Source organism: Paraburkholderia sp., from assembly GCF_047605525.1.
GTDB lineage: Bacteria > Pseudomonadota > Gammaproteobacteria > Burkholderiales > Burkholderiaceae > Paraburkholderia.
The window spans coordinates 1-167,201 of record NZ_JASGFN010000019.1; the positions used below are offsets into that span (position 1 = coordinate 1).

The following is a 167,201-nucleotide window of genomic DNA, read 5'->3' on the forward strand; positions in this document are numbered from 1 at the left end:
GGGGAGCGGGGCGCGCGAGTGCCGGGGTTGCGGCGCCCGCTTGCGCGGCTGGGTGTGCAGCTTGCGGCGCGGCTTGTGTCGCCTGCGCGGCATGGTTGCTCTGGGGCGCGGGCGCAACCGGTGGCGTCGCCGGTGCCGCGCTGACTGCCGGATTCGACGCTGCCGCAGCACGCAATCGATCGATACGCGCATGCGCAAGCGTGACGAAGCGGCCATTCGGATAGGCCTTCAGATAAGCCTCGTAATCCGCCGGGTAAGTGCTGTCCTTGATCGAATTCCAGAACGTGATTTCGTATTGCTCGCTGCTGTCTTTGGGGAGGATGCCCCGGCTGCGCAATGTAATGGCGTTGCCTCGCACGGTCGGGAACTGCACGGCATCTTCATTCGCGAGAGCCGGAGAAGAAGGCGCGGCGGCGATCCACGGTTGCTGCGCTCCACCCGTTACATCGCGCACCTCGGCAGCGGCGCGTCGAAGCAACACCGCCAGCGGTTGCGACGGTGTTTCGTGCAGCACGTGCAGCAATGCGTCGGTATACACGCCATGACGCGAACCGTCCGCCGCGAAGCCACCCGGTGCTGCTGCATAGGCAATCACGGTATGGGCAGGTAACGCCGAAGTATTGACGGCAGTCGCATCGGATGTAAATGGATTGTTCAGACAGGTATCGAGAATCACGAAATTGGCTCCCCCTGCGTGAGCCGATTGCATCGCGCGCAATACCGTATTCAGATCGATGCCGCTATTGATCAGCGAAGCGGGTGACGGCGTATCGGGTCGTGCATCGAGTCCCGCCGGAACCAGCAGCGTTTGCTGGCCTATTTGCAGTCCATGTCCGGAGAAATAGAAAAGCGCTGTTTGGCTCCTTGCGCCTTTTTGACCCGTTTGCAAACGCTGCTGGAATTCGTCGATCGCCTCGTGCATTTGCCGCGGCGTCGCATTCGTGCGGGCAATGACGTCGAAGCCGCGAGCGAGCAGCGCGTCGCGCATCGCTTCGGCGTCGCGCGGTGCGTTGCCTTGAAGAGAGGTGTCGGCATCGCCGTATTGGCCATTGCCGATGACGAGTGCAATGCGCCGGGAAGGCGCATCCTTGCGCGCCGGCGCATGTGCCGCGGAACTCACCGAAGTACTCGCGCGCGGCTCGATATTTTCACGTTGCGTTGCGGCACCGGCACTGCCCCATTGTGCCTGGATCGCCCCAGCCATGCACACCAGCAGGAATCTTCGCCACATCTTCATATCCTGTTTGTACCGGACAGAATTCAGGCATTCGAGGACTGCGCCGCCCGCGGTATTCGCCGAATACCGTGGAACGGGTATCGATGCCGCTATTGGCCATTTACCCGCAACCTGTCAATAACGATAGCACGCGCTTTGCGCCATAACGGTCCGGTAGCCGTCGAAGCGTCATACGGTTAACGAGCATTGCGTATCTTTTTGGCAAGTTACGTCCTAAGCTGATTCACAAAGTCACGCGATACGGTCGTTTTAACTAGGCGACTGTCCGGTCATTCGAGTCCGCGACACGCCGCTCGAACACCCGGAAGGACATTCGTAGCCGGGCCAGCCATGACTCCTCTTCGGGAGAGTGCGCTATGCGAAGAAGAACCCGTGTTCCCCTTTTTTCCAGCAGACACCCTTCGGCGAACCCGCATCTGGGTGTGTTGCGCGCGGTTTTGTGCGCGCTGTTCGTCGCGGTATTCGCGAGCTTCGCGCCGGGCGGTGCCGCGCGCGCACAACAGACGCCGTCGCCGCCCGGCGCCGAGGAGTACATCATCTGGCCGCCGGACGGCGCGGTGATTCACGGCGGCAAGCTGTGGGTGCGCATGGGGCTGCGCAATATGGGCGTATGCCCGAAGGGCATCGCGATTCCGAATACCGGCCACCATCATCTTCTGATCGACACGGATTTGCCGCCGCTCGATCAGGAGATTCCGTCGGATCGCCAGCACCTGCATTTCGGCGCGGGCGAAACCGATGCGCGCATCGAACTGCCGCCCGGCAAGCACACGCTGCAACTGATTCTCGGCGACCACAATCACGTGCCGCACGTACCACCCGTGTATTCGAAGAAGATCACTATTACGGTGCTAAAAGACTAGCGCGATCCGTTGGTTCGCAGCGGGTCGGCCGGAACGGAGAGACCTCATGTACAAGTTCATTGCGGCCGCGGCGCTGATCGCCTCCGCGGCATTGGCGGCGTCGGTGCCGGAAACGGCATCGGCCGGCACGACTCCGGCGCCTCCCGGCGCCTATGCCTATATCGGCTATCCGAACGATGGCCAGGTGGTGCCTGCCAATAAGCCTTTTCGTGTCTGGTTCGGCCTGCGTTTCATGGGCGTCGCGCCAAAAGGCGTGAAGTACCCGAATACCGGTCACCATCATCTTCTGATCGACACCGATCTGCCGCCGATGGACCAGGAGATTCCCTCGGATCGCCAGCATCTGCATTTCGGCGGGGGCGAAACGGAAACGATGATCCAGTTGCCGCCAGGCAAGCATACGTTGCAGTTGCTGATGGGCGACGACATGCATATCCCGCACAACCCGCCGGTGTACTCGAAGAAGATCACCGTGATTGCGCGGTGAATGCTGAATGCGCGCGCGAAGCACTGTCGCGAGGCAGCCGACAATTCCGCTTTCGCTGTTGGCTGCAATCCACCATTCGTGGTTTTCAATTCTCCTGGTATCGATGCACCGGCGCTGCCAAGACTTGCCGAGATCCTTTACGCAAAAGGACTCACACGATTAACCGGAAACGGAAAGCGATGCTGGCATAACCCATGCGTTAGTAGTGGCCGAGCAGACAAGTTGCTCGAATCCCACCGCAGGACGATGCGCTTTCCCCCTCCCAGGAGATTTACCATGAACACGCTGATGATCAAGGACCTGTCCAATACCGAGCAACTCGACAGCAAGGCGATGAGCGCCGTGCGCGGCGGCAACGGCTACTACTATCCGATGCCGTCGTCGTATTACAGCTTCGCTCCCGTGTATGCACCGAACAACAGCAAGACCGTCAACGCGACCCAACTGATTAATACGACGCTGAACATCGAAAGCGCGAACGGCAATAACTCGGCGCTCGTCGCGGGTACGACGACCACGATCGATCCGCGTCTGCAATCGAGCAACAACATCTTCGTGTCCTGAGCGACACCGCGCACGCACGGCTCGACGGCCGGTGCGTGCGTGTCCCGCAAGGGCGAGTTACTCAAAAAGATCGCTTATTCAATCGTCCTTTCCACGCACCCCTCGCGCTCTCGCCCGATTTCCGCCTGATCCCCGCGCCGAATTTTCCGCAGCTTCGCCAGCGAAGCCGCGCGGAAGGGGCTCGGCCCGGTACAGCAGTTTCTTTAGCGGAGCAGCCGGGTGCCACCGGAGACAATCGTGTCAGCGTTGCCCGCTTCATCGCCCGCTTCATTGCTCGATTCATCGCTCGATTCGTTGCCTGATTCGCGGTTCGGGCCGGCTCCCGTTTCGGCATTCGTCCCGGCGCTCATGTCGCGGAATTGCCGGCGTTCCATTCACGCGCGATCGGCGCCGTGCCGCTTAGGCAGCGCGCTGCGCGGCGTTTGCGCGGCGACGGTGTGCGCATTTTCGCTGTGCGCGTGTGTCGACGTGAGCATGCCTGCCTATCAGCGTCCCGATACGCCGGCCAAAGCGTCGTGGTCGGACCACAAGGGCGCGCCGGTGTCGGCTGCCGAAACGATTCGGCCCGACTGGTGGAAAGGCTTCCAGGACCCGTATCTGGACACGCTGATCGACAAGGCGATTGCGGGCAACTTCGATATCCGGGTACTGGCCGCGCGTATCGATGTCGCGCGCACGCAGATCAGCGAAGCGAAGGCAGGCGCGCTGCCGACCATGGACCTCGGCGCCGGCGCCGATTTCGAAAAGACCACCGGCCAGACCTTTTCGAAAACGTACAACCTCGCGACGCAGGTGAACTGGGACATCGACATCTGGGGCAAAGTCGAAAAAGGCGTGCAGGCGCAAAAGGCGGAATTCCACGCGAGCGAGGCGGATTGGCGCGCGGGTTATCTCGAACTGGTCGCGAACGTATCCAGCACCTACTTCCAGATCCTGCAATTCGACGACCAGATCGCACAGCAGCAAAAGACGCTCGGCACGAACCAGCAGATCCTGACGATCTACCAGGGGCAGGCCCGCAGCGGTCTCGTGCCGCAAACCCAGGTATTGCGCCAGCAGGCGGAAATCAACCGCCTGACCCACGATCTATACGAATTGCGCCGCGCGCGCGCGGTCGCCAATAACGCGCTGTGCACGCTGATCGGCGTGCCGGCCGGCGAATTCCAGTTGCCGCAAGGGCATCTGCAGGATCGCGTGAAACTGCCGGACGTGCCGGACGGTCTGCCCGCGCAACTGCTCGCGCGGCGCCCCGACGTCGTAGCCGCCGAATTCCGCGTGCTGGAGGCTTATAACCTCGTGGGTCAGGCGAAGCTCGCGCAATTGCCGAGCATCGGCCTCACCGCGCACGGCGGCACCGCGAGTTTCGCGCTGAACAATCTGCTGAAATCGTTCACGTTCGGGCTGATGCCGAGCATCGATATTCCGCTGCTCGATCCGGGCGTACGCGCGCACGTGCAAGTGACCAAGGCGCAGTCGACCGTCGCCGAACAGCAGTATCGCGTGACCGTGATGGGCGCATTCGAAGAAGTGGAAAACGCATTGGTCAATCTGAGCGCGCACAAGGCGCAACGCGAGGAATTGCAGCAACAGGTGTCGCGTCTGCAAATCGTCGCCGATCAGATCCAGTCGCAATTGCGCCTTGGCGTCGTGTCGCAACTGGAAGTCTTCGAAACAGAGCGGACTTTGCTCGATGCGCAGCAAGCGCTGCTCGAGAACCATCAACAGATTCTGTCCGACACGGTACTGCTTTATAAGGCGCTCGGCGGCGGCTGGCCGGACGTCGACGTGCAGGCGCAGGTCAAGGACAAGTAACGAAGTATTGAGCTAATCCGGAATAGGGCGCTAATTCGCAATCTGGCGTGCAACGCGGATATTTCGGCTGCTTATGACGCACCGATTGTGTTCTCTACCCACAATATGGAAATTGACACTCGTCATGCGTGACTTACAATCCATTAAGGGTCAGCGTTCGCGCGGCTCTTCACGACAATATCGTTGCGCCGTATTTCTTCGTCCCGTTTTCGCCGCGCTCTCGCCGCGGGTTAACGCTTCGTGATCCATAAAATGGCCGCCGGCGAAGCTCCGATTGCTGAGATGCGCGCGACAGTGGACGCTGCCTTCGACGTAGTGTTGTCGCCGATTGCGTGCGCGCAACGTCCGACGCTCGACGCCATTCGCATCGTCGACAGTCTTTTCGCTATCGGGCGCAGCGAAGCCCCGTTCAACGATTACCCCACGCAATGGACCGCGAGTCTGTCGCGCCGGCATGCGCGCGTTTTCACCGAGCACGGCGCGGTGTATGTGGCGGACCTCGGCAGCAAGAACGGCACTACGGTGAATGGCGCAGCGGTACGCCAAACCCCGGCGCGCGTGCGGGCAGGCGACGAACTGTGTTTTGGCGGCGAACTGTGCTATCGCGTCAATATCGAGCCGCGCGCGCGCATCGTGGTGAGTGGAAGCGCTTCTTCTCCACCTCGTCTATTGCTCGTGCCGCAGCGCGACGACCTTGGCCTGCAACCGGTCGAGGTGCAGGCGTTTCCGTTTCTCGTCAGCAAGGCCGATGATGTCTTTGCGCGCTACAAGGACCGCTATCCGCACCAGGTCAATTACATTTCGCGGCGTCATGCGCATCTGTTCCTGAAGGGTGACGAGCTTTATGTCGAAGATCTCGGCAGCACGAACGGCACGTTCGTGAACGGCAAACGGCTCGACGAATCGGCGCTGCCGCTCGTGGAGGGCGACGTCGTTGCATTTGGCGGCGATCACTTCGTCTACACGGTGTCGCTACAGAAATCGCCTGATGTCGAACCCACCGTGACCCAACTTTCCCTGAATCCGGCCGCCGAGATTGCCGCCGACGCCGACAAGACCACGTTCATCGGCGCCGCGCATTCGTTCCTCGATATCTTTTGCGTCGATCCGGCGCTGCAACGCGAGGACGAAGTGAACGAAGCGGCGCAGCCGTCTTCCGCGCAGGCGAAACGCGATACGGCCGGCGGCGGGGTACATGGCGGGCAGGGCGCGAATGCGGCGCACACTGCCGCCGGCGCGAACGGCAAGGGCGCCGCCAAGGGCAAACCGCGTCGCTGGCGCCTCGTTGCCGGCGAACTCCGCAACGCGTTCACGGACGGCGAACGCACGAACATACGACGCATCGCGGCGTGGGGCGGCGCGGGTGTCATCGTGTTGGCCGCGCTCGGCGTGGCGCTCTATCTGCACGGTTCGTCCGAACGCGAGCTGAAGAACCTGCTTGCCAGCGGCGATTACACGAGCGCGGTTGCAGTTGCACGCGGCTATCTGGCCAGCCACCCCGGCGACACGAAAGTCAGCGCTCTCGCCAGTGAAGCCCTGTTGAAAGCACGACTTCCCGGTTGGCTCAATGCAGTGGAAAAAGCGCAGTTCGATCAGGCCGACGCGCTGCTGAAGGACATGAAGGCGGCGAGCGCGAATAATGCCGATGCAATGTCGCTGATGGGCGAATTGCAATGGGTGGGTGATCTCGAGCGCTTCGTCGCGGCGCGCGGCGGCGTCGACGCGCCGATTCGCATGTACGCGGACGAAGCGAAAATCAACAATCTGCTGCAACGCTGGAACGACGACGCGAGAAGCCATCAACGCGCGCTCGACCGGATCGCGAGCTACGTGCCCGTGTTTGCGGAACCCTACGCGCAAGCGCTCAGTCATCTGCGCAAGCTCGAAAGCGACGATTCGGTGTATGTCGCCGCGATTGATCGGTTGAATGGCGTGATTCGCACCGAGCTCGCGCACGACAAACCCGACGCGCTGCCGTCGGTGCTCGACGATTACGCGCAGCGTTATCCGCGCCTTGCGGGTCTCGACAAGGTTCGTGAGGATTTACGCCAATACACCGCGTTGCTGAACGCGACGCTGAATCGTCAATTGAAGTCGTTGCTCGCGATGATGAAAACGGCGCGCTTCAGCACCCCGCCGTTTCAGGCGCAATTCCAGCAGCTTGCGGCCACCCGTTTGCCATCGGCGGAAATCGTTCAACGCCAGAACGCAGTGGATGCGGCATGGCAACGCGGCGACGCGCAGCAGGCGCTGAACGGTTTGCAGTCGATGCCGGCAAGTCCGTGGTCCGATGTGCTCGCCGCCGAGGCGGCGCACAAGAAGGCATTGTCCGACCAGTACGCCGATCTGCAGAAAACGCGCGGCGCCAGGGACTACGACCAGCGCCTGCTGTCGTTCTACGCGAGTCTCGATCCGCAAACCGACGCATGGTTCGCGCAGTCGATCCAGAAGGACGTCGCCGCGTTGCACGACAAGGCGATCGCGCGCGCGCAGGATCTGATGCTGCGCGCGCAGAGCCTGTGGAAGGAGTACCGCGCGAGCGGCCCGATCGGCGGTACGCAGCGGCTCGAAGCGGGTATCTCGCCGGGCTTTCGCAATGAGGCACGGCTGCTTTCCGATGCGCAGACGGCGGCGCAGCAGGGCATGCGCATCTACACGCAGTTGAAGGCCGATCATCCGGCCGAGTTCGACCGCCTGCTCGCGGATATCGATGCCGAAGCCAGTTTGCAGCGCCGCTCGCTGACCGAATTGCGGATGGTGCTCGACCCGGGGCTGCTGAAAGCGAAACTCGCGTTGATCGGAGGCGACCAGAGTGAAACGCGATCCTCACCCTAGACCGTTGTCGGAGGCGCTGGAAGATCACAGCGTCGAAGGCATCGCGATCCTGACGTCCGAGCCGGTGCGGATTGCGCGCGCGCTGATCTGGGCGATGGTCGCGCTGGTGGTGTCGGGCTTGCTGTGGTCGTTCGTCGGCCGCGCGGACGTGATCGTCAGCGCGCCGGGAACGCTGTCGCCGGAATCGGAAGTGCGGCGCATTTATACCCCGATCGACGGCGAACTCGCAGACCTGTATATCGCCGAGGGGCAGCCGGTGTCGAAGGGGGACGTGCTCGCGCGGCTCAATGCGCGCGGCGCGATCGAGGCCGCGAGCAACGCGTTGCAGGCGCAACTGAAGCTCGAAGACGCCGAGCGCGAATGGAAGCAGTTTCCGGAGAAAAAGGCATTGATGGAACGCAAGGCCGCTTCGCTGAAAGCGCAACTCGAAGTCGAGGAGCGGCTGCACGAGAACCGTGTTTCGGAAGGCACGACGAAGCTCGCCGAAGGACAGAAGGCCGAACTCGACGAAGCACGCAGTACGCTCGACAACGCGCGTCGCGCGCGTGAAGCGGCGCGTCAGGAACTCGACCGCTATTCGCGGCTTTTCGCGCAACCGGGCGGCGGCGGCATCGCCGAATTGCAGGTCGAGCAGAAGCGCACGGCCGCGCTCGAAGCGGATAACGCATACCGCGTCGCGCAATCGAAGCTCGCGGAACTCGATTTTCGCCTGAGCCATGAATACGCGCAGGCCAACGCGCAGCTCGCCACCAGTGGCCAGCAGAGCACGGATCTGCAACTGCAATACGACGCGGCGGTGCGCGATATTACCGACGCGGAAGACAAGCTGCGCGTGCAGTTGCAAAGCGCGCGTCTGGAGGCCGATGCCGCCGCGCGCATCCGCTTCGAGAACATCGATAAAGACAATTTCCTGCTGATTCTCGCGCCCGTATCGGGGGTCATCACCGACGTCACGTCGACGCAGCGCGGCGACAAGATTCAGGCGAACGCGCCGCTCGGTGGCATCGCGCCGAAAGATGCACGCCCCGTGCTGAAGATCGAAATCGCGGAGCACGACCGGGCTTTTCTGCACGAGGGTCTGCCGGTCAAGATGAAGTTCAGCGCGTTTCCGTACCAGCGCTATGGGCTCATTAGCGGCACGCTCGCCTATATCTCGCCGGCAACGAAGCTGTCGGTGCAGGACAAGCAGCCGGTGTACGAGGGGCGCGTCACGCTCGACAAGGACTATTACGAGGTTGCCGGCACGCGCTATCCGTTGCGTTACGGCATGACGGCCAATGCGGAAATCGTGGTGCGCGAGCGGCGCCTGATCGATCTCGGTCTCGATCCGTTCAGGCAGGTGGCGGGTTGAGCGCACCCATTACATATCAGGGAAAGGAGCGGATGAAATGACCGCGATAGTGCGTATCGATGACGAAGTCGTGGACGTGGAGGAATTCATTCGTCTGCTGAAACTGACCGGCCAGTTCGAGAGCCTGATCGAGCAGATCGTGCGCGACAAGCTCACCGTGCATGCGGCGAAAAAGCAGGGCGTCGCCGTGAGCGCCGACGAGATCCAGCAGCGCGCCGACCAGTTTCGCCGCGTGCGCGGACTGCATCGCGCGGCGGATATGAATCATTATCTCGACGCGCTGCATGTGAGCCTCGACGACTTCGAGGCGTTCATCACCGATGGACTGTATCAGGAGAAGATGCTCGACGAAATCGGCAACGACGCCGCGATTCGCGATTACTTCGCGCTGAATTCACCGAAGTTCGACGCGCTCGAGGTCAGCCATATCGTGCTCGACAGCGAGGGCAAGGCGAAGGAAATGATTTCGTATCTGCACGACGACCCCGACGGTTTCGCGGAGATGGCGCGCGAGCATTCGATTGCCGATACGCGCGAATCCGGTGGTGTGATCGGCAAGGTATTGCGCGGTTCGCTGAAGCCCGATATCGAGGCGAAGATCTTCAATGCGGCGGTGGGCGATCTGCTGGGGCCGTTTCCGTCGGCGGATCGCTCGTGCTTCGAGATCTTTGCGGTGACGGCCAAGTATCCGGCCACGCTCGACGCGGACGTCGCCACCGAAATCAGACGTTTGCTGCGCGAAAGCTGGCTGATTGCGCGCGCGCAGGAACACGTGATCGAAGCGCGCTAGCGCGCTTGCCGAATCCGAGACCACCGCTACATGGACGCCCCGCAGACCGCCCCCTCCGCGCCTTCCATCGCCGGGTTTCTCGCCTCGGTGGAAATCCTGTCGCCGTTCTCGCGCGACGAGATCGAGCGCCTTGCCGAATTTGCGCAGGCACACTTCTATTCGTTCGGAGAAACGGTCTGCTCGGCGGGCCAGGTGGCCGATGGTCTGTACGTGATCCGCTCGGGCTCCGTGCGCATCTTTACCGAGGAGCACGGCAAGGAAACCAGCCTGGGCGTGCGCAAGTCGGGCGAGATCTTCGCCGACATCGCGATGCTGCGCACGTATATCCACGAAGCGTCGGTGCGGGCTTCGGCGAAAACCGAGCTGCTGTTTATTCCGCGCGCCGCGATCGAGCCGGTGATGGCCGCCAATCAGGCCGCGCTGGCGTTTGTCGCGAGCTATGTGGCGATCAATTCGGCGGGCGGCTTCGTCGCGCAACTGTTCGATCTGCGCGGCAAGCTGAACAAGGCGGAACTCGAGGAATACGTGCTCAGTGTCGGCGCGAAACGCGTGGCCGCGGGCAAGGAGATTCTGAAGCAGGACAGCCGCGACGACAGGCGGCTCTATGTGGTGCGGCAAGGCGGGGTTCGCATCGTCCGGCATGAGGAAGGGCGCGACTATACGCTCGCGACGCTCGGCGAAGGCGAAATATTCGGCGAAAAGGCGTGCCTGATGCGCCAGGAGCAGATGGCCTCCGTCGTCGCGACGACCGACACGCGTCTGTTGGTCATTCCCGAGCGCACGATCCATTTCATTCTCGAGCGCAACCCGAAGTTGCGCGAAGTGCTCGACGAGCGCATCCGCTATGGCGACCGCGAGCTGCAGCGGCAAAAGCGCCTCGAACAGCGGCGCAAGCTGCCGTTGATGCTCGACCTGCAGAGCAAGCCCGAACTTGGTGAAAAGATCCTCAAGCGTTTTGCGCTCGTCGAGCAGGCCGAAGAGATGGATTGCGGCGCCGCGTGTCTCGCGATGATCTGCCGCCACTACGGCATTCCGATGACGCTCGGCAAACTGCGCGAACTCGCGAACGTGACGACACAAGGAGCGACGCTCGACAGTCTTGCGCGCGCGGGCGAATCGCTCGGCTTTACGACGCGCGGCGTGCAATGCACGTTCGATTCGCTGCGCGGCTTCGATCTGCCGTTCATCGTGCATTGGGAAGGCTATCACTACGTAGTCGTGTATGGTCTGTCGAAAGACTATGTGTGGATGGCGGATCCGGCGCTCGGCTTCAGAAAGCTGGCGGTCGAAGATTTCGAGCGTGGCTGGAGCGGCACCTGCTTGCTGTTTACCGGCGGACCGCATCTGTTGCAGATGTCCGCTGCGCGTTCGCCGTGGATACGCTTTGTCGGTTATCTGAAGCCGTACCGGAAGATACTCGGCCACCTGTTTCTCGCGACTTTCGTGATTCAGGTGCTCGGTGTGATTCCGCCGTTGATTATCCAGAACATTCTCGACGGCGTGATCGTGCATCAGAACGTCAGCCTGCTGCATCTGCTGATCGGCGGGCTGATCATCTCGAACGTGTTCACGCAGTTGATGTCGACGATTCGCGCGTATCTGGCGAATTTCATGGTGCGCAACATGGACTTCGCGATGATGTCGCAGTTCTTCCGGCATACGTTGTCGCTGCCGTTCTCTTTCTTCGCGAAGCGCAAGACGGGCGACATCTTCGCGCGCTTCCAGGAGAACCAGACGATTCGCGCGTTTCTGACCGAATCCACGGTGACGACCGCGCTGAATCTTCTGATGATCTTCATCTACTTCACGATCATGTTTGTCTACAACGTGAAGATGACGCTCGTTCTGATCGCCTTCGTGATTCCGATCATGGCGCTGACCGTGGTCGCGACACCGAAGATCAAGGGCTATGCGCGAGAGGTGTTCACCGCGTCGACCGAAGCGAAGTCGTTTCTGATGGAAGCGCTCTCCGGGGTGGAGACCGTCAAGGGCATGGGGATCGAGCGGCCGGTGCGTTTGCGCTGGGAGAAGAAATACGCAAAGGCGCTCGAGGTGCAGTATCGCGCGCATGCATTCAATATTCTCGTCAGCTTCGGCAGTCAATTGCTCAACGCGGCGACGACGATTGCGATTCTATGGGTCGGCGCGAATCTGGTGCTGGCGCGTGAACTGACGATCGGCCAGTTGATTGCGTTCAATGCATTCATGGGCAGCGTATTGAGTCCGCTGATGGGGCTGGTCGGCTTGTGGAGCATGCTGAACGACGCGGGCGTTGCGATGGAGCGGCTCGGCGACGTGCTCGATATCGAACCGGAGCAGCGGCCGCAGGACTTGCCCTCGCGTGTCATGCTGCCTGAACTGCAGGGAGAAATCAGCCTGAACGGCGTGTATTTCCGGTACGGCGACGACGAATCGGCGTATGTGCTCGAGAACATCAGCTTCGATATCAAGCCCGGCGAACTGGTGGCGATCGTCGGGCGCAGCGGGTCCGGCAAGACCACTCTCGCGAAACTGCTGGTCGGCTTCTATCAGCCGACCGAGGGCAAGATGACGATCGACGGTTACGATGCCGGGGTGATCGACAAGGCTTATTTTCGCGCGCAGATCGGCTACGTGATGCAAAGCAATCTGCTGTTTTCGGGCACGATTGCCGAGAACATCGCGAGCGGCGACGACGCGCCCGAACGCCGCCGTATCGAGGAAGTCGCGAAAATGGCCGACGCGCACGGCTTTATCAGCAAGATGCCGCTCGGCTATGAACAGATTGTCGGCGAGCGCGGCATCGGCCTGTCGGGCGGCCAGATCCAGCGGCTGTGCATTGCGCGCGCGCTGTATCACGATCCGCGTCTGCTCGTGTTCGACGAGGCGACGTCGTCGCTCGATTCGCAATCGGAAAGCAATATTCTCGGCAATATGCACCACATCCTGCACGGCCGCACCGCGGTGATCATCGCGCACCGGCTCAGCACGATCATGCGCGCGGACAAGATCCTCGTGCTGTATGAAGGCGCGATCGTCGAACAGGGTCGCCATGATGAATTGATCCAGCGCGGCGGCATGTATTACCAGCTCGTGCAGAAACAGTTGAGCGCAACATCATGAAAATACTCGACCAGACTGAAGAGGCCAGCCCCGCGATATCGTATGCCGGGCTGATCGAGCGGATCGAGATTCTGCGCTCCACGCTGCGCTGGTCGTCGCGGCTCGAGCGCGCGGATATCGACAAGCTGCTCAGGCAAGCCACGTCGCTGCGTGACGAAGTGATGCAGTTGTCGCACAAGGAGCGCTTCGTGCAGGCCGCGACGGCCGCCGAGACCCAGGAGCCCGCCGATCAGTCGCGTGGCGCGCGCCGCAAGGCACTGCTCGAACGCAGTTTTATTTTCGAGGGAACGTTCGGCGACAATCCGCATCTGCTCGAATCGCTCGAAATTGCCGAGAAGGCGGCGCCGACCGATTTACCGGTGTTGATCGACGGCGAAAGCGGCACCGGCAAGGAATTGATGGCGAAGGTGATTCACGCGAACGGCGCGCGCGCGGACAAGCCGTTTATCTCCGTGAATTGCGGCGCGATTCCGGACAATCTGCTCGAGTCGGAACTGTTCGGGCATCGCAAGGGGGCTTTTACCGGCGCGTCGAATGACCGCAAAGGCAAATTCGAAAGCGCGCATACGGGGACGATCTTTCTCGACGAGATCGGCGAGTTACCGCTCGCGGGTCAGGTAAAGCTGCTGCGCGTGCTCGAAGCACACGAGATTCAGCGCGTCGGCTCCGATGAAACGATCGCGGTCGATACGCGCATCGTCGCGGCGACCAATCGCAATCTGCGCAAGCTCAGCGAGGAGGGCAAGTTCCGCGAGGACCTGTTCTACCGGCTCAGCGTGATTCACGTGACGCTGCCGCCGTTGCGCGAACGCCGCGACGAAATCCCGCTGCTGATTGCGTGGTTCGGCGATGAGGCGGCCGGCACGTTGAAACGCCGGCCGGTCAGATTGACGCCGCGGTTGCGGGACTTTCTGCTGAGCTATGCGTATCCGGGCAATATCCGCGAATTGCGTAATGTGATGTATCGCCTCTCATGTCTGGCGGCCGATATGGCGGATGTCGAGCATTTACCGCTCGATATGCGTCCGGCAGCGCCCGGTTCCATCGTGGCCGCGGCGGACGGCGCGCGCGCGAGCGGCGAACAGCCGATCAGCGTCGCGAACCTGATGTCGTTGAGCGATGCGAAGCGCGCGGCGAGTGACGACGCCGAAAAGGCGTTTCTCGAACGTGGGTTGCGCGAAACGAGCGGCACGGTCGCCGAACTGGCGCGGCGCATCGATATGAATCGCTCGCACTTGCAGATGCTGCTGAAAAAGCACGGCCTGCACTCGAAGGATTTCCGCAATCGCAATGCGTCGTCCGCGAAAAACGGCGCGGACGAGCGCGACGAGGAAGACGGCGAAGGCTGAGCGGGAACGTCGATCAGGTCACGCGTCTGAAGAACAACATCTCAAGGCGCGGGATTCAGCAAGGTCTTCTCGGACGCATTCGGATCCTGCGCCTCGACGATCACCGCGGTGATGTTGTCGCGGCCGCCGCGCGCGAGCGCCAGTTCGACGAGCTCGCCGCATGCGTTCTCGCGCTGCGCGGACGTCAGTACATCGGCTATTTCGTCGTCGCTCAATTCGTTGCTGAGGCCGTCGCTGCAAAGCAGGAACACGTCGCCGTCGGCGACCTCGATTGCGTCGTCATCGAGCTCGAGCACGTCGGTTGCGCCGACCGCGCGCGTAATCATGTGTTGCGCGGGATGATGGCGCGCCTCTTCTTCGGTGATCATGCCGAGCGAGCGCAACTGCTCGACCTGACTGTGATCGCGCGTGAGCTGCCGCAACTGCCCGGCGCGATACAGATAGATACGGCTGTCGCCGGCCCACACGTAACCGCAGAAACGATCGCACGCGAGCAATACGACGACCGTGCTGCCGATACGCGGCACCTGGCGGCGCGCGGCCTCGTCGCGTAGTTGACGGTTCGCTGCTTGCAGGCGCGCGCGCGCCTCGGCGATCAGCGTTCTGATGCCGCGCGGCGCGGCGAGTTGACCCAACGCATCGATCACCGTGCGGCTCGCGAGATCGCCGACCGCGTGCCCGCCCATGCCGTCCGCGACTGCCCAGCGTCCGGCGTCGGGCTGGTCGAGGCAGGCATCCTCGTTGATTTCGCGCACGCGTCCGACGTCGGAACGCGCGGACGACGTCCAGCGAAATTGGCTGGCACAGGTCACAACGGCTACACCATATCGTTTCTGTTGCGCGCGTCGGGAGAGACGTTGAGGTTCGAGTTCGCGCCGAAGTTACGCACGTCGACCGACTGGAACTGGTTGATCATCTGGTTAGCATAGAAGTTGTTGGATACCTCGTACAGATTGACGACTGGCCCGATGCTCGGCGTTTGCGGCACGTAGGGCTGAATCCAGCCATAGACCCAGGGGGCGCCACCGCCACCGCGAATCGCCGCCATCGCTTTGCGGTCGAGCGCGAGGTTCAGCGAAAGATCAGTTACCGTGATGCAGGACATGTCGTTCTCCGGTTGGCCGCGTGTGCCACGCGCGCGGTTGAATGGACTTTCCGCCTGATGGTGCAAGTGCCATGCCAATGCGCGGCGCGTCGCGCGCGTCGCCCGTAGCGCATTGACTGGCGGCGCTTCCACGTGTGTCTGTTCGCCGTGGCCCGTGCGACAGGTCGGCCCGCAACCAACAAGACCGAATTCAAACAGGTGTGCGACCCAACACATGCGTGTCGGACCGCAAGATTCCTTGTCCGGTTTTACGTTCACGCAGATTCCATCCAGATCCCGCCCAAATCCCACTCAAATTCCGCCCCAATCCCGCGCAAATGAGCGCCGCGCGCCAACAGACCGGCGCGAATTCTGTTGGTCCGTCGCTGACATCCGCCTCTTCAGAAATCCCTTCGATGAGCCGTAAACCCAGTAAACAAGGGCTTTTCGGCGCATGGCCCGGATGATGCAAAAGCTGTCGCAACAGTGTTGGAAATGCGAACGAGGCCAGTCATGAACATCCACACGCTCGACACGAATCACGAAAACCCGCATTCCGGCGATGCCCGCGTTGCCGCGTCGTCGACGATCGATCTGCCGATCGGCGCGCATCTCGTCACCCAGCGCAACGGCTACGAACATCACGGCATCTATGTCGGCAACGGCCGCGTGGTCCATTACGCGGGCTTCGCGAGTTCCGCGCATCGCGGGCCGGTCGAGGAAGTGGAGCTCGCGCGCTTCGCCGCCGGTCATCCGCTGTCGATCCGCGCGACGCCGAGCGCGCGTTACGCCGGCGCCGAAGCAGTGAGCCGCGCGCGCTCGCGCCTCGGGGAAAACCGCTACCGGCTGCTAACCAACAACTGCGAACACTTCTGCGCGTGGTGTCTGCTCGGCGAAAGCCGCAGCGAGCAGGTGCATTGCTGCCTGCGCCATCCGCGCGCCGGCATGCGCGCGCTGATGTGCCTGGTGAAGGCATTTGTCGAAAGCGGCGCGGAAAGAAGCGGCGAGCGTGCCGTTGAAAGCGCGCAATTCGCTTGAACGTACCGCAATGAATTCCGCGCGTGACGCGCGAGACGATTCGAGGAGAGCATCATGGTTACCGCGGAAAAGAGCTTGCACTGGGCCGTCGACAAATGGCTCGCGCCCACCCCGTCGATGCCCGCGCGCGTCGTGCAGTTCTGCCACCGTACCTCGCGGCGTTATGTCTGTGTGCAGGCGCCGCGCCCCGACGGACTGCTGTCGATCTTCTTCTTTCGCCACGGCGACGGTTCGTGGAATGTGTTCCCGCCGCAAGCCGAGCGGCCCGCGATGAGCGGCGATTGCCGCACGGCCGCGTTGAGCTAGGCCCTAGACGTTTGCGGGGGTAGCCGCCGCTTCCTTCACGATCCACTGACTGAACAGCGTCATCGCCGGCGTCATCGGCTTGCCCTTCAGGCAGGTCAGCCAGTAACTGCCGGCGTGAATCTCGACGTCGAACGGGCGCACGAGACGCCCCGTATTGATCTCACGCTCGAACATCAGGACAGGCGCGAGCGCAATGCCCGCGCCCTGCACCGCTGCCTCCACCATCAGCCGCGACGAATCGAACACTGGGCCGTGCACTGGCCGCGGCGCGATGCCCGCGGCGGCGAACCAGTTCATCCAGTCATCCGCGCGATAGGAGCGCAGCAGTGTTTCGTTCGCGAGGTCGTCGGGCCGCGCGAGGCGCGCGGCGATTTCGGGCGTGCAGAGCAGCGCGAGCGGCGCGTCGAGCAGCCTGGTCGCGAGCGAGCCGGGCCACGTGCCGTCGCCGAAACGGATCGCGAAATCGAGGCCTTCGGTTGCGAGATCGACGAGGTTGTTGTTCGTGCGCAGCCGCAGTTCGATGAACGGATGCGCGGCGCGAAACGATTTGAGGCGCGGCATCAACCAGCCGACCGCGAACGTGCCGACCACGCCGAGCGTCAGCACCTCGTGAAAATGACCGCCCTCGAATTGCTTGAGCACCGCCTCGATGCGATCGAACGCGTCGGATAGCACCGGGCGCAGCGCGAGCCCTTCGTCGGTCATCGCGAGGCCGCGCGGCAGCCGCCTGAAGAGCGCGGTGCCGAGCCGCTCCTCGAGCGAGCGGACCTGCTGGCTCACGGCGGCCTGGGTGACGTTCAGTTCGAGCGCGGCGCGCGTGAAGCTCAGATGCCGGGCGGACGATTCGAATGCGCGCAGCGCGTTCAGCGGCAGATACGGTCTCATGGCGAAGGCATTAGATTTTCTTGTGAGTCGGCTAACTTAGCATCGTTTGCCGGCGAGCCGCGAAAAATCCGCAGTGGCGGCTTCTGGCTTCTGACGGGCACCGGCCGGCCCGCGCGGTTCCCGACAGACGAAGTGTGCGACACCAGGGCCACATCGAAGGGGGCAACCGTGAACTCCGCGCGGCGGTGAGCGGGCGGTAATGCGTGAGAGGCGTGCAGTAGTGAGCGGCCACCGCGGATTGCCTCGAGTATGTTCGGCCGGGATGCGCCGGCGGCGCTGATCGAGGACGTGGTGGCGATCGTCGGTGCCGCGCTGATCGTCGTGTCGCTGCACGGGTTCTGACGGTATCGCGCGCGGCGCATCAGGTGGAGCCGGCTTCGCGAGCCGTACCGCCGTTACCCTTACCCGCCCATCCGCTTCAGCATCGCCAGCAGATCGTCGAAAGAAAGCGGCTTGCGCGCATACGCGATGTGCGGGTTCGGCTGCACCGGGATATCCGCCGCCGCGCTGCACAGAATGACCGGAATGTCGCGCAGATCGGGGTCGGCGTAGAGCGCCGCGCATAGTTGCGTGCCCGACATCACCGGCATCATGCAGTCGGACACGATGATATCGGGCCGGCTCGTGCGGATCAGCGCAAGCGCGGCGGCCCCGTTCGACGCCGTCAGCACCGTATAACCGTGCCGTTCCAGCAGCAGCCGCCACACGGTGAGGATGTCGAATTCGTCGTCCGCGACCAGGATGGTTTTCATGGGCGGCTAGGTCTTGCGCCGCGGCTGCAGCGTGGCCGACAGGCCGGGCGCCGATTGCACGCCGGCGGCGCTCGCCGGCCCGTCGAGCACGTCGATTCCCTGCGATGAAATGCCGAGCTCGCGCAGCGACGTGTCGTGCGCGCTTTCGCGCTGCTTGACGACCGAGATCATGCGCCGCAGTCCGGCTTCCGTTTCGGCATAGCGCAGCAGCACGAGGTTCTCGGTCAACGCCGACACGCGTACGCTCCTTGCGTGGCCCGGATCGGCGTAGAGCGGTAGTTCCTCGGTGACGAGCGTGGTGACGGCCGCTTCGCGAAGCTGATGCAGGAGCGCGTTCAGGAACAGCCCGAAGCGCTCGGGGCGCAGCGCGGAATCGCGGAAACCTTCCACGCCGTCGATCACGATGCGCGTCGCGCCGGTCTGCCTGACCGCGGCGAGCGCGCTCGCCGCGACCTCGTCGACGGCGAGTTCGATCGCGGGCTGCCAGTGAATCGTGAGACGGCCGTCGCGCCACGCGTCGGCAAGCGGAATCGACACCGCCTCGGCCTTGCCGATCAGCCGCTGCGGTCCTTCGTAAAAGCCGAGATACACGCAGCGCTCGCCGCGCGCGAGGCCGGCCGAGAGGAACTGCAGGCACAGCAGCGTCTTGCCGACGCCCGACGGTCCGATCAGCGTCGTCGTCGAGCCTTGCGCGAAGCCGCCGCCGAGCAGCCTGTCGAGATGCGGCAAGCCGAAGCCGAGGCGCGTTTTCAGATCGACGGGACCGGGCTGTTGCGCGCACTCCGCTTCGAGGCGGGGGAACATCAGCAGCCCGGTTTCGGCGATGCGAAAGAAATGCTTGCCCATCCGGTGATTGCGCGCACGCATCTTGTGCACTTCGATTTCACGCGCGCGGCGCATGCCGTCGCTATAGCGGTTCAACTCGATCAGCCCGTCGACGAGCGTATGTTCCGGATGCGGTTCGTTGCCGGAGAGCGGCGCGAGCAGCAGCGTCGTGCAGTCCATCGCCGCGACGAGCGCGTTCAGCTCGTGGATGAACTTCGACAGCGACAGCTCCGTTTCGCTGAATTCGCGCGCGCTGCGAAAGCCGTCGATGATCATCAGGCTCGGCCGGTAGTCGTAGATACTCGACGCGATCAGCTTCAGAAAGCCGTCGAGGCCGTCCTGCATCAGTTCGTGATAGCCGGACACGAACAGCATCTGTTGCGCGACCGCGGTTTCGTCGAAGAAGCTCAGGCCTTTCAGATGGCCGAGCAGCTTGTCGTGCGATTCGGCGATCAGCGTCATGTACAGCACCTTCTCGCCTTGCCTGACACGATGAAAGCCGATCTGGCTCGACAGGATCGTCTTGCCGGCGCCAGCCATGCCTTCGAGCAGATAGACGCCGCCGCTTACCAGTCCGCCGCCGAGAATTTCGTCGAAGCCGGGCACACCCGTTTCCACGTTTCGGCGGGCCACGTCGGGCCGGGCCGCGTGAGACGGGGGGAGTGGGGCAGAGGTCCTGGATTCGTGCGTTGTCATTGTCGATGTGCCGTTCGAAGTGCGCGAAACCGGCGGTCCGGCCGTGAACCGTCCGGTGTTGAACCTCTTGTTGTGAGCAATCCGTGTTCCCGATCGCGCGCGGTGCCGTGCGGCGGCACGGATCGCGGGATTTTATCCGGCAACGCGGCATTTGGCGAACGGCGCGTCGCGGGGGCGTGCCGGCGGCGGGAAGGGAGAGAGGGAAAAGGGCGGAGAAGGGAGGCGCGGGGAAAGGAACCGGGAAAGGAACGTGAAACGGACCGCGGACAGGCATGCACGCTCGCATCGTGAGTTCCGAAGCGGGCGTGCCGGTCGATTTTTCAATCCGTACGAGGAAAGAGAGAAGCAAGGTCGCGCATGCCGGCTCATGGCATGCGCGACCGCCCGCTTCAACCAGCTAGCTGCATGCGAAACTGCTCGCCGAATCGATGTCGCCGCCCTTGTAGCGGGCCACCTTCGGATACGGACAGAGCGGCCGCGTGCGTCCCGCGCCCCAGCTCGACGGCACGTCGGCGTTCGGCGACGCGCTGCTCGCGTCGCGCGCGGTTGCGATCACGCTGTCCGGCGCCTTGCCCTGTTCGACCCACGCGATCATCGGCGTCAGCATGTCGAACTGGTCGGCGCTCGGGCCGCCGCTGCAATGGTTCATGCCCGCCACCGTGTAGAGGCGCGCGAAGTTCGACGCGTCGCCGCCATTGGCTGCCGTCAGGCGCTGGTACCAGTCGGTCGTGTCGTTCGACGAAAACACCGGGTCGCTCGTGCCGTGATAGACGATCAGCTTCGCGCCGCGCTGCTTCAACGCGCTCAGATCGGTTTCGTCGGGCGGCGTCATGAACGACCAGGATGACTCGGTGTAGACGCCGCCCGTCGCGAAGATCTTCGGCGCGTCGTTGTCCATGCTGAAGTTCAGCGCGTACGCGGACAACTGGCTCAGCACCGCTGCGCTCTGCGGCGGCGTCGTGAACGTGAACGCGGCGGCGGCCGGGTCGAGCGTGATCGAGTTCGACTGCTTCCACGCCGACCAGCCCTGGCCGAGCCCGGCGTCGTACGGGAAGCTCGCATAGAGCGCCGCGCCCGCGCTGTTGCGCGCGCCCGAGAACACGTTGCCGATCGCATCCTTCTGCGCGGTCGTCAGGCAGGTGCCGTCGCGCACGTCGTTCGTGCAGGTCGGCACGTCGTTCGCGAGGCTGAAGTTTGCCTGGCAGGCTTTGATGTCCTCGATCAGCCCGTCGCTCGCGCCGTCGAGCGCATCGCACCTGGCGAGAATCTTCGACGCGACCATCTGGCGTTCGGCCGCCGTGAAGCCGGTCGTGATGTCGGGCAAGCCGTTCGACGTGGTGGCGGTGGCCACTTTCGCCAGTTGCTGCGCGCTCCACATTTCGCCGATCGCCGCTTTCGGCAGATGGAAGCCGGGATCGCCGGCGATGATGCCGTCGTATTGCGCCGACGAACGCGCGGCCGCGACCATCGCATGCCGCCCGCCGTTCGAGCAGCCGTCGAAGTAGCTGCGGTCCGGTTCCTTGCCGTAGGCAAGCTTGATCACCTGCCTGGCCATCGGCGTGAGCGTGGCGACCGCGTTGTAGCCGTAGTCGACACGCGCTTGCGGATCGAGGCCGAACAGCGGGTTCTGCGCGGCGCTATGCCCCGCATCCGAACTGATGACCGCGAAGCCCATGTTGAGCGCGTCGTTGGTCGGGCCGCCGCCGCCGATCTCGCCGGTCGCGGTGACGACGTTGCCGTCGAGTCCGCCGTTGGCCTGATAGAAGAAGCGGCCGTTCCACGCGAGCGGCAGGCGCATCTCGAAGCCGATCGCGTAGGTCTTGCCGTCGACGCTGCTCACGCGCTGATTCATGTTGCCCTGAATCAGGCAATGCTCGGCGATCGGCTTGCCGGCCACCGTGAGCGTGCCGGCCGGCACGTCCGTCACCGTCGTGAAGACCGTGTTCGCATACGAGAGCTTCGCGGCGAGCGCCGCGCAGGTGCCGGCGAGCGTGCCGGGTGTCGCCGCGCCCAGTTGCGGCAACGCGTTCGCGTTGGCGCCGCTGTTGCTGTTGTTGCCTGCGTTGGCGTTATCGCCGATGTCGTTGCCGCCGCATGCGGCAAGTGCGAGCGCCGCGGCCGCGGCGAGCGCGATGGAAGTGCACTTCATGCGATATCTCCCCTCAGAAAGAATGACGGATGCCGACCATCACGCCGGTCTGGCCGGTGCCCGCTGCCGGGGTCGTGCCGCCGCCGCCTCCGCTGACCGAGTAGCGCGCCTTCGCGCTGTTGCCGAGATACGAGCCTTGCGCATAGACGGCGGTGCGCTTGGACAGCAGATACGTGGTGCGCAGCGTGCCCATCGTCGCGCGCGTGTCGTGCTCGTCGTTGCTGATGTGATAGATCTCGCCGTCGACGATGAACGCCGGCGTCACGAAGTACGACGCACCGACGAAGTACAGATTCGAACGCACGTCCGCGAGAGCGATCGAGGTCGTATCGACGCGGCGGTTGAGCCAGCCCGCGCCGAGCTTCAGCTTGCCGAGATTCGCGTATCCGTTCACCTGCATACGGATGTCCTTGTCGGCCGCGTCGATCAGCGGAATCGGCGCGACGCCGTCGAAGAAATTCGCCGCCGCGGTGCTGCCGCCGCGCTGCTCTTCATACGATGCGGCGACGCCGAACAGCGGCGCGTCGTACTTCAGCATCACCGACCAGTTGCGGCACTCGGTCGGATGGCCGGCGACCGAGCCCGTGCAGGTGCCCTGGCCCGGCGAATTGCCGGTGCCCGCCGCGTCGCGGCCGAACGAGTAGTTCGCGCCGAACGTGACGCCTGAGTACGTGACCATATAGGTTGCGGAGTTGTCGGCGCGGGCGTTGGGCACATAGGCGTCGAGCGAGCCGAGACCGTAGATGTCCGGGCCGATGATGTCCGCGCCGAGCAGCGCGAGATACGTCATCGTGTACTGACGGCCGAACGTGAGCGTGCCGTACGGGCTCTTCACGCCGACGAACGCCTGGCGTCCGAACAGTCTGCCGCCCTGGCCCGAATCGCCGGCGCGCGGATTGAAGCCGCTCTCGAGCGTGAATACCGCGCTATAGCCGCCGCCGAGATCTTCGTTGCCGCGCAGGCCCCAGCGCGACGGAAATTCGCCGGTCACGCCCGGCATGCGGACGACGCTCTTGCCTTCGGCGTTCGCGTGCGAAACGTATTCGATGCCGGTGTCGATGATGCCGTATAGCGTGACGCTCGATTGCGCGGCTGCCGTGCCGCTGACGGCGCACAGCGCGCCGCAGAGCAGAAGGCGTGCGGATGCTTGCATGGGTGAGATCTCCAGACCGTTGATGAATGTGCGTTGTTGTCGTTGAGTTTTTCCGATGTCTTCAGTCTTCGGCGCGCGGGCGGCGCAGCAACAGCAGCGCGGCTGCGGCGGCAATGATCGTGACGGGAATGCTCGCGCCGATCACGGTCGACGAACTGCGGCCCATCGCGAGCAACTGGCCGGCGGCGAGCGGCCCGACCACCGAGCCGATGCGTCCCACGGCGACTGCCGCGCCGACGCCGGTGCCGCGCATCGCGGTCGGATAGAACGCGGCGGAGAGCGCATACAGCACCGATTGACCGCCGACCACGAAGGTGCCGGCGAAGAACGCGGCTGTCGCGAGCGCGGCGAAACCGGGCGATATCGAAAGCGCCGCGAGCGACGCGATGATCCCGACATACATGCCGCCCACCACGACGCTCTGGCGCATGCGATCCATCAGCATGCCGATGAACAACGTGCCGAGACCGCCGCCGATGTTGAAGAAGATCTGCACGTAGCCGACCTCGGCGCGCGCGAGACCGCGCGCGGCCATCAGCGAGGGCAGCCAGTTGAGCAGGAAATACAGCACGATCAGCGTGCAGAAATAGCTGACCCAGATCTGCACGGTCGAGCGCGCGCGTGTTTCGCCGAACAGGACTTCGCCGATCGGCGCGGGCTCGCGCCGGCCGTCGTGCGATGCCTTCGTGAATGCGCTCGAGTCCTTGAGGAACAGCATCAGCAGCGGCACCAGCAGCAGCGGTCCCGCGCCGCCCACATAGAAGATGTGGCGCCAGCCGGTGTCGCCCGCGCTCAGCACGCCGATCACCGAAGCGATCACGCCGCCGAACGGAATGCCGCAATACATGATGCTGACCGCGGTGCCGCGCAAGCGCGGCTCGACTGCTTCCGACGATAGCGCGATCAGGTTCGGCAGCGCTCCGCCAAGGCCGATGCCGGTCAACACGCGCACCAGCACGAGCGTGTGAAAGTCGCTGACGAGCGCGGTCATGATCGACAGCAGCCCGAACAGACACGCGGAGATCACGAGCACGCGCTTGCGGCCGATGCGGTCGGCGAGCCGTCCGCCGAACATCGCGCCCGGCAGCAGGCCGAAGGTGCCGGCGCTGAACGCGAGTCCCATCTGAGCGACCGAGAGGCCGAATTCGCGCGCCATGCGCGGCGCGGCCACGCCGACCGATTGCAGATCGAGCCCTTCGAGCAGCGCGATCGCGAAACACAGGCCCAGTGTGAGCGCGACGCCGCTCGTCGTGGACAGCGGCGGCGCGGTAACGTCGGTGGTTGAGTTGAATGTTCCGGCTCTTTTCACGTTGGTGATCCTTATCAAGATGCGTGGCTTTCCGGTTTCCAGGCGGCGTTGCAGACACCGGTCTGGAGCGCGGACGCACGTTCCCCACGCCGGGCCGTCCGGGTGGCCGGACGGCGTCGGCAATACGGGAATCAGATGGGCATCGGCGTCGTGGTCGGACGCTTGCGAACACCGCGGCGCGCGGCGCATCGGTTCGATGTCCGCGTATTGACGCGCGTGCCTGGACGCGATGCGGCGTGTCTGCGCACGCTGCATCGTGGAGAGGATTTAATATCAGGTGACCTGATAATACAAGCGCTAACTGTTCGGTGAAAACACCTACGGCGTTGTTAAGTCAGCGCTGCGGAAAAATCAGTCGCGCAGATTCCGCACGAAAGTTTCGAGCTGCTTTTGCACGGCGCCGGACATCTCGACGCCGATGTCGCCGAGCATCTGCTTTTCGATTGCCTTGACCGCCTGCTCGCATTCGCGCAGCACGGCGCGCCCTTCGTCGGTCAGTTTCAGCAGCACGATGCGGCCGTGGGTCGGGTCCGGCTCGCGGCTGACCCAGTCGCGGCTCGCCATCGCGTTCATCACTTCGTTCGCCGATTGCGGCGTGATGAACGAGCGCTCGGCGACCTGCGCGTTGGACGCCTGGCCGTTCGCTTCGAGCACCGACAGCGCGGTGAACTGCGCGAGCGTGAGGCCGAGCGGCGCGAGCGCTTCGCTCATGCGGCGCCGCAGGATGCGGTCGAGACTGCCGATCACGTAGGTCAGGCGCAGGTTCGGACGGCGGCCGCGGACGGTGCCGGCTTCGGCAGACGGCTTGTGGTTCTTGTTCATGGCGGAGTGGGTAAGAGGGCTAGCCCGCATCTTAGCGCGACGCTCGCCACGAGCCGTCGCTAAGGGTTTGCACCGACGTCTCGAAATTCCGCTTTACATGTCAGGCTACCTGATATTAAATGTGTCCATCGGGCCGCCGTTGCGGCCAATGTTCACGGAGAAAGCAGATGAATTACGAAGGCCGTTGGAAAACCGTCAAGGTCGAAGTCGCGGAAGGTATTGCATGGGTCGTGTTCAATCGTCCCGAGAAGCGCAACGCGATGAACCCGACGCTGAACCGCGAAATGATCGAAGTGCTCGAAGCGGTCGAGCTCGACGCGCAAGCGCAGGTGCTCGTGCTGACCGGCGAAGGCGATGCATGGACCGCCGGCATGGACCTCAAGGAATACTTCCGCGAAGTCGACGCGGGTCCGGAAATCCTGCAGGAAAAGATTCGCCGCGACGCGTCGCGCTGGCAATGGCAACTACTGCGCATGTATTCGAAGCCGACCATTGCGATGGTCAACGGCTGGTGCTTCGGCGGTGGCTTCTCGCCGCTCGTCGCGTGCGATCTCGCGATCGCCGCGGACGAAGCCGTGTTCGGCCTTTCCGAAATCAACTGGGGCATTCCTCCGGGCAATCTCGTCAGCAAGGCGATGGCCGATACGGTCGGGCATCGTCAGGCGCTCTACTACGTCATGACAGGCGAAACGTTTACCGGCGAAGAAGCGGCGCGCATGGGTCTCGTCAATCAGAGCGTGCCGCGCGCACAACTGCGTGAAGCGACGCGCAAGCTCGCGGGCAAGCTGCTCGACAAGAATCCGGTCGTGCTGCGCGCGGCCAAGCATGGCTTCAAACGCAGCCGCGAGCTGACGTGGGAACAGAACGAGGACTATCTGTACGCGAAGCTCGATCAGGCGCAACTGCGCGACCCGGAACACGGCCGCGAGCAGGGCCTCAAGCAGTTCCTCGACGACAAGTCGATCAAGCCGGGTCTGCAGGCATACAAGCGCTGACACGCCTGTCCATCCACGGAAGATCCACAGAAGAGACAGGCGGGGAGACGCACAATGCAGGACGTGACTTTACTGATCGGCGGCGAGAGCCGCGGCGCGTCGGACGGCAAGACCTTCGAGCGGATCAATCCGGCGAATGGCTGCGTCGCTTCGCGCGCGGCCGCCGCAACGCTGGCCGACGCGGATGCGGCGGTCGAAGCCGCCGCGCGCGCGTTTCCGGCATGGGCGGCGCTTGCGCCGAGCGAGCGCCGCAAGCGCTTGCTGAGCGCGGCCGACCTGATGGATGCGCGCGCCGCGCAGTTCATCGAAACCGGCATGGCCGAAACCGGCGCGATGCCGAACTGGTACGGCTTCAACGTGATGCTCGCCGCGAACATGCTGCGCGAGGCTGCCGCGATGACCACGCAGATCGACGGCGATGTGATTCCGTCGAACCTGCCGGGCAGTCTCGCGATGGCCGTGCGCCAGCCGTGCGGTGTCGTGCTCGGCATCGCGCCGTGGAATGCGCCGGTGATCCTCGGCACGCGTTCGCTGGCGATGCCGCTCGCGTGCGGCAACACGGTCGTGTTCAAGGCATCCGAAGGTTGTCCGGGCGTGCATCGGCTGATCGGCGGCGTGCTGCACGATGCGGGGCTCGGCGACGGCGTGGTCAACGTCGTCACGCATTCGGCCGAAGATGCGCCCGCGATCGTCGAACGCCTGATCGCGCATCCGGCCGTGCGGCGTGTCAATTTCACCGGCTCGACACGCGTCGGGCGGATCGTCGCGCAACATGCGGCGCAGCGTCTGAAGCCCGCGCTGCTCGAACTCGGCGGCAAGGCGCCGGTGCTCGTGCTCGACGACGCGGATCTCGATGCGGCGGTGGACGGCATCGCATTCGGCGCGTTCTTCAACCAGGGGCAAATCTGTATGTCGACCGAGCGTGTGATCGTCGATCGCAAGGTTGCCGATGCATTGGTCGACAAGCTCGCGGCGAAGGCGCGCACATTGAAAGCCGGCGATCCCGCCACGGCGGATTCCGTGCTCGGCCTGCTCGAAAGCGAGGCGGCGGCGCGCCGGGTGAAGGCGCTGGTCGACGATGCGCGCGAGAAGGGCGCGCGGCTGCCGCTCGGCTGCACGGTGGAAGGCGCGGCGATGCAGCCGGTGATCGTCGACGGCGTGACGCGCGACATGAAGCTCTATGCGGACGAATCGTTCGGCCCGGTGGTCACGGTGCAGCGCGTCGATAGCGACGACGAAGCGATTCGCGTGGCCAACGATAGCGAATATGGCCTGTCCGCCGCGATTTTCAGCCGCGACGTCGCGCGTGCGTTGAATCTCGCGAAGCGCGTCGAATCGGGCATCTGCCACATCAACGGACCGACCGTGCACGATGAAGCGCAGATGCCGTTCGGCGGCGTGAAGAAAAGCGGTTATGGCCGCTTCGGCGGCAAGGCATCGATTGCGGAATTCACGGATCTGCGCTGGATCACGATTCAGACCGGCCCGCGTCACTATCCGATCTGATTTCGATTCGATCATCCATGCTGCGAACGGTCGCACGAAGCAATAGAGAAAATTGCTCCGCCATAGGATGCGGCGCGCAGGTATCTTTCAAGGAGACAGGCTTTGCATTCCGAGCCGACACAATCAAATAGTGCGTCGAATAGCGCGTCGAACACCGCCGCGAGGCCGACGCATTATCGCGAGGCACTGATCGGCACGTCGACGCTGCGCATGCGGCGGCAGGGCGATACGTGGTATCTGCGGGCGGCCGAGGCGCTCGGCGAGCATCCGCAGCGGATGACCGAGCGTCTGGAAAGCGGTGCGCGCGCGCATCCCGAGCGCTGGCTCGCGGCGCGGCGCGGCAGTGATGGCCAGTGGGTCGGCCTCAGCTACGCGAACGCGCTGCAAAGCGCGCGCGCGATCGGCGAGGCGCTGCTCGCGCGCAATCTGTCCGCCGAGCGGCCGATCGCGATTCTTTCCGGCAACGACCTCGACCATCTGCAACTCGCGCTCGGCGCGATGTGGGCCGGCATTCCGTATGCGGCGATTTCGCCGGCCTATTCGCTTGCATCCGGCGACTTCGGCAAGCTGCGCCATACGATCGATCTGCTGACGCCGGGCCTCGTGTTCGCAAGCTGCTACGACACGTTCGCGAAGGCAATCGATGCAGTGGTGCCCGCCGATGTGGAAATCGTCAGCGCGGTCGCACCGGCCGCGCGGCGCAATACGTGCAACGTGACCGCTTTCGGCGATCTGCTGAACACGACGCCGGACACGGTCGACGCGGTTCATGCGGCGATCAGCCCGGACGCGATTGCGAAATTCCTCTTCACGTCCGGCTCGACCAAGCTGCCGAAGGCCGTGCCGACCACGCATCGCATGCTGTGCAGCAATCAGCAGATGCTGCTCGAAACTTTCCCCGAGTTCGCGAAGGAGCCGCCGGTGCTGGTCGACTGGTTGCCGTGGAATCACACGTTCGGCGGCAGTCATAACGTGGGTATCGCGCTGTACAACGGCGGCACGCTGTATATCGACGACGGCAAGCCGGTCAACGGCAAGTTCGAGGAAACGCTGCGCAATCTGCGCGAAATCGCGCCGACCATTTACTTCAATGTACCGAAGGGCTGGGAAGAGCTCGCGATCGCACTCGAACGCGACGCGTCGCTGCGCGAGACGTTTTTCTCACGCGTGAAGCTGTATTTCTTTTCGGGCGCGGGGCTCTCGCAAGCGGCGTGGGACCGGCTCGAACGCGTGACCGAAAACCATTGCGGCGAGCGTATCCGCATCATGACCGGGCTTGGCATGACGGAGACGGCGCCATCGTGCATGTTCACGACCGGCCCCATCATGCGCGCGGGCTATGTGGGATTGCCCGCGCATGGATGCGAAGTCAAGCTGGCGCCGGTCGGCGACAAGCTCGAAGCGCGCTATCGCGGCCCGCACGTGATGGCCGGCTACTGGCGCGCGAGCGCGGCGGAACGCGAAAGCGCATTCGACGAAGAGGGCTTTTTCCGCAGCGGCGACGCGGTGTGCTTCGTCGACGTCGAGCGGCCTGAGCTGGGGCTGCTGTTCGACGGGCGTATCGCCGAGGACTTCAAGCTCAGCTCGGGCACGTTCGTAAGCGTTGGGCCGATGCGCGCGCGCGTGATTTCCGAAGGCGCGCCGTACGTGCAGGACGTGGTCGTGACCGGCATGAATCGCGACGACGTCGGCCTGCTGGTGTTTCCCCGGCTCGACGACTGCCGACGGCTCGCGGGCCTGCCCGCTGCGGCGAGCGCGCGTGAGGTCGTGCAGGCGCCGGCGGTGCGGGCGTACTTCGCCGCGCTGCTCGATACGCTCAATCGCAGCGCGACCGGCAGCGCGACGACGATCGCGCGCCTGCGCCTGATGGATGTTGCGCCTTCGCTCGATCTCGGCGAAGTCACCGACAAAGGCTCGATCAATCAGCGCGCGGTGCTGATGCAGCGGGCCGTGCTCGTCGATGCGATGTACGACGCGCCGCAACGCGATGCGGACGTGATCGTCGCAAGCGCGCGCGGCACGGTGTAATCGCGGTGCTTCAGCACCCGGCACTGACAGGAACCCGTAGATGAACCTCGACCAGCTCGTCGCGATCGACACCCACGTGCATGCGGAAGTGTCGTGCTGCCAGCCGCCGGATCTGTTCGGCAAGGAATTCGACGATGCCGCCGACAAGTACTTCGGCACCGTGCTGAAACTCGGCCGCCGGCCGACGATTCCGGAGACGATCGAACATTACCGCCAGCGCAATATCGGCTTCGTGATGTTCACCGTCGACTGCGAAGCGAACCTCGGGCGCCGGCGCATTCCAAACGAGGAGATCGCTGAATTCGCGCGGAAGAACAGCGACATCATGATTGCGTTCGCCAGCATCGATCCGCACAAGGGCAAGATGGGCGTGCGCGAGGCGCGCCGGCTGGTCGAGGAATACGGCGTGCGCGGCTTCAAGTTTCACCCGACGATGCAGGCGTTCTTCGCCAACGACCGTCTGGCCTATCCGCTCTACGAACTGATCGCCGAGACCGGCTCACGGCTGTCTTTCATAGCGGCCATTCGGGCATGGGCTCGGGCATGCGGGGCGGCGGCGGATTGCGGCTGAAGTACTCGGAGCCGATCTATCTCGACGACGTCGCCGCCGATTTCCCCGCGATGAACATCGTGATCGCGCATCCGTCGTGGCCGTGGCAGGAGCAGGCGCTGTCGATCGCGCTGCACAAGCCCAATGTGTATATCGACCTGTCGGGCTGGTCGCCGAAGTACTTTTCGCCCGAACTGATCCGCCACGCGAATACGCTGCTGAAGCGGAAAATGCTGTTCGGCTCGGACTTTCCGCTGATCCAGCCGGATCGCTGGCTTGCGGATTTCAAGGAAGTCGGCTTCAGGGAAGAAGTGCAGCCGCTGATTCTCAAACAGAATGCGATGGGATTGCTGGGTCTGGACTCGCGCTGACTCTGAGTCTTCCCCGATGCAACGGATCGGCTGATGGCGAGCACGCGGCAGACGCGCTTCGCCGTATACAATTCGGCAGCGCCTGACTTTTGCGGGGTTTTTTCCCCGCTTATTTGCCAACCCGATCCCATCCATGCTGAATCCGACCCGGGCCTTTCTTCTCGGCCCGCTCCTGAAAGGCGTTTCACGCTCCTTCTATCTGACGCTGCGCGTGCTGCCCGCCGGCATGCGCGATCCGATCGGCCTCGCGTACCTGCTCGCGCGCGCGGCCGACACGATTGCCGATACCTCGCTGATTCCGCCGGACCAACGCCTCGCCTTGCTGCTCGCGCTGCGCGACCAGGTGAACGGCGTGGCACGCGACAGCGCGTTATTCCGCCGTATCGCCGCCGAGGTCGCGGGTCAGCAGGCGCAGTTGGATGAAAAGGTGCTGCTCGAATCGCTGGGGCCGGCGCTCGACGTGCTCGCGCAACTGGGCGAGTCCGACCGCAAGGCGGTGCGCGAAATCGTCACGACGCTGACCGAAGGGATGGAGTTCGATCTGCGCGTGTTCCCCGATGAACGTTCCGGCCAGATCGTGGCGCTGCGCGGATACGACGAACTCGATCGCTATACGTATCTGGTCGCGGGCTGCGTCGGCGAGTTCTGGACCACGATGACCTACGCGCATATGCCGGGCACGCTGAAGGAATTGCCCGACACGATGACGCGCCGCGGCGTGCGCTTCGGCAAGGCGCTGCAGATGACCAACGTGCTGCGCGATTGCGCGAGGGACTTGCGGATCGGCCGCTGCTATCTGCCGCAAAGCATGCTCGACCGCCACGGCCTCGCCGCGCGGGATCTGCTGCAACCGGCCAGTTCGACGCGCGCGCGGCCGCTGCTCGTCGAGCTTCTGCGCAAGACGCTCGATCATTTTCGCGAGGCGCTCGACTATACGCTCGCGATTCCTCCCGGCGCGGTGCGTTTGCGCCTCGCGTGCCTGTGGCCGATCCTGATCGGCCTCGAGACCCTGCTGTTGCTCGCGGATAACGACGCGTGGCTCGATCCGGCCAGGGTGTCGAAGGTCACGCGCCATACCGTGTATCGGATCATCGCGTCGTCGCTGCTGCTGGTGCCGTCGAATGCGCTGGTGCGCAATGCGATAGAGAAGCGGATCCGGCGGATCGAAGCACGCTTGCAGATGTCAACGCCGGTTCGCGCGCCGCGCGAGACGTACTGAATAAAGCCCAATGTTCCCGATGCATGACGAATCGCGCGGAGTACGCGCCGATTTGATCTGGATCGTTGAATAGTCAACAATCGGGAAACCCCCAGGCCCGTACGTTCGCGCTTCGCGTTAGGCTCTTCCAAAAGAGGAGGCGACCCATGCGACAGGCGTTCAATATTGCCTTGGTGCTTTTGCTTGGCTATCTGATGGCGGACAGGGCGTTGATGCGTGCCCAGGCCGGCGAGGTTGGGACCATTACGTGTCACCAGGGCGCGGCGCTCGTCAAATCGGATGCGTTGAAGAAGGGCTTTGGAGAGGCCGGCGCGGGCGCGCAGAGCGAAAGCTTCCTGTCGAGCTGCCTCGTGACCGGACGCGGTCAGGTCGGCGATCTGATCGCGCGCGACTGACGTCGCCAGGTAGGCTGCGCGGCGCGCGCAAAGCGCCGCGAAAAAGCGCCCAGACCGCCAAGGCCCGGGCGAAGTCATCGGGAATCCGATGACGGAGGTAACCAGATATGAACTGGCCCGCGTTCGGGGATACCCGGCCGCGGGCCAGTTCGTTTGAATCGGGGTGCGCGTTCAGCGGACGCGCTAATGGGAATTTACTGACCGAAGTAGACCGACTTCGCACCGGTCGTCGCAACTGCATGGCCCGCTTGCGACGAACCGCTTACCACACCGCCGAAGCCGCTAGCCGCCTGGCCGACGCCGTTTTGCGAATCGACGCGCGCTTGCGCGGCCTGGATGTCAGCCGGGTAATGCGGGTCGGCGTGACCCGGTTGATAGCCGGCCTTTTCCAGTTGGACCAGTTCGGCGCGCACCTGAGCGCGGGTCACGGGCTGATTGGCTTGCGCGAACGAAGCGACCGGAGCGGCGATAGCGGCGGCGATGACAACGGCTTGAATGAGCGATTTCATGATACTTACCTCCAGTTTCAGGGTTTTGTCTTGCTGCGAACGTGTGTGTTCGTAGTCAGTGATTGCATTGTAGTTTTGAGAACTGGAGAGAGTAATGGTCTTTCCGGGTAATGTTTGTTGCTAAATATGAGATAAAGGCGCGGAACTTTAAGGGTTAACGCGCAACGTTTTTGGCGTTCTGTGCCGTGGCCGGTAAGGCATCGGCAGGCTCGCTCGACGAAGCAGGCACCGATCAACTGCCCGAGAAGATCGGGCCTTGTCCACCTGGCGCGAACGGCTGGAATACGTCCGCATGCGGCGTGGCCGCGGTGGCCGGCGCGCGCGCTCCGGGTTGCGTGGCCGGTTCGCGCAGCGTGAGCGCGCTGTCCGGCGTGATCGACACGCCCGGCTTCGCAAGCAGTTCGGTCTTGCGCATCGAGTCGGCCGACGTGCCGAAGTAGTAGCCGATGGTGCTGATCCACGCGACACCCAACGCGCCGACGACCACGTTGAAGAGATCCTTGTCGGTGCCGGGCAAAGGCTGCAACGCCATCAGCAGCAGAATGCCGAAGAAGCCGGAGGTGACCGCTATCGCGAGTAGCTTTGGCACCCAGTCGCGATCGGTGACGTCCATCGCGTGCGCGCCGGCGCAATCGTCGGCGGCGATGTGGGCCATGCTGGTCTGGTGCGCGAGGCTCGCCTGCGCGGCGGTTACCATCAACTGCTGCAATTGCAGCGAGTTCGCGCTTTCGGCCTGCCTGATCCTGTCGAGCGCACCGGGGTTGTTCAACGCGAGTTCCACGAAGGCGGGATCGCTCGGCGTGCCGAGCGCGTGCGAAATGATCGCGGCGGCGGCCGTCACGCCGAGGCCGCCGGGACTGTCCAAAAGCCAGGCGAGAAGCGGGGCGGTGTTGCCGATGTTCGTCGCTACCTTGGACCAGTCCATCATGCTGCTCCCAGAAGAAGATTGGATGCCATGTGCTCAGCCCAGCCGCGGCTGAAATGCGGCCATGAATGAAGATTCCTCGGATACCGCGGGCGATACCGACTCTACGACTCGAACATCGAAGGTATCCGGCTCAGACCGAACGCATCGCATGTTCCCCCGCAACACGTGCCGTCTCGAGCGAGGCCTGAAGCGGATACGCCGCCGGCGGATTCGACACGGGCCTGACCCGCGCGCCGGGCCTGGGTAGCGAGGGCTCGCCCGCGTCCTCAACCGCGTTGGCGAAGTGAGCCAGTTCGCTTTCGCGCAGGGAGAGCGTGCCGGCGTCGAGCTGCAACGCCTGCGCGTATTTGCGCGAGGCGCCGCGCAGATCGCCCTTGTGGTCAAGTGCGCGGCCCCATTCCGCGTACGACGGCGCCAGATCGGGCCGCAACGCGACGGCGCGCGTGAGCTTGTCGATCGCTTCGTCGTAGCGGCCGACCGTGACGAGCGCTTCGCCCCAGTCGTGCAGCGTATCGACGGAGTCGGGTTTCATGCGGGCGGCCTGCCTGAATGCGTCGAGTGCCTCGGTATAACGACGCGCGTGCAGCAACACGTCGCCGAGCAGACGCAGGTTTTCCGCGGTCCTCGACTTCTCGCTCGCGCCGGCGCGCAATGCTTCGAGCGCGTCGTCGATGCGATGCTGCTGTTCGAGCGCAATGCCGAGGCTCGCGTGCAGCACCGCGGAATGTCCGTACACGGTCAGCGCTTCGCGGCTCTGCTGTTCCGCTTCTTTCGAGAGTCCCTGACTGACGAGCAACCAGGCTTTGCCGGCAAGCGCCCATTGGCTTTGTTCGGACGCGGGCAGCGCGAGTACTTCGTCATAGATCGCGACGATCTCGCGGTAATCGCACTGCGCGAGCGAGCAGCGGGTTTTCTGCACTTGCGAGAACAGGTGACTGGCGAGAATGTTCGGCTCGGCGAGCCGCATCGCCTTGATCGCGATATCGCGCACGAACTTCTCGAGATTGCGTCCTTCGAACGGCACCGTGCCTTCGCGGGTGTCGAACTGGCCGCCTTCTATCTGCACGTGCGCGACGTACGAGTCCGCGCTATCGCCTGTCTTCGTGATGCCGATATGCACGGCGACGTCCGTGCGCCCGATGACGCTCTTGATGAAATGCACGGTCGTCGCATACGACATGTCCTGCCCCGGAATCTGGATATCCGGTTGCGCGTCGTTATCGGCCATCGTGTCGTGCGGAATCGATTCCGCGTCCTGACCGATCTCCTTCATCGCCGACATGATCCGCCCGGCGAGAAAGCTGGACGTGTAGCCGCGTTCGGCCAGCGTTTGCGGCGCCTCGACCGGCGGCACCAGCAATTGGCGCGTGAGCACGCCGCGCACGACGAGGCAGAGAAAGCCCATCGTCAGCACGGCGCACACCCAGGGCAATACGTACGGCCACAATTGCTTCGGACCCCGGCCGATGCAGCGGACGGTGCGCAGCCCGAATAGCACGAAGCCGCCCGAATGATGACGATCGCGGCGACTCGCGGCACTCCCGCCGACGAATGGACCGCCTTGCCCGATCATCGCCCGACGTTGACTCTGTACACCCGACATGACGCACCTCGTTTCGATCCTTCGATCGATGTTGGCAACAGCCCGACTCGGTGGAGTAACGCATCGGGCGTGCCATCGAGGCCTGGACCCGATGGATAGCGGCGTTCCGGCCTTGGGCGAGGTGATAAAGAGCGGAAAAGTGTTGCGTGCCGGCCAACGTATCGGATGCGACAGTTCGCCGGCGCAAGACACGGCGCGAAAAGTGGGTTAAGAAGACGCTTTCACGGGCCGGAAAATGAAAATGCCGCTCGGTCGCTGACCGGGCGGCATGCATCTTCACCAGTACTTCGGGCGATTTCCGCGCCGTACGTGAACGGCGCGGTTACTACGCCAGGCTCAACTCGGACTCAAACCGAACTCGGCCGCCACTTCAACAAACGGTTTTCAACGGCGGTCAACAGATAGTCGGCCGCGAGCGCCACCACGGCGAGCACGATCATCGCCGCGAATACCCCGCTTGCATTGAACGCGCCCTGCGCGGTCGAGATCAGCAGACCGATACCCTGTTTCGAACCGAGAAACTCGCCGACCACCGCGCCGACCAGCGCGAAGCCGAAGCTCACATGCAGGCTCGCGAGAATCCAGCTGAGCGCCGACGGAATCACGACCGAGGTCGTCACCTGGCGGCGCGACGCACCGAGAATCTGCGCGTTCGCGATCATATAGCGGTCGGCTTCGCGCACACCCTGGAACGCGTTGGCGAATACGACGAAGAACACCATCACGACCGCGAGCGCGACCTTCGACGCCATCCCGAGCCCGAGCGCGATCACGAACACCGAGCCGAGCACGACGCGCGGAATCGAGTTGGCGATCTTGATGTAGAGGCTGAACACGTCCGACAGCAGCTTGTTGCGGCCGAGCACGATGCCGCAGACGATGCCGCCGATCGAACCGATGATGAAACCGAGCCCGGTTTCCTCGAGCGTGATCCATACCTGCGTGAGCAGCGGGCCCTGCGACGTGCCGTTCACGAACCAGTCGACGATCTGATTGAAGATCTCGGTCGGCATCGAGAAGAAGAACGGATCGATCCACTTCAGCCGCGCGGACAGTTCCCAGCCGCCGAGCACGACCACGAGCACGAGAATGCGCAGCGAAATCACCAGTACCTGACGCTGGCGGATCTTCTTTTGCGCGATGCGCTCGACGTGAGCGAGCGACGCGGCGTCGATGCCCGACGGCATCATCTGTTGAGAGGGAGTAGACATGGTTGCCGTTCCTTGATTAACCGATTTGCACTTCTTCGCGCAGGTCGTGCCAGATGTCGCGCGAGATTTCGATAAAGCGCGAGTCGTAGCGGATCTCCGACGTGACGCGCGGACGCGGCAGATCGATTTCGTACACTTTCTTCAGCGTCGCGGGGCGCGCGGTCAGCACGAATACACGATCGGCGAGTGCGATGGCCTCCTCCAGATCGTGCGTGACGAACACCACCGAGCCGACGCCGCCCCACAACTGCAGCAGCTCGTCCTGCATCAGCGTGCGCGTCTGCATGTCGAGCGCCGAGAACGGCTCGTCCATCAGCAGGATTTCAGGCTTGTTGATGAAGGTCTGAGCCAGCGCGACGCGTTTGCGCATGCCGCCGGACAGTTGATGCGGATAGTGCTTGCCGAACCTGTCGAGGCCGACGCGCCGCAGCCATTCGTTCGCTTCCTCGTAGGCGGCCGCTTTCGAGCGGCCGCGATACAGCGGGCCGGCCGCCACGTTGTCGAGCACCGAGCGCCACGGAAACACCGCGTCGGCCTGGAACACGAAACCGATGCGCGGATCGATACCGTCCACCGGCGCCCCCATCACGCGCACTTCGCCGGTGGTCGGCTTCAGCAGGCCCGTAATCATGCTGAGCGTGGTGGACTTGCCACAGCCGGTCGGGCCGACCACCGCGACGAATTCGCCGCGTGCGACCGACATGCTGAAGTCGCGCAACGCGATGGTTGCCTTGCCGTCCGGCGAAATGAAACGGCACGACACGTTGCGCATCTCGATCGCTGGCGTATCGCGTGACGTAGGTTGATTCATCGGCGGATGCCTCGCTGTTCTCTGGCGGTTGAAAGAGCGTTACTTCGACGCGGTCTTGAGCGGCGCCGACACGTAGTCGTTGGTGTAGGTCTTGGCGAGGTCGATATGCTTGCCCTTTACCGACGGATTGAATGCCGACAGTACTTTCAGCACGGTGTCCGGGCCGTCGGCGGGCATCTTGCCGTCCTTCGTGAACATCGGCTGCGATGCTTTCAGCGCGGCCACGTACAGGTCCTTGTTGTTGCCGTAGTAATCCTTCGGCATCTTCGCGGCAATCTCTTCCGCGCTATGCGTCGCGATGAAGTTCAGCGTCTTCGCGAACGCGTGCGAGAGCTTCGCGGCCTCGTCCTTGTGCGATTCGGCCCACGCGCGCTGCACGTAGAAGCTCGAAGCGGGATACGTGCCGCCGAGCGCGGCGCGCGTGCCTTCGAGCGTGCGCATGTCGACCAGCACCTTCGCGTCGCCGGTCTTCAGCAGTTGCGACACGGTCGGCTCGGTGGTCATGCCGGCGTCGATACGGTTCTGTTTGATCGCCGCGATAAAGCTGTTGTCCGCGCCGACCGGCAGCAGCGTGTACTGCGTCGACGGCACGCCCGCGCGCTGCGCGAGGTATTGCGTGAGAAAGCTCGTCGACGAACCGAGGCCGGTCACGCCGAGCGTCTTGCCTTTCGTGTCGGCCATGCTCTTCAGCGTATCGGCCGCCTTCGCCGACACCATTTCCACTTCGCCCGGCACCTGACCGAACACCACGAGCGCCTGGACTTCCTTGCCCTTGCTCTGCAGATCGATCGTGTGATCGTAGAAGCCCACCACGCCTTGCACCGCGCCCGCGAGCAGTTCGTTTTCCGCGTCGACGCCGGCCGGCTGCGACAGCAGTTCGACGTCGAGGCCTTCGTCCTTGAAATAGCCGAGCTGCTCGGTGAGCTTGGCCGGCAGGTAGATGATCTTGGTGGCGCCGCCGACCATGATCGTGATTTTCTCGGCGTGAGCGGCTACCGAAGCGGCGGCAAGGGCGAACGCAACACCTGACACGGCGGCAATCTGGCGCAAGGTACGCATGAAGCAGTCTCCTTAGGTTGGGTCGCCGCGGGTATCGTATGCGGCGCTTTTCTGGGTGATTGGCGGCGATTATAGAAATGCGAAACCTTCTGCCAGCTTTCTGGGCCCGGCGCAAAACATGGGTGTTAACCCGAGAAACCGACCGGAAACCCGGTGACCCCGCGCCGGGATCCCCCCGTGCTTTCGCGACGGGACGGAACGTATGCGGCAAACCACACCGTGGGCGCGCAGCCCCCTTGTTTTAAGGCACAATCGACGGCCCGACTTTCGCCGTTGCCGCCATGAAGCTGCTGCTCATTGAAGACAACCCCACGCTTGCGCACTGGCTCGCGAAGATGCTGGAGCAGGAGGCATTCGCACTCGACGCCGTGCAGGACGGCGACGAAGCCGACCGCCTGCTGCGCACCAATCATTACGACGTGATCCTGCTCGATCTGAATCTGCCGAAGCTCTCCGGCAAGAACGTGCTGCGCCGGCTGCGCCAGCGCGGCGACGCGACGCCGGTGCTGATCCTGACCGCGAGCGGTTCGATCGACGAAAAGGTGGACCTGCTCGGCGCTGGCGCGGACGATTACCTCGTGAAGCCGTTCGAGGTGCGCGAGCTGATCGCGCGCATCAAGGTGGCGATTCGCCGCCAGTCGCCGTCGAAGGCAGGCGAAGTGGTGTGCGGCGATCTGTCTTTCGACATCGATACGCGCCAGTTCACGCTGAAGGGCGCGCCGCTGAACGTGACGCCGCGCGAGCGCTCGGTGCTCGAAGCGCTGATCCTGCGCCTCGGCAAGACGGTGACGAAGCCCGCGCTCGTCGACGCGATCTTCACGCTCGCGGACGAGCCGAGCGAGGACGCGGTGGAGATTTACATTTCGCGCCTGCGCAAGAAGCTCGACGGCAGCTCGGCGGCGATCGTCACGCTGCGCGGGCTCGGCTATCTGCTGCGCAAGAAAGAAGACGACCAGTAACGATGAGCAATAGCCTGCGCATACGCCTGCTGTGGTGGTTGCTCGTGCCGCTCGCGCTTTATGTGCTGGTGACCGGCGAGACCGAATACGACAATGCGCGGCGCACCGCGAATCTCGTGCAGGACAATCAACTGGTTGCGTCGGCGCGCATGATCGCGGGCGAAGTCGAATGGATGGACGGCTTTCTGCGCGTCGACGTGCCGCCCGCCGCGCTCGAAATTTTCGCGTCGCCGTATCGCGACCAGGTGTTCTACAGCGTGCGCGTCGACGACGGGCGGCTGCTCGCGGGCACGCCGGATTTTCCGCCGCGGCCGGCGCGGGCGCCCGACGTGCCAGACCACTACTACACCGGCTTGCACGGCCAGCAGGTGCGCGCGGTCGATATCACGCGGCTCATGTACGACAACGGCGTCACGCGCCGCGTGCGGGTGACGGTCGGCAAGACCATGCGCTCGCGCGATGCGATGACGCAGCAGCTATGGCAGCCGCAACTGGTGCGGCAGCTCGTGATGATCGCGCTGGCCGTCGCGCTCGTCTGCATCGGGCTCACGTTCGAATTGCGGCCGCTGATGAAGGTGAAGGACGAGGTTGCGGATCGCGATCCGATGCAGCTCGAGCCGATCCGCGTCGAGCGTTTGCATTCGGAATTGCGGCCCATCGTCGATGCGATCAACCAGTGCATCGCGCGGCTCGGCGTGCAGGTGGCCGCGCAGCGCCGCTTTATCGCCGATGCCGCCCATCAGTTGCGCACGCCGCTGACGGTACTCGGCACGCAGTTGCAGTTCGCGCGGCAACAGGACGGCCTGAATTCCGCGCTCGACGAAGCATTGGCCGCGATGCATCGAAGCAACCGCTCGATGGTCGGCCTCACCAACAAGCTGCTGTTGCTCGCCCAGGCCGAGGCCGCCGACAATACGCAACTCGCGATGGAAAGCGTCGATCTCGTGCCGCTCGCGATGGAGGTCGTCGAAGATCTCGCGGTGCTCGCGCAGGCGCGCGAGATCGATCTCGGCGCTGAACTGCATGGGGTGGCGCCGGTGGTCGGGCATCGTGGGCTGTTGCAGGCGCTGATCGCGAATCTCGCGGACAACGCGATCCGGTATACCGGCAGCGGCGGCCACGTGACGGTCGCCGTCAAAGCCGATGCCGGAACGGTCACCGTGAGCGTGATCGACAACGGACCGGGCATTCCGGCCGAGGCGCGCAGCCGCGTGTTCGAACCGTTCTTCCGCGCATCGACGGATACGGACGGCACGGGCCTCGGGCTTGCGATCGTGCGCGAAATCGCGGACACGCATCGCGGCGAGATCACGCTGAAGGCGGGCGACGGTGGCAAGGGGCTGCATATCGCCGTGACGTTTCCGCGCGCCGTGGCGAAGTGATTTGACGCGACCCGGGGTAAACCCGAGGTTCGTGCAGAAAACGTTTCCGTGACAGCGTCTAGAAGGATTTGCCCGTTCAGAATCACGGGCAGGCGACCCGTGTAGCGCCGGAGCAGATGCGCAACATAACGGAGACACCCGCAATGAAGCTTTCCCTGGCGCGTTTTTCGCGCGCGGCCTATGCCGCTGTTGCCGCGTCGTTCGCGTTCTGCGCGTTTGCGAAACTCGCGATGCCCGCGCAAGCAGCGCCGGAGAAATTCGTGATCATGGTGGGCGGCATCAACAAGCTCATCTATCTGCCGGCGCGTCTCGCGGAACAACTCGGCTATTTCAAGGCGGAAGGACTCGACGTCGAACTTCTGTCGCAACCGACCGGGATCGACGGCGAAAACGAAATGCTTGCGGGCGCGGTGCAGGGCGTGGTCGGCTTCTACGATCACACGATCGATCTGCAGGCGCGCGGCAAGGAGGTCAAGACGATCGTCGTGTTCAGCCAGGTGCCCGGCGAGGTGCAACTGGTCGCCGCGCAATCGGCCAGTTCGATCCGAAGCATGGCCGACGTGCGCGGCAAAACGCTCGGTGTGACCGGACTTGGATCTTCGACCAGCTTTCTCACGCAATACCTCGCGCAACGCGCGGGAGTGCCCTCGACCCAATATACGCTGCTGCCGGTCGGCGCGGACGGCAGCTTTATCGCGGCGCTCCGGCAAGGACGCATTCATGCGGGCATGACCACCGAGCCGACGGTTACGCAATTGCTGAAAGCGGGCGACGCGAAAGTTCTCGTGGACATGCGTAACGTGGAGGGCACACGCGCCGCGCTCGGCGGCACGTATCCGGCGTCGAGTCTTTATGTGCCAACCGCGTGGCTTGACGCGCATCCGGGGCAAGCCGCGCAACTGGCGCGCGCGTTCGTCAGAACACTGCGCTATATGCATACGCACAGTGCCGAGGAGATTGCCGCACGGATGCCGAATGAGGATATCGGTAACGACCGGGCGCTGTACGTGAGCGCGTTGCGCGCGTCGCTGCCAATGTACACGGTGGACGGCAGGATGCCAGCAGATGGACCGCGGACCGTGCTTGAGGTGCTATCGGGTTTCAATCCGGCGGTGAAAGGGCGGCATATCGATCTGTCGCGAACCTTCACCAATCAGTTCGTGGATCAGGTGAAGCCGTGAACGCAGGCGCGTTTCCGGCATTTCCTGCCGGTATGGCGCCTTGAGTGTATAAGGATCGACGCATCGTGTTTTCAGGTAGCTTGCGTGGACGCTTGTTGTGGTGGCTGCTGTTGCCGCTCGCGGCGTTCGTGTCCATTTCGGGCGCGATTTCGTATCGCTTCGCGCAGACCACGGCGGACCTCGTGCAGGACAACGCGCTGCTGTCGTCGATGCGGATCATCGGCGAGGATGTCGACTGGGACAATGGTTCGGTGTCGATCGAGATCCCGCCCGCCGCGCTCGAACTGTTCGAGTCGCCGGAGCAGGACAGCGTGTTCTATCGTGTCGAGGCAAGTGGCCACCGTCTGCTGGCAGGTACGCCCGGCTTGCCGCTGCCGCCGCACGTGAGCGACAGCCCCACGCTTTATTCGACGCATTTCGACGACGGTCGCCCCGCGCGCGCGGTCGCCTATGTGCGGCAACTCTACGATTCGGGCCGCACCGAAGAAGTGATCGTAGCGGTCGCGAAGACCGAAGGCTCGCGCGATGCGATGCTATGGCGCCTGTTGCGCCCGCAGTTATCAAGCGAAGTACTGACGCTGGTACTCGCGATGGTCTTCGTCTATCTCGGCCTGACTTTCGAATTGCTGCCGCTGATGAAAGTGAAAGACGACGTCGCCGATCGCCATGCGTCGCAGTTCGAGCCAATTCGCGTGGCGCGCCTGCATGTCGAATTGCGGCCGATCGTCGACGCGATCAATCAGTGCATTGCGCGCATGGGTCAGCAGGCCGTGACGCAGCGGCAATTCATTTCCGATGCTGCGCACCAGTTGCGCACGCCGCTTGCATTGCTGGTCGCGCAGATCCAGTTCGCGCGGCAACGCGATAGCCGCGATGCGCCGCTGGCCGAAGCGCTCGCGGGTATGCACAAGAGTAGCCGCAAGCTGACCACCTTGACCAACAAGCTGTTGCTGCTCGCGCAGGCCGAGTCGGCCGCGCCATCCAACTCGCGCGAGCGCATTGATCTGAGCGCATTGATCGCGGGTGTGCTCGAGGAGTTAATTGCGTTCGCGCAGTCGCGTGGAATCGATCTGGGCGCGGAACTGCAAGACGGCTTATATGTGGCCGGCGACGAAGCGCTCACCGCGGCACTCGTCACCAATCTCGTCGACAACGCGCTGCGCTATACGCACACGGGTGGCCACGTCACCGTGCAGACGCAGCGCCGCGACGAGATGGCGGTCGTGCGCGTGATCGACAACGGGCCGGGTCTCGGCGCCGAAGCGCGAGAGCGTGTGTTCGAGCGTTTCTATCGCGCGTCGAGTCATGCCGAGGGAACGGGACTCGGTTTGCCGATCGTGCGCGAGATTGCGCATCGCCAGGGTGGTACGGTGTCGCTCGAATCGAACGAAGGCGGCGTGGGTCTTGTCGTCACGGTCGAAATGCGGTTATGGGCAGCCACAAGCTGATCGAACCAACCGGTTCATCAGGCGAGATCAGGGAAGGAGGGAAAAAGATGAAACTGCTGCTCGTGGAGGACGACGCCGAGCTTGCCCGTTGGGTGATGAACCTTATGCAGATCGAACAATTCGCGATCGACTGGGCGCAGAACGGCGAATGCGCTGAAACGCTGCTCGGCCTGCAATGCTATGACGCGGTGCTGCTTGATCTGCGCCTGCCGGGTATCAGCGGCAAGGAGGTACTCGCGCGTCTGCGCCGCAAGCGCGATAACGTGCCGGTACTGATGTTGACTGCGAACGGCTCGACCGATGACAAGGTCGCGTGCTTCTCGGCCGGCGCCGACGACTATGTGGTCAAGCCTTTCGATGCCCGAGAACTGGTGGCGCGCATCAAGGCGCTGATTCGCCGTCAGGCGGCGGGCGACAAAGGACAGTCGATCGAATGCGGCGATCTGCGCTATCAGTTCGATTCGCGCGAATTCATGCTGCAAAACGAACGCTTGCCGTTACGTCGCCGGGAACATGCGATTCTCGAGACGTTGATGCTGAAGCAGGGCAAGACGGTTTCGAAAGCGACGCTGATGGACAAGATCTTCACGCTCGACGAAGAGCAGAGCGCCGACGCAATCGATATCTATATCCACCGTCTGCGCAAGCATCTCGCGGCGTCGAGCGCGAAGATCATGACCTTGCGTGGACTGGGCTACATTCTGCGCGAAGAGGAGCCGTGCGAGGCGTTTGCCGGGACGTGACCTGACTTGAGATTGCGTTGCTTCGCCGGGGAATAGGAGACCATAACCTTTCGCTCGCCTTTCTATTGTCAATGCCGTGCCGTTCTAGTGTTTTCACCGACTTCTGCCGCGCCGTCGCGAAAGAGGCGTGAAGGATTGACCTGACTATTCTTGGCTTCGCTATTCAAGCGATATCGGATCAATTCAACACAGCAGGATCGGAGGAGATGATGGGTAAGAAGACCAGATTGCTGTTCGCGGCAGGCACCGGTGCATTGACGATGAGCGGTGCGCACGCGCAATCGAGCGTGCAACTCTACGGCTTGATGGATTTGAGCGCGGTGTCATATCAGACCAATGCGAATGCCGACGGCAAGCATGTGATTTCGATGGGCATCAACGGTGAGCCGTGGTTCAGCGGCAGCCGCTTCGGCATGAAAGGCGCGGAAGATCTCGGTGGTGGGCTGAAGGCGATCTTCCGGCTCGAAGCGGAATACCGCGTGAGCGACGGCGGGATGGAAGACCCGGGACAAATATTTGACCGCGATGCCTGGGTCGGCTTCGAGAGCGATACATTCGGCAAGGTCACCGCCGGCTTCCAGAATACCGTTGCACGCGACGCCGCGGCGATTTACGGCGACCCCTACGGCAGCGCCGCATTGACCACCGAAGAAGGCGGCTGGACCAATGCGAATAACTTCAAGCAACTGATTTTCTACGCGGGCAGCGCGACTGGCACGCGTTATGAAAACAGCGTGGTCTGGAAGAAGCTCTTCACGAACGGCGTATTTGCCGCAGCAGGCTACGCGTTCGGCAATCACACGAGCTTCGGCACCGACGCGACCTACACCGGCGCCCTTGGTTACAACGGCGGCCCGTTCAACGTGTCCGCGTTTTACAACCACGTCAACAACGGCGGTTTCACGAACCAGGCGTATTCGATCGGCGGCAACTACACGTACAGCATCGTGCGTCTGAACGCCGGTTACTTCCACTACTCGGGTGATCAGGGCGCGCTCGGTCAACGTCACGACAATGCGTGGACCGTGTCGCTCAAACTATCGCCGAAGGGGCCGTTCGATTACGCGATCGGTTATCAGCAGATGCATGCATCGAATGCCGCATTCGACGACACGGGTGGCACCGCGAATGCCAACCTCGGCTTCAATCCCGGCGGCGGTACTGCAAGCGGTTATAAGGAGACCTTGTATGCGTCGATGTTCTATCACATGTCGAAGCGCACCGAACTCTATATTGCAGGCGATTACATGAAGCTGCACGACGGCTACGTCGTCGCGACGACATTCGGCGCGAAGAACCAGCTCGAATTGACGACGGGCATTCGTACACGGTTCTGATCTCGATATCCGCTTGTACCGGCGAGGCGGCGCGCTCTGAAAGGCGCCGCCCTATTCGTGGCCAAAGCAGGTGTTTAAATCGACAGCTTTAAAACTCAAATTCTCCGACAGGCAGAATCTGGTTATGGTGTAAATTGCAGGCGTAAGCGATGAGCGAAATATTCGCCGTTACTTCATCAGCTCAATGCCGGAAATCGTAACGCTCGCATTCCTGAATAGATTGAAGCCGGGCATTGCATTGACCGTGGACTTGACGTCGCGGTGATCCTGCTCGATCAGATTGGCCAGATACCTTGTGCTGGTAAATGTTATTACCATGGTGGACTTTCATCGGTGAATAGATTCAATGAAAGAGCCGGTGAGCATGGGGGCTATACCGGATAGGCAATCGAGGATAAAGGGAGGAATTTACCAACCGTTGAGGAACCGGAAAGGGCACCCGGGAGAAAGTACGGCAGTGCGCGGGTTTGCGCGTAGCGGGCCAGGGTCGGGGTACAGTGCGTGGGCGTCGTCACCACTGTCAGCCCGCCTTCTGTCACTACGAATTCGATGGTACGACAACAAATGATCAACTTCGATACACCGATCGAAACATATCTTGCGCATTTGAATCTCGGCCTGCTGCCGAACCTCGCGATGAGAGCCTTCACGGATATGTACATGTTCAGAGGGCTCGTGCTTATTCCTATCTTGTGGTGGATCTGGTTTCAACCCAGCGAACGTCAGGAATGGCACCGCGAAGTGGTCGTTGCGACCGTTGTTAGTGGTTTGCTGGCGCTCGCCGTCGGACGATTACTCGCTAACACTCTGCCATTCCGGGTGCGCCCCGTTTATGATACTGATTTGCATTTGCACTTTGCTTCAGAATCTCTGTATGACGCGATGCTGTCCAAATGGAGTTCATTCCCGAGCGACCATGCGATGTTATGGATGTCAGTCGCGACAGGTATTTTTATCGTTTCCCGTCTCATTGGCGTGCTCGCATTTCTTTACACGGCAATCTTCATCTGTTTGCCGCGCGCTTACTTCGGCTTCCACCATCCCACCGACCTGCTCGCAGGCGCGGCGATCGGCATTGCCATTACTTTTCTGATGACGCGAACCTCGATCCGGACACGTTATGCCGCGCCATTGTTGCGATGGATCAAGCGCTACCCTGGGCCTTCGTACATGCTGGCGTTCATCTTGTGCTACGAACTCGTTACGCAGTTCGATGAACTTCGCAGGATTGCGAGTGTGGCTTCAAAAGTGCTTTGATCGTGATCGTCGCTGCGCGTGAACTTGCGACAGGCGACTTTACCGGTAACAGCGGACGCATAGCGGCCCGCGACGGCGGACCGTTACCCCGCCGACATCCGGCTCGCGTTCCGCGGCACTTTACTTTCCCCGGCGCTGCCGCCCGCGGCGGAACCCACCTGCACCGCCGCCCCGCGCCTGATCGTCGATTCGCGCACCACCAGATGTGGATCGAGCATCGAATAACCGGCGCTTTCTCCGGCGTTGCCATGCAGTTCGTCGATCAGCTTCGTCATCGCGAGCTCGCCCATCCTCTCGCTCTGAAAATCCACCGACGTCAGCGACGGCGACGCGTATTCGCCATACGGCACGTTGTCGAAGCCGGCCACCGACACGTCCCGCGGCAACTGGAAACCGAGTTCACGTGCTTCCTTGATGAAGCCGAGCGCGATCAGGTCGTTGTAGCAGATCACCGCGTCCGGGCGTTTCGGGCCGAGCATCAGTGCCGAGCACGCATGCTCGCCGGCGGCGGCCGACGGGCTCCGTGCGTCGTGAACGTCGAGCGGCAGGCCGAATTCGTCGAGACAGGTGCGGATGCCGCGAATCCGTTCGTCGTTCCAGCGTGAACGGCCAAAGCCGAGATAGGCGATGTGCGTGTGGCCGAGTTTGAGCAGATGATTCGCGAGCATGTAGCCCGCGAGGTTGCTGTCGGTGCCGACGCTCGAAATCTGGAAGCGCGTGCTGCGTCCGAACAGCACGACGGGTTTGCCGAGGTCGAGCAGCCATTGCACGGAATCGTCGGGCATGCGCGAACTGACGATCATGCCGTCGACACGCAGCGCGAGCGATTCGATCAGCGTCTTTTCCCGTTCCTGACTCTCTTCGGTATCGACGAGCAGCAGCGTGTAACCGTGTTGCAGGGCGACGCGGTTGGCACCCTTCACGATATTGGTGAAATGCGGATTGCGGATGTCGAGGATCGCGAGACCGATGGTGTGCGTGCGCCCGGTGATCATCGAACGGGCGAGCGGATTCGAGCGATAGCCGAGCTGTTCGATGGCTTCCTTGAGCCGGGTCTCGACGGCCGGGGTGAAACGCTGTGCCCCATTCATGTACTTCGATACGGTCGCGACCGACACGCCTGCTGCGGCCGCGACGTCGCGAATGGTGGCACTCTTCTTCATCGATAGTGGATAACGTTTTCCGGTACTTTTTTATAGTATCGATAATCCCATGCAAACGCGAGCGCGACAAATCGAAGAACGGAGACACGAGATAACCCATGACGATCAAGGTAAAAGGACTGCGCTGGTGGATGATCGGGCTGCTCACGCTCGGCACGATCACCAACTATCTCGCGCGCAGTTCGCTGAGCGTGGCCGCGCCGACGGTGCTGCACCATCTGAACATTTCCACGCATGAATACGGCTGGATCACCGGAGCGTTCCTCGTCATGTATCCGGTCGGCGCGCCGCTGACCGGCTATCTGATGGATCGCGTCGGGCTGCGCATGGGCTTTTTGATGTGCGGTGTCGCGTGGTCGCTGATCTGCATCGCGCACGGTTTCGCGTCGGGCTGGCTGGGGCTCTTCGTGCTGCGCGGCCTGCTCGGCCTCGTGGAGGCCGCATTCATTCCGGGCGGCATGCGCGCGGCGGCGTACTGGTTTCCGTCGCAGGAACGCGGCACGGCCGCGGGGGTGTTCAACCTCGGCACGTCGACCGGCGCGATCTTCGCGCCGCCGCTGATCGCATGGTCGATCCTGCGCTATAGCTGGAATGTCGCGTTCATCATCGTCGGCGCCCTGGGGCTTGCATGGGCGGTGCTGTGGCTGCTGCTCTACCGGCATCCGGACCGTCACCCGGCGCTGTCGAAGGAAGAGGCCGCGTACATCGGTGCATCCCGGGAGGCGGGTTGGCGCGCCGCCGACGGTTCGCAGCCGAAGCTCTTCGAGATCCTCGGGCAGCGCAATTTCTGGGGCATCGCGCTGCCGCGCTTCTGCGCCGATCCGGTGTGGGGCACGCTGGTCTACTGGATGCCGCTCTATCTGTACCAGGCGCGCGGCTTCGATCTGAAGGCGCTCGCGCTGACCGCGTGGCTGCCGTTCGTCGCGGCCGACCTCGGCTGCATGGTCGGCGGCCCGCTGTCGGCGTGGCTGAAGCGCCGCTTCGACGTGCCGATCGTCGACGGCAAGCGCATCGCGTTCACGATGGCCGCTTTCCTGATGACCGGCATGGCGGGCGTCGGCTTCGTCCACGATCCGGCGGTGGCGGTGTTTCTGCTGTGCCTCGGCGGCTTCGCGCATCAGACGCTGTCGATCACGGTGATCTCGATGTCGGCCGATCTGTTTCCGCGCCGCGAAGTCGGCACGGTGACCGGTCTCGCCGCGCTCGTCGCGGGGCTCGGCAACTTCGCGTTCACGATGACGATAGGCTGGTTCGTCACGCGCGTCGGCTATACGCCATTTTTCGTCGCGCTCGGTTTGGGCGATCTGATCGGCGCGGCGTTGCTGTGGACGCTCGTTCGTCGTTCGTCGACGGCGCCGGAAGCTCGCGGCGCGGAAAGCGCGCGCGTGAGGTTGGACGGGGCTGTCGATTCCCGTTGATTCCGCCGTTCGCCACGAGCAGTTCGCAAGTCATGCCCTGCATGCCGTCGGCTCTTTCCAGGAGTCAAATTGCTCGATCGGACGAAAATGTTCGTTTTTGAAAACCTGACGAACGCTGAAGAAAAGGTAAGGCGACCAGCGGCGGCTGTTTATCCGGCGAAAAAAACCTCGACGCCGGAAGTTGTGACGGCATCGGCCATTTCATCGGGCAGCGGGGCGTCGGTGAAGAGTTTGTCAATCTGGTTCAGGTGCCCTTGCCGCACGAGCGCCGGGCGTCCGAACTTCGAATGGTCGGCCACCAGAAACGTGGTGCGCACGTGTTCGATGATTTCCTGTTGCCGTGCATTGAGCGTGATGCGAGTCGGCCTGTTCATGGTCGTCAGTCAGGTTTTGTAGCGGCGAAGTTTTGTGCGTTCAGGTTCGCATCCGAACAATCTGGCCCGGTCGGGCCTAATCGGCGCATGTTTGCGTCGGCCGATTATAGGCACGCGGAGCAAGGCCACGCGCGGTGAAGGCGCTGAATCCTGAGAAAATTCAACGACATTCACTATCGTTAACCCCTACCAAAAAATTCGAAAACGAACTTTCGATTTTCGAAGTTGTTCCTTATAGTTCGAAATTAGGCCACGCTCGAGGCTGCGTCGGGCACCTGAGGCGGTACCGACAACCCGAGGCGGTACCAACATTAAGGAGACTGCGCCATGCATGCGCGCACACAACTCGAACAGGTGGTCTACAAGCAGGGGCCGGACTGGCCGATTTATGCGCGTCGCGTCCTGTTCTGGAATTGGTTCATGTGGCTGCTCAATTTCTCGGACCGGGGTCTCATCGGGCCGCTGCTGCCGCTGATCATCGCCGAGTTCGGCATTTCCTATGCGACAGCCGGCGGACTCGTCTCGTTCTTCTTCATCGGCTACCTCTCGACGTTCTTCGGCGGTCTGCTGGCGGACCGCTACGGCCGCAAGCCGATGACCGTCATTTCGGTATTCGGCTTTGGCGTGGCGACCTGCCTGACCGGACTCGTCACGGGCGTTAAATCCTTCGCGGCCGTGCGCGTGATGACTGGCATCTTCGAGGGGCTGCAGTATCCGGCCGCCGCCGCCTGGGTAAGCGAGAGCTTTCCGTATAAGCAACGCGGCCGTGCGCTCGCGATCTGGGAGACCGGCTACAGCCTGGGCACGCTGGCGGGCATCGCGGCCGCGACGGTCGTCGGCGCACATATGGGCTGGCGTGCCGTGTGGCCGATCTGTGGCGTGATCACGCTCCTGTCGGGATTTATCTTCATGCGTCGCGTCAAGGAGCGGCCCAGAATCGAAACGCCGGGTCACGACGAAGCGGTCGCGCTACATATCGACAAAGGCACGTCGCGCATTCGCGATGTGATCGGCATGCGCAATGTCTGGGTCGTGTTCGTGATGCACGGGCTGTACAACTTTACCTTCTGGATGGCCGCCACCTGGATTCCGGCGTATGCCATCAAGGTGCATCACATGTCGTTCCTCAATGGCGGGCTGATGTCGGCCACGCTGTTCGGCGGCGTGTCCATCGGCCTCGTGCTGAGCGGCTTTCTCGCGGATCGCATCGGCCGCAAGCGCACCATCAGCGTTCTCACGCCGATTTCTGCGGTGTGCCTCTGGGGCTTCACACAGGCGCAAAGCGTGCCGATGCTATTCGTGCTGATGGTGCTGGGCGGAGTATTCGGCGCTTATATCTCGACGGCCATCGCGCTGGTGATGGACTCCACCGATCCGCGCCTCGCGGGCACCGCGTTCGGCGTGGCGCTATTCGGCGGCGAGGTCGGCGCGGTGCTCGGGCCGTTGTCGGGCGGCATCCTCGCGCAGGAACTCGGGCTTCAGAGCGCGATTCTCGCGCTGCCCATCTCGCTTCTGATTGCGGCGGTCTTCGTGTGGTTCGCGCACGAACCGCAGCGCGAAGCGCGCGGGGCAGTGAAGCCGAATCTGGAATCCCAGACCTGATCGTCGCCGTTCTATTCCATTTTCTTTGCGCACCGAGGCCAGTATGGAAAGCAAACCGAACATCATCCTCATCCTGAACGACGACATGGGCTACTCGGACATCGGGTGCTACGGTGGGGAAATCGAAACGCCGAATCTGAATCGGCTCGCCCGCAACGGCCTGCGCTACTCGCAGTTCTATAACACCGCGCGTTGCAGTCCCTCGCGCGCTTCGCTGCTGACGGGACTTCATCCGCATCAGACCGGTATCGGCGTGCTGACATACGACTATGGTCCCGAAGGCTATGCGGGGAATCTGAACAAACAGTGCGTGACGATCCCGGAAGTGCTGAAGTCGAATGGTTATCGCACGTACATGAGCGGCAAATGGCACGTGGCGAGCAGCCTGGACGAACCCACCGACACCTGGCCGATGCAGCGCGGCTTCGACGAGTTCTTCGGCACGATCATCGGCGCGGGCAGCTTCTACGATCCCAACACGCTCACGCGAGGCAACACCAATATCGAGCATGAGGCGTCGGAGAAGGACGAGTTCTTCTACACCGATGCGATCAGCGACGAGGCGGTGTCCTTCATCCAGAAGCATGTGTCGGAACATCCCGGCAAGCCGTTCTTCCAGTATATCGCCTACACCGCGCCTCACTGGCCGCTGCACGCGCATGAGGAGGACATCGCCAGGTACAAGGGCCGTTTCGACGCGGGCTGGGACGCGCTTCGCGAAGCGCGTCTGAAGCGACTCGTGGACGATGGCATCCTGCGCGACATCTGGCGCCTGAGCGAGCGCGATCCCACGCAACCCGAATGGACCGAAGCCGACCATAAGGCGTGGCGTTTGCGCTGCATGGAAGTCTATGCCGCACAGATCGACCGCATGGATCAGGGCATCGGCAGAATCATCGCGGCGCTCGAGCAGAACGGCCAGCTCGACAACACGGTCATCATCTTCCTCTCGGACAACGGCGCGTGCGCGGAAGACATTCCTGAAGGCGTGACCGTGGATGACCTCGTCAACAATCTCAAGATTGCCAGATCGCACACGCGAAAGGGCGCGGAAGTGCGCTTTGGGAACAATCCGGACCTGATGCCGGGCGCGGAGGATACCTACCAGAGCTACGGCACGGCGTGGGCGAATCTCTCGAACGCGCCGTTCCGGCTCTACAAGCACTGGATTCACGAGGGTGGCATCTCGACGCCCTTCATCGTTCACTGGCCGAACGGCATCGAGGCGAAAGGCGAAATCCGTCATTCGCCAGGCTATCTGCCGGACGTGATGGCGACGGTGCTGGACATCACCCGTGCGACGTATCCTGAGCAGCATGCCGGCAACAACATCGCGCCGCTCGAAGGGCACTCGTTGCGCACGTCGTTCGTCGAGGACGCCGGCGAGCGCCCCTCGATGTTCTGGGAGCATGAAGGCAATGCCGCCGTGCGCATCGGCAAATGGAAGCTGGTGAAGCGATACCCGAATCCATGGGAGCTTTACGATATGGACGCGGACCGCACGGAACTCAACGATCTCGCTGGCCAGTACCCGGATCGCGTGGCGGCGATGGCGAGCGAATACGATGCATGGGCGGCGCGCTGCGGCGTGATTCCGCGCGAGAAGATTCTCGCGTTGATGGCGGAGCAGGACGAGCCCGCATTCTGGGAAAAGGACGACGAAACAAAATGAATGAACCCCGGTTTCGCGACGCTGGCGCGCCGCGGGCGTGCTGCACGCCGCATCGAAGCGCTCAGAGCGACTGCAGGAGCGAGCCGCGCGATGCCGTTGCGGAACCGGGCTACGAAGGCACGCTCATTCAATTGAAGGGCCGGGCATTCGAGATGGGGACCGACGCGGTCGAAGGCTTTGCCAGCGATGGCGAAGGTCCTGCTCGTCGTGTGTTCGTTGCCGATTTCGCGCTCGGCGCGACGACCGTCACCAATCGCGAATTCGGTGCGTTCGTGCGGGCGACCGGCTATATCACGACTGCGGAGCAGATCGGGACGTCGTTCGTTTTCTATCTGCAGGTGACCGCGTCGCGCCGGGAACAGATGCGACGTGTCGCGCCGGGATTGCACTGGTGGCTGGATGTCGAAGGCGCCTGCTGGCAACGGCCCGAGGGGCCGGGTTCCCACATTCACGACCGCCCCGGCCATCCTGTCGTGCATATTTCGTGGGATGACGCGCAAGCCTATTGCGCATGGGCGAAGTGTCGGCTGCCGACCGAAGCCGAATGGGAATTCGCGGCACGCGGCGGACTGATCGGGAAGCGCTATCCGTGGGGCGACGTGCTGGAACCGGACGGACGCGCGCGCTGCAATATCTGGCAGGGCGACTTTCCCCGTTCGAGCACCGCCGAATGGGGCATCGGCCCGATGCACGCGGACGCTTTCGAGCCGAACGGACTCGGCTTCTACAACATGAGTGGCAATGTCTGGGAGTGGTGCGCCGACTGGTTCTCGCCGCAATATCACGCGCTCACCGAACCGGACGATCCGCGCCTCGATGTGCCAACGGGCAAGCGCTCCATGCGCGGGGGCTCATTCCTGTGCCACGATTCCTATTGCAATCGCTACCGTGTCGCCGCGCGAAGTTCCAATACGCCGACGACGTCCGCAAGCAATATCGGATTTCGGGTGGCGGACTCATTTTGTTGATAGGCCCGTGGTAAGGCTACGCAGCGGTTCACCGTGACGATTAAAACTCCGGGTCGCGTCAGCCTGCTGGTGTGCCAGGGCGTCGCCGCGGCGCTGGCCGATCGATATGTTCCGTGGACTTGCCGGAACCATTTCCAACAGAACGTGACGACCCTGCCGCCGCGCAAACCGCGAATCAGCCACCATGCCAATGCAACCCATTCTCATCTGAAAATAATTCGAAGGTCCCAAGTCATCTATAAGATATCTGTCTTAAGAGATAGGTAATTGCCCGCAAAGCCTTGCCTGACGGGGCTCGACCCCTTTGGATGTGGTCTCTGGACCTGTTTGTCCGGCAGCAGATAGTGGAAAACGCGCATATACTCTCGGTCGTGCCGCAAACCCCGGGGGCCGTGGGTTGCATCGTGTCGCACGGCGCCGTAGCCGCCGCGCCGCGATTTGCACTGGCTCCGCCAACGCTCTGTCTACCACTTCCTAGCAAAGCCTCAATCATGTCCACATCGCCGAAGATCATCTACACCCTGACCGACGAAGCGCCCGCACTGGCGACGTATTCGCTGCTGCCGATCGTCAAGGCGTTCACGCGCTCGTCCGACGTGCTCGTTGAAACGCGCGACATCTCGCTCGCCGGCCGGATCATTGCCGCATTTCCGGACTACCTGACCGCGGAACAGAAGGCTTCCGACGATCTGGCGGAGCTCGGTGGACTCACCACGCGCCCGGAAGCGAACATCATCAAGCTGCCGAACATCAGCGCATCGGTGCCGCAGTTGAAAGCCGCGATCGCCGAGCTGCGCGACCAGGGCTACAAGCTGCCGTCGTATCCGGACGTCGCGACGACCGACGCCGAGAAGGACGTCAAGGCTCGCTACGACAAGATCAAGGGCAGCGCCGTGAACCCGGTGCTGCGCGAAGGCAACTCGGACCGTCGCGCGCCGCTGTCGGTGAAGAATTACGCGCGCAAGCATCCGCACAAGATGGGCGCCTGGAGCGCGGATTCGAAGTCGCACGTCGCGCACATGAGCGGCGGCGATTTCTACGGCAGCGAGAAGTCGGCGCTGATCGCGCAAGCCGGTAACGTGAAGATCGAACTGACCGCCGCCGACGGCACGAAAACGGTCCTGAAGGAAAAGACGCCGGTGCAGGCGGGTGAAATCATCGACGCGTCGGTGCTGAGCAGGAACGCGCTGCGCAGCTTCATCGAGGCGGAAATCGCCGACGCGAAGAACAAAGGCGTGCTGTTCTCGGTGCACCTGAAGGCGACGATGATGAAGGTCTCGGACCCGATCATCTTCGGTCACGTGGTGTCGGTGTTCTACAAGGACGTGCTGGCGAAGCACGCCGACGCGCTCGCCAAGGTCGGCTTCAACCCGAACAACGGCATCGGCGATCTGTACGCGCGCCTGAAAGACCTGCCCGCTGAAACGGCCGCCGCGATCGAAGCCGACATCAAGGCGCAGTACGAACAGCGCCCGCCGCTCGCGATGGTCAACTCGGACAAGGGCATCACGAGCCTGCACGTGCCGAGCGACGTGATCGTCGACGCATCGATGCCGGCGATGATCCGCGAGTCCGGCAAGATGTGGGGCGCCGACGGCGCGCTGCACGACGCGAAAGCGGTGATTCCGGACCGTTGCTATGCCGGCGTGTACCAGGCGGTGATCGAAGACTGCAAGCAGCACGGCGCGTTCGATCCGGTCACGATGGGTACGGTGCCGAACGTCGGTCTGATGGCGCAAGCGGCCGAGGAATACGGCTCACACGACAAGACGTTCCAGATTCCGGCGAACGGCGTGGTCCGCGTGACCGACGAAGCCGGCGCGGTGCTGCTGGAGCAGCCGGTCGAGCAGGGCGACATCTTCCGTATGTGCCAGACCAAGGACGCGCCGATCCGCGACTGGGTCAAGCTCGCGGTGAACCGCGCCCGCGCGACCAACACGCCGGCCGTGTTCTGGCTCGACGCGGCGCGCGCGCACGACGCGCAGATCATCAGGAAGGTCGAGCAGTACCTGAAGGATCACGACACGAGCGGCCTCGACATCCGCGTGATGACGCCGGTCGACGCGGCGAAGTTCTCGGTCGAGCGCATCCGCGCGGGCAAGGACACGATTTCGGTCACCGGCAACGTGCTGCGCGATTACCTGACCGACCTGTTCCCGATCATGGAACTGGGCACCAGCGCGAAGATGCTGTCGATCGTTCCGCTGATGGCCGGCGGCGGCATGTTCGAAACCGGCGCGGGCGGTTCGGCGCCGAAGCACGTGCAGCAGTTGGTGGAAGAAGGCTTCCTGCGCTGGGATTCGCTCGGCGAATTCCTCGCGCTGGCGGCGTCGCTCGAGCATCTGGCGAATGCGTATCACAACCCGAAGGCGCAGATTCTCGCGAAGACGCTCGATCAGGCGACCGGCAAGTTCCTCGACAACGACAAGTCGCCGGCGCGCAAGGTCGGCGGCATCGACAACCGCGGCAGCCACTTCTATCTCGCGATGTACTGGGCCGAAGCACTGGCCGCGCAAACCGACGACGCGGCGCTGCAGGCGCAGTTCGCGGGCATTGCGAAGGCGATGGCCGACAACGAGACGAAGATCGTCGCGGAACTCGGCGCGGCGCAGGGCAAGCCGGTGGACATCGGCGGCTACTACCGTCCGAACGTCGAGCTGACCAGCAAGGCGATGCGCCCGAGCGCGACGCTGAACGCGATCGTCGACTCGGTTGCCTGAAGCCGCGCATGCGACTGATGTGGTGAGCGTGGCGGTGGGGGCTGAAGCAGTCTTCAATGTGTTCAAGGTCGCGCGGTAAGCACAGCAGCAATCCAGGCCGTAAATACGACGATGGCGCCCTCGGGCGCCATCGTCGTTTCTACTCCCCCGTTTTCGTCTACGTGTCTGGCGGTCATACCCGTCCTTACACGTGAACGATTTCCCAGTCGGCGAGCTTTTCCGGAATTTCGAGCGTCGACGTGTCGAGCTCGGACAGATGCTCGCAACTCAGACCACGCGCGAGGTCGTCGGCTGCCTGTTGCGGGCTCGAAAATTCACCCAGCGTTTCGTTGCCGTAGGTGGCTTGCCAGCCGTCCTGACCCGGCAGAATGTAGAACGCTCCTTGCATCGAACCAAAGCGAAAGCCTTTCATTTTTTGTCTCCCAGTTGCCAATAAAAAACCGCGGTTCGTGGCGGCTTCGTCGCAATCTGTGGGATTGGGGCGGGCTGGTTGGCGTGCCCTCTCGAATCCGACTGCGTGAAGCGCGTGCTCTTGTAAAAGAGTCTACGTCAGCGGATCGTCGTGCAAGCGGGCGTTAAACCGTTCTTGGCGTTAAAAATAGTCTTTTAAAAACAATTGGTTGGGCGCGTCATTTTGGGATATGCAACGCGGGGCGACATCGTGAAATGACGGATTTGTGCCACGCACCATGTTTTTTTACGAGGCGCGGTATCGTTTTGTATCGTGAAAAATAGGGGCCGCGCGTGAGGCACAGCCCGGACCATCACAACCAGCCGAGCCAGCGCCACCACGTTGCCGCGAACAACAGAAGTACCAGATACCCGACGATCGTCAGCACGATGCCGACGCTGACTACGTAGCCGAGCAGCATCGTCATGCTGAGCCGGCTGAAGTCACCCTGCATCGATTGCAGCACCGCGATCAGAATCGGCAGCATCGCCGAGGTCAGCGCGGTCGCGCTCGCAAAGCCGAGATGAATGACGATCAGGAACGTGGACAGAATCGCGAACCCGGTGAACGCACCCGCGTGATCGAGCCCGGTGTGGTGCGCGACGAGATCACCGAGCCACTGGCCGGCGGTCGTCGTGAGCAGCGCGGTGCCGAGGCTGATGCCGACGCCGAACACGATCACCGTTCCCAACGGAATCCGGCTTTGCACGGTCTTCCAGTCCATCACGCCGATGCGCGGCAGCTCATGATGCCGGCCGCGATATTCGAGCGCTTGTCGACGCCGAATGCGGAGATCACGCCGATCAGCGACAGCGTGACGAGCGCGATGCGTTTGTCGAGGCCGGTGATCGTCATCGCCGCGGAAATGAACAGCGCGCCCGCGACGAGCGCGAGCGCCGAATTCGAGAACCCGGCGAGCCCCATGCCGATTGCGGCCGACGTGCCGTAGACGACGCCCGGATCCTCGATGGTCGGCGCGGTGCCGATCAGAAAGGCGATCAGCGACGTGATGATGATCGCGCTCGCTTCGTACGACACGGCCTCGGTCAGCCAGACGACCACCGCGAACGCGAGAATCGCGAGCATCCGATGTCCGGCGGGCGGCAGCGTGGCGGGCAGCGGCAACAGCAGCACGACGATCAGCGCGGCGACGCTCGCGATCAGGCCGACCGGCACGCGCTGTCCGACCGGAGCGGGGCCGGCGGAGCCGGCGCCGGCTCGAGCTTCGGGTTTCGATGCGCTCATGCCTGTCGCTCCTCGGTGGAGTGCTGCTCGCCGCGTCCTCGTCGATCAATGCCGGGGTCGCTCAATGCACGATGCATTGCGCGATATGACGCAGCGAGCCTCACGGTTTCGCAAGGGGATGTCGCAACCGCTGTTGTATCACGCCGTGGGCTTCCGTTCGAACGCATCGTCCGCGCCGAGCCGTTCGATCAGCATCGCGACGAATGTCTCGGTGACCGGCGGCAAGGTTCTGCCGCGCTTACGGATCAGCGCGATGCGCCGCGTGAACGCGGCTTCATCGATCGGCCGCGCGACCAGTTCGGGTTCCGCGCGCACCTCGCGCGCCGACGCCGGCAGGATCGTCACGCCGAGCCCGGCGCGCGCCATCGCGACCGCGCTCATCATGTAGGTCGGCTCGCAGGCGATGCGCGGCACGCACCGCGCGGCGGCAAACGCGCCATCGACGACCGCGCGCACACTCGTGCCCTGCGCGGTCAGCACGAGTGGTTCGTTCGCGAGATCGGCGAGCGTGAGCGGCCGGCGCCGCCGCGCGAGCGGATGCTGCTTCGGCAGCACCGCGACGAGCCGGTCGAGGCCCGCGTGCAGCACTTCGAGCCCGGTGTCGTTCAACTCGCCGCCGGTCAGCCCGATATCGGCCTCCTCGTTGCGCACCAGCGTATTGACCATGCTCGCGACGACATCGCGCACCTCGAAGCCGACACGCGGCACCGCCTTCCTCAGTGCCTGCACGAGTTCGGGCAGCATGCTCGCCGCGAACGTCGGCAGACACGCGATGCGCACGGTGCCGCTCGCGCCTTCGCCGAGCGCGCGCGCATCGAGCAGCACGTGCTCCATGTCGTGCAGCGATTTCTGCAGTACCGGCAGCAGTTCGCGGCCGGTCGGCGTCAGCGCGACGTTGCGGCTGTTGCGGTCGAACAGTCGCAGGCCGACCGTTTCCTCGAGCCGGCGAATCTGCACCGTCAACGCCGGCTGCGACAGATGCAGCCGTGCCGCCGCGCGTGTGAAGCTGCCCGTTTGCGCGACCGCGATAAACGCGCGGATGTCTCGTAGATTCAGATCCATGATGATTCGTGATTGCTGTAATCAATTCATTTCAATTGATTTATTGCTGCCCTGAACTTACGCTCGATCCCAGTAAAAAACAATTGGAGACAAGCACATGCTGCCTTTACTGGGGCTGGCCACCATCGTCGTGCTGCTCGGCGCGATTCTGTCGAAACGGATGTCACCGCTCGTCGCGCTGATCATCGTGCCGCTCGCGGCATCGCTGCTCGGCGGCTTCGGTTTGCAGACGAGCAAGTTCGTGCTCGACGGGTTGAAGAGTCTCGCGCCCGTCGTCTGCATGTTCGTGTTCGCGATTCTCTATTTCGGCACGATCACCGACGCCGGCACGCTCGACCCGATCATCGAGCGCATCCTGCGCGCGGTCGGCACGCGACCCACGCGCATCGTGATGGGCACCACGCTGCTCGCGCTGCTGATTCACCTCGACGGTTCCGGCGCCGTCTGCTTTCTCGTCACGATTCCCGCGATGCTGCCGCTCTACGACCGCCTGCAAATGGACCGGCGCGTGCTGGCTGCGGCGGTGTCGATGGCGGCCGGCATCAACTTCCTGCCGTGGACGGGCCCGATGATCCGCGCGTCGGCGTCGCTGCATTTGCCGATCTCGGCGCTGTTCAATCCGCTGATTCCGGTGCAGGTGATCGGCCTCGTATTCGTATTCTCGATGGCGTACTGGCTCGGGCGGCGCGAGGAAAAGCGCCTCGGCCTCAGCGCCGCGAGCGGGTCGATACCGATGCCCAAACGCGAACTGACGCTGGAGGAACAGGCGCTGCGCCGCCCGCGCAACTTCTGGTTCAACATCGTGTTGACGCTCGTCGTGCTCGGCACGATGGTCGTGATGGGCGAGAAGATTCCGCCCGCGATCATGTTCATGGTGGGACTGTGCATCGCATTGATGGTCAACTATCCGAACGTCGACATGCAGCGCAAACGGATCGACGCGCACGCGCGCGCCGCGCTGATGATGGCCGGCATTCTGCTCGCGGCCGGCGTATTCACCGGCGTGATGCAGGGCAGCGGCATGCTGAAGGCGATGGCGCAGGCCGCGGTCGGTTTCGTGCCGCCCGCGATGGCGAGTCATATTCCGGTCGTGCTCGGGCTGCTGTCGATGCCGCTCAGCATGCTGTTCGATCCCGACTCGTTCTATTTCGGCGTGCTGCCGGTGATCGCGGAAGTGGCCGGCCAGCTCGGCGTGCCGGCCGTGCACGTCGGCCAGGCCGCGCTGCTCGGCCAGATGACCACCGGTTTTCCGGTCAGCCCGCTCACGCCCGCCACTTTTCTGGTAGTCGGCCTGTGCGGGATCGATCTGGCCGATCATCAGAAATTCACGTTTCCCCTGCTGTTCGGCGCATCGATCGTGATGACGATCGCCTGCGTCGTGCTCGGGATCTTTCCCCTCTGAGCTTCACTGAACGGATGTGACCAGCATGACAGCCACTGAACCACAACGTATCGTGCGCATCGGCGCGGGCGCCGGTTATTCGGGCGACCGTATCGAACCGGCGCTCGAACTCGCGGAGCACGGCAAGCTCGACTACCTGGTATTCGAATGCCTCGCCGAACGCACGATCGCGATCGCGCAACAGGCGCGCAGCAAGGACCCGGAGTTCGGCTACGACCCGCTGCTCGAAGCGCGCATGCGCGCGGTGCTGCCCGTCGCGGCGCGCAACGGCGTGCGCATCGTATCGAACATGGGCGCGGCCAATCCGCTCGCGGCGGCGCGCAAGACCGCGCAGATCGCGCGCGAACTGGGCCTCACCGGACTGAAGATCGCGGCCGTGACCGGCGACGACGTGCTCGACGTCGTGCGCGCGGGCGACTTCCATTTCGTCGAATCGGGTGACGCGGTGGCCACGTGCAAGGACCGGCTGATTTCGGCGAACGCGTATCTCGGCGCGAGCGGGATCGTCGATGCGCTCGCGGCCGGCGCGCAGATCGTGCTGACCGGGCGCGTCGCCGATCCGTCGCTGTTCGTCGCGCCGCTGATCCACGAATTCGGCTGGCGCATGGACGACTGGCCGACGCTCGGGCAGGCCACCGTGATCGGCCATCTGCTCGAATGCGCGGGGCAGATTACCGGCGGCTATTTCGCGGACCCCGGCTTCAAGGACGTGCCGGATCTCGCGCGGCTCGGTTTTCCGATCGCCGAGGTGGGGCGGGATGGAGCGGTGGTTATCACGAAACTCGCGCAAAGCGGCGGGCTCGTGACCGAGGCGACCTGCAAGGAACAGTTGCTGTACGAGATCCACGATCCACGGCGCTATCTGCAACCGGACGTGGTCGCCGATTTTTCGCAGGTGCGGATCGAACAGGAAGCGCCGGACCGAGTGCGCGTGAGCGGCGGGCATGGCACCGCGCGCACCGCTACGTTGAAGGTGTCGGTCGCGTATTTCGACGGCTATATCGGCGAAGGACAGATTTCCTACGGCGGACCCGGCGCGCTCGCGCGGGCGCGGCTCGCGCTCGACATCGTGCGCGAACGGCTCGCGCTGACCGGCGTACAGACACATGAATTGCGCTTCGATCTGATCGGCGTGAACGCGCTGCATGGCGAGACGGTGGCTTCCGCTCACGGCGAACCGTATGAAGTGCGCGCGCGGGTGGCGGGTCGTACTTTATCGTTCGCGGAAGCAGTGCGTATCGGCAACGAGGTCGAGACGCTGTACACGAATGGACCGGCGGGCGGCGGCGGCGTGACGAAGTCGGCGCGCGAGGTGGTCGCGGTGCAATCGGTTCTGCTGCCGCGCGAGCATGCGACGCCGGCTTTCTCGCTGGTGGAGGCGTGAGATGAAACTACGTGAACTGGCCCATTCGCGCACCGGCGACAAGGGCAATACGCTGAATATTTCGGTGATCTGCTACGACGCCCGGCATTACGAGCGTCTGCGCGCGGTGCTGACGCCGGAGCGGGTGAAGGCGCATCTGCGCGACGTGGTGCGCGGCGACGTGGTGCGGCATGAGTTGCCCAATATCGCCGCGTTCAACTTCGTGCTGGGCGATGCACTGGGCGGCGGCGTCACGCGTTCGCTTGCGCTCGACGCGCACGGCAAATCGCTGAGTTCGGCGTTGATGGATCTGGACGTGGGGGAGTGAGCCGGGGCTGCCGCCGGCCGCTCGCCGCGACTGCATAACCGCGCGTCGTTCAGGCTCCGACCCTGGTGGTCAGCTCGTGCGCGCGGCGCAGCCGTTCGCGGCTGTTGCTCAGATGCATGCGCATCGCGGCGCGCGCATCGTCGGCATCCTGACGCTCGATCGCGCGATAGATCAACAGGTGTTCGCCGAGCACGTTGCGCAGCACCTCGATCTGGTCGAGTTCCGCGATCTCGGCCGAGCCGAGCCGCGTGCGCGGGCTGACCGAGCGGCCGAGCTGGCTCAGCACGTCGAAGAAATAGCGGTTGCCGCTCGCCCGCGCGATCTGCAGATGGAACTCGATGTCGTGCGCGAGCGTGTCGGTACTGCCGCGCTCGAGCTCCGACTCGAAGCGATCGAGCGCCGCGCGGATCTGCTTGAGGTTCTGCTCGGTGCGCCGCGACGCCGCGAGCGCGGCCGCGGCTGCTTCGACGTCGATACGGAATTCGATGATCGCCATCACGTCCAGCATGCTGGACAGGTCGGCGGCGGCCAACTGCATCGGCTTTTCGGCGGCGGGCGCGAGCACGAACGTGCCGATGCCGTGCCGCGTCTCGACGATATGGGCCGCTTGCAGACGCGAAATCGCTTCGCGTACCACGGAGCGGCTCACGGAGAGCTGCTTCATCATCGCGACTTCGGTGGGGATGCGGTCGCCTGGCCTCAGGGCGCCGCGGCGGATTTCTTCGGAAAGGGTGGCCACCACCTTCTCAGTTAGGCTGCTCATTTTTGTGGCTGATTGACTGATTTCCCGCAAAGTATCGCACAGGACTTTACTCGATTCCGGCGCATTCGGCGGGATGAGCGCGGTCTATTTTTGCGGGTGGGGGCTTGGCGTGGAGGGGGAGAGGGTGGTTGTCGGCGAAGCGCTTTCGGGAATCTGCGACAGCGCGTGGGTGCTTGGACAAGTAGTTGGGAAGGTAGTTATTGGGTACGTGACGCTGAGCGTTAAAGCATAGTCATCAGACGTCCTAGTTCAATTTCGGCCGCTCGGCTCGATGCTGAAGTAATGTATCGAGAGCTCGCATGGTTCTCATATTTATCGAGATTTACAGGGTAAACACCCACTTTGATCTTGTGAATGAATAAAGATAAAATGTCATCAGACAACATATCTTTAATCTCATCAGGCCATTCACTCGCGAGCCGTTGCACAGCGGGCGATTGACTACACTGACGGCTCGCGGCGGTTTGCGCCGGCCGGCTCACTTCATCAAACAGGTGTTTTTCCCATGCCCACGAAACCTACCGAATCGAACGCCACGCCGGTCGTCACCGAACTGCGCGTCGTGCCCGTCGCCGGCCGCGACAGCATGCTGATGAATCTGAGCGGCGCGCATGGCCCGTTCTTCACGCGCAACATCGTGATCCTGCGCGACAGCGCGGGCCATACCGGCGTCGGTGAAGTGCCGGGCGGCGAGAACATCCGCAAGACCATCGACGATGCGCGGCCGTTCGTGGTCGGTCAGTCGATCGGCAACCTGCAGGCCATCCTGAACAAGGTGCGCACGCAGTTCGCCGACCGCGACGCGGGCGGGCGTGGCCTGCAAACCTTCGATCTGCGCACGACGATCCATGCGGTCACCGCGCTCGAGGCGGCGCTGCTCGACCTGCTCGGCCAGCATCTCGGCGTGCCGGTCGCGGCTCTCCTGGGCGAAGGCCAGCAGCGCGACGCAGTGGAAATGCTCGGCTACCTGTTCTATATCGGCGATCGCAACAGGACCGATCTGCCGTACGCGGACAACACCGGCGCGCGCGACGACTGGGAACGCGTGCGCACCGAAGAGGCAATGACGCCGGACGCGGTCGTGCGTCTCGCCGAAGCCGCGCAGGCGCGCTACGGCTTCAACGACTTCAAGCTGAAGGGCGGCGTGCTGGAAGGCGACGCCGAAATCGAAGCGGTGACCGCGCTCGCCGAGCGCTTCCCCGACGCGCGCGTGACGCTCGATCCGAACGGCGCGTGGTCGCTCGCGGAAGCGGTGCGCCTGTGCCGCGACAAGCACGACGTGCTCGCGTACGCGGAAGATCCGTGCGGCGCGGAAAACGGCTATTCGGGCCGCGAGGTGATGGCCGAATTTCGCCGCTCGACCGGCCTGCCGACGGCGACCAACATGATCGCCACCGACTGGCGCCAGATGGGTCACGCGATCCAGTTGCAGTCGGTCGACATTCCGCTCGCCGATCCGCATTTCTGGACCATGCAGGGCTCGGTGCGCGTCGCGCAGATGTGCAACGACTGGGGTCTCACGTGGGGCTCGCATTCGAATAACCACTTCGACATTTCGCTCGCGATGTTCACGCACGTCGCCGCCGCGGCGCCGGGCAGGATCACCGCGATCGATACGCACTGGATCTGGCAGGACGGCCAGTTCCTGACGCAGGAGCCGTTGCGGATCGTCGGCGGCAAGGTCAAGGTGCCGCGGAAGCCGGGCCTTGGCATCGAACTCGATCTGGACGCGCTCGAAAAGGCGCACGCGCTGTATCAGCAGCATGGCCTCGGCGCGCGTGACGACGGCGTGGCGATGCAGTATCTGATTCCGAACTGGAAGTTCGATAACAAGCGCCCGTGCCTCGTGCGCTGATAACGCGCCGAGTGTGCTGAAGGCGCAGATGTGAAAAGGCGGCTGCACGGTTTTCCGCGCAGCCGCCTTTTTCAATGATTCTGGTTCCGCTCAGCCGCGCCGAAACACCACATGCGAAATCCGCTGCACGAGCAGCGCGGCCGCGAGCGATGCCACCGCCGTCAGCCACACGCCGAGATGAATCGACTGCACCAGCGCGTCGCGCGCGGTGTCGAGCAGCGCAAGCGTATTGAGCCCCGACGATTTCATATCCGCGATCAACTGCGTGCGCGAGGCGTCGTCGATCAGGATGCGCAGATCGACGAAGCGTGGGCGCCATTGCGACGCGGCCGGCTCGCCGAGCACGCTCATCGTGCGCGTGACGACGTCGCGGTAATGATGCGACACGACGGTCGCGACGATGCTCGTGCCGAGCATGCCGCCTACCATCCGCGTCGATTGCAGCAGCGCGGTCGTGATGCCGAAGCGCTCGCGCCCGGCGATCTCCTGAGCGAACACGTTCAGATTGTTCAGGATGAAACCGAGGCCGATGCCGACCGCGCCCATCGGCACGACGATGCGCACGCGCGGCGTGTCGGGGTTCGCGAACGCGAGCGCGATCGACGCGAACATCAGCAGCGCGAAACCGATCGACAGGATGCGCGTGGGCTTCTTCATGTGAATCACGATGCGCGTGTTCAGCAGACTGCCGAGCGCGATGCACGCGGCGATCGGCGTCGCGAGCAGGCCGGCCTGCTGCGGCGACAGGCCGAAGCCGCCTTGCAGCAGCAGCGGCGCGAAGAAGATCAGCGAGAACATCACGAAGCCGGACAGCAGGCCGAGCGTAAACAGCGTGACGAGCTGCGGGTCCTTGAACAGGTCGAGCGGAATGATCGGGTGCGTCGCGCGCTTTTCGCAGATCAGCAGCGCGACGGCGCCGATGATCACGCATGCGCCGAGCACGAAATTGCCCACGGTGAGGCCGTGCTTCGGCACCGCTTCGATGAACGCCTGCAAGCCGCCGAGCACGCCCGCGACCAGCGCCGCGCCGAGCCAGTCGATCTTCACCTCGCCTTCCTGCGGACGCCGGAAGGTCGGCAGATGCACCCAGATGAAATAGAGCGCCGCGGCGCCCACCGGCAGATTCACGAGAAAGGTGGAGCGCCAGCCGAGGTGTTCGCTCATCCAGCCGCCGAGCGACGGACCCGCCGCGGTGCCGATACCGTACGCGGCGGCCAGCACGACCTGCCAGCGCACGCGGGTGCGCGCATCGGGGAAGAGATCGGGGATCGACGCGAACGCGGTGCCGACCATCATGCCGCCGCCGATGCCTTGCAGCCCGCGCGCGATCGCGAGGAACAGCATGCTGGTGGCGAGGCCGCAGAGCACCGACGCGGCCGTGAACGTGATCACCGCGGCGATCACGAAGCGCTTGCGGCCGAAGTAGTCGCCGAGCCGCCCGAACACCGGCACCGTGACCACCGACGCGAGTAGATACGCGCTTGCGATCCACGCGAAATATTCGAAGCCGTGCAGTTCCGCGACGATCGATGGCAGCGCGGTGCTGACGACAGTCTGGTCGAGCGCGACCAGCATGTTGACGAGCCCGATGCCGAGCATCGCGAAGAGGGCGTGGCGAAACGGCAGGGCGGGGTCGGCGGTGGTGGCGGTGGAATTCACGGAATGGGACAGAAGGCGGTTCGAGGTGGGCGCGACGGGGTGCGAGCCAGGCGCCCAGAATTTCAGGTAAGTTGTCTGACTTCTTTGGGGGCGATTATACGGGTTTCCCCTTACTGAAACCCATCCGTCGCGCGGAAAAGACACACGATCAGGCAAAAATGCCGTGCTACCCGTGTGGTCCGGCGCGCCGAATGGATACGCGGCGGGCGCGCGCTGGTTCATGCAATCGAACGTGGTAAGTTCGATTCGCGCTACACCCGATCGATATGCCTGCGGAGGACCTGATCCTGCGCCACGCTCCGGCTTCTTTCCTGAAGACTTGCAAGACCCTCGGGGCTGCGTCGCGCACGCGAACAGCGGCAACGCTTCGCCACGCGCTCGCGTGTGCGCGCATCGGCCCCGGCATCAGCGTCGCTGCGTTGCTGTTGTGTTCCCACGCCGCGTCCGCCGCTTCCGCCGCCGACCTCACCACCGGCTTCGTCTCGTTATACGGCGTGCTGGACACCAGCGTCGAAATCACCGACCCCGGCTCAGGTTGGACGCCGCGACTGGACTCGGGCGCGTATCGCGGCTCGCGCGTCGGACTGCATGGCGCGGAGCCGATCGGCGGCGGCACGGCGATCGTGTTCACGCTCGAAAACGGCTTCAGCTCGGCCGACGGCTCGTTGCAGGTGCCGGGCTCGATCTTCAACCGTCAGGCGTGGATCGGCGCGAGCGGCGCGTGGGGCGAAGTGCGGGCCGGCCGCCAGTACTCGCCGATCTATATCCCGTTCAAGGGCGATCTCGACGCGTTCGGCGCCGGCACGATCGCATCGGGACTCAACAACCTGTCGAAGATCACGCCGTACGCGAGCAACGCGGTTGCGTATCTGTCGCCACGGGTCGCGGGCTTCAGCGCGACGCTGATGATGGCGACGCGCGATCCGTCGGAAGACGACGGCAACGGCATCGATGGCTACTACGTGACCGCGTCCTATCGGATCGGCGAATTGCGTCTGCTGTACGCGCGTCAGCAAACGCATGGCGCCGGCGCGCTGCGCGCGAATCTCGGTGGCTTGAACTACGGTTTCGGCAAGCTGCGCGTGTGGCTGTCGTTTTTCAACGGCGACGGCGACACGCCGGTCTATCACGGCGCGGGCGGATCGCTGTCGGCGCAGTACAGCGTGTCGGCCAACGCGCGGGCCTCGCTCGGCTACGCGCACGTGCGTGACTACACGACGCCCGGCGGGAGCGCCGATCAGTTCAGCGCCGCGTTCGAATACGACGTATCGCGCACGCTGCAGCTCTACTTCAGCGCCGCCTATCTCGCGAATCACGACGACTCGAGCTTTACGCTGCGCGGGGTCAACGTAACGGGGCTGCCGGTCGCCTATCCGGGCGCGCCGGTCGCGGGCGTGCAATTCGGCATGCTGCAGCGGTTCTAGCCGCGGTGGTTCTGGCGCGCATCGTCATGGCGCGGACTTCCGAAGCGCGGACCCGATTCGCGGCGCGGCCGAGGCTCGCGCCGCGCGCGTCGGCGCTTACAGCTTCGAGCCGCCGTCGACGTGCAGCGTTTCGCCGGTGATCCAGCGCGCGGCATCGGAGGCGAGAAAGGCCACGGCGCCGGCGATGTCGTCGGGCTGCGCGACGCGCTTCAACGCCTGCATGCCCAGCGTGAGTTCGCGTCCGGTGTCGGTCTTCGTGAAGCTCGACATATCCGTCTCGACGACGCCCGGCGCTGCCGCATTGACGCGAATGCCACGCTCGCCGAGCGCCACGGCGAAATGTTTGACGAGCGTATCGACGGCGCCCTTCGTGGCCGCGTACGCGGACAGCGTGCCGACCGCTGCGCGCGCCGCGAGCGACGACAGCAGGATCACGCTGCTGCCCTTGTGCAGCACCGGCAGCAATTGCTGCACGAGGAAATACGGCGCGCGCACGTTCACCGCGAACAGGTCGTCGAAATCGGCGACGCTCGTTTCGTCGAGCGGGACCGCCTTCGAAATACCCGCGTTGGCGACCAGAATGTCGAGCCGTTCGCCGACCACCGCGCGCACCTGTTTCGCCAGCGCGTGCGGGCCGTCCGCGTCGCGCAGATTCGCGGCGATCTTGCGCGCCTGGCCGCCGGCCGCGTGAATTTCGGCGACCACCTGATCCGCTTCTTTCTCCGCGCTGCCGTAGTGCACGAGGACCTGCGCGCCGGCCTTCGCGAGTGCGACGGCGGTGGCGCGGCCGATGCCGCGCGATGCGCCCGTGACGAGCGCGGTCTTGCCGGTGAGGTTGTTCATGGCGATGCTCCTTCGAATGGATGGTGAGTGTTTGGTGCTCGGTGCGACTGCGCTCGCATGAATCCGCGTGCGCGGGCAATCAGTCGTGTGCGGACAGAAACTCGCGCGCGTGGGCGACGAAACGTTCCGGGTACTGGTACAGCGAGCCGTGGTTCGCGTCCGGGTAGATGATCAACTGTGCGTTCGGCAGGTTCTGTTGCAGGATCCACGAGTTGATCGAGTAGATGATCACGTCGTTGTCGCCGTTGACGACGAGCGTCGGCTGCTTCAGTGCGCGCAGATAGTCGAACGGGTTGTCGCGCGGCGCGCCCCATTTCGCGAGCGCGGCGAGCTGCGCTGGCGCGACCTTGTCGCCGGCCTCGGGATCGCGCCCCTCGACGCGCAGACGGAAGCGTCGCAGGAAGCGGCGGCCCGCGGCCTGGCTTGCCGCCGACGGCGCGAAGTGCACGCGCAGCCATAGATCGTCGGGCTGCGCGTAGGTCGCGCCGAAGATGGCCTGCGCTTCGGGCGTGAGCGAACTCATCGCCTCGCCGCTGCGCGGACCCGTGCCGACGAGGATCACGCGGCGCACCAGCGCGGGTTCGGCGATCGCGAGCGTCTGCGCGATCAGGCCGCCCATCGAGAAGCCGAGCACGTCGACTGTCGTGAGGCCGAGTGCCTTGATGAACGCGGCGGCATGGGCGGCCATTTCCTCGATCGATTCCGGCACGTCGCCGGACGTGCTCGAAATGCCGGCGTTGTTGAACAGGATGACTTCGCGATCCTCGGCGAGGCCGTCGGTCACCGCCGGGTCCCAGTGATCCATCGTGCCGGTGAAGTGAATGTTGAACACGAGCGGCACGCCTTGGGGCTTGCCGAAACGGCGATACGCGAAGCGGATGCCGTTCGCTTCGACGTATTGCGTCGGAGCGGTCTGATGCGTATGACGGGCGACGGCAATATGGCCCGAGGTGGCTGGCGAGTTCATTTGCGGTTCCTTGGCGGTATAGATGCAGGGCATGGGGCGGGCGGTTTCGATTTCTGCCGCGCCGTCGCATGAGTCTTAATGTAGTGAGCTATTGCGGGAAGGAAAAAGACTTTGTAGGCTTACGGCCATGCCTGCTAGGCATGGATTGCGGGGAGTGGTGTGAGAGCGCCGTTGGGTCCGCGCCGCGTTGAATCGGCAACGCGGGCGCCGATGAAGTTTTCCGCGTCGGCGGCTATGATGCGCAAAAAGACGAATCCGGCAGGGACCACCTCGACGACCGATTCCGTAGCCATCCGCGCGTTTCGGCGCGCTTAAGACATATCGCCGGGCGACCTCCGCGCGGCGGCGGTAATCAATCGAAGGAGATGACAACGTGGTGAAGATCGATCCGGGCCGTCTGATGGCCGACCTCAAACGGCTACGCGGCTTCGGCGCGACCGGTCCCGGCGTGGTGCGGCTTGCGCTGTCGCCGGTGGATCTGGCATCGCGCGAATGGCTGGTCGAACGGATGACGGCAGCGGGGCTCGACGCGCGCATCGACGGCGTGGGCACCGTATTCGGACGTTCGCGCAACAGCGGCCCGGCGCTCCTGATCGGCTCGCATACCGACACGCAGCCGACCGGCGGCTGGCTCGACGGCGCGCTGGGCGTGATGTACGGGATCGAGATTGCCCGTGCGCTGGCGGAGAACGATGCGACGCGTCATCTGGCGGTGGACGTCGCGTCGTGGATCGACGAGGAGGGCACGTTCTCGAGTTTGCTCGGCAGCCGCAGCTTCATCGGCGATCCGGTCGACGAATCGATTCGCGGCGCGACGAACCGGCAGGGCGAGCGCCTCGAAGACGTGCTGAAAGCGGCCGGGCTCGCGGGACGGCCGCGCGCGCATTTCGAAGCGGGGCGGCAGGTCGCGTATCTCGAGCCGCATATCGAGCAGGGCGGGCGGCTCGAAGCAGTCGGCAAGTCGATCGGCGTCGTCACGACGATCGTCGGGCTGCGCGACGTGCGCGTGCGCTTCACCGGTCAGCGCAATCATGCGGGCACGACGCCGATGGCGATCCGCCGCGATGCCGGCGCGGCGCTGGTCGCGTTCATCACGCGGATGGACGATGCCTTCCGGCAGATCGCCGATGCCGATACGGTCTGGACCGTGGGCCGTATCGATCTCGATCCGGGGGCGATGAGCGTCGTGCCGGGCGCGGCCGACATGTACCTGCAATTCCGCGACGCGAACGTCGCGCGGCTCGGCGCGATGGAACAGAAGCTCGTCGAGATGGTGCGCGACTTCAATGCGCAACACGCGGTGAGCGTCGAATTGCAGGCACTCGACGAGCCGATCGACCCCGTCGGTATGGATGCGGCGCTCGCGGAGCATATTGCGCGCGCCGCCGAAGCGGTTGCGCCGGGGCAATGGCTGCGCATGCCGAGCGGCGCCGCGCACGACGCGCAGTTGATCGCGCGTTGCATGCCGGCCTGCATGATGTTCGTGCCGAGTATCGGCGGCGTGAGTCACGACTTCGTCGAGGACACGGCCGAGGAGCATATCGTGCTCGGCTGCCAGGTCGCGGCGACCGCCGCGGCTTCGATTCTGCTGAAGGCGTCGGCGGATGAATGAAGCGTTATCGCTATTGCGAGGCTATTTTGCGGCCGGCGTGCGGCGCGTTGGCCATCCGCCTGCGATGTATCCGCTCAGTTGCCGAACAGCGACGCCTGCGTTCCGCTGCTCGGCCTGGGGCGGGTGGATTTCGCGGGCGCGCCGGGTTCGGGTGCTTGCGTCGCTTGCCGCGCCGGCTCCCGCGTCCCGGCATCGTCCACCGCCGCTTCGAGCGAAGTCTGCCCCGCCTCCAGCGAAAGCAGCAGCATCTTGTTCGCGAGTCCGCCGGCAAACCCGGTCAGCTCGCCCGACGCGCCGATCACGCGATGACACGGCGCGACGATCGAAATCGGGTTCCGGCCGTTTGCCGCGCCGACCGCGCGCACCGCATTGACGTTGCCGACCTGCTGCGCGATTTCCGTGTAGCTGCGCGTCTGGCCGAACGGAATCGTCAGCAGCGCATGCCAGACTTTCTTCTGAAACTCGGTGCCCTGAAAATCGAGCGGCAGATCGAAAGTCTGCCGGGTACCCGCGAAATACTCGCGCAATTGCCGTTCGGTTTCGACGAGCACGGCAAGCCCGTTCGCTTCGGTCATCTCGCCGAGACGCACCCGGTTCGGTTTGTCGTTTTCCCACAGAATCGCGGCGAGGCATTCGCCTCTGGCCACGAGCTTCAATTGGCCGACGGGCGAATCGATCAACTTGTATGCATACGTCACTTTGCTGACTCCTGATGGGGTTCGGACGCCCGAATCGCGACGCGGGTCTGCGAGCCGATGCGAAACACCACATGAAAGCGTGCCGATATCCGGTAGTGTGCCGCTCGCGTTGCCTGAACGCGCTCCGGATCTTGCTGTCTTATTCGCATTCGACATGACTGCGTCGAATGCAATGTTCCTGTCACTGTACCGCAGACAGCCCGCGACTCAGTAGAATTGATACCTTCGGTATGACGCGCGGCGCTCTCCGAATCTCTTCTCCACGACTGTGACCACGACTTTAGAACGACTCCGCACCGGGCAACTGGCGGGTGCGCGCCATCTGAAACTGGCGTGCGGATTGAACGAGTTTCCGCGCGAGATTTTCGATCTCGCCGACACGCTCGAAGTGCTCGACCTGTCGAACAACGCGCTTTCGACGCTGCCCGACGATCTGCCGCGCCTGCGCAAACTGCGCATCCTCTTCGCGTCGCACAACCCGTTTACCGAGCTGCCCGAAGTGCTCGGCGAATGCGCGCAATTGAGCATGATCGGCTTCAAGGCGAATCGCATCCGCGAGGTGCCGGCTCGTGCGTTGCCGCCGCAACTGCGCTGGCTGATCCTGACCGACAACGAAATCGGGCACATGCCCGCCGGGCTGGGCCGCTGTACGCAATTGCAGAAGCTGATGCTGGCCGGCAACCGGCTGCGTGCGTTGCCCGAGGAATTGGCCGCGTGCTCGCGGCTCGAACTGCTGCGGCTCGCGGCGAACCGTTTCGATGCGTTGCCGCGCTGGCTGCTGCGTTTGCCGCGCCTCGCGTGGCTCGCGTATGCGGGCAATCCGTTCAGCGCGGCGCTCGAAGACGCGGCGTCGAGCGATACACCGATCCGCGATATTCGCTGGGACACGTTGAAGCTCGCGCAGCCATTGGGCGAGGGCGCGTCGGGCGTGATCTATCGCGCGACGCTGCTCGACGATCTCCGCGGCGAGCGTGTGGTCGCGGTCAAGCTGTTCAAGGGCGCGGTGACGAGCGACGGTCTGCCCGACTGCGAAATGGCCGCTTGCATTCGCGGCGGCCACCATGCGAACCTGATCCCGGTGCTCGGCAAGGTGATCGATCATCCGGCGGGCACGCATGGCCTCGTGATGGAACTGATCGATCCGCGTTTCGCCAATCTCGCCGGTCCGCCGAGTTTTGCGTCGTGCACGCGCGACATCTATCGCGATGGTTTGCGTTTTAGCGTCGATACGGTATTGGAGATCGCGAACGGCATTGCGAACGTGGCGAGCCATCTGCATCGGCGCGGCGTCATGCATGGCGATCTGTACGCGCACAATATCCTGCATGGCGGCGGGGGGCGTGCGCTGCTCGGCGATTTCGGCGCGGCGTCGTTCTATGATGCCGGTGACCGCGATCCTGGCATCGCGTTGCAGCGGCTCGAAGTGAGAGCGTATGGCTGTCTGCTCGAAGAACTGCTCGAACGCTGCGATGCGCTGGACGCGCAAGCGCCTGTCGCCACGCAACTCGCGGCATTGAAGGCGCGTTGCCTGAGCGAGGCAATCGACAGCCGGCCGCTATTCGACGAAATCGCCGCAAGCCTCGCGGTGCTGAAGGAGCAACGATGAGCATGCAACGATTTCACGATGGGCAGTGGCGGACCGGGCGATTTGCAGCGGCGCTCGGCACGGAATTCATTAAGACCGCCTGCGAAGGAGGTAAGCCGTGACGCGGAACATGCGCCGCCGCGCGCTGCTCGCGAGCGCGCTGGCCGCCACCGGTCTTCCTGGCCTTTCCCTGCTCGCGGGCAACGCGCGTGCCGAAGTGCTGCCCGGCACGACGCTGAAGATCGCGCTCGTGCTGAAATCGATGCCGGACCCGTTCACGGTTTCGATGGTCGATGCCGCGCGCAATTATCAGCAGCACTTCGCGTCGCAATTCAGCCTGACGATTCGCGGTACGGACAAGGAGACCGACACCGCCGCGGAAATCCGCATGGTCGACGAGATGATCAGCGCGAAGATGAACGCGATCGTGATCGCGCCGACCGATTCGAAGGCGCTGATCCCGGTGGTCGCGCGCGCCATCAAGGCCGGCATCATCACGATCGCGATCGACAATCCGCTCGACGATGCCGCGCAGGAGGCCGCGGGCATTTCGGTGCCGTTCGTCGGGCCGAACAATCGCAACGGCGCGAGACAGGTCGGCGACTACCTGGCCGCGCGGCTGAAGCCCGGCGATCAGGTCGGGATCATCGAGGGCATTTCGGTGAGCCGCAACGCGCAGCAGCGCACGGCCGGCAGCCGCGACGCGATGGAAGCGGCGAAGGTGCAGGTCGTCGCGGTCGAGGCGGGCAACTGGGATTACGGCAAGGGCCGCGACGTCGCCGCGAAAATGCTCGCCGAGCATCCGCAATTGCGCGCGCTGCTGTGCGGCAACGACAACATGGCGATGGGCGCGGTCGACGCGATCCGCGACGCGGGCAGAGACGGTAGCGTGTACGTGACCGGCTATAACGCGATCGATGCGATCAAACCGCTGCTTGCCGATGGCCGGGTGCTCGCGACGATGAACCAGTTCGCCGACCGGCAGGCCGTGTTCGGTATCGACTTTGCGTTAAAGGCGGTGACCGAGCGGCGCAAGCAGCGCGAATTGTCGAAGGTGGTCGAGACGCCGCTGCAACTGGTGACCGCCGCGAAACGTTGAAGCAAGGTGCCCGCTATTTCGCGCCTTATCTCTGACGTTATTCCGCCGACACCTTATGCGGCTTCGTCGCTTTCTCGAGCTTGTTGTACTCGAACTCGGGCACCGACTTCAGCGCATCCTTCGTTGCACCCGCAAGGAACAGATTGCCGTCGCGAATCTGGAAATGATCGACCGGAATCGCGACGTAGTGCTTGCCCATGCCGAGAAAGCCACCCACCGACACCACCGCGTATGTCGCCTTGCGATCCGGCGCGATGATCACGTCATAGATGCTGCCGATCTTGTCGTTCAGATCGTTGTAGACCGGCTCGTCGACGAGCGCGCGCCGCACGCTCCAGCCCTTGAGCAACGCGTTGGTTTGCTCGACGGTGCCGCCGAGCGGCTGCAGTCCCGCGATTTGCGCAATCGCGCCCGGCGACGCGCTGAATGCGGCAAGCGTAGCGGCGCACATCATCGCGCATGTGATCTTTTTCGCTTTCATTGTCGGACTCCCTGGTTGCCTGTCGGAAAGATATCTGTGTGCGTGGAATGCGGTAGCACGTGACGTGCCTGGGGTCGTATGGCGACTCGGGCTACACTCGCGGTTCATCCAGTATGCCTGCGTAAAAATGAGCCGAATGCAAAGCGTTGTCGACGTGAATGTCCTGTTCCTGAACGCGCAGGGCGAGTGTCTTTTCATCCGGCGAGCCAACACCGGCTTCAGGGACGGTCAATACGCGCTGATCGCCGGCCATCTCGAACCGGGCGAATCGATAGAAGAGTGCGCGATTCGCGAATCGAAGGAAGAGGCGGGCGTGACGATTGCGCCGGGCGCGCTCGATTTCAAACTCGTGATGCGACGCGATTCGGACCAGAATCGCATCAGTTTCTTTCTGGCGTGCAGTTCGTGGGAAGGCGAGCTCACCAACATGGAGCCGCACAAGTGCTCGGAGTTCGTCTGGGCGAAACCGGACAATCCGCCGACGCCGATCGTCGATTATGTGGAGGCCGCCCTCGCGCATATCCGCGAGGGCGTCATGCTGGCCGACTTCAAACCTTAGGCGTTGCTCGTCCCGGTCATTGCTCGCATTGTCTTTATTGAGAATATTCGAGTTGAATTTTCGGTCCTGCTATTCGGCGGAAATCGTTGCTGCGAGATAGGTGCGAATTACATTCACATTAGATCAGGCCGTTGTACTTACGGCAAATACGCCACTTACGGCACGAGCCACAGCGCCACCGCATAAATCACCAGCGACACCGCGAACGTCACCGCGGTATAGCCCATTACGCGCTGAATCCGGATACCCGCGATGGCGACGATCGGCACGGCCCAGAAAGGCTGCAGCATGTTCGACACGTTTTCGGCCATCGCGACGCCCATCGCGGTACGCGGCACCGATGCATGCAGACTGATCGCGGCGGGCAGCACGAACGGACCCTGTACCGCCCAATGACCGCCGGCGCTCGGCACGAGCAGCGTAATGATCAGCGAGCTCAGATAGCTCCACAACGGCAGCGTGACCGGCGACGCGATCGTCACGAACGCCTTCGCGATCATCGACGCGAGACCCGTGCCCTTCATGATGCCCATGATCCCGCCGTACATCGGATATTGCAGCAGCATCGAGCCGGTCTGACGCGCGGCGCGGCGGATCGAATTCGCGTACGCGATCGGCGTGCGCTGCAACGCGAGACCGATCAGCAGAAAGATCAGGATCGTGTTGTTGATGTCGAGATCGAAGCCTTCCTTGTGCCACGTCATCGCGAGATAGCCGATGCCGAGCGCGAGCAGCAACAGCGTGCCGAGCATCGACTGTTCGAGGCGCGCGGCGAGCGACGAAGCATCGCTCGCGCGTGCGTGCGGATCGTCGCTGGGTGCATCGGCCGCGTTCTCGCCGCTCTGACGAAACGCGACCACGTTCTGCGCTTTCGGATGCATCCTGATGAAGATCGCGGTCATCACGACCACGACGAGCACGGTCGGAACGAACACGAACGGCGCGAAGATCGTCTCGCTGAGCGGCACGACGTGGCCGGTCGCTTTTTCGACGAGATTCAATGCATTGCCGTGCGATGCCTGCGAGAGCGCGATCGAACTCGACAGGCCGCTGTTGCAGATCGACCAGGCCGAATAGCTGCCGGCGACGAGCCACGCGAAATCGACGTCGACGCGCCGCGCGATTTCCCGCGACAGCAGCGCGCCGACGATCAACCCGAGCCCCCAGTTGAGCCACGCCGCAACCGCGACGACCGGAAACACGAGCAGCGCGGCGCGCGTCGGCGTGTTCGCGTTGGCCGCGAGCGCGCGCAAGCCGCGCTGCACGATCGGCGCTTCCGCGATCGCATAGCCGGTGGCGAGGATCAGGATCATCTGCAGCGCGAAGCCGAGAATGCCGAACGTGCCGGTGTACCAGGAATCGACCAGCGTCGGCAGCGTGCCGGTCGGCGCAATCAATAGCGCGAGCACGGCGACGAAGAACGTCAGACAGATCGAAAGCACGAACGGGTCGGGCATGACCTGCTCGAAAACATAAACCAGGCCCTCGACGACGCCGCGCGAAACGGCAGGCTGGGCGGCAGCGTTAGGGGAGTTGTCTCGCTTCATGTGTAGGGTGACTCTGATTGGTGCCCGGCCGCTGACTGGGCGGAACGGGCAGGAACGGCGCGCCGGGCCGGCGGTGTGGGGGATGAGAGGGAGCGATGCAGTGAGTCCTGAACACGGCTGTGCGCCGCGAAGGACCTCTGTTTCCTTTTCAATGTTCTTACAGTGAACGACGTTTCGATAAACGAACGTATCATTATTCGTCTTGCAGGCACGGTATGTCAAGAAAAGAGCCCGGCATGCTGCTGGGGCTGAGCGCTTTGCGTCGCACCGCGGCGGCTGTGTGGCACACTGCGCGCCGGATGCATGCAAATTGAAAGCGACGCACCCGCACCGGCATTCATGTGATGCACGTGTCCCACGCAATTTTTCCGCACGAGGCCCCGAGCCATGACGACTGTTTATCGCGGGATGGATCGACCGACACTCGATGCCGCCTACAACAACACCAAGGCGATCCCGAACTTTCCGGAAGTACTGGGCGATTTCCGGGCGCGCAGCGCGAAGCTCTATGAACGCGTGCCCGGCCGCCGCGATCTGCGTTACGGCGAGCGTCCGCGCGAGCGTTTCGACTGGCTTTCCTGCGGCAAGGCGGGCGCGCCTACCTTCATCTTCATTCACGGCGGCTACTGGCAGAACTGCGTGAAAGAGGATTTCGCATTCGTCGCGGACGGCCCGCTCGCCAAAGGCTTCAATGTGGTTCTGGCCGAATACACGCTTGCGCCGGAAGCGTCGATGACGCAGATCGTCGGTGAAATCGGCCGCCTGCTCGATCATCTGAAAGCGGATCCCGACGGGCTCGGCAGCGCGGCGCGGCCCGTTTGTCTGAGCGGTCACTCGGCGGGCGGTCATCTGACGGCGATGTATCGCGCGCATCCGCTCGTCACGAGTGCGCTTCCGATCAGTGCGCTGGTCGATCTCGAACCGATCAGCCTGTCGTGGCTCAACGAGAAGCTGCAACTGAGCAACGACGAAATCGCCGCGTACAGCCCGATTCGTCACATCGGCCAGGGTGTGCCGACCGTCGTCGCGGTCGGCGCCGCGGAATTGCCCGAGCTGGTGCGCCAGTCGGATGAGTATGCGGCGGCATGCGAGGCAGCGGGCGAGAAGGTCGCGCGAGTGCATGTGCCGGGCTGCACGCATTTTTCGGTGCTCGACGATCTCGCGCGCGCGGATGGCATGCTGCTGCGCGCGCTCGAGCAGTTGAGTTGAGCAACGGCGCACCCCGCGTTTTCCAAGGAGAGCAGCAGCCCATGATCGAACTCACCCCGTCCGTCCCGTTGATTCCTCGCGCGCAACTGTTCGGCAACCCTTCCAGAGCGATGCCGCGGATCAGTCCCGATGGACGGTTCCTCGCGTGGCTGGCGCCTGTCGACGGCGTGCTGAATCTCTGGGTCGCCCCCGCCGACGCGCCGCGGCGCGCCGCGCCGATGACGCGCGAAACGAAGCGCGGCATCCAGTCGTTCGGCTGGACCTACGACGGAACTTACGTCGTTTATCCGCGCGATGCCGACGGCAACGAGCTGTTCCACATCCACGCGATCGACGTGACGACCGGTATCGATCGCGATCTCACGCCGTTCGAAGGCGTTTGCGCAGGCGTGGTCGCCACGAGCCGGTTCGTGCGCGACCGGGTGCTCATCTGCATGAACCGGCGCGATCCGAAGTTCTTTGACCTTCATACGTTGCATCTCGCGAGCGGCGAACTGGAACTGGTCGAAGAAAACACGGGCATGGTGTCGTTCGTCGTCGACGATCACTACCAGCCGCATGTCGCGACGCGGATCGCCGCGGACGGCACCTTGCAATTGTTCGACCGTCGCGGCGGCGCGCACTGGAATGAATGGTTCAGCTTCGCCGCCGAGGATGCGCGCGTCTCGCGGCCGATGTACCTGAACGCGGACGGCAGCGCGCTCTTCCTGCTCGACAGCCGCGCGCGCGATACCGCCGCGCTGGTGCGTCTCGATCTGGCATCCGGCGAGCGGCGCGTGCTGGCCGAAGACGCGCGCACCGACGTGGCCGCCGTGATCGTCGACAGCGACACGAAAGAGCCGATCGGCTACTCCACTTACGCGACACGGCAGACCTGGACGGCGTTGACGCTGGACTTTCAGACGGTTCTCGACGTCTTTGCGGAACATGGGCTCGAAGAGTGGCATCTCGTCAGCCGAACCGAGGATGACCGCTGCTGGGTTATCGTGGCGAAATCATCGGTTGGACCCGGCACGGCCTATCTTTATCAGCGCGGCGAGCGGTCGCTGCGCGCGTTTTTCGACTTCCGGCCGGAACTGGCCGACGCGCCGCTTGCGCCGATGCAGCCGGTGACGATCGGCTCCCGCGACGGACTCGAACTGGTTTCGTATCTGACGCGCGCGCCGCGTGCCGGCGGGCCGGGCGCGCTGGTGCTGCTCGTGCATGGCGGCCCTTGGGCGCGCGACGTGTTCGGCTTCGATCCCGAACATCAATGGCTGGCGAATCGCGGCTACAGCGTGCTCAGCGTCAACTTCCGCGGCTCGACGGGTTTCGGCAAGGCCTTCGTCAACGCCGGCGATCATGAATGGGGCCGGCGCATGGACGACGATCTTCTCGATGCGATCGACTGGGCAATCCGCGCAGGCGTCGCCGATCCCGCGCGCATTGCGATCATGGGCATCAGCTACGGCGGTTACGCGGTGTTGAGCAGCATGACGCGCAATCCCGAGCGGTACGCGTGCGGCATCGATATCGTCGGGCCGTCCAGCCTCGAAACCCTGCTCGCGACCGTGCCTCCCTACTGGGAAGCGATACGCGCGCAACTGATCAAGGCGATGGGCGATCCGTCGACCGAAGCCGGGCTCGCGCTGCTGCGCGAGCGCTCGCCCGTGCATCGCGCGGACCGGATCCGCCGGCCGCTGCTGATTGCGCAAGGCGCGAACGATGCGCGCGTGAAGCGCGCCGAGAGCGACCAGATGGTCGCCGCGATGCAGTCGAACGGCATTCCGGTGACGTATCTGCTTTATCCGGACGAAGGGCACGGATTTGCGCGCGCGCCGAACCGGCTATCGTTTTACGCGGTGGCGGAGGCGTTCCTCGAACGGCATCTGGGCGGCCGGGCGGAGCCTATTGCGGAAGCGGATTTCGAGGCGTCCACGATGCAGGTCATCGAGCATGGCGGTCTCGACTGCGTACGCGGCCGCTCGCCGGCTTGAGCGCGAGCGGGGCCCTTCCGGCGCTTCGCTTGACTGACACGACGACTAATATCTTTTTCGACCTAATCTCGCCGAAAAAATATATTGGACGTCTTACCGGCGCTCTTGCACTATTCGATCCCAGCGCAAGCCCTGCGCCCATTGCGATCCCCACCGCCCGCAAGCCTGATGGCACGCCGCCGTCGCCGAGACCGGCGTCGCGGCGTGCCGCGAGGCCATTGCGGGCGCTATTCGAATTTAGATAACAGCAATCCCCGAGGATACAGATGCCCAACTATCGCTCCCGCACTTCGACTCATGGCCGCAACATGGCCGGCGCCCGCGCGCTGTGGCGCGCGACCGGCATGAAGGATGGCGATTTCGGCAAGCCGATCATCGCGGTCGTGAACTCGTTCACACAATTCGTGCCGGGCCACGTGCATCTGCGCGACCTCGGCGCGCTGGTTGCGAAGCAGATCGAGGCGGCCGGCGGCGTCGCGAAGGAATTCAACACGATCGCCGTCGATGACGGCATCGCGATGGGCCACGACGGCATGTTGTATTCGCTGCCGTCGCGCGAGCTGATTGCGGACTCGGTCGAGTACATGGTCAACGCGCACTGCGCGGACGCGATGGTCTGCATCTCCAACTGCGACAAGATCACCCCGGGCATGCTGATGGCCGCGATGCGCCTGAACATTCCGGTCGTGTTCGTGTCGGGTGGTCCGATGGAAGCGGGCAAGGTCAAGTCGCCGACCGATGGCCAGGTGATCGCGAAGATCGACCTGATCGACGCGATGATCAAGGCCGCCGATCCGAAGATCAGCGACGCCGAAGTCGCTGAAGTCGAGCGCAGCGCGTGCCCGACCTGCGGTTCGTGCTCGGGCATGTTCACCGCGAACTCGATGAACTGCCTGACCGAGGCAATCGGCCTCGCGCTGCCGGGCAACGGCACGATCGTCGCGACGCACGCGTGGCGCAAGGGCCTGTTCGAGCAGGCCGGCAGCCTGATCGTCGATCTGTGCCACCGCTACTACCAGGAAGAGGACACGTCGGTTCTGCCGCGCAGCATCGCGACGAAGAAGGCGTTCGAGAACGCGATGGCGCTCGACGTCGCGATGGGCGGCTCGACCAACACCGTGCTGCATCTGCTGGCCGCCGCGCAGGAAGCGGGCGTCGACTTCACGATGTCGGATATCGACCGCATCTCGCGCAAGGTGCCGTGCCTGTGCAAGGCCGCGCCGATGACCGACAAGTACCACATCGAGGACGTGCATCGCGCGGGCGGCATCATCGGTATTCTCGGCGAGCTCGCGCGCGCGGAACTGCTCGATCTGTCGTGCGGCAACGTGCATAGCGGCACGCTCGGCAACGCGATCGCGAAGTGGGACGTCGCCGGCGACACGGGCGAGGAGGCACGGAAGTTCTTCCGCGCGGCGCCGGGCGGCATTCCGACCACGGTCGCGTTCAGCCAGGAAGCGACGTTCGCCACGCTCGACACGGATCGCAAGAGCGGCTGTATCCGCAGCAAGGCGAACGCGTATTCGAAGGATGGCGGCCTCGCGGTGCTGTACGGCAACCTCGCGGAGAACGGTTGCATCGTGAAGACCGCGGGTGTCGACGAATCGCAGTGGCTCTTCTCGGGCCGCGCGCGCGTGTTCGAAAGCCAGGACGACGCGGTCGACGCGATTCTCGGCGACAAGGTCGTGCCGGGTGACGTCGTGGTGATTCGCTACGAAGGCCCGAAGGGCGGTCCGGGCATGCAGGAAATGCTGTACCCGACGTCGTATCTGAAGTCGAAGGGTCTCGGCAAGAGCTGCGCGCTGTTTACCGACGGCCGTTTCTCGGGTGGTTCGTCGGGCCTCGTGATCGGTCATGCGTCGCCGGAAGCGGCCGAAGGCGGCACGATCGGTCTGGTCGAAGACGGCGACGTGATCGAGATCGACATTCCGCAGCGCAAGATGCACCTCGCGGTGTCGGACGAAGAACTCGCGCGCCGCCGCGCGGCGATGGAAGCACGCGGCGACAGAGCGTGGCAGCCGGTCAATCGCGAGCGCGTGGTGTCGCAGGCGTTGCAGGCCTATGCGGCGCTCGCGACTTCGGCCGATCGTGGCGCGGTACGCGATATTTCGCAACTGAAGCGCAAGTAAAGCGCGAGGGAAGTGGAAGGGCTCCGGCGTGGCGACACGATTGGAGCTGAAGAGAGGCCGGTGTGTGGGAGACTGCATACCGGCCTCTGCGTTTGTGGTGGCGCGGTATCGATCGGGGTTCGCCGGGGGTGGCCGCGAACGGAATGCTCTCCGCGGATCGATTGGCGACTGTTCGAATGAGAAGAGACCGCTCCTGATGCCCTTGTCCCGGCGAACGCTCGCGATCAGGCGTCCGCAAGAAGCCGCGACAACGCGTTGCGATAGTCCGCATAATGCCGCGCTTCATCACGATGGCGGCGCTCATGGACCACGCACCTGCCGCCGACGAACACATCGCGCACGGGCGTTTCGCCATGTTCGCAGAACACGACGGACGAGAGCCACGTCGTGCTCGTCTGTTCCGCGAGATTCGGATGCTCCGCGTCGAGTACGATCCAGTCGGCCCGCGCGCCTTCTTCGAGCGCGCCGACCGCGCGGCCCGTCGCGCGCGCGCCGCCTTCGAGCGCGCCCTGAAAAAGACGGTCGGCGACATGCGCCGTTCGTGGCGACGCAAGCACGTTGCGCTGACGCCGCAGGAGCCGCTGGCCATATTCGAGCAGGCGCAATTCCGCGCGCCAGTCCACGCCGATATGGCTGTCCGAACCGATGCCGAACGCGCCCCGCGCATCGAGATAATCCATCGCGGGAAAGATGCCGTCGCCAAGATTCGCTTCGGTCGTGAGGCACAGGCCCGCAATCGCGCCGCTGCTCGCGAGCGCGTGCGTCTCCTTCGCGTCGACATGCGTCGCATGCACGAGGCACCAGCGCGCGTTCACGTCGAAGCGATCGAGCAGCCATTGCACCGGCCGCGCGCCGAGCGCCGCGACGGATGCCTCCACTTCCGCCGTCTGCTCCGCAACGTGGATGTGAACCGGCGCGCCGGGCGACATCGCATCGAACCCTTCGATCAACGCGTGCAATGAAGCCTCCGATACCGCGCGCAACGAATGCGGCGCGACGCCGTAACGCAGCGCGTGGTGCTCGGGACGCGCATCGCGCAATGCGCGCAGGAGATCGAGAAATTCCCCGGTCGTGTTGATGAAGCGGCGCTGATCGTCACGCGGCGGCTGCGCATTGAAGCCGCTGTATTGATAGAGCACCGGCAGCATCGTCATGCCGATGCCCGTCTCGGCCGCCGCATCCACCACGTATTGCGCGAGCTCGGCGGGATGCGCGTGGCATTTGCCATCCGCCGCGTGGTGCACGTAATGGAACTCGCAAACGGACGTGTAGCCGGCCTTGAGCATCTCGACATACAGCCAGCGCGCGATGGCGCCGAGCGTATCGGGCGTGATGCGCGCGGCGAAGCGGTACATCAGGTCGCGCCAGCTCCAGAAACTGTCCGCCGGATTCGCGCGATATTCGGTGAGGCCCGCCATTGCGCGCTGAAACGCGTGCGAGTGCAGGTTAGGCATGCCGGGGATGACCGGGCCCGCGGCGTGCGTGGCATCCGCGGGCACGTCGCGCACATCCGGCGCGACGGCGACCAGCGTGCCCGCGGCGTTCCATTCGAGCAGCACGTTGGTGCGCCAGCCATCGGGCAGCAGTGCGTGCGCCGCGAAAAGCGCTTTCGTTCGTGAATTCATGACCAGTCTTTGGTATCCAGCGATGCATGCAACAGCATGCCGCTGCCTTTTATCTCGACTTCGACGTCGTGTGCCGCATCGATGCGCGGCCTGAAGCGCACGCGCATCGATGCCTCATCGGATTGAATTGAATATCACGGCAACGCTCATGCCCGCGACAACACCGCTTGCAGAAACGAGCGCGTGCGGGGCTGCGTTGGCGTCGAGAAAATCTGCGCGGGCGGACCCGCCTCCACGATCTCCCCGCCGTCCATCACGACGACGACGTCCGCCACTTCCTTCGCGAAGCCCATTTCGTGCGTGACGACGAGCATCGTCATGCCTTCGGATGCGAGCAGCTTCATCACCTGGAGCACTTCGCCGACGAGTTCGGGATCGAGCGCGGACGTGGGTTCGTCGAAGAGCATGACGCGCGGCTGCATCGCCAGCGCCCGCGCAATCGCGACGCGCTGCTTCTGGCCGCCCGACAGGCTTGCGGGCATCGCATGCGCCTTGTGCTCGAGGCCGACTTTCGTGAGCAGTGCGAGCGCCGCCGCTTCGGCCTCGGCTTTCGACGAGCCACGCAGCATGCGCGGCCCGACCGTGATGTTGTGCAATACCGAAAGATGCGGAAACAGGTTGAACGACTGGAACACCATGCCTACTTCGGTGCGCAGCCCGTTGAGCGCGCGCTCCTTGAGCATCGTTCCATGATCGACGAGCCGGTGGCCGCAGATATCGATCGTCCCTCGCTCCGGCTGTTCCAGCCCGTTGCAGCAGCGCAGAAACGTGCTTTTGCCGGAACCGCTCGGCCCGATCACGACCACGACCTGACTCGGCTGAATATCGAAATCGATGCCGTTCAGGACGCGATGCGTCCCGAACGACTTCGTGAGTTCGCGAATGCTGACGATAGGTTGAGCGCTGTTCATTGCACCATGCCTCCCGCGCGCAGCCGTCGCTCGACGCGATGAAGAATGTAGTTGGTCGTCTGCGTGAGTACCAGATAGACGAGCGCGATCACGAGATACACCTCCAGCGACCGGTACGACACGCTGATGATCTTCTGCCCTTCGTGCATCAGATCGTCAATGGTCAGCAGCGACACGAGCGCCGAGTTCTTGATCAACGCGATGAACTCGTTGCCGAGCGGCGGAATCATGCGCACGACGGCTTGCGGAAGAATGATCGCGCGCATTGCCTGCCCCACCGACATGCCGATGGAGCGCGCCGCTTCCATCTGCCCGCGATCCACCGACTGAATCGCGCCGCGCACGATCTCCGACACGTAGGCCGCCGAATACAGCCCGAGCCCGAGCATCCCGCAGACGAACGCGGGCAACAGGATGTTGAACTGCGGCAAGCCGAAGAACAGCAGAAACAGTTGCACGAGCAGCGGCGTGCCGCGGAAGAAGATCAGATACCCGGTGCAGAAGCCGTAGATCAGGCGCCGCTGCGGCGAAAGCCGGCCGATGCCGATCAGGAGCCCGAGCAGGCACGACAGCACGAGCGCGGCGGCGGTCACTTCCACCGTGACCAGCGCGCCATGCGCGATATCGGCCCAACCGGCGAGGGCCGGCGTGAAGTCGAGTTGCATGGGTCAGGTCCGCCGGATTACTTCGCGGTTGCGCCGGCGCTCGCGCTGAACCACTTCTGCACGATCGCGTTGTAAGTGCCGTCCGCCTTGATTTTCGCGAGCGCGGCGTTCAACTGGTCGCGCAGTTGCGGCTCGTCCTTGCGTACCGCGATGCCGTACGCTTCGGTCGTCAGCTCCTTGTCGAGCACGCGAAAGCCGGGGCGCGTACGCACGAACTGATACGCGGCGGGCTTGCCCGTCACGGCGGCATCCGCGCGGCCGATGCCGACGAGATCGAACATTTCCTGATTCTTTTCCACCTCCACGCGCTGTACTTGCGGATAGTTGTCGCGCAGGAAGTTCACCGACTTCGTGCCGACCTGCACGGTCACCTTCTTGCCGTTGAGATCGGCGAGCGTTTTGATCGGCGAGTCCGCCTTGACAAGCGCGGAGAGGCCGCCCGCGAAATAGGGCTGCGTGAAGTCGACGACCTGCGCGCGTTCCGGCGTGATGTAGATGCCCGAGATCGCCACATCGAAGCGATGCGCGACGAGGCCCGGAATCAGCCCCTTGAAGTCGATGTCGGTCCACTGGATCTGCTTGCCCATTGCCTTGGCGAGCGCGTTCATGATGTCGATGTCGAAGCCGGTGCGTTGGCCCTTGTCGACGAATTCCATCGGCGGGAAGGTGGCGTCGGTCGCAACGTTCAGCACGTTCGCGTTTTGCGCGGCGGCGCTGCCGGGCACACCGGCGAGGATCATGGCGACGCCGAGACTCGCGGCGGAAAGAAGCATCTTCAGTTTCATCGTGTGGGCTCCAGGGTGTGTGGTCAGTCGTTGAGTTGGATTCAGGCGGCTTGCAGCCGCGCGGAAATGGTGTTGGCGGTGCGCACGGTCCAGTTGGCGAGCTGCTGTTCGCGGCCCGCCGCGCGCGAGGACGGCGCCATCAGCGTGATCGATGCGCTCGCATGCGCGTCGCGCGACACGCGCCGGAACACGGGCGCGCTCACGCCCCACACGCCCGGATCGACTTCGCTGTCGCTCACCGCGTAGCCGCGCGCACGGATGCGTTCCAGCTCCGCTTCGAGGGCGGCACGTGCCGTATCGCCGTCGGCGAACTGGCGCTCGAGGGTCTCGGCGCGCGTCTTGTCGGCCATGAACGCGAGCAGCGACTTCGCGGATGCGCCCGCCCGCAACGGCACTGCGCGGCCTTTCTCGAACGAGCAGCGCAGGGAGTGGGTACTCTCGATCATTTCGAGGCAGATCACCTGGTCGTTCACGGCGACGATCAGTCCGACGCTCTCCTGGGTCGCGCGCGAGAGCTCGATCATGCTGTCGCGGCTCGCTTCGACCAGCATCGAATTGATGTCGAAGCCGAGCGCGAGTTGAAGACTGATGGGGCCGGGCGCATAAAAGCCGGCGTCCTCGGTGACGAAGCCCCAGCGCTTGAGCAGCGCCACTTGTCGGTAAAGCGTGCTTTGCGCGAGACCGGTCGCGCCCAGCATGTCCTTCACGGACATGGCCTTGCCGTGGCTGGCGAGCGCGGTCAGCACGAGCAGCAGACGCTCGGCGCCGATGACGCCTGTTTCCTGTTTCACAGTGTTTCTCGAGCCGGAAGAGAAGCGATGTCGATGGCCAGCAGAATGCCACGTCGCTCCCGCCGGACAAAAATGCGATTCCCATTGTGCGGGAATGACGGCTCAGGGTTTTCCCGCAATTATTTGATGTGTGTTCGGCGAAGTGGCCTCGTGGCGACTGGCGTCATTCCCTTCGTCATGGCGGCATCTGATGCGATGCAGCATGCACCACAAGCGTGCCGTGGCTTCGCAAATCACGGGTCAGCATGTTATAAGCCCAAGGCAGTGTTTCTCACCATAAAGTGGGAAATCGTCATGGAGGCTTATCCGATGGGACTGTTCCGCAACAACAAATCGTCCGTGAACGGACTGGCGCTGGTCGCGCTCGTATCTGTTTCGAGCTGTTTTCTGGAAACCACACCGGCCTTTGCGAAGGCGCCTGCCAAAGCGCAACCGGCCATTCTCACCGCATCGGCGATCGCGGTTGCGGACAAGTACAGCGCCGATGCCGCGGAGCAGATCTTCAAGGAAGGCGGCAACGCGGTCGATGCGGCCGTCGCGATCGCCTTCACGCTCGCGGTCACGTATCCGGAAGCGGGCAATATCGGCGGCGGCGGTTTCATGACGCTGTATGTCGACGGCAAGCCTTACTTCCTCGACTACCGCGAGCGTGCACCGCTGGCCGCGACGAAGAACATGTATCTCGACGACAAGGGCGAAGTCATCAAAGGGATGAGCCTGTTCGGCTATCGCGCGGTCGGCGTGCCGGGCACCGTCGACGGAATGTGGCAAGCACAACGCCGCTTCGGCAAGCTCAAATGGAAGCAGGTACTGGCGCCGGCGATCCACTATGCGCGCGACGGTTTCGAAGTCAGCCAGCAATTGCAGGATCGTCGCGACGAGGCGGCGAAAGACTTCGCGGGCAAGACCAATTTCGACACCTACTTCGGCAATCTGAAGCAGGGCGTCAACTTCAAGCAACCCGATCTCGCCGCAGTGCTGCAACGTATTTCGGATCAGGGAGCGAAAGACTTCTACAGCGGCAAGACGGCTGATCTGATCGCGGCTTCCATGCGCGGTCACGGTCTGATTACGAAGGCCGATCTGCAGCAGTACAAGGCGGTGTGGCGTCAGCCGATCGAGGCCAACTGGAACGGCTATCGGGTGATTACCGCGCCGCCGCCGAGCTCGGGCGGTATCGGTCTCGTGCAGCTATTAAAGATGAAGGCCGATCTCGCACCCGATTTCAAGGACGTGCCGCTCAACTCGGCGCAATACGTGCACTTGATCGCGGAGATCGAGAAACGCGTGTTCGCCGATCGCGCGCAGTATCTCGGCGATCCGGACTTCTACAAGGTGCCGGTCGCGCAACTGACCGACGATGCGTATCTCGCGAAGCGCGCGGCCGAAGTCAATCCGGATAGACCGTCGGATACGAAGAGCGTTGAGCCGGGGCTCGGCACATCGATGCCGGAGAAGGCCGAGACCACGCACTTCTCGGTGATCGACAAATGGGGTAATGCGGTGTCGAACACCTACACGCTCAACGGCGCTTTTGGCTCGGGCGTGGTGGTGGATCGCGCTGGCATCGTGCTGAACGACGAGATGGACGACTTCTCCGCGAAGCCGGGCGTCGCGAATATGTTCGGCGTGGTGGGCAGCGATGCGAATGCGATCGAACCGAAGAAGCGTCCGCTGTCGTCGATGGATCCGACGATCCTGACGAAGGACGGCAAGGTCGCGCTGGTGATCGGCACGCCGGGTGGCTCGCGCATCTTTACGTCGATTTTCCAGGTGATCAACAATATCTACGACTACGACATGCCGCTGCCCGATGCGGTTGCCGCGATGCGTTTCCATCATCAGTTGTTGCCGCCGAACACGATCTTCTGGGAGCCGTACAAGCCGATTGAAGGCGAGCTCGCGCAGCAGATCGAAGCGAAGGGTTACACGCTGAAGGGGCAGGATTTCAGCGGCGATATCCAGGCAATCAAGGTGAACGGCGATACGCCGGAAGCCGCCGCCGATCCACGTGGCCGAGGGGTGACGCGGATCATTCAGTGAGCGGTTGAAGTAGCTCGAGCAAAAAGTAATGCGGGCATTGCGCAGGTTATGCGCGATGCCCGTTTTTTTCGTCGGTGCGGATTGGCCGTTTCCCGCCAGCGCCCCCCGCTCCCACGTTCATCCGCCGTCCGTTGCAACCGTGACGGCTTCCCACGCCCTGATTTCGTCTTCCAGCGCCGACAATTTGTCTCGCACGAGCCCGAGAGCATCGCTACCGAGCAGAAGATGCGCTGGCGGGTGATCCGCTGCGATGGCGGCGAGTATCGCGCGCGCCGCCTTCCTGGGATCTCCCAGTTGCTTGCCGCTTTTTTCCGCTCGGGCTTGGCGGATGGGATCGAAGATCGCGTCGTAATCCGGGATCGAGCGGGGCGTTCGCGTCATCGAGCGGCCTGCCCAATCGGTACGAAACGAGCCGGGCGCCACGGCTGTCACGGCAATACCGAAAGACTCGACCTCTTTGCCAAGTGCTTCGGAGATGCCCTCCAGCGCGAATTTGCTTCCGCAGTAATACGCGATTCCCGGCATGGTGATGTAGCCGCCCATCGACGTGATGTTCAGAATATGGCCGTGGCGGCGCTCACGCATGAAGGGCAGCACGGCCTTCATCATCGCGACCGCGCCGAATACATTGACGTCGAACTGCTGGCGCATCGCCGACAAAGGCGATTCTTCCATGATGCCTTCGTGGCCGTAGCCGGCATTGTTGACGAGGACGTCGATGGGGCCCACGCTCGCTTCGATTTCCGCTACGACGCCGTCGATGGCGTCGAAATCGGTCACGTCGAGTACCCGACCCAACGCGGCGTTCGCGGACAACGATTCGAAATCACGCTTTGCCTGCGCACTTCGCACCGTCCCGACGACTGTGTGACCCGCCGTTAGCGCTTCGACTGCGAGCGCGCGGCCAAAGCCGCTGCTGACGCCGGTAATGAGCAGAATTTTGCCGGATGCCATCGAGGTTTCTCCTGAATGTCGATTGGATAGTGCATGCTAGTCTGATCGACATGGCCGAATAAGCCCTATTTCGCTGATTTTCTTGCCTGAAACTATGAGCACGAAGCGCGCCGCCCGTCGGCACATAGACCTGTCCTCTCGAAGCCGGAAGCGCATGGTTGCGCTGCTGCACGCGTTGGCGCCCGACGAGGGTTACAACCTCACGGCGCTGCCGGGCGTTCGCATCCTGCGTTCGAACCGGGCGCTGTCGCGCACCCCGGTTCTGTATGACCCCGGCATCGTGATCGTTTGCCAGGGCCGCAAGCGGGGCTATTTCGGCGACCAGCTCTATCTGTACGACGAGCGTCACTATCTGGCCGTGTGCGTGCCGGTGCCGTTCAGCATGGAGACCGATGCAACGCCGGAGCGGCCGCTGCTCGCGCTGTATCTGCACCTCGATTTCACGATGGCCGCCGAGCTGGCGGCGCAGATCGATCGCGCCGGCGCAACGGAGCCTGTGCAAGCGCCTCGGAGCATGCTGTCGACGCCGATGGACGACGCGATGCAGGCGTCCGTATTGCGCTTTCTCGAGGCGATGCATCGACCGCTCGAAGCCGCCGTGTTGGGTCCCGGCCTGCTGCGTGAACTGTATTTCCGCGTGCTCACCGGCGCTCAGGGGAGCGCGATGCGCGAGGCGTTGGCGATGCGAGGACAGTTCGGCCGGATAGGCAGATCGTTGCGCCTTATCCATGCCGGCTACGCGCATCGCCTCGACGTAACGCAACTGGCCGAAGAGGCGGGTATGAGCGTTCCGAGTTTCCACAGCCACTTCAAGGCAATCACGCAGGTGTCGCCGATGCAGTACGTGAAGTCGACACGTTTGCATCAGGCTCGCCTTTTGATGCTGCGCGAGGAGCTAACCGCGGAGATGGCGGCCCATGCCGTGGGATACACGAGCCCGTCGCAGTTCAGCAGGGAATTCAAGCGTTTGTTTGGCTTGACGCCGGCAGCGGAGACGAAGCGTATGCGTGAGAGTTTCGCCATTCCACCTGCATTCGCGGATACAACGTATGTCTCGTCGCATTGAGTTTGGCGGATTACGTTTATCCGCCTTTTCTTATCGTCGACGGCGCGACTTCTTGTCGGGACTCTCCGATATCGGCAACTGACGACGTGGCGCATTCAGGAACGCGTCCACCAGGATAATGAGTTCCCGTCTCAAGCCGGGCGCTGAAAGCTGCCCCTGTCTTGCCGCTTCATGCACGGCACCTGCGAGTGCCCCCGCCAGTACCTGCGCGCCGACACACACGTCATCCGCTGCTCCGGGAGCGTTCGCCGCGAACAGGACTTCATAGGCTTTCTTGCATTCACGGCCGAAAAGATCGTGAGCGCCACGCGAATCCTCGCCGCGCGGGCTCTCTTCGAGCAGAACCCGATGGGCTGCCGGATGCCGGCTGTGCACCGCGATCATCCCGTCAACGAGTGTCGCGATGCGGACGGCCCGGGGCGTTTCGACGTTCGCGGCAGCATGCAGCACCTCGAGCACGTCATCGAAGTGCCGTCGGCGCACGGCATCGATCAGCGCGAGTTTGTCCGGGAAATACTGATAGAGGGAACCGATGCTCGCGCCGGCGGCTTCCGCGACCGCGTTGGTGGTGAGTCCCGTCCAGCCGCGCTCGCCGAGAATGTGAGCCGCGGCATCGAGTATCGCGTCGATCGTGGCCCGCGAACGCGCCTGCTGCGGCCTTTTTCGCATCGCGCCGGAACGCCGGGGAATGCGAGTAGCCAAGCGCACCTCCTGAATGGGAATATGAGCAATGTGCTCGCATTTCCCACGCATGTCCAGATATCCGCGTGAAAGCGAATAGTTATGAAGGGAGACGCCGATCGTGGATGGACACGGAGAGGTTTATCGCCGCCGGGATTTGCCGATTTATCTTGGCGTCCGGTTTTTATCGGAAGCGGCCGCGTTGGCACAAACTGTTGCGATTGGCTGGACGATCTACAGCTTGTCGGACACGCCTCTCTCGCTCGGTATCGTCGGCATCGTGCAATTCATCCCGATGATGTTGCTGACGCTTCCCGCCGGCGAACTGTGTGATCGATTTTCGCCGCGCGCGCTCGCCGTGGCGGGACTCGCACTTCAGAGCCTGTGCGCCGGCGCTTTCCTCGGACTCAGCCTGTTCCGGGTGTCGACGCCATGGCCTTTCTACGGCGTGCTGCTGGCACTCGGCTCGGCACGCGCGCTGGCCGAACCCGCCGGGCAGGCACTGGTGCCGTTCCTGGTGGCGCCCGAGCAATTACCGCGCGCCATTGCCGGAGGTTCCACCGCGTGGCAAATGGCGGTGATCGCCGGTCCGGCACTGGGCGGCCTGTCCTACGCATTGGGCGCGAGCGTCGCCTACGCGGGCTGCGGCCTCGCATTTCTGACGGCGATGGCAGGTCTCGCGACGCTTCGTGGCCGTGACCCGGAACGCGTCCAGACCGCCGGGCCAACGGGCCGTATTGCTCGCATCACGGAGGGCATCGCGTTCATACGTTCGCAACCGATCGTGCTGGGAGCGATCTCTCTCGACCTCTTCGCGGTTCTGCTCGGTGGTGCGACAGCGCTGCTGCCGATCTACGCTCGCGACATACTCGATGTCGGGCCGCTTGGTCTGGGCATGCTGCGCAGTGCGCCGGCGGCCGGAGGCTGCATTGTCGCGTTCCTTCAGACCCGCTTTCCTCCGGACAGGCGTATCGGCTTCAAACTGTTTTCCGCTGTCGCCGTTTTCGGCATCGCCACCATCGTTTTCGCGCTTTCCAGGTCGTACGTCACGTCGCTGGCGGCGCTCGTCGTGATCGGCGCCAGTGATATGGTCAGTGTCAACATCCGCTCGTCCCTGGTCCAACTGGCGACTCCTGACGCCATGCGTGGACGGGTCTCGGCGGTCAACATGCTGTTCATCGGTGCTTCGGGCGAACTCGGCGCGTTCGAGTCAGGCGTTCTCGCGTCGATGTTCGGAACTGTTCAATCTGTCGTTCTCGGTGGAATCGGTACGCTGTTCGTCGCCGCGATCTGGATGGCCGCATTTCCGGCGCTCAGGAAGATCGATCGTGTTCATCCGCTCGCGTAAAGGAATAAGCGGTGTCGAACGATGAAGAGCCCGGAAGATTCAGGCCGCGTCGGGGTTGCGCGCTGCCGCGACCGGCAGCCCGCTGTTGACGAGTGTCGCCTCGATCTCGCGCGCGCCCGCAACGACGAGGTTGGCGAGCCGCGTGATCAGCCGCTCTTCGGTGGTGTCGGAAACGACGTAGCTCAGGCTGCCGATCGCCACGCGCTCCTCGTTGAGAATGGCCGCCGCGATACCCGTTCTGCCTGGGTCCACGTCCGAATGTGTTACCAGAAAGCCCGCCTTGCGCCAGGCGGTTAGTACTGAGCGGAATTTTTCGAGTGTCGTGCCGAGGCCTGCCTTTGCGATTTCCGCCGTATGGGCGTCGTAGAGTGACCTGACGGCCCGGGCCGGCTGGTGCGCCAGAATGACTTTCGAGGTCGCGCCGTACAGCAGCGGCATCGGTCGTCCGCGCTCATAGCTGACCGGAATCTGCGGCCCCGGCGTGAGAACCTGGTCGATGCAGAGCACACAGTCGCCCGCCGGGCGGCACAGCAGGATCGCCGATCCGCCCGGCGCGTACTTCGATAGATCGGCCATGACCGGACGGGCGGCCGTCAGTAACGGATCGGTCATCTGGATCTGGCGATCGAGCTGGATGACGGCAGGCCCGAGGGTGTACTGGCCGACTCTGGCCGCCGCCACGAGGCCGGCCTCGTCGAGCGAGCCGATATACCGGTAAGCGGTCGCGAGCGACACGGAGAGCGCGCTCGCGATTTCCTCGGCGGTCCACACGGGTCTTTCGAGTGAGAATAGCTTCAGGACGGCGAGCGATCGATCCGAAGTACTCATGGGTCTGGCGGTCAAGATGGGTTATCCACGGTTATTGTCGCGTACGGTTGCCGGTTAACTGCGCATCCAGGCCCGGCCCCAGCTATTGAGCGTGCGCTCCCCCTCCGGCCATACGCCGGGGGCTGCATCGGCCGATACGCTCTGCAGTTCGGCGGAGAATTCCAGCCGGTTGCCGTCCGGGTCCGTAACCATGAAGAACAGGTTATTGCCGGGTCCGTGACGTCCGGGGCCAAAAAAGATGGGAATCTGTGCCGCCGCGAACCGGTCGCCCCAATCGCGTATGTCGTTCCATTCGTTCGTCTCGTAGCAGTGATGGTCCCACTCATTGCGGCTCCCCTTGAAGAAGGCAAGCGAATGATGCTCGTCGTCCGATCGCATGAAGACGACGCTGGCACCCCCACTTTCGCTGACGACCTCGTCGGAAATACTAAAGCCGAGTTTCTCGACGTAGAACCTCACGATCTGCTCGAGTTCGGTCGTCTGGTACACCGTATGTTGCAGGCGTGCCGGCGCGCCTCGCCGGGCCGGCGTGCCGCATGATACGCCGAAGGCCGTCCGGCGTCCCTGCGGATCGGCCACGGCGAAGGCGCCCTGCTCGAACAACGGATCATGCAACGGCTCGCATGCGACGCCATGCGCCGTCGCGCGCGAGCGCAGCTTTTCCAGGTCGTTGCCATCCCGCAGCCGGTACGCCGCATAAGCCAGACCGCACGTGGGCGCCGGACGGATCAGGACGGCACGGCGCGGCCCCCTCATCAGGAAACCCTGCTCGACGACTGATTCGTCGCAATCGAGCAGGTCGCGATAGAACCGGGCCAGCACCGCGGGCTGGGTCGACTCGACGCAAAGGTGATCCAGTTGTGCGGGAGATTCCGTCTGCATCGTCATCATGATGGGATTCCTCGGGTTTGTGCCGACATGCCGATCTGTGTTCCTGCCCGCAGTGGTTCGGTGCAAGCCGATGAGCCGAGGTCGACGCCCAGCACGGCCGAAAACTCGTCCGCGAAGCGGCGCTCGAGAGACGGATCGAATGTCCCCGCGGCGTAGCGGTCGGGGCGCAGCACGATGATCCGGTCGCGGTTGTGCGCGAGAGCGGTCGAAAACGCGCCGGCTTCGTCGACGACCACCGTCCAGCCGAGTCGTCCGAGCGACTGCGCGGCCTCGTCGTTGCGCTCCGGCAGGACCCATACGGTCGACGCGTCGAGGTGCCGCCACAGCGGATGCGCCGGCGGTGCGATGTCGGGAGCGGCTGGGCGGCCGTAGCGCAGCAGAGCGAAGCGCGGCCCCAGCAGATCGTCGAGCGGCACGGACTTGCCGTCCCGGCAAACGACCGGTTGCGGCAGCATGCGCCCGCGCACGCTGTGCCGTCCCAGGTTATCGGCCGGCCCCAGCAGGCCGCTCGCGTAGCGTGGCTTCGGCTTGAATTTCATCTGCAGGAAATAGTCGCGCAGCGGCGGCAGAAAGCCACTGAGACGGAAGAACGTCTGCCATGCCCATGCGCTCCATCGCGACGAAGGCGCCATGACGATGCCGAGATTCAGCGCGAGGCGGATCAGCGCCCACGCGTGCCGGCGTCGTTCCTGCTCGTACGAGTGCAGGGCTCTTTCGGGCAGCAAGCCGCGGATCACGGCGGACATCTTCCAGCCCAGGTTGTGGGCGTCGCGCACGCCGCTGTTCATTCCCTGGCCGGCATAGGGCGGCGTCAGGTGAGCCGCGTCGCCGGCGAGAAACACGCGCCCCACCTGCCAGCGCTCCGCCACACGGGCGTGAAACGTGTACACGGTCTTGCGCACGATGTCCGTCCGGCGTTGTCCTCGCAGCGGCGCCAGCCATTCGCGGATCCGGGTTTCCGTCAGCGCGTCGTCGGCGGATTCGTCGGCGTGAATGAGAATCTCGAAGCGACGCGTCTGGTGAGGTCCCGGAACATCCACCACGGGGCGGCGAGGATCGCAATAGACGCGCATCTGCGAGAACGTGTCGTCGTCGTTCTGCGTATCGATGACGAGCCAGCGCGACTTGAACGTCGAACCGACCATCTTCAGTCCGAGTGCCTCGCGCACCGGACTGCGGCCGCCGTCGCAGCCAACCAGGTAGCGCGCCCGAATCACGAACGAGCTGCCGTCGGGCCGGCTGACTGTCGCGCGAACGCTTTCGTCGTCCTGAACGAAGGTCTCGACAACGTGACCGAACAGCACGCGCACCTGCCTGAAGCGGTCGAGTCCGGCGCGAACCGTGGCCTCGAACAGCGGTTGCCGGAATGCGTTGCGGCGCGGAAATCCATATTCGCTGGCGGTCGGCTCGACCCGTCCGAAACAGCGTCCGCCGAACCGTGTCAGATAATGCACGCCGTAGCCCGGCACCACGTCGCGCATGACCGGCCCGGCGAGTCCGATAGCCTGCATGGTCCGTAGCGATTCGTCGTCGATCGAGACGGCTCGGGGTTCGGCAACCGTTGCCGGCTTGCGATCGACCAGCACACAATCGATACCGTCCTGCCCGAGCACGTTCGCGAGCGTCAGGCCCGTGGGTCCCCCGCCCACGATCAATACATCAGTGTTGATTTCTTCGAGATCCATTCGTTTTCTCCGCATTGCCGTCAACCCGCAGGCCGGGCATTCCGTGGCGCCGCACGCGCGGCGCTACCTTGCCCCGGTTGTCACCCGGCGGGCGTTTCGTCGACGATGCGATTGCGCAGCGTGCCGAGCTTCGAGATCTCGACTTCGACCACGTCGCCGGGCTTCATCCACAGAGGCGGCTCGCGAAAGGCGCCCACGCCGCCGGTCGTGCCGGTGATGATCACGTCGCTGGGGTTCAGTGTCGTGAAGGTGGAGCAATATTCGATCAGGCGCGGCACCGGAAAGATCAGGTCGTCGGTCGTGGCGGACTGAACGACCTCGCCATTCAGACGCGTGAGCAGCGAAAGCGCGGAAGGATCGCCGACTTCGTCGGGCGTCACGAGCCACGGGCCAAAACCTCCGGTGCACGGAAAGTTCTTGCCGGGAACGAACTGGATCGTGTGTTTCTGCCAGTCGCGAACGCTGCCGTCGTTGTAGCAGGCGTAACCGGCGACATGGTCGAGCGCGTCGGCTGCCTTCACGTGACGCGCGCGCGTGCCGATCACGACCGCCAGCTCGCCCTCGAAATCGAGCTTGTGCGATGCGGCCGGCCGGATGATCGGTTCGTCATGGCCGGTTTGCGAGTCGGCGAAACGCGTGAAAATCATCGGCCACGTCGGCACGTCCCGGCCGGTTTCCTTCACGTGGCTCAAATAGTTGATCCCGACGCAGAGAATCTTCGTGGGGTCCGGCACGACAGGCAGAAAATCGACCGCGTCGAGGCTGAATGCCGGCGTCTGCCCGGCCGCCCATGAGCTCACGCGCGCCAGCGCATTCCGTTCGAGCGCTTCCTTCAGGGTATGTCCCACTTCGCCTGCAATCGGTGCAACATCGATTACGCCCCCGTCACGCACGACCCCCCAGGACTGGCGATCCCCCTTGCTAAAGCTCATCAGCTTCATGATTTCTCCATGTGATTCATGACGGGCTCATTGTGACGTTTTTCGCGTATTTTGAGAAATCAGTGTTTACACTATTTAAAAATTCTCCATAAACGATATTATTCGCTCATCGGCTCGTGCCGTGACACGCATCGAACGCGAGGTCGCGGTGCCGGTCTGGACGCCCGGGCCCCGAGGCCCGCGCGATGACCACTCAAGGAGACAGGATGGACGGCAATACGGAGGTCCCGTTGGGCGCGACGGCGCACAGCGGGCGCGAAACAGAAGTTCCGTCGGCGAAGCGTGCCGCAAGAGCCGCCGCGGCCGGCCCGCTCACCGACGCGAACCTCAGGGAGATCAACGTCGCCGGGCTGATCGATGCACGTCCGCTCGGCCGCTATCAGTTCGTGGTCCTCGGGCTCTGCCTTCTGGTGGTGCTGCTCGACGGTTTCGATACCCAGACCATCGGGTTTCTCGCGCCGCATATTGCCAATGCACTGGCCATCCCGCTCAGGCAGTTCGGCCCGGTATTCGGCATGGGGCCGCTCGGCATGGTAGTGAGCGCGATGATCGTCGGCCCGATTGCCGATCACGTGGGGCGCAAGCGCATGCTGATATTCGCGACCGTCTGTTTCGGAGTCGGCTCCCTGCTGACGGCGATAGCCACCACGTTGCCGGCGTTGATCGTCGCGCGACTCGTGACCGGCATCGGTCTCGGCGGCGTGCTGCCGAACGTCATTGCGCTGGCCGCCGAGTTTGCGCCGAAACGTCATGCGCGCACCTGTATCGCCGTAATGATGTGCGGTCTGCCCGCGGGCTCGCTCGCCGGTGGTCTCGTTGCGGCCGCGTTGCTGCCGGCGTTCGGCTGGAAAGCCGCGTTCTATGCCGGCGGCCTGGCGCCAGTCGTGCTGGCGCTGGTGCTCGCTGCGTGGATGCCGGAGTCGGTCCGCTACCTGATCGCGCGCGGCGCGGATCCGGCGCGCATTGCGCGCGTGCTGCGCGCGATTTCGCCGGATGCGCCCAGCACAGGCGTGCGCTATGTCGATCACGACAACCGGGCTCACGGGCACAAAGGCAAACGCGTCGGCGCGCGAGCGGTATTCACGGAAGGGCGGGCGGTCTCCACGGTGCTGCTCTGGATTCCGTACTTCATGAATCTGATGCTGCTCTACTTCAGCATCAACTGGCTGCCCGCGATCGTCAACGCGAGCGGGCAAACCGCCGCGCTGAGCCTCTTCGCTATTACGAGCTTCAATGCTGGCGGCATGCTCGGCGCGCTCAGCCAGGGGCCCGTGATGAACCGCTTCGGTCCCCGCCCGGTGCTCGTTTCTCAATGCGCGATCACGGCGCTTTACGCGGTCGTCCTCGGGCTCTTCCACACCAATCCGATCTGTGTCGTGGTGTTCACGGCGATGGCCGGCTATGCCGTCGTCGGTATTCAGGCGGGTCTGAATGCGCTGTCGGCGGAAATCTATCCGACCTCGATTCGCGCCACCGGCGCAGGGTGGGCACTCGGGGTGGGCCGTCTCGGCTCCATCTCCGGCCCCCTCGTGGGAAGCGTGATGATCGCGATGCACTGGCCGCCCCAACGCATCTTCATGGCGGGTGTCGTGCCGAGCCTTCTTGCGCTCGCCGCCGTCGCCGTGCTGGCCCGCCGCCACCGTTGATTCCGCTATTGCCTTGCATTGACCGATTTCCGACTGAAGAGAGAAGAACATGAGCCTGGTTTATGAAAGCGTCGGCAGTTTCCCGTTCGATACGCCACCACTGCGCCTGCAACGGGATGAGCGATTGCTGCTCGCGCCGCCGTTGCCGTCGGACAGGAAGCGCCATCGGGACCATCCGCCGATCACCGCGGTGCATTTCCCGACCCGTTATGTCGAGCAGGCGTTCAGCCATCCGCGCGACGTCTACCGCAGCGAGTTCGCGCGTATCGAATGGCAGACGATGAACGACTCGCGGCAGGCCTTCTATCACCGCAACACCGGGGCCGACGAAATCTCGTATCAGGTGCACGGGCGCCGTCACGTGCTGACCGATCTGGGCACGGTCGTGATGGAGCGCGGCGAGTTCGTTCGCCTGCCTAACGGAGTCGCGCACGACAACTACGGACTCGAAGACATTCATGTGCTGTTCTATCTGCCCGAACCCGCGCTCGAACAACTCCCCACGCTGCGCACGAGCGAGTTCATGGAGACGCAGTTCGACGGCTGGGTGGCGGGGCAGGTCAATGAGCTGGTATCGGAGCGCATGGGCGGCCCCGCCACCGACATCGTGCTCTTTCCCGCCGACGAACGGCTTCTTCTTGAGCACGCGAAACACGATCCGGCGCGGCTGCCGGTCGTGAGGCCCACCGCCGACGCGCGGGGTACGACCTGGGTCTACCGGTCAGCCAACTTCATGATCGGCGTGACGCGTGAGGACGCATCGGACGGGCGGGAATACCGCCGTCATCTGAACGCCGACGAAGTGCACTACCAGTTGAATGGCCGTCGCACGCTGGTGACTCAACGCGGGACCATACATCTCGAACCGGGCGACTTCGTGAGGATTCCGCGCGGCATCGCGTTCACCAGCATTCACGGCGCGCTGTCGGAGAACCTCACGCTGATCTCGACGTATGAACTGGAGCAGGTTCCCGAATCGGCAAAACAGGGCGAGCCGATTGGCGTCGAAGCGCTGGCGAGTCTGCGTGCGTGAAGCCGACCGCTCTCCCCATTCATTTCATCCCCAGCTGACGATCAGATCCATGAAAACCATGACAGCCGCGCGCGCGCACCGCGACGCCCGGGCACTGGCACTCGAATCCGTCGCGCTTCCCACCGCGCAAGCGCATGACGTCGTAATCCGCGTGGCATCCGCCGGCCTCGCGCCCGGCATGATGAAGCTGCTCGAACGCGGCCGCTTTCATCACCTGCCGACCACGCCCGGCCATGAATTTGCCGGCACTGTCGTCGACGTCGGCGCGGGCGTCGACCGCAGCCTCGTCGGCAAGCGGGTCCGCGCGCACGCGATCCTGTCGTGTGGCGAATGTGAATACTGCCGCTCGGATCGCGAGCAGATGTGCACGGAAGCCGCGATGATCGGCCACGCCGCGCTCGGCGACGGCCCACTCGAACTCTACGCGCAGTATCACGACGGCGGTCTCGCCGAATACGTGCGCGTGCCGCACTGGCTGGTGGACATCCTGCCGGACCATGTCGGCTTCGACGTCGGCGCAAAGATTCACGATCTGGGCAATGCGGTTCGTGCATTGAAATGCGCGGCGCTTCCCGCCACCGGGCGCCTCGTCATCACGGCGGCGACCGGCACGATGGGTACGGCAAGCATCAAGCTGGCGCGCTTTTATGGCGCGCGCGGACTCGTGCTGGTCGGACGCTCGGCGGAGCGGCTGGAGGCCTTGCGGCCTCTTGCCGGCGGTTTGCCTGTGCAGCTCGTGGCCTTCGAGAGCCTCGGCGACGACTGGCCCACAACGGGCGCGCTTACGCGGCGGCTTCTCGACGTGTTGCCCGCCGGCGCGGACGCGGTGCTCGACTTCTTCCCGGACGGTCCGGGCACCGCACAGGCCACGGCCGCGCTGGCGACGGGCGGTGCGCTCGTCCACATGGGCGGCAATCGCAGCGCGTTGCCCTTCACCATTCGCGACATCATGCACCACTGCTGGCGAATCATCGGTACGCGCTCCTGCACACGGTCGGATACCGATGCCGTGCTCGAACTATTGGCGTCCGGGCAACTGAATGCCGACGAACTGATCACGCATCGCTATCCGCTCGAGCGCGTCAACGAGGCGCTGCAGGCCACCGCGGCCCGGGCGGCGCCGATGTGGATGACGGTCGTCCATCCGGGGCGCGACTGATCGCGACGACCCGCGCGTGCGTCGCGAGACGGCGCCGCACCCGCACAACCCGAAATAGCAAACTGGACACATTGGACCATGTCGACTGAATGGATCACCCTGAGCACGCCGGATGGCGCGATGCGCGCCTATGTCGCGCGCCCTTTGAACGCCACGCGAGCGGTCATCGTTCTGCAGGAAGCGTTCGGTGTGAACGCGCACATCCAGGACGTGACGAGACGGCTTGCCGGGCGCGGCTTTCTCGCGATTGCGCCGGATCTCTTCCATCGCAGCGCGGTCGGCGAGTTCGGCTACGACCAGCACGCGGAGGCAGTCGCGACGATCGGCTCGATCGGCGCGCCGCAGATCGTTGCCGATATCGGCGCGGTTCTCGATTACCTGCGCGATGGCGCGGCTCTCGATGCCGACCGTTGCGCCGTGATCGGCTTCTGCTTCGGCGGCCGGGCCGCCTTCACCGCGGCTACCGCTTATCCGGCGCTTGGGGCCGCTGTCGTGTTCTACGGCGGTGGCATCGCGGCGGGGCCGCATGCGCTGCTCGACCGGGTAGCGCAAATCGAAGCGCCGCTTCTGCTGCACGTCGGCGATAGCGATCCGGTCATTCCACGCGAGCAGATCGACGCGCTCGACGCAGCGCTGCGGCAGGCGAACCTGACGTATCGGCAGCACGTGTACGAGCAGGCCGGTCATGCGTTCGCCTGCGATGCGAGGCCGGCGCAGTTCCGGCGCGCGGCGGCCGAACTCGCCTGGGAGCGGACCTTCGCCTTTCTCGACGAGCATGTTTGCGCCCGTGCGCTTCTTTGACGGGATGCCTTTGACCATGGAACAGACAACTTCAACCGTCCCGATGCCCCATCCCTATAGGCGCTTTTCGCTTGCGGAGCGCAATCGCCGCTGGCATGCGGTGAGGCAACTGATGCAGCGTGACAACCTCGCCGCGCTGATCGCGCCGCCCAATCCCGGCAACTCGACGGACTGGCAGGCCGACGCGCGTTACCTGTCGCATTGCGGCGGCGGCGCCGATACCTCGATCGGGGTGGTGTTCCCGCTCGAGGGTGATGTCACGGTGGTTGCCGCGTCGGCGAAGGAGCGCTGGGGTCCGCTCGTGCAGGATTGGGTCGGCGATGTACGAACCGTCAATCGCCAGTTTGGCGCCGCAATGGGCGAGCGCTTGCGTGAGCTCGGTCTCGATGGCCAGCGCATCGGCGTCTCGGGCCTGGCGGGCGGGACTCGCACGCCGGAGGGCACGATCATGCACGGCACCTTCCGCGCGCTGGTCGATGCGTGTCCCAACGCAAGCTTCGTGGACGCCTCGGAGCTGATGCAGGAAGTGCGTGAGGTGAAGAGCGACGAGGAGATCGCCGTGCTCCAGCGTTCCGTCGACATCGTCGAATGTGCGCTGGAAGCCCAGCTTCGCGCCGCGCAACCGGGTGTGCCGGATTACGTCGTGTGGGCCGAAACGATGCATGAAATGTTCCGGCGCGGCTCGGAGCTATCGGTGCACTTCAACTGGATCAGCGGCCCCGCCCCCGGCAGGACGCTGACACGGCCCACCGCGCGTCCGCTCGAAAGAGGCGACCTGATATTGGGCGAAATCGAGGCTTCCGTTCTCGGCTACCGCGCGCAGCGTCTGCCGGTCGTCGCCGTCAACACCTGTTCGCAGATTATCCGCGAGCTCTCCGCGGCGCACGAGGCGTTGTATCTGGAACTGTTGCCGACGATGCGCGCGGGCGTGACGGTACGCGAATTGATCGAGGCGACGGTCGCGATCGCGCGGCGGATCGCCCCGAAGAGCGGTCCGCTCTCGGGCCTGCGTGCGTCGCTCATCGTGCATGGCCGCGGTCTCGGCGACGATCGGCCGCTCGTGCTGACCAGGCTGGACGGCATCCCTTTCTACGATGCAACGACGCGCGCGCTGGAAGCCAGACTGCCCGAAAACGGCGTGTATATCTGCAAGCCTTCCGTCGCCACGGCAAACGGCGAGCACGAGTTCGCGTGGGGCGACACGGTGCGGGTCGGCAAGGACGGCGCCCGCCGGATGGGACGCATGCCACATGGGCTGCAGATTTCGCCGCCGGGCGTATTCACCGACTGGCCGAAAGACATCACGGTCTACAGCTAATGTGAAAAGACGCCCCGGTATTCAACCACCTTATTGCAGGAGCCGAATGTGAATTGTGACCTGAACGCATGCGCGACCGGCGTCAATGTCGACGATGCCGCCATATCGTCTACCCCGCCCAGCCCCGGACTCGTCGACGACCTCGTGCTCGCCAATCACATCCTGTTCGATCAGGGCGTGGTCGATGCCTTCGGGCACGTCAGCGCGCGCCACGATCGTTGTGCCGACCGCTTTCTTCTCTCCCGCAACATGGCACCGGGACTGGTGAGCGCCGCGGACATCGTCGAGTTCACGCTCGACGGAGAAGCGGTGAATGCAGCGGGACGGCGGGTCTATCTGGAGCGATTCATCCACGGCGAGATCTACCGTGCCTATCCGCAAGTGCAGGCGATCGTCCACAGCCATTCTCCCGCCATCGTGCCGCTGACGGTGGTGAAGAATCATTCGTTGCGCGCCGTGTTCCATATGGCGGGCTTCATCGGGACCGATGCACCCGTTTTCGAAATACGCGAAGAGGCCGGAGACGCGACCGATCTTCTCATCAGGAACGGCCAGCTCGGCGCTGCTTTGGCGAGGCATTTCGAGAATAGCGCGATTGTCCTGATGCGTGGACACGGTTCAACCGTCGTTGCGCAAAGCGTCCAGCAGGCGGTCTATCGAGCCGTCTATGCGGAGGCCAATGCACGTTGCCAGGCGACTGCCGAGCAACTGGGCGATGTCACTTACCTGACAGACGCGGAATGCCGCGCGTGTGTCGACAGCCATGAGGCGCAGGTTCAGCGTCCGTGGGACATGTGGAAATTGCAGGCCGCGAAGAACCGGTCGGCGCAGCAGTAACCCCGGCAGGCATTCACGGGAGGGCGGTGCGCCACCGCCCGGAAGCAGCGCGGGATTTACGTCGCTGTCTGGCGCTTCGAAGAAAAACAGCCGGATCGAAGTCCGGCGCATACCAAAACCTGGAGACAGTACGTGTATAAAAAAATGGCAGGTATTCTGCTCGCTGGAGTCATTCCCACCGTTGCATCAGCACAGTCGAGCGTTACGTTATATGGCGTGACCGACGTGTTTATCGCCAACTTCCGTCAAGGATCCCAAAACGCGACCAGCATGAATTCCGGAGGAGGCATGGGGTCGCGTTGGGGATTGCGCGGCGTCGAAGACCTGGGTGGCGGCATACAGGCGATCTTCGTTCTCGAAAGCGGCTTCAACGTCAACAACGGAACGCTCGGGCAAGGGGGTGCTTTATTCGGCAGGCAGGCGTTCGTGGGCCTGCGCAGCGACACATTGGGGACCCTGCGTTTCGGACGACTGCAGACACCAGGGTACGACTGGTCCTTGAACTACGATGCGATTGGTCTGCCCTCGGTCGGTGTACTCGGAACGTTGGCGGGCGGCGATCCCCGTACATGGGCCTTTAATCCGTTCACGGATCCCGCGCGCGTCAACAACGGCATCCAGTACACGTCGCCGACCTGGCACTCGCTGACGCTGTCGGCCGTCCACTCGCTGAGCGGGAACGCCGGTCAGCCGATCAACAAAAGCTACGACATCGATACGCTGACGTACGCTAACGGGCCGATCAGCGCGAGCTATGGATTTGCACACAGCACGGGAACGACCAATACGACCGCCGCGACGAGAAGCGTCGTCGAACATAACTTTGGCGTGCGGTATCAACTGCCCTGGTTCTCGGTATACGGGACCTACCAGCTACGCAAGCCCGCTGATTCGTCCACCGATACTCTCTGGCAGACGGGGATACAGGTTCCGACCGGCATTGCCAATTCCATCCGCTTTTCCTACGGGGCCCTGAACAACGGCGCAAAAAATGGCACAACGGCGCAAAACGTGAATTCGGATGCGAGGACGTGGGCCATCGCGGATGTCTACGTCATTTCAAAAACGACGCTCATTTACGGATTCTTCCAGCGGCTATACGACAGCGGCAATTCGCGCATAACGATTTTCCCGCCTGGGGGCGTCGCTTCCGCCAATGTTCTGAACTCCAACGAGACCGCGTACGGGATCGGCTTCCAGCATCGGTTCTGAGTCTTCGAAGATGTACACGCCGGGTAATAGTGGCTGCGGTGCAACCCCGCATATTCTCGGCGCTATCAGGTTCAGACCCATACCATGGCGTTGTCGGGCACTTCTATCTGCTGGTTAGATACGGTGCCTTGAACGGCTGGGCCTCACTGAATTCATGTACCTTATCGCGCCACGATTTCCGGTAATCAGTGGGTGTCGTCTCAAGATATTTTCTGAATAGCTTGGCCAACTGGCCGCCGCTGCCGATACCGCAGCGGCGCGCAATTTTGTCTACCGGCAAATGCGACTCGAGGAGCATCCGGCAACTCATGTTCAGACGCGCGCGCAGGAGATAGTCCGAGGGTGTCATGCCGATTTCGCTCTTGAAGCGCCGCAGGAAGTTCCGCTCGCTCATGGCCGCCACCTGCGCGGCTGCATCGATAGAAACAGGACGATCGACGTTGGACTCCAGCCAGTGAGCCGACGCCATGATTTTTTCACTGACCTTCGGTGCCCCGCCGCGGGAACCGGACGCGTCGAACGCCGCATTGCGCTGAGGCGCGAACGATTCCACCACGTGCCGCGCCACGTTCGGTCCCATGTCCTCCTCCACGATGCGCAAGGCCGTGGCAATCTCAGTCGGCGCTTCGTTCAGTGCAAGCGCCCTATAAGCTCCGCGCGTTTCATTGTCGCCGTACAGGAGCGCACAGTAGCGGCTCGGAAGTTTCGCTGCGTCGAGGAGCAGCCGCCCCTCGGCGATCGGATGAACGATCTCGCTAAACGGGTGCCTGTCGCGCAGCCAGTTGCTCAGGCGTTCGTCGCGACATGCATGTGGCGCGCCGGCGCCGCCGGCGATAAACAGCAGATGCCTGTCGCTCGTGACGTGATGCGATTCAACACTTTCGGTCCAGACGAATACCGAGGACGAGCTTGCGATCCGGCCGCCCGCGGCCGACAGTAGTGAGACGTCATAGCGTGCGCGCGAAGACTGCTGTGAGACGCCCATTGCGTTGGCCTTCTGGAAGATTTCAATAATTGCCGCGACTTTGGGCAGTGCAAATCCATTGAACAACGCTATGTCGACGCGAGTTGTCTCATCTGCCTGCTTCGACACGGCACTTTGCTGCGAGTCGCGCGGCAAAGTATCTACCAGCTCCATTTGGTTTCCCCGGAATATTTGATCGAAGCTCGTTAGTTTCGGTGTTTTTTCCTGATTGCTCACGCTATCTATACATGCTGGGCCCCGTTATTACAATGACCGATTTGACCAACATATTGTCCGTTAACGACCCGGCCGCGGAAATTTCAGCTCCGGCTCGAATTCGTCGCCGTGCGGGTTATAGCAACCCGGATTATATATTTACATATACTTCAATAAATTGCAAAAATAAAAATAAAAGATATGAGGCATAATATATATCGGTACGTCTGAAATGGTGCGGGGGAGGCTTAATCACGACCGGATGCAAGGAGCGCTAATCGCTCGTCAGTGCATCCTCGCTGCATCACGTATGATTTAACCCTTTCGAGGTAGGGCTTTTCTGGATCAAGACCAATGGAGAATCAGGTTAGCATGTGGTTGCCATTCCCAGCTCGCTTGCCCGAACTGGATCCGACCAGAATTTGTCGAAATCAGACACATTTTTGGCCAACGATTGCAAGTGGGCTAAATAATCTCGGAGCTTCGCCGTTAACTCGTTCATGCATACACAAGAAATCCTCACCATCGTTAATGCCGCCTGCGAGACTGCCGATTCCATAGTCGGCGTTCGGAAGTGGAATACGGTCGAAGATGCTAATGCGATGCACGATCTGATCTTCTGGGACATGCTCGCCAAGCGGTTGCCCAACATCACCATCGACGAGCTAAAGTCGGTTCTCGAGTAGGCACATCGCAAGATGCCACGCCGGCCCGGTCGCCAGTCCTTGATGGAATTGTCGACGTTCTGCCGTCGCATGGTTCGCGCGGAAGACAATACATCGATTGCTCGGCCGTGACCGGCCCCGTCCGCCGGTGAAATTCAAAAAAAAAAAGCCAGCCGAAGTTAACCGGCTGGCCGAAAGACTTTTGAGGGGCAGGGCGGTTCGCCCCAATCCCTCAAATGGTCCGAGGTGACGGCACTTTAACCCGGGAAACGGCAGTACGACGCCGCATTGCGCTCACAAACAAGATATTGGCGGAATGGGTAAAAAGTGTGCGCCGCTAATCGGCTCGGGCGGGTAAGCTCATTGGCCGCTTCCGCCAATGGCGCGTTCAAATCCGGGTAATTGCCTTTGCTCCCGGCGCATTCTCAGCTTGCCGGTTCTGGACTCTTTTGAGCCAGTTGCGCGCGTCTGTGTTTTGTTCGGAAATTCTTACGCGAAAAACCGGGTAAGGGCAATTGTCCATAATGGTCAGATTTGTGTCGATATCCGCCAAGTCACAAGGAAGCAACCGCTTTCATATACCATTCAGCGAAAGAAAATTGACAGTCTAATCTGCTAAACCAAGCTTGTCCGAGGGTAGAAAAATGAAGTCCGAGGCTGAACCGCAAAAGGGCGCCGCAATTTTCAACAGACCGGGAACGACTACTCATGTCGACATCGTGCTGTTCAACGGTTTTGCGCTACCGAAAATTGCGGCGATTATCGAAATTTTTCAGCGCGCTAACGCCATGGCGGTGTCGCAGACCGGCGGCGCCCCGCCTTACGACGTCAATTTGCTCTCGGCGGCCGGTGGGCGAATTGCCAGTACGTCCTACGTGTTCGTTTGGACGGACGCGGTCGAGTCCTACAAAACCTTCGGTGATCGACATTTGGTGTTTATCGCCGGGGGGACCGGAGCGGAGCACGCTGCCCGCGACGAACGTCTTGCGACTTGGATGCGGCGCGCCCATGAGTCCAGCGAACTTGTGCATCCAATATCTGAAGGTCGACTTGTGCTCAAGGCCGTTGGCCTGCCAGGCCGCCACAGGTTGGATACCGGCGCGGCAGGCGCGAGCCGGTACGCCGAGCCGCCAACCGAGATTCAGACGAGCTTGCGCATCGTTGAGGATGATCTCGGCGAAGCATTCGCTTGCCAGATTGCCCAGGCGATCGCACCGCACTGTACTCTGTTCGGTTCCCCGCTCACAAACGACATTGCACCTCAGGTGAGTGAGCGGATCATGGCCTCCGCGCGCTGGATCGAAGCCAACGTTGATCGCCCGATCTCGATCGATGATGCCGCAGCCGTCGCAACGATGAGCGAGCGCAATTTTTTACGCCGATTCAAGAATGAGATTGGCATGACGCCGTCGGACTATCTCATGCGTGCACGCCTCGCATTGAGCTGCCGTATGCTGCGCGAATCGCGTTTGCCCGTCGACAAGATCGCCCGGCATTGCGGGATCGGCAGTGGTGGTCAACTTTCCAAATTGTTCAAGAAGCACCTGTCGACCACACCGAGCGATTATCGGAGACGTCAAGCTACGCTACAAGCCGCTCATTCCTGAACCGGAATCCGGCGCGACACTTTTCTTCTCATGACGTGGCGCCCGGCATTGTCGAATGATGTGGCCGCTTTTTATAGCGTATGAGCGGCATTGCGATCTATCAGGTCAACGGGCCAGCATGCCAACGAACAGATGCGTCAGGGGCGCGCGAAATCTTCTACCGTCAGTTCGACTTGCGCGGCGGGACGGGCGAGTAATTTCCGTTCGGCTATCGCGCGGATGCGCCCGAACCCGTTCCGAAAGGTTTTGAGGATGCGGGCGTCGCCCGCACCTGGCTCGAGCCAGAAATATGCTTCAAGTGCCGTGATCGTGATCAGGCATTCGCTCGTGCCGTTCTGGCCTGCAAGATAAAACGCCACGGCGAGTCGATTGGTGAGTACATGCGGTTCAAGTTCAATGGTTTCCATAGGCGGCAAGGGCGACGCTTTGGATAGGGGCGCAATGATTTTTACACATTTAATGCATTTCCGGTTTGGGCAACGCTGGTGTGCCGGAGGTCACATCATTTGCACACGCGAAATATGCCGAGGCGCGGTGCTTTTCAGCACCGGGCGCATGCAATGAACTTCGAGTCAATGGACTGGCGCGTCGTTGGACGATCACTTTCACGTGAATGCGCTGAAGCCGGCGTATCTTTGCTTGCTATCGTGGCGGGAGTGCGGCCCGATCGCCGGTCGTGGCCGTCAACAGGCGATGCCGTCGATTCCGCATCGCGACTGGCGTAAAGGCCAGCGCGTGCCGGCCGGCCGAATACCGCCACTACAACTTCGTGATGGACGATTAATGCGTAATTCTGATGCCCAGGTCGCCCGGCGACTCAGCTTCAATGCCGGAAGCCGGGCAATTCACCGACATGATTTCGTGTAGCCGGGGCCGGCATAAGCCGGTAGATGTGCATTGAAAGAATGCCGGTCTTCACATGCCGTCAGGCGCCACGTCGGCGCGGAAGCGGCAGATCAGCCTGGCGTCATCGGCGAGCATCTTGATCTCGGCTTCCGTCAACGAACTGACCCGCTCCGCCAGTGAATCGGACAGACCCAACGCGCGCTTTGCCTCCTCCCGGTCTTCCCTTAGCATGCGCTGGGCGAGCAGGAGATACGACTGGTTGAATGCGGCGATTGCCTTGAGGCTATCTGAGTTATTGTCCAAGAGATTGCGCCCTGTATAGGAACATTGAAGACCTCATCGCCGCTTACTATCCGGCGATAACCTGATCGGAAGCTTACCTTTGATGGCATTCCCGCTGCTGACAAAATCTTGATCTCATCCGCCATTAATCGGTCGCCACCGCGCCGGACTCGTGTATTGAATCGGAACGGGATAATTCCTGAATCAATGGGGCGACCCGCCAGTTGAATTGCTGTAGTGTTCCGTCATTTGGTTAGCGGGATCCGACAAACCCATTCCCGAGAAGAATAGGGCAGGCAATACTCGTTTTGTATTCGCCTCTCCCGGCGAATCTCAATTGCCTCGGCTCAACCTGCCCGGCATCGCACCTGGTACGGGCGGGTGTTTTTTCTGTTGGAGTATGGGCATTTCCGGATAAACACCTGATCATTCGATACGCGAGATCCAAGACCAATGCTTAAAATAACCAAAGCCGTTTTCCCCGTCGCAGGGCTGGGTACCCGCTTTCTGCCGGCGACCAAAGCAAGCCCGAAAGAGATGCTGCCCGTTGTCGACAAGCCGCTCATCCAATATGCGGTCGAGGAAGCGATCGCCGCGGGCATTACGGAAATGATCTTTGTGACGGGGCGCAGCAAGCGGGCCATCGAGGACCATTTCGACAAGTCATACGAGATCGAAGCGGAGCTGGAGGCGCGCGGCAAGGAGAAGTTGCTGTCCCTCGTGCGTAGCATCAAGCCCAGCCATGTCCATTGCTTCTATGTGCGTCAGGCCGAAGCGCTGGGTCTCGGGCATGCCGTGCTGTGCGCGGAAAAGCTCGTAGGAGACAGCCCTTTTGCGGTAGTACTGGCCGACGACTTGCTGGACGGCCAGCCGCCCGTGTTGCGGCAGATGATCGACGTATTCGACCATTACCATACGTCGGTGCTGGGCGTCGAAGAGATCGCACCGGAAGAGTCGAGGTCGTATGGCGTGATCGACGGCAAGCAATGGGAAGACAGTATCTTCAAGCTGTCGGGTATCGTCGAAAAACCGGCACCTGCCGATGCACCTTCCCGCTATGGCGTGGTCGGCCGCTATGTGCTCAAGCCACGCATTTTCGATCATCTGCGCGCGCTGCGGCCGGGTAGCGGCGGAGAGTTGCAGTTGACCGATGCGATCCAGTCACTGCTGAAGGACGAGCAGGTACTGGCCTACCGATATGACGGCACGCGTTTTGACTGCGGCAGCAAGCTGGGTTATCTGAAGGCGACGGTGGAGTTCGCACTGCGCCATCCCGAGGTGTCGGCGGACTTCAACGAGTACCTCGCCGCTCGAATGGCCGAACTGTCCGTATAACGTTTGACCGCGGAGAGCATGCCGTCATTGCCGCATGGGCGTGACGGCGTGACCGGGTGACGGACGCCGCTTCGCTTTCCGTCACCCGTGCGATTCAACGCTTAACCCGCGCCGCTGTCCGCGCGACCCCGGCCAATCCCGCCGATGAAGCGCCTGAACTGGTCGAGATGCCATCCCGCCCGCGAGTAGTGTCGCTCACGTTTGCTACTCAGGAGGTCCATGACATGCGCGACGCACGCTGCATCGGACGGTTGCGCATCTTGCGGTCCCGGCAGCACATTGTCTCGAAGGAATTCGGCGCATTTGGCCTGGTAACAGAACAGCAACACCGGAACGTCATACACGAAACTGACGATCGCCCCATGCAGTTTCGACGTGACGACGCAGGTCGCGCCTGCGAGCAGATCGATCACTTCGGTAATCGAATCGCCGTATTGGAAACGGCCCACGGTGACGTTCACTGGTGAGAACAGCCGCGCGATGTCTCCCGTTACCGCAATGCTTTCGTCGTCCAGCGAAACGAACAGCACATGATCGACGAGGTGCTGGCTGTCCACCATCGCGAGAACCGCCAGCACCGCATCCATGTATTGCCGCAGATGAATGGACACCACCAGCGTTCGAGGTGCGTCCGTTCTTTGTCTGGGCGTATAGAGGGCGGGTAGCGCGAACGCGAGATCCTTGAGATTGGCTGGCGCCGATCCTGTTGCGTCGGCGACTGCGCGGACCGACGCTTCGTCACGGACCGCGATGCTCGGCATGGCTCTCAGAAGGTTCGCGAATGCGTGGCGTCGCTCCGTCGTCGCAAAGGGGCCGACCGACACGCCGAGCGCCGCGACGGGCCGATTGAAGCGTCGCCCCGCGTTGACGATCAGACGGGCAAAGGGCAGGGAGGCGTTCGCACCGAACAGCGAGCCGCCACCGAAGACCGCAGCCCTCGCGCGGAGGACCGCGGCCATGTACGTGACCGACCGCGCAGCAGCGCCCATTACGCCCGGACGCGTCCACAAGGCTCGCGCCACGGGTAAATGAAAGGAATGCGTCAATTCCTGCGCGGGCGATGCGCCGACGATCAGTGGCTGGATTCCCGGTGTTCTTACCGCTATCGACTCCAGCAGGTAGCCGAACAGATCGTCGCCGAAGTTGTGTCGCCCATAGAATCCGAAGAAGGCGATGCGTGTCTCGCGGACAACGGACGTTGCTCGATCATCGACTCCAGATGTGCTCATTTCAGGACCTCGGGTGAAAGTGCCGGTGTCACGGCGGGTAACCCGTGCGAGGGTGCTGGCGTGAGCAGCCGTCGATAAATCCCGACATAGGAGCGGAACAGTTGCTTGTCGCCGAAGCGCGCGCGCGCATGCGCGCTTGCAGCGGCACCCATGCGCGCGCGCAGGTCCGCATCGTCGATCAGCCGGCGGGTGTAGTGCTCCAGTTCGGCGTCGTCGTTCGCGAGAAAGCCGGTCACGCCGTGAACAATCACATCGCGGTTGCCGACGATACGACTGGCCACTGCCGGCAGTCCCGCGGCCTGAGCCTCGATCAACGCGATCGGCATCCCTTCCCATAGCGAAGGCAGAACGAAGATGTCGCATGCCGGCAGTCGTTGCCGGAGTTCCGCTGCCGCGATCCAGCCGCTCAGCTCGATCGCGTCGCGATCTATCCATCGGTCGATTGCGTCGGCTTCGCCGTCGCCGAACCACACGAAGCGCGTGTTCGATGACGCGAGGCGTTGCGCGAGACTCGTGAATCGCCACGGCGCTTTTTGATAGGTGACGCGCGCCGATGTGCACACGACAACCTGTTCGGTCATCCGGCTGCGGCTGCCGTGATCGAATTCGTCGAGTTTGACGGCGTTCTCGACGAGACTGGTGCGCTCCGCGCGCCGAAGCAGCATGCGCGCGTAACGCAACTCGCTCTTCGAGCAGGCGACGATATGTCCGCCGGTGGCGTGGAGCGCGCGCTCGACCAACAGATACAACCTGGCCTTGATAGGCGAAATATCCTCTTTGAGAAAAGCGAAGCCGTGCGGTGAATAGATCGTGCGGGCCGTCATGCCGAGCAAACGCGTCGCGATCCGGCCCAACGCCGCGGCTTTGGACGAATGAAGATGAACGATGTCCGCCCGCTCACGCGACAGCGCGACGACGAGCCGGAACACACTCGCGATGTCGTGCGCGCCGATGCTGGTACGCATGTCCACCACCTGACGCCGCACTCGCTGATCGAACAGCCCATCCAGCTTCGCTGCTGGCGGCGTGTCCGTCCGCACGGAGTGCAGTACGACGACGTCGTCACCGGCGGCGACCTGACGATTGGCCAGCAGCACGACGCAATGCAGCACGCCACCGCCCAGCGCTTCCGTTACGTGCACGATTTTTTGTCTCATGGTCGCTCACCCTAATTCCTGAATGGCTGGAGCCGTCTGATAAGGCAGAAACGGGGACTCGCCCTTGCCTTCCTCGTCGGACATGTTGTGGATTCGTCCCGCGAGCGCGATGAGTCCAATGATGAATAGCCACGTCGCCAGACTGGCTGGCATGTGCCTGTTGCGTGGAGAGAACTGGCGCCATAGCATGACGAGCATCAGGTTCACGAGAATCAGCTGGAAGCGGATGCCCGCGTAGGTCACCTGAGTTATCCCGTACAACGCCACCGCCAGCACCGCGCAAATCAGCCAGCCGATGGGCGGGATCGCGAACTGTCGCCGGTAGACGATCATCACGGTCAGCATCAGAAGCTGGATCAGCAGGAACAGCAGTCCGGACGACGCGTTGGGCGCGGCCATGCCGGTGTAGAGACTGGTTTTGTCGGAGAAGTAATCCGGCATCACCAGCGATATGCCGATAACGACGATCGCCACCCCGACGATCATTAGCGTGTGCCCGCGCCGGGTCGTCGCGACAAAGAGCAGGAACAGCAGCGCGGACGAGAAATGCACGCAGGTGCCGATCAGGGCGTAAATCACGTATCGCACCGGCTTGCGGTGCGGCGCGATGCGGGTCGCGAGCAGGAAGATCGCCGACGCGAGACCGAAACGCATCACGTTCATGGTCAGCTCGTAGAACATGCCCGGCACGAGCACAAGACCGCCGAACCAGATGCCGTAGCGGCTGCGTGAAATCGACCACAGCAGCAGCAACGCGGTCGTCATCGAAATGCCGTTGACGACGAACCGCGGGTCCGGATAGACCGCCCAGAGGAATTGCGCGTATGCGTTGAACAGCGGTTCCGCGCCGTAGCCGTTGCCCTGGCCGAGGTCGGTGAACGCCTGGTAGTAAGCGGCGGTGTCGGTGCCGCTATGGCCGCGCAAAACGGCGAGCGCGACGATCGGTAGCGAGCAGGTAAGGATCACCGCGGGATTGGTGCCGCCATACGCGATGCAAAGCATGACGCCGAAGTAGAAGATCAGAAGAGGCAACAGGTAGTAGCTCATTGCACCTGCCTTGCCGGTGTGCATTGCGAATTGGCGAAGAGCGTCTGCTTCACGTGAATCTCCGCGACAGCAGACAGCGCCGGAAATATTTGGCCGCGCTCAACAGCGAAAAGCAAAGCCACTCGACACGACTGATCACGCCGCGTCGCCGGAAGCGCAGGTAGTTGTCCTGTTCACCTTTCTGGATCTTCCAGAGTTGCGCGCTCAGGCCGGTACTTGCGCCGAACTGCGCCTTGTAGACATACGAAAGCGGAAAAGGAAACAGATATGCATTACCGCGATCCACCAGCACCACTTCGAGCAACATGAAATAGTCTTCGGCATGTCGCTTGGTTTCGTCGAAACGGGCGCCGACGTCCGCGCGCATCAGAATGCTGGACGGGGTGAAGCGGTTGGAGAACAGGATCCGCCGGCGTGACATGGGACGCGGCGCGCAAACCGATGGCCATGGCTGGCATTCGGCCTGCTCGCCGGGTTCCAGTTGCGCGACGGGATGACCGGTGATGGCCGCTTCAGGATGAGCCTGCATCCATCCGTACTGAATCGTCATTTTCGCGGGATGCCAACTGTCGTCCGAATCGAGGAACGCGATGTAGGGCATCGCCGCCGCCGCCCACGCCACATTGCGCGCGGCTCCGGGACCGGCATTGCGGGGCTGCTCGATGACGCGCATCCAGTCGGTCGGATACTGCTTCGCCAGTTCGCCCAGAAGCTCGCGTGTGCCGTCGGTGCTGCAATCGTCGACCAGGATCAGCTCGCGCGGCCGGGCCGTTTGCCGGAACACGGACTCGACGGCCCGGCCGATCGTGTCACGACAGTTGAAGCAGGGAATGATCACGCTGACGGGAACCGGCTGGGGCCGTGAAAGCGGCGTATCGGGCGCAACCGGCTGATCGGCGGCGGCCCGCGCCGGTTTGCGTCGTGCCCGGGCGAGGAAATGGCGCGCGCACAGCACGGACAATGCGGCCCACACGATCTCGCCCGATACGGACGCGATCGCGGCGCCCATGATGCCGGCGACCGATACGCCGATGATGGTCGCGATCACGCTGAACAGCAGCGCGATCGACGCGCAGCGGTTGCGCACGCGAATCAGATCGCGGGTCGTCATCACCGAGGATGCGCTGACCGTCAGAAACCGGAACGGCGTGCTCAGCGCCATCAGCACGACGACACTCACCGATTGTTCGTATTGCCGGCCGAATACCAGCGGAACCATGAGCGGCGCGAGCAACGCGGCCATTCCGGCGAGGGCGACGCCGGAGCCGAGCATCCATTTGTTGCCGTCCCGATACATCCGCTCGAGGCGTTCGTCGCCCGACGCGGCCCAGCGATGAAGACGCGGCATCAGGAGTTTCTGGAACAGAACGGTAGGCAATAGATACAGCGCGCTCTGGATCGTCACGGCGACGCTATAGATGCCGGCGTCCAGCGATGTGCCGAGGTGGGAGACGACGACCAGTCCGCTTTGCGCATACGCGTAGAAAAGCACGCTGGACATGCCGAACGGCATGACGTTACGCCACAGTTCCGCGATCGAGGGGGTGGGTAAATCAGTGCCCGCGCTCGCCGCCACCGGTTTCGGCCCATGTCCGATCAATTCCGCCGCGCCGCTTCGCAGCACGGCGACCGAGCGCCACGCGCCGAACGTAACGACTGCGCCGATGCAACCGAAGCCGAGCGCGATCGACTCGCTGCCCGACGCCAGGCGCCAGCACATCAGCACCAATGCGAGGCGCGCTGCGTGTTGCAGCGCCTGCCACATCGCCACGCGGCCGAACTTCTCTTCCAACTGGAGTTTTGCCGAGGCCATTTCGATGGCCCCTTGCGTGAGCACCACCGGAAGCATCAACAGCAGCAGGTGTCCCGTGCGTGAATCCGCGGTGCCGAGCCATGCCCACAGCGCGGCGGCGATCAGGCAAACCAGCGCGCTGCGGGCGATGAAGCGCACCGATACATCCATCCAGCGCGTGGCCCGCCAGCCCTCGGTGCCGTAAGCTTTCAGCCAGAACGACGGCACGCCGAAACCGACTGCCGGCGCAATGATCGTCACGACCGCGAGCGCGGCGGCGAACTGCCCATAGGCCGCCGCCGACAGCGATCGCGCGAGCATCGCCTGGACGGCGAACGCCAGTCCGGCCGATCCGAGCGCGCTGACGGAGAGCAGGGAAGCCGCCCAGGCGTCGCGGCGTCGCTGCGTCATGGCGTCACCTCGTCGATCACCGGACGCGCCTCTTCACCTCGTGAGCGCGCATAGCGGTAGCTGCCGTAGCTCGCGCCATAGCGGAAACGTCCGGCGTGCCGGTCGATTCCATTGAGGATCACGCCCTTCACGTCGACGCCTACCTGCCTCAGGCGGCGTGCGCATTCCTCCAGTTCCGCCGGCTTCGTGATCGACGCGCGCGCGACCAGGAAGACGTTGCCGTCGGAATAGGGCGCGAGAATCGCCGCATCGGGCACCGCGAGAAGCGGCGCGGTATCGACGACCACTACGTCGTAGCGTTCGGACAGCGTCTTGAAGAGTCCGGCGACGCCCGCGCGACTGAGATGGTCCGCCGCATTGGGCGGCAGCGATCCGCTCGGGAGAAAATCGAGCGTCGATCGTTCGATCTTGCGGGTCGCCGCTTCAAACGTAGTGGTCCCGGCGATCACGTCGGACAGCCCGACGGCGGAAAAGCAGCCGTTCGCGCGGCTTAGTCCACTGCGTCTCAGGTCGCCGTCGACCAGCAGCACGCGTTTGCCCGCGCGGGCCAGCACGGCGGCTACGTTTGACGCAATGAACGACTTGCCGATGTTCGGCGCCGGACCCGTGAACATCACGATGTTGTTGCCGGCGTCGGACAATGAAAACTGCAATGCCGTGCGAAGACTGCGCAGGCTCTCGATGGCGGGGTCGCCCGGATCGACGAACGCCAGTGGGCGGCGTGATTGCGGCTTGCGGCGCCAGTTTCCGGCCCAACGGAAGCCGCGCCGGGTCGCCATCGGCACCACTGAAAACACGCTCAGATCGGTCTGTTCTTCGATCTCGTGCGGGTCGGCAATGCCACGGAACAGCAGGTCGCGGATAAAAGCAGCGGCAGCGGCGGCGAACATCGCGAGCACGACCACGACGACGCACAGGACGGGACGCCACAGCCGGATCGGCTGGTCGGGCAGCAACGCATTATCGAGGACGCGCACGTTGCCGATCCGGCCTACCTCCAGGATCTGCAACTGTTCGATGTTGTTCAGCAAGCCGACATACAGATCGTTGGCGATCTTGACGTCGCGTTGCGCCTTCACGACGAGACGTTCGGTCTCCGGCAGACGATCGATACGCTGGTTGAAGCTGCCCGATTGCGCCCGAAGCACCTCGATCTGATGATCGAGCGCAAGCACTGTCGGGTTCGTCGGTTCGAAGCGGGTCAGCGCGTCCGCGCGCTTTTGCAGCAGTGTGCTGATCGCGGTCTCGTTGTCGGCGGACTGCTGAAGAACGGCGCGTGCCTCACCGTCGAGATCCACCGATCCCAGTTTGGTTCGAACCACCGAATACGCGCTTTCCGCCGCATCGAGTTTTTGCCGTAAATCGGGCACCTGACTGCGCAGGAATGCCAGCGATCGCGCCGCCTGCTCCGCCTTGCGGTCCTCGTTCTGACCGACGTAGTGATGCGCGATATCGTTCAGGATCGCCGTGATCAGTGCGGGGTCGCTGCCGCGCAGCTTGACCTGCACGACATTGGAGTCCTTGCCCAACTCGCTGATGGAAAGACTGCGTTGCAGCTCGTTGATCGTCTCCAGACGCGATTGCCGCGTGAGCTTGAAGCGGGCGCCCACCGCCGCGTGAATCTCATCGACCTCCAGCGTGATCGGGCCGGCGTCGCTGATGAACGTTTCCGTCTTGCCGACGCGCCCGATAACCTCGCCGCTCAGCCCCGTTCCCGACAGTTGGTAGGTGCCGCCATTCTGAACGATCAGGCGATAACGTTCGCCCTCGAGCTCGGTGGGAACGTCGAAGCGCTTGACGGTGATACGCTCGTCGCCCCACGTAAAGCCGCCCATGCCGAGGAAACCCGGGCGGGACAGCCCCTTGTTCGAGCGCGCGATAGCACGGCCCACGATCGGAAAACGCGCGGGCTCGGCATCGATGAACAGGTGCAGGTTGTCCACTGCCGACGACACGACCAGCCGCGACTGGAGCACCTGCATTTCGGTATCGGCGGATGACTTGACGTCCAGCATCGACGAAAGATCCTGACCGAGCAGTGACGACGCGGTGGTCGCGGCCGACCCCTCGTCGACCTGCGTGATGATGTTGACCTGGTATTGCGGATCGGACAGCAGTACCGCGACGATGCCGAGGACGGAAACGGTGCCGAAAATCCATAGCATCATGCGCCGGTAGAGCATGAACACATCGAGCATTGCCGCCAGGTTGAATTCCTTTTCGGCGGCGTGGACTTCGTGCGGAATAGTCGGCGGGTTCACTGTTCACCTCCGGCAAAAGAGACCGCACCGGAAGAGACATGCCCGTCGGCCCAGCCGTGCGGAACACGCTGGTTCGCCAGCCGGCCGGCCCAGTAGTCGATACCGCGGGCCAATGCGTCGCGGCATTGACGGAATTCGGAGAGCGGCAACCCGATCGGGTCATCGATGTCGACGTCGTCGAAACCACGGATCGCGAAAACGCGGCCGCGCATCGGCGGATAGAGCGCTTCGAGGCTGCGCGCCTGGGCCGAGGTCATCGTCAGGATGAGATCGGCGTCATCCGCGAGCTGGCGGGTCAGTTGCGTCGCCCGATGCGCGTGGATGTCGATGCCGATTTCGGACATCGCCGCGATAGCCTCCGCCTCGGCCGGCTCTCCCACCACGGCGGTGAGACCGGCGGAGCGAATCTGTAATCCGTGGACGCGCTGTCGAAGCATGGCGGCGGCCATCGGGCTGCGGCAAAGGTTTCCGTGGCAAACCGTAAGAACTTTGGAAATCATCTGGTTTTGCTTTCGTTATGTTGAGGCGTTGTCCGTTCGGCCAGGCGCTTTCGCACCCGGCGTCATGTCGATCGCCAAATGGCCAATTCGTTGATCTCGAGCTTTCCCGTCCAACCGGTGAAGGTCGCCTTGAAAACGGCCTGAACGGCGCCGGGCGGGACGGTAGTTTGTGCGGCTGGAAGTTCGTTCGCGACGCTTTGAACTTCACTCAGGCTCAACGGAACCCCTGCCGCGGCGTAGAACTGAAACGACGACGTTATGCGGCCGGTCGTGCCGGTCGTGGTGGCACGACAGGCGGCCATGACGGTTTCTCCGGGCCGCACGGGAAAAGGGGCTCGCGTGCCGAGGGAGAAGGGCGTGTCGCCGCGGTCTGGCAACATCAACTGCAATGCCTGTGTCGACCCGGCTCGCGCGCTCTTTTCCGCTGCCGCATTCAGGCCGATGATCGCGCCGGTGAATGCTTCGGGAGCGTCAAACGATGCGCTCCAGTGCGTGAGTTTGCTGACGGGTGTGTTGGCGCTGTCGAGCGCGAAGACGCTGTCGGGGTTGACCACGTTGCCGCGCCAGGGCAACGCCTGAACTTTCTGAAAACTCATCGCGCTCAACGATTCGACGGGCACCTCGTCGCCGATCAGCGCTGTCAACGCCTCTTGTTCCGGCGACTCGAAACGCCATTCGACGCCCGACGCGGAGAACTTCGCCGTACCCGCAACCAGTCGACGTGGCGCATTGACGAGGTCCTTGCGTTTCCAGTGCCTCGGCAAAACGATCGAGTCGCGCAACACGGTGCGCAGGCGATTACCCGAGGCTGTCGCGTTGACCAGCAGCCCATCGATTCCTTCGATGTGGCAGTGGCTCAAGGCCACCGTGCCATAGCGCGCCTGACGGCCGAAATGCACGACATCGCCGTTGAAATCGAACGAACATGCGTCGAAGACGAAGTCCATGCTGTCGGAGTCGATGTCGATCGCGCGATTGGACCCGGCGAACGTGCAATCGAAAAAGCTCATCCGCTCGCCGCTGTTCACGCTTCTGCCTGGAGCGCCCGGCGCGACGTAAATGCCGTTTTCGCGGTTCTGTTCGAAGCGCGACGAGAACCACGCGGTCAGATACGTATTGATCGGATCGATTCGAAGCCCACCACGCCAGCCCGTCACGACGACGTTGCGCCCGCCCGCATCGCGCACGGCACCGGAAAACCCGGCCTCGCGGTTGCCCATCACGATTCCCCATCCGTCCGCCTTTTCCCTGCCGGGGCCGAGAATCGAGATCGTGCCGCCGGTTCCGTCGAGGAACGGCGACCGGTCGCCCGGAAAGCGCAACGCCGTTGGGGGGAGTGTCGTTTCGTTGCGGCAGGTCAAGCCGTTGCGGCCCACGGGCAACTGCGAGAAATCGAGCAGGACGCCGCCCACCGAACACAACTTGACCCACGGCGCGGTGTCGATCGTTCCGGTGAGCACGTAGCGGCCGGCAGGAATCAGCAACGACGGCAAGCAGGACGTGTCGCGGGTACGTAGCGCGATATTGCGCACGTAGTCGATCGCACGCTGGAACGTGCCGGTGTCGTCGCTCGCGCCCTTGCCTTTGGCGGCGAACTCGCTTAACCACAGAAATCCGTTTTGCGGCGAGTCGACGGCGGACTCGCCCCATCCCCGCGAAACGGCGGCCGCGCCCAGCATCGCCACGCCGGCCGAGAGTCCCATGACCGAGCGGCGATTCATGACGACCCCGCTGTCGAGGGCGTATTTCGGAAGGGTCTGTGTTTTGAGATCATTTCGTCACCAGGCCGGCGTAGAGACCCGCGGTGATGCCGGGCAGCAGAAGACTCAGAACACGGCTGAAGCGGACCAGACCGTTGCCGTCGACGTAGACGATGTCCTTGGGTTGCAACTCGAACCGGTTGGCGAGGATCATCGATACCGGCGACGCGGCGTCGAGGTGGTACACGTGCGCGTCCTTGCCCGTGCCGCGAATCACGTAGAGTTGCGCCGCGTCCGCGGAGTTGGAATTGATGCTGCCGGCCTGCGAAATCGCGTCGCTCAGCGTGAGTTGGCCGCTGCGTTGCGGCAGCGCGGTGATGGGCTTGGTGACTTCACCCAGCACGAACACGCCGTTTTCTTCTCTGGCGGAGACACGTACGAGATCGCCGGGACGCAGCATGATCTTCGAAGGATTCAAGCCGCGCTGCAGCATCTTCGTGAAGTTGATGTCGTAGGATCGACCGTTGCGAGTCAGCGTAATGCGGCTCTGATCCGCCGCCGGACTGAATCCGCCCGCATGGCTGATGGCGTCGTACAAGGTCGTTGGAATATCGTTGACGGCCTGGGCTCCCGGCGTACGAACTTCCCCGTCGACATACACCTGCTTGGCGCGAAACGACGCGATGCGCACCGTCACCTGGGGGTTGTGAAACGACTTGCCCAACTGTGCGGAGAGCGTTTGCTGGACATCGTCGACCGTCATGCCGTCGACGCGCAGACTCCCGACGTAAGGAAACCGCAGATAGCCCTTGTCGTCGATAACGAATCCCGGCGGCGGATCATAGGTACGCGAGTCGGCCGGCGGCTGCGCGCCCAGGGCGGCCGCGAGTTCGGGATGGTCCCAGACGGTGATCTGCAGCACGTCGCCGGGGCCGACCGTATAAGGTTGCGCGTGCGCGAGCAGCGTGCTGATGCTGGCGTCGTCACGGTGCTGGATCTCGCTGCTGATCTGATCGATCGACGACAACGTGACTTCGGTCGTCGGCACGGGCAACTTGCCGGCCGGCGCCTGCTCCGTCGCGCCGCTCACCGGCAACGTCGCGGACGGCTGCATTTTCATGCCGGGCGCGAACGCGCAGGCCGACAACGCGAATTGCAGTACTGCCACTCCTGCCAGCCGGCTGATCGAAAATATCTGGCTGCCGCTGCGTGGTATCGCACGGGATCTGGATTTCAATTGCTTCACTTCTATTCCTTTTTTGTAAAGCTCGGAGACCTGCTTCTCACGGTCTGCTGCTTTACTTAATGATTAGTAGGCCTGGTTACTGAAGAATCCCCGAATGACGGTGCGTAAGACGATCTTGAGATCCATCGAGAACGATCGGTGACGCAGGTAATACAGGTCGTATTCGACGCGCCCCGCCATCTTTTCCAGCGCGTCCGTTTCGCCCCGATAGCCGTTGATCTGAGCCCAGCCGGTGATGCCCGGCTTGATCCGGTAGCGGTCGAGATAGCCCTGTATCAGCGGTCCGTAAAGATCGTCGTGTTCGAGCGCGTGAGGGCGAGGGCCGACAATCGACATTTCGCCTCGCAGCACATTGATGAACTGCGGAATCTCGTCGAGACTGGTACGGCGCAAAAAGCGGCCCACCTTCGTGATGCGGCTGTCGTTGCGGGTTGCCTGATGAAGAACGCCCCGCTCCTGCGCATGAAGCCGCATCGAACGGAATTTGTAGATTGAAAATGGCTGCCCCTTCAGGCCTTTGCGACGTTGCCTGAAAAATACCGGTCCCGGCGATGACAGCTTGATTGCCACCGCGATCACGACGAATAGCGGCGAGAGAGCGATCAGCGCGACCAGTGCAAAAGCCCTGTCGAAGATTTCCTTGCCGGTCATCGCCTTGTCGGAAATGGCCGATGGACAAAGACTGATCGACGGGATGTCGAGGGCGTCGACCGACTGGATACCCGCGTATAGACCCAGCGGCATGAAGTCGGGCATCAACCGTATTTCGACCAGCGTGCTCCTGAGCGTTTCTATGCAATGCGCCGTCACCGCATGCGCCGACAACGGCAATGCGAGCCATACTTCGTGAATGCCGCCGGACTTCACCAATTGCGCGAGATGAGAGAGCGCCGGCTTGACGTGTTCGCCGCTGACCGCGTCGCCGGCGTTCAGCTCGACTACATCGGCGACACGGAAATCCTGGCGATTATCGGAACCGACTTTCGCAACGATCTGACGGAAATAGTCACCGTTGCCGACCACGACGACGTTGCGCGCGCGCAGCCCCGCCGTACGCAGCAAGGGGCGCATCGCATGCGCGGTGAAGTGCCACGCGGCGAGCAGGACGGCGCCGATGCCGGTCCAGCACGCAAGCCAGTTCGCCAATGCGGCATCCGGCCGGTGAATGAAGGCCAGCAGCAGCAGTCCGGCGAGTTGCACGGCCAGCCACGCCGGCAACACGCGTGTGCAGAAGCGATAGATCGGACGCATCGGCGAGGCGGCGCGAACCTGGACTGTCGGCAACAATGCCGTTGACGCCATCAGGATTACGATGATGAACAACAACCGAAGAGGACTGATTTCACCGTCCCGCGCGGGCGCGATGTGGGAGGCGATGGCGGCCGCGAGCGCAATGCACGCGCAATTGGCCACGCGTGAGACAAGTTGTTGCATGAGGATCTCCACGAAGCTGGAACTAAACGTCTCGCTATCTCTCGCTGACTACGACGTGGGATGGCGCGCGCGCTTGATGGCAACCGGCTCCGACGAACCGTTATCGGCCAGTTGCTTGCGCTCGACGCTCCTGTACTGGGTGGGCGACATCGACAGCCGCTGACGAAACAGCTTGGCGAGCCGGTCGCCGCTACCCAGTCCCGTACGGCGCGCGATCTTGTCGGCGGGCAGGTCGGTATCCACCAGCATGTGGCAGGCTTTTTCGAGGCGAACGCGCAGGACGAACTCGGACGGCGTGACGCCGATCTCCTGCTTGAACCGGCGCAGGAAATTGCGTTCGCTCATCGCGACAGCCTGCGCGGCTTTCGCAATCGATACGCGGTGTTCGCTGTTGGCCCGCAACTGATGCGCTGACGTACGAATGAGGTCACTGGCACGCGACTCCGGGGAATCGAGTACCGCGTGAGTGAACCGCTTCGGCATCACGCGCAGCAGCGCGTCTGCCACTTCACGAGCTGTCTCATGGCCGCAATCGCGCGTGACGACGGACAGTGCGCTGACCAGTGCGCAAGCGGCATCGGCGTCGATACCCGTCGCGCCATTTGCATGCGCTTCACCCTGCGGCAAGGAACTGGAATCCGCTTCTCGCAACTCGCCATCCTTGGGTTCGAGGTCGGCCATCTCCAGAGCGCTCTGGCCCGCGCCGATTCCATGAACCACCTGTGCATGAGGGTAGGTGTGACGCAACCACGAGAGTAGCCGCTCCTCTTTTTCGATGAGCGGGGCCACGCCGCCGAGCGCGAAAAGCGCATCGACGTTTCTCGCATAATGGACGTCGACCGCGTCAGTCCAGATCAGCACGCCGGAGGACGAACGAATGGCACCCCCTCCCGAGGATATGAGTCGCAACTCGTAATAGTGGTGTGGCGCATTTCTCGAATGACGAAAGCGATTCGCGAGACTGAATGTCTCCGCGAGGCGTCCCATATGAATCAGCGAAAATCCCTCGAACAAAAGGATCGCGATTTGTTTGCGGCGACGAGTCGATCCAATGCTTCCACCCATGATGAATAAATGGCTTTTACTGGGTATATCAGTCGCACATTCCATACTGCTGGCCCCCCGGCACTAACAGCGATATCAGGTTTTCTGCGGTGCATCATATTCGCGAGGGTCGCCGGGTCAGAAGGTGCCGTCCGATTCGACCATGCTGTTGGCGGAATTACTCAAGACACCGGCCAATCGCGGGAATGAGTAAATGGCTTTTACTGGGTATATCAGGTCGCGCATTCCATACTGCTGTCCTCCGGCACTCACAGCGATATCGGGTTTCCGCGGTGCATCATATTCGCGAGGGCCGCCGGGTCAGAAGGCGCCGTCCGATTCGACCATGTTGTTGGCGGAATTGCTCAAGACACCGGCCCATCGCCGGGAATAGAGAGCTTTGCCTCGCGCGGATGGTCTTTTGTCCCGTTCTTGAACATTTGTCGAATCTTTAGTGTTGAAAATTTTTTTCGACAATCGCGAATGGATTTCAAAAATGCATAATGCTTATGTGATTCGAAAAACCAGCGCGTTATAAGACGGAAGATCTGTCGCGCAAGATTGCAGATGCGATAAGTCCCGTCGCGCATTCCGGTGCGATAACCGGCAATCGGCAACGACGGAAGCCGTCGCGAGTGCATCTGGACACTGTTGCGAAACGGGTTAAAGAGAGGCTTTAGGCGCGTCCGGAAAATCGAGGCGCAAGCCAAGGGCAGGAAGGTTTTGTGAACGTCGGTTTATGCGCCCGGACGATGCGGTGTTGCTCAGCCGGTATTCGGTGGGGGTGGTCGCCAGGTACTTTCTGAACAACTTCGACAATTGACTCCCGTTGCCGATTCCGCAGAGCCTCGCGATCTTGTCGATAGGCAAACGCGACTCGACCAGCATTCGGCAACTCAGGTTCAGCCGCGAGCGCAGTAGGTAGTCGGAAGGTGTCATACCGATCTCGTTCTTGAAGCGGCGCAGGAAATTGCGCTCGCTCATGGCGGCGAGACGCGCCGCTTCATCGATCGAAATGGGACGGTCGACGTTCGCATCCAGCCAGCGCGCCGATGCCATGATTTTCTCGCTGACCTGCGAGGCTTTGCCGCTTGCCATAAAAGAGCTGAAAGGGGTTCGCGGCTGCGGGAGGACAGACTCGGCGACCAGGCCGGCGAGTTCGGGACTGAGGTCGTGCTCGACGATGTGCAATGCCGTACGCACCACCGCCGGCGCCCTTTTTCGTGCCGGAGCGGATTGCCGCTCCGGCAACCCGCCGTCGCTGTCGGGAAGCGACCAGTAGCGGGTAGACAGGCCGGCGGCTTCCAGGAGCAGTCGACCCTCTTCGACAGGGTGAACGAGCTTGCTGAATTGATGCCGATGGCGAAGCCAATTGCGCAAACGCTCGTCACGGCAAGCCTGCTGTACGCCCGCGCCTCCTGCGATGAACATCAGGTGGGTATCGTTCGTGCCTCGGTGTGAGTCGATGTCGTCGGTCCAGACGAAGACTGAGGACGAACTTGCGATGCGCCCCCCTTCCGACGAAAGCAGCGATATGTCATAGCGTGCGCGGGCCGATCCCTGTGATACCGCGAGCGCGTTTGCCTTTGAAAATATCTCGATCAGCACCGCAACTTCCGGCAGTTCGAAGCCATTGAACAGCACGATATCGACGCGAGTCGTGGCGCCTGGCCGCATGCGAGTGGCGGCGTTGAACCGCGATCCTGATGGCGAGGTGTGTGTCGGTTCCATTGCCTTTTTCACCTGATCTTTTTGGCCGGCAAAACCTCTTCAAGGATTGTCGTTTTCTTAATTGTTAAATGTTAAACAAACAATGACTGCGTCGATACTAAATGGCGGAATTGACCAGGAAATTGTCACATTCGGACACTGGATCGGCGGGGGAGCGCACAGTCACGAAAACTGTTTCATGGGCCCGGGTCGAACCCGTTACGGTGAATTTTCGGAAGCTGGGACGGGCGATATGATGATCGGCGCTAGGCTGGGGAGCCCGTGGATCGACTTGTGAGGAAAAGGAAATTCGCTTTTATCCGAGGCGCGATCGCTTTCATCTGCGCCGATGTCATTGCGCGGCTACTGCTCGATGAGTCCGATGACGGAAAAGATCTTGATCACCGTACCGCGCCTTGGCTGATTGACACCTTGTTGTTGCATGAAGATTTGCACGGCACGCATGCGCTCGTCCCACGAAAGTTTCCGATACGCACAAATGTTGTAAGTGATGCCCTGCTGTAAATCTCTAACAAAATTATCGACGCTGGGTAACTGCACTATTCCCTCCAATGCGGCACTTGATCCTTCCAACTCAACGTGGACACTGTTGCGAAACGAGTTAAAGAGAGGCTTTAAGGGCGTCCAGCAAGTTAAGGCGCAAGCCGAAGACAGGAAGGCTTCGTGAACGTGCACATAGCGTTCGTAACGAATCTCGAGGCGTTGAAATGAATGAAGCCACGCAATCGAATGGCCCGGTGTCGATTTGCGCCCCGCATACTGGCGATTGCGTGGTACTCGCGTTGACGGCGGCGAGTGGTAACACCAGGCCGAAAAGTTAGCGAGCCCGAAAAATCAATTTCGCAACAGCTTCTGATCCGCCTCATCCAGAGTCAGGCCGCTGGCCGTGACGGATAGAGATAGCCTCCGTCTCCTGTTCACGAAGAGTGAGGTGTCGATTCCGCAGAATGCTGGGTGAGCAGCGAAGCAGACAGAAAGAGGTCTTCCAGCGTGGCTGCATATTCACTCGATGAATCACGGTCCTGTTCCTGCATCGGATGAAACGCGGCACTGCGTCGGACCGCTCGCCGCACGCGCTCCAATTCGCGGACGGTAGGCGACGTTTTCGCGAGCAGTACCGCAATTAAAGTCTGGCACGCGAGAAGTTGCATTTGCATTCGTTGAATATCATCCATGACATTTTCATCCATTACCCTGTCTTCCTTGAGTACTCGTGTGGGTATAAGCAGTATTCTTCTTCGCCCCAAGTTTCGCATAAACAGAAAAAAGTGTTAGCGGCCTCCATGAACTGGCGGCGATGAAGATCGAACCAATTGCTGGCGATCCGCTGATCGACGCGCAAAGGACGCAAAGCCCGCCATGTAAGGAATTCGCATGCATGAGCGGTCTGCAACGCGTGATCGATTCGCTCGATTTCCCGTTCAATGAAGTACTTGATGCCACGCGATGTGGCGGAACAGATCATGCTTTTGGCGGTTCAACCCAGGACAGGCAGGGACGTAATGGAGAATTACGCGTGGATGCGAATGCTCATAAAAAAAACCTGCCGCCCGGGGGGAGCGGCAGGCTGAAAGATCGAGGGGGTGAATTGCTCGAGAGAAGCGCCCCTCGAAAGGCCAAGGCGAAATGTACTCATTCAGGTACAGGTCGTAGCCGCGAGCGGCGGATTGGAGCACGTTATTGACCGATGAGGACATGAAAGAGGGTGAGTGTCGCGTCGATTACGTTAATAGATTCCGGATTGGACACGGTCATTACGTCAAGCGTCCTCGATCGCGACGTGACTTCGGTTGTTCCTAGATGCCAAGAAACTGCGACATCGCGCGAACGGCATGCGACGTCGAGTTCAGCAATTCCGCCGACTTCATCAGGTCATCGCGCATCGCTTCGTTGCCGTTCCTGAAGAAGCGGCTCGGACCGGTGAGCACCATCGCGCCCACCGCGCGTCCCGACGGCGCGCTGAGCCGGGTGCCTACCGCGCAGATGCCGATCACGTTCTCGTTCTCGTTGGTGGCCCAGCCGCGTTGCCGTACCTGTTCAAGCTCGGCATAAAGCGCCGCGCGCTCGCGGATGGTGAATTCGGTGCGTGCGGCAAAGGGCTCGGGGCCGAGCAGCAGATCACGTTGCTCCGGCGTGCGATCGCTCAGCAAGATCTTGCCGGAGACCGACGCGTGCAGCGGCGCGCTGACGTTGGTGTCGAAATACGGCGCCACGCTGTAGTTGCCCGCAACCGAGTCCACCGTGACCCGATGGTTGCCCATGAAAGCGATCAGCAGCACCGACGGCCCGTGACGCTCCTGCAACTCGCGCATCAGCGGAGCGGTGTCGCGCCGCAACCGGTTCAACGGATGTTCGAGCGGCAGCGGGCAAGCGGCCCGCGGCGTCGGGCAGTAGAGCGAGCCTTCTCTATACACGTAGCCCGCCTGATCGAGCGATTGCAGCAGGCGATGGCACGTGCTGGCGGCCAGCCCGACGCTGTCCGCGATCTCCTGCAGGCTGAGCGGGCGCGCGGCTTCGTGCAGACGGGACAGCACGTTCAATCCTCGCGCGAGCGCGCCCGATTCCGTCTCGCGTCGTTCGGCGACGCCTTCCATGCTGGGAATGGACGCCATGACTAGCGGGATCCGGCGAGGGCAGGCAGGCGCTGCGGGTATGCAGCGTACATCACGAAACCGGCTGGGAAGAATTGCATATATGAATTGCTTGGTTGGTGAGCCTGGGGACGGCCCATACAATAAAACGGAATTTTTCTTCCGAAATATTGTACAGGCAGCACAGTTTGTGAAATAGCCCCGGCATCGGGAATAAGGACGCCTCTCTCTCCCTTGATTAAAAAGAAGCACTGATGTCGACACGTAGAGAATTTCTGATCGGAGCCGGCGCGATGGTCGGCGGGAGCCTAGTCGGCGATTTCGCCTGGGGCGCGTCGTCCACCACGCTCGTCGCGAATACGTTGCCGGAGCCGGCCGGGCTCGCGGCCGGATCGACGCCGGCCAATCCGACCAACGTGGTGTCCAGCAATCTGTTCGATGGGCTGGTCACCTATGACGAAGCGTTCCGTCCGGTGCCGCAGCTCGCCACCTCGTGGACCGAGTCGGCCGATCGCCGCGCGATTACGTTCAGGCTGCGCCGCGACGTGAAGTGGCATGACGGTACGCCGTTCACGTCGGCGGACGTGCAGTACTCGATCATGGAAGTGTCGAAGAAAGTGCATCCGATCGCGCGGCCCACGTTCGCGCAGATCGTCGCGGTGGACACGCCCGATCCGTACACCGCGGTGTTCCGGCTCGCGCAGCCGTCGCCGGTGATCTGGTCGTATCTCGACACGTCCTCGGCATTCATCTTCCCGAAGCATCTGTACGCAGGCACCGATCCGCTGACCAATCCGTACAACGCGAAGCCGGTCGGTACGGGCGGCTTCATCTTCAAGGAATGGAACCGCGGCAACTACATTCGCCTCGTGAAGAACCCCGACTACTGGGACAAGGGCAAGCCGCGCGTCGACGAGCTGATCTTCCGCATCATTCCGGATGCGAGCGCGCGCAGTATCGCGTTGCAGAACGGCAGCGTGCAGTACGCGCCGCTCACGCCGGTCTCGCTCGTCGAGGCGCGCCGGCTCGAGCAGAACCCGAACCTCGTTCTCGATACGAAAGGCTGGCGCTCGAACGCACCGATGTTCTTCATGGACTTCAATCTGCGGCAGAAGCGCTTTCAGGACGCGCGGGTGCGGCAGGCGATCGCCCACGCGATCAACCTGAAGCTGCTGGCGAAGACCGTGTTCTACGACTTCGCGACGCCCGCGACGGGCCCGGTGCCCAGCTACCAGACCCGCTTCTATACGGCCGATACGCCGCAGTATCCGTACGACCCGCGCAAAGCGGAGGCATTGCTTGATGCCGCCGGTTTTCCGCGCGGCAGCGACGGCGTGCGCCTGCGCTTCAATCACCTGAACCATACCTACGGCGAAGATTTCCAGCGCGCCGGGCAGTTCATCCAGCAGCAACTCAAGCGCATCGGCGTCGAGGTCACGCTCGTCAACTACGATCTGCCGACCTATCTGCGCAAGATCTATACGGAACACGACTTCGACACGATGAACGTGTTCTACGCGGCGTTCGCCGATCCGCAGATCGGCGTGATTCGCCGCTTCTGGTCGAAGAACATCATCAGCGGCGCGCCGTGGAGCAACGGCTCCGGCTATGCGTCGCCCGAGATGGATCGCGTGATCGAGGCGATCCAGACCGAGCAGGATCCGGACAGGCGCACGCAGGCGATTCACCAGATGCAGGTGATCGCGCAACGCGATCTGCCGTCGATCTCGCTCGCGGAACTGAAGTTCTTCCGCATCTATTCGCGCAGCCTGCGGAACGTCAATACGACACCGATCGGCGTCTACGCGTCGCTCGACGACGTGACCATCGGCGCCGCCGGCCATGGCTGATGTATCGATGCCTGCCCGCTGGCCGGCGTCCCGCAAACGCCGCTGGGCATTCCCATATCCGCTGCGCCGGCTGCTGCAGGCGTTGCCGCTCGTCGTCGCGATCGCGGTGCTGAACTTCTTCTGGCTGCGCCTCGCGCCAGGCGATCTGGCCGACGTGATGGCGGGCGAGGCAGGCGCCGCGACGCCCGAGTATCTCGCCGCGCTGCGCCATCAGTTCGGCACGGATCAGCCGCTCGCGCTGCAGTTTTTCGCTTACCTCGACCGCATGGCTCACCTCGATCTGGGCTGGTCGTTCCGCTACAACGAGTCCGTGCTGCGGCTGATTCTCGAACGCCTGCCGGCCACGGCGCTGCTGATGGTGGGCGCGCTCGCGATCGCGCTGCTGTTCGGCTGTCTCGCCGGGATAGTGGCGGCGGTGTCGCGCCGGCGCTCGATCGACATCGCGATCTCGAGCCTCGCGACGCTCGGTTTCGCGACGCCGCTGTTCTGGCTGGGGCTGATGCTGATGGTGCTGTTCTCCGCGCATCTGCACTGGTTGCCGGCCGGCGGCATCACCACGCCGGGAGTGGTCGCGACCGGCTGGACCCACGTCGGCGACATCGCGGCGCACATGGCGCTGCCGGTGTTCTGCCTCGCCGCGTATTACCTCGCGATCTACGCGAGGCTGATGCGCGCGTCCGTGCTGGAGGTAGCCGGTCTCGACTTCGTCCGTACCGCGCGCGCGAAAGGCCTGTCGCGGGCCGCGACGATCCGCGCGCACGTCGTGCCGAACGCGCTGCTGCCGATCGTCACGATGACCGCCTTGCAGTTCGGCACGCTGTTCAGCGGCTCGGTGGCGATCGAGACGGTGTTCAGCTGGCCCGGGCTCGGCCAGCTCGCGCTCGATGCCGTCGCGTCGCGCGACCTGAACCTGCTGCTCGGCATCCTGCTGTTCAGTTCCGTGCTCGTGCTCATCGTCAATCTGGCGATGGACCTCGCCTACGGATGGTTCGACCCACGCATCGAGGCGCAGCGATGAGCGACCTCGTGCTTACGGCGCAATCCACGCGCCTGTGGCGGCGTGTCGCGCAGTCGCCGAGCCTGAGCGTCGGCGTGCTGCTGCTCGCCGCGATCTGCGTGCTCGCGATCGGTGCGCCGTACTTCACCCATAACGACCCGCTCGACATGGTCGGCACGCCGTTCACGTGGCCGCGAACGGACCCGGCGTTTCCGCTCGGCACCGACATGATGGGGCGCGACATGTTCAGCGGCATTGCGTACGGTGCGCGCGTGTCGCTCGAAATCGGCGTCGCGGCCGGCTTGCTGGCCACGCTCGGCGGGCTGCTGATCGGCGCGGTGGCCGGCTTCTACGGCGGCCTCGTCGATGACGTGCTGATGCGCGTCGCCGAGCTGTTCCAGACGATGCCCGCGCTGCTCTTCACGATCGTGCTGGTGGTCGTCGTGCAGCCGAGCGTGATGACGATCGTGCTCGGCGTGGCGTTGACGAACTGGCCGCAGGTCGCGCGACTCGTGCGGGCCGATGCGCTGCGCGTCGGCCGCGCCGAATTCGTGCAGGCCGCGACCGTGATCGGCATGAGCCGGCCGCGCATCGTGCTCACGCACGTGCTGCCGAACGTGGCGACGTCGGCCATCGTAATGATGTCGATTCTCGCGGGCAACGCGATCCTGACCGAAGCCGTGCTGTCGTTCCTCGGCCTCGGCGATCCGAACGTGATCACGTGGGGCAGCATGATCGGCTCGGGCCGCGAGGCGCTGCAGACCGCGTGGTACATGACGGCGCTGCCGGGCTGCGCGGTGCTCGTCACGGTGCTGAGCCTGAACCTGATCGGCAACGGCCTGAACGATCTCGCGAATCCGCATCGCAGGAGGACGCTGTGAGCGGCGCCCCTCTTCTCGAAGTCGAGCAACTGGACATCGCCTTCACCGGCGGTCATGGCCGGACGCCGGCCAGGGCGGTCGATGGATTGTCGTTCGAGATCCGCGCGGGCGAGACGCTCGCGCTCGTCGGCGAATCGGGCTGCGGCAAATCCACGACGGCGCTCGCGCTGATGGGGCTGCTCGATACGCGTGCCGCGCACGTCGAGGCCGCGCGGCTACGGTTCGCCGGCACCGATCTGCTGCATCTGCCCGAAGCGTCGTGGCAGGGTTTGCGCGGCGGCAGCATCGGCATGATCTTCCAGGATCCGCTCGCCGCGTTGAATCCGGTGCGCACGATCGGCCGCCAGATCGGCGAGGCGTTGAAGCTGCATCGCGGCCTGTCCGGGCGCGCCGCGCGCAACGAAACGCTCGAGCTGTTGCGCGAGGTCGGCATTCCGGAACCCGCGCGCCGCATCGACGACTATCCGCACCGGCTGTCGGGCGGGATGCGTCAGCGCGTCGTGATCGCGATGGCGCTGGCGGGTCAGCCTCGCTTGCTGATCGCCGACGAGCCCACCACCGCGCTCGACGTGACGATCCAGGCGCAGATTCTCGCGCTGCTCGCGCGGCTGCAGCAGCAGACCGGCATGGCGCTGCTGCTGATCACGCACGACCTCGGCATCGTCGGTCAGCTTGCCCACCGCGTTGCCGTGATGTACGCGGGCCGCAAGGTCGAGGAACGTCCGGCCGCCGAACTGTTCGACGATCCGGGGCACCCGTACACGCAACGTCTGTTGCAGGCGCGACCGCTGCGCGGCGGCGCGCGGGCGCGGCTCGCCGAGATACCCGGCGCCGTGCCGGCCCCGGGCGCGGTGGCGCGCGGCTGCGCCTTCGCGCCGCGCTGCGCGTTCGCGCAGGCGGTCTGCCGCGAAGCGGTGCCGGCATGGCGGCCGATCGGCGAGGGCGGGGTGGGCTGTGTTGTCGATCTGCGGGCTGGGGCCCTCATCGGTCAGGACAGGGGGAGCCATGCTGCTTGAAGTCGAGCGCCTGAGCGTGCGCTATACGACCCGGCGCGGCGTGCTGAGCGCCGTCGATGGGTTGTCGCTGCAATTGCGGCGCGGCGAGACGCTCGGGCTCGTGGGCGAGTCCGGCTGCGGCAAGAGTTCGCTCGGCAAGGCGATCGTCGGCCTGATCGAGCCCGCCGGCGGAACCGTGCGGCTCGACGGCCAGGACCTCGGTGCGCTCTCGCATCGCCAACGCCTGCCCTGGCGCAGGCGCATGCAGATGGTCTTCCAGGATCCGCTGAGCGCGCTCGATCCGCGCAAGACCGTGCGCCGGAGCCTGACGCTGCCGCTCGACGTCCACCGGATCGGCACGTCCGCCGAGCGGCGCGAGCGCGTCGATGCGCTGCTGCACCAGGTGGGCCTCGCCGCCACGCTTGCCGGACGGATGCCGCATGAGCTGTCGGGCGGCCAGCGTCAGCGCGTCAATATCGCCCGCGCGTTGAGCGTCGACCCCGACGTGCTGATTTGCGACGAGCCCGTGTCGGCGCTCGACGTTTCGTTGCAGGCCCAGGTGCTGAATCTGCTGTCCGATCTGCGGCGCGAGCGCGGTATCGCCTGCCTGTTCATCAGTCACGATCTCGCGGCGGTCGGGTATCTGGCCGATCGCATCGCCGTGATGTATCTCGGCCAGATCGTCGAGATCCTGCCGCGCGAAGCGCTCTGGCGGAACGCGGCGCACCCGTACACACAGTTGCTGATCGACTCGCTTCCAGCGCGCGGCGCGCGGCTTGCCGCGCCGTCGTCGGCCGAGTTGCCCGATCCGTATGCGCCGCCGCGCGGTTGCCGGTTCCAGCAGCGTTGCCCGCACGCGAAGCCCGTGTGCGGCGAGCGGCCGCCGGAACCGGTCGCGCTCGGCGGCTCGCATGCGGTGGCCTGTCATCTGTACGGCCGCGACGCGTCGGCGCATGCGTCGAACATTTCGAGGCCGGTGCCGATCGTGTCGGTGCACGACGCCTGACGGCGCTCCCTTCAATTTCTATCCGGTGTCTTATGTCGATTCCGTCTCCCGCTCAGTTCCCTGATAGCCCGCTGTCGCAAGCGCTGGCCCAGCCGTTGTTGCTCGGGCTGTTTCTGCCGATCCAGAGCGGCGGCTGGTCGATGTCGACGCTGCCGCGCACTACCGACTGGAGCTTCGATTACAACGCGCGCCTCACGCGCAAGGCCGAGGACCTCGGCTTCGATCTCGTGTTCGGCCTCGCGCAGTGGCTCGGCAAGGACGGCCACGGCGGCGTGCTGCGCTACCGGCGCGAATCGCTCGATTCGTTCATCACGATCGCGTCGCTCGCGTCGATCACGCATCGCATCCTGCTGATCTCGACGCTGCACATCCTGTACGGCAACTGGCACCCGCTGCATCTCGCGAAATTCGGCGCGACGCTCGACCATATTTCGGGCGGCCGCTGGGGGCTGAACATGGTGACCGGCCATTCGATCGACGAAGCCGAGATGTTCGGTCGCGACGGTCATTTCGAACACGACCAGCGCTACGAGATGGCGAGCGAGTTCGTCGATCTGATGGAACGGCTCTGGTCGCTCGACGACAACCTGACGTTCGACGGCAAGTGGTACCGCACGCGCAACGCGTTCGTGTCGCCGAAGCCGCGCTATGGCCGTCCCGTGCTCGTCAACGCGACGAGCTCGCCGGCCGGCATCGACTACGCGGCGAAACACTCGGACCTGATCTTCATCACGAGCTCGGCCGGCGCGCAGATCGAGGCGGCGCTCGACGTGCTGCCGGCGCACACGGCCCAGGTGCGGGCGGCGGCGCAGTCGCACGGCCGGCAGGTGCGCACGCTGATCAATCCGACCATCGTCTGCCGGCCGACCGAGCACGAGGCGCGCGCGTATCACGACGCGATCCTGTCGCATGCCGATTTCGGCGCGGTCGACGGCTTTACCGGACGTCGCAGCGACGCCCGGGCCTGGAAGGGCCATCAGCGCGAGCAGCGGGTGCTCGGCGGCAACATCCAGATCATCGGTTCGCCTGAGCATGTCGTCGACGATCTGCTGCGCCTGAAAGCGGCCGGCATCGATGGCGTGCAACTGACCTTCTACGATTTCGAGCCCGATCTCGCGTACTTCGGCGAGGCGGTGCTGCCGCTGCTGGAACAGGCCGGTCTGCGGGTGCGGGCGCAGCCCGCGGCGTAGTGGCGGCGCGGACGCAACAGACACATACGAGATAAAACGAATTCAACCGGTTCACAAGGAGTCTTGCCGATGGGAACGATCGATTCGAAACTGGCCGCCGATCCCGGCCTCACTATCGCACAGCCGCAATCCGCGGCGCTGCGCGAGCTCGTCGCGGCGATTGCGGCCGGCGCGGCGGCACGCGAGCGTGGGGAAGGCGATGCGCGCGACGCGATCGCGCTGGCACGTGCCGCGCGCCTCGGCGTATTCCGCGTGCCGAAGCACGAAGGCGGCGCGGGCGCGACGTTGCCGCAGCTCTTCGAGCTGGTGCTCGATCTGGCGGAGGCCGACTCGAACATTCCGCACATCCTGCGCAACCATTTTGCGTTCGTCGAAAAGGCGTTGCGTGCGCGTCAACTGCCGCAGTACCAGCGCTGGACCGAACTCGTGCGGGCGGGCGAGCTGTTTGGCCTCGGCGCGAGCGAGCTCGGCACGCAGAACATCGGCGACGGCGACGGCAATACGCGCCTCGAGCCGGCTGGCGGCGGCTACCGGTTGACGGGCACCAAGTACTACAGCACCGGCAACCTGTACTTCGATCACATCATCGTCAATGCGAAGACTCCGGATGGCCGTTTCGTCGGCGCGCGCGTGTCGGTGCGGCAGCCCGGTGTGGACGTGCGCGACGACTGGGACGGCATCGGGCAGCGCCAGACCGCGAGCGGCACCACGGTCTTCAGCAACGTCGAGGTCGCGGCGGAAGACGTGCTGGTGTACGCGGACGAAGCGAAGCTCCCGCAGCAGGCCACCTTCGCGCAGCTCTACCTGACGACGATCATCGCCGGCATCCTGCGCCGCATCGCGAAGGACGCGGTGCAACTGGTGCGGCGGCGCGAACGCAACTACTACCACGCGGTGGCGCCGCGCCCGGCCGACGATCCGCTGCTGCAGGAAACGGTGGGCGAGTTGCAGAGCGCGGCGTTCGTCGCCGAGGCCGCGGTGCTGAACGCGGCGGCGGTGCTGGGCGAAGCGTTCGACAGCGCGATCGCCGGCAAGCCCGACGATGCGCTGTTCGTGGATGCGGCACTGCGCAGCGCCAAGGCGAAGGTCGTGATCGACCAGCTCGCGTTGCAGGGCGCCACGCGGATCTTCGACGTGGGCGGCGCGTCCGCCGCCAGGCAGGCGGCGCAACTCGACCGCCACTGGCGCAACATCCGCACGATTGCCTCGCATAACCCGGGGCTCTACAAGGCGCGCGTGCTCGGCAACCATGCGCTGAACGGCGTGCCGCTGCCGACCGCCGCCTTTTTCTGAGCGATTGCCGCACCGCTTGCTGCCCGCGCGGCCGCAGGCGGATTTTCGAGATTCGTTACTTCCCCGACACCCGACGATGAGTCAATCCAACGTTCCGCTTATTGCTCCTGCCGCGTTGCGCGCGGTGCTTGCCGCCCGCGACGAGCTCGCGATCCTCGACGTGCGCGAAGAAGGCGTATCCGCGCGCCGCCGGCTGTTCTATTCGTCCATCGCGCCGGTCGGGCGGCTCGGCCTCGTGGTCGGGCAGATCGTGCCGCGCCGCGCGACGCCGATCGTGCTCGTCGACGAAGCCGGCGAATACACGCCGCGCGCCGCCGCGCTGCTGGCCCGCTTCGGCTATACGAACGTGTCGATTCTCGAAGGCGGCGTCGCGGGCTGGGAGGCGGCCGGCTTCGAGGTATTCAGCGGAACCAACGTGCCCGGCAAGGCGTTCGGCGAGGTGATCGAGCATCGGTTGCACACCCCCAATATCGATGCGCGGACGCTCAAGCGCCTGCAGGACGCGGGCGAGGACCTCGTGGTACTCGACAGCCGCCCGTTTGCCGAATACCAGACGATGAACATTCCGGGCGGCGTCGAATGCGCCGGTGCCGAGCTCGTCTACCGCGCGCTGGCGGCCGCGCCGTCGCCCGATACGCTGATCGTCGTCAACTGCGCGGGGCGCACGCGCAGCATTCTCGGCGCGCAATCGCTCGTCAATGCCGGCATCCCCAATCCGGTCGCCGCGCTGACCGGCGGTTCGATGTCGTGGCTGCTGGCCGGGCTCGAACTCGAGCGCGGTCGGATCCGCACGGCCCCGCGTCCCGATGAGACCGTGCTCGCCGGCGCGCGCACGCTCGCACAGCGCGCGGCGGCCAGGGCGGGTGTCGTCGAGATCGACCGCGCGACGCTCGCGCGCTTCGAAAGCGAAGCGGCGACGCATACGCTGTACCGCTTCGACGTGCGCAGTCCGCTGGAATACGAAGCGGGCCACCGCGCCGGCTGGCGTTCGGCGCCCGGCGGCCAGCTCGTGCAGGCGACCGACGAGTACGTCGGCACGCTGCACGCGCGGGTCGTGCTCGGCGACGACGATGGCGTACGGGCACGCATGACCGCGTCGTGGCTCGTGCAGCTCGGTTATCTGCAGGTGTTCGTGCTGACCGACGACGACGCTTCCGTCGTTTTCGAAGCGGGCCCCGAGCCGCGCGACGTGCTGCGCATCCCGGGCCGCACGCGATGGATCGAAGCGGACCAGCTTGCGCGCGCGCTCGACGCGGGCAGCGCGCAGGTGGTGGACGTGGACAGCAGCCTCGCGTTTCGCCGCGCGCATATCGCCGGCGCGCGCTTCATTGCCGCGAGCGCGTTGCAGGATCTGCTCGCGCGCATCGACGATCCGGCGCGCCAACTCGTGCTGACGTCGAGCGACGGCGTGCTGGCCGGCCTGCTCGCCGACGCGTTGCGCGAGTTGGGCGAGCGGCACGCGAACGTCGCGGCGCTGCTCGGCGGCACCGCGCGCTGGCTCGCGCTCGGCCTGCCGCAGGCCGCGGGCGACGACGGCAATCTGACCGGCGACGACGATGCGTGGTACAGCCCTTACCACTACCCGCCGGGCGAGGCCGCGCAGCAGATGGAGTCGTACCTCGCGTGGGAACTGCAACTGGTGGCGCAGCTCGAGCGCGACGGCATCGCGTCGATCGACGTGATCGACTTCGACACCGCCAACCGCGCGCGCAGCGCCGAATGGCTCGCGACGTTGCGGAGCACGGTGTGAGCGCGATTCGCAGATTGCATCTGAATACGAACGTCACCGGCACGGGTCGTCATCCCGCGGGCTGGCGCACGCTCGACAACCCGAAGTCGATCGTCGACCTCGGCTTCTTCACCGCGATCGCGCGGATCGCCGAGCGCGGCAAGCTCGACGCCGTGTTTCTGTCCGACGCGCTGGCGCTGCGCGGCCACGCGCACGGACCGGCGCAATCGCTCGAGCCGACGGTGCTGCTCACCGCGCTCGCCGGCGTGACGCAGCACGTCGGGCTGATCGGCACCGCATCGACGACGTTCAACGATCCGTTCAACCTCGCGCGCCGCTTCGCGTCGGTGGACCATCTGAGCGCCGGCCGGGTCGCGTGGAATGCGGTGACGACGTACGACCCGCAGGCGGCCGCCAATTTCAGCTTCGGTGAAGCGCCGGACAAGCCGGCGCGTTACGCGCGCGCAGCCGAATTCGTCGATGTCGTGCTGAAGCTGTGGGATAGCTGGGAAGACGATGCGCTCGTCGCCGATCGCGCGAGCGGCCTCTATGCCGATCCGGCGCGTGTGCATGCCATCGCGCACCACGGGCCGCACTTCCAGGTGCGCGGGCCGCTGAACCTGCCGCGCAGTCCGCAAGGCCGGCCGGTGCTGGTGCAGGCCGGGGGATCGGAAGCGGGCGTCGCGCTCGCCGCGCGCGACGCCGATGCGGTGTTCACCGCGCAGACCACCTTCGAGGGCGCGCAGGCGTTCTACCGCGACATCAAGGCGCGCGCCGTCGCTCACGGTCGCGATCCGGATCATCTGCTGGTCCTGCCTGGTCTTTATCCGGTGATCGGCGGCACGCTCGCCGAAGCGCGCCGCCGCAAGGCCGGGATGGATGCGCTGCTCGACCGCGGTGCCGAGCTCGCGAAGTTCGCCGGCGCGCTCGGCGTCGCGCCCGCCGACCTGCGCCTCGATGAGCCGTTGCCGTATGACCTGATCGACAGCGGCGCGCGTTCCGACGTCTCCGGCGGATTCATCCGCTCGACCGTGCTGCTCGCCCGCGGCGAGAACCTGACGGTGCGCGATCTGCTCGATCGCAATCCGGGCGCGCACCGGATGCTGGTGGGCACGCCGGAGACCATCGCGGACGACATCGAGCGCTGGTTCACCGGCCGCGCGGCGGATGGCTTCAACCTGAATGCCGATGTGTTTCCGTCGGGGCTCGCGGATTTCGTCGATCACGTCGTGCCGCTGTTGCAGCGCAAGGGCATTTTCCGCCGCGACTACGAAGGCACGACGCTGCGCGAACACTATGGTCTGCCACGGCCGCCGAGCCGCTATGCCGATGCGCAAGCGGGCATCGTCGCGGCCGATGCGGTCTCCTGAAGGAGTGAGTATGTCTACACGTGAATCCACTTTTGCGGTGACGCCCGCGCCGGCTGCCGGCGCGACCTCATGGCGACGCCTCGCGCTGCGCGAACCGCTGCTGCGTTCCGTCGTGCCGGTACTGCTGATCGTGCTGTGGCAGTTGGCCTCGTCGTTGGGCGTCGCAAGCGAATTCGTGCTGCCGTCGCCCGCGTCCGTGCTCGCCGCGTATCGCGAGCTCTGGCAATCGGGCGATCTGCAGGATGCGCTGAAGGTGTCGCTCGCGCGTGCGGCGCTGGGCCTCCTGATCGGCGGCGGCGCGGGGCTGCTGCTGGGCGTGGCCTCGGGCCTGAGCAAAGCCGCCGAACGCGGCTTCGACAGCATGCTGCAGATGCTGCGCACCATCCCGTTCATTGCGCTCGTGCCGATCTTCGTCGTGTGGTTCGGCATCGGCGAAGTGTCGAAGGTCGCGCTGATCGTCGGCGCGGCGATTTCGCCGATGTATCTGAGCACCTGGCACGCGATACGCGGCATCGACCCCAAGCTGCTGGAACTCGGGCGCACGTTTCGCCTGACGCGCGCGCAGCAGATCCGCCTCATCATCCTGCCGATGTCGTTGCCCGGCATACTCGTCGGCGTTCGCTACGCGGCGGCGATCTCGCTGCTGGCGCTGGTGGCGGCGGAGCAGATCAACGCAAGCGCAGGCATCGGCTACATCCTGAACAACGCCAACCAGTTCCAGCGCACCGACATCATCATCGCGGGCATCCTCGTCTATGCGGCGCTGGGCATCAGCGTCGACGCGCTGCTGCGCTATATCGAGCGCAAGGCGCTCGCCTGGCGAGGCGCGCATGTCTGAGCTCGCATACCCAACGGATCAGGAGACGGCGCCCGTCGTCGCGAGCCTGGCGCGCGTCGGCAAGCGCTACGGCGAGAACACCGTGCTCGATCAGGTCGACTTCACGGTGCGCAAGGGCGAGGTGGTTGCGCTCGTCGGACCGTCCGGCACCGGCAAGACCACGCTGCTGCGACTGCTTGCCGGACTCGAATCGGCGACGAGCGGCCGCGCGGAAGTGTCGGCGAATACCTCGGTGGTGTTCCAGGAACCGCGCCTGATCGGCGCGCTGCGGGTGTGGGCGAACGTGCTGCTGGACGACGCGCACAAGCCCGATGCGAAGGCGCGGGCGCGTACCGCGCTGCAGGACGTCGGTCTCGAAGACAAGCTGTCGAGCTGGCCCGTCAGTCTCTCGGGCGGGCAGGCGCAGCGCGTGGCCGTGGCTCGCGCGCTGTATCGGCGGCCCGACCTGATGCTGCTCGACGAGCCGTTCAGCGCGCTGGACGCGTTCACGCGGCGAAGCATCCAGAGCCTCGTGCTGAAGCTGTGGGACCACTACCGGTTCGGCGTCGTGATCGTCACGCACGACCTCGACGAGGCGCTGATACTCGCCGACCGTATCGTGATTCTCTCCAAAGGCAGGATCTGCCACGAAACGCAGGTCGATTTGCCGCGCGAGCGTGACGTGACCTCGCCCGAATTCAATGCGCTGAAGCGGGATCTGCTCCGACAGTTCTCGCTCAGTGTGTCCTGACTTTTTCCATTCATCACCAGGATTGCCATGTTTGCCATGTCGCTCAAGAAATCGCTCTACGCCGGCGTTGCCGCATTGCTTGCGAGCTTCACGCTCACCGTCCCGGGCACGGCTCACGCCCAAAGCCAGCAGGTCGATCTGAAGAACACGAAGCTCGTGATCGCCTACCAGGACCCCGCATTTCCCGCGTTGATCCGCAAGTCGGGCGTGGTGAACGGGACGCCGTACCAGATCGAATGGGTGCTGCTGACCGGGCCGGCCGCCAATCTGTCGGCACTGTACGCGGGCCGGATCGACCTCGGTCACATGGGCGACACGTCGCTGACGATCGAGCAGGCCAACGCGCGCACCGACTGGACGAAGGACTCGACGCCGCTGCGCATCGTCGCGGGCTGGCGCAACGCGTATTCGAAGGACTATCCGCCGGAGATCACGGCGCTGCGCACGAGCGCGGGCATCACCAGCGTTCAGGCCATCAAGGGGCACAAGTTCGGCTACAACTACGGCGGCTACAACCATGCGCAATATCTGGCGACGCTGGTCAAGGCCGGGTTGAGCGAGAAAGACGTGCAGCCGATCAAGTTCGCGGACGGCGCGACGTCCGCGGCGGGTTTCAACGCGGGGCAGGTCGACGTCTATGCGGGCGCGCTCGGCCCGGTCCTGCCGACGATCAGGTCGGGCGCCGGCCATCTTCTGCTGAACGACCGCGACACGCAGATTCCGGCGCTCAACGTTTGGGCGACGACTTCGGCCGACCTGAAAGACCCCGCCAAAGTGGCGGCGCTGCAGGATTTCTTTTCCCGCATGTCGGGTTACTGGTCCTGGCACGATGCGCACAAGGATGAGGTGATCGGCATCCTCAAGGACACGCTGAAGATCTCCGATGAACGCGCGGCGTTCGAGTATCAGGTGCGCAGCGGCAGCTTCGTCAAGTTCGATAGCGGGCTGATCGGTCAGGAGCAGAACATCGCCGACATCCTGTACGACGGACACGCGATCCGCAAGAAAGTGAAGGTCGACGTCGAATACGATCCGCGCTTCAATGCGGCGCAGAAAGCGATCTGGCCGATTCCGTCGAAAGACTGATCCGCCGCCGTTGCAATTCCGGGCATGGAACCACTGGCACTAGACGTTGACGAAGCGTCGTTCGAGCCAACGCGTGAACAGTGAGATCGGATAGCAGTACGCGAAGAAGATCACCAGTGTCGCCAGGTAAGTGAGAACCGTGAAGCTGGACCTGGCGACGGTGCTGCTGGCGATCTGCGCGGTATCGATCAGATCGTGCACGCCGACCAGCGACGACAACGCCGTGCCCATCGTGATGATCGCGTAGACGTTCATCCATGGCGGCAGCATGCGGCGCACGCATTGCGGCAGCACGATATGCAGCAGAATCTGCGCGTGCGAAAACGCCAGCGAGCCCGCTGCTTCCCACTGGGTGGTCGGAATCGATGCCACCGCGCCGCGAAACACTTCGGCAATGTTCGCGCTGGCGGGAAGCGCCAGCGCGAGCGTCACCTTCAGCCAGTCGGGAAACGGCAGTGTCGTGCCGAATACGCTGAATTCGAATGGAAAGACGTAAGTGGTGAAATACACCAGAACCAGCCACGGCGCGTTGCGAAAGGCCTGAACCCAGATTCTCGCGAGGCGTCCCGGCCACGAAGGCGCAAGTCCGAGCGCGCCAATCAGCAGACCGAGGACCGAGCCCGTCGCGATCGCGCCGAGGCTGATGAGAACGTTCAACGCGAAACCGTGCGCGAGCGCAGGCGTCCATTCGACGAAGCGCGCGAGCGTTTCGCCGCGCGAGCCCGAGTCGGGTGAAAACACCCACAACAGCGCACCGGCGATCAGCACACCGAACGCGGCGGCCACGCCTGGCGTAAGTACTTTTGCGCGCGTGCCTTCGTCGCGAAGACGAGCGAGGTTGGAGGCAGCGGAGTCGAGCGATCTATACGCCATAGCCGGGAATCCACAAACGTTTTTCGAGCCAACGTCCCGCGCGGCTGGCGAGCCATGTCAGCACGCCAAAGAACAGCAGGATCAGCACCATCAGCGCAAGCACGTTGTCGCGCTGTGTCCAGATCATGATCGACTGGTAGGTGATGTCACCCACTGCAATCGCGGAAGCCAGCGCGGTCGCCTTCACGAGTTCGACGAAGTTGTTGACGAGCGCTGGCAGGGCGGTGCGAAATGCGAGCGGCAATTCGATGCGCCAGAAGCGCGTCGCGCGATCGAAGCCGAGCGACGCCGCGCCTTCGAGCGTTTGCACGGGCAATGCGTCGAAGCCGGCGCGTAGTGCCTCCGCGTGGAATGCGCCCTTATGTAGCGACAAAACCAGCACGACCCAGAAGAACGGCTTGAACGGGTTGTCGAGATGGCTCTCGCGCAGCCATTGCGTGATCAGCATGTTCAGCACGAGGAACGCGCAGTACAACTGCACGAGCGTCGGCGTGTTGCGTGTCAGCTCGATGAACGCGCGCGCCGCGCCGGTAATCCACGGATTGCGGTGACGCAACGCGAGCAGCAGCAACAGGCCGGCGAGCGCGCTGCCGAGCATCGTCGCGATGACCAGTTCGACGCTGACCGCGATGCCTTGCACGAAGGGCACGCGCTCGTAGGCATCGAGCAGAAAGCGATAGTCGAGCCCGGCGTGCGCGGCCGTATCGATCAGCGCATGGAACGAGGCGGCCATGTTCATTGCACGGTGGGCAATTGCCGGTGCCACTCGGCCAGCGCCGGAGACGGCGGCGTCAGACCGTTTCTGGCCTCGTCATCGATCAGCCAGCCGGTGCGATGCCAGTCGCGCACGATCGCATCGAGCTTCGCGGCCGTGTCCTTTTCGCCTTGCCGCACCCAGATCACCGACGGCGCCGGTTCGAGTTCCGGCTGCAGCGTGCGGTAGTCGCGCCATTCGGGATCATGCTGTTGCAGCGGATAAAGCAGCGGTGCGGCGTCGTGAACGGCCGCGATGCAACTGCCGCCGCGCAGCGCCAGCAGCGATTGCGATGCACCCGGGAATGCGCGCGGCACGGCGCCGTACTTCTCGACGACGGGCCGGATATAGCTGCTGCCTTGCGAAATGCAGACGGGCTTGCCGCGCAGGTCTTCCCACTTCGTGATGCCACTCGATTTCGGCGTAATGGCGGTCCCGCCGACGCGATAGTAAGGTGTCGGCACATGGTCGAGAATCTCGCCGCGCTGCGCGTTGTATTCCATGTTCGCGATCAGGATGTCGACCTTGCCCTGCTGCAGGAACTGCACGCGCGTGGACGGCTGGACCGACACCAGTTGAACCTTCACGCCGAGGCGCTTGCCGATGTCGTTCGCAAGGTCGACGTTCATCCCGCGCGGCTGCCGGGTTTGCGGATCGAGCGAGCCGAACGGGCTGCCGCCGATCAGCACGCCGACTGCGATCTCATGGCGTGAATTGATCTTGTCGAGGGTCTGGTCTGCGTACGCCGGTGAGAAGGCCGCGAGGGCCACACCGGCGGCAATGGTCGTGAGTACGATGAAGAACGACGGTCGTTTGGTATATGCCGCTTTGCCTGATTTCATGAGCGATGGGATAGGAGGAGGGGAGGTGTGCGGGGAGGTGTGCGTCTCGCGTCGGCGGAAACGCCACTGCGACGCATACCCTATGCCAAACCCGCCGCGCGGCAAACGAAATGAATCTGCTAAGCAAAGCACACGGACGTTAAAGCGTGTGCTCGCATGCCGTTGCGAGGTTTTCGTTCACATTGCAGATCGCCGAATATCTTTTCGCTTATTCGTTGGTTCGTGATCGCTGGGGTGCTTCCTAGAATGGTTGGCTGCAAAGCGGGACGAGTGCGAAGTGTGCTTTTGTGCCCGCGGCTTTGCTTGGACGACAGGACGCCCGATGACTGAACTGATTCTCCCGGACCGCGCGGCACGTGTCGGTCTCGCACCCGATGCGGCTGCCACGGCGCGCGCGAGCAATGACGCAGGCGCGGTCACCCGTTCAACTAGTGATGCCGCACTGCTGTCATTGCGCGACGTGCGGCTTTCATACGGCAGCACGGCCGTGCTCAACGGCATCGATCTGTCGGTGAGGCGCGGCCAGGCCGTTTCGATCATCGGTCCGTCCGGTTCCGGCAAGTCGACGATTCTGCGCTGTATCAACGGTTTGATCGCGCCGCAAAGCGGCGAGATCACCGTCGACGGCATCGACGTGCGCGCGCAGAAGACGGATGCCCAGCGTATCGCGTTGCGCAAGCGGATCGGTTTCGTGTTTCAGCAATACAACCTGTTTCCGCATCTGAGCGTGCTCGAGAACCTGAGCATCGCGCCGATGCGGGTGCTGGGCCGCAGCCGCGCGGAGGCGGAAAGCGACGCTCACGCGCTGCTCGCCAAGGTGCGTCTCGCCGACAAGGCTAAAGCCTATCCGGGCGCGCTGTCCGGCGGGCAGCAACAGCGCGTCGCGATCGCGCGCACGCTGGCGATGCGGCCCGACCTGATCCTGTTCGACGAAGTCACGTCGGCGCTCGATCCCGAGACGGTCGGCGAAGTGCTGAACGTGATCGGCGAACTGGCCGACGAAGGGCAGACCTGCGTGCTCGTCACACATGAAATGCGCTTTGCGGAAGACATCAGCGACGAAGTGTTTTTCACGGAAGGCGGCGTGATCGTCGAGCACGGCAGCGCGCGGCAACTGTTCGGCAACCCCGTCCACGAGCGAACCCGGCTTTTTCTACAACGCGCCCGCGGCGAAGACCGCGCGAGCCGCGCGGCGCGCTCCGCATAGCGCTGCGCCGTTACCTCATGACAACCGATGACATGACCATGACGACAACCACGAACGAAACGAGCAGCGCCATTACCGCACAACGCCGTGAAGCAGTGCAGGATCTGCTTGCGGACGCCCGCCGGATCATTGCTGAAAAGGGCGTCACGCGCGAAGCGCTGAACGCGATCAGCGAACTGCTGCTCGAACTCGCGACGCGGCACACCTTGTTCGACGCCACTGATTTTCCGCCGCCGCGGCCCGACAGCGGCGATACCTCGACCCGCTACCGGCTCAATCCCGGCGAAGACGGGCTCGCGTTGTACCTCAATTCGCTATTGCCCGGCAAGACGACGATCCCGCACAACCACGACACATGGGCCGTGATTGCGGCGATCGACGGCGCGGAGCTGAACCGTATCTACCGGCGTACCGACGACGGCCGCGATCCGGAGCGTGCAACGCTCGAACTGTTGCACGAGGTCGTGGTGCGGCCTGGCGTTCCGATCGCCTTTCTTCCCGACGACATCCACAGCATTCATGTCGGCGGCGCGGAGCCGACGCTGCACTTTCATCTCTATGGCCGTCCGCTCGAAACGCTGACGGGCCGCCTCGGCTTTGAAACCGATACCGGCCTCGTGGTGCGCTACAACGCGAAGCATATGCAGCGCGCCACCCAGGCGGTCGGCTGATGGCGGCGCCCGACGATCAGTTGCACACGCGCGTGCTGCACGCGGGCTCGCCGCTATTCGAAGACGGCGTCGCGCCCGTGAACGTTCCGGTCGTGCGTACCAGCACGGTGCGCTTCGCGACCGACGCGGTTCGCACCAGCCTGCATCACCGGCGCGAAGCGGGCGAGCCCGTCAGCACGTATGGCCGTCACGGCATGGCGACGCATCGTGCGCTCGAAGCCGCCATCGGTGAACTGGAGGGGGCGAGCGATGTGCTGCTGGCGCCTTCGGGGCTGTCGGCCATTTCGCTCGTTTTCATCGCGCTGCTGTCGCCGGGCGATCACGTGCTCGTGCAGGACAGCGTCTACGGTCCGGTGCGCGAGCGTGTGGAGCCGCTGCTCACACGGCTCGGCGTGTCGTTCAGCTATTTCAGCGCGAGTGACGGTGTGCCCACAGCGCTCGTGCGAGCTGAAACGCGCTTGATCTACGTGGAGTCGCCGTCGTCGTTCCTCTATGAAGTGGTCGATCTGCCTGCGCTCTCGGCGTTCGCGCGCGGGCATTCCGTGCTGCTCGCGGCGGATAACACATGGGGCGCGGGACTGCTCTGCCAGCCGCTCGCGCTCGGCGCCGATATTGCGATCCAGGCGACCACCAAATACCTGAGCGGTCATTCCGATCTGATGCAAGGGGCGGTGTCGACTTCGAACCCGTCACTCGCTCGCAGGCTGCGCGATACCCATGACGCACTCGGCCTGAGCGTCGGCGCCGACGACGCCTACCTCGCGCTGCGCGGTATCCGCACGCTGGCAGTGCGTCTGGCCCAGCATGGCTGCAATGCGCTCGAAGTCGCACGGTATCTGCAAACCGAGCGCAGTGCGGTTGCGCGGGTGTTTTATCCGGCGCTGCACGACGATCCGGGTCACGCATTGTGGCGTCGTGACTTCAAGGGTGCGAACGGACTCGTATCGTTTGCCTTGCGGCAAGCGAGCCGCGAGCAGGCGAGCGCATTCGTCGACGCGCTGCGGCTGTTCGGCATCGGTGCTTCGTGGGGCGGCTACGAGAGCCTCGCGCTGGTCGCGCCGCACTCACGCGTGCGCGAGCACAGCTACTGGCGCGGCAGTGAGCCGATCGTGCGTCTGCATGTCGGACTCGAAGATCCGATCGACCTGATCGGCGATTTGCGGCAGGCGTTTCGCCAGGTCCTTCAGTAAGCGCCGCTCCTTCTCAACTTCTTGCTCTCCGACTTCCAATGGCAGACATTTTTTCGCTGATCCCCGCGACCACCGTGCGTGCATGGTTGAACGACAACGACGAGATCGCGTTTCTCGATGTGCGCGAAGCCGGCGAGTTCGGCGAAGGCCATCCGTTCTTCGCGGTTCCGCTGCCGTATAGCCGGCTTGAACTCGAGATCGGCCGCCTCGTGCCGCGCCGCGATGTACGCATCGTCCTGCTCGATGCTGGCACGAACGACGAAGCAATCGCACGGCGCGCGGCACAGCGGCTTCATGCGTTGGGCTACACGCGGCTGTCCGTTCTGGAGGACGGCGCGCGCGGCTGGGCCGCGGCCGGTTACACGCTGTTCAAAGGCGTGAACGTGCCGTCGAAGACCTTCGGCGAACTGGTCGAGCATGCGTATGGGACGCCGCGCATTTCGGCGGCCGAACTCGCCGGATTGCAGGCCGAGCGCGCGCCGCTGATTCTGCTCGACGGACGCACCGTCGAAGAGCACACGAAGATGACGATACCGGGTGCGGTGAGCTGCCCCAACGGCGAATTGGCCTATCGCTTCGGTGCGCTGGCGGCAGACTCGCGCACGCCGGTCGTGATTCATTGCGCGGGCCGTACGCGCAGCATCATCGGCGCGCAACTGCTGCGCAGTCTGGGCGTGCCGAATCCGGTCGTCGCGCTCGAAAACGGCACGCAAGGCTGGGCGCTTGCCGGTCTGCAACTGGAACACGGCAGCACGCGGCGCTATCCGGATACCGTCGAAGAAGCGGTGTCGAGCGAAGCGCGCGAGCGTGCCGCGTCACTCGCCGCGCGTTTCGCCGTGACCACGCTCGACGCGCAGGCCGCGCAGGCATGGCTCGACGCGGTCGACCGCACCACCTATCTGCTCGATGTGCGCAGTGCCGACGAGTTCGCCCGCGACGGCGTGCGCGGCGCTCTCCACGCGCCCGGCGGTCAACTGCTTCAGGCGACGGACCAGACCATCGGCGTACGCCGTGCACGCGTGCTGCTGGTCGATTACGACGGGGTACGCGCGCCGGTCATTGCGGCCTGGCTCGTGCAACTGGGCCTCGAAACCGCGCTGGTCGCGGCACAGGATGCGCGCGCATTGCGGCGTCTCGCGCCGCAAGCCGCTGCGCATGGTGCTGTTGAAGAAGAACTGATCGATGCGGATGGACTGCGCAGGCTGCGCGGCGCCGAAGGCGTGCACGTGCTCGACCTGCGCTCCAGCGCCGCCTATCGCAGCGGGCATCCCGAGCGGGCGCGCTGGTCGATCCGGCCACGGTTGCCCGCGGCGCTCGCGGACGTGGCGCCGTCGCAGCGCGTCGTATTGCTGGCGGATTCGCCGGCGCTTGCCGCGCTGGCTGCGCTCGATCTGCGTGAGGCGGGCTTCGGCGAGGTATCGATTGCGAAAGACGGTATCGATACGTTCAGGCAAGCGGGCTATGCGATCGAAGCGTCACCGCAATCGCCGGCGGATAGCGCGCGCATCGATTACCTGTTCTTCGTGCATGACCGGCATGAAGGCAATTTCGATGCGGCGCGCGCCTATCTCGCCTGGGAAACCGGCCTGATCGCGCAGTGCGCGCCAGACGAGCTTCAACAGTTTCGCTTCGACACGCAGGCGTCCGACGCGGACGCGCTTGCCGAGCCGGTTCGTTCATGATCGACGGGAGATCGAAACGCGCGTTGCTAGCTGCTGTGTTTGCCGGTGCCGAAATGGCACATGCCGCCAACAGGGAAAAATGACATGACACAGATTGCCGATCTGGACCGCGACGCACGCCGAACGCTGGAACTGCTCGGACCCGCGCCCGATAACTGGGTACCCGAGCGGCCCGGCATCGACCACGACGTCTTTATCGTGGGCGGCGGGCAGACGGGATGCGCGTTCGCATTTGCGCTGCGGCGCGCGGGCATCGGCCGCGTCAGCGTAATCGACGCGGCCGCGAATGCGGCGAAGGCCGGCGTGTGGCTGAACCGCGCCCGCATGAACAAGCTGCGCACCCCGAAAATTCTCGTCGGGCCGGAAGGTGGCTTGCCGGGACTCAGCTTTCGCGCATGGTACGAGGCGCGCTTCGGCGAGGCGTCCTATCAGCAGATCGACCGCATCCCGCGCGAACGATGGGCCGAGTATCTCGCGTGGTATCGCGAGTTTCTGCAGATTCCCGTTCGCTACGGCACGCGGCTCGTGCGCATCGAGCCGCGGGACGCACATTTCCGTCTGCATCTGGAAGTCAACGGAAGCGCCAGGGTGGAGACGGCCCGCAAGCTGCTGTTGTGCAACGGCGTCGCGGGAAATGGCGGCGCGTTCGTGCCGCCCGTGCTCGCGCAACTGCCGGCGCGGTTCGTCGCGCATACGTCCGATGCGATCGACTTCGCGGCGCTGCGTGGCAAGTCGGTCGCGGTAGCGGGTGGCGCCGCGTCCGCGTTCGACGCCGCCGCGACCGCGCTCGAAGCGGGTGCGGCCGAGGTCCATCTGTTCGCGCGGCGCGCGTCGCTCGCGGCCACGCCTGTGTCACGCGCGCGCGCCTATCCCGGCGCGTACGACAATTACTTCGATTTGCCCGACGCGCTGCGCTGGGCACAGGCGTTGCGCTTCAAGCGCTCGGGCTCGACGGCGCCGCCGGATTCGATCGAGCGCGTGACGCGCTTCGAGAATTTCCATCTGCATCTGGGCACGCAATGGGAATCCGCACGTGAAACAGCAGGGCAGATCGAAGCCGTCACGGCAGGCGAATCGTTCCGTTTCGATTTTGCGATTGCGGGCACCGGCTATTTCATCGATCCGGCCGCGCGTCCCGAACTGGCCGGTTTTGCCTCGCATATCCTGTTGTGGCGCGACCGGTTCACACCGCCGCAAGGCGACGAGGACGACGAGCTCGGCGCGCATCCGTATCTCGGCTCGGCACTCGAATACCAGCAAAAAGTCGAGGGACAGGCGCCTTATCTGAAGGACATCCACGTCTACAATCCAGCAGGTTTCGTCAGCTCGGGGGTGCCCGTCGGCGACGTGCCGAGCATGAAGCGTGATATTCCCGCGGTGGTGCGACGTATCAGCCGTGATCTGTTTCTCGCCGATATCGATTCGCACGCGCGGCGGCTCGCTGCGGACGTACCCGCCGAATTCGATGAATCCGCGTATGCGGCGAGCGTTTGGCGCAGGGAGACGTCGAGCACCTTTGCGCGCTCGCAGAGCGACGCTCCGATACAGGCGCAGACCTCCTGAGCTTCGGCGCCGCTCGCCGACCTGCGTCGTGACGAGCGGCGCTATGAGGCTTGCCTGCCGCTCTTCAAGCCAGGAGAAATAGCACGCAGACAACAGTAGCCGGATGTTCCGGCGGAAGCTATGCCGACAACTTATGCATCTCTTCAATCAGGTCACGCTTGCCCTCGAACCCGATCCCCGGCAAATCGGGCAGGGTCACGTAACCGTCTTCGACTTTCACGCCATCGGGAAAGCCGCCATACGGCTGGAACAGATCCGGATAGGACTCGTTGCCGCCAAGTCCAAGGCCGGCAGCGATATTGAGCGACATCTGATGACCACCATGAGGAATACAACGGCTCGCTGACCAACCATGCTGGCGAAGCATCTCCAGCGTGCGAAGGTATTCGACCAGCCCATAACTGAGCGCGCAATCGAATTGCAGCCAGTCCCTGTCGGGACGCATTCCGCCATAGCGGATCAGGTTTCGGGCGTCCTGCATCGAGAACAGGTTCTCGCCCGTTGCCATCGGCTTGTCGTAGTAGTTGCGCAGCGTCGCCTGCAATTCGAAGTCGAGTGGATCGCCCGGCTCTTCGTACCAGAAGAGGTCATACTGGGACAGCGCCTTTGCGTATGCGATGGCGGTGTCGAGGTCGAAGCGGCCGTTCGCGTCGACGGCGAGCTTTTGACCGTCCTGCAACACGCCGAGGATCGAGTCGATTCTTCTGAGGTCTTCTTCGAGCGACGCGCCGCCTATCTTCTTCTTGACGACCGTGTAGCCGCGGTCGATGTAGCTACGCATCTCGTCCTTCAGCTTCGAGTGGTCCTGACCCGGATAGTAGTAACCGCCGGCAGCGTAGACAAACACCTTGCGCTCGGGTTTGCCGTTGCCATACCGCTCCGCGAGCAACTGAAAAAGGGGCTTGCCTTCGATCTTGGCCGTTGCGTCCCAGATAGCCATATCGATGGTACCGATGGCGACTGAGCGTTCGCCGTGTCCGCCGGGCTTCTCGTTCGTGAACATTGCCGCCCAGATCTTGTGGGGATCGAGGTTGTCGCCCGCGTCGTTGACGAGCGCCTGCGAATCTGCTTCGAGGATTCGCGGGATAAAGCGCTCGCGCATCAAGGTTCCTTGCCCATACCTGCCATTGGAGTTGAATCCATAGCCGATGACGGGCTTGCCGTCTCGCATTACGTCAGTGATGACGGCGACAAGGCTGAGCGTCATCTTGCTGAAATCTATGTACGCGTTGCGAATCGGCGAGCTGATAGCTACTGTCTTTTCGCGTATTTCAACGATTTTCATGGTTAGTCATCTTCACCGTTAAACAGCGTCACGTTTGACCTGGGAATTTAAAAGCAACCCATGCGCTAATCAGCTCGCGGAGGCTGGCCTAAAGAGAAGCCCCGCCACACATGACGATCTGTTGTCCCGTGATCGAACTCGCCCCTTCGCTCAACAGGAAAGCCGTCAGCGCCGCGACTTCCTCGGGCGAGATGAACCGTCCCATCGGAGGGAGCTTCGGAGGGGTGGCCGCTCGCGCCGGGTCACGAAGGAATGGGGTGTCCGTCGCCCCCGGAGCCACGACATTCACGGTGATGCCCCTCGGAGCGAGTTCTGCTGCCCAGGACCTTGCGAGGCCGACTAATGCCGATTTCGTCGCCGCATACTGGCTACGCGTCGCGGCGCCATTGGCGGTCCGGCTGCCCACCAGCACAATCCTGCCGCCCGCGGGCATCCGGGGCGCCAGCCGGTCAGCGAGATACACCGCCGACTCGACGTGCAGTCGCCACATCGCTGTCCCGTCCTCGATCGAAAGCCGACCAAGCGGCGCGGTGCGCATGAAGCCGGCAGCGTGCACCAGTGCGTCCACGGAGCCCAATCCGTCGCAGACGTGTCCGAGCGTATCGAAGTCGGTGACATCGGCTTGCACGACTTTCAGCAAATCGTTCGTCCATGCCACGTGTGAGCGGCATAGCCCCGTGACTCGCCAACCGTCGGAAAGCAGATGGCGGACAATTGCTTGTCCGATTCCCGAAGATGCACCGGTTACCACCGCGTGACGCAAACCCGAGCCCGGCCCTTCCGATGTACTCACAACACCTTCCTCCGCTATTGGATCTGCGAAAGCCCGTTGATGCCGACCACCCGAACCGTAATACGGTCTTGCGCATCGAAAGGCTCGAGTTGTTCCTGCTGAGCCGCGTCATCCGTGATGAGAGTCCAGTCCCGCTCGAGCGGAGTCCAGTGCTGTTGACTCGCGCGTCCGAGCTTGTCCGCGGTGACGAGAACAAAGATCTGCGCGGCCTGTCGCATCACACATTCCTTCAGATACGACTGATCGCTGCTTGCCTCGCAGAGTCCAAGTTCGGCGACCACCCCGTCAGCGCCCATGAACGCCTTGTCGACGCTCAGGCGACTCAGCACGAGTTGCGCCAGTGGGCCGAGGGTGCTCATGCTCGACGAGCGCACGTCGCCGCCGATGACCGTTACCTGAACGCCCGACGAGACGAGCGGGCTCACCACCAGCAGGTTATTGGTGACCACATGCACGGACGTGCGACCGGCGAGAAGGCGAGCCAGCTCTGCCGTCGTCGTGCCTCCATCGAGAAATACGGTGTCACCGTCTTCAACGAACGCGCTCGCTGCCCGTGCTATCGCCTCCTTCTGCTCAGGCGAGGTGATGCGCCGTTCCTCGAGAGACGGTTCACGCTCATGGGAGCCGACCGCCGCCGCACCGCCGTAAGTACGAAGAATCCGGTTGTCGCTGGCAAGGGCGCGCAGGTCCCGGCGAACCGTTGCTTCCGACATGCCGAAGTGCTCGCAAAGTGTCGCGACATCGGTCATCCCGCCCAGCACCGCCTGCAGCATCGCCTCACGGCGTTTGGTCACTTTCATGTGCGTAAATTCTTGGTCCAATAGAGTTCGCGCGTTTATCCGCGCGTCTGGAGCACCAAGTTTATCCAATTGCCGCACTGACCGTCCATTTGCGGTGGCGAGACTCATCGTCCGCGCACCCAGCATTCATCGACGCGTACGTATTTGATTTTCTGGCGAAACCACGTATACGCGATGTGCAATGCACCGTCGTCCGACTGCACGATGGACGGATACGAGTACTCCCGATTGCGCTGGTCGGCGGAGTTGTTGGTCATGCAGTATCCGTCTCCGATTTCCAGGTTACGGCGCCGACGCCAGGTCCTGCCGCCGTCCTCGGAGATGGCCAGAGACATCGGCGCGCGCGGAGCGCCCCAGAACGCGGTGCCGTGCGCGGACGCTTTCTGGTCGCGCAACTCACCGCTGTCCTCGGAGTCTTCGATGTCATCGTACAGAGATGCACGGCGCTCACTGCCATGCGACGCATCGCTTTCGTTGAAGACCATCGCGAGGTGGCCGTTCTTCAATACCGTGAACTGAATCGACGAATTGTTATTCGGGACTTCGGTGGGCTGTGGCACGCTCCATTCGCGGCCATCCGTCGAGCGACTTGCGTACACGAAGTCAGCCCAGCGACTGCGGTAAAGAGCGAGCAGGGAGCCATCGTGGAGCACACGGACGTTCATATGCACACAGCCGATGCTGTCCGGAACCTCATGCAACGTCCACGACGCTCCCTCGTCATCGGACACCATGACCGCGCTGACGTCATTGTTGCCGACCCAGCGTTCGCCCACCTCGGTGCGGCACAGGAATACCGGACAAATCCACGCTCCGCCTTGCAGCGTGACAATCGGTTGGCGAACAAACGTGCCCGGCTGGTCGAACAGGGTCTCGACGGGGCCCCACGTCTTTCCGCCGTTCGTCGAAATCCTTCGGCGAACGATTGCGGTGTTCTGATGACCGGAAAGCTGCGCGGTGTAAAGCAGCCAGAGCTGGCCGTTCGGCGCCGTAAAGAGCACCGGGTTCTGCTCCGAGCGCGTCGGGTCGTCCGAGAGCTTCTCGGGCGCGGACCATTCGCCGGTGCCCGCCGCGAGACGCGACATGTAAATGGACACGTCCGGAATGCCTTCCTGGGTTCCGCCAAACCAGACGCACAGCAGATCGCCGTTTTCAAGGACGTGCAGATTTGCGGCGTGGTTCTGAACGCAGGATGTCGGAAGGAAGGCTTCCTTCCGTTCGGCATCGGCGTAGGCGGTGCGAACGCAGTTATCAGAGGCGGCTCCCGCCGCTTCAACGAAGTTCGTGTTCATGAAATCTCTCTCTGATGTATGACCAGGTCAGTGGGACTCACGGTGAGCCAGTCCCTTGTCTTGAAGGTCCGAACCCGTGCTGTGGAACAGCAGCTTGCTGAATACGAGAACAACCGCCGGCGTGACGAGCGCGACGTACATGTTGTCGATGCCGAACGGGTTGCCGAGCAGATACCAGGCCGTTGTCGCGAGCGTGGCGATGACAAGGCCCGAGACAGCGCCGCGCTTGCCACTGAAGAAAGGCAGATAGATGCCTATCAGCGCGACGACGGAAACGGAGAGGCGCAACGCACGGGTGAAGAAAGAGAGCGCCAGAATCTGCGGCACGAAGAGAACGAAAATGAGCGGCAGAAAACCGACGACCAGAGAAATCCAGCGCGTCATGCGCAGTTCGACATCCGGAGTGGGGTTGAAGCGCGGAACATAAAAGTCTTTCACAATCAGCGAGGCGATTGCCAGAGCGACTGTACAGACGCTCACGAAGATCGAAGCCACCAGCGAAGTCGTGACGATGCCCGCGAGGACGGGGTTCATATGCTGCAGGAACACCGGCAGTGCGTACAGGCTCTTGATGTTGGGATACAGGTACTTCGCCGATACCCCGATGAAGCCGAGCGCCAGCCCAATAGGTACGCACAGGAATGCGGCGATCAACGAGGAAGCGCGCGCGGCCTCGGGACTCCTGGTCGCCGAAATGGCCTGGATGATGAACTGCGTGGAGAAAATCGCACCGGCCGTGCCGATGATCCACGCACCGATCGTACCGCCCGACAGGGCCCCGGACCACGTGAAGAAGTGTGCGGGCATGTTCGCCGCCATCGGCCTGATACCGCCCGACAGCTTCCAGGCCATGGCCACGAGAATGCCGATTCCGATGAGCTTCACGGCGCTGTGCACGATCGTCAGATAGGCAACGCTCTTGAGGCCGCCCCAGACGAAGTAGATGGTACTGACGATGGCGGTGATGATCGCGGCCGTGGTCAGATTGATGCGCATGACCGTCGAGATTGCCGCGGCGCCGCTGACGTAGTTGCCTACGTTGACGAGGAACAGCGCGTAAATCATGATGGCCGAGACGACGAGCTTCGCCCCGTGACCATACTTCCTGGCGATAAACCCGGAGATGGTGAACTCGCCCGACGCATACAGGCGTTTGGCCATGAACAGACCAAAGAAAAGAAAGCCAATGGCTGCCGCAACGACGGACCACGAAGCTGCGATCCCCGCGGAGAATGCTTCCTGCGACGTCCCGACCGTGGACTTTGCGCCGATGAACTCGGACATCAGCAGAATGGCGACGACCACGGCGGGCATCGAGCGCCCCGCCACCATGAACTGCTCGGAATTTTTACTGCGCAGGCGAATGCTGAACAGACTGGTAATCACGATATAGGCTACGACCATCCCGATGATGATGGCAGTGTCCCAATAATTGAAGGTGGCCATGACGTTGTCTCCAGATGACCTTGAGTTGAGGCTCGTTGAGCTGAGTTGAGCCATCCGGCATGTGCCTGCCGGTATCGCTCTTTATTCAGGCGTTGCCTGCCTGCCCGTGCCGGGATGCTCAGGCGGCGCTGGCAGCAGGCGATATCTCGTTGTGGCGCGTCGCGAGGTCCAGGGCCTGACGGAATGCCTCGAGCATGCTGCGTTCGTCAGCGATGCCTTTACCGGCGATGTCGAAGGCCGTGCCGTGGTCCACCGAGGTTCGGATAACGGGCAGGCCCACCGTCACGTTGACCCCGGCTTCAAGACCCATTACCTTCACCGGGCCGTGGCCCTGGTCGTGATACATCGCGACCACCACGTCGAAATCGCCACGGCCTGCGCGGAAGAACAGCGTGTCCGCGGGCAGCGGACCTTCCACATCCCATCCGCGCTCCTGCAGGAGCTTGACCGCGGGAACAATCTTCTCTTCCTCTTCGCCGTAACCGAAGAGTCCGTTCTCGCCCGCATGCGGATTGATTCCGCACACGCCGATGCGGGGGTTGGAGATGCCGGCTCGAACCAGTGTTTCATGCGCGCGTTCGATGGTGCGCTGAACGAGGCCGGGTTCGATTTTGCGAATGGCGTCGAGCAGGCCGATGTGCGTGGTGACGTGAATCACGCGGAGATTCGGTGCTACGAGCATCATCGAGACTTCGTCGATACCCGTCAGATGCGCGAGCATTTCAGTGTGTCCCGGGAAAATATGGCCGCCCGCGTGCAGCGCTTCCTTATTGAGAGGCGCGGTGCAGATGGCATCGAGTTCGCCCGCGGTGGTCAGCTCCACCGTACGCGCGATGTACTGATAAGCGGCATCTCCGGCGATGGGAGAAAGCTTTCCATAGGGCAGGTCGGCGGGAATCAGCCCCAGGTCGATGCAGTCGACGACACCGGGGCGGAACTCTCCTTCCGATGGCTTGCCGATAGCGCGAACTTCGAGGTCAACTCCGGCTCTGCGGCCGGCGTCGCGCAGACGCGCCGCGTCGCCGATGACAACCGGGCGGCACTGCTCATACACGGACGCATGGGCGAGGCTCTTCATGATGATTTCCGGACCTACGCCGGCGGCATCGCCCATGGTGATGCCAATTACAGGACGATAAGTCATAGCTTCCTCTTCGCTGGGTTGACGCGGCGCTTGCGCATCCGCTGGCTGCATGGCTACGATTCGTTGCCACGCGCGATACAGGGTGTCGGGCTGGCCGAAGCCGCCCGCCTTGGTGACGACGGGCAACGTGCGGCCGCCATAAGTGGCGGCAAGCAACGGCACGCCGCGTTCAATCTCTTCGATGACCTCGAGTGACACGATGCCCATCGTCGAGAGCAGCGCGCGGGCCGTCTCCCCTCCGGTTGCAATCAGGCCACTTGCGTATTCGCCGGCTGGGGCGAGTCGTTGCGCGAGGCTTCGCGCGAGCAATGCGCTGTCGGCGCCAGGAATGCGTTCGGACTGGCTGAGCGCAACGACTGCATGACGGCCGCAACGGAGTGCCTCCGTCACGCCGGCCGCGAGCGCGAGCGTCGTGGGATTGAGCGGATCGAGCAACGCCTGCGCATCGGCTTCGAAGAAATCGACAGCACCGTTGGCGTTCGAACGCCATGTCGCGACCTGCTGATGCGAGACACTCGACATGCTGCCGACCACGGCCAGCACACCGCGTCGAGAGGGCAGGTGTTTCGTCGAAGGCCGCTCCGACTCTCTTCCGGCGTCGGACCAACGCGAGCCCGCTGCGGCAAGCACTTTCACTAACGGCGCGGCAAACCCGGCGGAGCCCACCCAGAACACGCCGCTCAGGGTTGCCGATGCGGCGGCCAGGATAGCGAGGTCTTCGTCGGTTTCGCTGTCGCACACTACAGCCTGGAACTGTTCCCGCTGGCAGGCGGCGAGTTTCGATTGCAGCGCGGATGCGCCCTCGCGCACCGTTTGCAACGTCACCTGAGCGACGCGCAGGCCTGCTCCGGTCAGCATCGAGCCCAGGTCTGCCTTGCCGGCAATGTGTTCATTTCTCCAGACCTCGGAGTCTTCGACGGGCACGCCGAAGATGAACTGCCGTCCGTCGAGCGTCATGCGCCCGGCCTGAGGGAACGCCGGGGCGACGACAGCCATTCCTGCAACAGATGCGAGCGCTGCGACTTCAGCGGCGACATTACCGCGCAAGGTCGAGTCAATTTTCTTGTACACCCGACGACCGTCGGCAAAGACACGCCAGGCCAGCTCGTTAGCGCGCGCGGCTTCGACGGGCGCGTGCCGGCGAGTGTCGGTGTCCACGGCCAGCACATCGATATCATTCGCCGTGTGAGCTGACCCGGTGCCAAGATTGACGATGCTGCGCAGGCCGTAATGGGTGCACGTGACCGCGCAATCAGCGGTGCCGGACAGGTCGTCACCGATGATGAGAAGCCGCGCGTCGCCGCTGATGGAGGTATTCATGGCAGCAGACGGCTGTAAATTCCCTTGATGTCGTCGAGACTCAATGGCTTGGGGTTGTTGCCGAGCAGACGCTTCACTTTGGATGCCGCAACCGCGAGCGCGTCGAGATGATCCACCGAGACGCCGAAAACGCGCAGGTCCTGAGGGATGGCGATGGCCGCGGTCCATTCGTGAATGCGCGCGAGCAGCCGGTCGGCGGCCAGCTCGTCGCTGTCGCCGTGCTGCGCGATATCGAGCGCGCGTGCGACATTGGCAAGCCGGTCCACGATGGCGTCCAGGTTGAAGGCCATGACATGCGGCAGCAGCATCGAATTCGCGACACCGTGCGTGATGTTGAACATCCCGCCGAGCGGGTAGGCCAGCGCGTGCACCGCCGCGGTTCCGGCCGCCGTCAGAGCCAGTCCGCCATACATGGAGCCGAGCAGCATCGCTTCGCGGGCTTTGAGCGACTGCCCGTTTTCGTAGGCTTCCACGAGGTTCGCGCCAATCAGCCGCATCGACTCCATTGCGAACATGTCGCTGATGGGATTCGCCTTGGTCGAAATATAGGATTCGAGTGAGTGGATGAAGGCATCCATACCTGTAGCCGCGGTAATCGGCTTCGGCAGGTCGAGAGTCAGCGTTGCGTCCAGAATGACGAGTTGCGGCAGCAGGTGGCGACTGACGATGCCAACCTTCAATTCCTCGTCGGGGAGCGTGACGATGGCGTTCGGGGTGACTTCGGACCCGGTGCCGGCCGTCGTCGGCACGAGAACCAGCGGAACCCCGGGCGTCGGAATCAGATCGATGCCCAGCCAGTCGCGCAACGGCTGCTGGTTAGTGAGCCGAACGGCGAAGAGCTTTGCGGCGTCCAGCACGCTGCCGCCGCCGATTGACAGGACGGCGTCGGGTGCGAACGGTTCGATCTGTTCGCGATAGACCGACTCGACATTTTCAATCGTGGGTTCCGGCTGTACGTCTCGCACAATCAGCGCTTCGATGTCTTTCGCCTTGAGCGCCGCGACGACGCGGGCCGCCACACCGTTTTCTTCCATGACCGGCTGCGTGATGAATGCAATGCGGCGGATCGGCTTGTCGAGCAGCGCGAGCTTCTCCGGCAACTGGTCCAGGCTGTTGGGCCCGTGCACGATGTGCTTGACGCCCTGGAAGTGGTAAGCGGTGTTCATGTCGAGTCTCTGTCTCTGTCAATCGGTTAGTCGGTGCGAGCCGGTGCTCAGTCGACGCGCGGATAAATCTCGAGGGCTTTCGCGAGCCGCTCGCGTGCCGCGTCGTCGAGCGGCTGCGCGGGGGAGCGCGCCGGACCGGCGGGCATGCCGAGCATCGCCGCGGCGGTCTTCAATACGACAGGCATCGTGCCGAGCGCGAACGCATCACGCAGCGCACGCAGCGATTCCTGCGCGCGACGGGCGGAGGCGATATCGCCAGCCTGGAAGTTGTTCCAGATGGACATCACGACACTCGGGACCGCGTTTGTCGTCGCGGCGACGGCACCGTCGCCGCCCGCCATCAGGGTCCAGAGGATCATCGAATCGGTGCCGGTGAATACGGCGAAATCGTCGCGGCGCAGGTTAATCAGTTGCAGCAGACGGTCGAAGTCGCCGCCGCTGTCCTTGATGCCGCGGATATTCGGAATTTCCGAGAGCCGGCGCACCGTATCGACGGTAAGCGTGATGCCTGCCTTGGCCGGAATGGTGTAGAGCATCACGGGCAGCGACGTGTTGCGTGCAATGCGCTCGTAGTGGGTGAACAGTTCCTGCTGGGTCGCGCCGTTGAAATAAGGCGTGATGACCGAGACCGCATCGACGCCCGTGTCTTGCATCTTCGTATTGAGTTCGATGACGTCGCGCGTTGCGTAGGCGCCCGTACCCGCTATGACCGGCACCCGGCCGCGCGCCTGGTCGACCGTGATGGCGGCGATGCGTAGCTTTTCCGTTTCGGACAAGCCGATGAATTCACCGTTCGTGCCGAGCACGAAGAGAGCATGCACGCCGGCATCGATCAGACGTTCGATCAGTGTGCGCAGACCGGCTTCATCGATCTCCTCGGCGGGCGTCATCGGAGTGATGAGAGCGGGAACGATTCCCTTGAAATTGACTGACATACGAATTCTCCACTTTGCTTGTAGCGCGGCTTTATGCCGTCCCTCGTCGCGCTGATCAGAACTTGTGACGCAAACCCAACGCCGCAACGATCTGATGCGAATTGCTCGATGCGGTCACCGGCCACAGCGCGGCCACGGCTGCCTTGCCGGTGGAGTCGATGCCGCTCGCGCTTTGCCAGGCCGTGGTCAGATAGACATCGGTGCGCTTCGACAGGAAGTAGTCGCCGCCGAGGTTCACCTGGTTGTAGTGCGCGTTGCCTGCGCCGCGTGTATGGGTGTAGTCGTAGGCCACGCCGAGCAGCAGTGCATGCGTCAGCTGATAGTTGAAGTTGGCTTCGTAATTGTCGAAAACGACCGTCGCTCCCTTGTATCGGGCGATGGGCGCCGACGCGGCAGGCGAACCGAGGTCGCTGAAATTCGAGTTGGAATAGACCAGCCCGAACTTTGCCGCGCCCAGCGTGTAGTTGGCTGCCACCGATGCGACGCTCAACGTGCGCGCGGACGCGTATCCGGAATAGATGGGCGTATTGTTGGGCGAAATGGCGGCTGAGCCGGCCGTACCGTCCCAGAGCGCCGTATTGGGTCGCGACGTGTCGATGTACGACGCTCCCACTGACAATGGCCCGCGGTTGTAACCGGCCGCGACGCTCCAGATGCGGTTATTGTTGAAGTCCCCGGCGGTGCCGCCGAGGCTGAACAGGCCGCCGAACCGGAAGCCGCCATAGTCCTGACTGAGGAACTTGACGCTGTTGCTGATCCGGCCGTTGACGTACAGGTTGTCCGTGTTGCCCGGGTGGGCGCCGATACCGCCAGCCCACTGATTGGCCGCAATGAGCGGCCCGACGAAGTCGGCGGACGGTTCGTTTTGACGCCCGGCGGTGACGGTTCCATAAGGCGAGCTGATGCCGACATAGGCCGCGCGTCCGAACATGCGGCCGTTCTGACCCAGCGTGCCCGTCGTGCTGCTGAAACCATTCTCCAGCTGGAAGATGGCCTTGAACCCCGCGCCCAGATCTTCCGCGCCTTTCAGGCCCCAACGGCTCCCGGACTCCACGCCGCTCGACATCTGATACGCGGTGCCGCCTTTCTGATTGTTGGTGTACACCAGAGATGTGTCTATCAAACCATACAGAGTGACGTTGCTCTGCGCGTGAGCACAGGCTGCGGCACCGAGCATTCCGAACAACACGATTGGTTTTTTCATTGATGCGTCTCCGATTTTTCGCGGTTTGATTGATTCAATCACTAAAGGACAGCCGTCTCACCGATCTGGTCACTGGAATGACCGTGATGAGCATCATAGGCGATCGAATCGGTCAAAATAATGAGGGAAAACCCGGTAGTTTGATTGGTTCGATCGTTTTTGATCGGGTAATTAATCGAGCCCCGTTAATTTTGATCGATGTGTGCAATCTGGTTGGCCGCAATCCTGGGAAAGGGGCGTTCGGTGGATCTGACGCGTAGAGCGGATTTCGTCGCAGGGGGAGATAGCGACGCAGCAAGCTCATCGCGCTTCAACTACATGAAGCTGACGCGAGGCGAACTGCTTCGACAGGAGAATTTCATCGACGGAAAGTGAGGACGCGCTATCGATCTCGCGCGCCTGATGTCGATGGAGCAGGGCAAGCCGCTGGCCGAAGCGCGCGGCGAGGTTGCCTATGGCGCTTCTTACGTCGCGTGGCTTGCGGAAGAGGTCACGAAGATATTGCTTAGCTTGCCGGATTCCTCACACACCGGAACCCCGCATAAACATACTGATAATGCGGCTGAAACCAGTTGCGGAATTCCGGCCTCAGCATGCACGACGCGGTGCGCGCCGAGCCGCCTTTGAGCACGTAATGCTGGCCGTCGAAAAAGTTGGCCGAATAACCGGGATAGAACGGAAACGCTTCGAAGCCGGGCAGTGCGTCGAATAGCGTCGACGTCCACTCCCAGCCATTGCCGAACTGACCTTCCACGCCGAATGCGCTGACGTTGTCCGGATGCGTGTCGACGGGCTGGGGGTCCCAGTTGCGGAAATCGAAGTTGCCCGATGCCGCCCGCGGCACGCCGTGCGCGGCGCGCTGCCATTGCGCCTCGGTCGGCAGGCTCTTGCCGGCCCAGCGCGCGTACGCGCTCGCTTCGGCATGACTCACGTAGACGGGCCAGTCGAGCGGCAGCGGCACTTCGTCGAACATCGTGCGCAGCATCCATTCACCGTGTCCGTCCCGCGCGGCGTCGCGCGACCAGCCGGCGGGCTGCTCGATCCGCTCCGCCTCCTTCCATGCCCAGTCTTGCGGCGACCACCACTTCGGCTCGCGATAACCGCCATCCTCGACGAACTGCAGGAACGCGCCGTTCGTCACCATATGCCGGTCGATATCGAAAGCGGGCACGTCTACCCGCATTTCGCCGAACTCGTTGTCCCAGCCGAAGCGGCCGGCCTCGCGCGCCATGCCGAGCACGGCCTGGCCGCCCGGCACGCTGACCATCGACGACAACGTGTCGCGCTGCTCCGGCCGCGTCACCACCGGCTTGCGCAACGTGGCGTCTTTCTGCGCGAGCGGCAACTGATGCAGCATGTACGCAAGCGTTTCGGCATGCATCAACCGATGCTCGATCGCGACGTTCAGCAACTGTTCGGCCGCTCCGGCTTGCGCCGGGTTGCCGGAATCGTCGAGCGCGGCGTCGATCTGCCGGCGGGCCCGCGCGGCGTATTCGCGCACAGTGTCGAGCGACGGCCAGTCGCCGGGTTGATCGGTGGGAAAGCCGCCACCCACGGGGTCGATGCCGAACGCGAAAAGCTGGTCGAGTTCAGGGGCGAACGCCGGCAGCTCGAACAGGCGCTGATCGAACAGATTGCGATCGAACGCTTCCAGATGGCCGATGTAGAACACGATCCGATGACGTTCGCGGATCGGGCGTTCATAGAGATAGTCGGGTTTGACGACGGCAAAAAGGGCGTCGGTGATTTGGCGCGCGTCGATCAGACGCTGCACGAGCGGGTGATGCGGGGCGGGGTCGCGATTCATGTCGCCGGGGCTCCTTTGTCGATCGGAGCCGGTGCTGAAGCGCTAACTCCGATCCCATGCAAACAGGTTGCTGTGGGGACAGTCCGAAAACTGTACCCGCACGCAGGGGCCGTGCCAAGGCGAAAAACGCGCGAGACAAGCTGGAGAAGCCGGGCGGGACCGGCACATCGGTGAAAGAAGCGGCTTAGACCTGCCGCAGCCCTTCGAGATCGACGATCCGGATGTGCTTGCCCTGCGTGTCGATCAGGCCGCGCTTTTGAAATCTTGACAGGGTGCGGCTCACGGTTTCGAGCGTCATGCCGAGGTAGCTGCCCATATCCTCGCGTGTCATGCGCAGATTGAACTCCGACCACGAATAGCCGCGCTGCGCATTGCGTTGCGATATGTCGAGCAGGAAAGCGGCGACGCGTTCGTCGGCGGATAGCGAACCGAGCACCATCATCTGCGCCGCCTCGCTGACGATCTGCGCGCCGAGCAGCTTGTGCATGCGTTCCTGCATCGAGCTGATCTCGCGGCACAGCAGCTTCAGCGCGCTGTACGGGACGATACAGACGGTGCTGTCCTCGAGCGCGATGGCGCTGCATGCGTGCACGTCCGCGCTGATGCCGTCGAGTCCGAGCGCTTCGCCGGCGAGCCGCAGGCCCGTGACCTGTTCGCGGCCGTCGCGATGGGTCATCACGGTTTTCATCGAGCCGGAGCGCACCGCATAAATGTTGTCGAAACGGTCGCCGCTGCGATACAGCGCTTCGCCGCGCTGCACGGCGCGCGCGGAGCAGATCAGCGTTTCGAGTTTCGACAGTTCCTCCGCCGACAGGCCCTGCGGCATGCACAACGGTCGCATCGAACAGCTCGAGCAGCGCGCGGCGGTGCGCGCGGTCGCGCGCGGCGGCACGGCCCGGCGGGTGCCGC

Annotated in this window: 141 protein-coding genes and 4 pseudogenes; 72 read left to right on the top strand and 73 right to left on the bottom strand. The window is 63.5% G+C overall.

Going from position 1 to position 167,201, the window contains the following annotated elements; all coding sequences use genetic code 11:
* Nucleotides 1-1,231, bottom strand: a 1,231-nt coding sequence (locus tag QM685_RS24905; protein ID WP_415120401.1) for a caspase family protein, incomplete at its 3' end; no start/stop codon positions are given.
* A 362-nt stretch (nucleotides 1,232-1,593) separates the two neighbouring features.
* Between QM685_RS24905 and QM685_RS24910 the strand changes: the two genes are divergently transcribed.
* The 3 genes from QM685_RS24910 to QM685_RS24920 all read left to right on the top strand — a co-directional run bounded on the left by QM685_RS24910 (nucleotide 1,594) and on the right by QM685_RS24920 (nucleotide 3,151).
* Nucleotides 1,594-2,100 carry a DUF4399 domain-containing protein gene (locus tag QM685_RS24910; RefSeq protein WP_415120403.1) on the top strand — a complete coding sequence of 169 codons (507 nt, stop codon included), beginning with the start codon at nucleotides 1,594-1,596 and terminating at the stop codon, nucleotides 2,098-2,100.
* 46 nt (nucleotides 2,101-2,146) lie between these two features.
* The gene (locus tag QM685_RS24915) at nucleotides 2,147-2,587 is read left to right on the top strand and encodes a DUF4399 domain-containing protein (protein WP_415120405.1); all 441 of its coding nucleotides are present in this window, start codon (nucleotides 2,147-2,149) and stop codon (nucleotides 2,585-2,587) included.
* 276 nt (nucleotides 2,588-2,863) lie between these two features.
* Complete coding sequence (locus QM685_RS24920) at nucleotides 2,864-3,151, top strand: hypothetical protein (RefSeq protein ID WP_415120407.1); 288 nt, start codon at nucleotides 2,864-2,866, stop codon at nucleotides 3,149-3,151.
* A gap of 203 nt (nucleotides 3,152-3,354) precedes the next feature.
* On the opposite strand, the gene QM685_RS24925 is transcribed toward QM685_RS24920, so the two are convergent.
* Nucleotides 3,355-3,525, bottom strand: coding sequence for a hypothetical protein (locus QM685_RS24925; protein ID WP_415120681.1), 171 nt, complete (start codon nucleotides 3,523-3,525; stop codon nucleotides 3,355-3,357).
* On the opposite strand from QM685_RS24925, the gene QM685_RS24930 reads away from it, so the two are divergent.
* The 6 genes from QM685_RS24930 (at nucleotide 3,500) to QM685_RS24955 (ending at nucleotide 14,390) form a co-directional block, all read left to right on the top strand.
* The gene (locus tag QM685_RS24930) at nucleotides 3,500-4,963 is read left to right on the top strand and encodes an efflux transporter outer membrane subunit (protein WP_415120409.1); all 1,464 of its coding nucleotides are present in this window, start codon (nucleotides 3,500-3,502) and stop codon (nucleotides 4,961-4,963) included. The two genes, QM685_RS24925 and QM685_RS24930, sit on opposite strands and share 26 nt — an antisense overlap.
* A 252-nt stretch (nucleotides 4,964-5,215) precedes the next feature.
* Nucleotides 5,216-7,798 (top strand): FHA domain-containing protein, encoded by a 2,583-nt coding sequence (locus tag QM685_RS24935; RefSeq protein ID WP_415120663.1) that lies wholly within the window; start codon nucleotides 5,216-5,218, stop codon nucleotides 7,796-7,798.
* Nucleotides 7,776-9,149 (top strand): HlyD family efflux transporter periplasmic adaptor subunit, encoded by a 1,374-nt coding sequence (locus QM685_RS24940; protein ID WP_415120411.1) that lies wholly within the window; start codon nucleotides 7,776-7,778, stop codon nucleotides 9,147-9,149. The genes QM685_RS24935 and QM685_RS24940 overlap by 23 nt, the downstream gene beginning before the upstream one ends.
* 37 nt (nucleotides 9,150-9,186) lie before the next feature.
* The gene (locus QM685_RS24945; protein WP_415120413.1) at nucleotides 9,187-9,939 is read left to right on the top strand and encodes a peptidylprolyl isomerase; all 753 of its coding nucleotides are present in this window, start codon (nucleotides 9,187-9,189) and stop codon (nucleotides 9,937-9,939) included.
* A 30-nt stretch (nucleotides 9,940-9,969) separates the two neighbouring features.
* Complete coding sequence (locus QM685_RS24950) at nucleotides 9,970-13,041, top strand: peptidase domain-containing ABC transporter (protein WP_415120415.1); 3,072 nt, start codon at nucleotides 9,970-9,972, stop codon at nucleotides 13,039-13,041.
* On the top strand, nucleotides 13,035-14,390 hold the full coding sequence (locus QM685_RS24955) for a sigma-54 interaction domain-containing protein (RefSeq protein WP_415120665.1): 1,356 nt from the start codon (nucleotides 13,035-13,037) through the stop codon (nucleotides 14,388-14,390). The genes QM685_RS24950 and QM685_RS24955 overlap by 7 nt, the downstream gene beginning before the upstream one ends.
* A 41-nt stretch (nucleotides 14,391-14,431) precedes the next feature.
* On the opposite strand, the gene QM685_RS24960 is transcribed toward QM685_RS24955, so the two are convergent.
* Nucleotides 14,432-15,202 carry a PP2C family protein-serine/threonine phosphatase gene (locus QM685_RS24960; RefSeq protein WP_415120417.1) on the bottom strand — a complete coding sequence of 257 codons (771 nt, stop codon included), beginning with the start codon at nucleotides 15,200-15,202 and terminating at the stop codon, nucleotides 14,432-14,434.
* Between the two features lie 5 nt (nucleotides 15,203-15,207).
* Nucleotides 15,208-15,495, bottom strand: a complete 288-nt coding sequence (locus tag QM685_RS24965) for a hypothetical protein (RefSeq protein WP_415120419.1) — start codon at nucleotides 15,493-15,495, stop codon at nucleotides 15,208-15,210.
* A 492-nt stretch (nucleotides 15,496-15,987) separates the two neighbouring features.
* Here QM685_RS24965 and QM685_RS24970 point away from each other — a divergent pair, with 492 nt between their 5' ends.
* Together QM685_RS24970 and QM685_RS24975 are read left to right on the top strand one after the other, a co-directional pair.
* The gene (locus QM685_RS24970) at nucleotides 15,988-16,512 is read left to right on the top strand and encodes a lecithin retinol acyltransferase family protein (RefSeq protein ID WP_415120421.1); all 525 of its coding nucleotides are present in this window, start codon (nucleotides 15,988-15,990) and stop codon (nucleotides 16,510-16,512) included.
* A 54-nt stretch (nucleotides 16,513-16,566) separates the two neighbouring features.
* Nucleotides 16,567-16,818, top strand: coding sequence for a hypothetical protein (locus QM685_RS24975; RefSeq protein ID WP_415120423.1), 252 nt, complete (start codon nucleotides 16,567-16,569; stop codon nucleotides 16,816-16,818).
* Nucleotides 16,819-16,821: 3 nt separating this feature from the next.
* Here the strand turns inward: QM685_RS24975 and QM685_RS24980 are convergent, their stop codons facing one another.
* From QM685_RS24980 to QM685_RS25010, 7 genes are all read right to left on the bottom strand, one after another.
* Nucleotides 16,822-17,703, bottom strand: coding sequence for a LysR family transcriptional regulator (locus QM685_RS24980; protein WP_415120425.1), 882 nt, complete (start codon nucleotides 17,701-17,703; stop codon nucleotides 16,822-16,824).
* 401 nt (nucleotides 17,704-18,104) lie between these two features.
* Nucleotides 18,105-18,455: a response regulator gene (locus QM685_RS24985; protein ID WP_415120427.1), complete on the bottom strand. Its 351-nt coding sequence runs from the start codon at nucleotides 18,453-18,455 to the stop codon at nucleotides 18,105-18,107.
* Nucleotides 18,456-18,461: 6 nt separating this feature from the next.
* Nucleotides 18,462-19,976, bottom strand: coding sequence for an RAD55 family ATPase (locus QM685_RS24990; protein WP_415120429.1), 1,515 nt, complete (start codon nucleotides 19,974-19,976; stop codon nucleotides 18,462-18,464).
* Nucleotides 19,977-20,373: 397 nt separating this feature from the next.
* The gene (locus tag QM685_RS24995) at nucleotides 20,374-22,125 is read right to left on the bottom strand and encodes a tannase/feruloyl esterase family alpha/beta hydrolase (protein ID WP_415120431.1); all 1,752 of its coding nucleotides are present in this window, start codon (nucleotides 22,123-22,125) and stop codon (nucleotides 20,374-20,376) included.
* Between the two features lie 13 nt (nucleotides 22,126-22,138).
* On the bottom strand, nucleotides 22,139-23,278 hold the full coding sequence (locus tag QM685_RS25000) for a porin (RefSeq protein ID WP_415120433.1): 1,140 nt from the start codon (nucleotides 23,276-23,278) through the stop codon (nucleotides 22,139-22,141).
* 61 nt (nucleotides 23,279-23,339) lie between these two features.
* A complete protein-coding gene (gene mhpT / locus QM685_RS25005; protein WP_415120667.1) occupies nucleotides 23,340-24,536 on the bottom strand; it encodes a 3-(3-hydroxy-phenyl)propionate transporter MhpT in 1,197 nt (398 codons plus the stop codon).
* A gap of 402 nt (nucleotides 24,537-24,938) precedes the next feature.
* On the bottom strand, nucleotides 24,939-25,409 hold the full coding sequence (locus QM685_RS25010; protein WP_415120435.1) for a MarR family winged helix-turn-helix transcriptional regulator: 471 nt from the start codon (nucleotides 25,407-25,409) through the stop codon (nucleotides 24,939-24,941).
* A gap of 167 nt (nucleotides 25,410-25,576) precedes the next feature.
* Here QM685_RS25010 and QM685_RS25015 point away from each other — a divergent pair, with 167 nt between their 5' ends.
* From QM685_RS25015 to QM685_RS25040, 6 genes and pseudogenes are all read left to right on the top strand, one after another.
* Nucleotides 25,577-26,404, top strand: a complete 828-nt coding sequence (locus tag QM685_RS25015; RefSeq protein ID WP_415120437.1) for a p-hydroxycinnamoyl CoA hydratase/lyase — start codon at nucleotides 25,577-25,579, stop codon at nucleotides 26,402-26,404.
* 54 nt (nucleotides 26,405-26,458) lie between these two features.
* Nucleotides 26,459-27,910: an aldehyde dehydrogenase gene (locus QM685_RS25020; protein WP_415120439.1), complete on the top strand. Its 1,452-nt coding sequence runs from the start codon at nucleotides 26,459-26,461 to the stop codon at nucleotides 27,908-27,910.
* Between the two features lie 102 nt (nucleotides 27,911-28,012).
* Nucleotides 28,013-29,938: a feruloyl-CoA synthase gene (locus tag QM685_RS25025; protein WP_415120441.1), complete on the top strand. Its 1,926-nt coding sequence runs from the start codon at nucleotides 28,013-28,015 to the stop codon at nucleotides 29,936-29,938.
* A gap of 40 nt (nucleotides 29,939-29,978) precedes the next feature.
* Nucleotides 29,979-30,859 (top strand): annotated as a pseudogene (locus QM685_RS25030) (amidohydrolase family protein).
* A gap of 133 nt (nucleotides 30,860-30,992) precedes the next feature.
* Nucleotides 30,993-32,078 carry a phytoene/squalene synthase family protein gene (locus tag QM685_RS25035; protein WP_415120443.1) on the top strand — a complete coding sequence of 362 codons (1,086 nt, stop codon included), beginning with the start codon at nucleotides 30,993-30,995 and terminating at the stop codon, nucleotides 32,076-32,078.
* 146 nt (nucleotides 32,079-32,224) lie between these two features.
* Nucleotides 32,225-32,473, top strand: a complete 249-nt coding sequence (locus QM685_RS25040) for a hypothetical protein (protein ID WP_415120445.1) — start codon at nucleotides 32,225-32,227, stop codon at nucleotides 32,471-32,473.
* A 194-nt stretch (nucleotides 32,474-32,667) separates the two neighbouring features.
* On the opposite strand, the gene QM685_RS25045 is transcribed toward QM685_RS25040, so the two are convergent.
* The 6 genes from QM685_RS25045 to QM685_RS25070 form a co-directional block, all read right to left on the bottom strand.
* Nucleotides 32,668-32,982, bottom strand: a complete 315-nt coding sequence (locus tag QM685_RS25045; RefSeq protein ID WP_415120447.1) for a DUF4148 domain-containing protein — start codon at nucleotides 32,980-32,982, stop codon at nucleotides 32,668-32,670.
* A 232-nt stretch (nucleotides 32,983-33,214) separates the two neighbouring features.
* Complete coding sequence (locus tag QM685_RS25050) at nucleotides 33,215-33,907, bottom strand: hypothetical protein (protein WP_415120669.1); 693 nt, start codon at nucleotides 33,905-33,907, stop codon at nucleotides 33,215-33,217.
* 133 nt (nucleotides 33,908-34,040) lie between these two features.
* Nucleotides 34,041-35,513: a tetratricopeptide repeat protein gene (locus QM685_RS25055; protein ID WP_415120449.1), complete on the bottom strand. Its 1,473-nt coding sequence runs from the start codon at nucleotides 35,511-35,513 to the stop codon at nucleotides 34,041-34,043.
* A gap of 347 nt (nucleotides 35,514-35,860) precedes the next feature.
* Nucleotides 35,861-36,724, bottom strand: coding sequence for an ABC transporter permease (locus QM685_RS25060; RefSeq protein WP_415120451.1), 864 nt, complete (start codon nucleotides 36,722-36,724; stop codon nucleotides 35,861-35,863).
* A gap of 16 nt (nucleotides 36,725-36,740) precedes the next feature.
* Complete coding sequence (locus tag QM685_RS25065; RefSeq protein WP_415120453.1) at nucleotides 36,741-37,535, bottom strand: ABC transporter ATP-binding protein; 795 nt, start codon at nucleotides 37,533-37,535, stop codon at nucleotides 36,741-36,743.
* 39 nt (nucleotides 37,536-37,574) lie between these two features.
* Entirely contained in the window at nucleotides 37,575-38,594 is a 1,020-nt protein-coding gene (locus tag QM685_RS25070; protein WP_415120455.1) for an ABC transporter substrate-binding protein, read from the bottom strand.
* Between the two features lie 281 nt (nucleotides 38,595-38,875).
* On the opposite strand from QM685_RS25070, the gene QM685_RS25075 reads away from it, so the two are divergent.
* The 6 genes from QM685_RS25075 to QM685_RS25100 all read left to right on the top strand — a co-directional run bounded on the left by QM685_RS25075 (nucleotide 38,876) and on the right by QM685_RS25100 (nucleotide 45,644).
* Nucleotides 38,876-39,553 (top strand): response regulator, encoded by a 678-nt coding sequence (locus QM685_RS25075; protein WP_415120457.1) that lies wholly within the window; start codon nucleotides 38,876-38,878, stop codon nucleotides 39,551-39,553.
* Between the two features lie 2 nt (nucleotides 39,554-39,555).
* Entirely contained in the window at nucleotides 39,556-40,935 is a 1,380-nt protein-coding gene (locus QM685_RS25080) for a sensor histidine kinase (RefSeq protein ID WP_415120459.1), read from the top strand.
* Between the two features lie 143 nt (nucleotides 40,936-41,078).
* Entirely contained in the window at nucleotides 41,079-42,116 is a 1,038-nt protein-coding gene (locus QM685_RS25085) for an ABC transporter substrate-binding protein (protein WP_415120461.1), read from the top strand.
* Nucleotides 42,117-42,181: 65 nt separating this feature from the next.
* Nucleotides 42,182-43,564, top strand: coding sequence for a sensor histidine kinase (locus tag QM685_RS25090; protein WP_415120463.1), 1,383 nt, complete (start codon nucleotides 42,182-42,184; stop codon nucleotides 43,562-43,564).
* Nucleotides 43,565-43,611: 47 nt separating this feature from the next.
* Nucleotides 43,612-44,307, top strand: a complete 696-nt coding sequence (locus QM685_RS25095) for a response regulator (protein WP_415120465.1) — start codon at nucleotides 43,612-43,614, stop codon at nucleotides 44,305-44,307.
* Nucleotides 44,308-44,513: 206 nt separating this feature from the next.
* A complete protein-coding gene (locus QM685_RS25100) occupies nucleotides 44,514-45,644 on the top strand; it encodes a porin (RefSeq protein WP_415120467.1) in 1,131 nt (376 codons plus the stop codon).
* Nucleotides 45,645-45,812: 168 nt separating this feature from the next.
* Here QM685_RS25100 and QM685_RS25105 read toward each other — a convergent pair whose 3' ends face one another.
* Nucleotides 45,813-45,962: a DDE-type integrase/transposase/recombinase gene (locus tag QM685_RS25105; protein ID WP_415120469.1), complete on the bottom strand. Its 150-nt coding sequence runs from the start codon at nucleotides 45,960-45,962 to the stop codon at nucleotides 45,813-45,815.
* 246 nt (nucleotides 45,963-46,208) lie between these two features.
* Between QM685_RS25105 and QM685_RS25110 the strand changes: the two genes are divergently transcribed.
* Nucleotides 46,209-46,901 carry a phosphatase PAP2 family protein gene (locus tag QM685_RS25110; RefSeq protein ID WP_415120471.1) on the top strand — a complete coding sequence of 231 codons (693 nt, stop codon included), beginning with the start codon at nucleotides 46,209-46,211 and terminating at the stop codon, nucleotides 46,899-46,901.
* A gap of 83 nt (nucleotides 46,902-46,984) precedes the next feature.
* Here the strand turns inward: QM685_RS25110 and QM685_RS25115 are convergent, their stop codons facing one another.
* Nucleotides 46,985-48,064 (bottom strand): LacI family DNA-binding transcriptional regulator, encoded by a 1,080-nt coding sequence (locus QM685_RS25115; protein ID WP_415120473.1) that lies wholly within the window; start codon nucleotides 48,062-48,064, stop codon nucleotides 46,985-46,987.
* A 98-nt stretch (nucleotides 48,065-48,162) separates the two neighbouring features.
* Between QM685_RS25115 and QM685_RS25120 the strand changes: the two genes are divergently transcribed.
* A complete protein-coding gene (locus tag QM685_RS25120) occupies nucleotides 48,163-49,482 on the top strand; it encodes an MFS transporter (protein ID WP_415120475.1) in 1,320 nt (439 codons plus the stop codon).
* Between the two features lie 149 nt (nucleotides 49,483-49,631).
* Here the strand turns inward: QM685_RS25120 and QM685_RS25125 are convergent.
* A pseudogene (locus tag QM685_RS25125) lies at nucleotides 49,632-49,817 on the bottom strand (DeoR family transcriptional regulator); the annotation flags it as partial.
* 366 nt (nucleotides 49,818-50,183) lie between these two features.
* Between QM685_RS25125 and QM685_RS25130 the strand changes: the two are divergent.
* The 4 genes from QM685_RS25130 to QM685_RS25145 all read left to right on the top strand — a co-directional run bounded on the left by QM685_RS25130 (nucleotide 50,184) and on the right by QM685_RS25145 (nucleotide 56,818).
* Complete coding sequence (locus tag QM685_RS25130; protein ID WP_415120477.1) at nucleotides 50,184-51,458, top strand: MFS transporter; 1,275 nt, start codon at nucleotides 50,184-50,186, stop codon at nucleotides 51,456-51,458.
* A 43-nt stretch (nucleotides 51,459-51,501) separates the two neighbouring features.
* Nucleotides 51,502-53,130 (top strand): arylsulfatase, encoded by a 1,629-nt coding sequence (locus QM685_RS25135; protein WP_415120479.1) that lies wholly within the window; start codon nucleotides 51,502-51,504, stop codon nucleotides 53,128-53,130.
* Nucleotides 53,028-54,098: a formylglycine-generating enzyme family protein gene (locus QM685_RS25140; RefSeq protein ID WP_415120481.1), complete on the top strand. Its 1,071-nt coding sequence runs from the start codon at nucleotides 53,028-53,030 to the stop codon at nucleotides 54,096-54,098. Before QM685_RS25135 ends, QM685_RS25140 begins: the two co-directional genes overlap by 103 nt.
* Before the next feature lie 491 nt (nucleotides 54,099-54,589).
* Complete coding sequence (locus tag QM685_RS25145) at nucleotides 54,590-56,818, top strand: NADP-dependent isocitrate dehydrogenase (protein WP_415120483.1); 2,229 nt, start codon at nucleotides 54,590-54,592, stop codon at nucleotides 56,816-56,818.
* Between the two features lie 184 nt (nucleotides 56,819-57,002).
* Here QM685_RS25145 and QM685_RS25150 read toward each other — a convergent pair whose 3' ends face one another.
* From QM685_RS25150 to QM685_RS25160, 3 genes and pseudogenes are all read right to left on the bottom strand, one after another.
* Nucleotides 57,003-57,230 (bottom strand): hypothetical protein, encoded by a 228-nt coding sequence (locus QM685_RS25150; protein WP_415120485.1) that lies wholly within the window; start codon nucleotides 57,228-57,230, stop codon nucleotides 57,003-57,005.
* A 352-nt stretch (nucleotides 57,231-57,582) separates the two neighbouring features.
* Nucleotides 57,583-58,514 (bottom strand): annotated as a pseudogene (locus tag QM685_RS25155) (anion permease).
* Between the two features lie 138 nt (nucleotides 58,515-58,652).
* Nucleotides 58,653-59,576 carry a LysR family transcriptional regulator gene (locus tag QM685_RS25160; RefSeq protein ID WP_415120487.1) on the bottom strand — a complete coding sequence of 308 codons (924 nt, stop codon included), beginning with the start codon at nucleotides 59,574-59,576 and terminating at the stop codon, nucleotides 58,653-58,655.
* A gap of 97 nt (nucleotides 59,577-59,673) precedes the next feature.
* On the opposite strand from QM685_RS25160, the gene QM685_RS25165 reads away from it, so the two are divergent.
* The 3 genes from QM685_RS25165 to QM685_RS25175 are packed head-to-tail and all read left to right on the top strand — an operon-like array spanning nucleotide 59,674 to nucleotide 62,669.
* On the top strand, nucleotides 59,674-60,978 hold the full coding sequence (locus QM685_RS25165) for a CitMHS family transporter (RefSeq protein ID WP_415120489.1): 1,305 nt from the start codon (nucleotides 59,674-59,676) through the stop codon (nucleotides 60,976-60,978).
* A 25-nt stretch (nucleotides 60,979-61,003) separates the two neighbouring features.
* Nucleotides 61,004-62,362: an acyclic terpene utilization AtuA family protein gene (locus tag QM685_RS25170; RefSeq protein ID WP_415120491.1), complete on the top strand. Its 1,359-nt coding sequence runs from the start codon at nucleotides 61,004-61,006 to the stop codon at nucleotides 62,360-62,362.
* Nucleotide 62,363: 1 nt separating this feature from the next.
* Complete coding sequence (locus QM685_RS25175) at nucleotides 62,364-62,669, top strand: hypothetical protein (RefSeq protein WP_415120493.1); 306 nt, start codon at nucleotides 62,364-62,366, stop codon at nucleotides 62,667-62,669.
* A gap of 49 nt (nucleotides 62,670-62,718) precedes the next feature.
* On the opposite strand, the gene QM685_RS25180 is transcribed toward QM685_RS25175, so the two are convergent.
* Entirely contained in the window at nucleotides 62,719-63,432 is a 714-nt protein-coding gene (locus QM685_RS25180) for a FadR/GntR family transcriptional regulator (RefSeq protein WP_415120495.1), read from the bottom strand.
* A 505-nt stretch (nucleotides 63,433-63,937) separates the two neighbouring features.
* Here QM685_RS25180 and gudD point away from each other — a divergent pair.
* Nucleotides 63,938-65,287, top strand: a complete 1,350-nt coding sequence (gene gudD / locus QM685_RS25185) for a glucarate dehydratase (RefSeq protein WP_415120497.1) — start codon at nucleotides 63,938-63,940, stop codon at nucleotides 65,285-65,287.
* 90 nt (nucleotides 65,288-65,377) lie between these two features.
* Here the strand turns inward: gudD and QM685_RS25190 are convergent, their stop codons facing one another.
* Entirely contained in the window at nucleotides 65,378-66,886 is a 1,509-nt protein-coding gene (locus tag QM685_RS25190; protein ID WP_415120671.1) for an MFS transporter, read from the bottom strand.
* 326 nt (nucleotides 66,887-67,212) lie between these two features.
* On the opposite strand from QM685_RS25190, the gene QM685_RS25195 reads away from it, so the two are divergent.
* Nucleotides 67,213-68,370 carry a porin gene (locus tag QM685_RS25195; RefSeq protein ID WP_415120499.1) on the top strand — a complete coding sequence of 386 codons (1,158 nt, stop codon included), beginning with the start codon at nucleotides 67,213-67,215 and terminating at the stop codon, nucleotides 68,368-68,370.
* A 96-nt stretch (nucleotides 68,371-68,466) separates the two neighbouring features.
* On the opposite strand, the gene QM685_RS25200 is transcribed toward QM685_RS25195, so the two are convergent.
* Together QM685_RS25200 and QM685_RS25205 are read right to left on the bottom strand one after the other, a co-directional pair.
* Entirely contained in the window at nucleotides 68,467-69,213 is a 747-nt protein-coding gene (locus QM685_RS25200) for an SDR family NAD(P)-dependent oxidoreductase (RefSeq protein ID WP_415120501.1), read from the bottom strand.
* Nucleotides 69,214-69,292: 79 nt separating this feature from the next.
* The gene (locus tag QM685_RS25205; protein ID WP_415120504.1) at nucleotides 69,293-70,180 is read right to left on the bottom strand and encodes an alpha/beta fold hydrolase; all 888 of its coding nucleotides are present in this window, start codon (nucleotides 70,178-70,180) and stop codon (nucleotides 69,293-69,295) included.
* Between the two features lie 373 nt (nucleotides 70,181-70,553).
* Between QM685_RS25205 and QM685_RS25210 the strand changes: the two genes are divergently transcribed.
* A complete protein-coding gene (locus QM685_RS25210) occupies nucleotides 70,554-71,792 on the top strand; it encodes a Zn-dependent hydrolase (RefSeq protein ID WP_415120506.1) in 1,239 nt (412 codons plus the stop codon).
* Between the two features lie 74 nt (nucleotides 71,793-71,866).
* On the opposite strand, the gene QM685_RS25215 is transcribed toward QM685_RS25210, so the two are convergent.
* Nucleotides 71,867-72,490, bottom strand: coding sequence for a methylated-DNA--[protein]-cysteine S-methyltransferase (locus QM685_RS25215; RefSeq protein ID WP_415120508.1), 624 nt, complete (start codon nucleotides 72,488-72,490; stop codon nucleotides 71,867-71,869).
* Between the two features lie 268 nt (nucleotides 72,491-72,758).
* Between QM685_RS25215 and QM685_RS25220 the strand changes: the two genes are divergently transcribed.
* Together QM685_RS25220 and QM685_RS25225 are read left to right on the top strand one after the other, a co-directional pair.
* Complete coding sequence (locus QM685_RS25220) at nucleotides 72,759-74,096, top strand: leucine-rich repeat-containing protein kinase family protein (protein WP_415120510.1); 1,338 nt, start codon at nucleotides 72,759-72,761, stop codon at nucleotides 74,094-74,096.
* A 97-nt stretch (nucleotides 74,097-74,193) separates the two neighbouring features.
* Entirely contained in the window at nucleotides 74,194-75,174 is a 981-nt protein-coding gene (locus QM685_RS25225) for a substrate-binding domain-containing protein (protein ID WP_415120512.1), read from the top strand.
* A gap of 37 nt (nucleotides 75,175-75,211) precedes the next feature.
* Here the strand turns inward: QM685_RS25225 and QM685_RS25230 are convergent, their stop codons facing one another.
* Nucleotides 75,212-75,655, bottom strand: a complete 444-nt coding sequence (locus tag QM685_RS25230; protein ID WP_415120514.1) for a PRC-barrel domain-containing protein — start codon at nucleotides 75,653-75,655, stop codon at nucleotides 75,212-75,214.
* Nucleotides 75,656-75,791: 136 nt separating this feature from the next.
* On the opposite strand from QM685_RS25230, the gene QM685_RS25235 reads away from it, so the two are divergent.
* On the top strand, nucleotides 75,792-76,214 hold the full coding sequence (locus tag QM685_RS25235) for an NUDIX hydrolase (protein ID WP_415120516.1): 423 nt from the start codon (nucleotides 75,792-75,794) through the stop codon (nucleotides 76,212-76,214).
* A gap of 155 nt (nucleotides 76,215-76,369) precedes the next feature.
* Here the strand turns inward: QM685_RS25235 and QM685_RS25240 are convergent, their stop codons facing one another.
* Entirely contained in the window at nucleotides 76,370-77,761 is a 1,392-nt protein-coding gene (locus QM685_RS25240) for a TIGR00366 family protein (protein WP_415120518.1), read from the bottom strand.
* Nucleotides 77,762-78,148: 387 nt separating this feature from the next.
* On the opposite strand from QM685_RS25240, the gene QM685_RS25245 reads away from it, so the two are divergent.
* The 3 genes from QM685_RS25245 to ilvD all read left to right on the top strand — a co-directional run bounded on the left by QM685_RS25245 (nucleotide 78,149) and on the right by ilvD (nucleotide 83,075).
* Nucleotides 78,149-78,970 carry an alpha/beta hydrolase gene (locus tag QM685_RS25245; protein ID WP_415120520.1) on the top strand — a complete coding sequence of 274 codons (822 nt, stop codon included), beginning with the start codon at nucleotides 78,149-78,151 and terminating at the stop codon, nucleotides 78,968-78,970.
* A 41-nt stretch (nucleotides 78,971-79,011) separates the two neighbouring features.
* Complete coding sequence (locus tag QM685_RS25250; protein WP_415120522.1) at nucleotides 79,012-80,946, top strand: S9 family peptidase; 1,935 nt, start codon at nucleotides 79,012-79,014, stop codon at nucleotides 80,944-80,946.
* Between the two features lie 266 nt (nucleotides 80,947-81,212).
* Nucleotides 81,213-83,075, top strand: a complete 1,863-nt coding sequence (gene ilvD / locus QM685_RS25255; RefSeq protein WP_415120524.1) for a dihydroxy-acid dehydratase — start codon at nucleotides 81,213-81,215, stop codon at nucleotides 83,073-83,075.
* Between the two features lie 224 nt (nucleotides 83,076-83,299).
* Here the strand turns inward: ilvD and QM685_RS25260 are convergent, their stop codons facing one another.
* From QM685_RS25260 to QM685_RS25280, 5 genes are all read right to left on the bottom strand, one after another.
* The gene (locus tag QM685_RS25260; RefSeq protein WP_415120526.1) at nucleotides 83,300-84,700 is read right to left on the bottom strand and encodes a formimidoylglutamate deiminase; all 1,401 of its coding nucleotides are present in this window, start codon (nucleotides 84,698-84,700) and stop codon (nucleotides 83,300-83,302) included.
* A 146-nt stretch (nucleotides 84,701-84,846) separates the two neighbouring features.
* A complete protein-coding gene (locus QM685_RS25265; protein WP_415120528.1) occupies nucleotides 84,847-85,611 on the bottom strand; it encodes an amino acid ABC transporter ATP-binding protein in 765 nt (254 codons plus the stop codon).
* Nucleotides 85,608-86,276: an amino acid ABC transporter permease gene (locus QM685_RS25270; protein ID WP_415120530.1), complete on the bottom strand. Its 669-nt coding sequence runs from the start codon at nucleotides 86,274-86,276 to the stop codon at nucleotides 85,608-85,610. The genes QM685_RS25265 and QM685_RS25270 overlap by 4 nt, the downstream gene beginning before the upstream one ends.
* A gap of 17 nt (nucleotides 86,277-86,293) precedes the next feature.
* Nucleotides 86,294-87,061, bottom strand: coding sequence for a transporter substrate-binding domain-containing protein (locus QM685_RS25275; protein ID WP_415120532.1), 768 nt, complete (start codon nucleotides 87,059-87,061; stop codon nucleotides 86,294-86,296).
* A 41-nt stretch (nucleotides 87,062-87,102) separates the two neighbouring features.
* Nucleotides 87,103-87,852, bottom strand: coding sequence for an IclR family transcriptional regulator (locus tag QM685_RS25280; protein WP_415120534.1), 750 nt, complete (start codon nucleotides 87,850-87,852; stop codon nucleotides 87,103-87,105).
* Between the two features lie 309 nt (nucleotides 87,853-88,161).
* Between QM685_RS25280 and ggt the strand changes: the two genes are divergently transcribed.
* The gene (ggt, locus tag QM685_RS25285; RefSeq protein WP_415120673.1) at nucleotides 88,162-89,895 is read left to right on the top strand and encodes a gamma-glutamyltransferase; all 1,734 of its coding nucleotides are present in this window, start codon (nucleotides 88,162-88,164) and stop codon (nucleotides 89,893-89,895) included.
* A 117-nt stretch (nucleotides 89,896-90,012) separates the two neighbouring features.
* On the opposite strand, the gene QM685_RS25290 is transcribed toward ggt, so the two are convergent.
* Entirely contained in the window at nucleotides 90,013-90,849 is an 837-nt protein-coding gene (locus QM685_RS25290; protein ID WP_415120536.1) for an oxidoreductase, read from the bottom strand.
* Nucleotides 90,850-90,943: 94 nt separating this feature from the next.
* Between QM685_RS25290 and QM685_RS25295 the strand changes: the two genes are divergently transcribed.
* On the top strand, nucleotides 90,944-91,915 hold the full coding sequence (locus tag QM685_RS25295) for an AraC family transcriptional regulator (protein WP_415120538.1): 972 nt from the start codon (nucleotides 90,944-90,946) through the stop codon (nucleotides 91,913-91,915).
* Nucleotides 91,916-91,945: 30 nt separating this feature from the next.
* Here the strand turns inward: QM685_RS25295 and QM685_RS25300 are convergent, their stop codons facing one another.
* A complete protein-coding gene (locus tag QM685_RS25300) occupies nucleotides 91,946-92,584 on the bottom strand; it encodes a TetR/AcrR family transcriptional regulator (protein WP_415120540.1) in 639 nt (212 codons plus the stop codon).
* 133 nt (nucleotides 92,585-92,717) lie between these two features.
* Here QM685_RS25300 and QM685_RS25305 point away from each other — a divergent pair, with 133 nt between their 5' ends.
* Nucleotides 92,718-93,944, top strand: a complete 1,227-nt coding sequence (locus QM685_RS25305; protein WP_415120542.1) for an MFS transporter — start codon at nucleotides 92,718-92,720, stop codon at nucleotides 93,942-93,944.
* Between the two features lie 39 nt (nucleotides 93,945-93,983).
* Here the strand turns inward: QM685_RS25305 and QM685_RS25310 are convergent, their stop codons facing one another.
* The 4 genes from QM685_RS25310 to QM685_RS25325 all read right to left on the bottom strand — a co-directional run bounded on the left by QM685_RS25310 (nucleotide 93,984) and on the right by QM685_RS25325 (nucleotide 98,289).
* The gene (locus QM685_RS25310; RefSeq protein ID WP_415120544.1) at nucleotides 93,984-94,787 is read right to left on the bottom strand and encodes an IclR family transcriptional regulator; all 804 of its coding nucleotides are present in this window, start codon (nucleotides 94,785-94,787) and stop codon (nucleotides 93,984-93,986) included.
* Between the two features lie 39 nt (nucleotides 94,788-94,826).
* Entirely contained in the window at nucleotides 94,827-95,663 is an 837-nt protein-coding gene (locus QM685_RS25315) for a VOC family protein (RefSeq protein ID WP_415120546.1), read from the bottom strand.
* On the bottom strand, nucleotides 95,660-97,348 hold the full coding sequence (locus tag QM685_RS25320; RefSeq protein ID WP_415120548.1) for a bifunctional 3-(3-hydroxy-phenyl)propionate/3-hydroxycinnamic acid hydroxylase: 1,689 nt from the start codon (nucleotides 97,346-97,348) through the stop codon (nucleotides 95,660-95,662). Before QM685_RS25320 ends, QM685_RS25315 begins: the two co-directional genes overlap by 4 nt.
* 80 nt (nucleotides 97,349-97,428) lie before the next feature.
* Nucleotides 97,429-98,289: a fumarylacetoacetate hydrolase family protein gene (locus QM685_RS25325; protein ID WP_415120550.1), complete on the bottom strand. Its 861-nt coding sequence runs from the start codon at nucleotides 98,287-98,289 to the stop codon at nucleotides 97,429-97,431.
* Nucleotides 98,290-98,474: 185 nt separating this feature from the next.
* Here QM685_RS25325 and QM685_RS25330 point away from each other — a divergent pair, with 185 nt between their 5' ends.
* The 7 genes from QM685_RS25330 to QM685_RS25360 all read left to right on the top strand — a co-directional run bounded on the left by QM685_RS25330 (nucleotide 98,475) and on the right by QM685_RS25360 (nucleotide 106,295).
* Nucleotides 98,475-99,935 carry an MFS transporter gene (locus tag QM685_RS25330; protein WP_415120552.1) on the top strand — a complete coding sequence of 487 codons (1,461 nt, stop codon included), beginning with the start codon at nucleotides 98,475-98,477 and terminating at the stop codon, nucleotides 99,933-99,935.
* Between the two features lie 49 nt (nucleotides 99,936-99,984).
* Nucleotides 99,985-100,968: a hypothetical protein gene (locus QM685_RS25335; RefSeq protein ID WP_415120554.1), complete on the top strand. Its 984-nt coding sequence runs from the start codon at nucleotides 99,985-99,987 to the stop codon at nucleotides 100,966-100,968.
* 49 nt (nucleotides 100,969-101,017) lie between these two features.
* Entirely contained in the window at nucleotides 101,018-102,127 is a 1,110-nt protein-coding gene (locus QM685_RS25340) for an alcohol dehydrogenase catalytic domain-containing protein (protein ID WP_415120556.1), read from the top strand.
* A gap of 78 nt (nucleotides 102,128-102,205) precedes the next feature.
* Nucleotides 102,206-102,928 carry a dienelactone hydrolase family protein gene (locus QM685_RS25345; protein WP_415120558.1) on the top strand — a complete coding sequence of 241 codons (723 nt, stop codon included), beginning with the start codon at nucleotides 102,206-102,208 and terminating at the stop codon, nucleotides 102,926-102,928.
* Between the two features lie 43 nt (nucleotides 102,929-102,971).
* The gene (locus QM685_RS25350; protein WP_415120560.1) at nucleotides 102,972-104,246 is read left to right on the top strand and encodes a M24 family metallopeptidase; all 1,275 of its coding nucleotides are present in this window, start codon (nucleotides 102,972-102,974) and stop codon (nucleotides 104,244-104,246) included.
* Between the two features lie 144 nt (nucleotides 104,247-104,390).
* The gene (locus tag QM685_RS25355) at nucleotides 104,391-105,083 is read left to right on the top strand and encodes a class II aldolase/adducin family protein (protein ID WP_415120562.1); all 693 of its coding nucleotides are present in this window, start codon (nucleotides 104,391-104,393) and stop codon (nucleotides 105,081-105,083) included.
* A gap of 132 nt (nucleotides 105,084-105,215) precedes the next feature.
* Nucleotides 105,216-106,295, top strand: coding sequence for a porin (locus tag QM685_RS25360; protein WP_415120564.1), 1,080 nt, complete (start codon nucleotides 105,216-105,218; stop codon nucleotides 106,293-106,295).
* A gap of 103 nt (nucleotides 106,296-106,398) precedes the next feature.
* Here the strand turns inward: QM685_RS25360 and QM685_RS25365 are convergent, their stop codons facing one another.
* On the bottom strand, nucleotides 106,399-107,433 hold the full coding sequence (locus tag QM685_RS25365; RefSeq protein ID WP_415120675.1) for a GlxA family transcriptional regulator: 1,035 nt from the start codon (nucleotides 107,431-107,433) through the stop codon (nucleotides 106,399-106,401).
* Between the two features lie 542 nt (nucleotides 107,434-107,975).
* On the opposite strand from QM685_RS25365, the gene QM685_RS25370 reads away from it, so the two are divergent.
* Both QM685_RS25370 and QM685_RS25375 read left to right on the top strand, forming a co-directional pair.
* A complete protein-coding gene (locus QM685_RS25370; protein WP_415120566.1) occupies nucleotides 107,976-108,161 on the top strand; it encodes a hypothetical protein in 186 nt (61 codons plus the stop codon).
* Between the two features lie 623 nt (nucleotides 108,162-108,784).
* Nucleotides 108,785-109,747 (top strand): GlxA family transcriptional regulator, encoded by a 963-nt coding sequence (locus tag QM685_RS25375; protein ID WP_415120568.1) that lies wholly within the window; start codon nucleotides 108,785-108,787, stop codon nucleotides 109,745-109,747.
* 137 nt (nucleotides 109,748-109,884) lie between these two features.
* Here the strand turns inward: QM685_RS25375 and QM685_RS25380 are convergent, their stop codons facing one another.
* Together QM685_RS25380 and QM685_RS25385 are read right to left on the bottom strand one after the other, a co-directional pair.
* On the bottom strand, nucleotides 109,885-110,154 hold the full coding sequence (locus QM685_RS25380) for a DUF1488 family protein (RefSeq protein ID WP_415120570.1): 270 nt from the start codon (nucleotides 110,152-110,154) through the stop codon (nucleotides 109,885-109,887).
* Nucleotides 110,155-110,662: 508 nt separating this feature from the next.
* Nucleotides 110,663-110,896 carry a flagellar transcriptional regulator FlhD gene (locus tag QM685_RS25385; protein ID WP_415120572.1) on the bottom strand — a complete coding sequence of 78 codons (234 nt, stop codon included), beginning with the start codon at nucleotides 110,894-110,896 and terminating at the stop codon, nucleotides 110,663-110,665.
* Between the two features lie 432 nt (nucleotides 110,897-111,328).
* On the opposite strand from QM685_RS25385, the gene galU reads away from it, so the two are divergent.
* Complete coding sequence (galU, locus tag QM685_RS25390; RefSeq protein WP_415120574.1) at nucleotides 111,329-112,210, top strand: UTP--glucose-1-phosphate uridylyltransferase GalU; 882 nt, start codon at nucleotides 111,329-111,331, stop codon at nucleotides 112,208-112,210.
* Between the two features lie 101 nt (nucleotides 112,211-112,311).
* On the opposite strand, the gene QM685_RS25395 is transcribed toward galU, so the two are convergent.
* The 14 genes and pseudogenes from QM685_RS25395 to QM685_RS25460 form a co-directional block, all read right to left on the bottom strand.
* Nucleotides 112,312-113,439 carry a polysaccharide pyruvyl transferase family protein gene (locus QM685_RS25395; protein WP_415120576.1) on the bottom strand — a complete coding sequence of 376 codons (1,128 nt, stop codon included), beginning with the start codon at nucleotides 113,437-113,439 and terminating at the stop codon, nucleotides 112,312-112,314.
* Entirely contained in the window at nucleotides 113,436-114,596 is a 1,161-nt protein-coding gene (locus QM685_RS25400; RefSeq protein WP_415120578.1) for a glycosyltransferase, read from the bottom strand. Before QM685_RS25400 ends, QM685_RS25395 begins: the two co-directional genes overlap by 4 nt.
* 6 nt (nucleotides 114,597-114,602) lie before the next feature.
* Nucleotides 114,603-115,643 (bottom strand): EpsG family protein, encoded by a 1,041-nt coding sequence (locus tag QM685_RS25405; protein ID WP_415120580.1) that lies wholly within the window; start codon nucleotides 115,641-115,643, stop codon nucleotides 114,603-114,605.
* A 49-nt stretch (nucleotides 115,644-115,692) separates the two neighbouring features.
* Nucleotides 115,693-117,846, bottom strand: coding sequence for a glycosyltransferase (locus QM685_RS25410; RefSeq protein ID WP_415120582.1), 2,154 nt, complete (start codon nucleotides 117,844-117,846; stop codon nucleotides 115,693-115,695).
* Nucleotides 117,843-120,107 carry a polysaccharide biosynthesis tyrosine autokinase gene (locus QM685_RS25415; RefSeq protein WP_415120584.1) on the bottom strand — a complete coding sequence of 755 codons (2,265 nt, stop codon included), beginning with the start codon at nucleotides 120,105-120,107 and terminating at the stop codon, nucleotides 117,843-117,845. The genes QM685_RS25410 and QM685_RS25415 overlap by 4 nt, the downstream gene beginning before the upstream one ends.
* Nucleotides 120,104-120,607, bottom strand: coding sequence for a low molecular weight phosphotyrosine protein phosphatase (locus QM685_RS25420; protein ID WP_415120586.1), 504 nt, complete (start codon nucleotides 120,605-120,607; stop codon nucleotides 120,104-120,106). Before QM685_RS25420 ends, QM685_RS25415 begins: the two co-directional genes overlap by 4 nt.
* Nucleotides 120,608-120,669: 62 nt before the next feature.
* Nucleotides 120,670-122,328, bottom strand: coding sequence for a hypothetical protein (locus tag QM685_RS25425; RefSeq protein WP_415120588.1), 1,659 nt, complete (start codon nucleotides 122,326-122,328; stop codon nucleotides 120,670-120,672).
* Nucleotides 122,329-122,377: 49 nt separating this feature from the next.
* Nucleotides 122,378-123,475 carry a polysaccharide biosynthesis/export family protein gene (locus QM685_RS25430; RefSeq protein ID WP_415120590.1) on the bottom strand — a complete coding sequence of 366 codons (1,098 nt, stop codon included), beginning with the start codon at nucleotides 123,473-123,475 and terminating at the stop codon, nucleotides 122,378-122,380.
* 141 nt (nucleotides 123,476-123,616) lie between these two features.
* Entirely contained in the window at nucleotides 123,617-124,987 is a 1,371-nt protein-coding gene (locus QM685_RS25435; protein WP_415120592.1) for an undecaprenyl-phosphate glucose phosphotransferase, read from the bottom strand.
* 48 nt (nucleotides 124,988-125,035) lie between these two features.
* On the bottom strand, nucleotides 125,036-126,052 hold the full coding sequence (locus QM685_RS25440) for a GlxA family transcriptional regulator (protein ID WP_415120594.1): 1,017 nt from the start codon (nucleotides 126,050-126,052) through the stop codon (nucleotides 125,036-125,038).
* Nucleotides 126,053-126,694: 642 nt separating this feature from the next.
* Nucleotides 126,695-127,762 carry a GlxA family transcriptional regulator gene (locus QM685_RS25445; RefSeq protein ID WP_415120596.1) on the bottom strand — a complete coding sequence of 356 codons (1,068 nt, stop codon included), beginning with the start codon at nucleotides 127,760-127,762 and terminating at the stop codon, nucleotides 126,695-126,697.
* Nucleotides 127,763-128,104: 342 nt separating this feature from the next.
* The gene (locus QM685_RS25450) at nucleotides 128,105-128,302 is read right to left on the bottom strand and encodes a hypothetical protein (protein WP_415120598.1); all 198 of its coding nucleotides are present in this window, start codon (nucleotides 128,300-128,302) and stop codon (nucleotides 128,105-128,107) included.
* 96 nt (nucleotides 128,303-128,398) lie between these two features.
* Nucleotides 128,399-128,491 (bottom strand): annotated as a pseudogene (locus tag QM685_RS25455) (IS5/IS1182 family transposase); the annotation flags it as partial.
* A gap of 188 nt (nucleotides 128,492-128,679) precedes the next feature.
* On the bottom strand, nucleotides 128,680-128,952 hold the full coding sequence (locus QM685_RS25460; RefSeq protein ID WP_415120600.1) for a hypothetical protein: 273 nt from the start codon (nucleotides 128,950-128,952) through the stop codon (nucleotides 128,680-128,682).
* A gap of 107 nt (nucleotides 128,953-129,059) precedes the next feature.
* Here QM685_RS25460 and QM685_RS25465 point away from each other — a divergent pair, with 107 nt between their 5' ends.
* Nucleotides 129,060-129,446 (top strand): hypothetical protein, encoded by a 387-nt coding sequence (locus QM685_RS25465; RefSeq protein ID WP_415120602.1) that lies wholly within the window; start codon nucleotides 129,060-129,062, stop codon nucleotides 129,444-129,446.
* A 112-nt stretch (nucleotides 129,447-129,558) separates the two neighbouring features.
* On the opposite strand, the gene QM685_RS25470 is transcribed toward QM685_RS25465, so the two are convergent.
* The gene (locus QM685_RS25470) at nucleotides 129,559-130,374 is read right to left on the bottom strand and encodes an IclR family transcriptional regulator (protein WP_415120604.1); all 816 of its coding nucleotides are present in this window, start codon (nucleotides 130,372-130,374) and stop codon (nucleotides 129,559-129,561) included.
* 233 nt (nucleotides 130,375-130,607) lie between these two features.
* Between QM685_RS25470 and QM685_RS25475 the strand changes: the two genes are divergently transcribed.
* From QM685_RS25475 to QM685_RS25530, 12 genes are all read left to right on the top strand, one after another.
* Entirely contained in the window at nucleotides 130,608-132,203 is a 1,596-nt protein-coding gene (locus QM685_RS25475) for an ABC transporter substrate-binding protein (protein WP_415120606.1), read from the top strand.
* A complete protein-coding gene (locus tag QM685_RS25480) occupies nucleotides 132,196-133,221 on the top strand; it encodes an ABC transporter permease (RefSeq protein WP_415120608.1) in 1,026 nt (341 codons plus the stop codon). The genes QM685_RS25475 and QM685_RS25480 overlap by 8 nt, the downstream gene beginning before the upstream one ends.
* Nucleotides 133,218-134,081, top strand: a complete 864-nt coding sequence (locus QM685_RS25485) for an ABC transporter permease (RefSeq protein WP_415120610.1) — start codon at nucleotides 133,218-133,220, stop codon at nucleotides 134,079-134,081. Before QM685_RS25480 ends, QM685_RS25485 begins: the two co-directional genes overlap by 4 nt.
* A complete protein-coding gene (locus tag QM685_RS25490) occupies nucleotides 134,078-135,097 on the top strand; it encodes an ABC transporter ATP-binding protein (RefSeq protein ID WP_415120612.1) in 1,020 nt (339 codons plus the stop codon). Before QM685_RS25485 ends, QM685_RS25490 begins: the two co-directional genes overlap by 4 nt.
* Complete coding sequence (locus QM685_RS25495; RefSeq protein WP_415120614.1) at nucleotides 135,087-136,082, top strand: ABC transporter ATP-binding protein; 996 nt, start codon at nucleotides 135,087-135,089, stop codon at nucleotides 136,080-136,082. Before QM685_RS25490 ends, QM685_RS25495 begins: the two co-directional genes overlap by 11 nt.
* A gap of 32 nt (nucleotides 136,083-136,114) precedes the next feature.
* Nucleotides 136,115-137,272: an LLM class flavin-dependent oxidoreductase gene (locus QM685_RS25500; protein ID WP_415120616.1), complete on the top strand. Its 1,158-nt coding sequence runs from the start codon at nucleotides 136,115-136,117 to the stop codon at nucleotides 137,270-137,272.
* A gap of 69 nt (nucleotides 137,273-137,341) precedes the next feature.
* Complete coding sequence (locus QM685_RS25505; protein ID WP_415120617.1) at nucleotides 137,342-138,565, top strand: acyl-CoA dehydrogenase; 1,224 nt, start codon at nucleotides 137,342-137,344, stop codon at nucleotides 138,563-138,565.
* Nucleotides 138,566-138,641: 76 nt separating this feature from the next.
* Complete coding sequence (locus tag QM685_RS25510; RefSeq protein ID WP_415120619.1) at nucleotides 138,642-140,315, top strand: rhodanese-like domain-containing protein; 1,674 nt, start codon at nucleotides 138,642-138,644, stop codon at nucleotides 140,313-140,315.
* Complete coding sequence (locus QM685_RS25515; protein WP_415120621.1) at nucleotides 140,285-141,664, top strand: LLM class flavin-dependent oxidoreductase; 1,380 nt, start codon at nucleotides 140,285-140,287, stop codon at nucleotides 141,662-141,664. The genes QM685_RS25510 and QM685_RS25515 overlap by 31 nt, the downstream gene beginning before the upstream one ends.
* 10 nt (nucleotides 141,665-141,674) lie before the next feature.
* Nucleotides 141,675-142,502 (top strand): ABC transporter permease, encoded by an 828-nt coding sequence (locus QM685_RS25520; protein ID WP_415120623.1) that lies wholly within the window; start codon nucleotides 141,675-141,677, stop codon nucleotides 142,500-142,502.
* Nucleotides 142,495-143,232, top strand: coding sequence for an ABC transporter ATP-binding protein (locus QM685_RS25525; RefSeq protein WP_415120625.1), 738 nt, complete (start codon nucleotides 142,495-142,497; stop codon nucleotides 143,230-143,232). Before QM685_RS25520 ends, QM685_RS25525 begins: the two co-directional genes overlap by 8 nt.
* A 36-nt stretch (nucleotides 143,233-143,268) precedes the next feature.
* On the top strand, nucleotides 143,269-144,318 hold the full coding sequence (locus QM685_RS25530) for an ABC transporter substrate-binding protein (RefSeq protein ID WP_415120627.1): 1,050 nt from the start codon (nucleotides 143,269-143,271) through the stop codon (nucleotides 144,316-144,318).
* 39 nt (nucleotides 144,319-144,357) lie between these two features.
* Here QM685_RS25530 and QM685_RS25535 read toward each other — a convergent pair whose 3' ends face one another.
* From QM685_RS25535 to QM685_RS25545, 3 genes are read right to left on the bottom strand one after another with little or no spacing between them, the layout of a single operon-like run.
* Nucleotides 144,358-145,191 carry an amino acid ABC transporter permease gene (locus QM685_RS25535; RefSeq protein WP_415120629.1) on the bottom strand — a complete coding sequence of 278 codons (834 nt, stop codon included), beginning with the start codon at nucleotides 145,189-145,191 and terminating at the stop codon, nucleotides 144,358-144,360.
* The gene (locus QM685_RS25540) at nucleotides 145,181-145,924 is read right to left on the bottom strand and encodes an amino acid ABC transporter permease (RefSeq protein ID WP_415120631.1); all 744 of its coding nucleotides are present in this window, start codon (nucleotides 145,922-145,924) and stop codon (nucleotides 145,181-145,183) included. The genes QM685_RS25535 and QM685_RS25540 overlap by 11 nt, the downstream gene beginning before the upstream one ends.
* A 2-nt stretch (nucleotides 145,925-145,926) precedes the next feature.
* Nucleotides 145,927-146,787 (bottom strand): transporter substrate-binding domain-containing protein, encoded by an 861-nt coding sequence (locus QM685_RS25545; RefSeq protein ID WP_415120633.1) that lies wholly within the window; start codon nucleotides 146,785-146,787, stop codon nucleotides 145,927-145,929.
* Nucleotides 146,788-147,109: 322 nt separating this feature from the next.
* Between QM685_RS25545 and QM685_RS25550 the strand changes: the two genes are divergently transcribed.
* The 5 genes from QM685_RS25550 to QM685_RS25570 all read left to right on the top strand — a co-directional run bounded on the left by QM685_RS25550 (nucleotide 147,110) and on the right by QM685_RS25570 (nucleotide 153,100).
* A complete protein-coding gene (locus tag QM685_RS25550) occupies nucleotides 147,110-147,994 on the top strand; it encodes an amino acid ABC transporter ATP-binding protein (RefSeq protein WP_415120635.1) in 885 nt (294 codons plus the stop codon).
* Nucleotides 147,995-148,032: 38 nt separating this feature from the next.
* On the top strand, nucleotides 148,033-148,665 hold the full coding sequence (locus QM685_RS25555) for a cysteine dioxygenase (protein WP_415120637.1): 633 nt from the start codon (nucleotides 148,033-148,035) through the stop codon (nucleotides 148,663-148,665).
* Nucleotides 148,665-149,855: a trans-sulfuration enzyme family protein gene (locus QM685_RS25560; RefSeq protein ID WP_415120639.1), complete on the top strand. Its 1,191-nt coding sequence runs from the start codon at nucleotides 148,665-148,667 to the stop codon at nucleotides 149,853-149,855. Before QM685_RS25555 ends, QM685_RS25560 begins: the two co-directional genes overlap by 1 nt.
* 38 nt (nucleotides 149,856-149,893) lie before the next feature.
* On the top strand, nucleotides 149,894-151,537 hold the full coding sequence (locus QM685_RS25565; RefSeq protein WP_415120641.1) for a rhodanese-like domain-containing protein: 1,644 nt from the start codon (nucleotides 149,894-149,896) through the stop codon (nucleotides 151,535-151,537).
* Between the two features lie 84 nt (nucleotides 151,538-151,621).
* Nucleotides 151,622-153,100, top strand: a complete 1,479-nt coding sequence (locus QM685_RS25570; RefSeq protein WP_415120643.1) for an NAD(P)-binding domain-containing protein — start codon at nucleotides 151,622-151,624, stop codon at nucleotides 153,098-153,100.
* A gap of 118 nt (nucleotides 153,101-153,218) precedes the next feature.
* Here the strand turns inward: QM685_RS25570 and QM685_RS25575 are convergent, their stop codons facing one another.
* From QM685_RS25575 to QM685_RS25625, 11 genes are all read right to left on the bottom strand, one after another.
* Nucleotides 153,219-154,385: a mandelate racemase/muconate lactonizing enzyme family protein gene (locus tag QM685_RS25575; RefSeq protein WP_415120645.1), complete on the bottom strand. Its 1,167-nt coding sequence runs from the start codon at nucleotides 154,383-154,385 to the stop codon at nucleotides 153,219-153,221.
* Between the two features lie 88 nt (nucleotides 154,386-154,473).
* A complete protein-coding gene (locus QM685_RS25580) occupies nucleotides 154,474-155,178 on the bottom strand; it encodes an SDR family NAD(P)-dependent oxidoreductase (protein WP_415120647.1) in 705 nt (234 codons plus the stop codon).
* Between the two features lie 14 nt (nucleotides 155,179-155,192).
* Nucleotides 155,193-155,978, bottom strand: coding sequence for a DeoR/GlpR family DNA-binding transcription regulator (locus QM685_RS25585; RefSeq protein WP_415120649.1), 786 nt, complete (start codon nucleotides 155,976-155,978; stop codon nucleotides 155,193-155,195).
* Between the two features lie 104 nt (nucleotides 155,979-156,082).
* Nucleotides 156,083-157,270, bottom strand: a complete 1,188-nt coding sequence (locus QM685_RS25590; protein ID WP_415120651.1) for a sialidase family protein — start codon at nucleotides 157,268-157,270, stop codon at nucleotides 156,083-156,085.
* A 27-nt stretch (nucleotides 157,271-157,297) separates the two neighbouring features.
* Nucleotides 157,298-158,716, bottom strand: coding sequence for a sodium:solute symporter family protein (locus QM685_RS25595; protein ID WP_415120653.1), 1,419 nt, complete (start codon nucleotides 158,714-158,716; stop codon nucleotides 157,298-157,300).
* 118 nt (nucleotides 158,717-158,834) lie between these two features.
* Nucleotides 158,835-161,180, bottom strand: coding sequence for a 4-hydroxythreonine-4-phosphate dehydrogenase PdxA (pdxA, locus tag QM685_RS25600; protein WP_415120655.1), 2,346 nt, complete (start codon nucleotides 161,178-161,180; stop codon nucleotides 158,835-158,837).
* Nucleotides 161,177-162,346, bottom strand: coding sequence for an iron-containing alcohol dehydrogenase (locus tag QM685_RS25605; RefSeq protein WP_415120657.1), 1,170 nt, complete (start codon nucleotides 162,344-162,346; stop codon nucleotides 161,177-161,179). The genes pdxA and QM685_RS25605 overlap by 4 nt, the downstream gene beginning before the upstream one ends.
* 47 nt (nucleotides 162,347-162,393) lie before the next feature.
* Nucleotides 162,394-163,281: a 4-hydroxy-tetrahydrodipicolinate synthase gene (dapA, locus tag QM685_RS25610; RefSeq protein ID WP_415120659.1), complete on the bottom strand. Its 888-nt coding sequence runs from the start codon at nucleotides 163,279-163,281 to the stop codon at nucleotides 162,394-162,396.
* A gap of 55 nt (nucleotides 163,282-163,336) precedes the next feature.
* A complete protein-coding gene (locus QM685_RS25615; RefSeq protein WP_415120677.1) occupies nucleotides 163,337-164,485 on the bottom strand; it encodes a porin in 1,149 nt (382 codons plus the stop codon).
* Between the two features lie 505 nt (nucleotides 164,486-164,990).
* Nucleotides 164,991-166,292, bottom strand: coding sequence for an SUMF1/EgtB/PvdO family nonheme iron enzyme (locus tag QM685_RS25620; RefSeq protein WP_415120661.1), 1,302 nt, complete (start codon nucleotides 166,290-166,292; stop codon nucleotides 164,991-164,993).
* Nucleotides 166,293-166,476: 184 nt separating this feature from the next.
* Entirely contained in the window at nucleotides 166,477-167,133 is a 657-nt protein-coding gene (locus QM685_RS25625) for a helix-turn-helix domain-containing protein (RefSeq protein WP_415120679.1), read from the bottom strand.
* Between the last annotated feature and the right edge of the window lie 68 nt (nucleotides 167,134-167,201).

Excerpts from the sequence above, each read along its gene's own strand:
- QM685_RS25120 (WP_415120475.1), top strand. The coding sequence starts at position 48,163 with ATGACGATCAAGGTAAAAGGACTGCGCTGGTGGATGATCGGGCTGCTC.
- QM685_RS25425 (WP_415120588.1), bottom strand. The coding sequence starts at position 122,328 with ATGAATCGCCGCTCGGTCATGGGACTCTCGGCCGGCGTGGCGATGCTG.
- QM685_RS25150 (WP_415120485.1), bottom strand. The coding sequence starts at position 57,230 with ATGAAAGGCTTTCGCTTTGGTTCGATGCAAGGAGCGTTCTACATTCTG.
- QM685_RS25170 (WP_415120491.1), top strand. The coding sequence starts at position 61,004 with ATGACAGCCACTGAACCACAACGTATCGTGCGCATCGGCGCGGGCGCC.
- QM685_RS25460 (WP_415120600.1), bottom strand. The coding sequence starts at position 128,952 with ATGGATGAAAATGTCATGGATGATATTCAACGAATGCAAATGCAACTT.
- QM685_RS25330 (WP_415120552.1), top strand. The coding sequence starts at position 98,475 with ATGACCACTCAAGGAGACAGGATGGACGGCAATACGGAGGTCCCGTTG.
- QM685_RS25020 (WP_415120439.1), top strand. The coding sequence starts at position 26,459 with ATGCAGGACGTGACTTTACTGATCGGCGGCGAGAGCCGCGGCGCGTCG.
- QM685_RS25530 (WP_415120627.1), top strand. The coding sequence starts at position 143,269 with ATGTCGCTCAAGAAATCGCTCTACGCCGGCGTTGCCGCATTGCTTGCG.
- QM685_RS24935 (WP_415120663.1), top strand. The coding sequence starts at position 5,216 with ATGGCCGCCGGCGAAGCTCCGATTGCTGAGATGCGCGCGACAGTGGAC.
- pdxA (WP_415120655.1), bottom strand. The coding sequence starts at position 161,180 with ATGAATACCTCCATCAGCGGCGACGCGCGGCTTCTCATCATCGGTGAC.
- QM685_RS25230 (WP_415120514.1), bottom strand. The coding sequence starts at position 75,655 with ATGAAAGCGAAAAAGATCACATGCGCGATGATGTGCGCCGCTACGCTT.
- QM685_RS25590 (WP_415120651.1), bottom strand. The coding sequence starts at position 157,270 with ATGAACACGAACTTCGTTGAAGCGGCGGGAGCCGCCTCTGATAACTGC.
- QM685_RS25325 (WP_415120550.1), bottom strand. The coding sequence starts at position 98,289 with ATGAAGCTGATGAGCTTTAGCAAGGGGGATCGCCAGTCCTGGGGGGTC.
- QM685_RS25095 (WP_415120465.1), top strand. The coding sequence starts at position 43,612 with ATGAAACTGCTGCTCGTGGAGGACGACGCCGAGCTTGCCCGTTGGGTG.
- QM685_RS25335 (WP_415120554.1), top strand. The coding sequence starts at position 99,985 with ATGAGCCTGGTTTATGAAAGCGTCGGCAGTTTCCCGTTCGATACGCCA.
- QM685_RS25065 (WP_415120453.1), bottom strand. The coding sequence starts at position 37,535 with ATGAATCAACCTACGTCACGCGATACGCCAGCGATCGAGATGCGCAAC.
- QM685_RS25400 (WP_415120578.1), bottom strand. The coding sequence starts at position 114,596 with ATGAGACAAAAAATCGTGCACGTAACGGAAGCGCTGGGCGGTGGCGTG.
- QM685_RS25060 (WP_415120451.1), bottom strand. The coding sequence starts at position 36,724 with ATGTCTACTCCCTCTCAACAGATGATGCCGTCGGGCATCGACGCCGCG.
- QM685_RS25515 (WP_415120621.1), top strand. The coding sequence starts at position 140,285 with ATGGCTCGCGACGTTGCGGAGCACGGTGTGAGCGCGATTCGCAGATTG.
- QM685_RS25320 (WP_415120548.1), bottom strand. The coding sequence starts at position 97,348 with ATGGATCTCGAAGAAATCAACACTGATGTATTGATCGTGGGCGGGGGA.
- QM685_RS25480 (WP_415120608.1), top strand. The coding sequence starts at position 132,196 with ATGGCTGATGTATCGATGCCTGCCCGCTGGCCGGCGTCCCGCAAACGC.
- galU (WP_415120574.1), top strand. The coding sequence starts at position 111,329 with ATGCTTAAAATAACCAAAGCCGTTTTCCCCGTCGCAGGGCTGGGTACC.
- QM685_RS25435 (WP_415120592.1), bottom strand. The coding sequence starts at position 124,987 with ATGCAACAACTTGTCTCACGCGTGGCCAATTGCGCGTGCATTGCGCTC.
- QM685_RS25145 (WP_415120483.1), top strand. The coding sequence starts at position 54,590 with ATGTCCACATCGCCGAAGATCATCTACACCCTGACCGACGAAGCGCCC.
- QM685_RS25110 (WP_415120471.1), top strand. The coding sequence starts at position 46,209 with ATGATCAACTTCGATACACCGATCGAAACATATCTTGCGCATTTGAAT.
- QM685_RS25440 (WP_415120594.1), bottom strand. The coding sequence starts at position 126,052 with ATGGGTGGAAGCATTGGATCGACTCGTCGCCGCAAACAAATCGCGATC.
- QM685_RS25525 (WP_415120625.1), top strand. The coding sequence starts at position 142,495 with ATGTCTGAGCTCGCATACCCAACGGATCAGGAGACGGCGCCCGTCGTC.
- QM685_RS25235 (WP_415120516.1), top strand. The coding sequence starts at position 75,792 with ATGCAAAGCGTTGTCGACGTGAATGTCCTGTTCCTGAACGCGCAGGGC.
- QM685_RS25135 (WP_415120479.1), top strand. The coding sequence starts at position 51,502 with ATGGAAAGCAAACCGAACATCATCCTCATCCTGAACGACGACATGGGC.
- QM685_RS24995 (WP_415120431.1), bottom strand. The coding sequence starts at position 22,125 with ATGAAGTGCACTTCCATCGCGCTCGCCGCGGCCGCGGCGCTCGCACTT.
- QM685_RS25275 (WP_415120532.1), bottom strand. The coding sequence starts at position 87,061 with ATGAAACTGAAGATGCTTCTTTCCGCCGCGAGTCTCGGCGTCGCCATG.
- QM685_RS25085 (WP_415120461.1), top strand. The coding sequence starts at position 41,079 with ATGAAGCTTTCCCTGGCGCGTTTTTCGCGCGCGGCCTATGCCGCTGTT.
- QM685_RS25505 (WP_415120617.1), top strand. The coding sequence starts at position 137,342 with ATGGGAACGATCGATTCGAAACTGGCCGCCGATCCCGGCCTCACTATC.
- QM685_RS25205 (WP_415120504.1), bottom strand. The coding sequence starts at position 70,180 with ATGAACTCGCCAGCCACCTCGGGCCATATTGCCGTCGCCCGTCATACG.
- QM685_RS25160 (WP_415120487.1), bottom strand. The coding sequence starts at position 59,576 with ATGGATCTGAATCTACGAGACATCCGCGCGTTTATCGCGGTCGCGCAA.
- QM685_RS25575 (WP_415120645.1), bottom strand. The coding sequence starts at position 154,385 with ATGAAAATCGTTGAAATACGCGAAAAGACAGTAGCTATCAGCTCGCCG.
- QM685_RS25130 (WP_415120477.1), top strand. The coding sequence starts at position 50,184 with ATGCATGCGCGCACACAACTCGAACAGGTGGTCTACAAGCAGGGGCCG.
- ggt (WP_415120673.1), top strand. The coding sequence starts at position 88,162 with ATGGGACTGTTCCGCAACAACAAATCGTCCGTGAACGGACTGGCGCTG.
- QM685_RS25375 (WP_415120568.1), top strand. The coding sequence starts at position 108,785 with ATGAAGTCCGAGGCTGAACCGCAAAAGGGCGCCGCAATTTTCAACAGA.
- QM685_RS25555 (WP_415120637.1), top strand. The coding sequence starts at position 148,033 with ATGACGACAACCACGAACGAAACGAGCAGCGCCATTACCGCACAACGC.
- QM685_RS25035 (WP_415120443.1), top strand. The coding sequence starts at position 30,993 with ATGCTGAATCCGACCCGGGCCTTTCTTCTCGGCCCGCTCCTGAAAGGC.
- QM685_RS24925 (WP_415120681.1), bottom strand. The coding sequence starts at position 3,525 with ATGGAACGCCGGCAATTCCGCGACATGAGCGCCGGGACGAATGCCGAA.
- QM685_RS24965 (WP_415120419.1), bottom strand. The coding sequence starts at position 15,495 with ATGTCCTGCATCACGGTAACTGATCTTTCGCTGAACCTCGCGCTCGAC.
- QM685_RS24910 (WP_415120403.1), top strand. The coding sequence starts at position 1,594 with ATGCGAAGAAGAACCCGTGTTCCCCTTTTTTCCAGCAGACACCCTTCG.
- QM685_RS25500 (WP_415120616.1), top strand. The coding sequence starts at position 136,115 with ATGTCGATTCCGTCTCCCGCTCAGTTCCCTGATAGCCCGCTGTCGCAA.
- QM685_RS24950 (WP_415120415.1), top strand. The coding sequence starts at position 9,970 with ATGGACGCCCCGCAGACCGCCCCCTCCGCGCCTTCCATCGCCGGGTTT.
- QM685_RS25485 (WP_415120610.1), top strand. The coding sequence starts at position 133,218 with ATGAGCGACCTCGTGCTTACGGCGCAATCCACGCGCCTGTGGCGGCGT.
- QM685_RS25540 (WP_415120631.1), bottom strand. The coding sequence starts at position 145,924 with ATGGCCGCCTCGTTCCATGCGCTGATCGATACGGCCGCGCACGCCGGG.
- QM685_RS25315 (WP_415120546.1), bottom strand. The coding sequence starts at position 95,663 with ATGATGACGATGCAGACGGAATCTCCCGCACAACTGGATCACCTTTGC.
- QM685_RS24980 (WP_415120425.1), bottom strand. The coding sequence starts at position 17,703 with ATGAGACCGTATCTGCCGCTGAACGCGCTGCGCGCATTCGAATCGTCC.
- QM685_RS25560 (WP_415120639.1), top strand. The coding sequence starts at position 148,665 with ATGGCGGCGCCCGACGATCAGTTGCACACGCGCGTGCTGCACGCGGGC.
- QM685_RS25545 (WP_415120633.1), bottom strand. The coding sequence starts at position 146,787 with ATGAAATCAGGCAAAGCGGCATATACCAAACGACCGTCGTTCTTCATC.
- QM685_RS25000 (WP_415120433.1), bottom strand. The coding sequence starts at position 23,278 with ATGCAAGCATCCGCACGCCTTCTGCTCTGCGGCGCGCTGTGCGCCGTC.
- QM685_RS25405 (WP_415120580.1), bottom strand. The coding sequence starts at position 115,643 with ATGAGCTACTACCTGTTGCCTCTTCTGATCTTCTACTTCGGCGTCATG.
- QM685_RS25410 (WP_415120582.1), bottom strand. The coding sequence starts at position 117,846 with ATGACGCAGCGACGCCGCGACGCCTGGGCGGCTTCCCTGCTCTCCGTC.
- gudD (WP_415120497.1), top strand. The coding sequence starts at position 63,938 with ATGCCCACGAAACCTACCGAATCGAACGCCACGCCGGTCGTCACCGAA.
- QM685_RS25585 (WP_415120649.1), bottom strand. The coding sequence starts at position 155,978 with ATGAAAGTGACCAAACGCCGTGAGGCGATGCTGCAGGCGGTGCTGGGC.
- QM685_RS25265 (WP_415120528.1), bottom strand. The coding sequence starts at position 85,611 with ATGAACAGCGCTCAACCTATCGTCAGCATTCGCGAACTCACGAAGTCG.
- QM685_RS25040 (WP_415120445.1), top strand. The coding sequence starts at position 32,225 with ATGCGACAGGCGTTCAATATTGCCTTGGTGCTTTTGCTTGGCTATCTG.
- QM685_RS25350 (WP_415120560.1), top strand. The coding sequence starts at position 102,972 with ATGCCCCATCCCTATAGGCGCTTTTCGCTTGCGGAGCGCAATCGCCGC.
- QM685_RS25045 (WP_415120447.1), bottom strand. The coding sequence starts at position 32,982 with ATGAAATCGCTCATTCAAGCCGTTGTCATCGCCGCCGCTATCGCCGCT.
- QM685_RS25250 (WP_415120522.1), top strand. The coding sequence starts at position 79,012 with ATGATCGAACTCACCCCGTCCGTCCCGTTGATTCCTCGCGCGCAACTG.
- QM685_RS25380 (WP_415120570.1), bottom strand. The coding sequence starts at position 110,154 with ATGGAAACCATTGAACTTGAACCGCATGTACTCACCAATCGACTCGCC.
- QM685_RS25340 (WP_415120556.1), top strand. The coding sequence starts at position 101,018 with ATGAAAACCATGACAGCCGCGCGCGCGCACCGCGACGCCCGGGCACTG.
- QM685_RS25100 (WP_415120467.1), top strand. The coding sequence starts at position 44,514 with ATGATGGGTAAGAAGACCAGATTGCTGTTCGCGGCAGGCACCGGTGCA.
- QM685_RS24920 (WP_415120407.1), top strand. The coding sequence starts at position 2,864 with ATGAACACGCTGATGATCAAGGACCTGTCCAATACCGAGCAACTCGAC.
- QM685_RS25550 (WP_415120635.1), top strand. The coding sequence starts at position 147,110 with ATGACTGAACTGATTCTCCCGGACCGCGCGGCACGTGTCGGTCTCGCA.
- dapA (WP_415120659.1), bottom strand. The coding sequence starts at position 163,281 with ATGTCAGTCAATTTCAAGGGAATCGTTCCCGCTCTCATCACTCCGATG.
- QM685_RS25565 (WP_415120641.1), top strand. The coding sequence starts at position 149,894 with ATGGCAGACATTTTTTCGCTGATCCCCGCGACCACCGTGCGTGCATGG.
- QM685_RS25070 (WP_415120455.1), bottom strand. The coding sequence starts at position 38,594 with ATGCGTACCTTGCGCCAGATTGCCGCCGTGTCAGGTGTTGCGTTCGCC.
- QM685_RS25050 (WP_415120669.1), bottom strand. The coding sequence starts at position 33,907 with ATGGACTGGTCCAAGGTAGCGACGAACATCGGCAACACCGCCCCGCTT.
- QM685_RS25190 (WP_415120671.1), bottom strand. The coding sequence starts at position 66,886 with ATGCTCGGCATCGGGCTCGTCAACATGCTGGTCGCGCTCGACCAGACT.
- QM685_RS25080 (WP_415120459.1), top strand. The coding sequence starts at position 39,556 with ATGAGCAATAGCCTGCGCATACGCCTGCTGTGGTGGTTGCTCGTGCCG.
- QM685_RS25475 (WP_415120606.1), top strand. The coding sequence starts at position 130,608 with ATGTCGACACGTAGAGAATTTCTGATCGGAGCCGGCGCGATGGTCGGC.
- QM685_RS25370 (WP_415120566.1), top strand. The coding sequence starts at position 107,976 with ATGCATACACAAGAAATCCTCACCATCGTTAATGCCGCCTGCGAGACT.
- QM685_RS25240 (WP_415120518.1), bottom strand. The coding sequence starts at position 77,761 with ATGAAGCGAGACAACTCCCCTAACGCTGCCGCCCAGCCTGCCGTTTCG.
- QM685_RS25395 (WP_415120576.1), bottom strand. The coding sequence starts at position 113,439 with ATGAGCACATCTGGAGTCGATGATCGAGCAACGTCCGTTGTCCGCGAG.
- QM685_RS25180 (WP_415120495.1), bottom strand. The coding sequence starts at position 63,432 with ATGAGCAGCCTAACTGAGAAGGTGGTGGCCACCCTTTCCGAAGAAATC.
- QM685_RS25345 (WP_415120558.1), top strand. The coding sequence starts at position 102,206 with ATGTCGACTGAATGGATCACCCTGAGCACGCCGGATGGCGCGATGCGC.
- QM685_RS25165 (WP_415120489.1), top strand. The coding sequence starts at position 59,674 with ATGCTGCCTTTACTGGGGCTGGCCACCATCGTCGTGCTGCTCGGCGCG.
- QM685_RS25300 (WP_415120540.1), bottom strand. The coding sequence starts at position 92,584 with ATGCGAAAAAGGCCGCAGCAGGCGCGTTCGCGGGCCACGATCGACGCG.
- QM685_RS25195 (WP_415120499.1), top strand. The coding sequence starts at position 67,213 with ATGCCTGCGGAGGACCTGATCCTGCGCCACGCTCCGGCTTCTTTCCTG.
- QM685_RS24975 (WP_415120423.1), top strand. The coding sequence starts at position 16,567 with ATGGTTACCGCGGAAAAGAGCTTGCACTGGGCCGTCGACAAATGGCTC.
- QM685_RS25260 (WP_415120526.1), bottom strand. The coding sequence starts at position 84,700 with ATGAATTCACGAACGAAAGCGCTTTTCGCGGCGCACGCACTGCTGCCC.
- QM685_RS25015 (WP_415120437.1), top strand. The coding sequence starts at position 25,577 with ATGAATTACGAAGGCCGTTGGAAAACCGTCAAGGTCGAAGTCGCGGAA.
- QM685_RS25495 (WP_415120614.1), top strand. The coding sequence starts at position 135,087 with ATGCTGCTTGAAGTCGAGCGCCTGAGCGTGCGCTATACGACCCGGCGC.
- QM685_RS25620 (WP_415120661.1), bottom strand. The coding sequence starts at position 166,292 with ATGAATCGCGACCCCGCCCCGCATCACCCGCTCGTGCAGCGTCTGATC.
- QM685_RS25420 (WP_415120586.1), bottom strand. The coding sequence starts at position 120,607 with ATGATTTCCAAAGTTCTTACGGTTTGCCACGGAAACCTTTGCCGCAGC.
- QM685_RS25615 (WP_415120677.1), bottom strand. The coding sequence starts at position 164,485 with ATGAAAAAACCAATCGTGTTGTTCGGAATGCTCGGTGCCGCAGCCTGT.
- QM685_RS25140 (WP_415120481.1), top strand. The coding sequence starts at position 53,028 with ATGGGCGGCGCGCTGCGGCGTGATTCCGCGCGAGAAGATTCTCGCGTT.
- QM685_RS25470 (WP_415120604.1), bottom strand. The coding sequence starts at position 130,374 with ATGGCGTCCATTCCCAGCATGGAAGGCGTCGCCGAACGACGCGAGACG.
- QM685_RS25465 (WP_415120602.1), top strand. The coding sequence starts at position 129,060 with ATGAAGATCGAACCAATTGCTGGCGATCCGCTGATCGACGCGCAAAGG.
- QM685_RS24930 (WP_415120409.1), top strand. The coding sequence starts at position 3,500 with ATGTCGCGGAATTGCCGGCGTTCCATTCACGCGCGATCGGCGCCGTGC.
- QM685_RS25245 (WP_415120520.1), top strand. The coding sequence starts at position 78,149 with ATGACGACTGTTTATCGCGGGATGGATCGACCGACACTCGATGCCGCC.
- QM685_RS25605 (WP_415120657.1), bottom strand. The coding sequence starts at position 162,346 with ATGAACACCGCTTACCACTTCCAGGGCGTCAAGCACATCGTGCACGGG.
- QM685_RS25270 (WP_415120530.1), bottom strand. The coding sequence starts at position 86,276 with ATGCAACTCGACTTCACGCCGGCCCTCGCCGGTTGGGCCGATATCGCG.
- QM685_RS24970 (WP_415120421.1), top strand. The coding sequence starts at position 15,988 with ATGAACATCCACACGCTCGACACGAATCACGAAAACCCGCATTCCGGC.
- QM685_RS25510 (WP_415120619.1), top strand. The coding sequence starts at position 138,642 with ATGAGTCAATCCAACGTTCCGCTTATTGCTCCTGCCGCGTTGCGCGCG.
- QM685_RS24985 (WP_415120427.1), bottom strand. The coding sequence starts at position 18,455 with ATGAAAACCATCCTGGTCGCGGACGACGAATTCGACATCCTCACCGTG.
- QM685_RS25295 (WP_415120538.1), top strand. The coding sequence starts at position 90,944 with ATGAGCACGAAGCGCGCCGCCCGTCGGCACATAGACCTGTCCTCTCGA.
- QM685_RS25010 (WP_415120435.1), bottom strand. The coding sequence starts at position 25,409 with ATGAACAAGAACCACAAGCCGTCTGCCGAAGCCGGCACCGTCCGCGGC.
- QM685_RS25365 (WP_415120675.1), bottom strand. The coding sequence starts at position 107,433 with ATGGAGCTGGTAGATACTTTGCCGCGCGACTCGCAGCAAAGTGCCGTG.
- QM685_RS25535 (WP_415120629.1), bottom strand. The coding sequence starts at position 145,191 with ATGGCGTATAGATCGCTCGACTCCGCTGCCTCCAACCTCGCTCGTCTT.
- QM685_RS25175 (WP_415120493.1), top strand. The coding sequence starts at position 62,364 with ATGAAACTACGTGAACTGGCCCATTCGCGCACCGGCGACAAGGGCAAT.
- QM685_RS24990 (WP_415120429.1), bottom strand. The coding sequence starts at position 19,976 with ATGACAACGCACGAATCCAGGACCTCTGCCCCACTCCCCCCGTCTCAC.
- QM685_RS24945 (WP_415120413.1), top strand. The coding sequence starts at position 9,187 with ATGACCGCGATAGTGCGTATCGATGACGAAGTCGTGGACGTGGAGGAA.
- QM685_RS25520 (WP_415120623.1), top strand. The coding sequence starts at position 141,675 with ATGTCTACACGTGAATCCACTTTTGCGGTGACGCCCGCGCCGGCTGCC.
- QM685_RS24915 (WP_415120405.1), top strand. The coding sequence starts at position 2,147 with ATGTACAAGTTCATTGCGGCCGCGGCGCTGATCGCCTCCGCGGCATTG.
- QM685_RS25075 (WP_415120457.1), top strand. The coding sequence starts at position 38,876 with ATGAAGCTGCTGCTCATTGAAGACAACCCCACGCTTGCGCACTGGCTC.
- QM685_RS25055 (WP_415120449.1), bottom strand. The coding sequence starts at position 35,513 with ATGTCGGGTGTACAGAGTCAACGTCGGGCGATGATCGGGCAAGGCGGT.
- QM685_RS25570 (WP_415120643.1), top strand. The coding sequence starts at position 151,622 with ATGACACAGATTGCCGATCTGGACCGCGACGCACGCCGAACGCTGGAA.
- QM685_RS25625 (WP_415120679.1), bottom strand. The coding sequence starts at position 167,133 with ATGCGACCGTTGTGCATGCCGCAGGGCCTGTCGGCGGAGGAACTGTCG.
- ilvD (WP_415120524.1), top strand. The coding sequence starts at position 81,213 with ATGCCCAACTATCGCTCCCGCACTTCGACTCATGGCCGCAACATGGCC.
- QM685_RS25445 (WP_415120596.1), bottom strand. The coding sequence starts at position 127,762 with ATGGAACCGACACACACCTCGCCATCAGGATCGCGGTTCAACGCCGCC.
- QM685_RS25290 (WP_415120536.1), bottom strand. The coding sequence starts at position 90,849 with ATGGCATCCGGCAAAATTCTGCTCATTACCGGCGTCAGCAGCGGCTTT.
- QM685_RS25105 (WP_415120469.1), bottom strand. The coding sequence starts at position 45,962 with ATGGTAATAACATTTACCAGCACAAGGTATCTGGCCAATCTGATCGAG.
- QM685_RS25115 (WP_415120473.1), bottom strand. The coding sequence starts at position 48,064 with ATGAAGAAGAGTGCCACCATTCGCGACGTCGCGGCCGCAGCAGGCGTG.
- QM685_RS25200 (WP_415120501.1), bottom strand. The coding sequence starts at position 69,213 with ATGAACAACCTCACCGGCAAGACCGCGCTCGTCACGGGCGCATCGCGC.
- QM685_RS25595 (WP_415120653.1), bottom strand. The coding sequence starts at position 158,716 with ATGGCCACCTTCAATTATTGGGACACTGCCATCATCATCGGGATGGTC.